The organism is Clostridium aminobutyricum (assembly GCF_017255415.1).
Classification (GTDB): Bacteria; Bacillota; Clostridia; order Peptostreptococcales; family Anaerovoracaceae; genus Aminipila; species Aminipila aminobutyrica.
In genome coordinates, this window is record NZ_JAFJZZ010000001.1 from 459,744 (window position 1) to 690,429 (window position 230,686).

Annotated in this window: 218 protein-coding genes, 1 tRNA gene, 2 pseudogenes and 1 riboswitch (2 of these 222 only partly in view); of the genes and pseudogenes, 178 read left to right on the plus strand and 43 right to left on the minus strand. The window is 40.3% G+C overall.

The genetic code is table 11. The features are described from left to right. The 28 genes from JYB65_RS15185 to JYB65_RS02405 all read left to right on the plus strand — a co-directional run. Positions 1 to 46, plus strand: the final stretch of a protein-coding gene (locus tag JYB65_RS15185) for a YibE/F family protein (protein WP_206580999.1). Its footprint begins 1,100 nt before the window's first position; 46 of the gene's 1,146 nt are visible here — the last part of the coding sequence; its start codon lies beyond the left edge, outside the window; it ends in the stop codon at positions 44 to 46. Continuing rightward, the gene (locus JYB65_RS02280) at positions 43 to 846 is read left to right on the plus strand and encodes a YibE/F family protein (RefSeq protein ID WP_206581001.1); all 804 of its coding nucleotides are present in this window, start codon (positions 43 to 45) and stop codon (positions 844 to 846) included. The genes JYB65_RS15185 and JYB65_RS02280 overlap by 4 nt, the downstream gene beginning before the upstream one ends. A gap of 84 nt (positions 847 to 930) precedes the next feature. After that, the gene (locus tag JYB65_RS02285; RefSeq protein ID WP_206581002.1) at positions 931 to 1,236 is read left to right on the plus strand and encodes a hypothetical protein; all 306 of its coding nucleotides are present in this window, start codon (positions 931 to 933) and stop codon (positions 1,234 to 1,236) included. A 55-nt stretch (positions 1,237 to 1,291) separates the two neighbouring features. Further along, the gene (locus JYB65_RS02290) at positions 1,292 to 2,476 is read left to right on the plus strand and encodes a YibE/F family protein (protein WP_206581003.1); all 1,185 of its coding nucleotides are present in this window, start codon (positions 1,292 to 1,294) and stop codon (positions 2,474 to 2,476) included. A gap of 221 nt (positions 2,477 to 2,697) precedes the next feature. Next, the gene (locus JYB65_RS02295) at positions 2,698 to 3,618 is read left to right on the plus strand and encodes a metal ABC transporter solute-binding protein, Zn/Mn family (protein WP_245156558.1); all 921 of its coding nucleotides are present in this window, start codon (positions 2,698 to 2,700) and stop codon (positions 3,616 to 3,618) included. Then, the gene (locus tag JYB65_RS02300) at positions 3,615 to 4,403 is read left to right on the plus strand and encodes an ATP-binding cassette domain-containing protein (RefSeq protein ID WP_206581004.1); all 789 of its coding nucleotides are present in this window, start codon (positions 3,615 to 3,617) and stop codon (positions 4,401 to 4,403) included. The genes JYB65_RS02295 and JYB65_RS02300 overlap by 4 nt, the downstream gene beginning before the upstream one ends. Continuing rightward, the gene (locus tag JYB65_RS02305) at positions 4,384 to 5,226 is read left to right on the plus strand and encodes a metal ABC transporter permease (RefSeq protein ID WP_206581005.1); all 843 of its coding nucleotides are present in this window, start codon (positions 4,384 to 4,386) and stop codon (positions 5,224 to 5,226) included. The genes JYB65_RS02300 and JYB65_RS02305 overlap by 20 nt, the downstream gene beginning before the upstream one ends. 23 nt (positions 5,227 to 5,249) lie before the next feature. Then, positions 5,250 to 5,705 carry a Fur family transcriptional regulator gene (locus JYB65_RS02310; protein WP_206581006.1) on the plus strand — a complete coding sequence of 152 codons (456 nt, stop codon included), beginning with the start codon at positions 5,250 to 5,252 and terminating at the stop codon, positions 5,703 to 5,705. 157 nt (positions 5,706 to 5,862) lie between these two features. Next, on the plus strand, positions 5,863 to 6,378 hold the full coding sequence (locus JYB65_RS02315; RefSeq protein ID WP_206581007.1) for a hypothetical protein: 516 nt from the start codon (positions 5,863 to 5,865) through the stop codon (positions 6,376 to 6,378). Positions 6,379 to 6,752: 374 nt separating this feature from the next. Further along, positions 6,753 to 7,247: a hypothetical protein gene (locus JYB65_RS02320; protein ID WP_206581008.1), complete on the plus strand. Its 495-nt coding sequence runs from the start codon at positions 6,753 to 6,755 to the stop codon at positions 7,245 to 7,247. Positions 7,248 to 7,280: 33 nt separating this feature from the next. Next, on the plus strand, positions 7,281 to 7,880 hold the full coding sequence (locus JYB65_RS02325) for a hypothetical protein (RefSeq protein WP_206581009.1): 600 nt from the start codon (positions 7,281 to 7,283) through the stop codon (positions 7,878 to 7,880). A 49-nt stretch (positions 7,881 to 7,929) separates the two neighbouring features. Next, positions 7,930 to 8,979 (plus strand): hypothetical protein, encoded by a 1,050-nt coding sequence (locus JYB65_RS02330; protein WP_206581010.1) that lies wholly within the window; start codon positions 7,930 to 7,932, stop codon positions 8,977 to 8,979. A gap of 114 nt (positions 8,980 to 9,093) precedes the next feature. After that, positions 9,094 to 9,264, plus strand: a complete 171-nt coding sequence (locus tag JYB65_RS02335; protein ID WP_206581011.1) for a hypothetical protein — start codon at positions 9,094 to 9,096, stop codon at positions 9,262 to 9,264. Between the two features lie 241 nt (positions 9,265 to 9,505). Continuing rightward, positions 9,506 to 11,158 carry a family 10 glycosylhydrolase gene (locus JYB65_RS02340; RefSeq protein WP_206581012.1) on the plus strand — a complete coding sequence of 551 codons (1,653 nt, stop codon included), beginning with the start codon at positions 9,506 to 9,508 and terminating at the stop codon, positions 11,156 to 11,158. A 105-nt stretch (positions 11,159 to 11,263) separates the two neighbouring features. Then, a complete protein-coding gene (locus JYB65_RS02345; RefSeq protein WP_206581013.1) occupies positions 11,264 to 12,262 on the plus strand; it encodes a DUF2971 domain-containing protein in 999 nt (332 codons plus the stop codon). Between the two features lie 61 nt (positions 12,263 to 12,323). Beyond that, positions 12,324 to 12,770, plus strand: coding sequence for a DUF3888 domain-containing protein (locus JYB65_RS02350; protein ID WP_206581014.1), 447 nt, complete (start codon positions 12,324 to 12,326; stop codon positions 12,768 to 12,770). A gap of 291 nt (positions 12,771 to 13,061) precedes the next feature. Next, the gene (locus JYB65_RS02355) at positions 13,062 to 13,742 is read left to right on the plus strand and encodes a hypothetical protein (protein WP_206581015.1); all 681 of its coding nucleotides are present in this window, start codon (positions 13,062 to 13,064) and stop codon (positions 13,740 to 13,742) included. Between the two features lie 43 nt (positions 13,743 to 13,785). Next, positions 13,786 to 14,295 carry a hypothetical protein gene (locus tag JYB65_RS02360; protein ID WP_206581016.1) on the plus strand — a complete coding sequence of 170 codons (510 nt, stop codon included), beginning with the start codon at positions 13,786 to 13,788 and terminating at the stop codon, positions 14,293 to 14,295. A 338-nt stretch (positions 14,296 to 14,633) separates the two neighbouring features. After that, complete coding sequence (locus tag JYB65_RS02365; protein ID WP_206581017.1) at positions 14,634 to 15,749, plus strand: ATPase; 1,116 nt, start codon at positions 14,634 to 14,636, stop codon at positions 15,747 to 15,749. A gap of 90 nt (positions 15,750 to 15,839) precedes the next feature. After that, positions 15,840 to 17,045, plus strand: coding sequence for a carboxylate--amine ligase (locus JYB65_RS02370; protein WP_206581018.1), 1,206 nt, complete (start codon positions 15,840 to 15,842; stop codon positions 17,043 to 17,045). A 30-nt stretch (positions 17,046 to 17,075) separates the two neighbouring features. After that, a complete protein-coding gene (locus tag JYB65_RS02375; protein ID WP_206581019.1) occupies positions 17,076 to 17,789 on the plus strand; it encodes an aspartate/glutamate racemase family protein in 714 nt (237 codons plus the stop codon). A gap of 38 nt (positions 17,790 to 17,827) precedes the next feature. After that, the gene (locus JYB65_RS02380) at positions 17,828 to 19,351 is read left to right on the plus strand and encodes a Mur ligase family protein (RefSeq protein WP_206581020.1); all 1,524 of its coding nucleotides are present in this window, start codon (positions 17,828 to 17,830) and stop codon (positions 19,349 to 19,351) included. Between the two features lie 246 nt (positions 19,352 to 19,597). After that, positions 19,598 to 20,245: a hypothetical protein gene (locus tag JYB65_RS02385; RefSeq protein ID WP_206581021.1), complete on the plus strand. Its 648-nt coding sequence runs from the start codon at positions 19,598 to 19,600 to the stop codon at positions 20,243 to 20,245. An 89-nt stretch (positions 20,246 to 20,334) separates the two neighbouring features. Next, positions 20,335 to 21,777 (plus strand): glycosyl hydrolase family 18 protein, encoded by a 1,443-nt coding sequence (locus JYB65_RS02390; protein ID WP_206581022.1) that lies wholly within the window; start codon positions 20,335 to 20,337, stop codon positions 21,775 to 21,777. Between the two features lie 103 nt (positions 21,778 to 21,880). Continuing rightward, positions 21,881 to 23,560 (plus strand): S8 family peptidase, encoded by a 1,680-nt coding sequence (locus tag JYB65_RS02395; protein ID WP_342366608.1) that lies wholly within the window; start codon positions 21,881 to 21,883, stop codon positions 23,558 to 23,560. Position 23,561: 1 nt separating this feature from the next. Further along, positions 23,562 to 23,687: a Fic family protein gene (locus JYB65_RS15060; protein ID WP_280634474.1), complete on the plus strand. Its 126-nt coding sequence runs from the start codon at positions 23,562 to 23,564 to the stop codon at positions 23,685 to 23,687. Beyond that, positions 23,680 to 24,480 carry a YlmH family RNA-binding protein gene (locus JYB65_RS02400; RefSeq protein ID WP_206581024.1) on the plus strand — a complete coding sequence of 267 codons (801 nt, stop codon included), beginning with the start codon at positions 23,680 to 23,682 and terminating at the stop codon, positions 24,478 to 24,480. Before JYB65_RS15060 ends, JYB65_RS02400 begins: the two co-directional genes overlap by 8 nt. A 53-nt stretch (positions 24,481 to 24,533) precedes the next feature. Then, positions 24,534 to 25,040 (plus strand): GNAT family N-acetyltransferase, encoded by a 507-nt coding sequence (locus JYB65_RS02405; protein WP_206581025.1) that lies wholly within the window; start codon positions 24,534 to 24,536, stop codon positions 25,038 to 25,040. Between the two features lie 88 nt (positions 25,041 to 25,128). On the opposite strand, the gene JYB65_RS02410 is transcribed toward JYB65_RS02405, so the two are convergent. The 3 genes from JYB65_RS02410 to pepF form a co-directional block, all read right to left on the minus strand. After that, complete coding sequence (locus tag JYB65_RS02410) at positions 25,129 to 26,043, minus strand: RluA family pseudouridine synthase (RefSeq protein ID WP_206581026.1); 915 nt, start codon at positions 26,041 to 26,043, stop codon at positions 25,129 to 25,131. Positions 26,044 to 26,137: 94 nt separating this feature from the next. Then, positions 26,138 to 26,977, minus strand: coding sequence for an NAD(+)/NADH kinase (locus tag JYB65_RS02415; protein WP_245156559.1), 840 nt, complete (start codon positions 26,975 to 26,977; stop codon positions 26,138 to 26,140). Continuing rightward, a complete protein-coding gene (gene pepF, locus JYB65_RS02420) occupies positions 26,952 to 28,754 on the minus strand; it encodes an oligoendopeptidase F (protein ID WP_206581027.1) in 1,803 nt (600 codons plus the stop codon). Before pepF ends, JYB65_RS02415 begins: the two co-directional genes overlap by 26 nt. A 599-nt stretch (positions 28,755 to 29,353) precedes the next feature. On the opposite strand from pepF, the gene JYB65_RS02425 reads away from it, so the two are divergent. Both JYB65_RS02425 and JYB65_RS02430 read left to right on the plus strand, forming a co-directional pair. Further along, positions 29,354 to 29,980: a hypothetical protein gene (locus JYB65_RS02425; protein ID WP_206581028.1), complete on the plus strand. Its 627-nt coding sequence runs from the start codon at positions 29,354 to 29,356 to the stop codon at positions 29,978 to 29,980. 291 nt (positions 29,981 to 30,271) lie between these two features. Next, complete coding sequence (locus tag JYB65_RS02430; RefSeq protein ID WP_206581752.1) at positions 30,272 to 31,252, plus strand: helix-turn-helix domain-containing protein; 981 nt, start codon at positions 30,272 to 30,274, stop codon at positions 31,250 to 31,252. Positions 31,253 to 31,505: 253 nt separating this feature from the next. On the opposite strand, the gene JYB65_RS02435 is transcribed toward JYB65_RS02430, so the two are convergent. Further along, positions 31,506 to 31,952: an FMN-binding protein gene (locus JYB65_RS02435; protein WP_206581029.1), complete on the minus strand. Its 447-nt coding sequence runs from the start codon at positions 31,950 to 31,952 to the stop codon at positions 31,506 to 31,508. Continuing rightward, positions 31,945 to 33,918 carry a methyl-accepting chemotaxis protein gene (locus JYB65_RS02440; protein WP_206581030.1) on the minus strand — a complete coding sequence of 658 codons (1,974 nt, stop codon included), beginning with the start codon at positions 33,916 to 33,918 and terminating at the stop codon, positions 31,945 to 31,947. Before JYB65_RS02440 ends, JYB65_RS02435 begins: the two co-directional genes overlap by 8 nt. Before the next feature lie 264 nt (positions 33,919 to 34,182). Between JYB65_RS02440 and JYB65_RS02445 the strand changes: the two genes are divergently transcribed. From JYB65_RS02445 to JYB65_RS02525, 18 genes and pseudogenes are all read left to right on the plus strand, one after another. Further along, the gene (locus JYB65_RS02445) at positions 34,183 to 34,590 is read left to right on the plus strand and encodes an RrF2 family transcriptional regulator (protein WP_206581031.1); all 408 of its coding nucleotides are present in this window, start codon (positions 34,183 to 34,185) and stop codon (positions 34,588 to 34,590) included. 322 nt (positions 34,591 to 34,912) lie between these two features. Next, the gene (locus JYB65_RS02450; RefSeq protein WP_206581032.1) at positions 34,913 to 35,134 is read left to right on the plus strand and encodes a hypothetical protein; all 222 of its coding nucleotides are present in this window, start codon (positions 34,913 to 34,915) and stop codon (positions 35,132 to 35,134) included. A gap of 136 nt (positions 35,135 to 35,270) precedes the next feature. Further along, on the plus strand, positions 35,271 to 35,639 hold the full coding sequence (locus tag JYB65_RS02455; RefSeq protein ID WP_206581033.1) for an ArsR/SmtB family transcription factor: 369 nt from the start codon (positions 35,271 to 35,273) through the stop codon (positions 35,637 to 35,639). Positions 35,640 to 35,753: 114 nt separating this feature from the next. Then, positions 35,754 to 38,102, plus strand: a complete 2,349-nt coding sequence (locus JYB65_RS02460) for a heavy metal translocating P-type ATPase (protein ID WP_206581034.1) — start codon at positions 35,754 to 35,756, stop codon at positions 38,100 to 38,102. A gap of 126 nt (positions 38,103 to 38,228) precedes the next feature. Continuing rightward, positions 38,229 to 38,684: an acyl-CoA thioesterase gene (locus JYB65_RS02465; protein WP_206581035.1), complete on the plus strand. Its 456-nt coding sequence runs from the start codon at positions 38,229 to 38,231 to the stop codon at positions 38,682 to 38,684. Positions 38,685 to 38,784: 100 nt separating this feature from the next. Beyond that, on the plus strand, positions 38,785 to 39,234 hold the full coding sequence (locus tag JYB65_RS02470; protein WP_206581036.1) for an RrF2 family transcriptional regulator: 450 nt from the start codon (positions 38,785 to 38,787) through the stop codon (positions 39,232 to 39,234). Between the two features lie 159 nt (positions 39,235 to 39,393). Beyond that, positions 39,394 to 39,840, plus strand: a complete 447-nt coding sequence (locus JYB65_RS02475) for an RrF2 family transcriptional regulator (protein ID WP_206581037.1) — start codon at positions 39,394 to 39,396, stop codon at positions 39,838 to 39,840. Between the two features lie 85 nt (positions 39,841 to 39,925). After that, a complete protein-coding gene (larE, locus tag JYB65_RS02480) occupies positions 39,926 to 40,747 on the plus strand; it encodes an ATP-dependent sacrificial sulfur transferase LarE (RefSeq protein WP_206581038.1) in 822 nt (273 codons plus the stop codon). Next, a complete protein-coding gene (locus JYB65_RS02485; RefSeq protein WP_206581039.1) occupies positions 40,716 to 41,936 on the plus strand; it encodes a trans-sulfuration enzyme family protein in 1,221 nt (406 codons plus the stop codon). The genes larE and JYB65_RS02485 overlap by 32 nt, the downstream gene beginning before the upstream one ends. 5 nt (positions 41,937 to 41,941) lie before the next feature. Further along, a complete protein-coding gene (locus tag JYB65_RS02490) occupies positions 41,942 to 43,075 on the plus strand; it encodes a trans-sulfuration enzyme family protein (RefSeq protein WP_206581040.1) in 1,134 nt (377 codons plus the stop codon). A gap of 118 nt (positions 43,076 to 43,193) precedes the next feature. Further along, positions 43,194 to 44,339: a cysteine desulfurase NifS gene (nifS, locus tag JYB65_RS02495; protein ID WP_206581041.1), complete on the plus strand. Its 1,146-nt coding sequence runs from the start codon at positions 43,194 to 43,196 to the stop codon at positions 44,337 to 44,339. A 139-nt stretch (positions 44,340 to 44,478) separates the two neighbouring features. Next, positions 44,479 to 45,414: a cysteine synthase A gene (cysK, locus tag JYB65_RS02500; RefSeq protein ID WP_206581042.1), complete on the plus strand. Its 936-nt coding sequence runs from the start codon at positions 44,479 to 44,481 to the stop codon at positions 45,412 to 45,414. A gap of 621 nt (positions 45,415 to 46,035) precedes the next feature. After that, a pseudogene (locus tag JYB65_RS14865) lies at positions 46,036 to 46,815 on the plus strand (class I SAM-dependent methyltransferase); the annotation flags it as partial. Between the two features lie 90 nt (positions 46,816 to 46,905). Next, positions 46,906 to 48,069, plus strand: coding sequence for a trans-sulfuration enzyme family protein (locus JYB65_RS14870; RefSeq protein ID WP_245156592.1), 1,164 nt, complete (start codon positions 46,906 to 46,908; stop codon positions 48,067 to 48,069). Further along, on the plus strand, positions 48,070 to 48,981 hold the full coding sequence (locus tag JYB65_RS02510; RefSeq protein ID WP_206581044.1) for a PLP-dependent cysteine synthase family protein: 912 nt from the start codon (positions 48,070 to 48,072) through the stop codon (positions 48,979 to 48,981). Between the two features lie 498 nt (positions 48,982 to 49,479). Beyond that, complete coding sequence (locus JYB65_RS02515) at positions 49,480 to 50,397, plus strand: LysR family transcriptional regulator (RefSeq protein ID WP_206581045.1); 918 nt, start codon at positions 49,480 to 49,482, stop codon at positions 50,395 to 50,397. A gap of 40 nt (positions 50,398 to 50,437) precedes the next feature. Further along, positions 50,438 to 51,346: an alpha/beta hydrolase gene (locus tag JYB65_RS02520; RefSeq protein WP_206581046.1), complete on the plus strand. Its 909-nt coding sequence runs from the start codon at positions 50,438 to 50,440 to the stop codon at positions 51,344 to 51,346. Between the two features lie 185 nt (positions 51,347 to 51,531). Beyond that, positions 51,532 to 53,604, plus strand: coding sequence for a methyl-accepting chemotaxis protein (locus tag JYB65_RS02525; RefSeq protein ID WP_206581047.1), 2,073 nt, complete (start codon positions 51,532 to 51,534; stop codon positions 53,602 to 53,604). Between the two features lie 79 nt (positions 53,605 to 53,683). On the opposite strand, the gene JYB65_RS02530 is transcribed toward JYB65_RS02525, so the two are convergent. Beyond that, positions 53,684 to 53,956, minus strand: a complete 273-nt coding sequence (locus JYB65_RS02530; protein WP_206581048.1) for a DUF2325 domain-containing protein — start codon at positions 53,954 to 53,956, stop codon at positions 53,684 to 53,686. Between the two features lie 357 nt (positions 53,957 to 54,313). Between JYB65_RS02530 and JYB65_RS02535 the strand changes: the two genes are divergently transcribed. From JYB65_RS02535 to JYB65_RS02600, 14 genes are all read left to right on the plus strand, one after another. After that, positions 54,314 to 55,153, plus strand: coding sequence for a transporter substrate-binding domain-containing protein (locus JYB65_RS02535; protein WP_245156560.1), 840 nt, complete (start codon positions 54,314 to 54,316; stop codon positions 55,151 to 55,153). A 170-nt stretch (positions 55,154 to 55,323) separates the two neighbouring features. Then, positions 55,324 to 56,022, plus strand: coding sequence for an amino acid ABC transporter permease (locus JYB65_RS02540; protein WP_206581049.1), 699 nt, complete (start codon positions 55,324 to 55,326; stop codon positions 56,020 to 56,022). Positions 56,023 to 56,026: 4 nt separating this feature from the next. After that, positions 56,027 to 56,737 carry an amino acid ABC transporter permease gene (locus tag JYB65_RS02545; RefSeq protein ID WP_206581050.1) on the plus strand — a complete coding sequence of 237 codons (711 nt, stop codon included), beginning with the start codon at positions 56,027 to 56,029 and terminating at the stop codon, positions 56,735 to 56,737. Then, positions 56,734 to 57,486, plus strand: a complete 753-nt coding sequence (locus JYB65_RS02550; protein WP_206581051.1) for an amino acid ABC transporter ATP-binding protein — start codon at positions 56,734 to 56,736, stop codon at positions 57,484 to 57,486. Before JYB65_RS02545 ends, JYB65_RS02550 begins: the two co-directional genes overlap by 4 nt. Positions 57,487 to 57,504: 18 nt before the next feature. Beyond that, entirely contained in the window at positions 57,505 to 58,950 is a 1,446-nt protein-coding gene (locus JYB65_RS02555) for a nitrogenase component 1 (RefSeq protein WP_206581052.1), read from the plus strand. Continuing rightward, positions 58,947 to 60,275: a nitrogenase component 1 gene (locus JYB65_RS02560; protein ID WP_206581053.1), complete on the plus strand. Its 1,329-nt coding sequence runs from the start codon at positions 58,947 to 58,949 to the stop codon at positions 60,273 to 60,275. The genes JYB65_RS02555 and JYB65_RS02560 overlap by 4 nt, the downstream gene beginning before the upstream one ends. A 35-nt stretch (positions 60,276 to 60,310) precedes the next feature. Next, positions 60,311 to 61,774 carry a nitrogenase component 1 gene (locus tag JYB65_RS02565; RefSeq protein ID WP_206581054.1) on the plus strand — a complete coding sequence of 488 codons (1,464 nt, stop codon included), beginning with the start codon at positions 60,311 to 60,313 and terminating at the stop codon, positions 61,772 to 61,774. Between the two features lies 1 nt (position 61,775). After that, positions 61,776 to 63,074: a nitrogenase component 1 gene (locus JYB65_RS02570; protein ID WP_206581055.1), complete on the plus strand. Its 1,299-nt coding sequence runs from the start codon at positions 61,776 to 61,778 to the stop codon at positions 63,072 to 63,074. A 35-nt stretch (positions 63,075 to 63,109) separates the two neighbouring features. After that, positions 63,110 to 64,009 (plus strand): radical SAM protein, encoded by a 900-nt coding sequence (locus tag JYB65_RS02575; protein WP_206581056.1) that lies wholly within the window; start codon positions 63,110 to 63,112, stop codon positions 64,007 to 64,009. A gap of 24 nt (positions 64,010 to 64,033) precedes the next feature. Beyond that, on the plus strand, positions 64,034 to 64,381 hold the full coding sequence (locus tag JYB65_RS02580) for a NifB/NifX family molybdenum-iron cluster-binding protein (RefSeq protein WP_206581057.1): 348 nt from the start codon (positions 64,034 to 64,036) through the stop codon (positions 64,379 to 64,381). Position 64,382: 1 nt separating this feature from the next. Continuing rightward, the gene (nifH, locus tag JYB65_RS02585; protein ID WP_206581058.1) at positions 64,383 to 65,258 is read left to right on the plus strand and encodes a nitrogenase iron protein; all 876 of its coding nucleotides are present in this window, start codon (positions 64,383 to 64,385) and stop codon (positions 65,256 to 65,258) included. Positions 65,259 to 65,397: 139 nt separating this feature from the next. Then, positions 65,398 to 66,732: an MATE family efflux transporter gene (locus JYB65_RS02590; RefSeq protein WP_206581059.1), complete on the plus strand. Its 1,335-nt coding sequence runs from the start codon at positions 65,398 to 65,400 to the stop codon at positions 66,730 to 66,732. A 182-nt stretch (positions 66,733 to 66,914) separates the two neighbouring features. After that, the gene (locus JYB65_RS02595) at positions 66,915 to 67,106 is read left to right on the plus strand and encodes a DUF2292 domain-containing protein (RefSeq protein WP_206581060.1); all 192 of its coding nucleotides are present in this window, start codon (positions 66,915 to 66,917) and stop codon (positions 67,104 to 67,106) included. After that, positions 67,103 to 67,264 (plus strand): YezD family protein, encoded by a 162-nt coding sequence (locus tag JYB65_RS02600; RefSeq protein WP_206581061.1) that lies wholly within the window; start codon positions 67,103 to 67,105, stop codon positions 67,262 to 67,264. The genes JYB65_RS02595 and JYB65_RS02600 overlap by 4 nt, the downstream gene beginning before the upstream one ends. Before the next feature lie 119 nt (positions 67,265 to 67,383). On the opposite strand, the gene JYB65_RS02605 is transcribed toward JYB65_RS02600, so the two are convergent. Both JYB65_RS02605 and JYB65_RS02610 read right to left on the minus strand, forming a co-directional pair. Then, positions 67,384 to 68,742 carry an amino acid permease gene (locus JYB65_RS02605; RefSeq protein WP_206581062.1) on the minus strand — a complete coding sequence of 453 codons (1,359 nt, stop codon included), beginning with the start codon at positions 68,740 to 68,742 and terminating at the stop codon, positions 67,384 to 67,386. Between the two features lie 321 nt (positions 68,743 to 69,063). Beyond that, positions 69,064 to 69,163: riboswitch (glycine riboswitch) on the minus strand. 270 nt (positions 69,164 to 69,433) lie between these two features. Next, positions 69,434 to 70,792 (minus strand): amino acid permease, encoded by a 1,359-nt coding sequence (locus JYB65_RS02610; protein ID WP_206581063.1) that lies wholly within the window; start codon positions 70,790 to 70,792, stop codon positions 69,434 to 69,436. Positions 70,793 to 71,029: 237 nt separating this feature from the next. Between JYB65_RS02610 and pdxR the strand changes: the two genes are divergently transcribed. From pdxR to JYB65_RS02625, 3 genes are all read left to right on the plus strand, one after another. Further along, positions 71,030 to 72,457 carry a MocR-like pyridoxine biosynthesis transcription factor PdxR gene (gene pdxR / locus JYB65_RS02615; protein ID WP_206581064.1) on the plus strand — a complete coding sequence of 476 codons (1,428 nt, stop codon included), beginning with the start codon at positions 71,030 to 71,032 and terminating at the stop codon, positions 72,455 to 72,457. A 114-nt stretch (positions 72,458 to 72,571) separates the two neighbouring features. Next, entirely contained in the window at positions 72,572 to 73,507 is a 936-nt protein-coding gene (gene rarD / locus JYB65_RS02620; protein WP_206581065.1) for an EamA family transporter RarD, read from the plus strand. A 4-nt stretch (positions 73,508 to 73,511) separates the two neighbouring features. Further along, the gene (locus JYB65_RS02625; RefSeq protein WP_206581066.1) at positions 73,512 to 74,672 is read left to right on the plus strand and encodes a YkvI family membrane protein; all 1,161 of its coding nucleotides are present in this window, start codon (positions 73,512 to 73,514) and stop codon (positions 74,670 to 74,672) included. Positions 74,673 to 74,784: 112 nt separating this feature from the next. Here the strand turns inward: JYB65_RS02625 and rpsT are convergent, their stop codons facing one another. Continuing rightward, the gene (gene rpsT, locus JYB65_RS02630; RefSeq protein WP_206581067.1) at positions 74,785 to 75,048 is read right to left on the minus strand and encodes a 30S ribosomal protein S20; all 264 of its coding nucleotides are present in this window, start codon (positions 75,046 to 75,048) and stop codon (positions 74,785 to 74,787) included. 143 nt (positions 75,049 to 75,191) lie between these two features. On the opposite strand from rpsT, the gene gpr reads away from it, so the two are divergent. From gpr to hemW, 5 genes are all read left to right on the plus strand, one after another. Further along, positions 75,192 to 76,079 carry a GPR endopeptidase gene (gene gpr, locus JYB65_RS02635; protein WP_206581068.1) on the plus strand — a complete coding sequence of 296 codons (888 nt, stop codon included), beginning with the start codon at positions 75,192 to 75,194 and terminating at the stop codon, positions 76,077 to 76,079. A 47-nt stretch (positions 76,080 to 76,126) separates the two neighbouring features. Further along, positions 76,127 to 77,050 (plus strand): stage II sporulation protein P, encoded by a 924-nt coding sequence (gene spoIIP / locus JYB65_RS02640; RefSeq protein WP_206581069.1) that lies wholly within the window; start codon positions 76,127 to 76,129, stop codon positions 77,048 to 77,050. Between the two features lie 17 nt (positions 77,051 to 77,067). Next, positions 77,068 to 77,280: a hypothetical protein gene (locus tag JYB65_RS02645; protein WP_206581070.1), complete on the plus strand. Its 213-nt coding sequence runs from the start codon at positions 77,068 to 77,070 to the stop codon at positions 77,278 to 77,280. A gap of 319 nt (positions 77,281 to 77,599) precedes the next feature. Then, on the plus strand, positions 77,600 to 79,411 hold the full coding sequence (lepA, locus tag JYB65_RS02650) for a translation elongation factor 4 (RefSeq protein WP_206581071.1): 1,812 nt from the start codon (positions 77,600 to 77,602) through the stop codon (positions 79,409 to 79,411). A 245-nt stretch (positions 79,412 to 79,656) separates the two neighbouring features. Beyond that, positions 79,657 to 80,817, plus strand: coding sequence for a radical SAM family heme chaperone HemW (gene hemW / locus JYB65_RS02655; RefSeq protein ID WP_206581072.1), 1,161 nt, complete (start codon positions 79,657 to 79,659; stop codon positions 80,815 to 80,817). A gap of 292 nt (positions 80,818 to 81,109) precedes the next feature. On the opposite strand, the gene JYB65_RS02660 is transcribed toward hemW, so the two are convergent. Beyond that, entirely contained in the window at positions 81,110 to 81,655 is a 546-nt protein-coding gene (locus JYB65_RS02660) for a hypothetical protein (RefSeq protein WP_206581073.1), read from the minus strand. Positions 81,656 to 81,963: 308 nt separating this feature from the next. On the opposite strand from JYB65_RS02660, the gene glpK reads away from it, so the two are divergent. Continuing rightward, a complete protein-coding gene (glpK, locus tag JYB65_RS02665) occupies positions 81,964 to 83,454 on the plus strand; it encodes a glycerol kinase GlpK (protein WP_206581074.1) in 1,491 nt (496 codons plus the stop codon). 40 nt (positions 83,455 to 83,494) lie between these two features. Here glpK and JYB65_RS02670 read toward each other — a convergent pair whose 3' ends face one another. Further along, positions 83,495 to 83,635, minus strand: a complete 141-nt coding sequence (locus tag JYB65_RS02670; RefSeq protein ID WP_206581075.1) for a hypothetical protein — start codon at positions 83,633 to 83,635, stop codon at positions 83,495 to 83,497. 360 nt (positions 83,636 to 83,995) lie between these two features. Between JYB65_RS02670 and hrcA the strand changes: the two genes are divergently transcribed. From hrcA to JYB65_RS02705, 7 genes are all read left to right on the plus strand, one after another. Next, positions 83,996 to 85,042, plus strand: coding sequence for a heat-inducible transcriptional repressor HrcA (gene hrcA / locus JYB65_RS02675; protein ID WP_206581076.1), 1,047 nt, complete (start codon positions 83,996 to 83,998; stop codon positions 85,040 to 85,042). Further along, positions 85,035 to 85,616 carry a nucleotide exchange factor GrpE gene (grpE, locus tag JYB65_RS02680; protein ID WP_206581077.1) on the plus strand — a complete coding sequence of 194 codons (582 nt, stop codon included), beginning with the start codon at positions 85,035 to 85,037 and terminating at the stop codon, positions 85,614 to 85,616. The genes hrcA and grpE overlap by 8 nt, the downstream gene beginning before the upstream one ends. 16 nt (positions 85,617 to 85,632) lie before the next feature. After that, the gene (gene dnaK / locus JYB65_RS02685; protein ID WP_206581078.1) at positions 85,633 to 87,492 is read left to right on the plus strand and encodes a molecular chaperone DnaK; all 1,860 of its coding nucleotides are present in this window, start codon (positions 85,633 to 85,635) and stop codon (positions 87,490 to 87,492) included. 84 nt (positions 87,493 to 87,576) lie between these two features. Beyond that, complete coding sequence (gene dnaJ / locus JYB65_RS02690) at positions 87,577 to 88,713, plus strand: molecular chaperone DnaJ (RefSeq protein ID WP_206581079.1); 1,137 nt, start codon at positions 87,577 to 87,579, stop codon at positions 88,711 to 88,713. A 188-nt stretch (positions 88,714 to 88,901) separates the two neighbouring features. Further along, positions 88,902 to 89,129 (plus strand): DNA-binding protein, encoded by a 228-nt coding sequence (locus JYB65_RS02695; RefSeq protein WP_425331110.1) that lies wholly within the window; start codon positions 88,902 to 88,904, stop codon positions 89,127 to 89,129. A gap of 13 nt (positions 89,130 to 89,142) precedes the next feature. Next, positions 89,143 to 91,080 carry a sensor histidine kinase gene (locus tag JYB65_RS02700; protein WP_206581806.1) on the plus strand — a complete coding sequence of 646 codons (1,938 nt, stop codon included), beginning with the start codon at positions 89,143 to 89,145 and terminating at the stop codon, positions 91,078 to 91,080. A 59-nt stretch (positions 91,081 to 91,139) separates the two neighbouring features. After that, on the plus strand, positions 91,140 to 92,459 hold the full coding sequence (locus tag JYB65_RS02705) for a sensor histidine kinase (protein ID WP_206581080.1): 1,320 nt from the start codon (positions 91,140 to 91,142) through the stop codon (positions 92,457 to 92,459). 3 nt (positions 92,460 to 92,462) lie between these two features. On the opposite strand, the gene JYB65_RS02710 is transcribed toward JYB65_RS02705, so the two are convergent. Then, a complete protein-coding gene (locus JYB65_RS02710) occupies positions 92,463 to 93,149 on the minus strand; it encodes a response regulator transcription factor (protein ID WP_206581081.1) in 687 nt (228 codons plus the stop codon). A gap of 181 nt (positions 93,150 to 93,330) precedes the next feature. Between JYB65_RS02710 and JYB65_RS02715 the strand changes: the two genes are divergently transcribed. The 3 genes from JYB65_RS02715 to JYB65_RS02725 all read left to right on the plus strand — a co-directional run bounded on the left by JYB65_RS02715 (position 93,331) and on the right by JYB65_RS02725 (position 99,329). Beyond that, on the plus strand, positions 93,331 to 93,579 hold the full coding sequence (locus JYB65_RS02715; protein ID WP_206581082.1) for a hypothetical protein: 249 nt from the start codon (positions 93,331 to 93,333) through the stop codon (positions 93,577 to 93,579). 18 nt (positions 93,580 to 93,597) lie between these two features. Beyond that, positions 93,598 to 98,196 carry an S-layer homology domain-containing protein gene (locus JYB65_RS02720; RefSeq protein ID WP_206581083.1) on the plus strand — a complete coding sequence of 1,533 codons (4,599 nt, stop codon included), beginning with the start codon at positions 93,598 to 93,600 and terminating at the stop codon, positions 98,194 to 98,196. A gap of 266 nt (positions 98,197 to 98,462) precedes the next feature. Beyond that, positions 98,463 to 99,329: an AraC family transcriptional regulator gene (locus JYB65_RS02725; protein WP_206581084.1), complete on the plus strand. Its 867-nt coding sequence runs from the start codon at positions 98,463 to 98,465 to the stop codon at positions 99,327 to 99,329. Between the two features lie 70 nt (positions 99,330 to 99,399). Here the strand turns inward: JYB65_RS02725 and JYB65_RS02730 are convergent. From JYB65_RS02730 to JYB65_RS02740, 3 genes are all read right to left on the minus strand, one after another. Beyond that, a tRNA-Ser gene (locus tag JYB65_RS02730) sits at positions 99,400 to 99,487 on the minus strand. A gap of 92 nt (positions 99,488 to 99,579) precedes the next feature. Beyond that, positions 99,580 to 100,539 carry a hypothetical protein gene (locus JYB65_RS02735; RefSeq protein ID WP_206581085.1) on the minus strand — a complete coding sequence of 320 codons (960 nt, stop codon included), beginning with the start codon at positions 100,537 to 100,539 and terminating at the stop codon, positions 99,580 to 99,582. A 173-nt stretch (positions 100,540 to 100,712) separates the two neighbouring features. Then, positions 100,713 to 101,081, minus strand: a complete 369-nt coding sequence (locus JYB65_RS02740; RefSeq protein ID WP_342366610.1) for a YmaF family protein — start codon at positions 101,079 to 101,081, stop codon at positions 100,713 to 100,715. A 189-nt stretch (positions 101,082 to 101,270) separates the two neighbouring features. On the opposite strand from JYB65_RS02740, the gene JYB65_RS02745 reads away from it, so the two are divergent. From JYB65_RS02745 to JYB65_RS15065, 8 genes and pseudogenes are all read left to right on the plus strand, one after another. Continuing rightward, entirely contained in the window at positions 101,271 to 102,380 is a 1,110-nt protein-coding gene (locus tag JYB65_RS02745; RefSeq protein WP_206581086.1) for an aminopeptidase, read from the plus strand. Between the two features lie 317 nt (positions 102,381 to 102,697). Continuing rightward, entirely contained in the window at positions 102,698 to 104,374 is a 1,677-nt protein-coding gene (locus JYB65_RS02750) for an S-layer homology domain-containing protein (protein ID WP_206581087.1), read from the plus strand. A gap of 16 nt (positions 104,375 to 104,390) precedes the next feature. Continuing rightward, positions 104,391 to 107,930 carry a hemoblobin-interacting domain-containing protein gene (locus JYB65_RS02755; RefSeq protein WP_206581088.1) on the plus strand — a complete coding sequence of 1,180 codons (3,540 nt, stop codon included), beginning with the start codon at positions 104,391 to 104,393 and terminating at the stop codon, positions 107,928 to 107,930. A gap of 442 nt (positions 107,931 to 108,372) precedes the next feature. Further along, entirely contained in the window at positions 108,373 to 109,977 is a 1,605-nt protein-coding gene (locus JYB65_RS02760) for a histidine kinase N-terminal 7TM domain-containing diguanylate cyclase (RefSeq protein WP_342366611.1), read from the plus strand. Between the two features lie 177 nt (positions 109,978 to 110,154). Further along, complete coding sequence (locus JYB65_RS02765) at positions 110,155 to 110,907, plus strand: alpha/beta fold hydrolase (RefSeq protein ID WP_206581089.1); 753 nt, start codon at positions 110,155 to 110,157, stop codon at positions 110,905 to 110,907. Positions 110,908 to 110,916: 9 nt separating this feature from the next. After that, positions 110,917 to 111,015, plus strand: a pseudogene (locus tag JYB65_RS02770) (transposase); the annotation flags it as partial. Positions 111,016 to 111,164: 149 nt separating this feature from the next. After that, positions 111,165 to 111,755, plus strand: coding sequence for a hypothetical protein (locus JYB65_RS02775; RefSeq protein ID WP_206581090.1), 591 nt, complete (start codon positions 111,165 to 111,167; stop codon positions 111,753 to 111,755). A gap of 246 nt (positions 111,756 to 112,001) precedes the next feature. Continuing rightward, positions 112,002 to 115,628, plus strand: a complete 3,627-nt coding sequence (locus tag JYB65_RS15065) for a collagen-like protein (RefSeq protein ID WP_280634475.1) — start codon at positions 112,002 to 112,004, stop codon at positions 115,626 to 115,628. Between the two features lie 197 nt (positions 115,629 to 115,825). On the opposite strand, the gene JYB65_RS02790 is transcribed toward JYB65_RS15065, so the two are convergent. Then, positions 115,826 to 116,581: a MerR family transcriptional regulator gene (locus JYB65_RS02790; protein ID WP_206581091.1), complete on the minus strand. Its 756-nt coding sequence runs from the start codon at positions 116,579 to 116,581 to the stop codon at positions 115,826 to 115,828. 156 nt (positions 116,582 to 116,737) lie between these two features. Here JYB65_RS02790 and JYB65_RS02795 point away from each other — a divergent pair, with 156 nt between their 5' ends. From JYB65_RS02795 to JYB65_RS02815, 5 genes are all read left to right on the plus strand, one after another. Continuing rightward, positions 116,738 to 118,156, plus strand: a complete 1,419-nt coding sequence (locus JYB65_RS02795; RefSeq protein ID WP_206581092.1) for an MDR family MFS transporter — start codon at positions 116,738 to 116,740, stop codon at positions 118,154 to 118,156. 412 nt (positions 118,157 to 118,568) lie between these two features. Next, the gene (locus JYB65_RS02800) at positions 118,569 to 118,958 is read left to right on the plus strand and encodes a hypothetical protein (RefSeq protein WP_206581093.1); all 390 of its coding nucleotides are present in this window, start codon (positions 118,569 to 118,571) and stop codon (positions 118,956 to 118,958) included. 159 nt (positions 118,959 to 119,117) lie between these two features. Continuing rightward, positions 119,118 to 119,591 (plus strand): MarR family transcriptional regulator, encoded by a 474-nt coding sequence (locus tag JYB65_RS02805; RefSeq protein WP_206581094.1) that lies wholly within the window; start codon positions 119,118 to 119,120, stop codon positions 119,589 to 119,591. A gap of 215 nt (positions 119,592 to 119,806) precedes the next feature. Then, positions 119,807 to 120,385, plus strand: coding sequence for a flavodoxin family protein (locus JYB65_RS02810; protein ID WP_206581095.1), 579 nt, complete (start codon positions 119,807 to 119,809; stop codon positions 120,383 to 120,385). A gap of 19 nt (positions 120,386 to 120,404) precedes the next feature. After that, positions 120,405 to 121,838: an MFS transporter gene (locus tag JYB65_RS02815; RefSeq protein ID WP_206581096.1), complete on the plus strand. Its 1,434-nt coding sequence runs from the start codon at positions 120,405 to 120,407 to the stop codon at positions 121,836 to 121,838. Positions 121,839 to 122,042: 204 nt separating this feature from the next. Here the strand turns inward: JYB65_RS02815 and JYB65_RS02820 are convergent, their stop codons facing one another. Continuing rightward, entirely contained in the window at positions 122,043 to 123,869 is a 1,827-nt protein-coding gene (locus JYB65_RS02820; protein ID WP_206581097.1) for a collagen-like domain-containing protein, read from the minus strand. A 315-nt stretch (positions 123,870 to 124,184) separates the two neighbouring features. Here JYB65_RS02820 and JYB65_RS02825 point away from each other — a divergent pair, with 315 nt between their 5' ends. The 4 genes from JYB65_RS02825 (at position 124,185) to JYB65_RS02840 (ending at position 127,474) form a co-directional block, all read left to right on the plus strand. Beyond that, positions 124,185 to 124,376: a hypothetical protein gene (locus tag JYB65_RS02825; protein WP_206581098.1), complete on the plus strand. Its 192-nt coding sequence runs from the start codon at positions 124,185 to 124,187 to the stop codon at positions 124,374 to 124,376. A 98-nt stretch (positions 124,377 to 124,474) separates the two neighbouring features. Then, positions 124,475 to 125,719, plus strand: a complete 1,245-nt coding sequence (locus JYB65_RS02830) for a hypothetical protein (protein WP_206581099.1) — start codon at positions 124,475 to 124,477, stop codon at positions 125,717 to 125,719. 209 nt (positions 125,720 to 125,928) lie between these two features. After that, a complete protein-coding gene (locus JYB65_RS02835; protein WP_483413772.1) occupies positions 125,929 to 126,513 on the plus strand; it encodes a DUF2179 domain-containing protein in 585 nt (194 codons plus the stop codon). Between the two features lie 139 nt (positions 126,514 to 126,652). Then, complete coding sequence (locus tag JYB65_RS02840; protein WP_206581100.1) at positions 126,653 to 127,474, plus strand: alpha/beta fold hydrolase; 822 nt, start codon at positions 126,653 to 126,655, stop codon at positions 127,472 to 127,474. Positions 127,475 to 127,478: 4 nt separating this feature from the next. On the opposite strand, the gene JYB65_RS02845 is transcribed toward JYB65_RS02840, so the two are convergent. After that, positions 127,479 to 128,357, minus strand: coding sequence for a LysR family transcriptional regulator (locus JYB65_RS02845; protein WP_206581101.1), 879 nt, complete (start codon positions 128,355 to 128,357; stop codon positions 127,479 to 127,481). Between the two features lie 118 nt (positions 128,358 to 128,475). On the opposite strand from JYB65_RS02845, the gene JYB65_RS02850 reads away from it, so the two are divergent. The 3 genes from JYB65_RS02850 to JYB65_RS02860 all read left to right on the plus strand — a co-directional run bounded on the left by JYB65_RS02850 (position 128,476) and on the right by JYB65_RS02860 (position 130,803). Beyond that, positions 128,476 to 129,357: a DMT family transporter gene (locus JYB65_RS02850; RefSeq protein WP_206581102.1), complete on the plus strand. Its 882-nt coding sequence runs from the start codon at positions 128,476 to 128,478 to the stop codon at positions 129,355 to 129,357. 98 nt (positions 129,358 to 129,455) lie between these two features. Next, the gene (locus JYB65_RS02855; protein WP_206581103.1) at positions 129,456 to 129,926 is read left to right on the plus strand and encodes a VanZ family protein; all 471 of its coding nucleotides are present in this window, start codon (positions 129,456 to 129,458) and stop codon (positions 129,924 to 129,926) included. Positions 129,927 to 130,176: 250 nt separating this feature from the next. Continuing rightward, a complete protein-coding gene (locus JYB65_RS02860; RefSeq protein ID WP_206581104.1) occupies positions 130,177 to 130,803 on the plus strand; it encodes a MarR family winged helix-turn-helix transcriptional regulator in 627 nt (208 codons plus the stop codon). Between the two features lie 59 nt (positions 130,804 to 130,862). Here the strand turns inward: JYB65_RS02860 and JYB65_RS02865 are convergent, their stop codons facing one another. From JYB65_RS02865 to JYB65_RS02875, 3 genes are all read right to left on the minus strand, one after another. Continuing rightward, positions 130,863 to 131,495, minus strand: coding sequence for an SIMPL domain-containing protein (locus JYB65_RS02865; protein ID WP_206581105.1), 633 nt, complete (start codon positions 131,493 to 131,495; stop codon positions 130,863 to 130,865). A 130-nt stretch (positions 131,496 to 131,625) separates the two neighbouring features. Beyond that, positions 131,626 to 132,282 carry a DsbA family oxidoreductase gene (locus JYB65_RS02870; RefSeq protein WP_206581106.1) on the minus strand — a complete coding sequence of 219 codons (657 nt, stop codon included), beginning with the start codon at positions 132,280 to 132,282 and terminating at the stop codon, positions 131,626 to 131,628. A 12-nt stretch (positions 132,283 to 132,294) separates the two neighbouring features. Beyond that, positions 132,295 to 134,349 (minus strand): alkaline phosphatase family protein, encoded by a 2,055-nt coding sequence (locus JYB65_RS02875; protein WP_206581107.1) that lies wholly within the window; start codon positions 134,347 to 134,349, stop codon positions 132,295 to 132,297. 311 nt (positions 134,350 to 134,660) lie between these two features. Here JYB65_RS02875 and JYB65_RS02880 point away from each other — a divergent pair, with 311 nt between their 5' ends. The 30 genes from JYB65_RS02880 to JYB65_RS03025 all read left to right on the plus strand — a co-directional run bounded on the left by JYB65_RS02880 (position 134,661) and on the right by JYB65_RS03025 (position 160,911). After that, positions 134,661 to 135,566, plus strand: coding sequence for a LysR family transcriptional regulator (locus JYB65_RS02880; RefSeq protein WP_206581108.1), 906 nt, complete (start codon positions 134,661 to 134,663; stop codon positions 135,564 to 135,566). Positions 135,567 to 135,735: 169 nt separating this feature from the next. After that, positions 135,736 to 136,527: an ABC transporter permease gene (locus tag JYB65_RS02885; protein ID WP_209010475.1), complete on the plus strand. Its 792-nt coding sequence runs from the start codon at positions 135,736 to 135,738 to the stop codon at positions 136,525 to 136,527. Positions 136,528 to 136,549: 22 nt separating this feature from the next. Next, positions 136,550 to 137,614 carry a taurine ABC transporter substrate-binding protein gene (locus JYB65_RS02890; RefSeq protein WP_206581109.1) on the plus strand — a complete coding sequence of 355 codons (1,065 nt, stop codon included), beginning with the start codon at positions 136,550 to 136,552 and terminating at the stop codon, positions 137,612 to 137,614. Positions 137,615 to 137,647: 33 nt separating this feature from the next. After that, positions 137,648 to 138,463, plus strand: a complete 816-nt coding sequence (locus JYB65_RS02895; RefSeq protein WP_206581110.1) for an ABC transporter ATP-binding protein — start codon at positions 137,648 to 137,650, stop codon at positions 138,461 to 138,463. Positions 138,464 to 138,688: 225 nt separating this feature from the next. Next, complete coding sequence (locus JYB65_RS02900; RefSeq protein WP_206581111.1) at positions 138,689 to 138,895, plus strand: helix-turn-helix transcriptional regulator; 207 nt, start codon at positions 138,689 to 138,691, stop codon at positions 138,893 to 138,895. Then, positions 138,895 to 139,356 (plus strand): hypothetical protein, encoded by a 462-nt coding sequence (locus JYB65_RS02905; protein ID WP_206581112.1) that lies wholly within the window; start codon positions 138,895 to 138,897, stop codon positions 139,354 to 139,356. The genes JYB65_RS02900 and JYB65_RS02905 overlap by 1 nt, the downstream gene beginning before the upstream one ends. Positions 139,357 to 140,008: 652 nt before the next feature. Continuing rightward, positions 140,009 to 141,259, plus strand: coding sequence for a hypothetical protein (locus JYB65_RS02910; protein ID WP_206581113.1), 1,251 nt, complete (start codon positions 140,009 to 140,011; stop codon positions 141,257 to 141,259). Positions 141,260 to 141,399: 140 nt separating this feature from the next. Continuing rightward, positions 141,400 to 142,392: a DUF4003 family protein gene (locus JYB65_RS02915; protein WP_206581114.1), complete on the plus strand. Its 993-nt coding sequence runs from the start codon at positions 141,400 to 141,402 to the stop codon at positions 142,390 to 142,392. A 23-nt stretch (positions 142,393 to 142,415) separates the two neighbouring features. Next, positions 142,416 to 142,832, plus strand: coding sequence for a hypothetical protein (locus JYB65_RS02920; protein WP_206581115.1), 417 nt, complete (start codon positions 142,416 to 142,418; stop codon positions 142,830 to 142,832). After that, positions 142,829 to 143,104 (plus strand): hypothetical protein, encoded by a 276-nt coding sequence (locus JYB65_RS02925; protein WP_206581116.1) that lies wholly within the window; start codon positions 142,829 to 142,831, stop codon positions 143,102 to 143,104. Before JYB65_RS02920 ends, JYB65_RS02925 begins: the two co-directional genes overlap by 4 nt. A gap of 53 nt (positions 143,105 to 143,157) precedes the next feature. Then, positions 143,158 to 143,619, plus strand: coding sequence for a hypothetical protein (locus JYB65_RS02930; RefSeq protein WP_206581117.1), 462 nt, complete (start codon positions 143,158 to 143,160; stop codon positions 143,617 to 143,619). A 9-nt stretch (positions 143,620 to 143,628) separates the two neighbouring features. Continuing rightward, positions 143,629 to 143,913: a hypothetical protein gene (locus JYB65_RS02935; protein WP_206581118.1), complete on the plus strand. Its 285-nt coding sequence runs from the start codon at positions 143,629 to 143,631 to the stop codon at positions 143,911 to 143,913. A gap of 74 nt (positions 143,914 to 143,987) precedes the next feature. Next, the gene (locus JYB65_RS02940; RefSeq protein ID WP_206581119.1) at positions 143,988 to 144,329 is read left to right on the plus strand and encodes an arsenate reductase family protein; all 342 of its coding nucleotides are present in this window, start codon (positions 143,988 to 143,990) and stop codon (positions 144,327 to 144,329) included. A 6-nt stretch (positions 144,330 to 144,335) separates the two neighbouring features. Next, positions 144,336 to 144,902 (plus strand): class I SAM-dependent methyltransferase, encoded by a 567-nt coding sequence (locus JYB65_RS02945; protein WP_206581120.1) that lies wholly within the window; start codon positions 144,336 to 144,338, stop codon positions 144,900 to 144,902. Continuing rightward, the gene (locus JYB65_RS02950; protein WP_206581121.1) at positions 144,902 to 145,738 is read left to right on the plus strand and encodes a class I SAM-dependent methyltransferase; all 837 of its coding nucleotides are present in this window, start codon (positions 144,902 to 144,904) and stop codon (positions 145,736 to 145,738) included. Before JYB65_RS02945 ends, JYB65_RS02950 begins: the two co-directional genes overlap by 1 nt. Further along, positions 145,735 to 146,955: a radical SAM/SPASM domain-containing protein gene (locus JYB65_RS02955; protein WP_245156561.1), complete on the plus strand. Its 1,221-nt coding sequence runs from the start codon at positions 145,735 to 145,737 to the stop codon at positions 146,953 to 146,955. The genes JYB65_RS02950 and JYB65_RS02955 overlap by 4 nt, the downstream gene beginning before the upstream one ends. Continuing rightward, entirely contained in the window at positions 146,955 to 147,890 is a 936-nt protein-coding gene (locus tag JYB65_RS02960) for a TRM11 family SAM-dependent methyltransferase (protein ID WP_206581122.1), read from the plus strand. The genes JYB65_RS02955 and JYB65_RS02960 overlap by 1 nt, the downstream gene beginning before the upstream one ends. Before the next feature lie 53 nt (positions 147,891 to 147,943). Further along, entirely contained in the window at positions 147,944 to 148,597 is a 654-nt protein-coding gene (locus JYB65_RS02965) for a DNA alkylation repair protein (RefSeq protein ID WP_206581123.1), read from the plus strand. 147 nt (positions 148,598 to 148,744) lie between these two features. Beyond that, positions 148,745 to 149,602 (plus strand): VanW family protein, encoded by an 858-nt coding sequence (locus tag JYB65_RS02970; RefSeq protein ID WP_206581124.1) that lies wholly within the window; start codon positions 148,745 to 148,747, stop codon positions 149,600 to 149,602. A gap of 98 nt (positions 149,603 to 149,700) precedes the next feature. Continuing rightward, positions 149,701 to 150,093 carry a DUF2500 domain-containing protein gene (locus JYB65_RS02975; RefSeq protein ID WP_206581125.1) on the plus strand — a complete coding sequence of 131 codons (393 nt, stop codon included), beginning with the start codon at positions 149,701 to 149,703 and terminating at the stop codon, positions 150,091 to 150,093. Between the two features lie 76 nt (positions 150,094 to 150,169). Then, positions 150,170 to 150,802, plus strand: a complete 633-nt coding sequence (locus JYB65_RS02980; RefSeq protein WP_206581126.1) for a GyrI-like domain-containing protein — start codon at positions 150,170 to 150,172, stop codon at positions 150,800 to 150,802. Positions 150,803 to 150,913: 111 nt separating this feature from the next. Next, positions 150,914 to 151,471 (plus strand): leucine-rich repeat domain-containing protein, encoded by a 558-nt coding sequence (locus tag JYB65_RS02985; RefSeq protein ID WP_206581127.1) that lies wholly within the window; start codon positions 150,914 to 150,916, stop codon positions 151,469 to 151,471. Between the two features lie 90 nt (positions 151,472 to 151,561). After that, positions 151,562 to 153,442 (plus strand): WG repeat-containing protein, encoded by a 1,881-nt coding sequence (locus JYB65_RS02990; RefSeq protein WP_206581128.1) that lies wholly within the window; start codon positions 151,562 to 151,564, stop codon positions 153,440 to 153,442. 147 nt (positions 153,443 to 153,589) lie between these two features. Next, positions 153,590 to 155,425 (plus strand): DNA helicase RecQ, encoded by a 1,836-nt coding sequence (recQ, locus tag JYB65_RS02995; protein ID WP_206581129.1) that lies wholly within the window; start codon positions 153,590 to 153,592, stop codon positions 155,423 to 155,425. Next, positions 155,418 to 155,732 carry a hypothetical protein gene (locus JYB65_RS03000; RefSeq protein ID WP_206581130.1) on the plus strand — a complete coding sequence of 105 codons (315 nt, stop codon included), beginning with the start codon at positions 155,418 to 155,420 and terminating at the stop codon, positions 155,730 to 155,732. The genes recQ and JYB65_RS03000 overlap by 8 nt, the downstream gene beginning before the upstream one ends. Before the next feature lie 318 nt (positions 155,733 to 156,050). Continuing rightward, positions 156,051 to 157,385, plus strand: a complete 1,335-nt coding sequence (locus JYB65_RS03005; RefSeq protein ID WP_206581131.1) for an NCS2 family permease — start codon at positions 156,051 to 156,053, stop codon at positions 157,383 to 157,385. 160 nt (positions 157,386 to 157,545) lie between these two features. Continuing rightward, positions 157,546 to 158,175 (plus strand): CatA-like O-acetyltransferase, encoded by a 630-nt coding sequence (locus JYB65_RS03010; RefSeq protein WP_206581132.1) that lies wholly within the window; start codon positions 157,546 to 157,548, stop codon positions 158,173 to 158,175. An 81-nt stretch (positions 158,176 to 158,256) separates the two neighbouring features. Beyond that, positions 158,257 to 158,706 (plus strand): metallophosphoesterase family protein, encoded by a 450-nt coding sequence (locus JYB65_RS03015; RefSeq protein WP_206581133.1) that lies wholly within the window; start codon positions 158,257 to 158,259, stop codon positions 158,704 to 158,706. Positions 158,707 to 158,818: 112 nt separating this feature from the next. Further along, positions 158,819 to 159,199 (plus strand): BlaI/MecI/CopY family transcriptional regulator, encoded by a 381-nt coding sequence (locus JYB65_RS03020; RefSeq protein WP_206581134.1) that lies wholly within the window; start codon positions 158,819 to 158,821, stop codon positions 159,197 to 159,199. After that, positions 159,196 to 160,911 carry a M56 family metallopeptidase gene (locus JYB65_RS03025; RefSeq protein ID WP_206581135.1) on the plus strand — a complete coding sequence of 572 codons (1,716 nt, stop codon included), beginning with the start codon at positions 159,196 to 159,198 and terminating at the stop codon, positions 160,909 to 160,911. Before JYB65_RS03020 ends, JYB65_RS03025 begins: the two co-directional genes overlap by 4 nt. A gap of 69 nt (positions 160,912 to 160,980) precedes the next feature. Here the strand turns inward: JYB65_RS03025 and JYB65_RS03030 are convergent, their stop codons facing one another. Beyond that, positions 160,981 to 161,634 carry a TetR/AcrR family transcriptional regulator gene (locus JYB65_RS03030; RefSeq protein ID WP_280634476.1) on the minus strand — a complete coding sequence of 218 codons (654 nt, stop codon included), beginning with the start codon at positions 161,632 to 161,634 and terminating at the stop codon, positions 160,981 to 160,983. 191 nt (positions 161,635 to 161,825) lie between these two features. Between JYB65_RS03030 and JYB65_RS03035 the strand changes: the two genes are divergently transcribed. From JYB65_RS03035 to JYB65_RS03055, 5 genes are all read left to right on the plus strand, one after another. After that, positions 161,826 to 162,698 (plus strand): efflux RND transporter periplasmic adaptor subunit, encoded by an 873-nt coding sequence (locus JYB65_RS03035; protein ID WP_206581136.1) that lies wholly within the window; start codon positions 161,826 to 161,828, stop codon positions 162,696 to 162,698. Between the two features lie 11 nt (positions 162,699 to 162,709). Further along, positions 162,710 to 163,363, plus strand: a complete 654-nt coding sequence (locus JYB65_RS03040) for an HlyD family secretion protein (RefSeq protein WP_206581137.1) — start codon at positions 162,710 to 162,712, stop codon at positions 163,361 to 163,363. Between the two features lie 9 nt (positions 163,364 to 163,372). Next, a complete protein-coding gene (locus tag JYB65_RS03045; protein ID WP_206581138.1) occupies positions 163,373 to 164,908 on the plus strand; it encodes a DHA2 family efflux MFS transporter permease subunit in 1,536 nt (511 codons plus the stop codon). Positions 164,909 to 165,084: 176 nt separating this feature from the next. Beyond that, positions 165,085 to 165,276, plus strand: coding sequence for a YwbE family protein (locus JYB65_RS03050; RefSeq protein ID WP_206581139.1), 192 nt, complete (start codon positions 165,085 to 165,087; stop codon positions 165,274 to 165,276). Positions 165,277 to 165,307: 31 nt separating this feature from the next. Beyond that, positions 165,308 to 165,733 carry a hypothetical protein gene (locus JYB65_RS03055; RefSeq protein ID WP_206581140.1) on the plus strand — a complete coding sequence of 142 codons (426 nt, stop codon included), beginning with the start codon at positions 165,308 to 165,310 and terminating at the stop codon, positions 165,731 to 165,733. Between the two features lie 50 nt (positions 165,734 to 165,783). Here the strand turns inward: JYB65_RS03055 and JYB65_RS03060 are convergent, their stop codons facing one another. After that, entirely contained in the window at positions 165,784 to 165,945 is a 162-nt protein-coding gene (locus JYB65_RS03060; RefSeq protein ID WP_206581141.1) for a hypothetical protein, read from the minus strand. Between the two features lie 91 nt (positions 165,946 to 166,036). Here JYB65_RS03060 and JYB65_RS03065 point away from each other — a divergent pair, with 91 nt between their 5' ends. The 3 genes from JYB65_RS03065 (at position 166,037) to JYB65_RS03075 (ending at position 167,146) form a co-directional block, all read left to right on the plus strand. Then, positions 166,037 to 166,249: a helix-turn-helix domain-containing protein gene (locus tag JYB65_RS03065; protein WP_206581142.1), complete on the plus strand. Its 213-nt coding sequence runs from the start codon at positions 166,037 to 166,039 to the stop codon at positions 166,247 to 166,249. A 113-nt stretch (positions 166,250 to 166,362) separates the two neighbouring features. Continuing rightward, complete coding sequence (locus tag JYB65_RS03070) at positions 166,363 to 166,722, plus strand: VOC family protein (protein ID WP_206581143.1); 360 nt, start codon at positions 166,363 to 166,365, stop codon at positions 166,720 to 166,722. A gap of 130 nt (positions 166,723 to 166,852) precedes the next feature. Next, positions 166,853 to 167,146 carry a DUF3892 domain-containing protein gene (locus JYB65_RS03075; protein ID WP_206581144.1) on the plus strand — a complete coding sequence of 98 codons (294 nt, stop codon included), beginning with the start codon at positions 166,853 to 166,855 and terminating at the stop codon, positions 167,144 to 167,146. A 96-nt stretch (positions 167,147 to 167,242) separates the two neighbouring features. Here JYB65_RS03075 and JYB65_RS03080 read toward each other — a convergent pair whose 3' ends face one another. The 3 genes from JYB65_RS03080 to JYB65_RS03090 form a co-directional block, all read right to left on the minus strand. After that, positions 167,243 to 167,419: a hypothetical protein gene (locus tag JYB65_RS03080; RefSeq protein ID WP_206581145.1), complete on the minus strand. Its 177-nt coding sequence runs from the start codon at positions 167,417 to 167,419 to the stop codon at positions 167,243 to 167,245. Then, entirely contained in the window at positions 167,416 to 169,287 is a 1,872-nt protein-coding gene (locus JYB65_RS03085; RefSeq protein ID WP_206581146.1) for a heavy metal translocating P-type ATPase, read from the minus strand. Before JYB65_RS03085 ends, JYB65_RS03080 begins: the two co-directional genes overlap by 4 nt. Positions 169,288 to 169,406: 119 nt before the next feature. Next, positions 169,407 to 169,682, minus strand: a complete 276-nt coding sequence (locus JYB65_RS03090) for a metal-sensing transcriptional repressor (RefSeq protein WP_206581147.1) — start codon at positions 169,680 to 169,682, stop codon at positions 169,407 to 169,409. Between the two features lie 185 nt (positions 169,683 to 169,867). On the opposite strand from JYB65_RS03090, the gene JYB65_RS03095 reads away from it, so the two are divergent. Both JYB65_RS03095 and JYB65_RS03100 read left to right on the plus strand, forming a co-directional pair. Next, positions 169,868 to 170,983, plus strand: a complete 1,116-nt coding sequence (locus JYB65_RS03095; protein ID WP_206581148.1) for a helix-turn-helix domain-containing protein — start codon at positions 169,868 to 169,870, stop codon at positions 170,981 to 170,983. A gap of 108 nt (positions 170,984 to 171,091) precedes the next feature. After that, the gene (locus JYB65_RS03100; RefSeq protein ID WP_206581149.1) at positions 171,092 to 171,976 is read left to right on the plus strand and encodes a hypothetical protein; all 885 of its coding nucleotides are present in this window, start codon (positions 171,092 to 171,094) and stop codon (positions 171,974 to 171,976) included. Between the two features lie 249 nt (positions 171,977 to 172,225). Here the strand turns inward: JYB65_RS03100 and JYB65_RS03105 are convergent, their stop codons facing one another. Beyond that, on the minus strand, positions 172,226 to 172,468 hold the full coding sequence (locus tag JYB65_RS03105) for a hypothetical protein (protein ID WP_206581150.1): 243 nt from the start codon (positions 172,466 to 172,468) through the stop codon (positions 172,226 to 172,228). Positions 172,469 to 172,667: 199 nt separating this feature from the next. On the opposite strand from JYB65_RS03105, the gene JYB65_RS03110 reads away from it, so the two are divergent. Further along, a complete protein-coding gene (locus tag JYB65_RS03110) occupies positions 172,668 to 173,108 on the plus strand; it encodes a GNAT family N-acetyltransferase (protein WP_206581151.1) in 441 nt (146 codons plus the stop codon). Positions 173,109 to 173,335: 227 nt separating this feature from the next. On the opposite strand, the gene JYB65_RS03115 is transcribed toward JYB65_RS03110, so the two are convergent. Both JYB65_RS03115 and JYB65_RS03120 read right to left on the minus strand, forming a co-directional pair. Further along, positions 173,336 to 174,049 (minus strand): B3/B4 domain-containing protein, encoded by a 714-nt coding sequence (locus tag JYB65_RS03115; RefSeq protein WP_206581152.1) that lies wholly within the window; start codon positions 174,047 to 174,049, stop codon positions 173,336 to 173,338. Further along, positions 174,046 to 175,032, minus strand: coding sequence for a DMT family transporter (locus JYB65_RS03120; RefSeq protein WP_206581153.1), 987 nt, complete (start codon positions 175,030 to 175,032; stop codon positions 174,046 to 174,048). Before JYB65_RS03120 ends, JYB65_RS03115 begins: the two co-directional genes overlap by 4 nt. 266 nt (positions 175,033 to 175,298) lie before the next feature. Here JYB65_RS03120 and JYB65_RS03125 point away from each other — a divergent pair, with 266 nt between their 5' ends. Further along, positions 175,299 to 177,383: a sigma-54 interaction domain-containing protein gene (locus JYB65_RS03125; protein ID WP_206581154.1), complete on the plus strand. Its 2,085-nt coding sequence runs from the start codon at positions 175,299 to 175,301 to the stop codon at positions 177,381 to 177,383. Between the two features lie 100 nt (positions 177,384 to 177,483). On the opposite strand, the gene JYB65_RS03130 is transcribed toward JYB65_RS03125, so the two are convergent. Continuing rightward, positions 177,484 to 178,047, minus strand: coding sequence for a cyclase family protein (locus JYB65_RS03130; RefSeq protein WP_206581155.1), 564 nt, complete (start codon positions 178,045 to 178,047; stop codon positions 177,484 to 177,486). 224 nt (positions 178,048 to 178,271) lie between these two features. Between JYB65_RS03130 and JYB65_RS03135 the strand changes: the two genes are divergently transcribed. From JYB65_RS03135 to JYB65_RS03150, 4 genes are all read left to right on the plus strand, one after another. Then, positions 178,272 to 178,553: a metal-sensing transcriptional repressor gene (locus JYB65_RS03135; RefSeq protein ID WP_206581156.1), complete on the plus strand. Its 282-nt coding sequence runs from the start codon at positions 178,272 to 178,274 to the stop codon at positions 178,551 to 178,553. Positions 178,554 to 178,572: 19 nt separating this feature from the next. Next, the gene (locus JYB65_RS03140) at positions 178,573 to 179,625 is read left to right on the plus strand and encodes a DMT family transporter (protein ID WP_206581157.1); all 1,053 of its coding nucleotides are present in this window, start codon (positions 178,573 to 178,575) and stop codon (positions 179,623 to 179,625) included. Positions 179,626 to 179,987: 362 nt separating this feature from the next. Beyond that, entirely contained in the window at positions 179,988 to 181,112 is a 1,125-nt protein-coding gene (locus JYB65_RS03145) for an aldo/keto reductase (protein WP_206581158.1), read from the plus strand. Between the two features lie 27 nt (positions 181,113 to 181,139). Next, a complete protein-coding gene (locus JYB65_RS03150) occupies positions 181,140 to 181,517 on the plus strand; it encodes a MerR family transcriptional regulator (RefSeq protein ID WP_206581159.1) in 378 nt (125 codons plus the stop codon). A gap of 55 nt (positions 181,518 to 181,572) precedes the next feature. Here JYB65_RS03150 and JYB65_RS03155 read toward each other — a convergent pair whose 3' ends face one another. Further along, the gene (locus JYB65_RS03155) at positions 181,573 to 182,268 is read right to left on the minus strand and encodes a DUF3298 and DUF4163 domain-containing protein (protein WP_206581160.1); all 696 of its coding nucleotides are present in this window, start codon (positions 182,266 to 182,268) and stop codon (positions 181,573 to 181,575) included. Positions 182,269 to 182,517: 249 nt separating this feature from the next. Here JYB65_RS03155 and JYB65_RS03160 point away from each other — a divergent pair, with 249 nt between their 5' ends. Genes JYB65_RS03160 through JYB65_RS03170 form a run of 3 tightly spaced genes read left to right on the plus strand, consistent with a single transcriptional unit; the run spans position 182,518 to position 184,421 of the window. Then, positions 182,518 to 183,123: a flavin reductase gene (locus JYB65_RS03160; protein WP_206581161.1), complete on the plus strand. Its 606-nt coding sequence runs from the start codon at positions 182,518 to 182,520 to the stop codon at positions 183,121 to 183,123. 60 nt (positions 183,124 to 183,183) lie between these two features. Next, positions 183,184 to 183,309: a rubredoxin gene (locus tag JYB65_RS03165; protein ID WP_206581162.1), complete on the plus strand. Its 126-nt coding sequence runs from the start codon at positions 183,184 to 183,186 to the stop codon at positions 183,307 to 183,309. After that, complete coding sequence (locus JYB65_RS03170) at positions 183,306 to 184,421, plus strand: FprA family A-type flavoprotein (protein ID WP_206581163.1); 1,116 nt, start codon at positions 183,306 to 183,308, stop codon at positions 184,419 to 184,421. Before JYB65_RS03165 ends, JYB65_RS03170 begins: the two co-directional genes overlap by 4 nt. Positions 184,422 to 184,601: 180 nt before the next feature. Here JYB65_RS03170 and deoD read toward each other — a convergent pair whose 3' ends face one another. Further along, positions 184,602 to 185,306, minus strand: a complete 705-nt coding sequence (gene deoD / locus JYB65_RS03175; RefSeq protein ID WP_206581164.1) for a purine-nucleoside phosphorylase — start codon at positions 185,304 to 185,306, stop codon at positions 184,602 to 184,604. Positions 185,307 to 185,529: 223 nt separating this feature from the next. On the opposite strand from deoD, the gene JYB65_RS03180 reads away from it, so the two are divergent. Further along, on the plus strand, positions 185,530 to 187,257 hold the full coding sequence (locus JYB65_RS03180; protein WP_206581165.1) for an AMP-dependent synthetase/ligase: 1,728 nt from the start codon (positions 185,530 to 185,532) through the stop codon (positions 187,255 to 187,257). Between the two features lie 85 nt (positions 187,258 to 187,342). On the opposite strand, the gene JYB65_RS03185 is transcribed toward JYB65_RS03180, so the two are convergent. From JYB65_RS03185 to speD, 3 genes are all read right to left on the minus strand, one after another. Further along, the gene (locus JYB65_RS03185; RefSeq protein WP_206581166.1) at positions 187,343 to 188,299 is read right to left on the minus strand and encodes a S66 peptidase family protein; all 957 of its coding nucleotides are present in this window, start codon (positions 188,297 to 188,299) and stop codon (positions 187,343 to 187,345) included. 189 nt (positions 188,300 to 188,488) lie between these two features. Next, complete coding sequence (gene speE / locus JYB65_RS03190; RefSeq protein ID WP_206581762.1) at positions 188,489 to 189,349, minus strand: polyamine aminopropyltransferase; 861 nt, start codon at positions 189,347 to 189,349, stop codon at positions 188,489 to 188,491. Positions 189,350 to 189,430: 81 nt separating this feature from the next. Continuing rightward, the gene (speD, locus tag JYB65_RS03195; protein WP_206581763.1) at positions 189,431 to 190,222 is read right to left on the minus strand and encodes an adenosylmethionine decarboxylase; all 792 of its coding nucleotides are present in this window, start codon (positions 190,220 to 190,222) and stop codon (positions 189,431 to 189,433) included. A gap of 299 nt (positions 190,223 to 190,521) precedes the next feature. On the opposite strand from speD, the gene JYB65_RS03200 reads away from it, so the two are divergent. Beyond that, positions 190,522 to 191,352 carry an HD-GYP domain-containing protein gene (locus tag JYB65_RS03200; protein ID WP_206581167.1) on the plus strand — a complete coding sequence of 277 codons (831 nt, stop codon included), beginning with the start codon at positions 190,522 to 190,524 and terminating at the stop codon, positions 191,350 to 191,352. Between the two features lie 80 nt (positions 191,353 to 191,432). Here the strand turns inward: JYB65_RS03200 and JYB65_RS03205 are convergent, their stop codons facing one another. Then, the gene (locus JYB65_RS03205; protein WP_206581168.1) at positions 191,433 to 192,122 is read right to left on the minus strand and encodes a Crp/Fnr family transcriptional regulator; all 690 of its coding nucleotides are present in this window, start codon (positions 192,120 to 192,122) and stop codon (positions 191,433 to 191,435) included. A gap of 122 nt (positions 192,123 to 192,244) precedes the next feature. On the opposite strand from JYB65_RS03205, the gene JYB65_RS03210 reads away from it, so the two are divergent. The 7 genes from JYB65_RS03210 (at position 192,245) to ytvI (ending at position 199,377) form a co-directional block, all read left to right on the plus strand. After that, positions 192,245 to 192,961 (plus strand): ATP-binding protein, encoded by a 717-nt coding sequence (locus JYB65_RS03210; RefSeq protein WP_206581169.1) that lies wholly within the window; start codon positions 192,245 to 192,247, stop codon positions 192,959 to 192,961. Between the two features lie 296 nt (positions 192,962 to 193,257). Further along, positions 193,258 to 193,965: a hypothetical protein gene (locus JYB65_RS03215; protein ID WP_206581170.1), complete on the plus strand. Its 708-nt coding sequence runs from the start codon at positions 193,258 to 193,260 to the stop codon at positions 193,963 to 193,965. Positions 193,966 to 193,979: 14 nt separating this feature from the next. Next, entirely contained in the window at positions 193,980 to 194,498 is a 519-nt protein-coding gene (gene thpR / locus JYB65_RS03220; protein WP_206581171.1) for an RNA 2',3'-cyclic phosphodiesterase, read from the plus strand. Between the two features lie 215 nt (positions 194,499 to 194,713). Next, the gene (locus JYB65_RS03225) at positions 194,714 to 196,057 is read left to right on the plus strand and encodes an APC family permease (protein ID WP_206581172.1); all 1,344 of its coding nucleotides are present in this window, start codon (positions 194,714 to 194,716) and stop codon (positions 196,055 to 196,057) included. A gap of 243 nt (positions 196,058 to 196,300) precedes the next feature. Beyond that, positions 196,301 to 196,606, plus strand: a complete 306-nt coding sequence (locus tag JYB65_RS03230) for an SdpI family protein (protein ID WP_245156562.1) — start codon at positions 196,301 to 196,303, stop codon at positions 196,604 to 196,606. Positions 196,607 to 196,914: 308 nt separating this feature from the next. Then, positions 196,915 to 198,246, plus strand: coding sequence for a hemolysin family protein (locus JYB65_RS03235; RefSeq protein ID WP_206581174.1), 1,332 nt, complete (start codon positions 196,915 to 196,917; stop codon positions 198,244 to 198,246). 48 nt (positions 198,247 to 198,294) lie between these two features. Further along, positions 198,295 to 199,377 carry a sporulation integral membrane protein YtvI gene (gene ytvI / locus JYB65_RS03240; protein WP_206581175.1) on the plus strand — a complete coding sequence of 361 codons (1,083 nt, stop codon included), beginning with the start codon at positions 198,295 to 198,297 and terminating at the stop codon, positions 199,375 to 199,377. A 32-nt stretch (positions 199,378 to 199,409) separates the two neighbouring features. On the opposite strand, the gene bioB is transcribed toward ytvI, so the two are convergent. Next, positions 199,410 to 200,360 (minus strand): biotin synthase BioB, encoded by a 951-nt coding sequence (bioB, locus tag JYB65_RS03245; protein WP_206581764.1) that lies wholly within the window; start codon positions 200,358 to 200,360, stop codon positions 199,410 to 199,412. Between the two features lie 53 nt (positions 200,361 to 200,413). Then, entirely contained in the window at positions 200,414 to 200,965 is a 552-nt protein-coding gene (locus JYB65_RS03250) for a biotin transporter BioY (protein ID WP_206581176.1), read from the minus strand. Positions 200,966 to 201,238: 273 nt separating this feature from the next. Between JYB65_RS03250 and JYB65_RS03255 the strand changes: the two genes are divergently transcribed. Next, positions 201,239 to 203,467 carry a diguanylate cyclase domain-containing protein gene (locus tag JYB65_RS03255; RefSeq protein ID WP_206581177.1) on the plus strand — a complete coding sequence of 743 codons (2,229 nt, stop codon included), beginning with the start codon at positions 201,239 to 201,241 and terminating at the stop codon, positions 203,465 to 203,467. 123 nt (positions 203,468 to 203,590) lie between these two features. On the opposite strand, the gene JYB65_RS03260 is transcribed toward JYB65_RS03255, so the two are convergent. Next, a complete protein-coding gene (locus JYB65_RS03260) occupies positions 203,591 to 205,300 on the minus strand; it encodes an IS1634 family transposase (protein WP_206581178.1) in 1,710 nt (569 codons plus the stop codon). 560 nt (positions 205,301 to 205,860) lie between these two features. Between JYB65_RS03260 and JYB65_RS03265 the strand changes: the two genes are divergently transcribed. The 6 genes from JYB65_RS03265 to JYB65_RS03290 all read left to right on the plus strand — a co-directional run bounded on the left by JYB65_RS03265 (position 205,861) and on the right by JYB65_RS03290 (position 211,933). Continuing rightward, positions 205,861 to 207,042, plus strand: a complete 1,182-nt coding sequence (locus JYB65_RS03265; protein ID WP_206581179.1) for an acyl-CoA dehydrogenase family protein — start codon at positions 205,861 to 205,863, stop codon at positions 207,040 to 207,042. A 41-nt stretch (positions 207,043 to 207,083) separates the two neighbouring features. Beyond that, on the plus strand, positions 207,084 to 208,262 hold the full coding sequence (locus JYB65_RS03270; RefSeq protein WP_206581180.1) for a CaiB/BaiF CoA transferase family protein: 1,179 nt from the start codon (positions 207,084 to 207,086) through the stop codon (positions 208,260 to 208,262). Between the two features lie 49 nt (positions 208,263 to 208,311). Continuing rightward, positions 208,312 to 209,508, plus strand: a complete 1,197-nt coding sequence (locus JYB65_RS03275; RefSeq protein WP_206581181.1) for a CaiB/BaiF CoA transferase family protein — start codon at positions 208,312 to 208,314, stop codon at positions 209,506 to 209,508. Positions 209,509 to 209,555: 47 nt separating this feature from the next. Next, positions 209,556 to 209,849 carry a 4Fe-4S binding protein gene (locus JYB65_RS15255; protein ID WP_425331111.1) on the plus strand — a complete coding sequence of 98 codons (294 nt, stop codon included), beginning with the start codon at positions 209,556 to 209,558 and terminating at the stop codon, positions 209,847 to 209,849. Then, complete coding sequence (locus tag JYB65_RS03285) at positions 209,839 to 210,252, plus strand: acyl-CoA thioesterase (RefSeq protein ID WP_245156595.1); 414 nt, start codon at positions 209,839 to 209,841, stop codon at positions 210,250 to 210,252. Before JYB65_RS15255 ends, JYB65_RS03285 begins: the two co-directional genes overlap by 11 nt. 88 nt (positions 210,253 to 210,340) lie before the next feature. Continuing rightward, complete coding sequence (locus JYB65_RS03290) at positions 210,341 to 211,933, plus strand: BCCT family transporter (protein ID WP_206581184.1); 1,593 nt, start codon at positions 210,341 to 210,343, stop codon at positions 211,931 to 211,933. A 134-nt stretch (positions 211,934 to 212,067) separates the two neighbouring features. Here JYB65_RS03290 and JYB65_RS03295 read toward each other — a convergent pair whose 3' ends face one another. Next, positions 212,068 to 213,495 (minus strand): C40 family peptidase, encoded by a 1,428-nt coding sequence (locus JYB65_RS03295; protein ID WP_206581185.1) that lies wholly within the window; start codon positions 213,493 to 213,495, stop codon positions 212,068 to 212,070. A 360-nt stretch (positions 213,496 to 213,855) separates the two neighbouring features. On the opposite strand from JYB65_RS03295, the gene JYB65_RS03300 reads away from it, so the two are divergent. After that, complete coding sequence (locus tag JYB65_RS03300) at positions 213,856 to 214,038, plus strand: hypothetical protein (protein ID WP_206581186.1); 183 nt, start codon at positions 213,856 to 213,858, stop codon at positions 214,036 to 214,038. Between the two features lie 20 nt (positions 214,039 to 214,058). Then, entirely contained in the window at positions 214,059 to 216,521 is a 2,463-nt protein-coding gene (ligD, locus tag JYB65_RS03305) for a DNA ligase D (RefSeq protein ID WP_206581187.1), read from the plus strand. Positions 216,522 to 216,639: 118 nt separating this feature from the next. On the opposite strand, the gene ku is transcribed toward ligD, so the two are convergent. The 3 genes from ku to JYB65_RS03320 all read right to left on the minus strand — a co-directional run bounded on the left by ku (position 216,640) and on the right by JYB65_RS03320 (position 218,819). Continuing rightward, a complete protein-coding gene (gene ku, locus JYB65_RS03310) occupies positions 216,640 to 217,449 on the minus strand; it encodes a non-homologous end joining protein Ku (protein ID WP_206581188.1) in 810 nt (269 codons plus the stop codon). A 42-nt stretch (positions 217,450 to 217,491) separates the two neighbouring features. Next, positions 217,492 to 217,656, minus strand: coding sequence for a rubredoxin (rd, locus tag JYB65_RS03315; RefSeq protein WP_206581189.1), 165 nt, complete (start codon positions 217,654 to 217,656; stop codon positions 217,492 to 217,494). A 134-nt stretch (positions 217,657 to 217,790) separates the two neighbouring features. Then, the gene (locus tag JYB65_RS03320) at positions 217,791 to 218,819 is read right to left on the minus strand and encodes a hypothetical protein (RefSeq protein WP_206581190.1); all 1,029 of its coding nucleotides are present in this window, start codon (positions 218,817 to 218,819) and stop codon (positions 217,791 to 217,793) included. Positions 218,820 to 218,955: 136 nt separating this feature from the next. Between JYB65_RS03320 and JYB65_RS03325 the strand changes: the two genes are divergently transcribed. The 10 genes from JYB65_RS03325 to JYB65_RS03370 all read left to right on the plus strand — a co-directional run. Beyond that, positions 218,956 to 219,507, plus strand: a complete 552-nt coding sequence (locus JYB65_RS03325) for a DUF6648 family protein (protein WP_206581191.1) — start codon at positions 218,956 to 218,958, stop codon at positions 219,505 to 219,507. A 17-nt stretch (positions 219,508 to 219,524) separates the two neighbouring features. After that, the gene (locus JYB65_RS03330) at positions 219,525 to 220,937 is read left to right on the plus strand and encodes an MBOAT family O-acyltransferase (protein ID WP_206581192.1); all 1,413 of its coding nucleotides are present in this window, start codon (positions 219,525 to 219,527) and stop codon (positions 220,935 to 220,937) included. 12 nt (positions 220,938 to 220,949) lie between these two features. Beyond that, positions 220,950 to 222,155, plus strand: coding sequence for an alginate O-acetyltransferase AlgX-related protein (locus tag JYB65_RS03335; RefSeq protein WP_206581193.1), 1,206 nt, complete (start codon positions 220,950 to 220,952; stop codon positions 222,153 to 222,155). Positions 222,156 to 222,356: 201 nt separating this feature from the next. Further along, positions 222,357 to 224,702 carry an S-layer homology domain-containing protein gene (locus JYB65_RS03340; protein ID WP_206581194.1) on the plus strand — a complete coding sequence of 782 codons (2,346 nt, stop codon included), beginning with the start codon at positions 222,357 to 222,359 and terminating at the stop codon, positions 224,700 to 224,702. A gap of 66 nt (positions 224,703 to 224,768) precedes the next feature. Next, positions 224,769 to 225,539, plus strand: coding sequence for a polysaccharide deacetylase family protein (locus JYB65_RS03345; RefSeq protein WP_206581195.1), 771 nt, complete (start codon positions 224,769 to 224,771; stop codon positions 225,537 to 225,539). A gap of 75 nt (positions 225,540 to 225,614) precedes the next feature. Beyond that, positions 225,615 to 226,865 carry a M16 family metallopeptidase gene (locus JYB65_RS03350; protein WP_206581196.1) on the plus strand — a complete coding sequence of 417 codons (1,251 nt, stop codon included), beginning with the start codon at positions 225,615 to 225,617 and terminating at the stop codon, positions 226,863 to 226,865. 12 nt (positions 226,866 to 226,877) lie between these two features. Further along, positions 226,878 to 227,381, plus strand: coding sequence for a dCTP deaminase/dUTPase family protein (locus JYB65_RS03355; protein ID WP_206581197.1), 504 nt, complete (start codon positions 226,878 to 226,880; stop codon positions 227,379 to 227,381). Positions 227,382 to 227,393: 12 nt separating this feature from the next. Then, the gene (cbiG, locus tag JYB65_RS03360) at positions 227,394 to 228,482 is read left to right on the plus strand and encodes a cobalt-precorrin 5A hydrolase (RefSeq protein WP_206581198.1); all 1,089 of its coding nucleotides are present in this window, start codon (positions 227,394 to 227,396) and stop codon (positions 228,480 to 228,482) included. Continuing rightward, the gene (cbiE, locus tag JYB65_RS03365) at positions 228,479 to 229,729 is read left to right on the plus strand and encodes a precorrin-6y C5,15-methyltransferase (decarboxylating) subunit CbiE (RefSeq protein WP_206581199.1); all 1,251 of its coding nucleotides are present in this window, start codon (positions 228,479 to 228,481) and stop codon (positions 229,727 to 229,729) included. The genes cbiG and cbiE overlap by 4 nt, the downstream gene beginning before the upstream one ends. After that, a protein-coding gene (locus JYB65_RS03370; protein WP_206581200.1) for a cobyrinic acid a,c-diamide synthase CobB crosses the window boundary here: on the plus strand, positions 229,726 to 230,686 show its 5' portion. It continues 410 nt past the right edge of the window; 961 of the gene's 1,371 nt are visible here — the first part of the coding sequence; the start codon lies at positions 229,726 to 229,728; its stop codon lies beyond the right edge, outside the window. The genes cbiE and JYB65_RS03370 overlap by 4 nt, the downstream gene beginning before the upstream one ends.

Sequence of the window (230,686 nt, forward strand, 5' to 3'; positions counted from 1 at the left end):
GACTGTATCCATTATTGTTTTTAAGAAATTAAGGAGGTCCATATGATAAAAGTATTAGCAGTAATGTTAGTCCTATTGCTTTATATGATTGGCGGAAGCCGTGGCATCATAACTTTTAAATCCCTTTGCTTTAATATTGCAGTTCTTTCGATTTCAATTATATTGATGTCCTACGGATGGGACCCTGTGATCGTTACATTTATCAGTTGTTTAGTCATATGCTATATTACGTTGTTTTATCAAAATGGGAAAAATTCTAAAACAATAGCATCTTTCTGTTCGGTCATCCTTGTTCTGCTGGTTTTATTTTCGTTATCCTATTACGTAGGATATAAGGCCCATTTAGGGGGAGTCAACGAAATTATACGGTATGAAGATGAAATCGCCATGCTATCCCCTGATATTAATATTAATATGTCAAAAATAGCCGTTTCCATGATTATTACGGGGTTGATCGGAGCAGCGATGGATGCTTCCATCGCTGTATCCTCTGCTGTTTATGAAGTATATAAAAATAATCGATTGTTAAGCTTAATGGAGTTGTTCAAATCCGGTATTCATATTGGCAGCGATATTTTAGGCGCAACGGTAAATACTTTATATTTTGCCTGTCTCGGAGAATCTTTGGCACTTTTCGTATTATTAAAGACGTACCACTATTCCATATTGGAAGTGATTAATTCCAAAGCATTCTGTCAGGAATTTGTCGATATTATTGTTAGCTGTATCAGTTGTACGCTGGTTATTCCGCTGACTGCAATTGCGATCTCCTATATTTTAAAGAATTTGAATAAATTTGAAAGATATTTATTGGATGATGAATTATTTATAGAAATGAATAGCTAAGATTGTAATTTGACAAGGGCAATAGAGGAGGATAAAATATACGGATCAATGGTAGCTGACAAGTTGTGAATTTGGGGTAGAAGGATGAAACGGAAATGGTATAATCGAATATTTGCAGGCGTGGTGTGCATGGCTATTCTATTTACGATCCTATCCAGCACTTGTTTTGGTATTTCCAATGGAGATCATAAATGCAGCAGAAACCACTGCACTGTCTGCGAGCATTTAAAAGAGCTATTTAATATCTCCAGAGATATAGGGGATGGAATAGGTATCTTTTTATTGGCTTTTTTGGCTAAAGCTAGTTTTTCAGAAAAGGGTCCCCAGCTTTTTAAGTATATCATTTCTTTAGCATCCTTAATTTCATTAAAGGTGAGAATGAATAATTGAATGTAAACTCGCTGTAATTTTAAATGAAACAAGGATTTAGTTAAGGAGAGAATACGTGAAGAAAAAAACAAGAAAAGAAAATCTAATTATATTGATTGCAATAGTAGGTTCGATTTTGTTATTAATAGTAGGGAACCGAATTGCAATGGGCAAAACGTCCTTTTTTGATGAAAAGAGCAACTTGATCACTGCCGAAGCAACGGTAGTAAAGGTACTGAAAAACGACTCAGAAAATGATATAGTAACCTTTACCTGTAAAATAACAGAAGGTAAAAATATCGGTAAAGTGGTAACCGCCGGTCAAATGCTGGACCCTAATATGGGTTCACAAGTTCGAATTGTAGAAAAAGGGGATAAAATATTTTTAGGAGATGCCACTAGTTATGACATCGGAACCAAGTGGTTTATGTATGATTTTAACCGATTAGCGGAACTGAAATGGCTTGCAGCCGCATTTGCTGTTTTATTGCTTATTTTTGGCAGAAGCAAAGGTTTTCGAACCATCATATCGTTGGTTTTAACCTGTTCAACGATATTTTTTGTGTTTATTCCGGCAGTCCTATCCGGATTTAACATCTATGTCTGTTCGATTGCAACCTGTCTTTTTATAACGTTTATGGCTTTGTTGATTGTTCAGGGACCAAACACGAAAAGCTTAGCTGCCGCTCTCGGATGCTGCGGAGGTCTGTTTGTGGTAAGTACATTAACCATCATGATGAGCGAGATACTTAGGTTGAGTGGTTTGATAGACGAAGATTCGCTCTATCTGCTTTATTTAGATGCAAAAGATCCGATTCACTTGAAAGCGATTATTTTTGCTGCCATCACCATCGGTGCAATGGGGGCGATTTTAGATATTGCAGTAGATATTGCAGCGTCTTTACGCGAAGTTCACGAGCATGCGCATAAAAAATCGATTCACCAAACCATAAAATCCGGCATTACAATAGGACAGGATATTGTAGGAAGCATGTCCAATACTCTTATTTTGGCATACATCGGAAGTTCTCTTTCGGTCATATTATTGCTTCTGATTCACTCCGGATCGCTTCAAGATTTGATGAACAGTGAATTGATTGTGGTGGAAATTCTTCAAGCTTTGGCGGGAAGCATCGGCATATTATTTACGATTCCGCTGACTTCCATAAGCTGCGGGTTCTTATACAATAATTCAAAAGCTGTAAAAGAAACTCTCCCGTCAGAAATCGGAGAAGAAAGCCTATCCAAGCCAAGAGGATAGAAAAATAATTGATATAGAAAGATATCGGGCGGATTTGTGTTTAAAGGATGAACGCAAATCCGCTTTATTAATTTTTATAAATTTGTAGTATGAAAAGATTCAAGATGGTTTGATTTGGATATAAAAATAGTAAAACCACTCTATAACTATTTGAAAAATAAGGAAGATTGCAGTATAATATTAGTGCAAATGCGAATTACTTGCATAATTAAAGATGTTTTATGATAGAAGATACTAGAAAGGGAATCGGGATGAATCGAAGAAAAAAGTTAGGAATGCTGACTTGCTCCATACTTATTGTAAGTTTGTTTTTATTGACAGGTTGTTCAAATAATGCAGCGGAGAATGAAGCGAAAGAGAAAAATGGTACAGATAAAATGATTGTTGCCGTAACTATCGTTCCGGAACAAACTTTTGTCGAGGCGGTTTGTGGAAACTTAGTGGATGTGGTTACGATGGTTCCTCCCGGGAGCAGTCCGGAAAACTATGAACCTACACCGCAGCAGATAGAAAAGTTTTCAAAGGCGGATGTTTATTTTGCGATGGGAGTTCCTACCGAAACGGCCAATATATTGCCCAATGCCGGAGAGGTAAAGGTGGTAGCCCTTCAGGACAAAGTAGCTCAAATTTATCCGGACAGAAGGTTTGAATCAGGGGAACGAGATCCGCATATCTGGCTTTCCCCCAAAAGAGCTGGAGTCATGGTAGACGCAATAGCCGAAGAAATGGGAAAGCTTGATGAAAAAAATAAGGAAACTTATAGGCAGAATGCAGACAAGTATATAGAACAGCTGGACCAATTGGATCAAGAAATCGCAGTATCGCTGGAAGGGGTAAAGAACAGGAAGTTCATCGTCTATCATCCTGCTTTCGGCTATCTTGCTGAGGATTATGGATTACAGATGTACGCGTTGGAAGAAGAAGGAAAGGAATCGACGATACAACATTTAAAAGACATGATTGATCTTGCCAAGAAAGAACAGATAAAAGTTATTTTTTATCAAGAGGAGATTGACAGCAGTCAATCCGAATCCTTTGCTGAAGAGATAGGAGGCAAAACGATGATGTTAAAGCCATTGGCAGCAGACTATATTGAAAATTTGAAAGAAATGGCAAAGACGATGGCGGAGGTAATGCGGTGAGGCAAACAGCTGTTAAGATAGAAAATCTATCGGTATATTACGGACAAACGCCCGCCATTATAGATGCGTCATTTGACGTGGAAGAAGGAGAATTTTTAGGAATCATAGGTCCGAACGGAGGCGGTAAAACCACACTCTTAAAAGCGATTTTAGGGCTTACTCCTATCAGCAGCGGTACTATTGAGATTTATGGCAAAAAAATCAGTAAGAACAGAAAATTAATAGGTTACGTTCCTCAGATCGCTGCAATGGATAAACGTTTTCCGATTTCAGTGCTTGAAGTTGTACTGACCGGGAGACTGAATCAAGGACTTTCTCCATTTTTCAAATTTCAATCCAAGGATAAAGAAAGTGCTTACGAAGCGTTGAAAAAAGTAGGCATTGAACATCTGGCCAATAGGCAAATCTCGGAACTTTCGGGTGGAGAATTTCAACGGATGCTCATTGCAAGAGCGTTAACTGTTAATCCGAAGATGTTGATCCTTGATGAACCTACAGCAAGCGTGGACGCCGCTTCGAAGGAACAAATCTATAACCTGCTTGGAGAATTAAATAAAGAAATGACCATTATACTTGTCACGCATGATTTGATGACGGTGACTTCGCAGGTGAACAAGCTGGTTTGTCTAAATGAGAAGCTGGTTTATGATGGAAAACCGGAGCTGACAGAAAAGATTGTAACAAGCCTTTATGGCTGCTCGGTTGATCTGCTTGTTCCCGATGCCTCTCATAAAGCGTTGGATTTTCACAAGGAGGTTAAACAATTTGATTGCTGCAATAATTGAATATCAATTTTTACAAAATGCCATATTGGCAGGGATTCTTGCAAGTATCGTTTGCGGGATCATCGGTGTAATTATAGTAGAAAAAAAGCTTGTGATGATGAGCGGCGGTATTGCACACACTTCCTATGGAGGAGTTGGTCTTGGCTATCTTTTGGGATTTGAACCGATTTTAGGGGCCTTTCTCTTTTCCGTTTGTGCTGCTTTAGGCATTGGATTTATAAAGAGGAGGGGCGGAGCACGCTCCGATGTGGTGATCGGGATGTTCTGGTCCCTTGGAATGGCGTTAGGAATTCTGTTCATTTCTTTGATGAAGGGTTACCCGCCTGATTTAACTTCTTATTTGTTTGGAAACATTTTATCCGTGACCAGATCCGATCTATATTTAATATTGGGGATGACAATCGTGGTCGTTTCTGTAATAATCGCCCTATTTAATGATTGGAAGGCTTATCTGTTCGATGAAGAATTTGCTTCCATTATCGGTATCCGAACGGCGTTTCTTGAATACCTGCTGTTGATACTTGTTGCGATGACCGTAGTAGTGCTTATTCGTGTCGTGGGGATTATCCTCGTGTTATCCTTATTGACCGCTCCGGCAGCAGCTGCGGAGAATTTTTCCGCGAAGTTAAAGGGCCGAATGATTTATGCGATTATTTTCGGCACTATTTTTTGCTTGGCAGGTTTATGGATTTCCTATGTTACCAATATTGCATCGGGGGCTTCTATCGTCATTTTATCCGTTTTGTGCTATCTTGTATGTTATGGAGCACGCTTTGTAAACAGAAAGATGAAGAGAGACCGCTTGATAAAAATACCAGAATAGTGAAGATGATGGAGAATGGGCAGATGGAGAATAATTGTGAATATGAGAATTTATTAAAGGAAAGCGGCTTAAAAAAGACAAAGCACCGAACCACTATTTTAGAATTCTTAAGGGAGGCAAAGCAGCCTGTGACTGCGGAGCAGCTATACGATGCGCTAAAAGAAAAAAACGTTTCGATTAATTTGTCTACGGTTTACAGAACACTGGAAACTTTACAGGATAAGCAACTGATCTTGAAGCATACCGTTACAAATGAAAATAAAGCTGTCTTTGAATACAACAATCGAGAGCATAAGCATTATCTGGTTTGCATAGGGTGCAAAAAGATATTGTCCGTTGAGAATTGCCCGTTGGGAGACTATGAAAAATACCTGGAAGAGAAGACCGATTTTATCATCACAGGGCATAAGCTGGATATGTACGGTTATTGCTCCGAATGCCAGCGAAAGGGCTTGATCTTAAACAGGGGATCAAAATAGCTATTATTTTGTTGAAATGTGTATTACGATAGCGTAAGATGAAGGAAAGGCTATAGGAATATTGCTAAAGGGTATATTTTTAACACTTTTGTTCACTTCTTCATATAATTATACCATACCTATCTTAGGTAATATTATATAAAAAGGTGATGAAAAAATGTATAAAAATGGACAATGTAACTGCGACTGCGAATGCAATCGAGTAGATAATATACAACAGGGCATTTGTGACCTCAAAGAAGGTATTAAAGGGATCGAGAATGGTCTTGATACCATCTGTTGTTGCAGGATTCGTGAAGGCATAAAAGGTATCGAAACAGGAACTTGTAAAGCCAAAGAAGGCATAGACAGTGTGATTGACGGATTAAGAGATTTTGAATTTGAATGTGATTACAGAAGCAATAAGAGTATGAAACAAGGCGTCTGTGATATCAAAGATGGTGTCGAGGCTGTACAGCAAGGCTTGTGTCAGCTCCAAAATTGCTGCCTGTGTGAAGGGCTAGAAACCGTTCGTGAAGGACTGCAAGACCTTGAAGAAGGTCTATGTAACCTTGTTAAGGGTGTAAATGATATTAACGATGAAAGAGAAAAAAGAAAAAAGAATAAAAGTAATCAAGGATGTTATGAAAACAGATATGATGAAATTTGCGGCTGCATTCGAAACGATTACTAAATTTAAATGAACATTCACTGCATAGTGGATACTATTCTTTCGTTCGGATTTCTACTTATAGAGGGAGTAATTTAATTATCTCTCACATAAGAAGACAAATATCAAAAAAGTGAAATAAATTATTTACCAGCCGCTCCAAGAACTTAATCTAAGGCGGCTGTTTTAACGTGTGATTGAACGGATAAAGAACCATTCCTGAGGCAAAGGCGGCTGCTTTAATGAATGATTAACTGGCGAAGTGTTTGGCGCTGCTTAAATAAACGTTGATATTCTATAGGAAGCCTAATAAAATATAAGGACAGGGGATGGGACTAGCAATTTCCATTGTAATTTATTAGATGCGCTATAAAGATTAGACTCAAGGGGGGATAAAAATGAAAAAAAAGATTTGTTTTTATATTGGATGGGATGTCTTAATAATACTTCTTTTATATGCATATTACTCTGTAGATTTATGGATAAGGCAATATAGGATGCGAACCTTCGATATTCCTTCTGTAATAATAGTAAAACCTATATTCCTAATGATAATTGGTGCATTTTTAGCTTTGTTAGTATGGATAAGCAGTCGATATCAATTCACCAGAAAACTAGCCGTTTTAGAATTCATCTTGATTGGGGTTCCTGCTTTTTATTTAGCTACGATAATAGAAATGTCTTACTTGATATATTTCTTAATAGGCGTAAATATACCGCTTTATATACCTAGTTTTTGGTTAGTTGCCGCGCCGGCACTTTCCATGATTGAGAGTATAATCTTTGGATATGAGCTATTTATGTTTATAAACAGGATGGTGAAATTAAGATATAAAAGCAGTATTCCTGATGAGAAGCAATTGATGGACAGTGAGATTTTAATAAAAAATTAATTTACTTTAATAAAGAAAAAAGAGGTAATATCAATGAACGGTTTTACATTGGCTAATGTAAGCTCAATGAATTTAAACTTTCTTGTCTATGTCAGCAATTTATACATAAACCATAAAGAATCTCAACATTATCGGTTTCCTTGGTTGCCGATCGAAAATAACGTATTATTGAGTGACAAAGAATTTAATTGGAAAGCAAAGAATTTATGGAACCATATATTTGATGAAATCTCTGAATTTGAAAATTCAAACGAAGAGCTTATCAAGATAGACATTGATATAAATTATTGGGAGAACAATAAATTCCCCTTTAATATATTATTCAATATGAATCTTGCCGGCACAAAGTTTTGTGAAGATATAAAAAAATCGTTTGAATCATGGTATTGGGGAATTGGAACTCTGATGAATGATATTTTTTCAGACGATTTGGTGAAAGAGTATTACGATAGGTTACAAGATATGGCTGAATTAAATAAATCCAAACTAAGAGATAGAAGCTTTTACTTACAAATCGTTTATGATAAGCCTCCGGCAGGCTGGAAGCTCAAAAATGAAAACATGATTACATTAGCTCCTAATATGCGCTTACCGGCTATAGATGAACTATTTGATATTTGTAAAGAAGACTGATTCGCAAAACGGATATGGTAATTTGAAAAATTAGAAGGAACAAAGTAAAATGGGAAAGAAACTGTCTGCCATTGTTCTGGCCGTTGTGATTTTGCTTGGAATAAGCAGTTGCAGTATGCAAGAACAGGGAATGAATAGCACGGATAGCACGGAAATTAATCTGAAACAAATACGTCAAGGAATTGGACAATTTTCGAAACTAAAAAACGGTACATTAGAAGTTGATGCCATGATGAGATCTGAAAATCATGCAGTGGAATCACTGAATAATGAAATGACAAAGAATACCTCTCTCATCACCTTTATCTTGAATCGGAAGGGGTATGATTTTTTGGAGGAAAGAAATGCGTTAAATGAGCAAACCGGAAAATCCGAATACTCTGCGACGAAGCAAGTACAAGGCAGGCTTTCTTTGGCAATACCGGTTGAACAATCTATAGCAGAAAGAACAAAACCCTATGAATGGGAAGATATCAGCGGGACGAATCGAAATCATTATGAACCGAATGGTGCTTTAAGCATGATGGCGGTGCCATCCAAGATAGTAGATAATGAAAAATATATTGCCTCAATCACCAAGGAGAAGGAAGGTTCCCTTACCAAATACACGTTGACAACCAGTGAAACTTTTGCAAAATATGCGAAAGAAATTCATAGGGAAGAAGAAAATTATACGGTTCGTGAACATCGTGAAATCTATTGGATCAATGGAGATGGCCTTTTAATAAAGCGCCAAATCTATGAAAAATTTGATTGGACAATGGACGGTATCGAGGATACCTATAGTTCAAATACAACCGTAGAATTGACCGGTTATAATTATAAAAAACTTACGAAAATTGGTGATGAATTATCGCCGATGATTGTATTTGAAGGAAATCTTTATACTCAATCATCGGCGGTGTTGGATATTAACGTTGATGCATTAATTGAGATTGGAACGATTGAAAGCGTAGTCGGCTCCATACAGAAGCCGGAGAAAAATAATCAGGCAAATCGATTGATCAAAAATGCTAAGGTATATAAGAGCGGTAAAAACAGCCTTATTGTAAAATATAGTGATTATACGTTGTATGAGAAAAGACTCCTTGAGATATAATAAATCGAAAACGCTTTTATATCAAACAACTAAATTGGTCAATATATTTTTATTATATTTTTAATTACATACTCGTAAAGTATTTGGTTAGGATAATCCTAAGGAGGTGATATTGTGAAAGATATGCATTTAGGAGAAATGAACGCGGAGGACTTAGTCGAGATGACATCCAAAAAGTTGGATGAAGTCGGCGATGAAATTGAAGACAAAAGGCATGAGCTTGAAGACATGGGGAAAAAAAAGTTAGCCGATTTAGGTAAAAAACTAGAAAAGATGGGAGAATAATTGCCTAATTTAAAAGCTGTTACTATTAGCAAAAGCAACTATTTAAGATAGGATAGATTATATAAACCAGAGAATAACTATTTAATAAAGCCTTGGGATAAGTCCCAAGGTTTTATTACTTTTATAAATCATTTTTCCTTTATCCATATACTGGGGTTTCATAATAATGTTATAATATAGCAATAAATAGGAAGTATTTTAATAGAACTTTATAACAAAAAATGTAGCGGGGGAAGGAAAGTTGAACAAGAAAGAGAGTTTTAAGATTTGTAGTAAGGTAATAGTTGGGATGGTTGCTTTTTTAGTGGTCGCAGCAATGTGTATTGCCCCTTGGGGACAGGAGCCTGTATTTGCAGCGTCAGACTTGGGAGTCACGATTGACGGTGAAGCTGTTGTATTTCAAAGCGGGTACGGGGAGCCGTTCATCGATTCAAACAGCAGGACATTGGTTCCGTTTCGCGTGGTAATGGAAGCTTTTGGCGCTAGCGTTTCTTGGGATAATGACAATCGTACGGCCAGTGTTGTAAAAGACGAAACGACGGTGCAGGTACCCATCGGACAGGAATATATTCTTGTAAATGGTGAATCTGTGTTAAATGATACAGTTGCCGTTATTAAGGATGAACGAACTTATCTGCCGATCAGGGCCGTTCTGCAGGCCTTTGGCGCAGGGGTTTCATGGGATGATGCAAACCGAACTGTTGTTGTCCGAACAGACGGGACGGTTAATGAAGGTGTCCCTGAATCCGATCAAGGGGAGATCATATCTCGTAGCGGTGAATTGGATGCTATGTGGATTTCCTACCTTGAATATATGGAAATGCCGAAAGATGAAGCCGGGTTTAAGGCTGCTATAGATACAATGTTTGACAGATGTGTAGATTTGGGTATGAATGCTGTTATCGTTCATGTTCGTTCACACTGCGATGCCATGTATCCTTCGCAGTATTATCCATGGTCGAACTTTGTCAGCGGAACCCAGGGCGTTGATCCGGGTTACGATCCGCTTAAATATATGATTTCGGCAGCTCATAACAGGGGACTTGAATTTCATGCGTGGCTGAATCCATATAGGGTGACGGGATATGGCTGCTATTGGAAGCAGGTGGCAGCAAGTAATCCAGCAAAAGTTTGGCTTTCTGATAATGATCCTTCCAATGACCGATGGGTCCTTTTACATAAGGGAGAATACTATCTAAATCCGTCAGTTCCGCAGGTGAGACAGATGGTAGCAGACGGAGTGAAAGAAATCGTTTCTAATTATGATGTGGACGGTATTCATTTTGACGATTATTTTTATCCGTCTGTCAATGACAAGGATTCCTCATTATATTTTGACAAACCGGAATACGATGCTTCAGGAAGTACGCTAAGCATTGCAGACTGGCGGCGCAATAATGTAAATAAGATGGTTCAAGATGTCTATACAGTAGTGAAAGCAATCAACCCTGACGTTGAATTTGGAATCAGTCCTGCTGGAAATGTAGATAATTTGCGTAGAAATGATGCCAACTTTGTGGATATCGATACATGGCTATCCCATTCAGGATATGTAGATTACATCATGCCGCAGCTTTACTGGGGCTTTGAGAGACGGGATGCTTCCGGAAATATTGCGGCGTATGCCTATGAGAATAATCTAAATACGTGGATAAACTTGGCAGCGAAGGGAAATGCAAAATTGTATATCGGCTTGAATATGGCTAATGCAGGATGCAATGTCTCTGACAACAATTCGGTATCAGAATGGCTGTGTTACGATGATATCATTGCGAGACAAGTATTGACAGCTCGAGCGACAGGAGAAGTGGACGGCTTTGCATTTTTCAGATACGCGATATTTAATAAAAGTGAAGCACAGAAAGAAGTTGCTAATTTAAAGCAAAAATTATAAATAGAGTTGATGAAATAAGAATATATAAGTATATCGAATGTAATATGATAGGATAAAGAACCTTTAAGTTCTGGTGTTTGATATAGCAGGAAAGGAGATGCTGATATGCTATCCAAACAAGCTGCAAAAATTAAATCTTTTAATCCGGATAAAGACCAACGGAATAAAGGCCGAAGCATTACGACTTATCATTACACATCTCCGTCGGGGTTACATGATATTTTGAAAGAGCATCATATTCGTTTCACAGATTGTCAATTTTTAAATGACAAATCGGAGTATGTACATATATGGAAACCGTTAAGAAAAGCTCTTGAAGATATTGGGGACGATCTTTTTGATGATGAAATACCAGCCATGATTGACAATATGTTTAATGACAACTATGAGACAGAGAAATTGGTAGTAGAACGCAGTTCGGATATAAGTACACAATTACAATTTCGTTTTCTTAAACACAGGTACTACATATTTTGTACGACTGAGCTGCAAGATTCATTAAATATGTGGAACTACTATGTGAAAGGCGGAAATTACCAGGGATATAATTTTGGCCTTACGGTGAATTCGATTTTAAAAAGTTTTTCGTTCCTTAAAAATGAGAATGTTGAATTGCTGTACGGTAAAGTCATGTATAAAGAAAGTGAGCAAATCCAATACCTCGAAAATGGTATTCAATCAATCGACTTGGATTTAAATCAAAAGTTAAAAAAGATTAAATCTCAAGGTGCCAGAGATACGTTGTATAAGGATGAGCTATATGCTTCCGCGAAGGAAAAAATTTTATCCTTTTTAGAAATTGCACGCTTATTTTTCAAAGATGAAGCGTTTGCCGGAGAAAGTGAATATCGATTTGTTATTAAATTGCCTTTAGATTATACCGAGAAAGACAATTCATTACTCAACGCAGGGTATAATGTGAAAGAAGGGATCATCGTCCCACACTGTACTTTAAAATTGGATAAATCAGCCATTCACTCGATTACGCTTTCCCCTATGCTGGAGACCAGATTAGCAGAAAATGGCCTTAAACGGTTTCTTGCAGATAACGGTTATCCAGATAATATATCAATCAATCAATCTAAAATTCCAATAAGATATTGAAGCGTGCCTTGTTGGCTGTATAGTAATTCCTTTAGAAATATGTTGGAATCTGGGGGATATTATGAAAAGAAGATTAATCATCATTTTTATGATTCTATTATTTTGCTTGTATGGCTTTCATAGTTCAGAAAATATATCTGCATCAGAATCAACCGGTATGCAAGATAATTATAATATGGCACTAGTAAACACTTATTTAAAGAGTATTCAAGAGGCTTCTAATAGCTTTTACGATGAGTATCTTACGATAAATCCAAGAGTAGATTATTATAGTGTAACGGTTAAAAAAATAAGTTCAGATCAACCGACCAATCCAACGATTTTAATTACGTTTATATGCGAGCCGTTCGTTGGTCCGCATGATACGATCGGTACAGATGAAATAACATTTTCAGCTGATTACGTAGGCAATGTTAAATTGAAGGAATTTAATCATATAAAAAGCTATTCTTTACCGGACAACTTAAAAAGTCTTATAAAAAAGCCATTGCCCGATGACTATGAATAGCCAGCCCAAATGTGGTTGTACTCTGACTACTAATCAATATGGACTATATAATAACATTTATAATTCAATACTTAAATAAAAAGGTTTACCTTCAACTTTGATGAGAGGAGGTAAACCTTTTTTACTGCAATAAATTTACACAAAATGGCAAAAACAATACATCAAATTACAAAAAAATACATTTAATACAATATAATTACTTATTATACAGAGGTATACAAAACATAATTGTTTTAAGCTATACTTTGTATAAATAGAAATTATACAAATTTAAAAGGGGGATTAAGAAGGGTGAAATTATCTTTAAATAATAAAGAAAAAAACGTTTTATTTATAATAGTGGGAGTCGTTTTCGTTGCCATTATTATATCCTATGGAATGAACCGTAGCGCCAGTGATTTCACACAGCAACCGGGATATGAACAGAAATTGAAGAATGCCATTGAAAAAAAAGATCAAGAATTAAGCAGCGAAACAGTAAACAATAATGATTACTTTATAGTAACCAAAGAAATGAAAGAAAATCCAAGATATCAGAACCCAGATGGCTCAGTGAATTACGAAGCTATATGTGTGGACCTTGGAATTTCGATATCGACTCCAGAAGGTGCTTTAAAAGAAATCTATCTAAGTACTGTCGATAATCATATTGAACCGCATGTTTTAGAACATGCAGAAATAGCAATTTATTCAGACGAAAATGATAACCCTTGGACGTTGAAAAAAGGTGATAAGGTTAAATTTCATACCTATGTGGATACAGAATATTACAATCATGTAGGACAGATTTATTTTGGTGCATTGAAGGATGGAGAAACTTTTATGACTGATAATCTAGGAGAAGGGACTTCTGTAGATTCAGAAAAAGAATTTGAATATGTTGTGCCCGAATCAGGTCAATATCATTTTTATTTGTTTAGAGGATCTACAGAACCAATTGTAATAAAATGGATTAAAATCTCAAAAAACTGATCAATTATTTTAATCTGAAAAAGTTAAGAAAGGATGAAGAAAAATGATAAAGAGTAGATTACATATGAGAGCTTTTATAGTTTCCACAATCATGATTTTGATTATGAGCATGAGTATGTCTGTGACAGCTTTTGCTGAAGAAAGTGGTACGGAGACTAATTTGTTAAGTAGCGGTGTTATTGTTTATGATGCTGAAGGGAATGTGGTTTATCAGCCAAACTTTACTATCGGCGAAGGTGTAGTAGTCCCAGCCGGAGGAACAATGGCGTGTACAAAGGATTGTTGGTATGACGGTGGGAAAATGACATTTTATGCTTCTATATCAGATGGCACAGATGTTGAGTACCTTGGTGTATCGATATGGAGTCCTAAATTTTATGCTACTGATCTTGGCTCTTTTAGTCAAGTAAACGGACAATCTTGGTATGGAAAATTAGGTGTATATATGGATAATGTATATTTAATTGATCCAGGTAAATATTATAAATATGCACTTACAAACACTTTTGGTCATTCTATTAGAGTAGATTCATTTACGGCAATAGATGATTAAAAAGAAAGGTGATACATGAATTTTAATGATTAAAGTAACGGATCAGTTGTATAGAGATATTACAAAGCATAAGAAAATGACAGGGACGGATTGCTAAATCCGTCCCTTAGTGTATTCAGAAAACTATGCATTAACAAAGTAATTTCTTACAATGCAGTATAAGTGTACAAATAACTTAAATCAGCGGTTGAAATTGTCTGGTATTTCGGACTTGCTGACTGAGTTTTATGCACCTAAAATTTTGAGCCTTGCTCTCACAACTTAATTACGAACATTTTTAAACTGCTCCTCATATTATGATTCAGTAAATTAAAAAGAATCTGAAGGGAGCGGTTTTTTTGGCAATAGCTAGACACATTTACCCCGGAAATAATACAACAATGGGATTTTACTCGTATTACAGGTACATATTGGGACAGAGAGAAGCGAACCGAATTATATGTATAAAGGGTGGTCCCGGCGTAGGAAAATCAACTTTTATGAAGAAAATCGGTGAGGAATATTTGGAACGCGGCGAAGATGTCGACTTTATGCATTGTTCCTCAGACAATAATTCACTGGATGGTATTGTACTCAAAAGCAGAAGTGTTGCTTTCATTGATGCAACCAGTCCACATGTGGTAGATCCGATTAATCCCGGTGCTGTCGATCATATCCTTCATTTGGGTGACTATTGGAACGAAACAGGCATTAAAAAGAATAAAAATGCAGTGATTGATACAACAGAGAAAATCGGAAGCTTATTTAAGTATGCATACAATTATATTGCGGCAGCCGGAAAGCTGTATGACAATGTAGCAAGCATGTATGAATCCGCCTTGGAAAATGCAGAGGTTTATAAGTTAACCGCTGCCATCGTCGGCGATGAACTCTCTCATAAAGAGCTTTGTTTAAATCCGGGTATGGTGAAAAAGTTCTTTGCCAGTGCCATTACACCGGAAGGGATCGTCAATTCGATTCAAAGCTTGCTCCAAGGATATAAAAAGGTCTATCTGATCAGCTGTCCGGTAGGCATGAGTGCGGAAAGCTTACTCAATATCTTTGCAGAAAGTGCAGTATATAGAGGCTTAGATGTTGAAGAATATTATTGTCCGATGAAACCGGAAACAAAAATTGAACATTTGCTCGTTCCGGAATTGAGTGTAGCCTTTATCAGCGTGAATAAATATCATGATTTGGAACCTTGGCAGATTGCTTCCGATGAAGATGAAAGCAAGAATCCTGAAATCGTGAATATTGATATGGCTGAAATGCTGGAACAGAGAAAAATTCAAGAATTAAAAAATTTAATTGAAAATAATCTTGCAAGTATGGATACACTACTGAATGATGGAATTGATTGTATAAAGCTTGCGAAGAAAGAACATGATTATTTGGAGAGCTTTTACATTCCAAATATGGATTTCAAAAAAATAGAAGAAGTACGGAATGAAATCATTGCTAAAATTGGGTAAAAAGTATTATAATTAAGGGTAATATTATTTTACGGGTTACCTTGCTTTCGGCGAAAAACAATAAGGCAAATCATTTGAGGAGAACGAAGGATGAACAAGAATTTCATTCCTCTGTTATTTGCAGGGGATATTAATGTATATAGTGTTGCAAGAGCGTTTCATGAAGAATATGGTATCAAGCCGTATGTGTATGGTAAGTATGAAACGGGGCCTTGTCATAAAAGTAAAATCATGTTTTATCATGCAAATCCAAAGGCTGATCAACAGGAGACTTTCCTGAGTTTGGTCCTTGGATTTGCAAATCAACATGAGGATGAGCAGATTCTTTTAATAGGGTGCGGAGATAGTTATGTAGAACTCATCAGTTCTAATAAGGAAGCCTTTCCTGAAAATGTAATCGCACCTTATATTCCGATTGAAATGATGTCCAATCTGATTCATAAGGAAAAGTTTTATGCGATGTGCGATGAAAACGAGGTGGACTATCCGGACACGTTTATTTATCACAAAGAAATGGGACAGGACTTTGAACTTCCGTTTAAAGCCCCTTTTATCGTGAAGCCATCCAGCGGAATAGAATATTGGAGACACCCTTTCCCAACACAGAAAAAGGTGTATAAGGCAGACTCAATGGATGAACTGAACTCTATTTTAGAGGATATTTACAGTGCCGGATATGATGATACGATTATCATTCAGGATTTTATTCCAGGGGATGATACGTATATGAGGGTATTGACGAGCTACTCGGACAAGCACGGAAAAGTGCAAATGATGTGCCTTGGTCATGTTTTGCTTGAAGAGCATACACCGCACGGAATCGGCAATCATGCGGTTATCATTACAGAATACAATGAGACCGTAGAGGCACAGTTTAAAAAGCTTTTAGAAAATATGAATTATATCGGATTTTCCAACTTTGACATCAAGTATGATATCCGAGACAGTAAATTTAAAGTATTTGAGATTAACACCCGGCAGGGCAGAAGCAATTATTATGTGACCGGTGCCGGAGCAAATGTTGCAAAACTCCTTGTGGAGGATTATATCGAGGACAAGCCTATGGAGGAACAGCTCATTAAGAATAAGCATTTGTGGCTTGTTGTACCGAAAAAAGTGGCCTTTGACTATATCAAGCCGGAAGAATATAAGAAGGAAATGCGCGAATTGTTTGCCGCGGGCAAATGGGTAAACCCATTGTTCTATAAGCCGGATAACAACTTTGGAAGAAAGCTTAAACTAATAAAATCCCAGCTGGGTCATCATGTGAAATACAAGAAATATTTGGGGAAATAGGCCGATTTGGCATGGAGGAGAAACAATACCATGAGGGAAATAGGGCAAAAGGTATTAGGTGTAATAGGAGGAATGGGGCCGCTGGCATCACAATTGTTTTATAAGATGGTTATTGATAAAACGGATGCACATTGTGACCAAGAACACCTGAACTTGATTATTTTGAACCATGCAACCATGCCGGACCGAACGGCAGCAATCAAAAGCGGCGATTTGGAAGAACTCTATCATAAGCTGCTTCATGATGCAAAATTTCTGGAAGTCGGAGGAGCAGACTATATCGCAATTCCGTGTAATACGTCTCATGTGTTGATTGACAGACTTCAGAAAAATCTAAAGATACCTATGATAAATATGATTAAAGAAGCTGCGATGTCCGTTTATTGCAGATACGGAGAAGATTTCAAGCTTGGAATTCTGGCAACAGACGGAACAATCGAAACAAAACTTTATCAAAAGGAATGCAAAGCATTAGGTATTTCAACTGTAGTTCCTTCCAGGGAAAATCAGGCGAAGGTGATGAAACTGATTTATGACGGCATTAAAGACGGCAATCCGATTGACATGAAAGAGTTTCATGAAATTGAAAAAGAACTGAGAGACGAAGGGTGTAAATGTGTGCTGATGGCATGCACAGAGCTATCTTGTTTCAAACAAATGAATAATCTTTCGGATTATTTCATTGATGCAATGGAAATTCTTGCGGAGCGGTCCATTGTACTATGCGGAAAAAAGTTAAAGTAAGTAAAAATAAGTGAAAAATGGAAGTTGGAGGTGAGAGGATGAATAAAAGAATATGGAGCTTGAATGATTTTATTGAATTATTAGAAAAAAATGGTCTTCTGGTGGAGACAAATGCCCGAGAACAAAGCCTTGCGAAAATCGTGAGGTATATTTCCTACAATTCCATGGACATAAAGTATGACACCTTGTTTATTTGTAAGGGATCTCATTTTTCTGTTGACTATTTAAAAAGTGCGATAAGAGAAGGAGCTCTTGCCTATATGAGCGAAGAAAAATATGATACCAATGATGTGGACAGTAAACAGGAGGTTCCGTACATCATTGTAAATGACATAAGAAAAGCAATGGCATTAGTTGCGAATCGTTATTACAATGAACTGTGGAGAAAATTACAACTGATCGGTATTACCGGTACGAAAGGAAAGTCTACCACAACCTATTTTATGAGGTATATTCTGGATGACTATTTAAAGAGCATAAAGAAGCCAAGAAGTGCGGTCCTCTCAGGAATTGATAACTATGATGGAGTTATTAATCAGGAATCTCATTTGACTACACCGGAAACGTTGGAACTGTACCGGCATTTTCATAATGCGGTTCGGAGTGATATTGAGTATTTATCGATGGAAGTTTCCAGTCAGGCGTTAAAATATCATCGGACGTTAGGCATTCAATATACCGTCGGATGTTTTTTAAATATTGGTGAAGATCATATCAGTGATATTGAACATTCTGATTTTGAGGACTATTTTGAGGCCAAGCTTATGCTGTTTAAACAGTGTGACACGGCCTGCATCAATTTAGACAGCAGTCATATTGATCGGGTAATGGAAGCGGCGAAAGATTGCAAACGCATCATTACGTTTGGATTCAATCCGAATGCAGATGTTTTTGGATATGATATCCGCACCAGCGGAAACAGCATAACCTTTATGGTAAAGACCGACAGCTTTGACAAGGAATTTAAGATCAATATGCCTGGCATTTTCAATGTGACCAATGCCTTAGCGGCCATCTCCATATCGTATGCGTTAAATATCCCTCTGGATAATATTGCTGCCGGACTTAAAAAAGCTCAGGTCAACGGCAGAATGGAAGTGTATACGAATAAATCCAATGATTTATACGTCATCGTTGACTACGCACATAATAAAATGAGTTTTGAATCGCTTTTCTCATCGATGAAAAAAGAATTTCCGGATAAAAAGATCTCTATCGTATTCGGATGCCCGGGTAAGAAGGCTTTTTCAAGAAGAAGAGAGCTGGGCGAGATTGCCGGCAGGTATTCGGATAATGTATTTATTACGGAAGAAGATGCCGGTGAAGAACCGCTTATGAAAATTTGTGAAGAAATCGCTGACCATGTAAAAGAACAGGAATGCGCTTGCTCCATTATCCCCGACAGAAAGGAAGCGATAAGACAAGCCATTGCACAGGCTGACAAGGATACCCTTGTATTAATTACCGGAAAAGGTCGTGAAACCAGACAAAAAAGAGGGACTCAGTATATTGATACGCCATCGGATGTAGAATATGTACAAGAGTTTTTGAAAGACAAATAAGAGGCACTTTGGGGTTTTGGCATGCTGTTTAGACCGGATAGCATAAGTATTTATTTTTCAGAGCTGGCGGCGATGCTGCCAGCTCTTTTGCGCCGTCTCAGCAGTGTATTTTCAATTTAACCCTTGACAGTGTATTAATTATGGTAGTACACTTTAATTGTGTATGGAAATATATAGAAAACGAATAAGCAGGATAGGGGAATGTTGCTCATTCATCATATATTTCTTATGGAAGGGGGAAAGAAGATGCGAATCGGTCGAAATGGTCTCTATTTAAAAAGTCGTACGTTAAGCCTTAACAGCACTAGGAACACGATGAGTTTAGCCAGTGCAAGATTGAGCAGCAAAAGCAGCAGTGGTACAAGTAACAAAAGCAATATTGCATCAAGAACGACTGGAACAACTCAGCTTGGTGTTTACGGCAATATCAAAACGTCCGCAGCGAGCGTCCGCACGAGTGCCAGTAAATTGGCAAGTACGGAGACAACCTCTATTTTTGGGAGTGCGGCGGAAAACAATGATACAAGCGCTGTTGTAAAAGAAGTGAAAACATTGATAAGAGATTACAACAGTATGGTCTCCAATATGAAAACCTCAGGGAGTTCGGTCAACAATTATTTTACAAAGGAATTGAGTGCCTATCTCTCTCAAGATAAAACGACTTTAGAGAAAATAGGAATTAAGATAGAAGATAACGGCAGCTTAACGGTAGATGAAAAAACCTTAGAAAAAGCGAGTCTGGATGATTTAAAAGAAGTGTTCAACGGAACCAATTCGCTTTCTTCAAAATTGGTTACCAAGTGTCCAAGCATTGAATCAAAGGCGGTCTCAGATTATAGTACAAGGTTATATACAAGTGGTTCCGACAGCTATCGGTTTAGCTATCGTACATAAAAGCAATATAAGGGCTGTTTCAAACTCTTGAAACGGTCCTTTTTGGTAGGAGAAGTTCCTATTAGAATGAAACAAAAGGAGCGAGGGAAATGAGAAGTAAAAATTTGAAACGATATTTAATGTTAACGGTGGTGTTGACACTGTTTATGCCTTCCTATGTTTTCGGAGGGGAAAGCTCTACTACGACCTTCAATAGTAAAGACTTTAAAGTGGTAGGCTATTATTCGGGTGATTTGTTCAATGAGTCGGTAGAAAAGCTGCAAACGGATAAATTAACCCATATCATGTATGCCTTCCTGATTCCGAATGAGGATGGAACGGTCAAGCCGCTGAACAAACCCGATCAGCTTACCCAAGTGGTGGCTAAAGCGCATCAAGATGAGGCAAAAGTATACATCGCCTTAGGAGGATGGTCGTATAATGGAGTGCCGCTCGTTTCTGTATTCGAAAAGGTTGCTGCCAATGACACGCTTCGAGCAAAACTGGTACAAAGTGTGGTGGATTTTGTTTTGCAGAACAATTTAGACGGAGTTGAAATTGACTGGGAGCATCCGACATCGGATTCCATTGCAAACTATGAGAAATTGGTTGTACAGCTTTCAGATGCGTTAAACAAACAAGGCAAGTATCTAACCGCCGCTGTAAACGGTGCTTGGTCTACAACAGCAGGCCCTGAGGTATCCAAGCTGATGACGGATAAATGTCTGAATGCTTTTGAATTCATTTCTGTCATGGCATATGATATGAATAATGGAGAGCACAGCCCTTTGTGGTTTGCAAATACCTCTATGGATTATTGGCTGAACCGAGGGGTTGCGGCTGATAAAATCGTAGTAGGAATGCCGCTTTATGCTCGTCCCAGCTGGATGCAATACCGTGATCTAGTGGCTTTAAATCCTGAAAACGCCTATAACGATCATCTAGCTACCAATCCGAATGAGTCGTATTATAATAGTTTGGACACGTTAAGAGAAAAGACAGTTCTTGCAGTTAAAAAGGCAGGGGGAGTCATGCTCTTTGATGTGAATGAAGATGTGGACTGGAGAGATGAGACCATCGGAAAATACAGTGTTGTCTCGATGATTCAAGATACCATTCAGAAGTTGAATGGCTGCAAGAAGGATGAATTGGTTGGAACGATTACGGTTGTTTTAAATCATCAGATGCTGCAATTCTCTGCCGATGATGGATATGGAATGCCGTTTGTGGATGAAAACAACCGAACCTTGCTTCCTATGAGAAAGTTGTTGGAATCGGTCGGCGCTGAAATCGGCTACGATAATCCGACAAGAACCGTAACCGCTACAAAGATGATGGACTCAGATGATCAGGGAACGAATAACGAACCAACCGTCGTGCAAGTAACAATCGGACAAAACGCCATTTCAGTTAACGGTAAACAAGTGGAGATAGACACACAAGCTATTATTAAGGAGGACCGAACGTATCTGCCTGCAAGAGCCATTCTAGAGGCCTTTGGCTATGATTTAAAATGGAGTCAAGTAAGCAGAACAGTTTATGTTATAGAATAACGGAAACGATACCACCGAACAAATCTGGCATTTTAAGCCAATCAAATTCATATATTGAAATGATGTAATGATTTTAATAGTTGGATTTAAGGGAGGAAAGTCTGTGGTTAGAAAGTCTGTGGTTAATAAAGTGCTAAGTGAGGATTATTTAGACCTAGTGATTGATAACTCAGGTATCAATTTTGAGAAAGATAGAGAGAATATCACTCCCATAAACAATATGCATTCCATGGTGCATGTACCTATTGAAGGTTTGGATAGATGTATTTACCAGTATAATATCTATCAATTTCTATATTCTCTTCAATCTAGGATCAGCTTAGAGGAATCCGGTGTATTTAGAGTAAGAAACACACTGGAATATGGATTTCAAGGGCAAGGAATACTAATAGCGGTAATTGATACGGGGATCGAATATCAACATCAGGCTTTTATTAATCCGGATAATACTTCTCGTATCGTTTCGATTTGGGACCAGACGATAAATGAGGGAGGAGAAATTCCGGTTGGTTTTACTTATGGGACCGAATATACACAGGAAATGATCAATGAGGCATTAAGCAGCGATAATCCTTTAGCTATCGTGCCGTCTACAGATGAAAATGGTCACGGAACCATGATTGCAGGAATTGCAGCGGGAAATGATAATCCGTTTGAAGAATTCAGTGGTGTCGCACCAAAGGCTGAATTAATCATTGTTAAGTTAAAGCAGGCTAAAAGGGTTAACAAGAACGTTTTTTTAGTACCGGAAGATCGTATCTGTTATCAAGACACTGATATTATGCTGGGAATAAAATATGCCGAAACGGTAGCACAAAATTTAAGACGGCCTTTGGCCATTTGTATTGCATTAGGTACGAACCAGACGGGGCATGACGGGCATGGTGCGCTTGCAGCCTATTTACGCAGTATTACACAACAGTCCAGAATGTGTGCCGTAATAGCTGTTGGAAATGAAGGCAGGAAGAGAAGACATTATTTTGGCAGTATGGAAGATACGCAAGCATCTGCGGAATTTGAGATGGTAGTCAGTAGGAACGACAGAGGATTTAGTATGGAGTTATGGACGTCTTCTCCTAGTCAAGTATCTATTGATATCACGTCGCCTACAGGGGAACATATGCCGGATGTTTTTCCAGGTATTGCAGAATGTATCATACATTCGTTTTCTAATCCGGATTCTGTTATTTATATTAACAACATTATCTCTGAAAGCGAATCCGGCGATCAACTGATTTTAATACGATTCATGAATCCCGCAGAAGGAACCTGGACGTTTAAAGTAAATAAATTAGAGCAAATCTATGCACAATTTAATGTATGGCTGCCGGATGGGGATTTTATTTCAGATGAGACCTATTTTGTGAATGCATCACGGGATGTAACGCTAACAAGTCCTGGAGATGCAGAAGAACCGATTACGATGACAGCGTATGATCCGGAAACCGGGGAAATTGGGGATTTTGTGAGCTTTGGGTATACAAGAAGCAATTTTGTAAAGCCTGATTTAGCAGCACCGGGTGTAAATATTACGTGCCCGACTTTAAATAACAGTTATGGATCTGCATCCGGAACCGGTGCAGCGGCGGCTCATACAGCAGGGATCGTAGCACTGGTATTGGAGTGGGGTGTATTTCAAGGAAATCAAAGTCTTATTAGAGGCGTGGATATTAAAAGTCTTTTGATCCGATCCGCAGAACGAAGAATGGATATCAGTTATCCCAATAATATATGGGGCTATGGGAAAGTAGATGTATATTCCTTGTTCCAGTTGCTGAGGTAAAATGGATGAAATGCAGGCACTAGAGGCTGGATGTATTGAAATGGCAGCATCGGATAAGCCAAAGAGCAGTAAGCAGAGGTACAAGAAGATAAAGCAATCATATAAGTTCAGGAGAAATGATGAGTAAAGAAGACGATATCTTATTGAGAAATATAGAAGATAAAATAGACAAATGTATGGACGATTATAGGAGTACGAACTCCATTTTTTTAGACTTACGGCAAAGGAGTTTAGCTGAAAACAGTTGTAAGAGACGAAGTGGGCTGCAATTTATTTTTTACGGCGGGTATGAAGAGGCAGAGCGTACGATTGCGTTGTTTTTGCCTGACTACATCAGCTTATCGAATACAGACTTTAAAACGATTCACGCCTATTTTCAGGAAAATGAAGAGGATAATCCTTTGGCATTGCTTCGAATCATCAACGAATCTTCGAAAGGTAAGGAACTGTCCCATAGAGACTATTTGGGGGCTCTTACCGGTCTTGGGGTAAAGCGCGAAATGATCGGTGATATTTTAGTCCGTAAGGATGGTGCAGATATCATCATCCTAAAAGAAATGGCAGACTTCTTAATGATTCATTATGAAAAAGCCGGAAGAGCGTACTTAAATGCAGAGGTAAAAACGATCGCTGAATTGATCGTACCAGAAGGACAGTTTGAAGAAATCAAAGATACAGTGGCATCTCTTAGAATCGATAATGTTGTTGCGAGTGCATTTAGAACATCCAGAGGCAAGGCAGCAGAGGCTATCACAGGCGGGTTTGTCTTTCTAAATGGGATTCAGACAGACAAAACAGATAAGCAGGTAAAAGAGGGGGACAAACTTGTGCTTCGCGGAAAAGGAAAAGTGATCTTGCAGGAAATCGGCGGCAGTACGCGAAAGGACAGAGTATTTATTATCCTTAAAAAGTATTTATAAGTAGCTTTTAATGAATTATATGGATGCCTAGATTGACAGAAAAGGGAGAAAAGATGGATACAGATAAACATGTAATAAAAAAAGCTACTATTGAAGATGCTGTGATAATGAGTAAAATACATGCAGATAGTTGGAGAGCAGCCTATAAAGGAATTTTACCTCAAAAACAATTGGATGAATTGTCAGATGAACATTGGGTAACCTTTTTTCAAGAATGGTTAGAACGGGGTTGTATAGAATCTTATATTGTGTTTATCGAAGACGTGGCAGTTGGATGCGTAACTTGCGGAAGCATAGCACCTGAATGCGCAGACAGAAATGAAATAATCTCCTTGTATATATTACCGGATTATTTTGGCAAGGGCATTGGAAAAGTTCTCATGCACAAAGCGCTAGAACTAATTCAGAAAAATGGCTTTGAGGATGCTTTTTTATGGACATTAAAAGAAAACAAACGCGCAAGATTATTTTATGAAAAGAACGGATTTATATTGGATGATACTGGACATTGTGAGCGTATATTCGATCAAGATGCAGTAAAATATGTGAAGTACATATAAATAAATAGAGACCATAAAAGTAAAGAAGGTATCCTGAAGAATAGGAACCTTCTTTTTTAGTATCTTTTATCATTCATCAGATGGGCTATTATTTAACTTTTTCAATAGCATCTAAGATATCCTGAGGAAGGGGCGCTTCCACCTCCATAAATTCGCCTGTTACCGGATGATAAAAGGATAAATATCTGGCATGAAGAGCCTGGCGTTCAATTAACCATGGATTTTCGCCGCCATATAGATGATCTCCTACCACCGGGTAGCCGATGTGAGACAGATGAACGCGGATTTGATGCGTTCGGCCGGTTTCCAGCAGCAGTTCTACAAGCGTGTATCCTTTGTCATATCGCTTCAGAACCGTATAATGTGTGACAGACGGATGGCCGTCTTCCATGACTCCTCGTTCTACGCGTTCCGCATCCGGTCGGCCAAGCGGCAAGTCGATGGTTCCCGTATCCTGAGAAAGCGTTCCTTTGACTAAAGCGACATATTTCTTTGCCACCTTATTTTCTTTCATTTGTTTTGTGAATTCATCCTGACTGTGAGAATTTTTAGCGACCACAAGCAGTCCCGAAGTATCCATATCCAATCGATTAATGAAACGAATCTTAAAACTTTGATTCGTATCAAGCATGTACTTCATAATTCCATTCGCCATTGTATGTACCGGATGCCCCTTAGTTGGGTGCACTACATAGCCCGGCTGTTTATTGATTATCAGTAAGTCCTTGTCCTCAAAAACCGGCGTAATGTCGATTGGTTCGGGCAAAAAATCACTTTTTTCTTCCGGAAAAACAATGGAAATCACATCTCCCGGATTAGCAGGCAGGTAAAGTTTTGCGGAATTCCCATTTACGTAAATAAAGTCTCCGCGTTTTAATTTGGACATCAAACGGCTGGAAAACGTGAATTTGCTTCGAATCAGCGCTTTAACCGGTTGGCCTTTATCTTCTTCTGTTACGATATATTCAAATTTACTTGAATGGTATTGATCTTTTTTATTCATAGTACCTCTTATAACGAGGCGGGAGATATGCCCACCTCCTGTGAAATTAAGCTGTGCCCGCCATCTAAAGAGATGGGCGATATATTTATACTCGTTATAGAAATTTACTCTTTACTTTGTTCCAAAAGTCATAGGTTTCGAAACGCAAAAGATTCACGATTTTATCCGGGAATTGGATGCTGATGTTGCTGAGGTCTTGGTACGTGTATTCCAAATGATCTGTTGTGATTTTGATGCCGTGCTTCTTCATATATTCCGGTATAATACCAAGGGATAGATCGGAAGGCAGCAGAATACTCGATGTAAAGGAGCGATAAGCGGTCGTATTCATAGGAGCAATCGGTGTAACTTGAATCAGCGTTAATCGTGGATCAACAATACAGCCTCCCAAGGAATAGTTATAGGCGGTACTTCCGGCAGGGGTTGCCACCAAAATTCCGTCTCCGCTGAATCGTTCGATAAAGCTTCCGCCAATGGAAATATTGAGATGAACAGGGTGGGAATCTTCCCCTCGGATTACAATTTCATTTAATCCGATATGTTCAAAGGATTCTCCATGCTCATTTTTAATCACCGCTTTAACGGCAGAAAGAGTTTGCAGCCGATATTTCCCGGTCTTATAGTTAAAGATAAAATCATCCAACTGATTCGGACTGATTTCCTGAAAGAATCCTAAATGTCCGGTATTGATTCCGATAAAAGGAATATCGGGGAATCCAAGTTTATGGATTCCCTCCAGCAAAGCCCCATCGCCGCCGATGCAGACAATGAGCTCTGTTTCTTTTTCCAGTACATCGGAAGGGATAAAACCGCTTCCCTCCAATTTTCTAGTTAACACTTTCTTTGTCTTTAACGATACATTTGTATCATTTGTATGAATTGTAATCACTCTATTTTTCATTTTTTGATTATCGCACCAAACTTTCAAATTCATTTACCAGAGCTTCAAAGGTCTTCATAGCCATTTCAATCGGTTCTGCTTTGCTCATGTCGACACCTGCAATCTTTAGAAGCTCAATCGGATAGTTGGATTCACCGGTTCTTAAGAAACTGATATAACGGTCTCTAGCCTGCGGTCCCTCTTTCAATATTTTATCGGCAATGGCGGTAGCTGCAGAATAACCGGTCGCATATTTATACACATAAAATGCATTGTAGAAATGCGGAATTCTTGCCCATTCGTATTTAATGTCTTCATCGTCTGCAATGGCATCTCCGAAGTACTTCTTGTTGAGTTTACCGTATTCTTCACACAGCCACTCAGCCGTCAATACATCTCCACGTTCTACCGCTTCATGTGTCATCAGCTCAAATTCAGCAAACATCGTCTGACGGAACAGAGTCGTTCTGAACTCTTCGATGTATAAGTTCAAAATATACTTTCTCATGTTGATGTCGGTTTCTTTATGAAGCAGATGCTGCATCAGCAAGGATTCATTCACGGTGGAAGCAACTTCCGCTGTAAAGATGGAATGGCCCCCGTAAACGAATGGCTGAGTCTCCCTGGTGTAATTAGAGTGCATGGAGTGTCCCATTTCATGAACAATTGTAAATACATCCTTCAACTTTTCGGAGTAGTTCAATAGGATGAAAGGCATGCTGTCATAGCTTCCGAAGCTATATGCTCCGCTGGTTTTGCCTTCATTTTCATAAACGTCGATCCAACCGTCTGCGATTCCTTTATTCATTCTGCCGCAATAGTCTTCTCCTAGTGGAGCGAGACCTTCTCGCATGATATCCAATGCCTCTTCATACGAAACCTTTTTATTCGGAACTTCGATCAGAGGAACATACACGTCATACATGTGCAGTTCATCTACGCCTAGAAGTTCCTTTCGAAGCTGCATATATTTATGAAGAATCGGAAGATTTTTATTCACTACGTCAATCAGATTATGATACACCTCTTTTGGGATATTATCGCTGGACAGAGCTGCACCGAGAGCAGAATCATATTTTCGGATTCGGGCACCGATTACATCGGTTTTGGTATTGTAGTTATACGTGGTGGAAATCGTATTGATAAGCGCCTTGTAGGCCCCATACATGTGCTCAAAAGCTTCTTTTCGAACCCGTCTGTCATAGGACTCCATAAACGAGATATACCGGCCATGGGTGACTTCTACTTCGTCGCCGTCTTCATCAATCATGGTACCGAACTTCATATCCGCATTATTGAGAAGGGTATAAATATCATTGGTTGCAGACGTTACTTCGCTCATCTGAGCGAGCAGATTTTCCTCTGCCTTGGATAATACATGTTCTTTTTCTCTCAGCATATCCAGAATCACATACTCATAAATCTTTAAGCCGTTCTCTGCCTGAATGAAACGGAGTAAGGCTTCTTTCGGAACATCCAGCAGTTCCGGTGTAAAGAACGACATGCAAGCAGAAATTTTAGCGAGCATGGTATGGCACTTGTCGGCCATCGCCTGATATTTGGTTACTCTGTTATCTTCATCCCGACGCATACGTGCATAGACATAAACCTTTTCGGCAATTTGCCAAATTCGATCCTTCTCTTGAAACGCTTCCAGCAGTGTAGCCGCGCTTTCACCAAGCCGGCCGGAATATTTACCGTAAACCTGCGCTTCTTCCATAGCACGGGTATAGTCTTTATCCCAATCTGCCTCGTTTGGATACATCGTCTCAATATTCCACTTATAGTATTGATCGATCTGATCTCTGGTTTTGGTTTTTTTATCTCCCATTTGAACCTCCTTTTAATTTTCATGAATATTATCTATTCCAATATACATATGGTTTGTTATAACTCCGTCATATCGTTTGCGATATGACGGAGTTTCATAAAAAGCTACCGCTGAAACGTGAGCGAATGCGAGCAAAGAGAGTCTCGCAGAGGCTTTTTTTATAACGTAGGAAATATCGTTGTGAGATTTCCGGAGTTTCATAAAAAGCTACGACTGAAATGTGAGCGAATGCGAACTAAATTGCCTCGCAGAGGCTTTTTTTTATTTACATATCAAGTATAATCGTTTAATATAATGTGTATTACAAATGCAAAGCCTTTGACGTACGATGAAGATTGCTTGGGGCAAAAAGGCAACGCCGGATTTGATCTGCAGCGTTTATTATACCATAAAAAGCAATTTGTAATGTATTTTAGTAGAGTTTTTTTGTATATATTACTACATAATATTATATAAATTTATGGATACAGTGAAAAAAGGCTTGCAATGTTGGCGGAGTACCAAAAAAACTCCTGCTTCAACGCGATCGCTGAGAGCCTATGGCTCTTAGAAAAAGACTTTAGAAGACAGAGCTTCATTTTAAATGAGAGGTAATGAGTATGAATTATGATGAATTATTAGAATTACTGGACATTGAAAATCCTGATGAATTTCAGTATTTTGAGCACTTTGCTGACTTGATGGAATGTGATCAACCCGTCTCCTATGATGCACTATTTAAATTGATATCTCAAGTAGATAAAGTCACTTTGTCTGAATTGATGGAAAGTTATTTTGACGAAATTGCCGATGCCCTGCCAGATGATGGAACGGAAGCATACACGCTTTTAAAAAGCGTAGGTTTATCGCTTAGAGGTTTGCTGAAACCGATAGAGGATGACGATGAATACGGACATAAACAGCTGGTTACGTTTGTGGAAGAACTGGAACGGTTCAGAAACTGGTATACGATTGATAGTAACATCAAGTGCACCAGAAAAAAAGACGGCATCACGAAAGAAGCAACTTTCCTAGAGGCAGTTGTATTGGCTAGAATAGAAAAGCTGAATGAAGAAGAGTATTCTTATGGCTTTGATGACGGCTTAGATTATCAATTGGACGAATATATGATGTCTTTTGGAGATATCATAGAAGATGATGAAGAAGGCTATATTGAAGAAGAACTATATGAAGATGCCGAAGAGGAATATATGCGCGGGATGGAGGAGGATGAATACGAGTATTAAATAAATCCTGATTTCAGATACTTAGAAAGTAAACACACCTATGATTTTATATGTCGTAGGTGTGTTTTTGTAGTTTTTCTTTCATGAAACGAGACAGGAATAAACGGATAAAATGCTGAAAAGGATTTTACTGAAATTGACAAAAAATCAGAAGGATGATAGTATAAATTATATTGTTAGCAATAACTAACTTAAATGGAAGGGTATTGACTGAACGGATAGATCGAAACAGTATAGCAGAGGGAAGTAAATGCGAAGGCTGAGTATCAGGAGGATACAATGGGGGTACTGATGAGCATTTTATCAAAAGAGAAAGAATTGTACGGCTCAGAAGTTAAAATGGTGTCTCAAGCAGATGATTGTGTAGTTTATGAAATGGTAGGGGAGAGCGGCGGCGGTATCATGACCAGCTATCAGGTGTTTCCCGGAGTAGAATTGATTTACAATGACTTTCACATGGGGGAATGCTTTCAAAATAAGCGCCCATGCAGCAATATCATGGAAATCAATCATTGCAAGCAGGGACGATTTGAATGCGATTTTAATGATGGTTCCTGCGTTTATTTGGAAGAAGGAGATCTTTCGGTGAATATGCTGGGAAACAGAACAAAGAATTCTTGTTTCCCTTTGGAACGTTACCATGGTGTTTCCGTGGTCATTGAATTGGAGGAAGCTTCAGAGTCTATTTCGTCCATATGGAGTGATATATCCATTGATCTGTATACGTTGCGTGAGAAGCTCTGTCCGAACAACCGGTGTTTTATCATGCGGGCGAAAGATTCGGTAGAGCATATTTTTTCAGAACTTTATACGGTTCCGGATAAAATCAAACAGGGGTATTTTAAACTGAAAGTATTGGAATTATTGTTGTTTCTCAGTGTCGCTGATACCTCTGACTGTTTGGGACCGAGAAAATATTTTCATAAAAATCAGGTAGAATTGATAAAAACCATGAAAGGACAGATGATAAAAGATTTTGATTATCATTACACGCTGGATGAATTGTCGTCTCTTTTCAATATTCCTCTTACGACGATGAAGCTCTGTTTTAAAGGAGTGTACGGAACATCTATTTATGCGTATATGCGTTCTTATCGAATGCAAATCGCATCCGATTACCTGCGTCAAAGCTCGGAAAGTATTTCGGACATAGCAGGAAGGGTCGGATATGCGAACGCAAGCAAGTTCGCATCTGCCTTTAAAAAAGAAATGGGATTAACCCCTTTAGAATACCGAAAAAATAAATGCTTTGAGATGAAAAATGACGATTAATGCAGAGGGCAAGCTAACCAGGGGGTACTTAAATCATACGGCGACAGGAACAGTAGAAAAACCTCTTTTGATAGACTCATTATTTTTGATTCTACCATAAGAGGTTTTTTGATTCTCATTTTTCAGTTGTCCTGTTTCCGGGTCGCAGTCTATAACATCGCCCCGGAGGGTTTTAACTGCTGAAAGATTCTCCGCTCAAGAATGGCGAAGGCCGTATCATCAAGCAAGTGATTTATGGCAAAGAATCACTTGGTTAGTTTTCCACCTGCACAATGCCAAGGGAGGTATCCCCGGATTTCGCCTTTTCTAATAGGAGAGCAATAATTCTCTCAAAATTACCGCCTGAATGTGTTGCGCCTGATACAGCATCAATGTTCTCCGCCGACTGAGTTTTTAATAAAGATGCTGCATAAGCCCGGGTATACGCATTCGGATAGGTTCCTTTTATGCTGTTCATTTGGCGCATATAGTCCATATCCCAGGCTTTTATATATCCGCTGCTGTTTCTCGCATTAAATTCAACTGTTACGATATTATCATTGCTGACGCAAATTGTTACAAATTCCTTCCAATCATGTTCATAGTCCGACATCTCCGCAGTATAATATCCATCAATCAGTGTATTCTGCGCAGATTGGCAAGCCGAAGTGCTTACACAGAGGAAGCATACAAATACAACAAATAACCATTTCTTAATCATTTAAATACCTCACATTCACGTCTTCGCGAAGCTTAAATCTTGACGACATTTCATATAAATTCTCTGCTTTATGCGCCATTTCCTGACTTTGCTCTGCTAAAGCGCTGCTTGATTCCAAGTTATCTTGAGCGAATTGGGAAATTGAATTAATGTCTTTAGCGACCTTGCCCAATGCTTCATGCGTACCCTGTGCAGAATAGGCGAGAGAATCTGCAATATTGGATATATTCTGGGATATATCCGTGACTTGCTCTATAATTTCGGACGTTTTCAACGCGTAATCGGCTCCTGCGTTGATGGACTTTTGCGTCTGTTCAATCATTGACGCAGTTTGTTTTGCCGACTCTGCGCTCTGCGATGCCAGCCGTCTCACTTCGTTTGCGACAATAGCAAAACCCGACCCTGACGAGCCGGCTCTGACCGCTTCTACCGCTGCATTCAAAGCCAATACATTCGTTTGGAAGGCGATGTCTTCCATCAGCTTTGTGATGGATGTGATGTCATTGGCATTGATACGGATGTCTTCCATTGCCATAAGCGTATTGTTCATCTGTTCCTTACCGCTATGGAGCTGCTCAGACGCAGTTTGCATGAGGTTTTGGGTTTCTGCTGCATTTTGATCAATCGCCGCAGCACCTCTTGAAATGGCTTCGGTTTCCTCTTCCAGACGGCGGATTGCATCAAACTGGTTTTCGGTCGCATTTTTTACCATCATCGCATTATCCGCTACTTTACGTGTAGAATGTGAAAGATCGCTTGATGTCTGCTTAAGATAAGACAAAATATTATTCAGGTATGTGATTATGTTGTTCAGGGCATCCTTCATCACGATGAAGTCGCCGCTGAAATTCCCATCAACCAATATATCGGCATTCCCATTTGAAAGCTGTTCAAGAGCGTGAGTTAATTTGTACACATATCCATTGATATCCGATATGGTATTTTTCAATGAAATGGAAAGCGTTTCGGTTTCATCCTGAGTATGTAAAATATCAACGCTGCTGGATAAATCGCCGTCAGCAAGTTTTTTAATTCTGGCCGTTACATTTCCCAGTGATTTCGATATTCTCCCAGAAAAACGTATCGTTATTAGTAACGAAGTGGCAAGTAATACCAGCAATATGAGGGCATTTATTTCTATTGCCGAAATAGCCGTTGCCATAAATTCAGATTTGGGAACCGTAATAACAAGCGACCAGTTGGCGCCGTTAACCGGTGAATAGGCTACAACAGTGTCCGTGTTATTGATATGGACGGCTTTTGACCCTGTGAGCCCTTCCTTAATCTGTTGCATCAAAGTCATCATTTGCTCATCATTATGGAAAAGATCAGAGACCTGCTGCGTTACAATGGCGGTGTTCGAATGTGCCACAACCAGACCATCTCTGTTGACGATCAAAGCACTGTAGTTATGACCGATCTGTATATTGCTGATGATATCATTAAGTACATCATATTTATAGCTTCCTACGAGATAATAAATAATGCTTTCACCAGATACTATTGGTTTGCCAACATTGATCTCGAGCCCATTGTCTGAAGCCTCCGGATCATCAATAACGATGTTTTGAGTATCGTTCATCAAGCGATACATTTTTCTGTCAGAAATCATACTTGGACTATTTTTGCTGCCGGAAATGAGGGCGCCGTCATTGTTATATATAGCCAGCCAAGTAAATTCTATTCCAGATGCCGCATTATCAAGAACTCCCTGTATTTCAGTTTTAGTTGCTTCCGTATTTTTAAATATTTCATTCTGAGAAATGAGGGCAATCCTATCAGACATGAGATGCAGATTGCTTTCAACACTTTTTGAAGCAGTTTTTGCGAATGGAGCCAGTGTTTGTTTCATCGAGTCATCGATGAGCAAATTGGCTGTTATACTTAGGACGATCGATGTGACGATGGCCAAGATGACTGTTATTATCGTCGTATTTAGTATGATTTTTTTTCTAATACCTCTCAAGATTACTTCCTTTCCTAACAATAGCTGCGATAATTTATATTTATAAAATTCCGTATTGTATTTGTACTATATATTTGTACCATATAATGTAGAGATTAAACTCCATATTCTTATTTATTTTACATAATCTATCCAATTTTTGCAACTTTCTCAACGAAAGCCTAGTATTGCTGCTATCTAATATAGATGCCGGGGTATTCTTTTTTAACATACTTGACCTGAAAGGTACAGTATGTTAAACTCTTATCAAAAGGAGGATTACCCATGCTATTTACGAGAGAATGCGATTATGCGATCCGGATTTTACGGGCTTTATCAGGCAGCGAAATTGTAAATGTACAGGATATCTCCAAAAGAGAAAATATCAGCATCCAAATGGCCTATAAATTGACAAGGAAGCTTGAGAAATCAGGCATTATAAAAAGCTATCGAGGTGTCAATGGGGGTTACGCCCTGAAGGTTTCTTTGAAAGATTTGACGTTATTTGAACTGTTTACGGCATTGGAACAAAATTTTTTTATGACCGAATGTACGAACCATTCTTCTGTTGTATGCAGCCAAAACACTGCGGAGAAACCTTGTATGGTGCATAAAGAATTTTGCAGGCTGCAGGAAATCATGTATAATGAAATGAAGAGAAGATCCCTTTTAGATATTATTAACGGCACCTGAAGCAATAGGTAACAAACTTTTTCATAGATTCACGATGGCTTTAAGGAGTAAGACTTTTTTATTTGTCCATATACTATACTAATAATGTATAGTATTCGAGGATGAAGTATATGAATCAATGTTCCGACGGTATTCAGCTGTAAAAGAATATTCATGGAGGCTAGCCCAAATGAAGGCAGCATTTATTTTAGACGTCTAAAGAATTTAATGGAATTCTAATGGATACGCCTCACCAAATAAATGGTATTGCATATTATAAATAATAACAAAGATGTTTATAGCATCACTAGAATTAGTTTACTTATAATATGGAGGGTTATTTATGGGCGACGACAGAGATTTTTGTGAAAAAGATTGTTTTAGAAATCCAAGAGACAGATGTGATAACAGATGTGTTGATAGCTGCTGTGTAGATGATTGCTGCAATGACGGCGGCGGCTCGGGACATATCATTTTAATCTTGGTAGTATTGTACTTATTATTCTGCAACAACAACGGAAAAGGTGGTTGCGGCGGAGGAGGACTCTTCGGAGGACTGTTTTAATGGTAAAGCCCCCAATTTGGGGGCTTTTCTACTGCAAATAAAAATTTGGCCGTTCATTTTACTTGACAAATAGAAAACGGAGGATTACAATACAGTTGAATAATGATTCAATCGTTCAACTAAGGAGGATTATAAGATGTGTGCATGCAATAATGATATTGATAGATGTGACTGTAACACCATTCATGAAGAAATTGTAAATGATGTACGGCAACATATGCCTGATGAAGATATTCTTCTTGATTTAGCCGATATATTTAAGGTATTCAGTGATTCTACACGGGTAAAAATTCTTTATGCATTGTTTCGGGCAGAAATGTGTGTCTGCGATATTGCCGTCCTTTTAAATATGACAAAATCTTCCATATCTCATCAGCTCCGTACGCTCAAACAAGCGAAGCTGGTAAACTCCCGCAGAGATGGAAAGGTAGTCTATTATTCTTTGGCTGACGAACATGTTAAAACTATTTTTGATCAAGGTTTAATTCATGTATGTGAAAAATAAAATAACACTTATAAAAAATGATAGCTTCAAAATGTGTCATTTTTTTTAAATATACAGTTGAATGAATAAGCAATCGTTCAACTGTATGTAATAATAAAAAAGGAGATAGAAATTATGGTTACCGAAAAAAAACAATATATATTGGAAGGACTCTGCTGCGGTAACTGTGCCGCCAAAATCGAACGGGATGTCAATAAGCTTCAGGGCGTATCTTCTGCCACTGTCGATTTTGTATCCAAAACCCTCACTATGGAAATTGCGGAACCTGCTGCGGCAAACAGCCTTATTGCACAGACGGATGCCATCATAAAACGGCATGATTCACAAGTGTTTATGAGAGAAAAAGAGCTCATGCAGCCCGGTCAAAAAACGCTGTATCTGCTAGGCCTGTGCTGCGGAGACTGTGCACAAAAAATCGAAGCACAAGTCAATCGTATAGAAGGTGTCAAAGCTGCAACGTTAGATTTTGTCTCACAAAAGCTTACTATTGAGGCGGTAGACAGGGAAAAACTGCCTTCCATTATTCGTCAGGCTTCTCAGATTGCACTGGATATTGAGCCAGATATAAAAATTTCCTATACGGATCAAAAACCGGAGGACGATGGAGCTGCTCGTTTAAAGAAATATGCTTATCGCTTCTGCCTCTGTGTCGGTGCGGCATTATTTGCGGCAGGTATAGCTTTTCATTTTCCACAACCGATTGATTTCATCGTGTTTCTGATCAGCTATCTTCTCGTCGGTGGCGAAGTGGTGTTTCGGGCGCTGAAAAACATCTCAAAGGGTCAGGTATTTGATGAGAATTTCCTGATGAGTGTAGCGACGATCGGTGCCTTTGCCATTGGTGAATATCCGGAAGGTGTAGCCGTTATGCTCTTTTATCAAGTTGGTGAAGCATTTCAACGGTTGGCTGTTAACCGATCCCGTCAATCCATCTCCGAGCTCATGGATATTCGACCTGATTTTGCAAATCTAAAGGTTGGCAATGAGGTGCGTAAAGTCACTCCGGAGGAGGTTGGCATTGGGGACCTTATTCTTGTAAAGCCCGGTGAGAAAGTCCCGTTGGATGGCGTTATTGAAGAAGGTTTCTCTGCTTTGGATACGTCAGCTCTTACAGGAGAATCTCTTCCTCGTGACGTAGAGCCCGGCAGTGAAGTATTATCGGGTTCTATCAACAAAAACGGGGTATTGATTGTTAAAGTGACCAAAGAGTTTAGTGAATCCACCATTTCCAGAATTCTGGATCTGGTTCAAAATGCCAGCAGTAAAAAGGCTCCGACGGAGAATTTTATAACGAAATTTGCAAGGTATTATACCCCTATCATTACTTTTGCCGCAGTGGCTCTGGCTGTTATTCCTCCGCTCATCATTCCGGAAGCTGATTTTAACGACTGGATATATCGAGCACTTGCATTTTTGGTTGTGTCCTGCCCTTGCGCATTGGTTATTTCCATTCCGCTTAGTTTTTTCGGCGGTATCGGAGGAGCATCCAAAAACGGAATATTAGTCAAGGGAAGCAATTATCTGGAGGCACTCAATACTATTGATACTATTGTATTTGATAAAACCGGTACGCTGACAAAGGGTATTTTTAAAGTGACCAAAGTCGAAAGTGTGAACGGCTGGTCGAAGGAAGAATTGTTGGCTTACGCCGCCCATGCGGAAAGCTTTTCGAACCATCCGATAGCTCTTTCCATACAAAAAGAGTATCATCAGAAAATTGATCCGCAAAGGCTCACCGAGCAAAAGGAGATCCCGGGACAGGGAATCTTCGTAAAGATCGACGGCAAACCTGTGTTGGCCGGAAACGGGAAGTTGATGGAAACAGAGCATATTACATGGAAGCCTGTCGATGCGTTGGGGAGCATTATCTATCTGGCTATTGACGGAATATATGCAGGTTATATCGTGATTTCTGACGAATTGAAGCCGGACAGTAAAAAGGCTATTCAGGAGTTGAAAGAACTTGGCGTGAACCACACGGCGATGCTTACCGGAGACAGCAGAATGGTCGGAGAAGCTATTGCTCTTGAAATCGGACTGGATGCCGTGTATACCGAGTTGCTGCCTCATCAAAAGGTAGAACAATTAGAGCAAATAGAAAAGAATAAAAAGTCTAAAGGAAAGCTGGTATTTGTCGGAGATGGCATTAATGATGCACCTGTTTTGGCGAGGGCTGATATCGGAATTGCGATGGGAGCTTTAGGCTCTGACGCAGCGATTGAAGCGGCGGATGTGGTTTTAATGACCGATGAACCTTCCAAAATTGTATCCGCGATTAAGATTGCCCGAAAAACAAGGGCGATCGTATGGCAGAACATCCTCTTTGCAATGGGTGTTAAAGTGGTAATTCTGATCCTTGCTGCATGCGGTATTGCCACCATGTGGGAAGCTGTTTTCGGCGATGTCGGCGTTACAGTACTTGCGATATTAAATGCAATGAGAGCGATGAAAACAATCCAGTAAAGCATGCGTATAATAAGGTTTTGACATTATAAGGGCAGTACTTTATACTAAAAGAAATAAAACTGTTTAAAATTTGAAAATGAATTTTGTGTATTATCAAAGCGTATGTGATAGGAGAACCAGGAAATGAATAACAATCAGATAATTATGAGCCAGGTAATGCTTCCCCACCAAGCGAACGTAGCAGGAAATGTACATGGTGGCGAAATTATGAAATTTATGGACACCGCTGCGGGAGCAGTTGCGATCAGATATTCAAAGTGCAATTGTGTAACGGCAAGAGTGGATGAATTAGAATTTCATTTGCCTATCTTTGTGGGAGCATTGGTAACTTGCACAGCAAAGGTAGTATACGTTGGTCGAACTTCTATGGAGATATTTGTAAATGTTGAAGTGGAAGATTTAGAATCCAATAATGGACCGCAAAGAGCATTATCCGCTTATTTTACGATGGTTGCTATGGGAAGAAACGGCAGACCGCAGGTTGTTCCGCCTTATACGCCTGAAACAGAAGACGAAATGAAAGAATATGAAGCAGCAAAAGTTAGAATAGAACAGTATAAAATAAGAAAAAAAAGGTAAAATAACAGATAATCCCCCATGAAAGGGGGGTTTTTTATATTGAAGTAAACTGATAAAAATGATACGATATTGATAACACTAGGATAGCGGGAGGAAAACGATGAAAATATCCACTAAAGGACGATACGGACTTCAAGCTTTGTTAGATTTAGCAATATATGGCGAAAATGATTATATTAGCTTAAAAAGCGTGGCAGAAAGACAAGGCATGTCAGACAACTACTTAGAACAATTATTTGCGGCATTAAAGAAAAATGGGCTTGTGGAAAGCACCCGAGGTGCTCAGGGAGGCTATCGCTTATCCAAAGATGCAAGTGAAATTACCGTAAGACAGGTACTCAATGCATTGGAAGGACCTTTGGCTTTGGTGGATTGTATCATAGAGGGTAATCAACATGAATGTGACCGGTTTGAATGCTGTGTAACAAGAGTGTTATGGCAGAAAATAATGGACGAACTGAATGAAGTAACCGATGCCATTTCTTTGGCGGATTTAGTGGAGTGTCATAAACAGGCCCGTTTAACTGCCAGTTTAGAATATTATATTTAGGGTAAAATTTATAAATTACAGATTTGCGATTTTCCGGCACCAGTTCATCCAATTACTATCCACTTGATAGGCCAATAAATAGATTGACAACAGAAAAATAATATAATATACTAAACTTATAGGAATTATAAACATATTAGGGGAAAAGAGGGTCGATGAATGAAAGTATCTACAAAAGGACGATATGGATTAAGGGCAATGGTTGATTTAGCAATTCATTCAACCAATGGCCATGTAGCATTATATTGTATTGCGGAAAGACAAAATATATCGGTAAACTATTTGGAACAAGTATTTTCTACGTTGAGGAAAGCAGGTCTTGTAAAGAGTGTAAAAGGGGCACAAGGCGGGTATACGTTAGCAGACATTCCTTCCAATATCACAATCGGGAAAATATTGAGATCGTTAGAAGGAAATTTATCCGTAGTAGACGAAAATGAAATCGATGCTTCAGAAGATCAAAGTGTAAGATACTGTATCAAAGTGAATGTATGGGATAAAATGACAGATAGTCTGAATTATTTAGTAGACTCCATCACGTTGGAAGACTTAGTGAATGAATATAAGAAAATGTCAGGGACCTTAGCTACTATGTATTATATATAAAACATTATATATAATCGCTTTAATTTAAAACCAACTAAGAATATATGTTTTATATATGACAGGAATATATAAGGATGAAGAGCAGATGGATATGTATGAAAAATTAGAATCATTAAAAAGCAATATTCGTTCTCTCGAAAGTGTGGCTGTTGCTTTTTCAGGCGGAGTAGATTCCTCCTTTTTATTGAAGGTTGCTTACGATGTCCTTGGGGAGAACGTAGTCGCAGTGACTGCCCGTTCTTCCACTTATCCGGAAAGAGAATATAGAGAAGCAGTCGAATTTGCGGAGAGCTATGGAATCAGGCATCAAGTAATTGTGTCCGAAGAACTGGAAGTGGAAGGTTTTTCAGACAATCCGATCAATCGATGCTATTTATGTAAAAATGAACTTTTTACAAAGATTAAGGACATCGCACAGAAAGCGAATTTAAAAAATGTAATAGAGGGTTCCAACTATGATGATCTTGCAGATTTTCGTCCCGGACTGGCAGCTGTTTCAGAACTGGGCATTGCAAGTCCATTGAGGGAAGCTTTACTTACGAAAGAAGAAATTCGAGTATTATCAAAAGAAATGGGACTCAAAACGTGGGACAAGCCTTCCTTTGCCTGCCTATCCTCCCGATTTCCCTATGGAGAAAAAATCACTGTAGAGAGGCTGAGGATGATTGATCAGGCGGAACAGTTTTTGCTTGATTTAGGGTTTAAACAAGTTCGGGTACGCTATCATGGTGATATTGCCAGAATTGAAATCCATGAAAAAGAGTTTGCAAAATTGTTAAATCCGGAAATAACACAAATCATTTATACACAATTTCAACAAATAGGCTTTCTTTATGCTGCATTGGATTTAAAAGGCTATCGAACCGGCAGTATGAATGAAGGTCTTCATAATAAACCTGGCATCTAAAAAAGATGCCGAATCAATAAAGGAGTGTGACGATACGAATGGGGATGTTAAAATTCTAAATGTAAAGACAAAGGTAGTGCATGGCTATAAGGGTTACGATGCACAGACGGGAGCCATCAGCTTTCCGATTTATCAAAGTGCGACTTTTCGTCATCCGGGTTTGAATGAAAGTACCGGTTACGATTATTCCAGACTGCAGAATCCAACCCGAGAAGAGTTGGAAAAAACAGTGGCAAGTCTGGAACATGCAACGCATGGATTCGCTTTTTCAAGCGGAATGGCCGCTATTACGACAGTGATTAAACTGTTTTCTCCGGGTGACCATATCATTGTATCAGATGATTTATATGGAGGAACCTACCGTATTTTTGAGGAAATTTACAAGAAATTCGGCATTGAATTTAATTTTGTGGATACCAGTAATACGGAAGAAGTGGTGAGAAATTTCAAACCAAATACCGCAGCGGTGTTTATTGAAACGCCATCTAATCCAATGATGAAGATTTCAGATATCGAGGCGATCTGTGAATATGCGAAGTCAAAAGGAGCATTGACTATTGTCGATAACACGTTTCTGACTCCATATTTTCAAACACCGATTGATTTGGGAGCAGATATTGTCATCCACAGCGGCACGAAATATTTAGGCGGGCATAATGATACACTGGCCGGCGTGCTGTTATTAAATGATGATGCGTTGGCAGAACAGATTCAGTTGATTCAAAAATCAGAGGGTGCCGTATTAGCTCCTTTTGACAGTTGGCTGATACTTCGAGGAATTAAAACTCTTGCGATCAGAATGGAAAAGCAGCAAGAAAACGCCTTGAAAATAGCGGAGTGGCTGAAAACACATCCGAAGGTTGAAAAGGTATATTACGCCGGACTTCCTGAAAGCGAAGGGTATGAAATATCTAAAAAACAAGCAACAGGTTTTGGAGCAATGATTTCATTTTCTATCTATGACGTAGAATTAGTAGAAAAGATTCTCCAAAGAGTCAACGTGATTATATTTGCTGAAAGTTTGGGCGGAGTGGAGAGTCTTATCACGTATCCGATGGTTCAAACCCATGCCGCTATTCCGCCAGAAATCCGAGAAAGAATCGGAGTAGACGAACGGCTTCTTCGATTATCGGTGGGAATAGAAGACAGCGATGATATTATAAACGATTTAGAACAGGCATTGAGGTGATTAAAATGAAATTTGGTTCAAAATTATTGCATAATGGAAATGAAATGGATAAGCAGACAGGAGCTTTAAGTATTCCGATTTATCAAGTATCTACCTTTCATCAGGAGGATATTGAAAACGGTCAGGAGTATGATTATTCCAGGTCAGGCAATCCCACTAGAAAAGCCTTAGAGAATACGATTGCGAAGCTGGAGAACGGCGACAGAGGGTTTGCGCTTGGTTCCGGTATGGCCGCTATATCCATGGTTCTTTCTCTTTTTTCAGCGAACGATCATGTTATCATCTGCGAGGATGTATATGGCGGAACATATCGAATCGCTTCCAAGCACTATAATCGTTTGGGATTGGAGATCAGCTTTGTCAATGCGACCGATTTAGATGAAATCAAGAGAACGATCAAGCCCAATACGAAAGGGCTGTTTGTAGAGACTCCTTCAAATCCGCTGATGAAAATTACGGACTTAAGGGCTTGTGTGGAAATTGCAAAGGAGCATCACCTGCTCACGATTATTGACAATACCTTTATGTCGCCTTATTTACAGCGGCCTTTAGATTTGGGTTTTGATATTGTGGTACATAGTGCAACTAAGTTTATCGGCGGTCACAGTGATGTGGTAGCAGGTCTGATCGTCGTAAAAGGGGAAGAACTGGCCAGAAAGACGTATGCCATTCAAAATAGCTTCGGTGCCGTTTTGGGACCGCAGGATTCATGGTTATTGCTGCGTGGTTTGAAGACTTTAAAAGTGAGATTGGATTATCAGCAGAAGAATGCACAAATAATGGCCGAATGGCTGGCAAACCATGAAAAAGTGGAAGCCGTCTATTATCCGGGGCTGGAATCTCATAAAGGAAGAGAGACTCATTTTAATCAGGCAGATGGCGCAGGTGCTGTTCTGTCCTTTAAAACGGTGGACACGGAAACAGCGACTCGATTTATGAAAAAAGTTCGTATGGCAGCGGTAGCAGTGAGCCTTGGCGGGGTGGAAACGATCGTATCCTATCCGGTCAAGATGTCTCATGCCGGTATGCCGAAAGAGGAACGTGACCGTCTGGGTATCTCGGATAATCTAATTCGGGTATCCTTGGGACTGGAAGACATTGAAGACTTGATTGAAGACTTTGATCGGTCATTAGAGTAATTTAAACGGGAGAGCAATCTCCCGTTTTTTTATTCAATAGGAAATATCGTTTCCTATTGAATAAAAAAAGAAAGTGCGGAGTGGCGTAGCCACTTTTTCATAGAAGGGGGGAACTAATTTGGAACAGAAACGGATTTATTTAGATCATGCGGCGACGACACCTTTAAAAAAGGAAGTCTTGGACGAAATGCTGCCATATCTGACCACGTATTATGGCAATCCGTCTTCCGGCTACTCGATCGGAAAAGAGAGCAAAAAAGCGCTGGAACACGCCAGAGAAAGAGTGGCAAATGCCATTCATGCAAATGAAAATGAAATTTTCTTTACAAGCGGAGGAACGGAGGCCGACAATTGGGCCCTAAGAGGGGCAGCCTATCAGAATGCGCATAAGGGAAAGCATATTATTACAACGTCCATTGAGCATCATGCGGTATTGCATACCTGCCGCCAATTGGAAAAAGAAGGATTTGAAGTGACCTATCTTCCTGTGGACAAATTTGGATTCCTTCCTATACAACAAGTGGCAGAGGCTATTCGAACAGATACTATTTTACTCTCTGTTATGGCTGCAAACAACGAAATAGGAACGCTACAACCCATTCGGGAAATCGGAGAGCTTGCGGATAAAAATGGCATATACTTTCATACGGATGCCGTTCAAACGGCAGGCAATATAAAGGTGGATGTCAACGAATTACCTGTGGACTTATTATCCGTCTCCGGGCATAAGTTTTATGGCCCCAAAGGTGTCGGTGCCCTTTACATTCGAAATGGTGTTGAAATCCAACCGTATATGAACGGAGGCGGGCAGGAACGCTATAAAAGAGCGGGAACCGAAAATGTGGCGGGAATTGTTGGAATGGGAAAAGCTATGGAGATTGCAGCTCAGGGATTGACGGATCATCCTAGTCATGTAATCTACCTTCGAGATAAAATGATTCAGTATATCTTACAGAAAATTCCGTTCACCCAATTAAACGGTCATCCCACAAAACGTCTGCCAGGAAATGTGAACATATCATTTCAATTTGTAGAAGCGGCCTCCTTACTCATCCTGCTGGACAAGAAAGGAATCGCAGCTTCCAGTGGGTCAGCATGCTCGTCGGCATCTTCGGAACCGTCACATGTCTTGCACGCTATCGGATTATCGGATGAACTGGCGCACAGCTCATTAAGATTTTCGCTCGGCGAGGAAAACACAGAAGAGGAAGTGGATCATTTTCTGACCGTGTTGACAGAGTTAGTCGCTGAGTTAAGAAGATAATTTCCTTTTATTCCAACTAAACTTATAGGAAAAATAAAAAAGTTTAAAAAAAGTATTGACAATTATTTCATTAGCGTATATTATAACAATATAGAATAAAACATATCGAAATACTAGGAATAAAGGGGAGGAAAATCAAATGTCAAAGATCGCAAAGAATTTAACAGATTTAATCGGAAATACTCCATTATTGGAATTGTCAAATCATAACAGGATAAATAGCTTGGAAGCAACCGTTATTGCAAAGATAGAAGCATTTAATCCGGCATCCAGCGTAAAGGATAGAATCGGATACGCCATGATCAAGGATGGTGAAGAAAAAGGGCTGATTAATAAAGATACAGTCATTATTGAACCGACAAGCGGAAACACCGGTATTGCACTTGCTTTTGTTGCAGCTGCGAAAGGATACAAACTAATTATCACCTTACCAGATACGTTCAGTATTGAAAGAAGAAATCTGTTGAAGGCATTGGGTGCTGAATTAGTATTGACCCCGGGAGCAGAAGGCATGGCCGGAGCTATCAATAAGGCAAAGGAATTGGCAGAACAGACACCGAATTCTTATGTTCCTCAGCAATTTGAAAACCCTGCGAATCCGGCTATTCATAAGGTAACAACTGCGGAAGAAATTTGGCGGGATACCGATGGTCAAGTGGATATTTTCATTGCAGGTGTCGGCACAGGCGGAACAGTATCCGGTGTTGGAGAAGCATTAAAGCAGAAAAATCCGGACATCAAAATAATCGCAGTGGAACCAACGGATTCTCCGGTATTATCAGGAGGAGCAAAAGGGCCTCATAAGATACAAGGCATAGGTGCAGGTTTTGTACCGGGCGTATTTAATAGAGAAGTGGTAGATGAAATCTTCCAAGTAAAGAATGAAGAAGCGTTTGAAACCGCAAAAAATCTTGCCAAGACGGAAGGTTTATTAGTAGGTATTTCCTCTGGAGCAGCTGCTTTTGCTGCAACTCAGATCGCAAAAAGACCTGAAAATAAAGGAAAGAATATCGTTGTTTTATTACCGGATACCGGTGAAAGATACCTTTCTACTCCACTGTTCCAAGAAGCTTAGAGATAGCATTATATAAATAATCTATTATTGGGGATTGATCAAAAATACGCGTACATGGACGTAAATGGGATGATTGATGAACGAATGTAATAATAGTACTATTTATATCTTCTAATAAGGTAAGTAGAAAAAGGTTGTGTTCTAGCGCTGAACACAACCTTTTGTATTACTGCATAAAAATGAATAACATATTCCCGGATTCAAAAGAAGAAAATAGTTAATTATATAAATAAGTATTGACAGCAGGTAATCGGCATGATAAATTAATAAAAACTAAACATATATGAAAAGTAATAAATGATTCGGCCGACTAGTAAACTAGAAGCTGCATTATATAACGGGGTTATATAATGCAGCTTTTTTATTGCAGCTTTAGCGGAGGTTTCGACTGACGAAAAGGGGAGTAAGTAAGCTGACTCATTTATAACTTTATTAAGCATTTATTCTTTCTAGGTTAATTTAGAATTGACAACTAAATACATAACTTCAATATAATGAACACAATAGCATACTAAACATATATAAATAGTATTGAAAGGAGGCGATAAGCAATGCAGCATGTTGTTGTGAAAGAAGTAATAAGAAAGGAAAGAAGAATGAATGTTAGAAAAAACAGAAAGCATGACAGCTAAAATATGTGCCTTTGCCAGAGCACATCATTCCTGTTTTCATCGGGACAAAATTTATGATGATTATTTGGCCTATGACTTACTAGGGAGAGATGAATATAATGAAATAAAAAATTTAATTGATCATGCATTCAAACCATTAAAGAGTGATGAAAGGTTCCCGTGGAATCATGTGGTTGAAAACCTTTTTTCGCCTATTGTTTTATCAAGGAGTCATTATGCGGAAACAAAACTGAAGGAATTTGTACAAGAAAATGAATCGTGCCAGTATGTCATATGCGGTGCAGGAGGAGACAGTTTTTCATTTAGAAATGAAAACCCGAATATTGAAATCTTTGAACTGGATCATCCGGACACACAAAAATATAAGTTGAGCAAAATAAAGGAAATGGAATGGGTGATTCCGAAAAATGTTCATTTTGTTCCGATTGATTTTGAGACTCAACGCATGGAGGAGGTTCTTGTTCAATTCGGATTCAAAAAAGAAGAAAAATCTTTTTTTACCATGCTTGGCGTATCTTACTATCTTTCGCTGGAAACCCTTGCACATACATTTTCCAATATTGCTCAAATTTCATCTGAGGGAAGTAGGTTACTATTCGATTACCCGAATCAAGATCAATACGATGATGAACGATATGAACAGTTGAGATGGATTACTGAGCAGCTTGGCGAGACCATGTATGAGCGGTTTTCTCATGAAAAATTGAAGGAAAAGCTTGTGCAAAACGGTTATTCCGTGTTAGATCACATGTGCCCAACGCATATACAGAAAACTTATTTTAATGATAGAAAAGATAAACTAAAGGCATCCGAATATGTACATTTTATATTAGCGAACTATAAAAAGGAGAACAGCAAAATGAAAAGATATAGCAGCTTAGAAACAGCGTTAATTCATGGAGGAATTTATGGAGATGAGCGGACCGGCGCAGTGAATGTTCCGATTTATCAGACCTCCACTTATGAGCAGATTAGACTGGGGAAACACACGGGCTATGAATATTCAAGAACAGGGAATCCCACAAGAGAAGCATTAGAAGTTCTTATTGCAGAGCTTGAAAGAGGAGTTGCAGGATTTGCTTTTGCATCCGGTATGGCAGCAATTACGGCAGTGTTATCTCTGTTTAAATCAGGGGATAAGATTATTATTTCAAGCAATGTATATGGAGGAACATTCAGAGTACTGGATAAAATTTTTACGAATTTCGGGATCGAATATTCGATTGAAGACACCACAGATCTGGAAGGATTAGAACAGAAAATTACTGAAAATGTAAAAGCTATTTATGTAGAAAGCCCTGCAAATCCGTTGATGACAGTAACTGATTTAAAGGCAATCGCTGATCTTGCCAAAAAGCATGAAATATTATCCATCGTTGATAATACATTTATGACACCGTATTTACAAAGACCGATTGAATTGGGTGCAGATATTGTCATACATAGTGCAACGAAATATCTCGGCGGGCACAGCGACCTCATAGCCGGCCTTGCTGTTGTAAAGGATAAAGCTCTTGCAGAAAAAATAGCATTTATTCAGAATGCAACAGGCGGAATTTTGCAGCCGTTTGATTCATTTTTATTGATAAGAGGGATAAAAACTCTTGGTGTAAGGCTGGATCGGCACGTGGAGAATGCAGAAAAAATAGCAGAATACCTTGTAAAAAATGAAGCAGTAAGCAAAGTATATTATCCGGGGCTTAAAACAGATCCAGGGTATGAGATTAACACGTTACAAGCAAAGAACGGCGGCGCAATGATTTCGTTTGAATTGAAGGAACAGTATGACATTGAAAAGTTCTTTGACGGACTCAATCTCGTTGCCCTTGCTGAAAGTCTGGGAGGAGTGGAATCTTTAGTATGCCATCCGTCCAGCATGACGCATGCGTCCATTCCTTATGAAATCAGGCAGCAGGTTGGTATTACGGAAGGATTAATTCGTTTATCCGTCGGTATTGAAGATGTAAATGAGATCATAGCGGATCTGGATGGCGCCATTCGTGAAGCCGGAAAGGAAAAGTAAATGAAGTATTATGAATCGATGCAGGAACTGATAGGAAATACGCCGCTTGTTAAATTGAATTATATCCATCAAAAAAAGGATGTAAATATCTTTGCTAAATTAGAGCTTTTTAACCCGGGAGGGAGTGTGAAGGACAGAATCGGCAAATACATGATTGAAGATGCTGAAAAAGCAGGCCGATTAAAAAAAGGCTTTACCATTGTGGAAGCAACTGCCGGAAATACAGGGATTGGCATTGCTTTTGCAGCACTGAATAAAGGGTATCGGATTGTATTTGTTGTCCCTACAAAATTTTCTATTGAAAAGCAAGATCTTATGAAAGCATTAGGTGCGGAGGTTGTCAATACACCAAGAGAAAAAGGAATGTTAGGTGCTGTTGAGAAGGCAGAAGAACTAAAGGCGCAAATTCCTAATTCTATTTCACTCGAACAGTTTAAAAACAGGATGAACCCTTTAGCACATTATGAAACAACAGGTCCGGAAATCTATGATGCGCTCGAAGGCGACATTGATTACGTGGTGCTCGGAGCCGGAAGCGGCGGTACTTACAATGGTGTATTAAAATATTTAAAAGAAAAGAATCCAGACATGAAGGGCATTTTGGCAGACCCGATCGGATCAACAATGGGCGGTGGTGAGCATGGAGACTATAATATTGAAGGAATAGGAAACGATTTTATTCCGGATACGATGGATATGAATCTTGTAGATGATGTCATTAAGGTAAATGATAAAGAAGCATTTGAAACATCCAGAAAGCTTACATCGACTGAAGGTATTTTTGCAGGAACATCTTCAGGTGCCTCTATGGCAGCTGCATTGAAATTAGCAGAGACGCTTGACAAGGGAAATATTGTGGTGGTATTCCCAGACAGAGGTGACCGGTATTTCAGTGCAGGATTGTATGAATAGTTAAACGAGTTTCTTAAAAAGGATTAATGAAAGGATTGAATCCTGTTTTGCAGGCGGGATTTAGTCCTTTTATTTTTGTCAATCCTATCCGTGGCTTAATTTTTCACTTGAAAAATTAAGAAAACTTCCTGACTGCTTCTTCTATCAAATTTACCACTGACGATAATGTCATCAACATCTTTGATTCTCCTATAATTATAGTTCATGCATTTCTAAAGTGTTAATACCTATAACATCTATCCTGTTATAAGTTGAACTTATAACAGGAAGGAGGTAAGCCTGATTCACGTTGAAGAAAGGGTAAAAGAATCAAGAAGAATGAGAGGTATTGACCCAAACAGTGTATTGACAAAAAGTGAGTTAAATAGTAATATATATAAAACATATAGAAATACTATGAATAAAGAAAAACATTGTAATTTAAAGTTAGAGCAGTCTTGTAGTCAGACTAAGAAATAAACTTAGAGACCTGAAAATTGAGAAAGGTAGGGTGCTAAGATGACACTTCAGCAAATGAAATATGCAATAGAAATAGCGGATAAAGGATCGATCAATCTTGCAGCAAAGGCTTTGTTTGTTTCACAGCCAAGTTTATCGGGAACAATAAAAGAATTGGAAGATGAAATAGGTATAAAAATTTTTATTCGTACCAATAGAGGAATAACAATAACCCCTCAAGGCAGTGAGTTCTTGGGTTACGCAAAGCAAGTGGTAGAACAATATACATTAATGGAAAAACAATATATTGAAAAAAAAGTCCGAAAAAAATATTTTAGTGTTTCTACTCAGCATTATTCCTTTGCCGTAAAAGCATTTGTGGAAATGGTTAAACAATTTGGTATGGATGAATATGAATTTGCAGTCCATGAAACCAAGACCTATGACGTCATTGACGATGTGAAAAATTTTAGAAGTGAATTAGGAATTCTCTATCTAAATGATTTTAATGAAAAAGTGATGACGAAGATTCTGAATGAAAATTCGTTAGAGTTTGCGGAGCTGTTTTCATGTGATACGTATGTGTATTTGTGGAAAGGTCATCCTTTAGCAGGAGAAAATGTGATTCATATGGAACAATTAGAGGAATATCCGTGCCTATCATTTGAACAGGGAAATTATAATTCTTTCTATTTTGCGGAAGAAGTTTTAAGCACCTATGAATACAAGCGAATTATCAAAGCCAACGACAGAGCTACGATGCTGAATCTAATGGTTGGTCTGAACGGATATACCTTGTGCTCCGGTATTATTTGCGAGGAACTAAACGGAAGCGATTATCAAGCAGTGAAACTGGATTCGGATGAAGTGATGCATATAGGATATATAAAGCATAAAAGCATTCCGTTGAGTGCAGAAGGTAAAAAATATCTTGATGAATTACTGAAATATAAGGAGAAGGTTTTCTATGATTTATAAATTATCAGCAAAAGGATGAAGTGCAAGGGGGTATAAATGTATGACAGAATATATTATAGAAAAAAAGAAGGCAGAAGAGCTGCAGCAGGCAGACTACGAAGCATATGCAGTAAGTGAATTGGAATTTCCTCTGTTATCGCAGCAGCCTGATAAGAACAGAATCGATTATTTTGATATAGCTTATGGGAAAGACGGTTCCAATAAGTTGGATATTCACCATTTGAAGGGAGCCGTTAGAAATCCGGTCATCGTTTTTATTCATGGCGGCGGGTGGGCAAGACGGGATAAAGATCAATCTCGATTTGTTGCGCCATCGTTATTGAAGGAGGGCTACACGGTTGTTTCGATCAATTATCGATTAACCGGCAGTCTGGATGAGAACGCGATAAAAATTCCGCATCCTGCTCAAATAGAAGATTGTGCTGCTGCATTGAAATGGGTTACCGAAAATATTGAAACGTACGGAGGCGATCCGAATAACATTATGTTATTAGGTCATTCTGCAGGGGCTCATTTAACTGCCCTGCTGATTGGAGATACAAGGTGGCACCAAAAATATCAAATTGATTTTAACAGAATAAAAGGCTGGATTGGGCTTTCCGGCATATACGACTTGACGTTGGAAGAAAATTATGCACATGAATGGATGCCTGTTTTCATCCGTGGATTGATTGATAAGGAGGAAGAAATACGGGGGGCATCGCCGATCGAGCATATAAAAGGAACGGAACCTCCTTGCTTATTGATTCACGGCAGAAACGATTATCTGGTTCCCATAACCAATTCCATTCATTTGTTTGACAGGCTGTCAGAAAAGAGAAGCATAGCACAGCTTGAAATGATTGACGGCATTGCCCATATGGATTATTTTTCGAGATTGGGGGATGCGGCTCATCCGGTCTATAAGGCTATTAGTCAATTCTTAAGAAAAATAGTAACTCAGTCCTAGATCTTTTTCATGAAGCAGGGAGACTGGAAGGAAGATTGATGACGGACTTACAAAAATTTTACGTGTTATTTACGTTCTGTTAAAGAGATATTTCTGCGGCGATCTTATAATGTAATAAAGGGATAAAGTATTTCTATAGAATATGAAATTTGAAATTTCAAACGTTGAAACGGGAGGATGGAAGTATGGAAAACACTTTTAGAAAATCAATAGAAGGGAATACACGCAGAGAGAATTTATTCAATTTAAAAAGCATTCGTGCCAAAATGATGATTTTTATCGGCGGTGTTGCCATCTTGGCGATGATTTTATCGGCAATTGTAACAATCCATAATGTAACGGGCACCGTCGTTAATAACGAAGAGTACATATCTACCCTGTCAACAGAAGCGGTAGCCGGCGATATGGATGAATATTTTGAAAAGTATCTGACGATTGCACAGCAGATGGCGGTGGACAGTGGGGTCAGCGGTATTCTTTCAGACGGCGCTACCAGTCAAAATTTTAAGGCAAATGATAAATACGCTGGCGTTTACAAGACTTTAAAGCAGACCATGGACAGAGATCCGGAAAATATCCTTTCCGCCTATATTGCAGCAATAAACTCGGAATTAGCTTTTGACGGAGGAGATTGGATCGCAGACCCCGGCTTTGATTTACGTGAGAAAAGTTATTGGTTTAAAGAGCAGGCCGATATCGACAAAGGATACATTATAACCGAGCCTTATCAGGATGTGGATACCGGAGAAATGGTTATCACGATTTCAGCTCCTGTGTATGACCTTTCAGGTTCAACCGTTGTCGGGATTGCAGGTGTGGACGTTGAGATTACCACCTTATGCACATTGGTCATAAATGCGGAGAGCAAGTATGCGAACGCCTATGAAGTGTTAATTTCTTCGGAGGGATATGTTCTGGCCCACAAGGACTCCGATCAACTTTTAAAACCGGTCAGTGAGATTGGACTTGGCAAAGAAATGGTGGATCAGATCAACAAGCCCGACGGATCGGTTGTTCCTTTTAGCGACAATGGAAAGAAAAGCTTTGGCGTGGTGAAATCCACAGATGATGCGGGCTGGAAGGTTGCGCTGATTGTACCGGAAGAGGACTTCATGAAGGTAGCAAATCATAGCAGACAGGATATTGCGATCATCTATATCGTAGCCATCCTTTTCTTATTTGCAGTTATTTATTTTGTGACCAAGAGTATCATCGCTCCGTTAAAAAAGCTAACGAAGATTACCGATGAATTGGCCAAAGGAAATCTGGAAATACAGATTGAAATGAATTCGGCGGATGAAGTAGGACAACTGGCCGATTCCATGAAAAGCCTAGTGGTACGGCTGAATCAGTATATCCGTTACATAGATGAAGTATCCGGTGCTTTAGACCGGTTTGCAGCAGGGCATTTGAACATCGAATTAACGCAGACTTATGACGGAGAGTTCGCAAAGATCAAGACATCGCTCTTGCAGGTTTCCGAAGTCTTTAGAGGAACGATTGGACAGATTATTGAAACCTCAAATCAAGTAGCAGTGGGTTCCAATGAGATTTCGAATGCCGCGCAGGTATTGGCTCAGGGGGCAGCGAACCAAGCGAGCGCCACGGAAGAATTAACGGGCACCATTAATGATGTGTCGGAGCATGTTTCACGAAATGCAAATCATGCGATGGTTGCAGCGGAGCAGGCCCAACGGGTAGGCATTACTGCGAATGAGAGTAATAAGCAGATGAGCGAAATGATGGTTGCAATTTCAGACATTAATGAAAAATCATCAGAAATCAGTAAGATCATCAAGGTAATTGAGGATATCGCCTTTCAGACCAATATTCTTGCACTGAATGCTGCTGTTGAAGCGGCAAGGGCAGGAAATGCAGGAAAAGGTTTTGCGGTAGTTGCGGATGAAGTGAGGAACCTTGCAAGCAAATCAGCGGATGCGGCGAAAGAGACGACCCTATTGATCGAAGAAACGATTCGGTCTGTTAGGAACGGAACGGATAGTGCTAATGTAACGGGAGCGATGCTTGGAGAAGTGATCGAAGGGGTATCTCAGACCGTAGAACAAATCAACGAAATATCAGCAGCTTATGCAGAGCAGGCAGAAGTCTTGAAGCAAACCCTACAAGGAGTGGAACAGATCAGCGCTGTTGTTCAGACCAATGCTGCTACGGCAGAGGAAAGTTCTGCAGCAAGCAGTGAATTGTCGAAACAGGCTCATCAGCTGAATTCAGTTGCGGAGCAATTTGAAAGGGATTAAAAACAGATATAGAAAAATTTAAACTTGAAATAAAAACCGAGGTGCCCTTAGAAATAGGGCACCTCGGTTTTTAAGTTATTTAGTTGGCGGTAAGTACACTTAAATTAGCCAGAGAACGCTTGCAATAAACGATCGGTATATTATTTTTCTTCGCTTGCTTTTTAACGTTTTCCATCGTCGGATGATTAATAAAGTCACAGAAGATAATAATTTTTCCGATATTTTTTGGCAAACATCTATGTTTGCAGGAGGAACATCGTCCTGACCAATGGATAATCTTTTCTGTGCCTTCCAGCTGAAGCTTATCGCAAATGTTGCCTAAACGGTCTGCTCCTAATAATAAAACGGTCATTTCAATCAACTCCTTTTTATATAATAGTAAACATATAAGAATTATATTAAAATATATATTATATGGATAAAACCCATTTGTCAACTTATTTTTTGCATTTTTATAGGAATACAGAAGATACAAGTAAAGAAATAAAGCGATTCATCTTTTCTATAAAAAATGCTTGACATTAAGTTATAGAAGAGTTAATATGTATAAAACAAATAGGAATACTAGACAATATAAAACGGTTGACCAGAGAACCTGGAGACCAAGAACGAATTTGCAAGGAATCACGCCTTTGTGTGAAGGATGATTCTAAGGCTTTTGTTCTTGGTCTTTTTTGTTTTACAGTAATTAAAAATGGAGGAAATGATTATGAAAAAAGAATTTTTTAAAAAGGGATTACCCTTTGCACTCATCCTTTCGCTGACGCTTGGAATGGCAGCTTTGACCGGATGCTCAAGTTCAACGAATGCATCAAAAGAAGCCAGCGCAGAAAATCCTAGAAAAGTGGTTATAGGAACCGGTACTCAATTTAAACCGTATTGCTACTTAGATGAAAGCGGCAACTTAGCAGGATATGAATTAGAGGTTTTAAAAGAAATCGATAATCGGCTTCCACAATATGAATTTGATTTCGAAACTTTTGACTTTAAAAACATTTTGTTGAGCTTAGGCGATGGAAAAGTGGATATCGGAGCGCATCAATTCGAAAAAAATCCTGACCGTGAGGCGTCTTATTTATTCGGAACGGAGAGCTATACAACCTTTATCTTAAGGATTGTTGTTGATAAGGATAGAACAGATATCAACGGAATTGATGATTTACAGGGAAAAACGGTAGAAGTCAGCGAAGGCAGCAATGATGCCTGGGTACTTGAGGACTACAATAAGAAACATCAGGATAATCCGATTAAGCTAAAATACATTTCCAATTCGGATGCCGTTGCTCAGATTCAGGAGCTTGAAGACGGACGAATTGATGCCGCTATTTCGATCAAAAGAATTGTGGATTCTTGGAACAAAACGTATGGCGATAAGGTAAAGACCGCAGGAGATCCTATTGCAAGTTCCAGTACTTATTATATCTACAGAAAAGATGACACCCAATTGCAGCAGGATATAGACGCTGTATTAAAAGAACTGAAAGAAGATGGGACTTTGGCTCAAATTTCAATCGATGTACTCGGCGGGGACTATACGACAACGGATTAATGTAGTCATAGGGGTGTCTTAAAATAGATTGTTCATTCATTTGGGCAGCCAGAGCCAATGGATTCTGAAAACGAATCCAGAGGAGCAGATTGCCCAAATGAATATAAGAAATTTCTATTTTAAATAACACGTTATAAACACCTCAATAGGGAATCAAATGGAGATACATAATGGGAGATTATTTTGACTTTAAATTAATATTTGACTATTTGCCGGAGTTGCTGTCACGCCTTCATATTACTTTAATTCTGCTCATAACGGCTACCATCATAGGCATGTCTTTAGGTGCGGTGATTGCATTACTTCGCTTATATAAAATACCTGTTCTCAATCAGATTTCAGTGGTATTTATCTCTTTTATGCGAGGAACTCCAATTCTGGTCCAGATGTTTATTGTTTATTATGGACTTCCTAGAGTGTTGTTGCTTATAGGGCTTGATATCAATCGGTGGGATAAATTTATCTTTGTCATTTTAACGTATGGTTTCAATATGGCTGCTTTTGTAGCAGAGATCATTCGAGGGGCCATTATAAGTGTTCCCATCGGACAGACGGAAGCGGCTTATTCCGCAGGTCTGACCAGGCTGCAGGCATTTCGCCGAATTGTAGCACCTCAGGCCTTGCTTTCGGCATTGCCAAGTTTGTCTGTCAATGTGGTGTACTTGTTGCAAGATACATCCATTGCTTTCTCTCTTGGCATCATTGATGTGATGGGGCAGGCGAAAGTAATCGGAGCACGAACCTATCACACCCTTGAAAGTTATACCGGTGCTGCCGTTATTTTTCTAGTCCTTTGCATCATACTGGAGAAAGGTTGTTCAAAAATGGAAAAGAAGCTGACTGAAAGAATGATAGGAGATGGCAGGTGATGAAATGCAATTCGATATAAATTTTATGTTTACAGCAATCAAAGAATCCATTAAATACACCCCGGTTACCTTGATTTTAGCTTTTGTACCTTTTATAGCAGGTATTTTCTTTGGGAGTATTATCGCGTTGGTTCGGTTATATAAGATCAGAGTGTTTGACCGGGTTTTTCAAGTTTATATCGTGATAACAAAGGGCGTTCCTGTTATGCTGCAAATATTAATCGTCTACTATTTTGTTTTTCAAACGTATAAAGGGGTAGCAGAAAAGTTCCATTTATCGTTGCAGGCAAAAGAAATTGAGTTGATTTATATTGCGTTACTGGCCTTATTTATTTACGGTACCGCAGGAATCTCCGAAAGCATACGGGGTGCACTGATCTCTATCAACAAGGGCCAATATGAGTCCGGTTACTCGGTTGGAATGACAAGAAGCCAGACGTTACGCCGGATTATTATTCCTCAAGCATTGCCAATCGCTGTTCCGATGTTATGCAGCAATTTGATCGGACTGGTCAAGAGTTCATCACTGGTCTTGATGATTTCTGTCGTTGATTTGATGAATGCGGCACTGATTCCTGCAAACACCAGTTATAAATATCTGGAGGCATATGTTGCAGCAGCAATTGTTTATTGGATAATCAATATAGGCATTGAAAAGACTTCACTTTTAATCGAGAGTCGGTTGAGTGTATATAGAAAGGAGGGAGTCCTATGATTGAAGTAAAAGGCGTACATAAGGCATTTGGAAAAAACGAAGTATTAAAGGGTGTTGATGTTCATGTGAATAAAGGAGAGGTTGTCGTCATACTGGGACCCAGCGGCTCCGGAAAAACAACGCTGCTCCGCTGCATTAACTTTCTGGAAAAAGCAGATGAAGGAGATTTGCTCATTGGTGAAAAATACGTTGATTTTAAACACGCCAGCAAGAAAGATATCTTGGAGGTCCGAAGAAAAACAGCGATGGTCTTTCAATCGTATAATCTCTTCAACAATAAAACCGCTATTGAAAATGTAATGGAAGGTCTGGTTACTGCCAGAAAAGTACCGAAAAGAGAAGCGGAAGAAATCAGCATCAAAATGCTGGATAAAGTAGGACTATCGGATAAGTACCATGCTTACCCCTGTCAGCTTTCGGGAGGTCAGCAGCAGCGTGTCGGAATCGCGCGGGCATTAGCACTTAATCCTGAAGTTATTTTGTTTGATGAACCTACTTCGGCCTTAGACCCTGAATTGGTGGGTGAAGTTCTTTCCGTTATGAAGAAGGTGGCAAAGGAGGGCATCACGATGATTGTTGTGACCCATGAAATGTCTTTCGCTTATGATATCGCCAGCCGCGTTATTTTTATGGATGGAGGCGTAATCGTGGAAGAAGGAAGTCCAAAAGATATCTTTTCAAATCCGAAAGAGGACCGAACAAAACAATTTTTAAAGAGGATATTACCGGATTTGAGCTATAGCATATAAAACGAAGAGGAGTATAAAATGAGCAGGAATTATTCGGGGCTTAGGGAAAGCCGCCCCTATACATATAATGATTGCGGCGGGAACAGCCAACAGCTTGCTTCTGACTTCAAAAAACGATGCTTTAAGATGGCAGACCGGCGTTTTAGTCAGGGGCTTCAGTGCCAGCAGATCAATAGCATGTCGGCACTCATGTCGATGGAGGATTCGGTTTTCATCGTTCATTCTCCGCAAGGGTGTGTCGGTTGCACCTCCATGGCGAATGATCTGTATCAAGTAGGTCAGGCCCATCGTGGGATAAAGAATATCAAAAATGTGCGAATGATTGTGACGAATTTGGATGAGAGGGACATTGTCCACGGAGGAGAAGAAAAACTGAGAAAATCCATCTTGTTAGCGAATGAGCGCTACCATCCGAAAGTGATTTTCATGTTTACCTCCTGTGCCTCCGGTATTATCGGGGATGATATCGATGCAGTTGCTTCTGAGCTTCAAGATCAAGTGGATGCCATTTTAGTACCGATTCATTGCGAAGGCTTTAAATCGAAAATCTGTGCTTCCGGATTTGATACCGCTTTTATTTCTATTTCTAAATATCTGTTAAAGGAGAAGAAAACGGAGAAAGAAAAGGGGCTTATCAATCTATTTGCACCCACTACGGTAAGTTATAAGGATCAGCTTGAAATAGAGCGCATGCTGGCTATTTTGGGACTCAAAGTAAACTATATCCCATTTTACAGTTCATTGGAGAAAATTCAAAAAATCCCGAAGGCAGAAGCCTCAACAGCAATCTGTAAAGTATTTGCGGATGAATTTATGAAAACATTGGAAGAGGATTATGATATCCCGTTTTCCCACACTGTGATGCCGATCGGAGTGCGTAATACGGATAAATGGTTCAGAGGGGTTGCGGCTCTTTTCGGGAAAGAGACGGAAGCGGAAGAACACATTGAAAAAGAGCACAAGCGAATTCTTCCGTTAATAGAAGATATTCGCCGTCGTCTGGAAGGCAAGAGAGTATTTATCTGCGGCGGAACGGGACGTTCGTTCGCGGCAGCGGCCTTGATCGACGACTTCGGAATGGAGCTGATCGGATTGGAAACGCCTACCTACGATGACGATGCACAGATTGATATCGAGTACTTAAACGGTATTCATGGGGATTATGTCATTGATATTGCCAATATGCAGCCCTTTGAACAGGTAAATTTGGTGAATAAGCTCAAGCCGGACGTATTTATCGGCGTACCGTCTTGGTCCGCAAGACTGGGTATTCCAACCACTCATGTGTTGGATATGAAGCGTCCGACCATGGGATACGACGGCATTTTATACCTTGGTAATAAAATCGCCGATCAGATAGAGAATCCGGGATTCAATAAAAAATTGGCTCTGCATGCTAGGCTGCCCTATAAACAATCCTGGTATGAGGACGATGCCTTTAAATTTATTAAAGAGCTGGAATGAAAATAAACGGTGAGTTCAAAGGAACAGCCGGGAAAGGAACAAGTATGTCAACTATTGTAGAAGGACCAAGAGGCAATTGTGCCTTGGGTGGTGCGAATGCCGTTTTATCTGCCATCAATCGTGTCATTCCCATTTATCATTCAGGTCCGGGATGCTGCATGCAAACCACAGCCGGAGAGGCCGATCAGGCAGGTCTGCGAACGCCTTTTTATGTATCGGGCGTATCGATACCCTGTACCAATATGTTAGAGAGAGATGTTGTTTTCGGGGGTGTTGAACGGCTCAGGGAGACCATAGAAGGGGCTGTAGAAATATTGGATGCCGATGCCTTCTTTGTTTTAACGGGCTGTACGGCAGGAATTATCGGAGATGATATCGCCAGTGTGACGGATGAGTTTGCAGAAAGGGGACTGCCGGTCTATCCGATCGAAAGTCCGGGATTTCTAGGAGAAAGCTACAGAGGCTATGAAATTGCTTTCAAAGCCCTGCTCAAATATATTGTGAAACCTTCCTCTCGTCAGGAGAATCTTGTGAATCTATTCGGGATTATGCCTTACCATGATCCGTTCTGGGAAGGGAACTTAGAAGAGTTAACAAGGATTTTAGAGAAATTAGGATTGAAGGTCAACACATTCTTTACACAACATCAAGGATTGGAGGAAGTTCGTCATTCTTCGGGTGCGGCACTGAATATTATTGTTTCTCCTTGGCTTTTAAAAAGTGCAGCGGAGGAATACGAGTCGCGATTTGGCGTTCCCACTTTACGATGGCCGGGACTGCCGGTTGGGGCCAGCGATACCTCCGCTTTTGTTCGTGCCGTAGCAAAGACACTCGGCATAGAAGAGATCGGGGAAAAAGTGATTGCGGAAGAAGAGGATTACGTATACAGCTATCTTGAAACGGCAATCGGTGTCGTAAGCTGGAAGAAGTTTGCCGTAGTGGGGGATGCAAGCACCGTGGTAGGGGTTACTCGATTCTTGGCCAATGACTTTAGCTTTTCTCCTGTTATTTCTATTATCACAGATCCGATTTTTCGGCCGGAGGATGTTGAGCGGATCAACACGCAAATAACCAATCTGGACTATGCGCGTCCGCCGAAAATCGCTTTTGAATCCGATCATTGGAAAATAAAAAAGCAGCTGGAAGAATACCCGGATATTACCCTGTTAGTCGGAAGTTCAAGAGATCGGGAATATGCACTGGAGCATGACATTCAATGCTGTGCCGTTGCTTATCCCATCACGGATCGGCTGATCTTTAATCGAACCTATGCGGGATATCGAGGAAGCTTAACATTTATTGAAGATCTATATGACAATTTATAAGAATAAAAAAATTTTACTAGATGGAGGGAATGAATATGCCTGTTAATTTAAAAGTTTCTACAGTTGGAACCAGAGAAAATCGATTAGGTTCTGTTACAGGATATAGCGGCGATTTACAGGACTTGGTGAATGAGTCAAGATGCGGCACGTTACAGGACAGAGAACGATGCTTCAGTCAATCCAGTACCTGCTTATCAGGATGCGCCCTTAGTCAGCTGGCCGGGATAAGGGATGTTGCTATTATAAACCATGCACCGTCCGGTTGTACGGCAACTGCTGCGGGGGCCGATGTGCTGAATGCGCAGCTGGCGACCAAGAGAGGTATTACGAACAGTACGGTGTTCATCGGAACAGATATGAACGAAAGGGATACGGTTTTTGGTGCCGTAGGCAGTTTAAAGGAAATTGTACTGGAAACCTATAACCGCTATAAGCCGAAGGCTATTTTTATCGGGACCTCTTGCGTGACCGGTATTATCGGAGAAGATGTAGACAGTATCGTGGAAGAGCTGAAAGCGGAAATTCCGGTACCGATTGCACCGGTTCATTGCGAGGGTTTTAAATCCAGAATCTGGGCCTCGGGTTTTGACGCGGCAGATCATGCGGTGTTGACAAGCATTGTAAAAGCACCGGAGCAAAAAAGAAATATAATCAACTTTAAGAATTTCTTTGAAAGTGCAAGGGAAGAGATTATTGAGCTGTTTAAAAATTTTGATGTAGAACCTGTTTTTCTCTATCAAAATTCAACGGTTGAAGAGCTGTCTAAAATGTCGGAAGCGCTTGCTACCGTATGCATCTGCGGAACGCTGGGAACTTATTTGGGAAATGCATTGGAAGAGAACTACGATGTGCCGTATATCAGGACCATCAATCCGCTGGGTGTGACCGGATACGAAACGTGGCTCCGTGAAATCGGAAAGGCCATTCATAAGGAAGACGAAGTAGAAGCATATATCCAAAGAGAGCGTGCTATTTATCTGCCGAAGATAGAAGAAGTAAAAAAAGAATTAAAAGGACTTCGCGCCGTTTTAGGAATGGGACCCGGCTATACCTTTGAAGTCTCCCGAGTCCTTCAGGAACTGAGTGTAGAGGTGGTTTGGGCAGCGGCTTGGCATTATGACAAGAAGTATGACAATGAGAAAGTACCTCCTGCTTTAGACTATCTGTTGGCAAACTCACCGAATAATTTTAAGCTGAGCGTTGCCGACCAGCAAAATTATGAGATTTTAAATATCTTGAACCGATATCAACCGGATATTTACTTTTCACGTCATCCCGGAACAACGGTATGGGCAATTAAACAGGGAATCCCCGCTTTATATGTAGCGGATGAATATATGATTTTCGGCTATAAAGGAACATTAGATTTTGCATATTCCTTGTTGGATACGATCAGAAACCGAAGCTTTGAGAAGAATTTGGCAGCAAGAGTGAAACTGCCGTACACGGACTGGTGGTATCAACAGGATAATGCAACCTTTTTAAAGGAGGCGAGATAAGATGGCAAAAATATTAGACCAACCCAGATATAAATGCGCAATGACAGCCATGCAGACGGTTCACAGTATCACGAGGGCGCTGCCTATCCTTCATTCAGGACCCGGCTGCGCGGAGAAATTATCCGATGGAATGGGCGGTTCGGGGTACTTTTCTCCTCATATTTTCCCCTGTACCAATATCAGCGAGAAAGAGGTTGTATTCGGCGGGGAAAACAGACTGAGAGAAACCATTGAAAATGCGCTTAAAGTAGTAGATGCAGACTTGTATGTGGTGCTAACGGGATGCACCTCTGAAATTGTAGGGGATGATGTGGGTGAAGTAGTCGGATCTTTTAGAAATGCGGAGAAGCCAGTCATTGTGGCATCGACTCCCGGATTTAAAGGCAATAACTACATAGGTCATGAATGGGTCATCCAGGCCATTATAGAACAGTATTTAAAGCCTGCGGAGAAAAAGGTCAAAGGACAGGTAAATATCTGGACCGGAATTCCACAGCACGATCCGTTTTGGCTTGGCAATTTAAGAGAATTGGAAAAGTTAGTGACAGCGCTGGGCTTGATTCCAAACACCATATTCGGTCATGACAGAGGGATTCAACATATTGATAAGATACCGGAAGCTGAATTTAACCTGTTGGTATCTCCATGGGTGGGACTCAGCAATGTAAAACAGTTGGAAGATAAATTCGGAACGCCGTACCTTCATTATCCGACGCTACCGATCGGCGCCTTTGAAACCAGCAAGTTCTTGCGAGCCGTTGCGGAGTTTGCCGGCGTGGATCAATCGAAGGTCGATGAAATTATTGAGAAGCGTGAAGCCGAGTATTATTACTACATTGAACGGTTTGCGGATGTATTTTTGGAAACCCGTGTGATGGCAAAACGATTTGCAGTCGTTTCCGATGCACAAAGCACACTGGCTTATACAAAGTTTTTAGTCAATGACCTGGGACTTTTCCCTTCTAAACAATATATTACGGATGATACACCGACGGAATACAGGGAGCAAGTGGAGCAGTATTTTAAAGAATTAAATTACGGAATAGAGGCAGAAGTGGAATTCTCGACAGACGGACATCAAATACATGAGGAAATCAAAAACACCGATTTCCACGGCTATCCGCTGATTTTGGGAAGCTCTTGGGAAAAGAAAGTGGCCAAGGAAACGGATGCTCATTATCTAACGATATCTTGGCCGGTGGTAGAACGGTTGATTATCAATGGTTCCTATGTAGGCTATGACGGCGGACTAAAGCTGCTGGAAGATATTTATTCGGTTGTGCTAACCAGATTTAATTAATAAATAGATCATCGATAAAGAAAGGAGGAGGATCTATGGGAGCGTTAGAAAATATTCACAAAGAAAATACAGATTTTTCTCACTTGGCTAAAATACATCCTTGCTTAGGGGGAGAAGCACATGCAACTTTTGGGAGGATCCATCTTCCTGTGAGCCCAACCTGCAATATACAGTGCAAGTTCTGCAAACGTGACTGCAATTCGGATGAAGAAAGACCGGGCGTCGCCAATGGCATACTGGCTCCGGAGGATGCGGTGGAAACCGTTCGAAAGGCACTCGAGCTATGTCCTCAAATAACGGTTGTCGGAATAGCGGGGCCGGGAGATACCTTAGCTACCCCTTACGCATTGGAAACATTCCGATTGGTGAACGAAGCTTATCCGAACTTAGTAAAGTGCCTCAGTACCAATGGATTACTCTTGGCACGTTATGCGCAGGATCTTTATGACGCGGGGGTTCGAACTGTTACAGTTACTGTGAATGCGGTAGAATCCGACATTTTAAGTCAGATCAATTCGTCTGTTGTTTTAGACGGACAGGTGTATTGCGGTAAAGAAGCCGCGGTAAAACTGATTGCGGCACAGTTGGAAGGGATTCGTTTGGCCAGTAAGCTGGGCATGGTGGTGAAAGTGAACTCGGTATTGATTCCGGGAATTAATGAAGACCACATTGGATTGATTGCAAAAACAGTGAAAGAAGCAGGAGCCAGCTTATATAATATTATTCCGCTGATTCCCCAGCATAAATTAAGCCACATCCCTGCACCGACCTGCGAACAATTAAATCAAGCAAGGGAAACGGCTGAAACTCAGCTGGAAGTGTTTCGGCATTGCAAACACTGCCGGGCAGATGCCTGCGGTATACCGGGTCAATTGGATTTATCCTATAAGCTTTATGGGACGCTTAAAAGGCTGGAAACCTTTTCGCATGGTTGATAGAGAAGAGAGGGGTTTTGAAATATGTCATATAAAATTGCTGCAGCCAGCAGTGATGGGAAGGTTATTAATCAGCATTTCGGAAAAGCAACACAGTTTTTGATTTTTGAAGTGAAGGAAGGAAAGTATTCTTTTCTGGAACGGATGGAGACAAAGCCGTTTTGCAGCGGCGGAGGACATGATGATAACAGCCTTTTGGCGGCGGCAGATGCTTTAATCGGCTGCCGGGCCGTATTGGTCAGTCAAATCGGAAACGGTGCAGCTCAACTATTGGAAAGCAAAGGCATACAGTCCTTTGATATAAATGGTCTGATTGAAGAGGCTTTACCTAAATTAATTAATTATTATTTGAAAACAGATGGAGGAAAATAGAATGGCAAAAAAGATTAAGCAAATCGCGATTTACGGAAAGGGTGGGATCGGCAAATCTACCACTACTTCAAATATTACAGCGGCACTTTCTACGATGGGATATAAGGTGATGCAGTTTGGTTGTGACCCCAAGAGTGACTCCACCAATACGCTAAGAGACGGCACCTATATTCCGACGGTTTTAGATACCTTGCGAGAAAAAAATAAGGTCAATGCACATGATGTTATTTTCGAAGGATTTAACGGAACCTATTGCGTGGAAGCTGGCGGACCGGCGCCGGGCGTAGGCTGCGCAGGGAGAGGAATCATTACGGCGGTTCAGCTTTTTAAAGAACAGCGTATTTTCGAAGAACTGGATTTAGATGTAGTCATCTATGATGTATTGGGAGACGTTGTATGCGGAGGGTTCGCCGTACCGATTCGAGAAGGAATCGCAGAACATGTATTTACCGTATCTTCTTCTGATTTTATGGCGGTTTATGCGGCAAACAATCTGTTTAAAGGAATTCAAAAATATTCAAATTCCGGCGGAGCATTGCTTGGCGGAGTCATTGCAAACTCGATCAATCAACCGTATTCCAAAGAAATAATCGATGACTTTGTTACCCGTACGAACACTCAGGTGATGGAATATGTGCCTCGTTCCGTAACGGTAACACAAAGTGAATTACAGGGAAAAACCACGATTGAGGCAGCACCGGAGTCCGAACAGGCAAAAATTTATAAGCGGTTAGCTGCAAAGATTGCTGATCATACGGATTCCAAGGTACCTTCTCCTCTAAGTGTGGATGAATTGAAACAATGGGCTTCAAAATGGGGCGATTATTTACTGGCATTGGAAACAGGTCAAATCACTTCCAGTGCAACAGGAATCTAATCGAAAAAGGTTGAAATATAAAGCATTCATATAGGAACCCCAACGCCTACAGGATTTACTCAACATATCCATTGGCTTGGGACTCCCAAATGAATGCATCCTTAATTTGCAGTACTTTTTAGCAGAGGAGGTGCAGGCCTTGAATAAAGCGGTAAAGGTACTAAAGATTGCCTTACCGGTAGTAGGAGAAATGTTTTTATATACAACTATATGGGTGGTGGACACCGCTTTTGTCGGTCATTATGGAGGAAACGATGCGGTCAGCGCAGTCGGTTACAGCTCCGAGATTGTTCGTACGATTGTAAATATTTTTATTATGATGGGACTTGGCATAGGTGTGACAACGACCGTTGCGCAACATATAGGCGCAAAAGAACAAGAAAAAGCCGAAGAAGTGTTAAATCAAGGAATTCTGGTCGGATTTATGATTGCAATCCTTGTGTCTCTTAGTCTGGGACTTTTTTCGGAACAAATCTTAAAACTGGCAGGTGCTTCCGGAGAAGTCGTGAAACTCGGAAGTCAGTTTATGAGGATTGTGTCCGTAGGTGCTTTCTTTAATATGTTGCTTAGCATACTAAATGCGGGGCTTAGGGGAATGGGCAAGACGGTAATTCCTCTCATTATTTCACTGGTCATTAATGTATTGGTTATATTTTTGGATTGGACGTTGATTTTCGGCCGGTTTGGTTTGCAGCCGCTGGGGGTGGTGGGTTCCGCTCTTGCAACGTCGATTGGATATAGTATCGGTTTTATGTGTTTACTTTTTTACTATAAGAGGTATTCTGAAATAAAGATTAAAATAAAGGCGATTATAAAACTGAATCAAATGGAAATGAGGAAGTTGGTTCGGATTTCCGTACCCGCCAGTCTTCAGGAAGGGACCTTTAGCTTAGCAAGAATTCTTGTATTGATATTTGTCATGCAGATGGGAACAATTGCGTTTTCAGCCAATCAAATTACGGCGACCATTGAATCCGTTTCCTTTATGCCCGGGTATGGTTTTGCGATTGCATCCATGTCGCTGGTGGGTCAAAGTATCGGAGCAAAAGACTATAAGCAAGCAAAGGAATATGCTGTTTTATCCGCCGTGTTTTGCGTAGGGACTATGATGGTCTGTATCGTACCGTTCCTGTTGATTCCTGAAAAACTGTTCGGCATATTCATCGATGATCCGGAAACAATCCATTTGGGTGTGAAATGTCTGATGCTGGCCGCTTTGGAACAGCCTTTTCTTGCCCTTGGCATGACATTGGAAGGAGCCCTAAAAGGTTCCGGAAATACAAAAACCCCATTTAAAATTGCGTTATTGACCAACTGGGTGCTGAGAGTTCCGTTGGTATATTGGTTCGTCGTGGTATTGAGATGGCCGGTGCATTTTGTTTGGGTCGTGTTTGCGATACATTGGATAGTAGAAAGTTCGCTGATGGTAGTCGCCTTTATCCGGCAAAGCAGAAAATGGGACTTATTGGCTTAAAAAGTCATGAAAAGAAGCTCAAAAAGGATTGACAAATCAACATTACTTTAATACAATAAAACAAATAAGAATACTATGAATATAACCGTATTTCAAATACGGTAAAATATTACCCAAATACATAGTAAACATATATGAATAATTAAGATGTTCAACATATATTTTGAGAGGGGATGTTTCATTTGAAAAATCATTTTTCTGAAGAACAGAAAAAAAACTACATAATTCAATTAGTTTTTGATAATTTGTCTAAAATCGATGAAGGTTCTTTAACTTTGGTTTTTCAGGATGCCTGTCTGATTCAAATCAATAAAAAAGAGATCACTCAAGTAAATGAAGATTTATTGCTCGAAGAGGAAGGAGTAATAGCATGACTGAAAAAATGAATAAAAAAGAGGACCCGATTGTGAAAGAAACCTTAGATAAACTCCTGAAAGTCATTAATGAAGTTCATTTTGGAACGGTTACTCTTATCATACAAGAAGGTAAAATTGTTCAGATAGAAAAGAATGAGAAGATAAGACTACGGTAGGAGAATTGATAAAAGGGTCATAAGCAACGCTCTGAAGCAGTTCCTGTACGACCCTTAAAAAAGAAATATGTGTATTTTCGTTTAAAACCCTTCAACTAGACAAGTTAAAGGGTTTTTTGTTATTTTTGTGACTTTGGGGCCTTCCCTATGTTATAAAGTATGATAAGCATGATAAACCAGATAGGTGTTACAAACAGAGCCACACGGGTTTCATTATTCAGTGCTAATGTAACTAAAACAAAAGCAAGGAATGCTAAAATGACATAGTTGGCAACGGGGAAAAAAGGAAGTTTAAAGTTGATCTTATCAGCAAGCTCCGGACTCGCTTTTCTAAATTTTAAATGACAAAGTACCATCATCGCCCAAATATAAATAAAGCAGAATGTCGATATACTTGTGATAAGGACAAATACTCCTTCCGGCATGATATAGTTCAGAATAACTGAAATGAAAATAGCAACAGCTGAAAAAATAGTAGCGTTAGAAGGAACCTTACGGCTATTTAATTTTTTCATCAGTGCAGGGGCATTTCCTTCTACAGCCAAAGAGAAGGTCATACGGCTCGTGCTGAATATACCGCTGTTACAAGCAGAAGCTGCGGATGTCAATACGACAAAATTTACAACGCTTGCTGCTGCGGTGATGCCAACGGCAGCGAATACTTGAACAAATGGACTTTTATCAGGAGCGATTGCATTCCATGGATAGATACTCATGATGACAACAAGTGCTCCTATGTAAAAAAGAAGAATTCGAATCGGAATGTTATTGATGGCTTGAGGAAGAACTTTTTGCGGGTTTTCGGTTTCACCGGCTGTTAAACCTACTAACTCAAGTCCAACGAAAGCAAATACGACCATTTGGAAGGAAAGAACAAACCCTTGGGCACCGTTCGGGAACCATCCTCCATGACTCCACAGATTGGAAAAGCTGGATGCTCCCGCATCGGTGGAAAAACCCTTCATGATCATAAATACACCAATTATAATGAGTGCTAAAATGGCAATGACTTTGATTAAAGCAAACCAAAATTCCATTTCGCCAAATAACTTTACGGTTAGAAGGTTCATGGTAAATAAAATGATAAGAGCAATAAGGCTCGGAACCCATTGTGCTATATTTGGCAGCCAATATTGTACATACAGGCCGACCGCGGTTAAGTCTGCCATACAAATGCAAATCCAGCAGAACCAGTATGTCCATCCGGTAATAAAAGCTAACCGGTCTCCAAAATAGTCCTGAACAAAATCGACAAAGGAATGGTGCTCTAAATTAGAGAGCAATACTTCTCCTAGTGCACGCATGATTAAAAAGCAAATAATACCTGTAATGGTGTAGGCGAGTAAAATAGACGGACCCGCTAAGTGAATGGATCTTCCTGCGCCTAAAAATAAGCCTGTGCCGATTGCGCCCCCGATTGCAAGCAACTGAACGTGACGGTTTTTCAGGTCTCTCGATAAATGTTGATTGTTTGACATACAAATTTCGCCTTTCTAAATTTCTATTTTTTTTATTTGTGCGATAACTCCGTTCTTCAGAGTTACGATGGGGCATTGGAAAAAACTTTAGAGCAAGAGACAATTTAAAAAATTGAATTCATTAGACAAACAGTAAGTAGACTCCTGCTTAAGTCAGTTAGACTAAAAGCAGAATTACGATGACATAAATCAATCCATCTTATATCTCCATCTCCGTTAAAACTATAGCCGACAGCTATTATGTATTATGGAAAAAAATATAAAATCGATCGATCAAATCTAAATGAAGTAATGGTTTATGCATTACTTTGTAAGATATGTTATCTGTCCCCTGTCCTTTTACCTGAGCGTTTCGCCATATGGTTTCTCCATATAACTTTCGCCTTCGGTGCTCGTGAAGAGTCTCTCCAAGGATTCATCCAGTAGCGGTCATCTCTAATTTAATAGGTACCTGAAAGATTTACTTCTTCGGTGTATGACCAGAGGTCACAGCTCTCCCGCTACCTTCATCTGAATGAATAAATTTTACCGATATATAATAATACATATTGAATAAAGTTGCAATAATTATTTATAAAATGTAAAAGTATAATGTACACATAATACTGAATACAAATACTATGATATCCGCTTTGGAGCAGTATTTGCTTGCTATTGAAGGTGCTTTAAAAAGTTAGCTAAAGGATCTACGTTATTTATGTGGACTTGCAAGGCTTTTTATACTATAAAAAACCTCAAGCATGATAAACCATACAGGAGTTACAAACAAAGCAACTCGCGTTTCTTCATTCAGCGACAATACGACCAGCACAAAAATAAAGAATGCTAAAATGATATAGTTGGCAACCGGATAAAAAGGCATTTTAAATTTGGATTTAGCAGCAAGCCGGGAGTTCGTCTTTCTATATTTCAAATGGCAAAGTACCATCATTGCCCAAATATAAATAAAGCAGAACGTTGAGATACTTGTAATAAGAATAAATATTCCCTCCGGCATGATATAGTTCAAAATCACTGAAACGAAGATCGCAATGGCAGAAAATATGGTGGCGTTCGACGGTATATGCCGGGCGTTTAACTTTTTCATGAAAGCCGGTGCGTTCCTTTCTTTAGCAAGGGAGTAGGTCATACGGCTCGTACTGAAAATACCGCTGTTGCAAGCAGAGGCGGCTGACGTTAACACAACAAAGTTGACGATGCTGGCTGCTGCGGTAATTCCTACTGCAGCAAATACCTGCACGAATGGGCTCTTTTCCGGATTGATGGCATTCCATGGATAGATACTCATAATGACAACAAGTGCGCCTACATAGAAAATGATGATTCGAATAGGAATGTTGTTAATCGCTTTTGGAAGGACAACTTGAGGATTTTCCGTTTCACCGGCGGTTAACCCTACCAATTCGATACCGGTAAAAGCAAATACAACCATTTGGAAGGATAAAATAAAACCTTCCGTTCCGTTCGGAAACCATCCGCCATGGCTCCAAAGGTTGGAAAAGCTAGATATTCCTGCATCTGTGGAAAATCCTTTTATAATCATAAAGGTACCGATTACAATTAATGATAAAATGGCAATGACTTTGATTAAGGCAAACCAAAATTCCATTTCTCCAAATATCTTTACAGTCATCAGATTCATGGCAAATAAAATAATGAGTGCAATAAGAGTAGGAACCCATTGTGCTATATTTGGCAGCCAAAACTGCACATAAAGTCCGATAGCAGTTAAATCGGCTATTGCAAGGCAAATCCAGCAAAACCAGTAAGTCCACCCTGTAACGAAAGCTGCCCGCGGCCCAAAGTAATCCTGTACAAAATCGACAAAGGAATGGTGGTTTAAATTAGAAAGCAATACTTCTCCAAGTGCACGCATAACTAAAAAGCAAATAATGCCCGTGATTATGTAGGCAAATAAAATAGACGGACCTGCTAAGTGAATGGATATTCCTGAACCTAAAAATAAGCCGGTTCCGATTGCTCCTCCAATGGCAAGCAATTGAACATGCCTATTCTTTAAGCCTCTTGATAAATGTTGATTGTTTGACATACAAATTTCGCCTTTCTGAAGGTCACGGTTTATAATCCCTCTACTTGTAGAGTTATTACAGGATTATTAAAATAGAACGTCTTTTTTAACGTTCGACAAAACCGTACGGAATAATGTCAATTGGCACCATTAAAATTACTCAAACTGGCACTATTAAACAGGGCAATCCTTTAGTATAATGGAACCAGTGATGGAACGATTGAAAGCAGAGAAATCAACATAGAGGAAGTATTTAGAATGATTACTGTAGACAAAGAACGGAACATACCAATATATTTGCAAATCTATAACCAAATTAAAGAACAGATTATCTCAGGGCAATTAGAAAAAGGAAGCGTCCTTCTTTCCACCAGAAATTTAGCCAGAACGCTGCAGGTGAGTCGTAATACCGTTGAGAGCGCCTATCAGCAACTGTGTTCAGAAGGATATGTTTCCAGTAAAGTGTGTAGCGGATATATTGTACAGAAGGTAGAGGTTAGTTTATATCATCAATTTTCTTCACAAAGAAAACAATCCTTAAGTGAAGTATTAAAGGAATTTCATGAACAGGGTGTGAAACCTCCGGCAAAATATAATTTTCAGTATGGCAGGTTAAACCTAGAGGATTTTCCGCTTGCCACTTGGAGAAAAATGATCAATCGGGTTCTTTCTTCAGAAGAAAATAATTGCTTGTGTGCCTATAACGATCGATTGGGTGAAGCCGATTTACGAGTTGAAATCATGAAATATCTATACCATTCCAGAGGGGTAAGCTGTAAACCCGAACAAATTATTCTTTGTTCGGGCACTTTGTCATGCCTAAGTATTATTTGTCAATTATTTATGGATCAGGATCGAAAGATTGCCGTGGAAGAACCCTGTTATGACAGTGCCAGAATACTCTTTCAAAATCATGGATTTCAGGTTTCTCCGATAGAACTGGAAGAAGATGGGCTGGACATCGGCAAACTCAATCATACCTCTTCAAAACTAATCTATGCCACTCCTTCGCATCAATTTCCTACTGGGACGGTCATGCCAATCAATAAAAGACTGAAGTTAATCGAATGGGCGGGGAAAAATGATGCATACATCATTGAAGACGATTATGACAGTGAGTTAAGATATAACAGCAGACCGATACCTTCCATGAGTTCCCTCGACAACAAAGGGCGTGTTATTTATATGAATACCTTTTCCAAATCTTTTGCACCTGCTTTGCGTATGAGCTTTATTGTTTTACCGTATAGCCTGCTGGAAAAATATAAAATGAATTGGAGTAAATACAATTGCAATGTACCTTGGCTGGAACAGAAAGCAATGTACCTATTTATGAAAGAAGGGAATTGGGAACGTCATCTCAGAAAAATATGCTTGCTAAACAAGAGGAAACATGATGCCCTGGTGAATTCAATCCATCAATATATGAAAGATCGAGTAACGATTCATGGCAAGAATGCCGGACTGCATATTTTGTTGGAAGTGAACAACCAAATGTCAGAAAAGCTTTTGATTGAGAAAGCCGCCGGCGTAAATGTAAAAGTCTATCCGGTTTCAAACTATTGGGCGAATCCGCAAAACTATACCGACAATATGGTTTTAATGGGTTTTAGTGGGTTATCAGAGGAAGAAATAATAGAAGGGATTCAATTACTGGAATCGGTATGGTTTGATTCACCTTCTTGATTCCGGTATTTTTGAACGCAACAATCCTTTTAGAGGGGTTTTGATTGCTTTCGTTTCTGGTAAGTGATACCATATACGAAGTATGAATATCTTGATAAAGGAGGATGAGAAACGATGGAAGCATCTTTGAAGAAAAGTGAATATCGGGTTGGTTTATTTTGTGCTTTAGGATGTGCGACGATGTGGGGGTTGCTTCCTATTTATTGGCATGCTCTTAGACCGATTGATTCTTTTGTGATTATTTTTTACCGAATTGTTTTGGTAGGGCTGACCACATTTTTAGCGGCCTATAAATTACACGGATGGGAAAAAATCAAAGCGCCGTTGAAGCAAAAAAAAATGTTGTTTACATTTATAATAGCAGGGATATTAATTACGTCCAATTGGAGTATCTATATTTGGGCTGTCAATGCCGATTTAGTCATACAGACTTGCATCGGTTACTACATAGAGCCGCTGATGGTTTGCCTCTTTGGAATATTCTTATTTAAAGAAAAACTGACGAAATATAAATTGGTTGCGCTGGGCTTTGCGTTTGCAGGAGTCGTTGTAGTGCTCATTCATTTCCATGAGATACCGCTCATCGCTTTGAGCTTGGCTTTAACCTTTGCCGTTTATGCAGCCATAAAAAAGAAATACAAAGTGGAAGCATTAATTTCTTTATTCTATGAGACTGTTTTCCTGACGCCCATAGCGTTAGGAATGGTGATCTATTTTGAGGTCACCGGAAGAGGAGCGTTTAGTGTTGCTCAGCCGCATCAATTCGTTTTGCTGGCGATCATCGGTATCGTCACAGCCATTCCATTGGCACTCTTTGCTATGGCGGCGAATCGGGTATCTTTAATAACCCTCGGCATCACGGAATATATATCCCCCTCGATTTCCTTACTGCTTAGTATTTTCTTTTTCCGTGAACCGTTTGATCGCATACAACTGATTTCCTTTGTTATCATATGGATCGGTTTGCTCTATTTCACTTACGGAGAAGCCAGGGAAGTAAAGGAATACAAAGAGCAGAATGTATTAGAGAGTATACCAATAGGAGAATGAACGCATGAAAGAGAATCATAAACTTGGCGTTTTAGGAGTTGCCCTGATGTATGTCGGTGCTATCATGGGAGCTGGATTTGCTTCAGGCAGAGAAATATGGCAATATTTTGGGCTCTTTGGCGTAAAAGGATTTATCGGTGTTGCGGTGGTAGGTTGTTTATTGATGGCCATCGGCGTGATGACAAGCCGCATCGCCAGAAGCCTTCATACAAATGATATGGGAAAGGTTATTGTCCCGGGAAATCATCCTGGGTTGATTGAGTTTGTCGGATATTTTATGGCAATTATGCTATTCACAGTGTTAGTCGCCATGTCTGCCGCTTGTGGCGCACTGTTTCATCAGCAATTCGGTCAGAGCCGGATAGTGGGCGGCATGCTGATTACTGCTTTGGTCATCCTAACAGTGATAGGAGGATTTGAGCGGGTTGCGAAAGTATTCCGATGTATCATGCCGCTGCTTTTGTGCGTGGTGCTCTCTTTAAGCTTGATTGTTATTTTTTCAGATTTACCGAAGTCTTCCATACAGGCAGAGATGGCCCCAAGTCCGTTTGCACCTAACTGGATTTTAGCGGCGATGATTTACGTTTCGTATAATATTTTAGCCGTTATACCTATTGTAGCCACCGCTTCAATCAATGCAAAAAATGATCGGACGGCGGTGACGGGGACTATTTTAGGAGCGCTATTTTTAGGCGCGCTTGCGTTTCTGTTAACCATGGCAATGTTTCGAGATATGGGATTTTCTCAAGCGATGGATATGCCGATGCTGGCTTATTCTGCGAGAATATCAAAGGGAGTCAACGTGCTTTACACTTCCGTGTTACTCTTTGCGATCTATTCTTCTGCAACCAGTAATTATTATGGGTTTACGACAAAGATCAAACCTTCGCCTACACGTAAATTGAAAATTATTTTGCTTGCCTGTTTAGGTTTTATTTTTGGTCTGATCGGATTTACAAATGTAGTTGCATTTGTGCTTCCTATCGAAGGACTTATGGGATTTGTTATCATTGCCATGATTACGATGAATTATAGAAGAGTGATGAAAATGGATAAGAAAATAGCGGAAGAGGATTCGCAGATAGTCTCTTCGCAACAAAATAGTTCAGAGGATGAACATGCGAAAGAAACGGAAAATAAACCGTTAAAGGAAGAAATATCGTAAATATATTTTTGCATAAAAAAAAAGATGGGAGACACTTCCATCTTTTTTTTGATTGTCGTTTAAATTGTCAATCAGTACGTTTAACTTACGTACAGGTGGGGACGGGTGAGCTTTATTGAGCTTTATTGAATCTTTTAGTTAATCTTGAAATCTTTCTTGATGCTGCATTCTTATGGATTGTTCCCTTCGCAGCAGCCTGCATAAGCCTCTTTTCTGCTAACGCTAATTTTTCTTTAGCTGTTGAAACATCGCCAGCATGCATTGCACTTTCAAAGTTCTTTAGAATTGCTTTAAGATGAGACTTGATACGTCTGTTTCTTGCAGTCTTCTTGTTGATAACTAAGATTCTTTTCTTTGCGGATTTAATATTTGCCATTTAATTCACCCCACTTTATACTTATTTGTTTGCTTCCGCGCGAATTCGCGGAAATTGCAAATATTTCGCGTCTACAAGTATATATGAATAAAAAATAAAATGCAAGGAGAAAATAGAAATACGAGGAAAAAGGGGTGATTAAGATGGACTATAGAACCGATTTAGCGATAGAGAATGTAGAGATGTATGATCAAAAACGTGGAAAAACCGGAGATATCGACGGAGTATTCATGGAAAAAATAGATTATGGAGAAGATATTCGCGCGACAAGAATAAAAATTTTAAACCAACAAGGAGAGAAAGCCCTTCAAAAACCTGCCGGAAATTATATTACGATAGAAATTGATGGTCTGATTGATGGGCAGGAAGAATTAAAAGTACGCGCCGGAAAAGCACTGGGTGAAGAATTAAAAAAGCTGATTAATTTTCATTATTTTCTTAAAGTTCTTGTGATAGGTCTTGGCAACGACCGGGTAACGCCGGATGCATTAGGTCCCTATACGGTCTCTAAAGTGAAGGTAACCAGACACCTTTTCATTATATATGAGGCGGAAGGCGATGAAGAAATGTCTTGTGTCAGTGGCTTCATCCCTGGGGTAACAGGCTCTACGGGAATGGAGACTGCTGAGTTGATTAAACAGGCAGCAGAAATCAGCAATCCGGAAGTCATTTTAGTGGTCGATTCACTGGCAGCGAAAAATATCGAACGAATCAGTACCACCATTCAAATTAATGATACCGGCATCTCACCGGGTTCCGGCATGGGCAATCAGCGGACGATTTTGAATGAACAAACGCTGGGCCGAAGAGTGATCTCAGTAGGCGTACCTACTGTTATTGATTCCAGCACACTGATTATGGATGCATTGCAAGGATATATAACAAAACCGAGAGAGGTAGAAGATTATATCGAGCAAAACGGACAAAATATGATCGTTACTTCCACCGATATCGATCAAGTTATAAAGGATTTTTCAGATATTATTTCAAATGGAATTAATATTACTTTACACCCGGGCATATACTCCTAAGAGTAGGTCAGACTTGAACTAGGTTTGAACCTTATGGAGGGATAAAAATGAAGCGAAAACAATTGCTGATAATGGGTCTGGTGGTATTCTTGCTGACAAGTATTGTAACAGTGAAAGAGTTAGGCAAAGACCAAAAAGAAACATTTAAGTTTACAGAAGAAAGCATCGCAAAATTATGTCTGTCCAATGCGCTGATCGTTGCGGATAGGGAAGATTCAGAGCCAGAGGGAATAGATGGTTACCAAGGACCTTCAGAAGGGCAAGGAGAGGCAGAGAATCTGGAGCAGCCTATAGTCGAAGAAACTCCGCCTACGACTGCACCGGCAATCGTTGATACGGAAGATGCTAAAAACGTAAAAATAGACAGCAGTAAGCCTCTGGTTATTATCTATCATACCCATGCTACAGAGGCTTACCAGCCTTATCCGGAAGGGAACTTTCACCATGTTCCAGAGGAGGGAACTGTCAGAGAGGTTGGAAATGTTCTGACAGCGGAACTTCAGAAACTGGGCGTTCAAGTAATTCACGATAAAACCATTCATGACAATCCATCCTATAACCAATCCTATAGTCGTTCCTTGGAGACCATACAGGGTCTGCTTGCGAAATATAATAAGCCGGCCTTGGTTATAGATTTACATAGAGATGCCGCAAGCTACAGCGGTAATGTGGGCAAAACGGCCATTGTGAATGGTGAAACGGTAGCAAAGTATGACTTGGTAATCGGGCAGGGAAATGCCAATGTTCAGCAACTAACATCTCTCGCCAACGCGATTAATCAAAAAGCAGAGGGAATGTATCCGGGATACGGCGGTAAGATTATTGAAAAGGAATATCGATTTAATGAATACGTATCAGATAATTGTATTCTACTTGAAATCGGTAATAATGAGAACAATATCAGAGACGTTAAAGCATCGGCAAAATGCTTTGCCAATGTTATAGCCGAGGTCATTAAAGACCGTCAATAACAAAAGAGGAGAAACAAATGAAAAATTATTTATGGAGATGTATCCTTATCTTCATTCTTGCTTTTGTCGGTATGACATGCCTGACTGTAGTGGATAGCATAAGCGGAACGATGGTAGGATACGAGCCGATGCTGGGCATCACAGTGAATGAAATAGGAGATAAAAGTCTTGAAGCGACGGCGTTCGGCCAGAAAGTTTATTTCGATTTCAGTGCTTTTTCTCAAAAATGATACGGCATAAATAACAATGTTGATTCTAAGATTGAAAAGTGTCCCCTGATATTTTTTCGGTGAATAACGGAATTCACGGAAAATATATTTTAATTGAAATTGGCAAGAATATCAATTAAAATATGGTATAATGAACGCTACGGATTCAATTCAGCGTTGCCTTTTTGTCCCAAGCTTGCTTGGCAAGGCAAAACGGACAGCAGGGAGCGGAGCGATTCGGAGACGAAGGCGTTGCTGTAAGGAAGCGTTCATTGAATCATGCTGCGACATGGCTTGCATGGTATAATGAAAAATGTATACATTATAACGAGGGGGCACTATGGATTCATACCAAAACCATATAAGAAATTTTAGTATTATTGCACATATAGATCATGGCAAATCTACGTTAGCTGATCGGATTATTGAAAAAACAGGGTTGGTTGCGCATCGAGACATGAAAGAACAGTTTCTGGATAACATGGACTTAGAGCGCGAGAGAGGCATTACGATCAAGCTTCAGACCACCAGACTTTCCTACAAAGCAAAAGATGGACAGGAGTATATCTTTAATCTGATCGATACACCGGGCCATGTGGACTTTACGTATGAAGTATCCCGAAGCTTAGCGGCTTGCGAGGGTGCTATTTTAATTGTAGACGCCACGCAGGGTGTGGAAGCGCAAACCTTGGCCAATGTATATCTGGCGCTGGATGAAAACTTAGAAATCATACCGGTGTTAAATAAGATTGACCTTGCCAGTGCCAGACCGGATGAAGTGAAATTGGAAATTGAAGATATCATCGGTATTGATGCGGAAAATGCACCGCTTGTATCCGCAAAAGAAGGCATCGGCATTGAGGATGTTCTGGAAGCGGTTGTTGCGCAGGTTCCGCCTCCTTCAGGCGAGCTTGACGGTAAATTGAAAGCGCTGATTTTTGACTCCTACTATGATAACTATAAAGGGGTTGTTATTTATACGAGAATCTTCGACGGTCGAGTGAAAAAAGGCGATATCGTTCGAATGATGAATACGAAGAAAAAATATGAGGTTACCGAAGTTGGCGTCTATTCACCGGGGCCGGTGCCTTGCAAAGAACTGAGAGCGGGTGAAGTAGGCTATATTTGTGCCAGCATCAAGCAGGTAGCGGACGCAAGAGTGGGTGATACGATTACGTTGGATGCGGATCCTACAGAGGACATCCTTGCGGGTTATAAAAAGGTTCAGCCCATGGTTTACTGCGGTATCTATCCGGCTGAAGGGGAAAAATATGAAAACGTAAAAGATGCACTGGAAAAACTTCAAGTAAACGATGCCGCTTTCCATTTTGAACCGGAAACCTCTACCGCGCTGGGATTTGGATTCCGATGCGGATTCTTGGGTCTGCTTCACATGGAAATTATCGTGGAGCGTTTAGAACGGGAATTTGACTTAGGCGTTATCACCACCTCACCGAGTGTAATTTATAAGGTGATTATGAGCGACGATACCATAGAAATGATTCAGAATCCATCAAACTTACCGGATCTAATGACGGTACATCATATCGAAGAGCCGATTGTAAAGGCAGACATCATGATTCCGAAGGAATACGTCGGTTCTATCATGGAACTTTGCCAAGATCGCCGAGGTAAAATGATTCACATGGAATATATCACGGAAACCAGAGTACAGCTTCATTATGAAATGCCGCTCAACGAAGTCATTTATGATTTCTTTGATGCTCTTAAATCAAAGACCCGGGGATACGGTTCACTGGATTATGAATTTATTCGGTACGAAAAGTCAAACGTAGTGAAACTGGACGTTCTTCTGAATAAAGATTTAGTGGATGCCTTCTCTATGATTGTTCACGAATCAAAGGCCTATGCAAGGGGAAAATTTGTTTGCGAAAAGCTGAAAGAAATTATCCCGATGCATCAGTTTGAAGTGCCGATTCAGGCGGCTATCGGGCAGAAGGTCATCGCCAGAGCAACTGTCCGGGCTTATCGCAAGGACGTTATTGCGAAGTGCTACGGCGGCGATATTTCCAGAAAGAAAAAGCTGCTGGAAAAGCAGAAAGAAGGAAAGAAACGAATGCGTCAGTTCGGTACGGTAGAAGTACCGCAAGAAGCGTTCACGGCCGTACTGAAATACGACGACAATAAATAGTACGATTGAATACAAATTCCACACAATTAAAATCGTAAAAAAGGGGTTATCTCAAAAGTCTGAATTCTAGATAGCCAGTATCTGCGGATACGTTTTCAAAATGATCCGCTGCTATTGGCTATCGAGAAATATTCAACCTATTTTGAGACAGCCCCTATATTATTACAGTGGCGTAGTAGGTAGTATCATTGCTACTAGGGCTTTGACTTTACCAGTAGGAATTTGAACGATAAAAGGGAGTTAAAATGAAAAATCTAGGCCTGTACATCCATATCCCATTTTGCATCAAAAAATGCTTTTATTGTGACTTTTTATCCTTTGAAAATACAGGGTTTGAAGTACATAGACGGTATATTGATGCAGTAAAAAAAGAGATCGAATATTACGGCGGAATTTACGGTAATAAATATTTAGTAAATTCGATTTTTATCGGAGGCGGAACACCCTCTTTAATCGACGCTCATTTGATTGAGGAATTGATGGAATCACTGAAAAAATACTTTCCTATAGCGGAATCGGCTGAAATAACGATCGAAACCAATCCAAAAACCTTAACGCGTCAAAAACTTGAAATCTACAGAAGAGCCGGAGTGAACCGGTTAAGCATAGGTGTCCAAAGTTTATATGATATGGAGCTAAAGCGATTGGGCCGGGTTCATAAAGCAGAAGATTTTATAGAGAATTATAAAACAGCAAGAGAGGTGGGATTTCAGAATATCAATATGGATTTAATGTTTGCTATTCCGCAGCATACACAAGAGGTGTGGGAGGCAACCTTAAAGCAGGCGATTGATTTAAATCCGGAACATATTTCTTTTTACAGCCTTCAGCTGGAAGAAGGGACGCCTTATTTTGAGCAGTTTGAAAGAGGGGAGATTCTGCAAATTCCGGATGAAGTGGATAGGAGAATGTATCATCGGGCTGTTGAGCTGTTAACAAAAGCCGGATATGAACATTATGAAATATCCAATTGTGCTAAAAAAGGGTTTGAATGTAAACATAATTTGAAATATTGGAATATGGAAGAGTATCTGGGACTTGGATTAGGCAGTCATTCTTTTGTAGAAGAAATCCGATTCAGCAATACGAAGGATTTGAAACTTTACAATCAAGCGTTGGCTGCATTTCATTCAGATCCTGCGCCATGGGTGACCGAACGATATAAAAACACGCCAAAAGACAGCCAATCCGAATACGTTTTTACAGGAATGCGAAAATTAAGAGGGATTGATTTGATCGATTTTAAAGTGCGGTTTGGCAAAGAATTTTTCGAGGCATATCCAGAACAAAAAGAAATGGTTGAAAAGTATATGGAACAAAATTACGTTCGTATCGAAAACAACCATATGAGCTTTACCTTAAAGGGGATCGATATATCCAATCGCATTTTAGCGGAATTTGTATAAAATAAGAACTATTTCTGTTTATGTTTTGCTTGCATTAAAATGTAAAAAATTGTATGATGAAAAAGTACAAAACTGAAAGTATGTAAATGCCAAACAATAAAGAAAAAGAGCGCAATCCTGTGAAGGAAAGCGCTCTTTTCTTTGTAATGCTATTATAGAATGAACTCCATGAAAGAAGGGTAGGGCCTATTTGCCAGCACTACCCTTTCTTATTACATCATATATAGTTGATCTTTATTGATTAAATACTGCCGGTAAATTATCTATTTTTTAAATTTATTTATTAACTTAATTAGATTTCAACAATTGTAATACTTGCTTCATATATATCAAAATTGAAATCTAAGGATACTGTGTTTCCTGCCATCCACTGCAAAGCAGAATTAGGCTGTGTTACATGAACGATATTGGCTTTATTAAGCTGTGTTGAATTGATAAAGAAGGTCTGTATCAGTACGTCAACACTATTTGTCGTATATTCTAAAGGTGCTCCGTCTAAGAACAGCTTTGTTACAATCGGATCCGATCCTTGAGGGTCGAAAAAGTCAAAGTTTGCTACCAATGCATGGGTATCTACCAGATATCTGCCCGGTTGTAATATGATGGTATTATTACCGGAAAGTTGAATCTTACATCCGTCTGCTATTGCAGTTATACCAACTTCAATAGGCTGAACGTTGCCCACTGGCCAAAAACCTGAAATTTGTTGACCTCGTGCAGGTGGTGTAAAGTTAAAACCGCTAACAAATTGTGCACTGGCTTTTTCTACATATCTTGGTTCGTTACAGCAATGATTTCTTCTAGGGTCACCGCAGCAACTAAAATTGTAGTAATTCATAACAATTTCCTTTCTTACTATATAATTTACACCATTTCAGATGTGCCTAAGAAGCAAAACCAAGTTTTAATTCTTAAGTAAGCCCTTATTTTATCCAGGCAATAATAAAAGGATTTTATTATGAAGTCTCATTTATTATATTCTGCCAAAGTAGGATGTGTGATTGAGCCGGAACTGCTTCTTTTGATAGGCGTATAGTGATTTTCTATTGGATGAAAAAACAGCTTATGTTATAGTAGAAGAAAGATTACAAAATAAAAATGAAGACGAAGATCACGTTAGTTACTATAAACGTTGAGAGGTAAATGATGAAAAAATATATAATGGCATTGGATCAAGGTACCACAAGTTCAAGATGCATTTTGTATGATAAGAAGGGAAATACGGTCAGTGTTGCTCAGAAAGAATTTACTCAGATTTATCCAAAACCGGGATGGGTGGAACATGATCCGATGGAGATATGGTCTACACAAATCGGTGTGGCGCAGGAAGCTTTACTGATGATTGATGCGACTTACGAGAATATCGAGGCCATCGGAATCACGAATCAACGGGAAACCACCGTCGTATGGGACAAAAATACAGGCATGCCGATCTGCAATGCCATCGTTTGGCAATGCAGAAGAACCGCTGAATTCTGCGATGAACTCCGGGAAAGGGGGCTGGCTCAGAAGTTCAAGGAAAAAACGGGACTCTTATTAGATGCCTATTTTTCAGGAACAAAATGCCGATGGATTTTGGATCACGTTGACGGGGCAAGAGAGAAAGCGGAAGCGGGAGATTTATTGTTTGGAACCATAGAAACGTGGCTGATCTGGAAACTGACGAGAGGAAAAGTGCATGTTACCGATTATTCGAATGCATCCAGAACCTTGCTCTTTAATATTCATCAGCTAACATGGGATGAAGAAATTTTGAAGGAATTGGACATCCCGAAAAGTATGCTTCCGAAAGCGCTGCCGTCAAGTTGTATCTATGGAGAAACCGATCCCGTTATCTTTGGCGGGCCGATCAAAATCGGCGGTGCGGCAGGAGATCAGCAGGCTGCTCTGTTCGGACAGACTTGTTTTAGCCAAGGAGAAGCTAAAAACACGTATGGAACGGGTTGCTTTATGCTCATGAATACCGGAGAAAAGCCAATTGAGTCAAAACATGGTTTATTGACTACGATTGCCTGGGGATTGGAAGGCAAGGTGCATTATGCGCTGGAAGGTTCTATATTTGTGGCAGGGGCTGCGGTTCAGTGGTTAAGGGATGAGTTAAACATCATTCCGAATTCGTCCGAATCCGAAAAGATGGCAACCACCGTAGAAGATTCAAATGGGGTATATATGGTGCCTGCTTTTGTAGGCCTGGGGGCTCCTTATTGGAATCCTTATGCAAGGGGGGCTATATTTGGGTTAACCAGAGGAGCCAATAAAAATCACTTGGTTCGAGCGACTTTAGAATCATTGGCCTTTCAAACGCATGACTTGCTTCAAGCAATGCAGGAAGATTCGGGTATCCGGTTGGCTTCTTTAAAGGTTGACGGAGGGGCCAGTGCGAATAACTTCTTAATGCAGCTGCAAGCAGATCTTCTTCAAACGACTGTAAAAAGGCCGGTATGTATCGAAACCACTTCTCTGGGAGCTGCCTATCTGGCAGGGCTGGCGGTTGGTTATTGGAAGAATAAAGAGGACGTACTAAAGAATTGGCAGATCGATCAAACGTATGATCCAAAAATGCCGCAGGAAAAGCGAAGTGAAATGCTTGTCGGTTGGAAGAAAGCTGTAAAATGTGCGCTTTTGTGGGCTGAATAATAAATTAGACACTTACTCATATAAAAATGAAGTATGAATTTCACACTTCATTTTTGTAGTTTTTGGCGCTTATATCTATTCTTCCGAAGGTTACGCCGAATAATACTCCTGTGTATAGCCCTAATACTAGCACCAGCATCCCTATGCCCACTGTTGTATAAATGATCTCCATTTTTTCCATCGCTTACCTCTTTTCGTATCATAATTATAAAATTCCTTATTTTTCTAATTATCCCATTAAAAAGTAAAATCTAAAGAAGGTTCGGAGTAAAACATAAGTAAACTTTAACATGGTAGATAGGCAGAGCAGAAGCAATCTTAAAAAGAAAGATTAGTAGCGGTTGAATTTATGTTTGAAACCCCTAATTTATAGGAGTTATTTTTTATAGGTTTGGAAAAATAGTATGGACTGAAAAAATTTTAGAAATATTGATATTTTTTTCAAAAGAGTGTTGACATTAATAGGGTAAGAGTGTTACATTAAAAATGTAATTAGCACTCATGATAGTTGAGTGCTAACAAATAAAGAGAGGCGTTGGATATGGATTTAAACGAAAGGAAATTGAGAATATTACAAGCGATCATCGCTGATTTTATTCGCACAGGTGAGCCGGTTGGATCCAGAACTCTTTCCAAGAAGTATGAAATGGGCATTAGTCCTGCTACTATAAGAAATGAGATGTCTGACCTTGAAGAGATGGGATTCTTAACACATCCGCATACTTCGGCAGGCCGTGTTCCTTCCGATAAAGCATATAGGTTATACGTGAATAGCTTGATGCAGAAACGGGAGCTATCGATGGAGGAAAAAAGAGCTATTAACAACAAGCTTCACAGCAATATTTCCGAGCTCGAGAAAACGATACAGCATGCAGCAAGTCTGCTTTCAGAGATAACGAATCTGACTTCTTTTGCGATGACACCTGATCAGAATGAAGATCAATTGAAATATATTAATCTTCTTGCAGTGGATGAACAAACTGTCGTACTGATGATTGTTTCAGAAAGCGGCAAGGTTACAAATACCGCAATTAAGTTAAGGACTTCCTATACTGTTGAGAGTCTGGAACTTCTGTCTAAATCGATGACTTACAATTACAGGGGAAAAAGCATCAGTGAAGTGTTAACCCATGACATTATAAGGAGCTTTCAAACGGATATTGAGGCCATGAATTTACTGGCTGAAAATATCATGCCGAATTTTATGAAAACCCTTGAAAACATGTTAAATGTCAATCTGTATATGGATGGACTGAAAAATATCTTTTCTATACCGGAGTATAACGATATCGATAAGGCTAAGATGTTCATTGAATTGCTTGATAAGAAGGAAGACTTCACAAAGAAATTGATCAAGAGAGATAATGGGGTAATTATTACTATTGGGAATGAGAATGCAGATGATATGATGCAAGAATGCAGCTTGATTACTGCGACTTATCATATAGATGGTAAGCTGGTCGGAAAGATTGGTGTAATCGGACCGACTAGAATGAAATACGATGAGGTAACGTCTGTTATTGAGTATGTAACCGAAAACTTAAGTAACACGTTTAAATTGACAGGAGGAAATGACGAAGATGATTAAAGAACAAACTTCAGCAGAAGAAAATGAAGTTCTGGAAAATGTAGAAAAGCAGAATCCGGAAGAGGTTTCTTGTGAAAATCAAGAACAGGAACAGGGTGCTGATGGAAACGCAGCAGGAGCTTCAGAAGATCAAACAGAAACAAAAGCTACTGAGGGGAGTCCTGAAGATGAAGAATGGAATACCAAGTATTTAAGATTAATGGCAGATTTTCAGAATTATAAAAGAAGAACTGAGAAAGAAAAGAGTGACATTTATGCATATGCGAATGAGAAAATCGTTTGTGAGCTGCTTGATGTTATAGACAATTTTGAAAGAGCCCTTGCATTTGGCGAGGGTGAAGGTCTTGTTCAGGGGATGAACAATACATTTAAAATACTTAAGGGGGTACTGGAAAAAAGCGGATTAGAGGAGATTGGGGCGTTGGGACTGGAATTCGATCCGACTGTTCATAACGCAGTGATGACTGAAGACAGCACAGAACATGATAGTAACAAGGTGACGGCGGTCTTACAAAAGGGATATAAATTAAACGGAAAAACAATTAGACCTAGTATGGTTAAGGTTTCAAATTAGTAGGAGGTAATATATTATGGGAAAAGTAATAGGAATTGACTTAGGAACAACAAACTCGTGCATCGCAGTACTGGAAGGCGGAGAGCCGGTAGTCATTGCAAATGCAGAAGGAAATAGAACTACTCCATCAGTAGTAGGATTTACAAAAGCCGGAGAAAGATTAGTGGGAGAAACTGCAAAAAGACAGGCGATCACGAATCCGGACAGAACTATTTCATCCATTAAGACGCACATGGGTACAGACCACAAGGTGGAAATTGATGGGAAACAGTATACTCCGCAAGATATTTCAGCGATGATTTTAAGCAAGTTAAAGGCAGACGCTGAAAGCTACCTTGGTGAAAAGATTACAGAAGCAGTTATCACCGTACCTGCATACTTTACGGATGCACAGAAGCAGGCAACAAAAGATGCCGGTAAGATCGCGGGTCTCGATGTAAAGAGAATCATCAACGAACCGACAGCAGCATCACTTGCTTACGGACTTGATAAAGATGCAACTCATCACAAGATTTTAGTCTATGACCTAGGCGGCGGTACATTCGATGTATCCGTACTTGAAATCGGAGACGGTGTATTTGAAGTACTTGCAACGAATGGAGATACAAGGCTTGGCGGAGACAACTTCGACAAAATCTTAATCGACTTTATGGCAGATACCTTTGCAAAGGAACACGGAATCGACTTAAGAAGTGACAAGATGGCTCATCAGAGACTAAAAGAAGCAGCAGAAAAAGCAAAGAAGGAGTTATCCAGTGCACAGACAGCAAATGTGAACCTTCCATTTATCACAGTAAGTGCGGATGGTCCTCTTCACATGGATATGGATATTACAAGAGCTAAATTTGATCAGTTAACTTCCGAATTGGTACAGAGAACCATCGAGCCAATGAAAAAAGCTATGTCAGATGCCGGCGTAACCACAAGTGATATTGAAAAAGTTATCCTCGTAGGTGGTTCCACAAGAATTCCTGCGGTTCAGGATGCTGTAAAGAATACCACAGGAAAAGAACCATTTAAGGGCATTAACCCGGATGAATGTGTAGCGGTTGGTGCTGCTATTCAGGCCGGCGTTTTAACAGGGGAAGTTCATGATGTATTATTGCTTGATGTAACACCACTTTCACTTTCCATCGAAACATTAGGTGGCGTGGCAACAAAGCTAATCGAAAGAAATACAACTATTCCTACAAAGAAGAGCCAGGTATTCTCCACAGCTGCCGACAATCAGACAGCAGTAGACATTCACGTTATGCAGGGTGAAAGAGAAATGGCTGCCGGAAATATCACACTAGGACGTTTCCAACTTTCAGGAATCCCGCCTGCACCTCGTGGAATCCCTCAGATTGAAGTTACCTTCGATATTGACGCAAACGGTATTGTCAATGTAAGCGCAAAGGATATGGGGACAGGTAAAGAACAGAGAATTACAATCACTTCTTCCAACAAGCTTTCCGAAGATGATATCAAAGCGAAGGTAAAAGAAGCAGAACAGTTTGCGGAAGAAGATAAGAAGAAGAAAGATGAGATCGAAACAAGAAATAAAGCAGAATCTCTTGTGTACGAAACAGAAAAGAACTTAAAGGATTTGGATGCTTCCTTATCGGAAGATGAAAAAGCAAGTGTTTTAGCTGCTAAGGATGAATTATCCAAGGCTCTTGAAGGAACAAATATAGCAGAAATCAAGGAAAAGACAGATAAGCTGACCGAACAATTCCACACGATTTCAGCTAAAATGTATCAGCAAGCACAGGCTGCTCAGAATGCCGGAGGAGCTGGATTTGATCCAAATATGGGTGGCCAGGCACAAGAAGAAGCGCCAAAGCATGATAATGTAGTAGATGCCGACTATAAAGTTGTTGACGAAGACAAATAGTTGACAGAAAAAAATAAAATTTAGAGTATAAGCACTCCTTTTACAAGGAGTGCTTGTCAAAGTGTTAAGAGCGGAGAGAAAGTGATGGCAGATAATAAAAGAGATTATTATGAAGTCCTTGGACTGCAAAAGGGTGCGAGTGAGAGTGAAATCAAAAGTGCTTTCCGTAAGATGGCGATGAAATATCATCCTGATAAGAACCCGGGCGACAAGGAAGCAGAAGAAAAATTTAAAGAGATCAATGAAGCGTATAGTGTTCTTTCCGACCCTGACAAGAAGAATAAATATGATCGGTTCGGTCATGCCGGAGTAGATCCAAGTGCCGGATTCGGCGGCGGTGGATTCGGTGCAGGCGGATTTGAAGATATATTTGATATGTTTGGCGGTATGTTTGGCGGCGGATTCGGCGGCACTTCCAGAAGGAGAAACGGCCCGATGAAGGGAAGAGACCTTCAGCAGGAAGTCCTGATATCCTTTGACGAAGCTGCTTTTGGAACCACGAAGGACGTGAAGATTTCCAAATATGTCAAATGTGAAAAATGTAATGGGTCAGGTGCGGAGGAAGCAACTGCGAAGAAAACTTGCCCTACTTGCAGCGGCACCGGAGAAGTTCGAACAACTCAACGAACCCCGTTCGGACAATTTCAAAGTGTTTCCACCTGTCAGACCTGCGGAGGTTCCGGCCAAGTAATCGAAAAACCTTGTGCTGAATGCAGCGGCACGGGTAAGGTTCGAAAGACCGTAACGATCTCTGTCGACATTCCGGCCGGGGTTGACAATGAATCTGTAATATCCCTAAGGGGTCAGGGTGAACCGGGAAGTAACGGTGGGCCAAACGGAGACTTATACGTAGTAATTCGAGTAAAACCACATGAATTATTTAAGAGAGATGACACAGACCTGTGGCTGGAAATTCCGATTTCCTACGCACAGGCAACACTTGGAGATGACATTGTGGTGCCTACATTAAGCGAAAAGGTTTCTTATACCATACCAGCGGGTACTCAGCCGGGAACGGTATTCCGATTAAAGGGCAAAGGCATTAAAAGCTTGCGGGGCTCCAGAATGGGTGATCTTTATGTGAAGGTTATTCTGGAAGTGCCTACGAAGCTAAATGCAGAGCAGAAAAAGAAGATTAAAGAGCTAAGTCAAATTTTGAGCGCTGAGAATCACGGGAAGAATAAGACGTTTACCGATAAGGTAAAAGAACTGTTTAAATAAGAGAAATCAAGGTGAAAGCAGATAACCATTGGGTTGTCTGCTTTTTTTGAGGCTGTACCTAATTTTGCCCTTAGATATAATAAAAGCAATCAATCATGGTGCGAAAAGTAACATGGACCATCGGAATGCTTTTTGCTGATTTTTTATTGAATATTTCCTGATCAAGAAATATAATGGGTAAAAAGAGATTGGTTCGGAGGAAAATCATGGAATATATCAGCACAAAAGAAGCGGCGGAGAAATGGAGCCTTACCCCTCGGATGGTGGTCTACCACTGTGTCAATGGGCGCATCAAGGGTGCGCAGAAAATTGCTAACGTGTGGATTATTCCCAAAGACGCTGCCCGGCCGGAGGACAGGCGAAAAGCATACCGGATCGGTAAAGGAGGCGGCGTTTATCAAACTTTTCACCCATAAGCATCGGCTGTCATTGATTCTGACAGCGGCGCTTGTCACGGTTCTTGCGCTGATGCTGTTGGTCAGGCCGCCGGAAGGCCCTGAAAGCGTCACGGTCACAGAGCAAAATGGCGTGTATGATCTGTCTGGACTTGCGGACTTGGATGGAACACTGATTCGTCTTGCTCCGGCAGGAATCTATTACCCCAATACATACCTGATGCCAGAAAATGCGGATACGGCCGTTTCCGAAAGTATTAACCGCTACGAAGAAATCAGAGCAGACTACCTCTCCCAGCGGTTTGTTCTGAGGCTCCCGGATAACAGAGAGGTATACACTCTGACCTTTACCCTTTCCGGCCGCCACGCCATGCGCGTCTATGTAAACGGCAACTTGGCTGCGCAGACTGGCCATCCGGAAACCACAAAGCAGGACACCGAGGTGTGGGAAAATAACATCACCTTTGACGCGGCGGCGGAGGACGGCAAAATGGAAATTATCCTCCACAGCGCGCAGTTCTATCACGCCAAAAGGGGTGCGTCCCTTGGGTCGCTGAGTCTGAGCAAATCAGGAACTGTCACCGATCCCTTTGTGTTTGATCGGATCAAGGGGATGGCCGTCGCAGGCGCGTTTTTGTGTGCGGCGGTATTGCTGCTGGGAATTTACCTGCTGCTGTCTCGTACAAAAGCGACCCTTTATTTTGCTCTGACCTGCGTGGTCATGGCACTGCGAGAGCTTCTGCAAAGTCAGGCATGGACATACTTTCCCATTCCCGGCAACCTTTCCTTTATGCTGGAATATTTAAGCGTAGTGTTGCTGACCGTATTTCTTTCGCTGTACCTCGGACAGTATGCCACAGGAAAATTGCTGCGAGGCGTTCAATATACGGCGATTTTCGGCTCCTGTGTTTATGGACTATGCGTACTGCTTGGAGATTCCATCTTCTATACCTCAGTGCTGGGCTATTATCAGATACTGCTTGTTTTGTGCATCGTTCCCGGCATTGCCGGGCTGTTCTGGAATATGCAACCCCCGACAAAGGAACAGGGCGCCGCTATATACGGCATCGCGGTCTTTTTCCTTGCCGCGTTGTCGGATATTTTGATGTACAGCGATTTGTTCGGCGATGGGCCCAACGCGCCCATATCGGAAATGGCCATGCTGGTATTTGTGCTGGCGCAGACGGTTTCCCTGTTTCTGATGAACAACCGGGTGCTGGCTCAGGCCAAAGAAGCGGAACAGAAGCTAGAAACGGAAAAGAATGCGCTAGAAGCGCTCAACCGGATGAAAACCGAGTTTTTAGGCAATGTTTCCCATGAGCTGAAAACGCCGCTGACGGTGGTGTCCGGTTACGCCCAGACCACCAGGCAGATGGCGGAGCAGCACGGAGAGCTGAACGCAGGAGAAGTATCCCGCAGAATGAAGCTCATCTCTTCAGAGGCAGAACGGCTTTCGCTGATGGTAGGACAGATCCTCGACGTAACCCGGATCGAGGAGGGCCGTATGGCCATGGAGCAGACGTCCTGCTATGTGGATGAAATCATTCACGGGGCAATCGAAACTTATTACCCCATACTCAACAAGAACGCCAACCGGCTGGAAATTCACATAGAAAGGGCCCTTCCCGCCGTCAGCGCCGATCCTGGGCGGATCTCCCAGGTCATCATCAATCTGATCTCCAACGCGGTCCGATTTACGGTAAACGGCCTGATCACCGTGTCCGCAAGGCAGGAGGATCTCCATATCGTGATCTGTGTCGCCGACAACGGCGCCGGAATCAGCCGAGAAAGGCTTCCCCATATCTTTGAGCGGTACGTCAGCAAAAAAAAATCCGGGGTTGGTCAGGATACCGGCACCGGACTTGGTGTTTATATCTGTAAGCATATCGTGGAGAGCCACGGAGGGGAAATCTGGCTGGAAAGCGAAGAAGGAAAGGGCACTTCCGTTTTTTTCACCCTGCCCGTACTCTAAAGGCTGCTGGCCAGGTCGCCAAAAAGTCCATATTGATTACATGAAAGGCTGGTAGGCAAATGAAGAAAGCATTACAATTTATTACAAATAAATTTTTGAATAAACAGCTTGGCCTGCGTGTCCGGCTGTTTAATATACTGGCAATGGCGGGAATTCTGGTCAGCTCCGGAGCGGCCACTCTGGCTTTAATAACGGACGCCGGAGCGGAAGCCGCACCCTTCTGCTATCTTTCAACGCTGCTTGCCATCGGTTTGTTGTATTACTCCTATCGGAGCGGAAAATATCAACTTTGTTACATGATCACCGTTATTGCAGTCTTTTTGGTTGTTTTTCCGATTGTTTTTATCACAGGCGGAGGATTTCGAGGCTCTATGCCGTTGTACTTTATTTTCGCAGTTATTTTCACTGCGTTTATGCTGGACGGGAAAAAAATGTTTGTCATGGCGGGAATCGAACTGTCTGTCTATACGGGACTTTGTTTCTTTGCCTACTTCTTCCCCCAGTATATCATCTGGTACAAAGCGGAATGGAACATTGTGATTGACATTGTTGTCGGCCTGATTGCCGTCAGCGTTGCCCTAGGTGCCACCATGTACTTTCAGTTTCGTGTTTACGACGAACAGCAGCGGGAGCTTGAAAAGGCGCGAGAGCAGTTGGCGGCGGAAAATATAGCCCTTGAGCAGATCAACCGCCTGAAAACCGAGTTTTTGGGCAATGTTTCTCACGAGTTGAAAACGCCGCTGACGGTGATGTCCGGCTACGCCCAGACCACCAAACAGCTTGCCCAAAATTCGGATACGCTGGAGGGCAGCGAAGTGTCCCGCCGGATGACCCTTATTTCCTCCGAGGCGGAGCGGCTTTCCCTGATGGTGGGGCAGGTTCTGGATGTGACCCGCATGGAGGAAGGCCGCATGGTCATGGAGCCGGTACGCTGCTACACAGATGAAATCATCCATACCGCCGTTGAAACCCATTACCCTATCCTGAATAAGAACCAGAATCGGCTGGACATCCGCATCGAAAGCGGGCTCCCCGCCGTCCATGCCGACCCGGCACGGATCTCCCAGGTCATCGTCAACCTAATCTCCAACGCGGTACGGTTTACGGTAAACGGCCTGATTACCGTATCCGCAAGGCGGGAGGGGCCTCATATCTTAGTCTGCGTGTCAGATACCGGTGTTGGAATCGCGGCGGAGCGGCTTCCCCATATTTTTGAGCGGTACAGCCAAAAACAAAAATCCGGCGGCGGTCAGGATACCGGCACCGGACTTGGATTGTATATCTGTAAGCATATCGTGGAGCAGCACGGCGGAGCAATCTGGATCGATAGCGAGGAAGGGCGCGGCACATCCATGTTTTTCACCCTGCCTGTACTGTAAAGGCTAATACCGCACTTTGCTGAAAATGTATTCGTTTTTTCCGGGGCTGGACAGTTCAAACCAGCCAACCTCATCGAACTTCATCTTTCTGCGCAGATTGGACACATGTGCCTTGACCGTGCCGGATGCGCCGGGGGACAGCTCGCCCCACGCACGGCGGTAGATTTCATTAAAGCTGAGCCGCTGTCCGGCAAACAGGGCGAAGCAGCCTAAAAGCTGCAGCTCTTTCAGCGTAAGCGGAATGCAAATTCCGTCCAAGGTGGCTTCTCCCGCAAGGAAATCAACCGTCAACGGAGGAAGTTCGATTTTCCCGGCGGACATAACCCCGTTTCTGCGAAGCTGCGCCGCTACATGGGCACTCAGTACATTCAAGTCATAGGGCTTGGTGACGTAATCGTCCCCGCCCTGAAGCAATCCCTTGATCACGCTCTCATTTTCATCCCTGCATGTCAGGAAGATGATGGGGGCGTTTGTTTTTTGCCGCAGCTCGGCGCAGAAGTCAAAGCCGGAGCCGTCCGGCATCATCACATCTAAAAGAATCAGGTCGGGGGCGTGTTCCTCCAGCAGAAACCGCGCCTTTGCAAGGGTGGCTGCGCAGACGGCCTCATACCCCTTGCCCTCGAAATATTCCCGGTTGATTTCCAGCACATCGGCTTCATCTTCTACCATTAAGAGCTTTATTTTCTTCATCCCCTCACCTCCGCTTTATTGAATTATTTTACCATATTTTATGTAAAAATGGAACGCCGGAAAATTCTTTTCAAAAAACGGTAAAGATTTCTTAACCCTACGCACAGAGAGATTTTTTTTTGATAATCTTGGATTATACCGGAACGTAAAAACGAAACCGGCAGAAATGAGGTGATAACGTATGCTGCAAATAACCCGGGTGGACATTTTAGACGGTCAGACCTTGGACATTGAGCTTAGTAACGGCCATTTAATCTTGTTTGATACCCAGCGCCTGCCGGAAGCGGATCACAGCTACGACAGCTTGCGGGAATTGGAGGTGCTGCCCCGACCGAATACCGACGGCCGGAGCGTGTACTGGCGGGACGGCCCGCGGATTGCGCTGGAGGACATCCTGCACTGGCTGTCTATTCAAAACAATAATAAATAAGAGGAGGAACGATCAAAAATGAAACAAAAAAGAAAACGAATCGGCAGCCTGCTGCTGGTGCTGTGCATGGTGCTGACAATGATGCCGGCGGTAGCGTTTGCCGAAACAGAAGAAAATGTCACCGTTTCAACGTCGTGGGATCTTACAGATGCGTTGGAATCGGCCACACCAAAAAACATCACGGTGGACAGCACCTTAATCCAAATGAACACAACCACGGTGAATGCCAACCACACGCTGAACATTGCCGAAGACCAGATAGTAGAGGTCATGGGCAGTAAACTGACCATTCCCGCGGGTAAAACACTGACGGTGCAGGGCCCGGGAACCTTCAGGAATTGGTCAGCAGATGGTATCGTATTGGAGGGAACGCTCTCGTTAAAAGATGGGCTGACCTTTAATGTCCTTAATAACGCGGGTGCGGGAGGAGTGAGCATCGGCTCCAGCGGAAAACTTCAATCGGTGGATTGTGCGATAACCATAGAGAATTCCGATGCTTCCAGCTCCGGCACCATTGGAATTACCGATTTCGGCACCATTGATATTCAAGGCGGCACGCTCTGGATTCAAAATCAATGTTTCGGTTCAATAGGAATTTTCTCCCTCAGTCAGATGACCGTGTCGGATGGATGCGAAATAACGATTGAGAACACTGGTGATATGTCAGTTGGAATTCTCTCCTATTCCAACAGTATGCTTATAACGGGGTCCGATCTTACCATTAAAAATAGCAGGCAGTCCGGCCAAAACACAGGCCTTTCTCTAGCGGGTACTGCTGACATCGAAAACAGCCAAGTTGTGTTTGAAAATGATGCAAACGGAGTGGCCATTGATCCTAGCGACGGAGCTTTGACCTTTAAAGAATGCGAGATCACGACAAATACTTCAAAATGGGGCATTTTTTCTTCGGAGGGTACAGGAGCAGTAGTCTATAAGGACTCTACGATCACCGTTCCGTCCGGCAAAGCAATGATAGCCCAAAATTTAGCTTCAGTCGGGGGGAGCGGTGCCTCAAAGATTATTTTGGCAGCAGGCGCCAAGCTTCAAGGCTACCCCATGCAGGACCGCGGCATACCGCTGACCTCAACAAACGAGATAACCGTGGGCGAGGCGGATGCAGCGGCCTCCCCCACAGGCTTGAGCGCGGGAACCTATACGTGGGACGGCACCTATTTTATAAAGGGTGTTGATACCACCGCGCCCACGCTTTCGGCTGGAACGGTAAACCGTACCAGCGATACGGCGGCCACCATCGGCTTTACCACCAATGAAGCAGGTACTGCGTTCTATGCGGTAGCGAACAGCGGCGCAGCAGCTCCCGCAAAAGAAGCTATTGCTGCTGGCGGCTTATCCCTTGGCACAGTCAGCGGCACAGTTAGCGGCAAAGACGTTACCCTGACCGCTGGGGCGAAGGACATCTATGTGGTGGTCAAGGATGCGGAAAACAACATCAGCGAGCCACTGAAAATAGAGGCTGCGGCGTATTCCGCGCCGGTCGGCGGCACGGGCTGGACGCTGGAGAATGACGGCCACCTGACCATCACCAGCAACGAGGGCATGACCGGCTGGATAGCTGCCGGCTATGCCCCCAAGGCCTCCGTCACCGCCCTGACCATCGGCGAGGCCGTGTCCAGCATTCCAGTCAACGCGTTTGTTAGCTGCCTCAATCTGGCCACGGTAACCTTTGACGGCACGCCGGCTGTGACAAGCATTGGCGGCAGCGCATTCTCTTACTGTGCCCTCACCGCCTTTACCATACCCGCCAATGTTAACGCGATTAACCCCACAGCATTTGTCGGCACCCCGATTACCACATTTACCGTGGCGGATGGTAATACAGACTTCAGCGTCTCCGCACAAAGTGGCGCGCTGCTGACAGACGGCGGGGCCACGCTGTACGCCTTCCCTAAGGGGATAACCGGTGAATACACCGTGGAGGACAGCATTACCGCCATCGGCGGATTCGCGTTTGACGAAACTGATCTTTCCATCGTCGTCATCCCCGATACCGTGACCTCCATTGGGGACAGTGCATTTCCGGGCGATTCCATGCTGACCGCCGTGTTTTTCGAGAGCAATAATCCGCCCGCCATCGAAGGCAACGATAATTTTCTATATTGCGATAAGCTATCCTCCATCTATGTTCCGGCGGGCGCAGTGGATACCTACAAGGAGGTACCCGGCCTAGCCAACTGCATCGATATAATCAAGGCGGACCCCGGTCCAAACCCCAACGTCAGCGATGAAGACGGGCTGAAAGCGGCGCTGGAATATGCGCTGCCGCAAACCATCACGATGACGGACGACATCACGGTGAGCGCGGGCAACGTTACAGTAGGCGCAGACCACACGCTGAACATTAACGGCAAAACCCTGACCATCAGTAATAACAGGGGCATCATTACAAACGGCAAAGCCCTGACCATTAACGGCGGCGGCACGGTAACGATCGCCAACTCCGCCCAGAATGGTATTCGGGGCGGCAACGGTACCAGCAATATCGATGGCGGTACGCTGAACCTTGTAAATGTCACGGTGGATCTGGAGAACACAGGCAATTCCGGCGGCCTGTCCAATATGAACATTACTATGGGCAACGGCGCCACCATCAACCTGAAGTCTCCGACAGCAGGAGGCCAGATCCGGTTAGGAGACGATAGAACCCTGACCATCAACACCGGCGCCGCGGTGAACGTCAATGCTTTTACAGACAGGGGTATTGACATCCTGGGGGGCACAGTGCATGTAGACGGCGGCACGTTAAGCGTTAAGGTGGGTTCAGGGGTTAACCAGGGTATTTCCAGCAGCAAAGGCGGCAGCTTCCTGAAATATTCTTCCGGTATACTGTCTGCCACCACAGGAAGCGGGATTTATTTAATTGGGACCTTAAAGGTCGAAGGCCTGGGCGGCAAATTCAAGGACCGGGGCACGGTCTTTACCGCTTCCGGGCAGGTCACGGTGGGCGACGGAAACGCAGCAGCCTCGCCGAACGGCTTGACGGAGGGCACATATCTCTGGAACGGCACTCAGTTCGAGAAACATGGGATCAATGTCACTACAGAGCCGCAGGATGCAACTGTCACACAGGGCGCAATCAGCGGCAGCCTGACTGTGGCGGCTGAGGCCAGCAACAACAGTCAGGTCAATTATCAGTGGTGGCAGCGCAATGAAGTACCAGGGGGTTTTTTTTACAGTGCGATTGCCGGGGCGACAGGCAGCAGCTTTTCCATCCCGACGAATTTAACGGCGGGGACTTATATCTTCCGCGGCCAGCTCACCGCTGCGGGCTGCCATGACGGGTATACACGCGATGTAACTGTGACGGTGAACCCGCCGGCGTCTTCTGGTGGCGGTGGAAAGGGTGGCGGCGGTGGCGGCGCATCTGTTGTTACACCACCGACACAACCCACAACAGGAACAACAACCTCAGGAAATACCACAACAGCTACAACCACAGCTACAGCTGCTGTTAACAGCAGCGGCACGGCAACCGCATCCGTTACACAGGCACAGGTAAGCGAGGCCATTACCAAAGCGGCGGAAGCGGCGGCAAAGCAAGGCAACGGTGCGGCGGCGGTTGTAGAAATCAAGGTAACGGCTCCGGCAAATGCCAAAACCGTAGAAACCAGCATCCCCAAGGCAGCAATGGAACTGGCTGCGGACGGCAAAACAGCGGCACTTACAGTGTCCACCCCTGTTGCGTCCCTCAGCTTTGACGCAGCTGCACTTTCCACAATAGCAGGAGAAGCGGCGGGAGTTGTGAACATATCGGCCTCCATAGTAGACGCATCCACTCTATCCGCAGAAACACAGCAGCTCATAGGCGACAGACCGGTATTCAATTTCAGTGTCACCAGCGGCGAGCAGACGATCTCCCAGTTCGGCGGCAGTGTATCGGTATCGGTACCCTATTCGCCGAAAGCCGGCGAGGACTTGAACGCCATTGTCATCTACTACATCAATGGGTCAGGCAAACCGGAAGTCGTAAGCAATTGCAGCTATGATCCGGACACCGGCACAATCGGCTTCAAGACCAGCCACTTCTCCCAGTATGCGGTTGGCTACAATAAAGTGACCTTCAAGGATGTGGCTGAAAGCGCATGGTACGGCAAGGCCGTGAGCTTCATCGCGGCAAGGGGCGTAACCACAGGCACAGGAAACGGCAATTACAGCCCTGACGCAAAGCTGACAAGAGGCGAATTCATCGTCATGCTGATGAAAGCTTATGGCATCGCTCCTGACACAGCGACCGCAGAGAACTTCGCCGACGCGGGCAGCACCTATTACACAGGCTATCTGGCAGAGGCAAAACGTCTCGGCATATCCGGTGGCGTAGGCAACAACCTATTCGCGCCGGGCAAGGAAATCACCCGTCAGGAAATGTTTACCCTGCTGTACAATGCACTCAAAGCAATCGGCGAGTTGCCGGAAGGCAATACGGGAAAATCGCCGTCGGCATTCAGTGATGCGGGACAGATCTCTTCCTGGGCGAAGGACGCCATGACATTGATGGTTAAAACCGGAACAGTCAGCGGCAGCGGCGGAAAACTTGCTCCCGGGGAAACGACCACCCGTGTCCAGATGGCACAGGTGCTGTATAACTTGATGAGCGAATAAAAATCTTAACTATGTACAAAGAAGAAGCAGCGTGAGACAAATATAATAGTCACAGATATTGAAAAAGCACAGGGAGTCAAATGATAGACTCTCTGTGCTTTTATCTTCGTATTTAACGTTTTGCTATCGACTTTTCTGAATACAAATCTTGTGATACTCGCCATACCTTACAATGTTTTATATAACGATTCGATATTTTTTGTGTTAAAAAAGTCGAGCATCGTTAAAGGAGCTTTGGTATTATGTAGATACAAGGAGGTGAGATAATGTTAAACGAATTAAATCGTGTGATTGACTATATTGAAGACCATTTAACTGATGATGACCTATCTCTTGAAATGATTTCTGAATATGCCAGGGTTTCCGACTATCATTTTAGAAAGATATTCTTTTATATTTCAGGATTGACGCTTAGTGAATATATCAAAAACAGAAAATTGTCGGAAGCAAATAAGGATTTATTACAGGGAGAAAAAGTGACAGATGTTGCTTTTAAGTATGGTTATGAGTCATTGGATGGCTTTACTCGAGCATTTAAAAAATGGAGTAATTTTTTACCCTCAGATGTAACAAAAAAAGGCATAAGTAAATCGTTCCCAAAACTTTCATTCGTAATAAATATCAAAGGAGGAGTATCTATGGAATGTAGAATTGAAAATAAACCAGCGTTTAATTTAGTCGGTGTAAGCAAACGTGTCCCTATGCAATTTGAAGGTGTTAATAACGAAATCGTAAAGCTTGCACAAAGTATAACGAACGAACAAAAAGAAGAAATGCATTCTCTTCAAAATATAGAGCCTTATGAAATTGTCAATGCTTCTTATGATGCGGATGCCAATTTCTTAAAAGAAGAAGGGGATTTAACTCACTTGATAGGTGTTTTGACGACTGAAAATCAAGTAAGTGATATATTAGAAAAAGTGCCGGTCGAAGCCTATACTTGGGCGATATTTCCAAATGAAGGGCCATTTCCTGTTACGTTACAAGAAACAATGGCAAAAATATATTCAGAATGGTTTCCTTCTTCCAATTATGAAGTAATCAATGCCCCTACTTTTTCTTTTACCAAAATGAATGAACATAAAAAAGATTACGCTTATAGTGAAGTTTGGATTCCCGTTCGACAGAAATAGAAATTAAACACACACAAATCATTCTGATAAAAGGCGAGAGCTGTCAACCTTTAGCTGACAGCTCTCATATTGGCGGAGAGTTAGGGATTCGAACCCTAGGTCCGGTAAAGGACACGGCATTTCGAGTGCCGCACGATCGACCACTCTGACAACTCTCCAAATATAAATTGTGGCTGATTTTGATCTCAGACACTCGTCTATTATACCTATTTACCCTTCGTCGGTCAAGCAAAAGTGTCTTGATTTTAGCTTAATATTTCCTTAATGCATCATAAAAAGGGCATACATAAACCAGCTTACCTTTGTCATATTTATAGACATCGTAATGGACCTCTTTAGTTAAATCTTCAAACGCAACTTCAATGTAATTTGAATACGCAGAATCGACATTGCCCATATTCCCCATATATTCGGACCAAGTGGCCCCAAGCCTGCTCTTCACATCAATATATTTCAACGTTCCGTCTATCAGATCATAGATACCGATATTTCTTTTATCTCCCTTCTGGTATACGATTATTTCCAGCTGGTTGTCATTATCCAGATCCTTCTCTTCCGTCATATACTGAACATCCAATACGATCAAATTGTTTCCATCTTCTTTTACAATAGAATACTGAATATGGGTTTCTCCCGGCTTATCACTTATCACCTCTTTTTTCCAATTATCAATACTCGGTAAAGTTTCTTGTGTTGTTTGCTCTTGCGATACGGAACTAATCCTTGGCGTTCCTTTTATTTTATTAATAACAGCTTCTGCGTTATCTTCTTTTATATCTTTCACGAGTACCACAAATTCATCCGTTGTAATCTGACTCCACAATTTATTCGTACAGATCAACTCGTCACCAACCCATATCGATAAAAATCCCGGCGCAGCCACATATTTATAGGTTTTCTCATTCAGAGTCTTCTGCCCTTCATCCGTCAGTTTGAAGTAGATAAATAAGGTTTCTTGTGATTCGGAAAAGTTATATTTAAAACCAGCAAAATCTATAGTCGTCAAGATCGTTTCGCCTGCATAATTTTCTCCGTCTTTCACACAAAGGGTTTCGGTAACTGCATATAAATCTGCCTTTTGGGTTTCAGAACTTTTCGCCGGAGAATTGCCTTTATTCGGCGTATCGTCCTTCGTTTTAGGATCGCCGCATGCAGAAAATCCGACCAATATTGTTATAATCAGTAGAACTGCTAAAAACTTTTTTCTCATTTATTTTCCTCATTGATCTATTTAATCTTGCCTTCAAAGCATATCATATTACATCCGCAATTTCACCTATAATAAGCTAAAAACCGGAGATTTCTCTCCGGTATTATTTTATCTACTATTCGTCTCTATATTGCTGAGAGCGTACTATAAATATTGAATAAGGTCTTTGTCGATTAATCTCCAATCGGATCATTAATCAGAGTTGCTGCCTTGAATTCGTGACAATGTCCTTCTCTCACAAACGTTACCGAATCTATAAAATGAACATGTCGCCCATCTCCCACAGGAAGAGCGACACCTGTTTTTCCGGAAAATTCATGATAGTGGTCTTCATAAAAATCGGTGCAGAATCTTAATTCATGAATGTGATTGTTCCCACTGACCGGGATTCCTTGACTGGTAAGCGTAGCAAAGCGATGATTGTGAGGATCTGTTTTCAGTTGTTCAATTTTTACGCTGCCAAGAACTTCGTGAACATGACTTTGCCGCATTGGATAGCCAGTATCAGCCGTATAAGCACAGCTTTGCTGCATATAAGACATGATGATCTCCTTTTCTTATAATGGTGGTACCCTCCATATAATATGAAGATCATTCCTAAGGTTCTATCAATAATTTGTTGAAGTTTTGCTGATTTGGTATATTTTTTCTCTTGACATCTTTTAAACCCTGTATTTTTCGGGTATAATAAATTTGTAACCTAGTTAACTTAAACAAAGGAGATTAGATAAATGGATCCACGAATCAAACAATTATCAGAAGGATTAGTACATTATTCCTGTAACGTCCAAAAGGGAGAAAAGGTTTTGGTTAGTTATGAAGGAGAATGCTGCAAGCCCTTAGTAAAACAATTAATTAAAGATATCTATGCTTGCGGAGGTGTCCCTTACTTTGAAGTCAGAGATTCAGAAATCAACCGACAGTTTTTGCTCGGCTGCGACGAAGAACAGCTTCAATTCATGAATGAGCTGCAGCTTGCACAGATGCAGGGGATGGCTGCCTATATTGCTATCCGGGCAGGAAATAATACGGCTGAACTTTCTGATGTTCCTTCTGCAAAGCTGAATATGTACAGCAAAATTTTAAGACCTGTTTTGGATTACCGAGTAAACCATACAAAATGGGTTGTTCTACGATATCCGAACAGCAGTATGGCACAGTTAGCTAACACCAGCTTGGATAATTTTGAAGATTTCTATTTTGACGTTTGCAATTTGGACTATAAGAAGATGAGTGATGCGATGAATCCATTGGTTGATCTTATGAATAGAACCGATAAGGTACACATCATCAGTCCGGGAACAGATCTTACGTTCTCTATCAAAGATATTCCTGCTATTAAGTGCGACGGAGAAAGAAATATTCCGGACGGCGAAGTGTATACAGCACCTGTTCGTGAATCAATGAATGGTATTATTTCCTACAATACCCCTTCAGAAGAACAAGGCTTCACGTATGATAACATCGTATTTGAGATCAAAGATGGTAAGATCATTAAAGCTACTTCCAATAATGATGAAAGAATAAATGAACTGTTAGATACGGACGAAAGTGCCCGATACTTCGGGGAGTTTGCTATCGGTGTAAATCCATATATTCTTCATCCGATGAAAGATACATTATTTGATGAAAAGATTGCCGGAAGTTTCCATCTAACACCTGGCGCAGCTTACGAGGACGCTTTCAACGGTAATAAATCAGCCATTCACTGGGATTTAGTGCTGATTCAACGGCCGGAATACGGCGGCGGAGAAATTTACTTCGACGATGTACTGATTCGAAAAGACGGGTTATTCGTATTGCCTGAATTGGAGTGCTTAAATCCTGAATTCTTAAAATAATTAGATTGTATAGATAACATTCGCCTGCTTGCCGCGGGCGTTTGTTTTTTTATGTACCGGTTATTCTTTTCTGCATGTATTTATTTTTGGATAAGGCCGATATACAAGCCTTGTCAGCTCTTGTTTTGGCGTAATCGATTAAATTGCCATTCGTACTGTTTTGGAGCTGATTTTAGTCACCAAGAAAAGATAATTCACTATTGACAGAAAAGGTTAGAAAAGGTATAGTGAGCCTATGCTAACTTGACGGATCTGCTAAGGCAGATTTTTTTTCATATACGGGTTAGCCTTGACTAACTAGTTAAGAGGAGGAAAATATGAACCAATTGAAAAGAATTGCAGTGCTAGCCATGATGTTTATGATGGTATTTTGTCTGCAAAGTGTAACCGCTTCGGCTCAATCCATTGAGGACATGCCTACTGGATGGGCAAAAGAAGCGGCAGAGAAAGCTGTCGAGCAGGGGTTGCTTACACCATATGACGGTAAGATTTATCCTGATCGTGCATTGACCCGTGCTGAAATGGCCGCTATTGTGAACCGGCTCTTTCAGGCTAAAGCTTTGGGAAGTCTGAACGCTTATACGGATGTTCCGGCTTCAAGCTGGTATGCACAGGATATGGCAAGAGCTGTGCAAATGGGGGCCTTTGAGGGAAATGAAGGAAAGCTTTCGCCGGAGAGGAGTATTACGCGCCAGGAAGCTTTTACGGTAATCAGCCGTATTTTTCAAATGCCTGACGGGAAGGAGGAGAGCCTGAAAACTTTTCAGGATGCATCTTCTGTGGCTGACTGGGCGGCTAGCGGCACTGCCTCTATGATTGATGCAGGATATGTCAACGGGTCTCATGGAATAATCCGCCCCAATGCGGACATTACAAGGGCTGAATTTGCTCAGGTTATGTTTAATATAGCAGAGAATATCCTGGATGAATCGGGAGAGTATACACAAAATTATGATGGAAACCTTTTGATCACAGTGCCGGAGGTAACATTGAAGAATTCAGTTGTAACAGGTGATCTCATACTTTGCGACGGAGTGGCCGCCGGTGATATCACTTTGGATCATGTAACGGTGGAAGGGCGTGTTGTGATTCGAGGCGGAGGCAAAGATACTGTCAAGTTGATTGCATCAAAAATAAAAGGAGATATTGTAGTAAATAATGTAAACAATCCTGTTCGGCTGTTAGCCTCGGAGGGAACGGTACTGGATACGGTAATCGCTCAGAATCAAGTGATCCTTGATGCAGAGGTCTCACTTCTGAAACTTTCCCGACAATCAGATGTTACACTCCAGTCGGGAAAGATCGCAAAATTGGAAGTCTTATCCTCCGCTGCAGGCTCTAAGATAGCGGTGGATACCGGTGCTGTAATCAGTACAGTTACCATAGACGCAAAGGAAACCACCCTGCAGGGAAAAGGCACTGTCGCTCAAGTTCAGATTAATGCGAATCAAATTACTGTAAATACAGGAGGGACTCGTGTTATTGTCGGACAAGGCTTAACAGGAGTTGTAGCGGGAGGAATTGCTGTTACAGGAGGAAAAACCGTGGTTATAGATAAAAGCGGCTCCGGTGTTACTGTAGATGGTACAACCAAAAGCAGCAATGGCAGTAACCATGATAACAAAACTACACCGGATCCTATACCAGACCCTACACCGGACCCGGGACCGGTTTTATCTCCAACAGCAGAAAATTGGGTTGAAATTTCTAAAACGGGCATCGTCAATGTGGATTTCGTCAGCTTTGCAACCGTTGCACTGAGATTGGATTTCATGAACTCCAAGGATTTAACAGAGTATGATTATTACATAGGAGGTGTCAAGCTGGATGCGGAAAAAGACGTCAGCAAAGTAATGAAATCAGCCGATGACTCGCTTCTGGTAATTAAAATGATGCTGCCAAATAACGTGAAACCGCAGATATTGAAGCTGGTAAAGGGCACGGAGTATATGCAGATTGAGTTGAACGATATAGGCTATTCCGTAAAAGAATAGGAAAGGAGATACTTCATTGAAAAAAGTAATCGCAATAGCTTTGGTGGCAGCGGTATTCATAACAATAAACATAAGTCCCGCATTTGCTGCATCCATGGAAATCTATGGAGAAACCAAGATGAATCTTTGGGATCTTTATATAACGGAAAATAATGCCGAACGACCGGATGCCATCAGTACTGCCACTGTGGACGCAGTGACGCAAGCAACCTATAATCCCTATGACAACAAGCCGGTCGCTATTGAAACCGGTGTGGATCTTGGTCTGATTGCCGATAGCCTTATATTAGAAAAATATGAGATAAAAAATGAAATGGTGGATCGTATTTTGAACATTTGGAGAGATGGCTACAGTATTCGTGTGTTGGGTACCTCGAGTACGGAAACCAACCCACTTACCAAGAATGTTGTAAAATACACTGCCGATGATGGGACTGTTTATTACCTCTCCTATCAAGCTGTAAAGAATGCCTTGTCAGATATGCAGGACTTCAGCTGGGAACACTTTGTCAGACAGGCTGTACAAGGGGACAGTGTCAATCCCCCTTATCGCGTCAAATATCTCCTTAACAATGGGGATTTCGGAAAACGCGTTCTCATCAGTCAGCAATCGGTTCTGGCACCGCCTTCTTTGACTCTTGACTCCGATTTCAGCGATAAGGCAGAAAATTTAGGCAAGTTTATCCAGCTTAATTTCGGGAATGACGCTGACTGGGCAAACGCGGTGTATGCAATAAAGGTGAATGAGACTGGGCTGTTACAGGGGAATATGAAGCTTGGGAGTTACAGCGACCACAATGGAGATACCAGTTTTATCACGGGCCAAGATGCTGCGGATAAATCGAAGATTATCATCCGGCTTAGCCAGAAATTTAAGCTGGGTGAAAATAAGCTGACCTTTATGGCTCGTGGATATGAAGATGCCGAATTTACTCTGAATCTCAATGAGTCTCAGAGCACCTATCCTTGGATTGTATCTTTCCAGGGGGTAAATGAGGACAACAAGGATGCGCCTTTAACAAGAGACAGTATCGTAAAGCGGGGCGATGTAATCCGAGTGGATGCTACAGATACGAAATCTTATTTTTCAGGTAAATTTGACGGAATTTTCATTGACGGGAAACCACTCCAAAAGGAAGATACGCTAAAGAACAGTCATACTCTTTATTATGAGTATACTAACCTTGGAAAGAAACTTAAAGTTTATACAGATACGCTCACAGCAGGATTACACGAGCTTCATTTGATAAAGCACGGATATAATGATGAAATCTATTTCTTTACTGTCAGCGGGGAAGAAGAACTTGCGGCACCGGACTTCACGGTACAGGGTGAAGAGGTCAAGGTTGGCGGCAATACAACAATCGGGGGCTCTGTCAAAGGAACACCTGTTGTGCTGAAAAGTGATGCGGACAGCTTGCAACAATGGAGCGACAGCATCCGGAAAATTTTCTTTATAAACGATTCTACCGGTGAGGTTAACCAGATCACCGGCAGCACGTCGGCGGTTTTAGATGTGGCTGCAAAGACGGTTTCCATTAATGGCGGCAGTATGAATTACTGGAATACATCAGGGAGCCATACCTTAGTGATTCGGTCGCATGGTTATACGGAAGCTCGCATTCCTGTGAAACGTGTTAGCGCTATGCCGTCAGGGAGCAGCATAGATTATCGTGCAGCAGACGGAGCCGTGGTGGTCTCCTCTAATTATAGCTTTATGTCGGCAGACAATTTACAAAATATCCTGATCAACGGTACCAGTTATCCGGCGAGCAATTTTGATACCACTATCAGCTATTCGGCACCATCTACACTAATCATTCCGTCCGAATATTTTGAAGCCGGTACGACTGCTACGGTGAAGGTCATAACAAAAAATTATTCCGATCTGACAAATACGATAACCGTTCCGGAGGAACATATCAAACGCAAGCCAGCGCCTTCCACGTCGCTCGAGCAAAGCAATATAACAAAAAACGGAAATATTGTGCTGAATTTTACGGATGATGCTGAGTGGAGAGCAGCTATTCAGACCGTGGTTCTAAGAAGTGCTTCCAATCTCGATACGAATTATAAGAGTAAGACCATTGCAACGGAAGCCGGTAAGCTGACCGTGGGTCCAGTCACCTTATCTGCCGGAAGTTATACCCTTATAGTGACTGCTAACGGGTATCAGCCACTGAAAATTCCTGTTCAAGTTGTAGATCCGGTACCCGGAGCGGTGACCAGCGAACTTCAGCCAAACGGCAGCGTAACCGTGAAAGTGGAAGGCAGTGTCAGCAGCTATATCAGCGGATTGTCGGTGTCCGTAGACGGGCAGGCGGTATCCTCCGGTAAAATTACGAAAAATAGTCCGACTTTTACTTTATCCGGAGACTGCTTCCCTGTCCGGAAGACTTATCAGGTGCTGATGCGGTCCTCGGGGTATGCTGATTACAGCTTCCAGATCAACACGGATGTGTCTGAACCTCCGGCTTTGGCTGTTTTAAGTCAAATGGATACAGCGACAAAGACCATCACTGTAACCTTTGATCCAAATGAGGCGTGGAGAGCGGCTATTACAGGAGCGGAGCTAATTAGAAGCAGCGGAACCGCAGCCACGGTTACTATTGCGGATAAAAGCCAAAACGGAAGCCTTACCCTTTCCGTAACAGGGTCCCTTTATAGTGACGATTATACCCTGAAAATATCAGCAGATGGATACCGCAAGGCGATGCTTCCGATCAAGATTCTGAGTCCTGTTCCGACAGATGTGTCCTATGATCTGTTGACAGTGGACGGTGTGCCGGAAACCGACATTCTTTTAAAAAACTATAGCTACGCCGGTGCACTGAAAAAAATCAAAGTGGGTAATACAATATTGACGAGGGGAGAAGGTTTCACTGTAGACACCTCCCAATATATTGCCGTTATCCCCGGCATCATTGATGAAAGTGAGGTGCAGATAACCCTCTTTGCAGACAATTATGCGGATAAGACCATCACCATCGTGAACCGTATGAGTCCTCCTGCAGTCACCTTGCCGGTTCAGATGGCAAAAGATGCGGAATTGACCTTCTCCTCAAACGACAGCGGCTGGGCATCTGCAGTAAGCGGAGTCACGATAGATTCTAAAGCGTTCACGAAGGATAAGCTTGCTGTGACAGGGGGAGACGTCTCCATTCCAGCCGACAAGATGAAGAATGCCTACGTATCAGCGGGAACAGGAAAAACCATTAAAGTTACCGCCGCCGGCTACCGTACCCTTGTTTTAAAAAATATAACAATCTATGAAAAGCTGGCCTCTGCATTCCAACAGACGATAACCTGGAATGACGGAGGAAGCTTATCGATTGATTTAAACGATACAAGCAGCTCCTATTATTCTGTGAGCAAGGTGTACGTCAACGGCACAGAAACGACAATGATCACAAAACCGTCCTATTCCAACGGGTATAAACTGCTCCTATCGGCTGGAAATTTTACCGGATTATCCGGTACTACGGTGCAGATTAAGATAACGGGATCTTCTTCGTCGAATTTGCCGGAACTTTTGATCGATGTAGTGATTCCATAATATAATTTATCATAAGATATTCATGGTTCAAATCAGAAGGGGATAATTCTTGAATTTCATTTGGTAAAACCACGGAAACCGTGGCATTCGAAATTGTTCGTTCGGTTTAAATCGGCTCGTAAGTTCGAATCTCACCGCTTCCGCCACTGTCCGAAAACCTTTAAAATTTTAAGGGTTTTCGGATTTTTTTATGCTCTCGGACATAAGAGTTTTGACTTTAATTCAGATAAGTACTAGAATTAACATTAGATGTATCTCTCAGTATTGTGCATTTTTCGATATACCGCTAGCCTAAAGTTATTGATAATCAATATTAGCTATTATATAATTAACGACAGATAACAGACTGGAGCCATTGAGCATTCCGGATCATCTCCCTGCTCCGGTAAGAAAAAAGAAAAGATGCCGTGAAAAGGGAAAATGAAGCAGAGGAGGTTATACTGTGGATAATGTCAATATCATTAATATGCTGCTGATTTTATCCACATTGGTGGTATTATATTTCTTATTGTTAGTCGCAAAAAGAACGCCGAAAAAGCAAATTCATTATGCTGTTTTAAGTATAACAGCCAGCATTCTCCTATGGAATGTCGCAGTATTATTGTATTTGACTTTTGACAAAGTCCCATGGATACAGGCAATTTGTGAGCGACTGTACTTTTTGGGTGCGATTTTCGTATCCATTTCAATATTATTTACAGGGTTAATATTTGCTCAAACTAAAATAAAATTTATATGGAAGCATGCACTGCTGTTTGTCGTTCCTGTCATCTCTATTATAGTGCTGTTTACGAATCAGAGTCATCACTGGTTTTATACTGTCTTTAGCCTGATACCTTCCAAGCAAATTTTTGGTACCTATTTTATTATACATACGATATATTCTTATTTGTGTATAGGGATTGGGTTGGCCTATCTCGTGATTTTTTCCATAAAAAATTATGGCATTTTCTCCAGACAATCCTCGTTAATATTTATTGGTATTATGATTTCGCTGATCATTGATGCGATCAGCACATTTAAGATCTTTAATTGGTCAACGGCAATCGAAAATATTGCTTTTGCCGTGACTATTAGCTTTTTTATAATAGCTACGGTAAAGTTTGATTTCCTGAACGTAGTACCCATCGCCTTGCAAACGGTTGTTGATTTGATTTCTGACAGCTATGTGGTGATTGATGAGGATTTTAAAGTCATTGATTACAACAAAGCTTTTGTAGGCGGTTTTACCGGGGTATCCAGAAAAATTGGCATTATGGAAATAATCAAAAAGAATTATGGCGCTCTCGATGTTAAGAGGTTCATGGACTTTCTGGACGAAGCAGTTCGCGAGCAAAAAAAAGTGGGCTTTGAAATGCTCAAGCCCATGGATGAAGCCATTGTCTATTATATGGTGGAAATCACCCCCATTTATATCAGCGGAAATCATATAGGAACTATAATTTTAAAACAGAATATTACTGAGCATAAAAATAATTTGCAGGAGGTTATGCAGCTCAATGAGAGGCTGCAGAGTCTGGCAACCCGAGATTGGCTGACGCAGTCTTATAATAGATATTTTTTTGATGAAAGATTACAGCAGGAGATTGATCTCGTAAACAGGCTACAAGCATACGGCCGGGAATCGGAAAAAAAGGTCAACGCTTTTGGGTTAATTATGTTTGATATAGACTATTTCAAAATCTATAACGATAATAATGGACATCCGGCAGGAGATGAGCTTTTACAAACAATCGTTACGGTTGTTAAAGAGGTGTTATATCCGACGGATATATTATGCAGATACGGTGGAGAAGAGTTTGCCATTATTTGCTGCCATACCTCAGAGAAAGGGATTAAAACAGCTGCGGAAAAAATCAGAAAAGCTGTGGAAGGTTATGATTTCAGGTTTCAGGATAAACAGCCGGGCGGTAACCTGACAGTTAGCATTGGCGCAGTATACTGTTCAACAGCTAACGTAAAAAGAAAGGATTTAATAAAAAAAGCTGATGAGTATCTGTATTTAGCCAAAAGCAGCGGAAGGAATAAGGCTGTTTTTAACGACTAAATCACAAATTGCTGCAGACTTTTGAAACACAAAGAATTAAGCCGCATTTCCAATAGACATGCCTTCCGACAAGGGGAAGGCATGTCTTTTTCTATGGAAATATGGTACTATCGATTCAAAGGCGATTCCATTATAAATAGATAAACAGAAATTTGAACCTCGTGAAAGGAAAAAGAAATGATATTCAAAGAAACATCGAATAAAAAACTGCCCACAATTATTTTATTACACGGCGGCGGTTTGTCTTTTTGGTCTTTGCAAAGCATCGTTGAACAACTACAATCTGAATTTCACGTTGTTACACCTATCATTGACGGTCACGGTGAGGATGGCGATGAAGAATTTATCAGCATTCAGAATTCTGCAGGGAAACTCATAGACTATATTGATACAAATTATAACGGTAAAGTATTTGCTATCAGTGGGCTGTCAATTGGTGCGCAGATAACAATAGAGGTTCTATCCCAACGAGCGGACATTACACAATATGCAATTCTTGAAAGCGCATTGGTGTATCCAATCAAAGGAACTGCGATTATGACTGTTCCAACATACAAACTTTTTTATGGATTGGTTAAGAGAAGATGGTTTTCCAAACTGCAAGCAAAATCGCTTTGTGTCCCTGCCGATATGTTTGAACAGTATTATCAGGACAGTCTGAAAATATCAAAGCAATCGCTAATCAATATCACACTAAGTAACGGTAACTATAACTTAAAAAGCAGCATTACGAATACCAAATCAAAGATTTTGATTATTGTCGGAGAAAATGAAATTGGAATTATGAGAAAATCTGCCCAACGATTGCGTGAAGCAATCAAAGATAGTGAACTTTATATAGCACCGGCAATGAAACATGGCGAGATGAGTTTGGTATATCCTAAAAAATATGCTGAATTGGTAAAGCTGTTCTTTGGCAAATGTTCATAGTATGTAATCCAGGCAAATGCTTGCCCTGACCACATTCACATGTTGGTTGCAATTCCGCCTAAACTGAGTGTATCGAAATTCATGGGAATATTGAAAGGGAAAAGCAGTTACAGCTGTTCAACGTACTGGCAATGGATATTCTGTTAACAAGAAATATTTAATGATAAATTAAGCTTTTCTTAAGATTTTTTTTATTGGTTCTTTAATTCTATATATCATAATGAGTACATCAATTAAATTCAGAGAGGTACTTCATTATGGAAAAATGCTATTTATATATAGTTCTGACAAGAACCAATACGGTAATGTCTAAGCTTATTCAGGTTGTAAAAAATGATGCATATACTCATGCGGCTATATCTTTAGATAAAGAACTCAATCATATGTACAGCTTTGGAAGAAGGAATACGTACAATCCTTTTATTGGAAGGTTTAGAAAAGAAGATATTAACGAAGGCGTATACAAGTTCTGTAATACCTTACATGGTGCAATAATTGAGGTGGAGGTGTCCAAGCAACAGTATGAAAAAGCGAAGGTAATATTAGATCATTTCATTTCGAATAGTCACCTTTATAAATATAACTATAATGGGCTTGTACATAGCATGTTAAACAAACCAGTATGTAACGATTATAGCTTTTTATGCTCAGAATTTGTGTATCACATTCTAAAGGAAAGCGGCATTGCAGACCTTAAAATATCAAGAAATCTGGTTAGACCTCAAAACTTGCTGAATATAGAAGGTAGAATGATTTATAAAGGTAATCTCAAAAAAATAAAATTATCAGAAAATAATTTATATGCAAATGAAATAGGAACCAGGAGGCTGAGTGCAATATATGAATAAACCTAACGAATTATTACATGAACGCCACGGTGGCAAGTGCGTTTTCCTGTGGTGTTTTTTTTGTTGTCTTTTTATGGCTAACTCGATAGGTTAGCTATTTCTCACCTTCATTTATACTGATCATATACTATTAAAAAAGCTGTAAACTTAGTGATTCTCCTACAAATCTCTCTATTATCTATGACAGAAGAATCCCAATTGTTATATGGCTGAATATTGATTAAGTATTTAAAGGAGACATCGAAAGTGAATTATTATAATCGAGATATAGTATGCAATAAGAACAACAACTGTTGTCAGTGTCACTGTTATCCATGCTGTTGTATTGGCCCACAAGGTCCAACCGGAGCAGCGGGCATAACAGGTCCCACTGGAGCCAATGGCAATACAGGTCCAACCGGAGCAACGGGCATAACAGGTCCCACTGGAGCCAATGGCAATACAGGTCCAACTGGAGCAACGGGCATAACAGGTCCCACTGGAACCAATGGCAATACAGGTCCTACCGGAGCAACCGGAGACACCGGGCCTCAAGGAATTCAAGGAATTCAAGGGATCCAGGGTATTCAGGGTCAAATGGGTCCCACTGGTGTTGGCACAACCGGACCACAGGGAGAACAGGGTCCTGCGGGAGCTGTCGGAAATGCTGGCGCCACCGGAGACACCGGCCCCCAAGGAATTCAGGGAATCCAAGGAATCGAAGGACTGCAAGGTCCAATAGGTCCTACCGGCGTTGGTGTTACCGGGACAACCGGCTCAACCGGACCGCAGGGTGAACCGGGTCCTACCGGAGCTGTTGGAAATACTGGCGCCACCGGAGACACTGGTCCCCAAGGAATCCAGGGAATCCAAGGAATCGAAGGACTGCAAGGTCCAATAGGTCCTACCGGCGTTGGTGTTACCGGGGCAACCGGCTCAACCGGGCCGCAGGGTGAACCGGGTCCAACCGGAGCTGCTGGAAATACTGGCGCCACCGGAGACACCGGCCTCCAAGGAATTCAAGGAATTCAAGGAATCGAAGGACTGCAAGGTCCTATTGGCCCTACCGGCGTTGGTATTACCGGGACAACCGGCTCAACCGGGCCGCAGGGCGAGCAGGGTCCAACCGGAGCTGTTGGAAATACCGGTCCTATTGGAGACACCGGCCCCCAAGGAATTCAGGGAATCCAAGGAATCGAAGGACTGCAAGGTCCAATAGGTCCTACCGGCGTTGGTATTACCGGAGCAACCGGTTCAACCGGACCGCAGGGTGAACCGGGTCCAACCGGAGCTGTTGGAAATACCGGTCCTATTGGTGATATCGGCCCCCAAGGAATTCAGGGAATCCAAGGAATCGAAGGACTGCAAGGTCCAATAGGTCCTACCGGCGTTGGTATTACCGGGACAACCGGCTCAACCGGACCGCAGGGTGAACCGGGTCCAACCGGAGCTGTTGGAAATACTGGCGCCACCGGCGACACTGGTCCCCAAGGAATCCAGGGAATCCAAGGAATCGAAGGACTGCAAGGCCCAATAGGCCCCACCGGTGTTGGCGTAACCGGTTCAACCGGGCCGCAGGGTGAACAGGGTCCCACCGGAGCCGCTGGAAATATCGGCCCCACCGGTGACACTGGTCCCCAAGGAATCCAGGGAATCCAAGGAATCGAAGGACTGCAAGGTCCAATAGGTCCCACCGGTGTTGGCGCAACCGGTTCAACCGGACCGCAGGGTGAACCGGGTCCCACTGGAGCCACTGGAAATACTGGCTCTACTGGTGACACTGGTCCCCAAGGTGTTACCGGTGTGCAGGGTATTCAAGGCATACAGGGTGAGATTGGTCCAACGGGTCCTCTGGGTCCCGCCGGTGCTACCGGGGCAGATGGTACCGGGATCACAATTCTTGGTTCCTATCCGACGTATCAAGACTTAATTGATGCACATCCAACAGGAAGCCCCGGCGATGGTTATCTGGTTAATGGTGATTTATATGTTTGGAGTGACACAACCAACACCTGGGAAAATGTCGGTAATATCCAAGGCCCACAGGGGCCAACAGGTCCGCAGGGCATTCAAGGTCTGCAAGGAATCGCTGGAATTACAGGTCCCCAAGGCAATATAGGACCTACTGGATTACAGGGTCCAATAGGCATACAGGGTCCCACAGGTCCCACTGGTATAAATGGTAACACGGGTCCCACCGGTGCAGACGGAGGTATAGGGCCACAAGGTCCACAAGGGATTCCCGGTCCGACCGGTCCTCAAGGTATCGCAGGTCCGATTGGTTCGCAAGGCATACAGGGTCCGACCGGCCCAACCGGTTCGACCGGTAACACGGGTCCCATCGGTAACACCGGTGCAGACGGAGGTATAGGGCCACAAGGTCCACAAGGGATTCCCGGTTCCACAGGCCCTCAGGGTATCGCAGGTCCGATCGGTTCGCAAGGCATACAGGGTCCGACCGGTCCAACCGGCCCGACCGGTAACACGGGTCTCACCGGTAACACCGGTGCAGCCGGTGGAATAGGTCCCCAAGGGCTACAGGGAATTCTCGGTCCGACCGGTCCTCAAGGTATCGCAGGTCCGATCGGTTCGCAAGGCATACAGGGTTTGACCGGACCAACCGGTCCGACCGGCAACACGGGTCCCATCGGTAACACAGGCGCAGCCGGTGGAATAGGCCCTCAAGGGCTGCAGGGAATTCCCGGTCCGACCGGCCCTCAGGGTATCCAAGGTCCGGTTGGTTCGCAAGGCATACAGGGTTTGACCGGACCAACCGGTCCGACCGGCAACACGGGTCCCATCGGTAACACAGGCGCAGCCGGTGGAATAGGTCCCCAAGGGCTGCAGGGAATTCCCGGTCCGACCGGTCCTCAAGGTATCGCAGGTCCGGTTGGTTCGCAAGGCATACAGGGTTTGACCGGACCAACCGGTCCGACCGGCAACACGGGTCCCATCGGTAACACAGGCGCAGACGGTGGAATAGGCCCTCAAGGTCTGCAGGGAATTCCCGGTCCAACCGGGCCTCAGGGTATCCAAGGTCCGGTTGGTTCGCAAGGCATACAGGGTCTGACCGGCCCAACCGGTCCGACCGGCAACACGGGCCCCACCGGTAACACAGGCGCAGACGGTGGAATAGGCCCTCAAGGTCTGCAGGGAATTCCTGGTTCGACCGGGCCTCAGGGTATCCAAGGTCAAGTTGGAGAACAGGGGGCTCAAGGTCCAACTGGCCCCACTGGTGCAATTGGCGACACAGGCCCAACCGGTTCCACAGGCACAATTGGGCCACAAGGTCCTCAGGGTATCACTGGATCCACCGGGCCTCAGGGCGTCCAAGGAATCATGGGGCCTCAAGGCGCTCAAGGCCCTACTGGAGCTACAGGGCCCCAAAATTCTTCGGTTTTTCTGGAAACAGTAAAATTAGGAGATATCAATTCCCTGATTTCTTTTAACCAAGGCGGTGGAAATAATCAAGCATTAGGCGCTTTGGTATTTGGCGGCAGAGCGAATAGTATAGTCTCTAGCTTGGCATCCTATGTTGTGCAAACAGGGGCAACCACAGGCAGCTTTCAAATGGCAATATTACAGCCCACTAGTTCCTCTTCTGCTACCGTAGTGGGCATCACAAATAATGTTACAACGATCACCCCAGGATTGCTAATTTTGCCGTTAACGTCTTCTGTTACTCTTTTAGCAAACACCCTGTATTTTCTTGCAGTATACAACCAAGTAAACGGTGCATTTATAGGCGGAAGATCCACTGGGGTAGGAACCACTAGTCTAGCACCTCCAATTAATTTTAGAGTTCAAAATATAAGTGGTTTTTCAATCAGCCAAGCAATTAACACAAGTGATATCAGTTTGCAGCTTTCCCCTTGGTTAGCGGCATTACAATGATCTTGGGATTTGTGACCCTTGAATAAAACTATGCGGCTGAAAACTGATTTTATGGAACCGACTATGTAATCGAAGTTGTTTTTGCCCTGCATCCCAAAAAAGAGGCTGTATCAAAACGCCTCTCCGAAAAGTACAAAAAGAGCTCTTCCAATTCTACTGGCTGAGCTCTTTTTGTGCCGCTGATTACCGCCGATTGGTTAGTGATACACATACAAAATAGCCGCATTTATAAACTCTGCAAGTCCCGGTGTCTTTTTGTCCAATGCTTCTTTGTGAACCAAATACGCCTGTCCGATTTTACGAAAAGCTGTATCATCGCAGGGAAGCCACATATTTATTAACTCTCTATAAGCAGTAACCGCCTTTTTTGCAGCTAAACTCTCCGGGCCATCTATCATGGCTTCACGAAACTTTTGCATAACATCCCCGCAAAGAGAAATGAGTTCACCAAAATCCACATTCATTATATTCGAGGCGTTTTTAACGATGGATATGCTGCTCGGAAATATGCCGCTTTTCACTACCGGAAGAAAAAAACCGCTTTCCATTAACGCTCGAATTTCGTTTGCATATGTTTTTTTCATTGTTTCAATTCTATTTTTATCAAAATCTCTTAGCATTGAAATATCAAATTCATTATTCAATATACGGTCAACTGACAATATCATTTTTTGCAGTCCTGATTGTTTTTCCAAGAGAATTTGTTTATGCTGCCGTATGATCTCTTTTTCCATTTCCTTCGGACTTTCAAGCAGCAACCGAATGTCATCAAGGGAAATGCCAAGCTCTTTATAAAACAGAATGCTCCACAGTCGGCGCAGGCTCTCGTCATCATATTGACGATAACCCGATTCTTTTACCGCGCTGGGTGGTAATAATCCGATTTCATCATAATATTGCAAGGTGCGGCGGCTTACGCCGGAGAGCTTGCTCACTTCATTTACACTTTTCATTGCCTTTTCCTCCTTGCTAAAAATATTTTTCAAAAATCTCTTGACTCGAACGCAGCGTTATAGTTTATGCTCTCATTATAAATGAACGGCAGCGTTTTTGTAAAGTGAAAAAGTATAAACAAAAATGCCGCACATAATGAGGAGGATTTATTTACGATGAATAAGAATGAAAAAGCCCCAAAACTTGAGCCGATTCCAAAGAGCATCATGAACATTGCTTGGATTTTAGTGCTTGGGGCAATTATGCCCCTGCTTGATTCAACAATGGTCAACATTGCAATCAAGCACTTGAGCAATGATTTCAGTGCCGGACTTGATTTAATTCAATGGGTAGTTACAGGTTATGTGTTAGCTATGGCAATTTCAGTACCGCTTGCAGGTTGGATGGTGCAACGGTTCAATGGTAAATGGTTAATGATTGGCGCCAATGTATTATTTTTAGCTTCTTCGATTGCTTCGGGATTTAGCGGGAGTATTAATTCATTGATTATTTTCCGGGTTGTTCAAGGTATCAGCGCCGGTTTTATTATGACATTGGTGACTACCTTGTGTGTCGAAACCGCCGGAAGGGAGCGGATGGGACGGTTAATGTCGACCATTGGTATCCCAACGGTCCTGGGGCCAATCCTGGGCCCGGTTATTGGGGCTGTGATTGTTCAATTCTTATCATGGCGTTACATTTTCTTTGTCAACATTCCAATTGGCATTCTTGCCATCACTTTGATGATTATGAAGCTGCCAAACTTCACGCCGACAAACATAAAAGCCAAATTCGACTTCATTGGCATCCTTTTATTGGGTGCCAGTTCAGCCGCGTTAATTTACGGGATTACGAAAGCAGCGAAAAGTGCTACATTTAACAACAGCACGACAATTGCTTATGTTGTTGCCGGGGTCGCAATTCTAGCCATCTATATGATTTACGCTGCTATTAAAAAGGAACAAGCCATTCTCCCATTACACTTATTTAAGTTGAAAAATTTCAGCGCGGTTATGGTTGGCTTGTTCCTTGCAGGGATTGCCACCAACGGTCCAATGTTGTTATTACCTTTGTTTTTCCAAAACATTAAGGGCTTCTCAGTTTTGAGCGCCGGATTAATTTTGATTCCGCAAGGGATCGGTATGTTAGTTGCCCGTCCATTGATTGGCAAGCTGACTGATAAATTGGGTGCGCGTAATGTTGTCTTGGTAAGTTTGACATTAGCCATCGTTGGCACGATTCCATTTGTCTTCTTTGGTGAGGCATCTTCACTCATTGTTGTGAGCGTTGTCTTGTTTATTCGCGGTATGGGAATCGGTGGTGTCACCATTCCAATGATGACTGATGCGTACACCGGTATGGTCAAACAAGAAATTGCGCAAGCCAGTGTCGGAACTCGGCTCGTGCAAAATATTGGTGGTGCGTTTGGTTCAGCAGTACTTGCAACGGTTGTCAGCCTTGGGGTCCAAGATAAAACACCAACGATTCCACTCATGACCACCGCTTACCATGATGGGTTCATGTTAGCCTTAGTTCTTAGCCTAGTATTACTCATTCCAACTTTGTTCTTAACGAACAAGAAATCTAAGAAATAATGCATTCAAAAGTAAATTGGGTATGCTGCGTCATTAATAAAAGGGGGTATTTATTACATGAATATTTTGATTGTTGGCACGGGTATTATCGGATTGACGAGCGAAAAGATAAAAAACACCAAAATACAAATGGGAGCTATACATACCACTGTGTTGCTGAAGCCAATGACGCTATGAGCTAATTATGGTTCCTGTTAAACTAAGAAGGAAACGAATGCTATAACAGAAATATAAAACTTTCACTGACATTTTGCAAAAAAATGTGCTACACTGAAACTATAGATATCGGCCATGGATGCTAGTAGCCGCTATTTTTGAGTCTACGATCTCAATGGAGTATCTGTGCAGCTGAGATAAAAAATTGAAAATTAACGAATGATTGATGTTATGAAATATGAAAGGCGGTATGGGTTTGAATTTAATTGACGAACAGGTTCTTCACGAATTATTTGGAGCGGGGAAAATTTTGGGTATAGAGGGCGATATTATTACCATTCAGTTTTCGGATCATATCGGTCAAAAGAAGTTTCAATATCCTGCTGTATTTGAACATTTTCTGAAAATGCGCAAGCCATCGGCACAGGAATATGTCATGCAGGAACTTGCTGTCCTGCAGAATGCTATCGAGGCAGAACGTTTACGCAGAGAAGAATTGCGGTTAGAGGAAAAACAACAGCAGCTGGCAGCCAAACTGGTAACCAAAAAGACGACGGCCAGAAAGCCAAAAGCCTCAGCCACAAAAAGCAAGGCGGCGCCGAAACCAACTGTTGACGAACCTACTGGAACCCAAAACAAGGAGTAAATATAGCCATGCTTTTAGTTTGTTTTATCCATGTATCGTCTTTGTCTCTATTTTTTCAGATGTAGCTTAATTCTTATACTAATCACTTTAACATTGTTGCAACAGAAACAAAAATTTAGTATAATATTGTTAACACACGAACGGGTGGGAGGACACGCCATGAACAAAGAGGAACAGGTTAAAATGCGTTTCAGGGACTTATACAACAAGTTGGCTTGGCTTAATAAGCTTAAGATGGAAGCAAGTTTTAAGGGCTACACGCCTTCTGAAGTACATTGTATCGAAAACATTGGAAGAAATGTAGATTCCAACGTGACAAAACTAGCGGAGTCCTTTTATATGACTAGGGGCGCCATAAGCAAAATGACCAAGAAGCTCATAAAAAAAGGTGTCATTGAAAGCTATCAGAAGCCAGATAATAAGAAAGAAATTTATTTTCGGCTTACTGAACAAGGGCAAGTAATTTATAAAGTCCATGAAGAACTGCACAAAGAGTTTCAAGAGCGGGATAAATCCGTATTTGAGCAGGTAACTGAGGAGCAATTTGACAGTATGCTTAGCTTCGTGGAAAAGTATAATAGGCATTTAGATGCAGAAATAAAGAAGAAGGGTATAAATATTAAGTCGGAATAGATTTGAATAAAAATAAAACCATAGGCAGCTTAACTCTATTGAGAACAGGCTGTTTTTTTATGGTATTTATTTTGTTGACAGAGAAACAAAATGGTGATATGATGACTTTGTTGACAGAGAAACAAAATTATAACTTTTGAGAGGGAAATTTAAATGTTTAAATTTAGATCACACAATGTACAGAACAAACCGTTGATAAGGAGGAAAGGAAAAAGATGAAAATTATCGGATTTAGTGCAAGTCCGCGGAAAGAAGGCAATACTGCCTGGATAATAAACAAAATACTCGAAGGTGCAAAAGAACAGGGGGCCGAAACGAGTGCCTTCAGTTTCAGCGACCTTGATATCAAACCGTGCCGTGGTTGTTGGGCCTGCCACAAGGGCGATCAGGGCTGTGTTATCAAAGATGATATGCAAAAAATTTATGACGCGCTTGAGGATGCCGATGCCATTGTTTTCGGCTCGCCGGTTTACATGGGGCAGATGAGCGCCCAAGGGAAGATATTCACGGATAGGCTGTTCGCACGATTTTCTCCGCGATTCTCTCCGTTTTTCAAAGAAAATGCCGTAAAACAAAAGCTGATTCTTTCGTTTAATCAGGGTAATCCTGATTCCAGCCTGTTCCAGGTGTATTTTGATTATACGAGACACATGTTTGAGGTGCTGGAATTTGATGTGAAAGAGGTACCTGTCGTTACCGGTATGCGAAATGAACCGGCGCATGAAAGAGAAGATCTTCATACGGTCATGAAGGATATCGGCTCAGCGTTGGTTTCGGAGCCATTCCAGGAATAGTAAGGGGAAGGATACAATAATGCAAGGAGAAAATAGGAACGGTAAACGCCGCACATTTGCTTTAGTTATACTTCTGTTCGCGTCTTTTATGGACATATTGGACACCATGATAATCAACATTGCCATACCCTCAATCCAAAGCGGTTTACAGGCCGGTTCATCGGCTGTTGAGTGGACGGCAAACGCATATATCCTCGGAATGGCATTGATTATCATTACCGGCGGGCGACTTGGGGATATTTTAGGCCGCAAAAAAATGTTCATGATAGGCATGGCAGGGTTTACCATTGCATCTGCTTTTTCGGGTTTGGCCGCCACAATAAATGTTTTGATTTTTTCGAGAGCAATACAGGGAATCATGGCCGGGATTATGATTCCACAGGTGCTTTCTTATATACAAGTTTTATTTGCACCGAAAGAACGCGCCGGGGCACTTGGCGCCTACAGCGGAATCAGCGGATTTGCAACCGTTGCCGGGCCAATATTGGGGGCATTCCTGATCAAGATTAATCTTTTACAACTAGGTTGGCGTACATTATTCCTCATTAATGTTCCGATCGGAGTTTTCATTTTTATAGCTGCTGCTATTGTACTCACGGAATCAAAATCTACAAATCCGTTACGTGTAGATATACTAGGTACGCTAATGGCGATGGCTTCCCTTATACTGCTGCTGTATCCGCTGATACAGGGGAACAGCTTGGGTTGGCCTGTTTGGACATATATTTCAATGGCTGCTGCGCTCATCGTTGGTATCCTTTTTATTGTCTATGAGAAGCGCCGGACGAAACTGAATAAATCTCCTTTAATCGCACTGAACCTTTTCCAGTTTAAGAGCTTTATTGGAGGGGTATCGGTATTTACCTTATTTATGATTGCCATGAGCGGCTATTTTCTTGTCTTTACGTTTTACTTACAGATGGGATTACAGTTTACGCCTTTGCACGCGGCTTTGACCGCATTGCCATTTTCGTTGATGGTTCCTGTAATGGCAGGGTTTTCGGTAATGAAACTGGCACCTAAATTTGGTCGGAAGGTAGTAGTCTCAGGGTTGATCCTATGTGCAATTGGGCTTGCAGGCGTAGAATGGGTGATGCATGGTGCCGGTCCATCCCTGAGCAGCTGGCAGCTGCTTCCTGTACTTCTTATCGGTGGTGCCGGTATGGGCATGGTTGTAGCATCTCTTACTGATTTTAGCCTTTCCCAAGTCCCACAACAGGATGCAGGTTCGGCTTCCGGTATTTTGAACATGATGCAGCAAGTTGGCAGCAGTATCGGTATTGCGATTCTCGGTACGATCTTTTTCAATTTTATTGGAAGTTTATTTGAAATCAGCGGATTTGCTATGGGCGTAAGATATGCCATTTGGTCTGCTGTCGGTATTTTGATCTTAACGATACCATTTGTTTTCTTACTCCCCAAAAAGATACACCAACATACTGACAGCCTGTAAAACGTTCTCTCTTTTAAACTTTTTTATTTCATACTGAGAATTGTAAAGTGCGTTTCCATGACTTGGAAACGCACTTTTTCCATATTCTTCATATTCACTTACCCAACAGAACAGGCTATTGTAGTGGATAGATTGATGGTAGAGCTATCTGTTTTTTATCTTAAACCATAGTTAGAAAAGTGTTAATGAACAAAAGCTATAATCCTAAGAGCTTATCTTTTGGATCAATATTGAAGCGTTAGCATTTATCTGTGTCCCTCCAGCTAAGGTTTGTAGCGTAACCGCGGCAGAACTTGTGTGATTTCGTACCGTTAAGACATCAGCTGCGGCAGCAGTAATGATGACCATCCCCGGATTCGCTTGAGTACCGGCCCCTGAGCCATATACTGCCCCGCCAACGGGCGCTCCATTTTGGAACAAAGTAAATTGATTTGGTTCAACGCCTGCCGCATAAAACCAAACGGCATAGTCACCAGCAGTGCCAATTTGGATTATAGCTGTTCCGGATGCATGTGCAATGGTACCCACGATAATCCCGTTAGTACTAAATAGTATATCTGCTTCTAAAGCAACTGTTTGAGCATCCAGGTTGTAAATATAAGCATATTCAGATAACCCAGCGGTGCCTGTAGGACCAGTAGCGCCAGTCGGGCCGGTAGGACCGATATCTCCGGTAGCACCAGTAGGCCCAGTCGGACCAATATCTCCGGTAGCACCCGTAGGCCCAGTCGGTCCGGTAGGACCGATATCTCCGGTAGCACCGGTAGGCCCAGTCGGTCCGGTAGGACCAATATCTCCGGTAGCACCGGTAGGCCCAGTCGGTCCGGTAGGACCAATATCTCCGGTAGCACCCGTAGGCCCAGTCGGGCCGGTAGGACCAATATCTCCGGTAGCACCGGTAGGCCCAGTCGGGCCGGTAGGACCAATATCTCCGGTAGCACCAGTAGGGCCAGTCGGTCCGGTAGGACCGATATCTCCGGTAGCACCAGTAGGCCCAGTCGGTCCGGTAGGACCAATATCTCCGGTAGCACCCGTAGGCCCAGTCGGGCCGGTAGGACCAATATCTCCGGTAGCACCAGTAGGCCCAGTCGGGCCGGTAGGACCAATATCTCCGGTAGCTCCGGTAGGCCCAGTCGGTCCGGTAGGACCAATATCTCCGGTAGCTCCGGTAGCACCAGTAGGTCCAGTCGGTCCGATATCTCCGGTAGCACCTGTAGCGCCAGTAGGCCCAGTCGATCCGGTAGGACCAATATCTCCAGTAGCACCGGTAGCGCCAGTCGGTCCGATATCTCCGGTAGGTCCTGTAGCGCCAGTAGGCCCAGTCGGTCCGGTAGCACCTGTAGCGCCAGTTGGCCCAGTCGGTCCGGTAGGACCAATATCTCCGGTAGCACCAGTAGCGCCAGTCGGACCGATATCACCTGTAGCTCCTGTAGCGCCAGTAGGCCCAGTCGGTCCGGTAGGACCAATATCTCCGGTAGCACCAGTAGCGCCAGTCGGACCGATATCACCTGTAGCTCCGGTAGCACCCGTAGGCCCAGTAGGACCTGTAGCGCCTGTAGTACCAGTAGGCCCAGTAGCACCAGTAGGTCCTACATCACCTGTAGCTCCGGTAGCACCAGTCGGCCCAGTAGCTCCGGTTGTACCAGTAGGGCCGATAGGTCCAATGGAACCCTGAGGACCCTGCGGTCCGATAGAACCTTGCGGACCAGTAGCTCCAGTAGCACCAGTAGCTCCAGTAGCACCAGTAGCTCCAGTAGCGCCTGTTGCACTAGTCGGACCTGTTGCACCGGTAGGGCCTGTTGCACCAGTAGCGCCTGTCGGTCCGGTTGCACCAGTCGGTCCAGTAGGTCCGATAGGACCCTGCGGCCCCCTCGGTCCGACAGAACAACAGCACTGGCAAAAATTTGGTGGAGAACATTGGCAAGGCCGACAATTATTATCGTTTTGATTCGAGCATCTATCCCATAAACCATTTGTATGTGTGTTACAACAATGGTTTGTATTCACTCCTTGGAACCTCTTATCGTTCATAAGACTTCCTCCTCAGAAATTTTATAGGCGTAATTTGCGCCTAGTCTATTATATTCCGACAGAATCAAACTGGCATAAATAGTATAGAAATGCTCGCTATTATTATGTAATATTCACTTAAAAGAACGAACTCTTAATAAAAAGATTCAAATTTGAGCAAGATAAAAGAGAAAATATTCCTCTATAATTATAAACTTTGCAAAAACTATTCTTCACTAAGTTTTAAAGTTTGCAGATTTCTTCGTTCAATAGTAGTATACTGGGAGTGTACGTTATACGAAAGAAACACTAATCATTAATATAATGGGGGTTTAGATGGCATTAGAAGATATAAGAAGAAATGCGAAAAGAGATATCGAAAATGATATCCAGATATATTTAAAAGGGCAAAAAAATAAATCAAATTATAATTACGTCTTTTCAAAAATAGATTTGGCGGCAAAGGTTTCACTGATAACTATTGACGAAACGAAGGAATACATATCACAGATTAGAAATGAAATCTAAAGAAACGAATGTATAACCCACTCTTATTAGTCTAAACTTTATTTAATAATATGAATCTAGGCTTTATAAAGAGTAAATCATATTAAAGGAGTTATGAAATGCATCATACGAAAGATATTAAAGTTGGAATCGGTTTTGCCACTGGAAGAAAAAGTTTTCAGAAAGCATTGAGAACCAACATACACAACTGGAAGGAATCCGGCTTGGTAGATAACGATCAAATCAGTTTAAACCTTTTTGTCGCATATGATCTAAAATATAATAAAACTAAGATAACGGATTATACCAATGTGCCTGCTGAATTGGCTGATCAGCTTGATAGCAGTACGTTTATCGGGAGCACTTCTATTAAAGACGAAATCAGCTATCTGACTCAAGAAAACGTCATTGATAGTATAGAGGCGGGTAAAATATTTGGAAACGGGTATGCTGCTAAACGGAATGCGCTGTTGTACTTTGCAATAAAAAATAAGATTGATTATTTAGTTTTTATGGATGATGACGAATACCCCATGGCGGTCACCAATAAACATAAAACTGCCCTTTGGGGAGGTCAGGATATTTTGTCAAATCATATCAAATATATTGATCAAGCGGACATAACTCACGGCCATCACTGCGGATATATATCACCTGTCCCTTTTGTAGAGTTTAATGACAGCTTGAAGGAAGATGATTTTCGTAATTTTATTGAAGCTATCAGCAATGAAATCATTAATTGGGATACTCTCAAAAGTGTTATGGATAACGGAGGGGTGACCTATGCGGATATAGACATATTGACCAGTAATAGCGCTGTAGAGGTGGAAGAAGTAAATCATGCCAAATTTATTTCCGGTGCAAATCTATGCATTAATCTGAAAAATGTTCAACGTGTTTTCCCTTTTTACAATCCGCCGGGAGCAAGAGGCGAAGATACTTTTTTAAGTACTTGTCTGAGTGAACGAAAAGTTCTACGCGTACCCTGTTATGCATTCCATGACGGTTTTTCCACTTACAGGGATCTTTTGGAAGGCTTACTCCCGATTCGATTGAAGTTTATTAAAGCTGATAACGAACAGGTTACCACACGATTTTACAAGGCTTGCATTGGTTGGATTCGTTATAAGCCGTTACTTCTTTACATCACACAGCCAGATAACTATGAGGCTAAAATTAAAAAGATGCGGGAACAACTTTATGAGTCATTGCCTAAAATCTGCAATTATTTTAATAAACCGGATTTCTTTAATATTGCTGTTGAAATGGAGAAATACCATAAAAATGTAGAAAAGCATTACGGTGAATTTGTCGAGACACAACGTATTTGGGCAAAAATCATGGAACACTTTGCCGAACGTTAAAAATCCATGCCATGCTGATCGGCGTATTCCGCGATATAACTCTCAGTTCAAAAGCTTATTGATTAGCCAGTAAGCTTTTTGTAAAATTTGGACGGTGTCAATTCTCAAAAATCAGATTCCTTTGTTCCCAGATTTTGATATAATATACTAGAATATCATTAGGCAACAGATCATTTTAAATTTTGCTTATAATGCATGGAGGTTATATCGTGTTTTTTCAACAGCTATTAGACAGTTGGGTATTTAGTTGGATCATTCTTCCTATTCTGATTTTTATGTGCAGAATATTTGATGTATCGATAGGAACTATAAGAATTATCTTTGTATCAAGAGGGAAAAAGAAGCTTGCGCCTTTACTGGGTTTTTTTGAGGTTTCTATTTGGTTGATTGCGATCAGTCAAATCATGCAGCATTTAGATAATATTGCGTGTTTTTTTGCCTATGCGGGAGGATATGCGATGGGCAACTTTATCGGTATATTCATAGAAGATAAATTGGCGATGGGGACGCTCATTATTCGAATTTTCTTAATAAGTGATGAAAATGAAATGAAAGCAAGGCTGTACAAGGCAGGTTTTGGCGTCACCAGTATTGATGCTCATGGCATGAACGGGGCTGTCAAAATTGTCTACACTGTCATTAAACGAAAAGATTTAAGCAAAGCGGTCAGCATTATTGAAGAGTGCGATCCAAAGGCTTTTTATTCGATAGAGGATGCTAAGTCTGTAAATCAAGGTATTTTCCCGAAAACCGGAAAGTCCGGATTTATGGAATATATTAAACCGGGTAAATAGTATAAAGTTTTTGTTTACTAAAATTTAATTAAGGCATGATGGTCCTTTGGCGTCATGCCTTTTATTTTTTCAATAAGTGTCATTTTATATGTAAAGATGAGTATTCTGTAAGTATGATTAATTAAATGGAGGTATGAATGTGGGGTATTATGTAAATGCTGAACCCGATGTGTACATTTATGTAGAAGATATTAATCCAACCGGCAATAAAACCATTCTGTTTATCCACGGATGGCCCGGAAATCATAATCTTTTCGAATACCAATATAATCAATTGCCAAAACAGGGATACCGATGTGTCGGCTTGGATATCCGAGGTTTTGGAAAGTCAGCCAGGCCATGGAGCGGCTATGATTATGATCGATTATCGGATGATGTGCGAGCTGTGGTGGATTCACTGCAACTAAAAGACTTTACACTTGGGGGGCACTCAACGGGCGGTGCGATTGCCATTCGTTACATGGCCAGACACCGAGGACATGGCGTATGCAAACTTGCTTTATTTGCTGCCGCTGCCCCTAGTTTAATCCAGCGCCCTTATTTCCCGTATGGGTTACCAAAGCAGGCGGTGCTGGATATTATACAAGGTACATATACGGACCGTCCTAGTATGCTCCGAGATTTTGGCAATATAATCTTTCATAATTATGTTACCACCGGTATATCGGATTGGATTTTTGACTTGGGATTGGAAGCTTCCAGTTGGGCTACCGCGGCAGTTTCCAATACATGGCTGGATGAAGAAGGGCTTTTTTATGATTTAGAAACGATTCAAGTTCCTACTTTAATTCTACATGGTTTGGACGATAAGGTATGTCTTTATCCGTTAGCTTTGGCACAGAAAGAAGCCATTCCACATGCGAAGCTTGTGCCGCTTGAGTCATGCGGTCATTTTTTATTCTACGATCAGCTGGATCGATTCAATGAAGAACTGGTTCGGTTTATTGAAGAAAAGGCTTGAGCTTTTAGCTCAAGCCTTTTTGCTTTCTATATGGCAGATATTCCAGAAAACGTTGTGCAGCAAGAGAAAGAGACTTCTTATTTCGCATGGCTATGCCGATGCTCCGATGCGCAGGAAATTCCAGTTCCTTTGTAATGATATGGTAGGGAATACGTTGCAGAATCAGTTCTGGAAGAATACTGATACCCAGCCCGTTTTCTATCATGGACATGATTGCATAATCATCCCATGTTGTAAAATGAACATTTGGAGTAAGATGGTTTTTCTCAAAAATCTCAGCAATTTCGGCTTTTGCACCTTTTTCCAGAAGTATGAATGGATTCTTTTCCAGTTCTTCCATCGGAAACTTATCGCAGTCTGCAAGCGGGTGCTTCTCAGGAAGCACAACAAGCAAGCGGTCTTTTTCCAGAAAAACAGTTTCCAGTTTAATACTTGTGGGAAGTCGTAGAAATCCGAAATCTACGCGGCCTTCCTGAATCCAGTCTTCAATTTCTGTGTAATCGCCGAGCAGCAATTCAAATTCTATCTTAGGATAGTCCTCCCGAAACCTTTTGATTATGTTTGGAAGCCAATGAGTAGCCACACTAGAAAAAGTACCGATACGAATCAGTCCGGACTGCAGCTCATGCAGGTTGCTAACCTGAACAATCAACCTTTCCTGTTCATTGCAGATACGCTGCAGGATAGGCAATAGTTTTATCCCGTCAGAGGTAAGGCTGACGCCAGCTCTTCCTCTTTCCAGCAGAGAAACGCCCCACTCGGTTTCCAAATCATTAATCATACGACTGACACCGGATTGAGTGTAATTAAGCGATTCAGCCGCTTTTGTAAAGCTTCCGTACTCCACGGCCTTTACAAAAGCCATATACTTTTGAATGTTCATAGGTCACTCCTCTTATATATTTGATTTTATCATGCAAATCATGATAAATATTCGTTTTTGATATGCTAAAAATTATGATACAGTATAGTTGTTTGAATTTCAAGTATGGGATGGTAGTATGGAAACGAATAAAGCATATATAAAATATATTGCATCATTATTGCTATTTGGGCTCAATGGTATAGTGGCAAGCTATATTGCATTAAGCAGCTATGAGATCGTTTTTACGAGAACGCTGATTGGCAGCCTGCTGCTGGTGTTGATTTTCATAGCAAGCAGACAGAAAATACATCTGACGGATAGCAGAACCCACGCTGTTTATCTATTGATCTCCGGAATCGCAATGGGCGCCAGTTGGATGTTTTTGTATGAAGCCTATCGGCAGGTCGGTGTCAGTATCGCTACGCTGGCCTACTATTGCGGGCCTGTAATCGTCATGATCCTTTCCCCGATTTTGTTTCGAGAAAAAATAACCTGGGCAAAAGCATTCGGATTTTTTATCGTATTGATTGGTATGTTTTGCGTAAATACGCAAGCGTTATCGGAAGGGAAAACAACATGGGGAATATTGTGCGGGGGTATGTCTGCTGTGATGTATGCCTTTATGGTGATATGCAATAAAAAGGCAAAGAGCATTACCGGACTGGAAAATTCGATGTGGCAGCTGATAATCAGTTGTGTGACCGCTACCATTTTTCTGGGCATGAAGCAAGGTTTGACGATTAATATCGAGGCAAGCAGTATGATTCCCATTTTAATTTTGGGTATTGTGAATACAGGCATTGGGTGTTATTTTTACTTTTCTTCCATTGGTGATCTGCCTGTACAGACCGTGGCAATCTGCGGCTATTTGGAACCGCTTTCCGCTGTACTGTTTTCCGTTTTTCTCTTACATGAAACCATGGATGTTGTGCAGCTCCTTGGTGCTGTACTGATTTTCGGCGGCGCAGTATTCGGAGAGTTTTTCTGCCGAAGCGGTTTAACTCCTGAAGAACTATAAATTTTTTTAAAATGTACTTTTTTCCAATATGCTGTTCTGCTTTTTTGTGGTAGGATAGAAGGGTCACAACATTCACATTGGATAAAGGCAGGAATGACATGAAAAAAGAGAAGCTCTTTCGATTGGTATTTTGGATTTATATTAGCGTACTGTTTATTGTTGTAGTGCTAAAATTTGACGGCTCATTATACACGATGGCAGCAAAGGTAAATACCATCAGAGAAAATCGAAGCCACGGTTATTGGAATTACAATCTGGAGCCGTTTTATTCACTGAAAGTTCAATTTCGATATATAACCCATAGGTGGGCATTAGAAAATATTTTAGGGAATATCATTCCTTTTATTCCTTTCGGTATTTTACTTCCCACAGCCTATAAGAAGTGCAGAAAATGGTGGAAGGTTTTCGGTATCACCATATTGACCATTCTGGGAATGGAAGTAACTCAATTAGTGACAATGTTTGGAATCTTTGATGTGGATGATATTATGCTGAATACGGCTGCTGCTATGATAGGATATGCAGTTTTTTCATGCTTTCAAAAAGGATATAAGGTGCCGCACAGTTAAAGAATTCAAGCGAAGCGGTGAAATGGTTTAACCATAGGATTAAAAGTATAAAATAGTAAAAGTTATAGACATAGGTAAATCAGCAAGTTTATCTGTGTCTTTTTTATTGCATAAATTCCAATACATAAGGGATATTTTTATTTAATATTAAGGTACCTTAAAAAAGGTCTTGACAAATTATTAAGGTACCTTTAAAATCTAAAACATAAGGTACCTTATAATATAGTATAAATTAAAGGAGGAATTTTTAATGAGTGATCATATAGTTGATTTGATTGAACAGTTCACAAGGGTAGAGTGGCTGTTACACCGTTATCACCAACAGAATCATAGCCATCATGGGCCGATGGGGGATCCGACCAGAGGACAGGGACGTGTATTGGCCATATTGAAGATAAAACCGGAAATCAGCCAGAAAGAACTTTCTTATCTGCTTGATATGACGCCTCAATCATTGGGGGAATTTCTGTCGAAACTCGAAAAAAGTGGATATATTACCCGTACGCCGTCGGAAACAGACCGTCGTGCTATGATGATTAAGCTCACTGAATCAGGAAGTGAAGCAACCGATCAAGAATTTAGCTTTGCTAAATTGTTTGAATGTTTAAATGAAGAAGAGCAAAACAATTTAAGCAATTATCTTGACCGCATCATTCAAACACTTGAGGCCGAATTAGACGAACGTTCACAAACGGGTTTCAACCGAAATATTGACGAACATAGCTTTAGAGAACATTTTGGTGCGCATCGAAACTGGCCGGGACACGGAGGTTTTGGAGGAGAACAGGACGATCCCCGCTTTAGGATGGGCCGAAATCCCATGGATAGGGGTCACGGTTTCGGAAGAAAACAAAATCCTACGCCAGAAGAAGAGTAAGGGATATCACTAACAATAAAGGACAAGGTACTATTCCTTGCCCTTATTTGGTTCTGTCATTAGGAATAGAGGAAATCAGCGGTGATAGAGGCTTCTATTCTCATTTCCCCGGGCAATATAGGAGTTGCAGCAGCCTCACGCTGAAATTGCTGTAGTGGAACAGCTGGTGCACCGCCTTCAATAATACGTACTGGTACGGGAGATAATTTTATGCGTAAGTTTGCTGCAATGGATTTAGCTTTTTGAATGGCATTGTCGACTGCCAAATTCAAAGCATGCTGGTAATAAAGCTGCGGATCGGATAGTTCAAAGGATATGGAGTCCACAACGTTGGCACCCATATTAACGGCAGTATCAATGATATTTCCTGCCTGATCGATATAATTTGTTCTAATTTCTATCATATTGCGTACCGAATAGCCTTTGTCAATCGGATTCCCATCCTGATATTCGTATATCCTATCGATGGAGTATTGAATGGTTCTTATATCTGTATAGCCGGCTTGACTTAGGGATTGAATGATCCGTTGGCTAATTTGTGCATTGTCAGCTTGTATCTGGGGCAAATCGTATCCGGTTGTTTGTACTCCCAGACGAATTACCGCCATATCAGGAGTTGCCATAACCGTACCTTGCCCGGTCAAAGTCATGGTATCAAAGGGATGACGATTGTCAGAAAACGAGTGTGCCATAGGGTGAACTCCTCTCACGATTGTTTTATTTCATTAAGTGTATTAATAAGGAGGAGAAACTATGCATTTGGTTAACCGGTTTAAGTAAAAGAAAACAGAGCAAGGAAAACCTGGCCCTGTGGACTTTCTTTTAAAATGTACAACTGTCAACGCCGCAGCCGGCTCCTGTCACAACTTCTTCGTCGGCTGTTTTCTGTGTTTTTTCCAATAATGTCTCAAAATATTCCTTGGAATGAATACCGCCATGCAGGACGGTATCACCGATTTTGATCATTGGAAGGGTGGTGACTTGTGCAGAGACTGGAGAATCTTTCGCGCCGATGAGTTTGGAGCGGTAAATGCCCTCGATCAGTGCCGTCTCGAAATCATTCGCATTCAGACCGATTTGCGCGGCAATCTGTTTTAATACCTGCAAGTCACCGATATCGGATTCTTCTGCGAAATACGCTTTATAAAGGCGGTCATTGTATAACGAACCCTTTTGGTGGTCCAGCGCATAATAATATCCTTCATGAGCCAGACGGGTATACGGCCTCGGAGAAACCTTCGGAGGCAGTTTCATGTCAAGGTTCAGTTTCCTTACTATCGGCGCAATGGTTTTTTGCCAGTTTGCCTTGCGCACAGGGTCACGGTAGACGTCCACCTGCTTTTGCGTTTCCGGAGTCAGCTCGTAGGGAAGGTATTCTATATGAATATCTTTGCCTTCACATGCTTTTTCCAAAAATATCTTATTTATATAACAAAACGGGCATACATAATCCGAAACAAATTGTATGTTGATTGACATCTCCTATTCTCCTTATAGTTCATCCGACAAGATTTGATAGATCGGAGCACCTTCACACTGTGCAGGCATGCGGGTCCCGAGTAATACTGCTATGGTTGGCGTTACGTCTACTTGGCGGATGACACGATCTGTAATGAAATTGCTTTTAATGCCTGAACCTGCCGCGATAAAAATCGGAGATACAGAAGTATTAAAATAGCCTTCCGCCGTTGTCAGTCCATCTCCGTGCAAACGGTTGAAGCCTTCTTCAATGGTGAAGAAGATATCGCCGCATTCCGGGCCGTTTGTGCCCAGCAGAACGGCATCTTTATTTCTCAGGGCAATACCGACGACGCGTTTTCCGGTACGGTCATCCCGGTAATTGTATAGATCTGAAATGATCTGTTCTTCCAAGTCGTATTTATCTTTTGGATCGACAATCCCATGTGGATCACGGTTCTTTAGATTAATATAGATGTAGTTGCTTCGAATTTGAACAGCTCGGGTTTTTTCCCAGTCAATCTCGTCAAGGGCATTTCCGTCCGCATCTTTTTTCAGAACGGTGTAGCCGAGTTCTTCCATTACCTGGGTATTGAGTCCGGCGTATTCCCCGAGAATAGGGGGTACATTTTCACCGACTAGAAGGCCATGGTCTGAAACGATGAAAATGGTATAGCCTTTGTCAACAAAGTGTAAAAAACGTCCAAGGTACCGGTCTGTCTGCACATAGAAGCGTTCAATGAGTTCCTGATAGACTGTTTCATCAATATGACTCCACGGTTCCAACGTTTTTCCAAGGTGCCAGATTTGATGACCGGCACAGTCGATATTGTGTAGATGACTGAATATAGCATCGTAGTTTTCATTGTCCAGCAGGTGCACAAGGCAATCCGCCTGCCATTGGCTGTAGATATCCCACGAAGGTTCAAAAATTTGCTCAACCAGTTCCGAGTCTTCTCCTCCGATCAAACTCACCGGAGGGATATGGCCCACCTGTTCTACAATTTGATCGTGCAAGGCTGCCGGATGCCAGAGCATATCATTGGTGACATCTAACGCATTGCTGATCCATAAGCGGAGATTTGTTCCGTCCGGACTTAACTCCAATATTTTATAAGATCGGCAGCACTGTTTTGTAACCCCTTTCTTGGTTGCGGTATCTATAATGCCCGTGACCATCTTATCCTTTTCGATCACCACAAAAGGCTCTTTGTCGGTTTTCAAGCGGTAAAGAGAAACCGTATCATAGACACCTTCTTTATTTCGCGTGATAAGGCCGTAGCGCGTTTCTTTTCCGCCGGAGATAAGAAGGGTAAATTCCAGCGCATCTTCCGGCGCGGAGGACCAGTCGGCAGCAGGCTGCAAAGGCGAAAAAATCATGTCATAAGCCACCTTGGCCCCGATCATCATCTCCGTATCGTCAAGGGTTTTAACATAGGTTCTTATTTCTCCGCCTTTTCGTGCTTCATCTCCCCACCAGAGTTCCATCATTTCGTCATTTTCATCGTCATCCGGCGAAAAGACTTCATTCATATCCGTAATGTTGCAGCCTACGCCGGCAGCTTTCTGTGTATGTGGGATAAAACTCAGCGATTCCGTATCAGCAGAGGCATAAAGGATTTTTTCCCAATCCATTTGGGATACCCCCATATTGACAGAACCTGGCTGTGTACCGTCAACCACATGGAGAAGAGGGCTCTTGGATGTCGGCGGCCAAGAAGAACCGGGCCAGTGCCATACCAGCGTTTTTAAACCGGCTTCCGTTGTCGCATTCCAAATTTGTTCTGCTTTGCAGTTTCTGGAATCCATGTTATACACAACGGCGTCCAAGCTGTCCGGCGATTGACGCCAGTAACAGGTGATGCCGTGTGTTCCGGGATAAGCGCCGGTGGCCAGTGTCGTCCAGCAAGGAGGCGTGATCGTGGGATGTGCCCCCAGCATATCCAGTCCTCCTCTTGCAGAGCCAAGCTCCAGATATTTTTTGATATTCGGCAATTTGCCTTCGTCCACCAATCTTTTGGTGGTGACAGGGTCCATTCCGTCAATTCCTAAGACAATCAGTTTTTGTGTTCTTCCTGTTCGATTCATATTCCCCTCCATTTGCTCTGCCCGTTCCTATCGAAATTTTTGTATAAAGCGGCAGAGGTTTATCCTTCAACTTTTTCCAAAGAGTATGTTCTAAATGATTAAAGCCTATATTACCTATATATTTTATATGATATACGTTTATGTTCCTGCTGAATAGCAGCAAAAAAGGATATGGGGTATCGAAAACAACGATATTCTTTAAATAGGTGGATTTGAAAAATGACTTGACGGATAACAGGTAAGAGGATATAGTGGTATTATTCATATTAAACATATATGAATAATATAATATTGGATTGGGGTGAGTCATTTTGAAATTCGAGCAATTACATTCTTTTAAAGAAGCCGTTAAATATAATTCCATTTCGGTTGCAGCGGAAAAAAATTTTATGTCGCAGTCCTCTATCAGTTATTCCATCATCAATCTGGAAAAAGAACTGGGAACGGAGCTGCTAAAGAGGACCAATGCCGGCGTAACACCGACGCAAATAGGGGAACTGGTGCTGCAAAAGACAGAAGATATTTTTAAGTCCATCGATGAGATCATAGAAATCTCGAAAGAACTGCGAAATGTCGGAGAAGTACATATTACCTGTATTCCATGTATTTGCGATTGGATCATCCCCAAGACTCTGCAAAGCCTGACCGATAATACGGCAGACATCTTGCTTTCAGTAGCGACAGCGGAAAGTAGTCAGGTTGCCCACGATGTATCATCCGGTATTTCAAAATTCGGAATTTTAATTAATTACGGGGAGTTGGAACGGAATACAGATTTGAAATACACGCCTTTGTTCAAGGATGAATATGTGCTTTATGTGGGTAAGAACTCTCCTTACTGGAATAAAGAAAGCATTTCTTACGGCGATCTGGTGAAAGAGCCTTATATCGCTTATCGAGATGAATTCAGAAAATATAACGGCGGACTGACCAATATGATCGGCACGGATCAATTGCCCAATATCATCTTTCGTACCGATAGTCTGGATTCTATCAAAAGCATGATAACCCACAATAATTATGTTGCTTTTTTCCCGAGGTATATGTCGGAGCATGATATTTATGTCCAAAGCGGATGGATCAGGAGACTTCCGATTTCAGATAAAAATTTGGAATTTGAGGTTGGATATGTGGAAAGCATCAAATACAAAACTACAAAAATTGATCGGATTATTCTAAATACCATAATAGAAATAGTAGAAAAAATAAAACGCTGAAAACCAAGCGGAGCAAACCAAGCAGACTGACTGTTGAGCATGGAACAGTAAATTGGACTGTATTAGCTTTATGAAAATATTGAATACCCCATATGAAATAAAAGGGTGTTCCCCTTTACTCGGCTTTCAGTTAATGTAAATACATGAATTCATATGTGTTTACTATGTATTGAAGGAGGGAACTAAGATCAATAAGATAAACAAGAAGTACATCATCAATAGTTTAACCGGCGTTGTCATCCTGTTGCTGTGGGTGATTGTGACATGGGATAACAGGATTTCAAGTATCATCATTCCCTCACCAGCTGCCATATGGAATAGTTTTCTGGACCTGATTCAAAACGGTTATAAAGGGCATACGTTATGGGCACATTTATTTGCCAGTTTAAGAAGGCTGTTCATCGCATATTTCTTTGCCGTTATTACCGCTATTCCTCTAGGTCTTTTGAGCGGATATTCGGAAAAAATAAAAGCAGTGTTTGAACCGATCATCGCCTTTATCAGGCCCCTTCCTCCTTTAGGGTATTATACGATTATCATTTTATGGATGGGGATCGGAGACAGTTCGAAGATATTTCTTTTATTTTTAGGTGCCTTTGCACCAATTTTCGTCTCTTGTGTTGCCGGTGTTACCCGGGTGAAACAGGACTATATTCATCGGGCCATGACATTAGGTGCCAACAAAAGACAAATTTTCTTTCACGTTATTTTTCCGTCATCCTTACCTGATCTCTTTGTGGGTTTAAGGAATGCGATGAGTGGAGCGTATGCGACTTCTGTAGCTGCGGAAATGGTTGCAGCTGCATCAGGAATTGGCTGGATGGTCCTGGATGCCAGTAAATATCTGCGCAGTGATGTCATATTCGTAGGCATCATCATCATGGGTATTACCGGAATCATGCTGGACCAAATATTACTTTACTTAGAAAAAAAGATCATATTTTGGAAGGGCAAATATTAATCAAATTAGGAGGTACATTAAAATGAAGTTGGTAAAAAAATTATTGGTCGTAAGTATGTTGTTCATACTGGGAAGTCAGCTGATTGGGTGCGGCGCAACAGGAAATGAGGACTCTTCGGATGCAAAAAAAGACCCTATAACAGGAGAAACGTATCCTTCTCAGATCAACATCGGTATCATTGAAGGCGGCCCTGAATCAGCCATTTTGATTCAGGAGAATTATTTCAGCGGAATCGATATCAAAGTCAATACGGTCACTTATTCGGTAGGAACGGACGTCAATAATGCGGTTGTTTCGGGAGACGTGGATGTGGCATCTTTCGGCTCTTCTCCGATTGCCCTTGGCATAGCCAATGGAATCGATTATAAAGCCGTATTTGTACCATACGTTCAAGGTGGCAATATTGAAGCACTGGCTGTAAAAAACGGTCAGGGAATCAGTACGGTGGCTGATTTGAAGGGCAAGACCATCGCTACTCCATTCGGAACGACGGCACATTATGCCTTATTAAATGCATTAAGACTGGGTGGTTTGAACGCAGAAGATGTGACGCTTCTGGATATGGGCGGCCAAGACATCGTTGCAGCATGGACGCGAGGTGACATTGATGCAACTTACATATGGAGCCCGGCTTTGGATGAGTGCGTGAAAGACGGCACCATCATTACCAATGACGGGGAACTTGCAAAACAGGGTGTCCTTATCCCTGAGATCGGTGTGGCAAGAAACGAATTTGCCGAAAAATATCCGACTCTTGTCAGTCAATATGTAAAGGCTCTGATTGATACCTATAATCTGACACAAGAAAATCCGGATCAGGCAACACAGGCTGTAGCAGATTGGGAAGGGATTACCAAGGAAAATGCCAAAGGTCAAGTGGATGACAACATTTGGGTATCCGGCGAAAATCAGCTGACAGGCGATTATCTCGGCACCACTGAAAAGAAGGGAAAATTAGCTGAAACCTTAAAGACGATTGCGGATTTCCATCAGGCTCAGGGGAATATCAGCAAAGCACCGGATCTCAAAGCTTTCGAAGATGCCATTGATCCATCTTTCGTGGAATTAGCTTTGAAAGCGAAATAAGTAGCGACTGAGCAATAATGGACAGGAAGAATCATGAGTGATGAATATAATACTAAAGTGGAGAATTTTTTCGAAACGACAAATGAACTAATTTCCATGGATAATGTGTCCTTGGTCTATGACGAAGGGGGCACGGTTATCCCCGCAATTGAACATATCAATATTAACTTATATCCGGGTGAATTTGTCTGTGTGATGGGACCGAGCGGCTGCGGAAAAAGCACCCTGCTGAAGATTTTAGCAGGATTCATTCCTTCGACAACCGGAACGGTGAAACTGAACCAGACAGAACTGAAAGGCATTGATTGTCACAGAGGGGTTGTTTTTCAGCAGCCTCCTCTGTATGAATGGTATTCCGTTCGTAAAAATATTGCCTTTGGCCCAATGATGATGAAGATTCCGAAGAAAAAAATCAATGAAGAGGTGGAAGTCTATCTTGAAAAAGTTGGTTTGACGGAGTTCGCGGATAAAAAGGTATATGAGTTATCAGGCGGAATGAAGCAAAGAGCTTCCATTGCAAGCGCGTTGATCAACAATCCTGAAGTGCTGCTGATGGATGAACCTTTTGGGGCGTTGGATGCATTGACAAGAGAGCAAATGCAGGGACTCATCCGTAAAATATGGTGGAATTCAGGGAAAACGATCTTCTTTATCACCCATGACGTAGATGAAGCCTTGCTGCTGGGAACTCGAATCCTTGTCATGTCCAAGCGGCCCGGCAAAATCATTGCTGATTTTCCGGTACATTTTACGAAAGATTTTGTGCAAGATAATTCGGATGATGTTCGGTATACCGAAAAATTTCATCAGAAAAGAAAATACATTTTGCAGCTGATTAATGAACAGTAATGCGAGCTTATGGGGGCGGGATCGGTATCCCGCCTCTTAAAATACCTTGTCGGAATGGGCAGGGTGAATAAGGAATCAGCTACTAAAAACCAAAACAATGAGATAGACAGTTAATAGATGGCATATATCGAAAGAGGACGCAAAAGCGTCTTTTTTTTATAATTTTGATAGTATAGTTGACTTTACATGTAAAGTCAACTATACTATCATTGAAAGGGGAAAACTATGGAAACATTATATAATACCGTAAAAGAACTACGAGCACAAAAATATATATCGCAGGAGAAACTGGCTGAACTTGTTGGTGTTACTAGACAAACAATCATTTCTTTGGAAAAAGGAAGTTATGTACCTTCGCTGCTTTTGGCTATGCGGATATCTGAGGTGCTAGAAACACCTATTGAAGAAATATTTAAGAAGGAGACCATCTAATGAAAAAAACTATATTTATAAGTGTTGGTAACACAATATTATTTCTACTGTTTGGTCTGGCATTTTTGTTTCCTTTTTCAGAAATCCACCTTGAAAATACCGGGTTTAGCGGAACTATTACAATTTATCCCATACTACTGGTTATCTATCTAGTTATATATCCCGTTGTTTATTATGTTCTTGGAAAAATACTTAAATGGAGCAAAAAAGGTAGTTCTGAATTGACATTTTCAGATGAACGAGAAAAAGTAATTGTATCGGAAGCGGCTAAAACATCATATAAAATATTGGTTGGTGGTTTGATTATCATCATAGCAATAATTGGAGGAGTTCAATTTTTCTCACTATTTACGCATGAAAATATTAGCATATATATTGTTAGCGTACTACTACTAACAATATTGCTTGTTATATCCACAGTTGTGTATTGTATTAAATGGTGTTTGGAATACCGCAAGTGATATGAATGCAGAATCAGCCATAAACACTGCATCCGAAGCATTCACAAAAATACGGCAACTGGACACAAAAACGAATTAAGCCGTTTTAAGCAAAAGGCAAGTAACGATAAGGCTTGCCGTTAAGAGAGTTTAATATAATTTAGTGTCACAAACAGGGGTATATAAAAATATGCTCCTGTTTTTCTTTGAAATAGTGTAGCGGTAGAAGTGATTGGAAATTTATCTATAAATTACATTTATTGTATTGTTTTATGATATGGCGAGATATATAATTTAGGAAATTAGGTCGAATTGAGGGGAAATTTGGGTGTTTGATTACATGATTGTTAGAAGGTTCAATTTGAATTTAAAGTATTTGCAATAATGTGACTGGAATCTGCCAAATTAATTTTCACTATGTTATGAATAACCTAGATTTTATTTATATTTTGCGATGGAGGGGCTAAATTTCAACTACACATTATAACAATAATGCGCAGTTTATGATTGCCCTGAATTATTTATACCTATCAGAGATATAAAATTTATAATAGATACCGAACTTAAAAAAGGCTGGATTCAGTTTCAAGTTGATGAGCGATATGCCAACAATCGAATAGTATGACTTTAGCAAAATTATTAAATAATTTTTAAGATAATGAGGAGATACTGGATGGTAACAAATATTCAAGTAAAATGTGAAGTGTGCGAAGCTGTAATAAATCTTAAGTGGCAAATTGGACATGTTGAAGAAGCTCCAGTAAGTATTGTTTGTCCTGACTGCTTAACTGTATTGAAGTTTACTCTTTATACAAATAATGAAGAAGTTACAATTAATTTCAAGTCAAAGAATGCTTCACAAATAAATCATATAACACCAAAATACTATGCTGAAACTTCATCTGAACTATTAACCTTCAAAATATCAAATCAACACATTATCAGACCTGGATGGACTCCATTTATTCGCTCGACACAAATGATCGGACATGAAAAATACGTAAACTTTCAAAAGAGTTTTATGAGCGCAATTTATATTCACAAGAAAAACAATCACATTTTTGAAAGAATTAATGAGTTATATTTAAATAAGAATAAGAAATATTTATCTTCTGAATTGCATAAACAACTTAATTTAGAGCATAAAGGAGAATTTACAGATGAAGAAATTATTAGAAACCTTTATTCTTACAATATTGGATATTTTAGCAATTTCTTTCACAATAGTAGCTTTGGAATTTTAAATAAAAAAATTCTAGAAAAGATGGAGTTGCTTAAAACAACTCAAGCAGAGGCATTTAATGATTTTCTTATAAATTATTGCAACAATGAAATGCTGCTGGAATATGATAGAAAACTTTATAGGGCAATCAGTAATGTTCTTAGCAATTATTATTATTTCATTCCCGCTACTTTCCTTAAGTATATAACGGAAGACAGAATTGATGATATTTATAAGGAATATACACTTACGACAACAAATTTCACGGATGTCAAGGATATTTATATCACTATTTACGAGAATTTAATAGATGTTTATGAAATAGTTATGATGTTAAACAATGTTCTTATAAGGGGTAATCATATGAACATGCCATCAGGTGTCATTATTAACAACAAAGAAGTAAACACACTAATAAAGTACCGAAAACAATCGAAAGCAAATAAACTGAGGTTTGCTGAGATCAATGAAGGATTTAATATATTCATGCCCAAATTTGAGAGGAAAATACGAAATGCAATCGGTCATGAAGACTGGAGGTATATACCATATGAGCATATGATTAAATACGGTAATGATGAAATATATATTTTGGAGTATGTTTATAAGTGTTGGCAAATGTTTGAGAATACAATAGCAATTTATAAAATTCTTCAGGATATAAAAATTAATAGAGAAGTTTCGATTAATAACATCAGCTAACACAGCAATTGCCACCGTTCGGCAATTTGGAAGGACATATGAACTTCCCATTATGTTTAAAAAGTGAAGCCGGATGAAGTCTAGTTATTTATCAAACATTCGAATTTCACATACCTTTATAAACCTCTGAAAGGAAAAACATGAGAAACACCTTATCTACACTATGTGAAAACTTTATCGAAAATAGAGAAACAATCAAAGCAACGTTTCGTTGGGAAAGTACAGAACTTTACTCAATTTGTGCGGCACTTTTTACAGACAAACGGCAGAAAGCAGATGCGAATAAAATGATATATTGTAGAGATATCTTTAAAAGTCAAGTGGGTCTGTTTTCTAACTTTAGAGGCACCATTAAACTGGTTATGATTTGTATGATGGCCATAGACAGCAAGCCGGAACAAAAACTAAAAAGGACATTAGATGCCTATTCTGTTCTAAAGGGGCATTTCTTTTCCTCTGAATATTTGCCGTTAACTTCTATGATTATTTCCGATTTAGTAAGTTCGGATCGTTATAACAATATTGCAGAGCGCACAAGACACATCTATAAATTAATGAAAGATGCACATCCTTTTTTGACTTCCAGTGAGGATAGTGTATTTGCTGCATTACTTGCAATTTCAGATTTGACAGATGAGCAGATCGTTATGGAAACGAAGTGCTGCTATGATTTTCTGAAACCAGAGTTTTTCTCCCGCGATGCAGTACAATCCTTAAGTCATGTATTGGCACTTGGGGAGGGGAAAGCTGAAGACAAATGCAGAAAGACGATAGCGCTGTTTAATAGTTTAAAGGAAAAGGGATATCGGTATGGCAAAAACGAAGAACTTGCAACGCTGGGCGTCCTTGCCATGCTTCCGGCAGATAGTGATTCAGTAATAAATGATGTCATAGAAGTTGACAATTATCTTTCTGCACAAAAAGGATATGGATTATTTGGAATTGATAAAAAGCAACGTTTGATGCATGCTGGAATGCTGGTTGCAAGTGATTATATTGATAATCCAAATAATCTAACAATGGGTTCTGCGGCCATAGGCGCTACTATATCATTAATTGTAGCGCAGCAAGCCGCTATGTGCGCAGTGATTGCAGCGTCAAGTGTTTCAGCATCAAGTAGTAGTTCAAGCTAAAATTTAAAAGGAGATTTTTTATTATGGGATTAATAGAATTTATCGGTGAATTGATAAATCCAGGGGAAATAGGCACTATCGAAAAAACTAAAAGGGGAAAAGGTGAACGTTTAGATACACTAATTGTAAAAACCATTGTATCAATAGTAATTGTAACAGTGATTTATTATCTGGTTTTTGGAATTTCCTTTCATTTTAAAGAATTCATTACGTTCGTATCTGTAATGGCAGTGTATAGTGCTGCCGGTTATTTTATTTCTCCAAAACCAGATTATTCAAATGTTGGTTGGCTTGGTGGAATCTTTGATAATCCATTCAGATTCTCTGACGATATAAATCGAATGTTGATTTTTGTTATGGTGATATTAATGCCGGGAAGGTTGATTTCAACGACTGTTTTATCATGGATAGACTATTCAAAAAAAGGGGACTTACTATGAAAAAACAAATGCCAACATGGAATGAGAAATCTACATATGAAAAAAGTTTATTAGTGGTCAGTCTGATTCTTTCAGTTCCTGCTGTCCTATTTTTTATTCTATATCTTACAGGTAGATGGCAAGGCGGGATGAATATAGTACAGCCTTTATTAGGATTGATGATGTTCGTTCAAGCGTTGCAATTTTGGAAATACAATAGGTTAGTTTCAATATTTAGCCTATTTGCTGCGTTTTTCACTTTAATTGCTTTAATGATTGTATACCTATATTAATAGGTTAAAAGATTGTTAGCAGAGTAGTGCAATTATGAAAGAAGGTGAAAAGAGTGAAAAAAAGGATTTGTTTATATATTGGCTGTGATGTGTTAATCTTTTGTATTTTATATTTATATTACTTCTTATCGTTAGAGATTAAACAATACCGATTAGAGACTTTAGAGCTTTCTCCACTGGTATTCGTTATGCCTTTCTTAATAATTTTAATAGGTGCAATTTTTGCTTTATTAGTATGGATAAGCAGTCAATATGAATTTACTACAAAACAGACGGTTTTAGAATTTATTCTTGTTGGTATTCCGGCATTTTATTTTGCAACATTTCAAGAAATACTCTATGGAATGTATTTCTTTATAAACGTAAGCTTGCCGGTCTATAAACCTAATTTATGGTTAATGACAACTCAGATTCCTTCAGCAATTGGGGGTGTAGTTTTTGGATATGAATTATTTATGCTTATTCGTAGGCAAATAAAATATAATAGAAAATCAATAGAGAATGTAAATTTGTGAGGGTTACCAATGAGTATAGGAACAGAAAAGCAATTTTGTACTGCTCTGGAATGGAATTACTCAGACGACACCGTTGACATTGTACTTAAATATATTCAGAACTATTTAGAAACAGCATCAGAACTTGAATTGTGGAGTATATGGTTAGGAAATGAGGAAAGTCCAATAAATATAAAGAAAACTCTATGCAAAGTGAGCGACCTGACGACTGATAGATTGAAAGAGTTTTATAATAATGAATCAGATTTTCAATGTTTGACAGTTGTAAACAGTATCGGAGGCAGTACAGAATGACTGAAAATACAAAAGAATAAAATTTATGATTATCTTAGAATATGGAACGATAAAGATAAAGAGGAAAATAAAAAATGAATATACAAATATTTGGAACGACAAAATGTTTTGAAACCAAGAAGGCACAAAGGTATTTTAAAGAGCGTGGTGTAAAATGCCAGTTCATAGATATGAAAGAAAAGGGAATGAGTAAAGGCGAATTTAATAGTGTTAGACAAGCAGTGGGCGGGCTTGAACAGATGTTAAATGAAAACTGTAAAGATCAAGATGCGTTGGCACTAATTAAATATATAGCTGATCCATATAAAGAAGAAAAAGTGTTAGAAAATCAACATGTGCTGCTGACACCGATTATAAGAAATGGAAAGCAAGCCACAGTTGGATATAAGCCAGAAGTATGGAAAGAGTGGAAATAAACGAATATGAGTTACTTATTTCAGTGCTACGCAAAAGTGTATGATAAGTTTATGAATCTTTTTTCACTTGATGATGATACAGCTATTCTAAACCTTATCGAAAGTCACCCACAGAAAATCGCTGATGTGGGTGGAGGAACCGGGGTTACGGCTGATAAGCTTATCAAACTAGGACATAGGGTGACCATCATTGATCCATGCCTGCAGATGACACAGTTGGCAAAGAAAAAAAACGAGGCGATTCGGGTAATTAACAAGTCGATGCCGTGTGAATTGGAGGAGAAGTTTGACCTGATATTGATACGAGATTGCCTTCATCATGTGAAACCACAGACAGAGATGCTTGACTGCTGTTTACATATGCTGGGGGAGGATGGAATGATTATCATTACCGATTTTTCACCGGAGTGCTGGAAAACAAAACTGATTTTTTTGTTTGAAAGATGTTGTTTTGAATCCATTAAGCCAGTAAGTGAATCGAAACTTTTGGGGTACTTAGAGCAAGCCGGATTACAGGTAGAACAAGCTTTGGTTAATCAGCGAGATTATATTGTATGGGGAAGGAAAGGTTGATGGCATCATTCGGGATAAAAAAAGTGAAAAACACAGATATTGCTAGTTCATATGATATAGTAAGTAAAGGATATGATACATATTTTCTGAAAACAATGCATCGACATAATGATGAAGTGCTGTCATTACTTTTAAAAAAATCAGTTGGCGAACAGGTTCTAGATTTGGCATGCGGAACAGGTTATAATACACGGTTTTTGCAAAAGCATGGCGTGAAGGCAGAGATTACGTTGGTAGATCTCTCAGAAGGTATGCTCACGCAGGCAAAGGAAAAGTCTGTAAATAACAACCAGCAATTAACCTTTATTCATCAGGACATGCTTTCCTATTTGCGATCCTGCCCTGATGAGAAGTACGATACTGTGATATGTATGTGGGCTATTAAATACCAACCACCTATGCAAGTAATTAAAGAATGTGCGCGTATTCTTAAAAAGGGAGGTAGAATGGCAGTCATTGTAAATACTGCGGATACCCTTCTGGAGATACGAGCATTATATCCAAAATTGCTCGTAAGAAATGTACTTTCAATTCAACGGATTATGAGGGATTTGCCAAATCCAAAAAACAGCAAGGTGTTTGAGGGGTGGTTTACGGATTGTGGTTTTGATGTTACGTTGGTGCAAAAAGGAAGCCAGCGTTTCGGTTTTGCCAATGCTGCAGAACTTGTGGAGTTTGTGACCGCCACCGGCGCTCTCGCTGGTTACGACCGTATGATTGACCTTCGTTCAGATAAAATAAAGCAGCAGATGATTCAATATTTTGATACAAAACAGATTGATTCGACGGAGCACCGATTTGTCTATGGGATTTTTGAAAAGAGGAAGAATGTATGAGCATAAGAAGCAAGAAAGTTTTACTCAATATGATGACCGATTCTGTGGTATGGCACAATTTTTTTTCTCTTCACAAGAAGTTTTGTGAGTCTAAAGATTATCATCTAATCAACTTGATGCGTTGCAGTTGGAATGTCATTAAAAATGAACGGCTGATTTCACATGAACGAAAATATATGATTAATTCGTTCTTCCCGCCTGTAAATACAGAGGCATTTTACCGGATTGCTATGCACGTCCCAGGAAAAGGGGCAGAATTTTTCATAAATCATACAACAGGCAAGAGACTTGCACCAATCTCGACCTATATAGCAGTTACACATCGATGTATGTACCATTGTTGGCATTGCAGTGCCTATCATTTTATGGAGTGCCCGGGAAAGGATTTGACGACGGAAGAACTACTGATCGTAACGGAAAAAATGAAGAAACTCGGTGTTGGAATCATTGGTTTTACAGGAGGGGAGCCACTTCTTCGAGAAGATCTTGAACAGGCAATTTCATTGGCGGCTAAAGGCAAGAATATGCCGTGCATGACGCTGCTGTTTACAACCGGTTTTGGTCTTACGTTTGAGAGAGCCGCATCACTTAAAAAAGCCGACTTATTTGGTATCGCAATCAGTCTTGATCATATGAAAGAAGAAGATCATGACCGAATGCGAAGCGTGGAAGGAGCCTATGTGCATGCGTTAAATGCGATTCGGAATGCAAAGCTGGCGGGACTCTATACTATGACACAGACCATGTGCACCCGTGAGCTTTTGGAAACCGGTGAAATCAAGGAGATTGGGAAACTTGCAAAATCCCTTGGTGTTGATGAGATGCGTATCATGGAGCCGATTCCGTGCGGAACACTAAACGAGCACAGTGACGAAGTGTTAACAGTAGAAGAACAGAAAAAACTGATTGCCCTTCATGTAGAAATGAATCGTGACTGGCAATACCCAAAGGTTTCAGTCTTTCCGTATGTGGAATCGGAAGATCAATACGGATGCGGAGCGGGGAGTCAGCATTCTTTTATTGATGCAGATGGAAATTTTGGGCCCTGCGATTTTCTGCCCATATCTTACGGCAACCTATTAAAAGAAGACGCTGAACCAATTTGGCAAAGAATGCATCAAGAAATCGGAAAACCAAAGTGCGAATGCTATGCCAAGTGCAAAAAAGCTTATGACAAGTTACCCAAGTATTATCAATTGATGTCAGGGGGAAAATGATGGATCAATTTATGTACAACGTAAACTATAACATCCAAGATCATAATATGTGTGCCTTTGAAATGAAGGCACTTTTTGATATTGAGCTTGATGATAAAGTGTTTTTTACAAACAAAGAAGTTGATCCATCCATTAGCCCTTTTCTAAAGAATAGAATAAAAATCATCTATAAGAAAAAGACCTTCCATGAAATTCTTGATTTAATTACGGCAGATGACTTTAGAGCGAATGATTTTATGGTGAAGTATGTTGGGATGTATAATAGAGATCCCAATATTAATCAAGGTAAAAAGCTGTCAAAAGAAATAGGGCTTCGCATATATGGCTACCCATCTTTTCAATCTCCCAAAATCATGTTAGGCATTACATCTTATCAAGGTTATTGGTACTTTGGTTATTTAAAACAAAATAATTATGAGTGGCGTGCCCATAAGCAAAAGCCATACTCGTTTTCCAGTGCGTTAGGAGTCAATATGGCTAAAGTGCTTATCAATGTGGCAAGTAGAGGAGAACCTTCAAAGCGATTAATTGATGCCTGCTGTGGTGTCGGAACGGTACTCTTAGAAGGTGTTTTTGCAGGATATGATATATGTGGCTGGGAGATTAATCCTAGAATTGCAAGACTTGCTCGTTTAAATCTAGACCACTATCAATATAAAGCTAAAATCGTAACCGGTGATATGAAAGAGATCAAAGAACAGGTTGATGCGGTGATAGTTGATTTGCCATATAATAACTTCAGTCGTTTTGATGAAGAACAACAATTAGATATCATTAGGCACGCTAAACAGATTGCCGATAGAATGATTATTGTTACGTCAACGGATATTAGAGAGCAGCTGTGTACAGAGCAGCTAAAGATCATTGATTATTGCCGGGCTGAAAAAACAGTCAAAGGTGACTTTGCTCGATATATTTGGATATGTGAAAATTAAAACAAATACTGAGTAATTGAATTGCTCAATAAGAATTTAAAAGGGAGATAGGCATGTGGTATGATACCCTATTTCAAAAATTGGAACAGTGTGAAGATAAAAAGCAAGCAGAAAAAATGGCTGCATATATGCAAAACAAATTTAAGTTTTTAGGAATACCAAAACCTAAATTAAATGAAATTGCAAAGCAGTATTTAAAGGAAAGCCGAAAATATGATTTTGATTGGGAATTTGTTAATATTTGTTGGAGCAAAACCTATCGAGAAGCACAATATATTGCAATTAACTATTTGTCAATGAATTCGAAAAAGTTAACGGATAAAGATTTATTGAAACTGAAGCACCTTATAGTAAATAAATCGTGGTGGGAAACGGTTGATTCTCTTGATGCTATGGTAGGCTGTATTGTATTAAAGAATAAAGATTTAGAAAAGACAATGTTAGAATGGTCACTTTCAGAGAATATATGGTTAAAACGTGTTGCGATAAATTTTCAACAAGAGTATAAAGAAAAGACTAATATAGAACTATTTGAAAAGATTATTTGTAACAATCTGGGGAGTGATGAATTTTTTATCAATAAAGCAATCGGTTGGAGCTTGAGAGATTATAGTAAAGTAAATCCCAAATGGGTAAGAGAATTTATAGAAAATTATAAGGATCAATTATCGGCATTAAGTATTAAAGAATCAAGCAAATATTTGTAGAAAGCGGTGATCAGTTAGAATTGCAGTAAATGGTTCGGAATATGGAAAAGGGGATAATAATGGCAAAATATGAAAAACAGGTGCGTGGGGATTTTCAAAAAATAGTCACCCAATTAGAAGAAGATATCAAATTAAGAGTGTGAAAAAATGAAGAAAAATAGAATTTTTGATAAAACAAATATTCAGCCTAAAAAGCGGAGCAAATTAAGGCTAACATGTGGTAAGCTATATTTTACGTATAAACGTTACTGGCTTTGGAATTCAACAAAATTTACATTTGCGACACAATATAAAGAAGAATTTTTTCCATCTATCATACATCAGCATAAATCATTACTACTCAGGCAACTTAAGGAAGTAGATATGCAATATCAATATAATAAGATTATTAATTTGAAAATTGCAGCTAAAAAACTTAATGGGTTAGTGATATTACCTGGGGAAACGTTTAGCTATTGGAAGACAATAGGAAAACCAAGTGCTAAAAAAGGATATGTAGATGGAATGGTTTTAAATGGTGGAAACTTTAAATCTGGTATGGGCGGAGGACTTTGCCAAATGTCCAATTTGATTTATTGGATGACATTACATACACCACTTACAATAGTTGAAAGATACAGACATTCTTTTGATGTATTTCCTGATTCAAATAGAACATTACCTTTTGGTAGTGGAGCAACATGTGTATATCCATATAGAGATTTAATGATTACTAATGAAACTCCTATAACTTTTCAACTCTTTATTTCTGTAGGACAAGAATATTTAGAAGGTCAATGGAGAGCATCACATGAATTGGATTATAAATATAAGATAATAGAAAAAAACCACAATATAAAAGCAGAATATTGGGGTGGTTATAGTAGAAATAATGAATTGTACAGGGAAAAATATGATTTAGAAAAAAAGCTTATTGGCACAGAATATATTACAGAAAATCATGCCCTTATGATGTATGCGCCATTTTTAGAAAATAAGGGGGGGCAATATGAGGAATTAATATAATGCTACAATCGGAGACTTTGCTCAATATATTTGGATATGCGAAAATTGAAAAACACATCTGTTTATTAGGAGTGTTTAAGTAATGAGGGGTGTTATAAATGATTGGTAATTCTTTTTTCTTTGGAGGCGGTTTTGAAGTCCTATTTTTTATGATGTTTATTCTAGTGTTTGGTGTAATAATAGTCAATATTATAAAGGGGATTGGACAATGGAATAAAAATAATCAGTCCCCTAGACTGACTGTATTATCTAAAGTTGTGTCTAAACGTACAGCGGTTAGTCATGAACACCACCACAACGCCGGAGATATCACTGGTGCACATGGTTCTTATATGACGACCTCTACGACATATTATGCGACTTTTCAGGTAGGAAGTGGTGATCGGTTAGAATTCCAGATAAATGGTTCGGAATATGGAAGGCTTGCAGAGGGGGATAATGGACGTTTGTCTTTTCAGGGAACCAGATACATAGGCTTTGAAAGGCAATAATGCTGAAAAGGGGAAGACAAAAATGAACAAGCTTGTGATACTCGAGATCAATAACCAGAGAAAGAGGTGATTTACCGTGCCCTTCGATTATAAGAAAGAATATAAGGAGTTTTACATGCCGCCCCAGACTCCCACTATCGTTGATATTCCCGAAATGAACTATCTGGCTGTCAGGGGAATCGGCGACCCAAACGATGAGCAAGGGGAATACAAAAAGGCAATCGGCCGCCTGTATGCTATCGCTTTTACCATCAAGATGAGTTATAAAGGCGCGCATAAAATCAGTGGATATTTTGAGTACGTGGTGCCACCGCTGGAAGGCTTCTGGTGGCAGGAAAACACCCGAGGTATTGACTATGGACATAAGGAACGGTTTCATTGGATATCCGTGATTCGTTTGCCCGATTTTGTTACGAAGGTAGATTTCGATTGGGCTATCGGTGAAGCCACCAGAAAGAAAAAAGAGGATTTTTCAAAGGTGGAATTTCTGACCTGCCGTGAGGGGCTTTGCGTACAGTGTATGCATATCGGCTCCTACGATGATGAACCCTCAACAATTCAGGCTATGGATGAATTTGCAAAACAAAACGGCTACGCGGTCGATTTGTCGGAGAACCGGCTTCACCATGAAATCTATCTGTCTGACCCTACAAAATGTGATGTGGCAAAACTGAAAACCGTCATCAGGCATCCGATTAAGCCAGCGTAAGAGAATCTATCTTGAACACATTTAGCTTAGGAGTGCAAGTGTGAAAATTAAGCACCTAAAAAGTGCATTACATTTGTGCCGCAAGGGGCGCGGTGCGGAATGGGAGTAAATATGAAAAAAAGGATTATAGGAATAGCACTTTTGACTGTTTCATCAATCCTACTATTTGCGTGGGGAGACCGGGTAAACCAGCCGGATGAGGATCCAACAGAAGCTTATTATGAGTCTATTAAGGACAAAGATGGCTTCTGCATAAAAGATGGAATTCTCTATGCCTATTTAGGCAAGGATAAAGAAATTACGATTCCGGAAACTGTTACAGAAATATACAATTCTGCTCTTTCAGGAGATTTCGGGCATGGAGCAAACTTGAAGAAGGTTATAGTGCCAGGTACTGTTAAGAAAATAAATGGCGGGGCTTTTGCTTTTACTTCTGCTAAGAAAATTATAGTGGAAGAAGGCGTAAAAGAAATAGGTGAATGGGCTTTTGGGGATAGCTACATAGAAGAAATTTGGTTCCCAGCTTCTTTAGAGAAAATCGGAAATAGAATCATGGAAACGGAGGAAGGGCTTGATGGAACTAAAATTCATGTACCAAAAAATTCGGAGATCAGCCAGTATTTTGAACAAAACATGCCATATGGGAATGCAGAACTCATTTACGACTAGGAGGATAAGCTGTAGAGCGGAGTTGGAGATGCATTTGATGTGGTAATGAGTGTTTAGTAATTGAAAGTAAAAAACAAGGGGGATACTATAATGAGATACAAAAGCAAGGTTGTTAAAACAATTTGCTGTATGTTGGCAATCACAGTTGTGTTCAGAGGATTTACAGGAAATATATATGCGGATACAAAAGGACAGAAATCTGTTGAAGATATGGGTGTAGATATTACATGGTATGATTTTGGAAAAGATTGTACTAATTATACCATTCAAGACGATTCGGACACGGGAATTTACATGCTGAACATCAGTAATAATTCTGCTTCGGGCAAAACAGCCTTCGTAAATGGAAAAGGCGAGATTGTCCTTCAACCGGAAACGTATGATGGCTATTCTTCCAGCGTCATCGGTGAAGAAACGGTCACGCTCATGCGTAAAGGAGATCAATATATTTATATAGATTCTTCCGGAACAAAAGAAATAGACGGGAAGGCTTATAGTGATGTGGGACCATTTATGGACGGCTATGCAACCGTCACCTTACAATCGAACGCTCATAAAGGCGTAATGGATAAGAATGGAAAACTACTATTTGAAGATAAAGAGGGAAAGTATACGGAGTTTAGATTTCTCGGTAATGGGATTTTTTCAGCAGCCATAGAAGGAGGCGTATACGACCTGGTGGATACGGATGGAAGACCGTTGTCAGACGCTCATTATGGCTATTCTCCTTATATTTCAGAGGAAACAATACAAGTTTCCAAAGATGCAAAATACGGATTTTTAGATTTGTCGGGAACAGAGATTGTTCCGCTGATTTATGATTATGCATTTCCTTTTTATGAAGGATTTGCAGCTGTATCGAACGATAAAAAGTGGGGGTTTATCGATAAGACAGGAAAAGAAGTCATTTCTCAGAGCTTTGATGAGGTAAGATCTTTTCATAACGGTTTGGCTATCGTGTCACGGAACAATAGATGGGGGATTATAGACAAAACAGGAACTATTATTCTTCCGATTGAATATGACAGTGTGGTTAAAAATGAGCAAGGGTTCTTTGATGCACGAAAGGACAGTAAATCATTCTTGATCGATTCTTCCGGCGAAGTGGTAAGTACGAAGGACTATTCCTTTTTTGACATAGAGTCAAACAACCGGATTTATGTAAAAAAAACCATTCATAATATGCAGGTCAGCGGATATTTGGACAAGGATGAAACTATGCTGACAGGATTTAAAGATTTTAACCTGAGATATCTTAGTGACAATCTTTATTTGGGAGCAAAACCCGGAGCCGATACGTCTGGAGGTGTAGCACCTCATGACTATGATCAGCGATTTGCACTTCTCGATGCCAACGGGAACAACTTAACGGGATTCAAGTATTCAAATACAGGAGATTTCTTTCATGATTTTCAGGTAGTATATAAATATTATTTTGAGGGGGTAGGACTGGTAAATCAATATGGTGCAGAAGTTCTTCCTACGATATTTAATAATATTTTACTGACGGATGAAGGATATGCCTTTGTAACCATAAGTGATCCTGACTCAGGGGCGAATGCCCGCGTAGGGTATTTTAAAATACCTGACACTTTTTCTGAGAAAAAGGGCGCAAAGCCAATCACTGTATATGTAGACGGAATTGAGCTCTATTTTGAGTCTGAACCAGTCATAAAAAATCAGAGCACGATGGTGCCTATGAGAAAATTTTTTGAAGTCTTAGGTGCAGAAGTGAAATGGGATAATAAAACAAGGACTGCCACAGCGAGCATGAACGGTAAAGAGATACGTGTCAGTATCGGAAGTGAAGAGGCCTATATAGATGGTTCTAAAATCCAACTGTTAGCGGCACCATTTATACAGGATGATATTACGTTGGTTCCATTGAGGTTTGTATCGGAAAACTCAGGTGCTGATGTGAGATGGGATGGAGATGCTCGTCGTGTAATGATTAATTCGGATAACCAGTAAATAATGAACCAATGGCTTTCACTTCTCATTAAGATTTGTCTATGTGAATTCATAAATTGAAGTTTTGCGAAAAATTCAATTTAATGTTAAAATAGGTACGATAGAGGACCGATTTACATATGTGAAATATAATAAGAGGAGAGAAAAGTGACCTATAAAAGTAAACAAGAGATTCTAAAACAGTATTTTGGATATGATAGTTTTAGAGAAGGGCAAGCCTTTCTCGTAGATTCTATTTTAGCCGGTAAAGATGTTGTAGGGGTCATGCCAACAGGAGCGGGAAAATCCATCTGCTTTCAAGTTCCCTCCATGATGTTTGAAGGGATTACCCTTGTTATTTCTCCGCTGATTTCTCTGATGAAGGACCAGGTTAACGCATTGACCCAAGCGGGGATTAAAGCGGCATACTTAAACAGTTCTCTTACGTTAAATCAGTATCATAGAGTCTTGCAGAATGCAAGAAACGGGGAATATAAACTTCTCTATGTGGCACCGGAACGATTGCTTACAGAAGAGTTTTTAGACTTTGCACAGAATAGTAACATCGCTATGTTTACCATTGATGAGGCACATTGTATCTCTCAATGGGGGCAGGATTTTCGCCCAAGTTACTTAAAAATTATTGATTTTTTGAGTCAACTACCAAAACGTCCGGTGGTATCAGCCTTTACGGCCACAGCTACTGCTCAGGTTCGTGAAGATATTGTTTCCAGCTTGAAGCTTACCAATCCGGAGATTTTAGTCACGGGATTTGATCGAAAAAACTTATCTTTTGAGGTAATAAAACCGGCTGATAAATTTCAGACACTTTGCGATTTTCTAAAACAGAAGCAAGAAGAAACGGGAATTATATATTGCACGACAAGAAAAACAGTTGAAGAAGTTTGCGATCGGTTAACGAAACAAGGCTATCTTGCAACCCGTTATCATGCTGGATTGACAGATCAGGAGAGAAAAGAAAATCAAGACGATTTTATTTTTGACCGGATGAGAATAATTGTTGCGACCAATGCATTTGGTATGGGAATCGATAAATCCAATGTATCTTACGTCGTCCATTATAATATGCCAAAGGACCTGGAAAGCTACTATCAAGAAGCCGGACGAGCCGGGCGTGACGGAGGGCCTGCGGAGTGTGTTTTGTTATATAGCGGGCAAGATGTACGAATGAATCTATTTTTAATCGACAACAACAAGGATGCCGAGTATGCGGAAACCGAACTGGAAGAATTGATAAAATCCAAGGATCGAGAACGATTGAAGAAGATGACTTTTTACTGTCACACAAATAATTGCTTGAGGGAATATATTCTCAACTATTTCGGCGATACTGCTCCTAACTTTTGCGGTAATTGCAGCAATTGCAAAACGAATTTTGAAACGATAGATATCACAGTAGAGGCACAAAAAATATTATCTTGTGTTTACCGTGTGAAGGAGCGCTATGGCGTTAAAACAATCATTGATATCTTGCGTGGAAGCAAAAACGAAAAGATTTTGCATCTGCGATTAGACAGCTTACCTACATATGGCATTATGAAAAATGGTGAAAAACAAGTGAGAGAGATCATCAATTATCTGATTTTAAATGATTATTTAGCGCTGACCACCGATCAATATCCTGTATTAAAGTTGGGCAATCGTTCAAGAGAGATTTTGATTGACAAAGCAGAGATTCAAATGAAACTGGCAAAAGATATAGAAGCGCTTAAACCAAATAAAAAAGTGAAACCGGAATTGCTAGGAGTTGACCAAATACTTTTGGAACGATTGAAAAAGATCCGGTTGCAGTTTGCATCACAGCAGAAAGTACCTGCCTTTGTCATATTTACCGACAGTGCTCTTATAGATATGTGTGACAAGTTACCTTTGAATGACAGCGAATTTCTAATGGTTTCCGGTGTAGGAGAAGCAAAATTAAAACGCTATGGACAGCGATTTATATCAGAAATTTCGGATTTTGTAAGTGGTAAGAATGGCTGACAAAATAATAAATGATAGGAAAGTGATAAAGATGGAAATCAAAAAAATACCAAAATGGGAAGAGAAATCTATAGTTGAAAAACAATTGGCAGTATTGGGTCTAATACTTTCAATTGCTGTTATCATATTAGCAGCTTTAAGTCTTACAGACGGTTGGCAAGGCACAATAAATGTAGTGGAGTTATTATTAGGATTACTGATGTTGGTTCAAACATTACAATTTTGGAAATATAATAAAGCTATTGCTATAATCACTCTTATTGCTGCAATACTTTGCTTTGGTGCTGCAATAGTTTCATTCTTTTGATATGCACAGCTAATACACTTAAAAACGAATATTTTAACTAATATTCCTAATCATAAGGGCAATTCCTTTGACAAATATCACATATGGTATTTTCAAAGAGCATTGTCTTTTTTGTTTATTAAGCGTCATATCTCTCCTATAATAACCTGTACAAAAAAAGTAGTGCATAAAACGTTAATTTTGTTTATTATAGATAAGGAGCTTCTAAAAGATGAAAAAATTATTCCAACTAGTATGTTCAATGCGAAGTAAAAACAGGATGATAAATACGATTTGGAGTACATTGAAAGAAGATAAAATTAGCGGAGGAAAAAATAAATGCCTAAAGAGAATAAGTTAAATCAAAAAAACAGTCTTAATAAGTTTTTTAAACTGGATGAATATGGTACTACCGTAAAAACCGAAATAATAGCCGGTATGACTACCTTTGTCGCTTCTGTATATATACTGGCAGTAGTCCCGGGCATGCTCAGTGATGCCGGAATGCCTCAAAGCAGTGCACTCGCCGCAGTCATTATCAGTACTGCCTTTTCAACCATATTGATGGGATTATATGCCAACTTCCCCGTTGTTGTGGCTCCGGGCTTAGGCTTAAGTGCCTTTTTTGCATACACCATCTGCGGATCTATGGGTTTAAATTGGCAGACCGCTTTGGGTGCGGTATTCATTTCCGGTATCGTATTTATGATTTTAACGGTAACGAAAGTCAGACAATTGATTATCGACAGTGTACCAGAATGTCTGAAAATATCCATTGGCGTGGGAATCGGTCTTTTCATTGCCTTTATCGGCTTTAAGAATGCCGGAGTTATTATAGCGGATCCTTCCAACTTCGTCGGATTAGGCGATTTAAAAAGTCCGGGAGTCGCGTTGTTTCTTTTTGGTCTGATCCTGTCAAGCCTGCTTTTTGCGAAACAGATAAAAGGCGGCTTATTGATCGGCATATTAGTGACTACCGTTATCGGCATGTTCATAGGCATTACAAAACTTCCCACTGGATTTGGAGATCTTTTTTCTATCGTTCCTCCCATTCCGGAAGACACTTTTGCAAAACTCAATATTAAAGAAGCTTTTCAATATGGTATTTTTGCAGTGATTTTTACCATTACCATCGTAGATATGTTTGATAACATCGGAACTTTGATCGGAGTTTCCAGAAAAGCGAAGCTGATAGGAAAAGACGGGAAAATTAAAAATCTGGATAAGGCTTTAATCAGTGATTCTGTTGCCACGACGGTGGGAGCTGTGCTGGGTACTTCTACCGTAACTACCTATATTGAGAGTGCAACCGGCGTGTCGGAAGGTGGAAGAACAGGACTTACTGCCGTAACCACGGGAGTTCTTTATTTGATTACTTTATTTTTTGCACCGCTGTTCTTATTGATACCTACTCAAGCGACAGCACCTGTTTTGGTTATCGTTGGTATCCTGATGTTAAGCGACGTTACAATGATTAAATTTACCGATTTTACAGAAGCGCTTCCTGCTTTTTTAACGATCCTGTTGATGCCATTGACTTTCAGTATCGCACAAGGCATAGCCTTTGGGTTTATAAGCTACGCTGTTATAAAGCTCATCACAGGCAAAGGGAAAGAGGTACATCCTGTGATGTATATCTTAGCGGTTTGTTTTATCATACATTTTTTGGTTTAAAAATGAAAACTTGGAGATGCAGGCTTTGTATATGAAAAATCGTGAGGAAGAAGAAGTCCGGTGATAAAGAACCTTGTCACCGAGGAAAAAACTTTGTGTCATAAATGTGGGAATGCTACTAATTTTTAAGCAAATGGCTAAACGAAAAGGGGAGGATATCATGGATAGTAAGTACAGAGTAATTGATGAACACAATTGGAAAAGAGCTTTGCATTGTCAAATATTCAGGAATAGTATAGAACCATCCTATTGCGTTACTTTTGAGTTGGATATAACGAATTTCTTAGCAAAAATTCGAGCAATGAAATATCCCTTTACATTATCTCTTATCTTTACAGTTTCTAAATGTGCAAACGATATTGAAGAGTTTCGATATCGCTTCTTAGATGGCCAGATTGTACTTTATGATATCATTCATACAGCTTTTACATATTTGGACAAGGACACTGAACTGTTTAAGGTTGTCAACGTCGAAATACAAGATTCTTTAGAACGCTATATTGCTGTCGCTGCTCAAAAATCCGCAAATCAAAAAGAATATTTTGCAGGACCGCTAGGCAATGATGTGTTTCAATTTTCACCTATGCCATGGGTATCATACACACACATCTCCCACACCAATTCTGGCAAAAAAGATAATGCCACCCCTTTATTCGATTGGGGGAAATATTTTGAGAGGGGGGAGAAATGGATACTTCCTTTCTCTGTTCAAGTACATCATTCTTTTGTAGATGGAGTACATATTGGAAAGCTGGCGGATTCTTTGCAAAATTATTTGAACATGTTCTAAATGATGAATGTTCACTTATGAGATAATAAACATAACGGATTGGTTGGCAATTTTAAATAACATTGTAGAAATGGATTATTTATGAAGAAAATTTTAATTATATCGGATACACATGGACTGCTGCGGGATGAAGTGAAAGCGGAATTATCTGCTTCAGATTGTATCATTCACGCGGGGGACATGAATACCCCATCCGTTCTTCAAGCCCTAAACGAGCAGGGAAATTTGTTTGTTGTTCGGGGGAATAATGATAAGGAATGGGCTGAAAATTTACCGAAAATCCTTACAATAGCGATTGAAGGAATTCAAATCTTAATCGTGCATAATAAGAAGGACGTTCCGAAGGATCTGACGGATATTGATGTGGTGATTTATGGCCATTCTCATAAATATGATGCGAAAGTAATAGATGGGGTGTTATGGCTGAATCCAGGCAGCTGTGGAAAACGCCGGTTTGATTTGGAAATCAGCATGTGCCGCCTGTATATTGATCAAGGAACCTATAAATTTGAGAAAATAGTTATTACTTAATTTGAATATATATTTTACAGTAAAATATCATCAAAAACAGGTTGACAACTGTGTACCAGAATGCTATAGTTCAGGTATACAGTTGTTTACTTTTATAAAGGGGGTTACATAGATGAAGCAAATCAATTTATCTGATGGGGAGTGGAGCATTATGAATGTACTATGGCAGGACGCTCCCAGGACCATTACTCAGCTTACAACTGCACTGAAAGAATCCAAGGGGTGGAGCAAGCATACCATTATCACTATGCTTGGGCGAATGGAAGCAAAGGGAGTAGTAAGATATGAAGAAGGGATCAGAGCAAAGCAGTATTATCCGGCAGTTGAACGAACCGAAACGGCATTGGGTGAAACGGAGAATTTTCTCGAGAGAGTTTATTCGGGAAGTATCGGACTAATGGTGAACACCATGGTAGAGAAGAATAGTTTATCAAAGGGAGAAATTGACGAACTGTACGCTATATTGAAAAAGGCAGAGGAGGAAGTAACATGATTAATACAATCTTATCTTCCTCTGTACTGATTTTGATCATACTTGCTATACGGTTTGTGTTTAAGGGGAAAATCAATCCGATGGTGCAATACGGTCTCTGGGGCCTTGTGGTTCTGCGGCTGGCAATCTTTAATTTGTTAAATATCCATCCGATAGAAAGCACATTAAGTGTAATGAATGCAGCAGGCAATGTGACAAAAACCATACAGGGAACTTCGACGGCAGAACAAGTTATTGCAGGCAATGCACAGGTTGGAACCCATAATACTGCTATAGATATTATGAATAATGTGAAGACAGGCATCATGATCAGCGGAGACGGAATTTCCGCAGCAGCAGCTATAGATTGGCAGCTTGTGATTATGATTGTTTGGGCAATCGGGACGATTACTTTAGGGTTATGGCTTCTTATTGTAAATCTTAAATTTAGCAAGAAGATTGTTGAAAAGAGAAGCTTCCTACTGTCTGTTGAAACAGACCACCAGGGAAAAAGTCTGCCTGTGTACGTGGCTGACGGTCTGTATTCACCTTGTCTGATGGGACATAGAGGTGAAATCGCTATCTATGTGACTTCTAAAGTGGCTGCTGATAAGGAAAAGTTGCGCTATGCCATTGAACACGAATTGTGCCACTACAAACATCACGATCTGGAGTGGTCTATCCTTCGAGGTTTGCTGTTGGTTTTCTATTGGTTTAATCCGTTGGTATGGGTAGCTGCTATAATGTCCAAAAGAGACTGTGAACTGGCTTGTGATTATGGTGTGATAAAGGAAATGAGTAAAGAAGACAGGCTGACTTATGGGAAAACATTGGTGGATTTAATAAACCAGCGAGAGAAGAAAAATAATGTTTTACAAATTGCTACTACGATGTATGGCAGTTCAAATGGAATAAAGGAAAGAGTTACTATGATAGCAAAGAATAAGAAAATGAAGGTTACTACCTTGATTGCAGCACTTCTGATTGTGTCACTATCGGTAGGCTGTACATTTACGACGGCACCGAAGCATGAAAAGGATTCGAGTCCTGATCAACAAACGGAGATTACGGCTTTCGCCACGAAATGGGCGGATGCATTTTCCCAAAGAGATGCAAAGACCATTTATGACTTATGTGAAAATGAAACGTTGTATTTGACCATTGGCAGCGTGGGTGAAAGTGGCGATTTATGGATGGGGATATCAAGCCCATGGCCGTGGAATAAAGATTACAAGATTGAAATAGTCGATTCGTCTACAATTGATATTTATTACTATTTCAGAACATCAAGTCCAACGGTTTATGCCGCAAAAGAAACCGTCACTATTAAGAAGATAGACGGTGCCTATAAGGCGGTAGGGGATAGCTGGAAACATTTTGATAAGGTCAAGTCGAAGGCAGAATTTGATGAAGCGTACAAACTCGGATTCCCTGACTTTACAGAATTTGCTGCAACCTATCAGTTCCAAGCAGATGAAAATGCAGATTATAATCAGGGCAGAAAAGAAATCCTAGAGAATCCTGCCACCGCAGCCATTGACCAATTAAATCTCGACGGGGCCAAGGTAAGCGACGTTACTTACCAACCAGTATACAAAAAAGCCGTGGTTACATTTGCATGGCAAGACGGCGAAGTTACTGTCAATTTAATTCAGCCAACATTTAAAGATGAAAATGGCACCGAAAGACAGGCAACGATATGGATCGTCGTTAATGAAGAGCAGGCTAATTGATACGGATAGACGATTCCAATTAAATAAAAATAGAGACTCCGGCAGGAGTCTCTATTTTTATCTTCTCTATTAAATTTTTGAACGAACAAGGGGTAAAAAAATAGTATCGATGATTTCCATAAGGGTTTCATCCGAAATAGGCACTTGGGTAACCAGAAATTCGTACCGAATTAAATCAAAAGGGAGTGAAACGATTCGAGTACTAATCTTATCGGCATTGAGTTCTCCTCGTTTCTCTGCATTTTTCAGAATAGTCATAATGATTGTGTTCCATTTCTCATCGATGTTGGAGTTCCGTAACCGCGGAAAGGAGGTAATGATATCCTTCCCCAAATGCTCTAGCAGGAGACCATGTATGGTCTCGGCACCCACTATCTGCATGGGCGTAGTGATTCTACGCATCAGCGTTAAAATATCGTCACGAAGGTCTCCGGTATTCGGAACATCTTCAGTAGGTCTAGGCACATGTTTGTGCAACGCTGCAACAATAAGCAATGACTTGCTAGGCCAACGGCGATAGACTGTCGCTTTGTTTGTTTTTGCACGAACAGCGACTCCTTCCATGGTCATATGTGCATAACCCATTTCGTTAAGTTCATCCCAGGCTGCCTGAAGAATTGCATTCTCAAGAGTTTTTCCTCGGCGTCGTGTATTGGTGGGATGATTCTCATCACAAATAGATTGGTCAGAAGGAGAAAGATGACCTCTATTTTTTTTATCCATATTGATTCCTCATTCCAAAAACTTTTTATTTTTTCTCTATTGCATTCTATATGGTTCTATTATATCATACAAATAAGGAACTTAAAGTTCCTTATTTAAAAAATTGCACAAATGCAAAAAGGATTAATCCGTTGATAGGAAGGCGCCACAATCACGGAAAGAAGCTCAACACATGAAAGGGGTAATAGAAAGTGAAGAAATATATTTCACTGATGATGCTACTTGTGTTTTTAGGTACGGCAGCTTTAACCGGCTGCAACTCTGAAAAAAGCAAGTCCGGAAACAGTGTTCAAACAGACTCTCATAGTAAGCAAGATGTAGTGTACCTCATGGCAGGTAAAGTAGAAGTTGGAGAAAAAGTCGATATCAAGTCAACGATCATGGCCAAAGTAGTTGAAATGAACGTAGATATTGGTTCGACGGTTAAAAAAGGTGATCCGATTCTTCAACTTGATATGAAAGATCGTCAAGCACAGGTTACGGATGCCAGAGCAGCCTTGACTCAAGCTCAGGCTTCATTAGCAGGAGCAAATGCGGATTATGAAACGGCCAAGAATAATTATGAACGGAATAACCAACTTTTCCAAGCAGGGGCAATCTCGCAATTGGAATTCGAGCAATCCCAAAGCAAATTAAATGCGGCAAAGACAACGAAAGATGTTTGCCAATCGAAATTGACACAGGCTCAGAATGAAATAACCGAGGCTGATATACAGCTTGACAATGGGACGATAATTTCACCTATATCTGGCACTGTTACTGCGAAAAATGCAAACGTTGGTGAAGTCGTTGCTGCGGGAGCTCCACTATTGACTGTAGTGAATCCGGAAAATTTATTGGTCACCGTGTATGTACCGGAGGATATTGTTAGCCAGATAAAAATAGGAGAGAAGGTTGTTATTAAAGTTCCAGAGGCATCCAAAAAGGTTTTTGACGGAGAAATTTCGGTCATGGATTCGGTTGTTGATCCGGCTAGTAAAACGGTCCTTGTCAAAGTCAGTTTTAATTCACAGGATACACAATTAAAACCAGGAATGTTTGCCGAAGTTGGCATAAGAAATTAGGAGTGGAGAAAATGAATGGTAAGCGTAAATTAATTCTTTTATGTATAGCTGCGGCAATGGTCATAACTCTTGGAGGAGTAGGGTTGTATTACTGGTATAACACCTCCCATTTTGTATCAACGGAGGATGCAAGGGTGGCGGGAGACTTCATTAAGATAACTTCTGAAATATCGGGAAAATTGAAGGAATTCGATGCGGTCGAAGGGGAATCCTTGGCAAAGAATCAAATTGTGGGACGAATGAGTGCAGATGGTTTAGCGGATTCGAGTATTGATAAAGCTTTGCTTCGTTCACCGATCAATGGCATATTGATTAAAAAACAGGCAGGAGTTGGTGAATTTATTTCAGCCGGAACCGCCCTCGCCGTGATGGTCGATCCAAATCAGCTGTACATAAGTGCAAACATCAAAGAAACCGAACTAAACAAAATAAAGGTTGGACAGAAAGTAGATATAAAAATAGATCAATTTGGTGGGAGAACCTTTCAAGGGAAGGTAGAATCCATCGGTGAAGCAGCAGGCTCAGCTTTTTCGCTTCTTCCGTCTTCCTCCAGCGGAACGTTTACAAAGGTTGTCCAAAATGTGCCGGTAAAAATTGCCTTGGAGAAAATAGACGTGAAGGTTTTGCCGGGTACGAATGCTATTGTAAAAATTCATTTGAAATAGGTGGCTATAATGGATAACAATAAAGAAAACACACAAAAGTGGCTCACCATGGGTGTCGTCACACTCGTTATTTTTATGGCCAATCTGAATACAAGTGTCGTCAATCTTGCCACTTCGGAAATGATGAAAACCTTCGGTGCGTCTCTCAGCCAAATCCAATGGGTGATCAGTGCCTTTACCTTAACGCTAGGGGTCACCATTCCATCAACAGGATATTTAAGTGAACGCTTTGGCATGAAAAAGGTGTTCATCATTGCGGTAATCTTATTTACCTCCGGTTCATTTATGGCTGGAATCTCATGGAATCTGATGGCGGTTATCGTATCAAGGGTAGTCCAGGGACTGGGCGGAGCCTTTATTATATCGCTGGGAATGACCATACTCATGACTACTTTTGAAAAAAGTGAAATTGGGATGGTTGTCGGTATCATAGGGGTTTGTGCCATGGCTGCTCCAGCATTGGGGCCCACTCTGGGAGGATATCTTATCGAAAATCTGAATTGGCGGTTTGTTTTTTTCATAAATATCCCCATTGGCATAGTGAGTACCATCATGGCAATCATCATACTGAAGGAATCGGGGCATAAATCAGCAAAGAAATTTGATATAATCGGGTTCCTGACATCGGCCACCGGAATGATATGTATTCTTTATGTGCTTGGTAAAGGCAACGTGGATTGGCATGATATGAAGAATGTAGTAATCATGATTGTTGGGTGTTACAGCCTGATTATGTTTATTGTGAATGAACTCATGATTTCAGAGCCGATGCTCAATCTGAGACTTTTAAAGGATTACACTTTTTGCATGAGTAATATTATTATCAATGTTGCCCAGCTGGTCCTCTTCGGCGGAGTGTTTCTAATGCCAGTTTTCCTCCAACAGATTAAAGGATTAAGTGCCATGCAGACGGGGTTGATTCTCTTTCCCGAAGCCATAGCAACCGCAGCAGCTATGATGCTTTTCGGGAAATTAGGGAATAAGCTGGATACAAGAATATTTGCGATATCTGCTTTAGTCTTGATTGCATTGAACAGCTATAGTATGTCGCATATCACCTTGGAGACTTCCAACACAGTGATTACGCTGCTGTTAATGGTCAGAGGTTTTGGTGTAGGTTTTCTGATCGCCCCGGTTCAGACCATAGGATTAAGTGGAATATCCAAGGAGGCCATGTCCAATGCATCGGCATTGATCAACACGGTAAAACAGGTAGGAGCTTCTGTCGGTATCACCATTATTACAGGCATCATGCAGCATCAAAATACCATCAATTATTCCAGCTTGGCTCAACAAGTGAATTATTTTAATCCCAACAGTATGGGCTTATTTCATTTATTGCAGGGAGTATTTATTCAGTCTGGCATGTCTCAGTCCAATGCACAGAGCGGGGCGCTAACGCAGATGTTCGGAATGATTGCAAGACAGGCGCAGCTTTATGCCTTGAACGATACCATGCTGGTGATCTCGATTATTTCAGCAATTATTATTTTGCCGACGCTTTTTTTAAAGGAGGGTAAACAGTTGATAGAGGAAACGTCATAAGGGAATAACGTTAACAACATTCTTCGATGTAAGCAGGGCATGCGTAATTAATTTTCATAAGTTTAGGAAAATATAGTTGTTTGTGTTATGATATTACTAGGTTGCATTTTCAAATAAAAAGGACAGATTGAATGAAACTACATAAATCAACAAGCAAAAGAAGATGAGGAGAGGATATGAATGGACAAAATAGATCTGACGTTAAGATCGGTGCAAAAGTAAAAATTGTGTTGAAAGCGGACCAAAGAACTGGAAAGCTGACAGAGGGAACGGTTGCAAAACTGCTGACCAAAAGCAGCTTTCACCCTCACGGTATCAAAGTTATGTTAACGGATGGACAAGTGGGCAGAGTACAGGAAATTATTTAAAATTTATTTATATAAAATAGGGAGAATATAAATGAAGAGAAAGGCATTATCCATAATTCTTTTATCTATTGGAGCTGTCATTGGCGGCATGATTTTTAATTTTCAAGAATTCTTAATGGGAAGTCCTGCAAATGCTAAGAATTTAATTGTTACTTTTTTATATATTGCCAGTTGGGTACTTGTTCTTGTAATTGGTACAAGAATGAAGAGCCGAAGGGTTTTAACATATGGTTCTATATTTTGGGTTATAACATTATTTCTTGCTGTAGTAACGATTTATGTTAATGTTACGGGAGCTTCTGCTGACTGGGCACTGCCTTTTGCAATTTTACTTTTAGGTCAATGGTATGGGATTAACTTCTTTGCCGGAAGCTTTTTAGCTGCCTCTATCATAATAGCAGTAATATCTTTAGCATTTTCTGCAACAGCTATTATTTTACGCCGATCTCTTAAATGAAGAAACCGCAACCTCCACTGCCATCAGTGGAGGTTTTTTGCGTCTGGTGTTTACTTTGATTTGCATTCTTTTGGCAAAATAGAGATGACACCACCTTCTTCTTCTGAGGATATAAACATTTCCTCTGTCTCTTTTTGAATTTGTTGGAGTTCGTTTACTATATCACTAATTTTATTAAAAAGTGTAGTATACATTGTTTTATAATCTGTCATATTTTTCACCTCACGATTATATTTTAGGACAAATAGTCCAATAATACAATAGGACATATAGTGCCAATTTATAATTTGTTGGATGGTTAAGATGAAATTAAGAATTAGAGATTTGCGCGAAGACTCCGATCTTACGCAGCAAAGGGTTGCAGAAATGCTTATGTGTGACCAGTCCTTATACTCTAAGTACGAGCGGGGCGAACGACCCGTTCCGTTAGAAATCATTGTGAAACTGGCAGACCTATATGAGACAAGCATTGATTATCTTGTCGGTAGAACCGACAATAAAAAACCCTACAAGTAATAGGGTAAAATCTAAGATTTTACCCTATTTTTATCAGGGATTGCATGGAAGACTGCGAAAAAAAGCAAGGGAAAATTGAATTAAAATTTAAATAATGAAAAAGGAGAACAACTATGCATCTTAAAAATGTAACCTTTATGGTAAGAGATTTGGAAAAGTCCATTGAATTTTATGAAACGATGACAGAATTGAAGATTAGCCGTCGTTTTACGGCAGGACCGGGAGAATTAGCTTTTCTGACCAACGGAGAAGGAGCGACCCAGATTGAATTGGTTTACATGCCCGGAGGACAAAAGTTTGAAGGGAAAGGATTTACTCTTATTTTTGAAACGGACAAGCTCGACGAAATGCATGAATTTGCACAAAGCAAGGGCTTAAACCCTTCCGATATCCACTTCCCGGATCCGCAAAACCGATATTTTTTTGTATATGATCCAGATGGCGTGTCCGTGGAATTGAAGCAAAAAATATAATTTCTTTATTTTGTGAAATTGCTAAAATAAGTTATCGTTTTATTGAGAAGAAAAATAGAATATTTTTTTTCTTTATTAGCACACTATTTCTTATATTTTAAAACTTTTAAATGAATTGGAGGAATAGATTATGGCTAAGAATAATAACGATATGTCAAAATTGGCGATGATGTCACTGAAGGAAATTCCGCAGGCGAGTGCAGATGCTCAGAGAATAGTTGGACTGGTAAAGAAGAGCGGACGTGTTACAGGCTACCAACTGGCGAATGGTCAAGTTTTAAATAAAGATGAAAGTATTCAGCTTGCCAGACAGGGAGGCATTCAGGGAGTCGGTATTGCTTCAAGAAACGGAAATGAATATTTGAAATCTATTCCGGATGGAAGTGACGACAATAATTTAAGCGATCTGCCAACTGTCAGATAATCTATAGAAATTGATACAAAGAAAAGGCCAAAGAACTGGAAACCATAGGGTTAAAGTGCTTAGGCCTTTATTCATTTACGCAATCAGAAAAAGTAATTAGAATCCGCTAACTAAGACTTTCACGATTACGCCGGCTGTGATTATAACGCCGACTGCGGTTGTAATCGAGTAAATTTTTCGGGCCTCTTTATCCTCTTTTTCTTTCAACAGATAATAGATGCCGCCTCCTAAGATCATCAGACCAACAAGCAATGTAATTATTGTAATAATCATTTTTTATTCCTCCATTTCAGTAAAAAGGCTGAGTTAATAATAACGAGAATTGAACCGGCATTATGTACCAAAGCACCCGCTACGGGGTTGAGGATGCCGGTGATTGCCAGAACGATTGCAACAAAATTTAGAACCAGGGAAAAGGCGAGATTGTATTTGATGGTTATCATCATTCTCTTTGAAAGGGACAGCAGATGAGGAATCTCTTTAATTTCATCGTTCACGAGCACAATATCCGCAGCATCTACCGCAATATCACTTCCGATTCCTCCCATCGCAATCCCAACGTAGGATTTTTTCAAGGCAGGCGCATCATTGATGCCATCGCCGATCATGCAGACTTGCTGGTGCTCCCGCTGATAAGAGTCGATCCATTTCAGCTTATCTTCGGGTAAACAGTTGGCGAGTACTTCGTCGATGTGAAGCTGCTCAGCGATATGCTTTGCCGCATTTTCATGGTCACCTGTCAGGAGAATAGGGATGACACCCGTCCTTTTCACTTCTGTAATTGTTGTGCCGGCTTCCTCACGCAAGGTGTCTGCCAGTGCTAGAAAACCAGCCAATGTATTTCCGACAGACAGATAAATCACTGTACAGCCATCATTCAGATATTTTTCCGTTTTTTCTGTGGCTTGTTTGGAAATAACGATATGCTGTTCCGCAAGTAGTTCCCGATTTCCGGCAATAATTTCTTGCTCATTTACCGTGACCCGCACGCCTCTTCCCGGCAGCATTTGAAATTGTTCTGCCTGCGGAAGCCTATTCGGATTAGCAGATCGATAGCTGCGGATGACCGCTTTGCCAAGAGGATGCTCAGAACGTTCCTCGGCACAAGCGGCATATGTATAGATTTCCGCCTCCGAAAGATCAGGAAGGAAGCTGTGGACTGCAACTACCTGAGGGGTTCCATAAGTCAAGGTACCGGTCTTATCAAATGTGATTTTCGACACAGCGGCTAAGCGTTCCAACGCGTCTCCTTCACGAACAAGGAAACCGTGCTTCGTCGCATTTCCGATAGCGGCCATAATGGCAGTCGGGGTTGCCAATACAAGGGCGCAGGGGCAAAATACAACCAGAATGGTAACGGACCGTATGATCTGTCCTGTCATCAGCCAAGTGAGTGCTGCCGAGCTCAGTGCGATTACGACAATCCAGGTAGCCCACCGATCTGCAATGCCGACAATTTTTGCTTTCCCTGCATCGGCAGATTGAACCAGCCGGATCATGCGCTGGATGGAACTGTCTTCTCCAACCTTTGTGGCTTCCATGTCGAAAGAACCAAATTGATTGAACGTTCCGCTGGATACTTCATCCCCAACGCTTTTGTCCACCGGCAGCGATTCTCCCGTCATAACAGCCTGATTGATGGATGTCTGACCTGATTTGATAATGCCGTCCACCGGAATGGTTTCACCCGGGAGTACGCGGAGCAAATCACCAACCTTTACTTGTTCCGCGGAAATGATCTGTTCAGTCGTTTCGATGATTTTTCGAGCAGTACGCGGTGTGAGATGAACCAGTTTTTCAATTCCGGCTCTCGCTTTTGCAACCGTCAGATCTTCCAATAAAGCACCAAGCTGCATAATGAAAGCTATTTCTGCGGCGGCAAAAACTTCTCCAATGATGACAGACGCAATCAACGCAATGGAAACCAGCACATCCGCTTTAATGTCAAAGGCCGTCACCAAACCAATAATGGCTTCCAAAATAATCGGCAGCCCGCACAAAACAATGGCGACCCACGCTGCATTGAAAGGGAGCGGTATAAAATCGAAAATACTTATCAGTATGGCGAACCCTGAAATAGCCAAACAGGTAATGTCCTTTTTGGTACCTCCCCATTCCAAAAATTCTTCTAACTTCTGCATATTGTCCTCCTTTTATATACCTATGGGGGTATGCGTACATTATACCTATACGGGTATAGGCTGTCAAGAGAGTAAAAGAAAGCCAGCCGTAAATATTACAGCTGGCTTACAGCAGAAGATCAAGTCATATTGGCAAAGCGCTCGACTGCTTTTGTAAAATTTTCTATTGTTTTATCGGCGTCTCCATGCTCGATCCCATCCCTGACACAATGGTTAATATGTCCCTCTAAAACGACTTGTCCTACCTTATGCAGTGCAGACTTTGCGGCATTGATTTGCGCCAGTACATCTTCACAGGGAACCTCTTCATCTACCATTCGGTCAATTGCCTGCACCTGTCCGATGATTTTTTTCAAGCGGCGATGCAGATTTTCAGCGTCCATGCATTGTCTCATTTTAATACCTCCGTATACCGTTAGGGGTATTCGTATATTATCGGGCGAATTTCTGTTTTTGTCAAGAGTTTCCCTTTGTGCAATAGGAAACGGTCAACCAACAGTTAATTTTGTCAACTAAAATCAACTTTAAATCCATTGTGATCGGACATAATAATCGTATAATAAAACTAGAGGTGATGATAATGAAAGAAATCAATATTGCAAAAAAATTAATTGAAAAACGTAAAGAAAAAGGGATTACTCAGGATGAGCTGGCCTCCTATATCGGCGTATCGAAGGCATCGGTTTCCAAGTGGGAAACAGGACACAGCTATCCGGATATTACTTTCCTTCCGCAGCTTGCCGCCTATTTTAATATCAGTATAGATGAACTGATCGGCTATTTGCCGCAGATGGAAAAAGAGGATATCAAAAATCTGTACTATAAGCTGACTGCTGAGTTCAGCACAAAACCTTTCGGTGAGGTGATGGATGAATGCCATGAAATCATCAAAAAATATTACTCCTGCTTTCCGCTTTTGCTTCAAATGGCAGGACTTCTGACCAATCATTACATGCTGGCTAAGGAGAAGGAAGAGCAAGAGGCGACTCTTCAAGAAGTCATTCATCTATGCGAACGGATCAAAGCGGAGGCAGAGGAAATGCAGCTAATTAATCAAGCCAATTCGATTGAAGCCATTTGCTGGTTGATACTGGGAAACGCTGATAAAGTAATGGAGTTGCTGGATGGAATCATGAAACCGTCCTCTTCCAATGAGACTTTATTGGCAAGTGCCTATCAGATGACAGGGAATATGGAGAAGGCGAAAGAAGTATTGCAGGCTGGAATCTATCTGCGATTAGTTGAGTTGATGGGCATGCTGCCGAGCTATCTTTTGCTGTGTCAGGGAGACTCGCAGCGATTTGAAAGTACGTTAAACCGTGCTGTCTCGATGGCCGGAATTTTTGACTTAGACAGGCTTCATGCAGGGGTGATGCTGCAAATCTATTTAGCCGCTGCTCAGGGCTATGCAATGCAAAGCAATCCAGAACGGGCATTGGATTTGATCGAAAAATATGCAGCTGTATGCACCTCAGAAGCATTTCCGTTTACCTTGCATGGAGATAATTTCTTTGACAGCATTGATCCATGGTTTGCTGATTTTGATTTAGGAAATCAGGCACCGCGCAGCGACAAAGTCATCAAAGAAAGCATGCTTCAAGGGCTTATTGAAAATCCGTTTTTTACGACTTTTGCAGATCAGCCAAGATTTCAGCGTATCCTTGCGTCAATGAAATCAAGATTGGAAGAACGTTGACCATAAGCTTCAAAAGAAATTGTAAAATATGACAGGCATCTGATGATGAAACGGAAATAACAAAACGAAATTCGGCATATATATGAAACGAGATAGGGGTGAATATATATGAAGATTCGTTTAAAACAACTAAGCCTGCAGGATGATAACGAGCGGTACCGCAGGCCTTCTAAACAGCTTCCACTTCCCAATGAGTTTACATTTCAAAATTTTGCAATCGACGATACAGAACCGTCTTTGATTACCGATGTGTTCAATGATTCGGAAGACGTAATCAAGGCATTCTTCGGTATCTTGAAAAATGCATCCAACATGGAGGATTATTTAGGAGGGTGCGGATCCATCGGTGATACCATGAATCCATATGCATATGCTTACGAGCTTTATACGCAAGATGCACGGCAGGAAATGTCTTTAGAAAGCTTTAAGGATTCTTTTCAAGGAATCGGGCATATCAATTTATTGAAGTTATATCCCGTCTATATACCGCCCGGAACCCCTGAAAACATTCGATATTATATGTTTGAAATCGAGATTATCACCGGGCCTACTGAAAAAGACCAAATGGCTTATGATCGCGGTGGAAGTTATTTTGTTTACTATTATGGATTGATCGCGGTGGAATACGATCAAAATGAGGGCTGGAAGATTCGCTCCATTTATTATTTACCGGAAGATTTTCTGTGTGCACCGGATCACGGCTGGTCTTATGCAGCGGAATATCTTGTCCCAATTGTCTATGAAGAATGGTATCAGTTGATTGATCAAATCGATAATATGGTTCAAAACGGAAATCTAGTGAGTGTATATGCTTCTAACGAAGATAAGAGTAGACGATATAAGTTTGATTTCGTACGGCTTACAAATGGGTATGATATTTTGCTTCATGAAAATATATGGAATAAAGGGCGTTGGGAGGAAATCAATATTATGCGAGATGAAGGGCAGCGGTTGAAGTTGTCTCCACTCAATCCGAATTTTATGACAGCTTAAAAAATAGCCGGGCTTCTCCGCGAAACTCGGCTATTTGAATGTTGCAAGGATTTATTAAATTACCTGATCGGATAGCCTCGGGGAATACAATCGCAATTTATAATTTTTTTCCCACCATCCAAAAGCAATTCTTCTTGATTCACCTCTGCGAATAAATGCTTTACTCCTCCGGTCGGCTCCCCATCCACATTGGATGCTTGATGCAACTGTCAGGGATTGGGGGCGGCTGTATCGCAGTATTGGAGGGTGTCACCGAAGTGAATTCACTACCGATACATGCAGGAGGGGTCGAGTTAAACCAAAATTGACCGAGAAAGGGAGTTGACGATAATTTGTTATCGTCCATTCGTTGACATGCAGATCGGTATCCGATGCACACCCAATGAAGTATTCTCCTTTCATCGATTCATATAGCTCTACTGGAATATTTACATTATGATCAAAATGATCTTGGTCATTCCAACATCTATTCTGATTGCGTAATTCATACATAGTCTCACCTTTTTAATGGTGTTTAGAAAATTCTATATCAACAATAGTACTACTATTGACTTATTTTATGCTGGGACAATGATGACGGTGAATAGATTGACGGATAAAAATAAGGGTTTATTATAGAACAGCTGTTTTATGATATAAATGATAAATATTTTATAAGATTATGGGAATGGGAAGGATAAGAGTAAAGAATATGCAAGGCAAAAAACGTCAAACGTATAAATTTATATTTAGCGGTCAGACCAAGAAGGAAGTGATCTTTTCTAAAGAATTACTGCATTTGGCAGACGAATCCGACAAAGAGGAATTGGAACAGATTGGTTTCTTTGAAGCACGAGAAGTTGACTTATATCTCCAAAACGCCTCCATCTATATCCTACGGATTGATGGCAAATACGTGGGTCTTGGCACCTTGATATATCCTTATTGGAGAAAGGATATCCCTGCGCAAAACTTTCAAGATATCGGGATGCATGTGGCAGAAGAGTATAGGGGGAAAGGGTTTGGCCGAAGTATTGTTCAGCATATGGTTTCCATATGCCTTGAAAACGGGAAGATACCGATTGCCGAGTGTTTAATCGACAATGCTGCATCCAAAGCAACCCTTGAGAGTGCGGGATTTATCAAGCATTGAAATTGGTGTAATAACTTATTAAGAATTGGTAAATTATAGAGAGGAGAAAGCGGAGAAACGTTTTCAGATGTAGAATTATCAAGAACCGGTCGGCGAAAAGGAACGATTATTAAATGAAAAACAAAAAGGTAAACAATAAACATAAAATGTAAACATAAAAGCAGAGACTATTCTCTGCTTTGTTTTTCAGTACATTTTTTTTATACAGGATCATTAGTCCTATCAACCTATAAAGTGAGTTCCCGGTCAACAATATTCATATGTGCAATCTTTGCAGAACCGCCAAGATACTTGGTGAGCTCTGCTAATAATAATGCAGCCGATTCCAAGTCATCGCTTTTGTCAGGATCTACCGATTCAATAATGAGAAATGCATTTACTGTATTTTCCGTAAGCATCGTTCTTTGTCCATCCCGCCAGTTCCAACATCGGCACACGGCTCCGTCGTCGTCTTTATAAATAATTTCCCCAGGCAAAGCATTGTCATATTCCTCATCGCCAAGTGCAAGAAAAGGTTCTCCGCCAGCTGCCTTTGTTAAAAGCAAATCGCCCTTAAACGTATCCATATCTTCGCCGCCGCAAGGAAGCCCGTAGGTCAGAGATACTGCATTATAGATATCAACCAAGGGATTGATCGGTGAAATGCCGGTACCTTTTTCTATTCGTTTCAATAACGCCTCTATCGAACATCGGACCCCTTTTTTTGTCTTGAATTGTTGATAGGCTTCCCGCCAGACAGAAATCACTTTATTTTGACTGAACACGTCCGCTGTCAGAAATTTGGTTGCCTCTTTGCTGCTCTGCTTCAATAGTTCGTTGATTTCTTGTCTTACAGCTGACACATGTGCTTCTGTATTTTGAATCCCTTTTACTATAATTACGGCAATCTCTGCTTCCGGAAATAATTCCCAAAAATCATCTTTAATTATAAATTTTGTCATCTTACATCTTCTCCTTTGTATTTATATGGATTTAATATTTCTTCATGTTTTTCACTAAGTTTATTCGTTATTTTTCCTTTGGACGGGATCTGCGCAAGAAGAATCGCTATAAACATTATAATACATCCAAAAGTCTCGCGTATTGAAATTTGCTCATTTAGGATAATAATTCCCGCAATCACGGCAAATACGGATTCCATACTTAGAATCAAGGATGTAACGGTAGGTTCCGTATATTTTTGAGCGACAACCTGCAGGGTGTATGCAATACCACAAGATAGAACACCGGCATATAATATTGGCAGCCAGCAATTAATAATATCGGCCCAACGGATAGTCTCAAAGATAATCATACAAGGTATGGACAGAATCCCGCAAACAAGGAATTGGAAACAGGACAATTTTACCCCATCTATTTTTGGAGAAAAATGATCAATCACTAAAATATGTATTGAAAATCCGAATGCACAAATCAATATCAGCAAATCACCTTTACCTATTAAAAAATCTTCTTGAATGCAAAGCAAATATAGACCTGTTGTTGCTAATACGACGCAGAGCCAGAGAATTGGACGAACTTTCTGTCTCAGAAATATTCCTAAAATTGGTACGATAACAATATATAATGCTGTAATAAATCCGGCTTTTCCGGCAGTCGTATAAATCATGCCAATCTGCTGTAAAGAGCTGGATATGAAAAAAACAACGCCGCATACTAGCCCTCCTGCGATCAGATCCTTTCTTGCAGTTTTTAGTTCAATCTCCGTTGCTTTTATTTCTGTTTCGGCGGATTGTCTTTTTTTCCTTTGGTGAGCCATACTAGTAAGAACAGGAAGCAGGACAAGTGCTCCAATCAAACATCGTATTCCGTTGAATGTAAATGGGCCGATATACTCCATTCCTGCTCTTTGGGCGACAAAAGACACTCCCCATATCAAAGCAGTTATAATCAACATAAACTCACCGTGCATTTTTCTTCGCATAATCTTTCCTCCAGTACATAATGAGATGCTTTCTTTATAATTAAGCAATTTACATGCCAATTACCATGTCTGAATGATAAATGTCCAAATACGTAAGTTGCCAAGCTTCGAACAGTATAAAATAAGCTTTGGTGAAGAAGAATTGAATCAATATTGAATCAATATTGGTTATGTTGATTTAAAATCGATTCAAGTGGATGTAAGAAGATTTTCTATGGTCGAAATTTTTTTATTGATGCGTTATAATGAATCAGGGAGGAAGAAAAATGGATAAAACAAATGATACGTTCGGGCTTAGCAGAGTAATAGAGCCAAAAGCCGCCGTTCCGGTTACAGCATGGAAGGTTGATAATCATAGAGAAATATCACCTGTAGAGTGTAGAATATCTTTACAATTGATTCATTTAGAAAGAGACTGCTTTCAGCAGTTTTGCAGTGAATGTGGTTTTGATGAGGCTAAGATTATTGCAAAAATTTTAGATTTAATAAATCGTAGAGGAAAACTTCATAATCCTTTTACAAATACTGCCGGACAATTTTACGGTACCATTGAAGAAATGGGAAGTGAATTTGAAAAGAGTTCCCAGTATCATATTGGGGATCGTATTTTTTGTTTGACAACGATGACAGCTCTTCCCATTTATATCGATAAAATCCATAAAATCGACTATAACTATGGTGAACTCACTGTATCAGGTTATGGCATTGTTTTCATCGACTCGCCATTAACAACAATCCCTCCTGCTTTACAGCCGAATTATACGATGGCGGCGTTTGATGAAGCTGCGAGTTTGTATAGTATTCATAATGCGTCGGATAAAGGCCAACGGTATCTTGTTATTGGGAAGGACTTAGTGACAAGCATAACGTATGTTTGCTCAATCAAGAAAGCGGTCGGGGATAACTGTTATATTACAGTGATTCTTGACGAGGCTGGAATAGGAACACTTACACCGCAGCAAGTGAAAAATGAATTGGCACATTGGGTTCATTCATCCTATGTCCTTAATGTTGCTCAGCCAATCAGTTCGGCAGAAACGGTTTTGAAAGAAGAAAAAGAACATTATGATATGACCATTAATTGTGAAGACCTTATGGGTTCGGAAGTTTTAAGCGTTATCCTTACACGTCATAAAGGGAAACTGTATTTTACAAGTCTTAAAAATAGCTTTGCCCAATCGATACTGATTGCAGAAAGCATGAGCAAGGAGCTTGAAACGTATGTACTGGGGCAGTTCATTATCGGATATGAGAAGTTTACATTCGATTTGCTGATATCAATTACAAAAGATCTGGACAGGATCAACATACTTTATGAAACGCAGTCAATCGCTTTTCGTCAGGCAACAAAAAAAGCCATCACCACTTCTATAGAAAAAAACGGAAAAACAGATGATTTCATTTTCAGCAGCTCAGCAACAAAGGCCTTGGTAGATGAAGTCTTAAATATCGCTCAATACGATTGCAATATCATTCTTCAAGGAGAAACCGGCGTCGGCAAAGAGAAAATTCTTGATTTGATACACAAAAACAGTATTCGCAAGAACAAGCCATGTATCAAGATCAACTGTGCAACCATTCAAGAGAATCTCGCCGAGAGTGAATTTTTCGGATATGAAGCAGGCTCTTTTACCGGAGCGCAAGCAACTGGTAAAAAAGGATATTTTGAGCTAGCCAATGGAGGGATTTTATTTTTAGACGAAGTTGGTACGCTTTCCCTGAATCTTCAATCAAAGCTTCTAAGAGTTCTTCAGGAAAGTCAGTTTTATAAGGTTGGCGGGACAACACCTATCAATATTAATGTACGTGTGATCTGTGCAAACAATATACCTTTACGGCAGCTCGTGGAACAGGGGAAATTCAGAGAGGATCTGTATTACAGGCTAAATATCTGCACCATTACAGTGCCGCCGCTCAGGGATCGCCGTGATGATATTGTGCCTTTGGCTATATCATTTCTAAGTCATTATTGCAAGCATTATAGGATTGACAAAGAACTTGATCCTACAGCGCTTACACAACTTGCAGATTATGACTGGCCTGGAAACGTCAGAGAGTTGGAAAACTTAATACATCGAACCGTAATCAGCGTAAGAGGTCATGTTATAACGGGAGATGATATACAAGAAGCCTTAAACGAGAATATATATGAAGATTTAGTTATGGATTTAAAACGCAGCATGAGAACTTCATCCTCCCTGAATCTTGAGAAGCTTATGGAGCAGCAGGAAATGCAGCTGATAGAATATGCTTTAAAAAAATTTGGTACCACCAGGAAAGCTGCGGAATTTCTTCATATGTCTCAACCCAAACTAATGCGAAAAAAACAGAAATATAATATCTTGCCATAAGAAAAAGAGATATCCGATTTAATGCCTAAGCTAATTGAAATAGGCCAAAAACTGAGCAAACCGCTTGTTATGAAGCGGTTTTTTCAATACATTTTAAAAACTATAGTTTAGCGACAACCCGGCAGGGAAGCCCGGTCATATCGGTATAATTGACGGGATACGTATTAGCCGTAAAAGTTGCCTGTTTTTCTCCTTGCAAGATGTTGGCTAGGTTACAAAGGTTTTCAATCACAAATATTCCTCTGTCAGCGAGGTATTGATCCTTGGGCGTGTGCTCCCTTCCTCTGCGTACTCCGGCAAAATCGATCCCAATGATAGAGACTTCTTTTTGGACTAATTCTTCTATCAATTCGTGTGCTAGCTGCGGATGTTCTTTAAAATAGGTCTGGCTGCCATAGCCTTCGTCTTCAATGAAGCCTGTGTAAAAAGCGACAAACATCTTTTGGTTAATAGCGGACATATCGATATCGGCGGAGTCAATCTCTCTATCCTGTACACTGGATACATCAAAAACAATGCCTTTTCGTTCAACATAATCCAGAGGAAATTCTTTATTCATCACATCAAAATGAGTCCCAAGGTGACCTACCAGTGCCTTTTTCTCATTGCCTTGTGCATCTTCAACCATTTTTGGCGTAATCTTCGTTGTAATATCAATCAGCATATTTATTTCCCTCCCAAGTTCTTCCTTTATTCTTTTCGTGATGGATTGAAATACATTCCTGTAAAGGCTTCAATTGTCATCAATATATCCTACATCTTATTTCTCTGTCAATAAATTTATTGATGCCGAGGATATAGATCAAACTTGACTATTGAAGTGTTGCTAAGAACTTGGTATGATGAAAGCATAACCCCCATGGGGGGATAATGAAATGAGGTGCGGCTATGTGTGAACAAGCGAATCATAAACATGAAAATACAAAGGCGGTTATCAACCGGTTAGCCAGAAGTATAGGACATTTGGAATCGATTAAGAAGATGGTAGAGGATGGCCGGGATTGCAGTGAAATCCTTATTCAAATTGCAGCGGTCAAATCATCTGTCAATAATATCGGGAAGATTGTTTTACAAGATCATATCAATACCTGTGTTGTGCATGCAGTGGAAACCGGAGATAAAAAGGTACTAGAGGATTTAAACGATGCTATCAAGCAGTTTGTAAAATAAGGCAAGGAAAGAGGCTTTTATGAAAATAACACAGTATAAAGCGGTTTGTTTCGCTATATTGGCGGCCATGTTGTATGCGATCAGCGCACCTGTATCGAAACTACTTCTAAGGGAAATTCCCGCCACTCTGATGGCTTCGCTTCTCTATCTTGGCGCAGGATTGGGAATGTTTCTGTTGGGATTTGTCAGACGCAGAAAAGACAAAGAGAGAGCGGAGGCAAGGCTTACGAGACAAGAACTGCCGTTTACCATTGCCATGGTCGTGTTGGACATTGCAGCACCTATATTTTTAATGGTTGGACTGACGATGACTACTTCTGCAACGGCATCCCTGCTGAACAACTTTGAAATAGTGGCAACTTCTTTAATCGCTTTATTTATCTTTAAGGAATCAATCAGCAGGCAGCTTTGGATTTCCATTGCGCTGATCACAGTAGCCAGTGCTATTTTATCGGTGGAAGATATTCGGAATATTTCGTTGTCTTTTGGTTCTATATTTGTATTGCTGGCTTGTGTTTGCTGGGGTCTTGAAAATAACTGCACACGAAAGCTCTCGTTGAAAGACCCACTGGAAATTGTAGTGATTAAAGGTTTTGGTTCCGGAATAGGGGCGCTTTTCATTGCCCTTGCCTTAGGAGAAAGAACAAGCAATCTGCCTTATCTGGCAATGGCACTTTTGCTGGGATTCTTTGCTTACGGATTAAGCATATTCTTTTATATCTATGCGCAGAGAGAGTTGGGCGCTGCAAGAACAAGTGCCTATTATGCTTTAGCTCCTTTTTTGGGAGTGGGACTATCGTTGATAATCTTTCAAGAGATGCCCACTATCTCGTTTATCATTGCATTGGTTATCATGATAATCGGTACATATTTTACCACGGTAGAAGAACATAATCACCTTCACATGCATCTTGCTGTCACTCATGAACACGGACATGTACACGAGGATGGTCATCATACTCATGTTCACGATCAACCTGTTATCGGAAAGCACAGTCATGTTCATACGCATGACGTATATACTCATTCACACAAGCATACGCAAGATATACATCATGTCCATTCGCATTAGTAAGGATTTGCCTCCAGCGTATATTTTATAAAATTCTACCTACAATAAAAATATCATGGATTACTTATAAAAATAGAAAAAGAAAGAAAAAAATAGGTAAATCAGCCTCTAGTACCACATAAACTAGAGGTTTTTCTTTACGATCAAATAAGAAAATAAAATTATATCTTGACTTGAAGTGAACTCTAAGTGCTATGCTTGTTATAGATTCAATATATACAATAAAGTCATTTTCTGGCTCGTACCGTGAAAGAAGGAAGCCGGGCCATGCGGGAGCTTATGAAATGGGTAAGAATGCGTAGAGAATGAATGGCAATGAAAAAGTAATAAGAAGGCTTATAAAAAATAAAGGAGATTACAACATGACAAAAAAATTGGGATTTGGATTTATGCGTTTACCTATAGCCAATAAGGAAGATCAAACCAGTATTGATTTTGAACAATTAAATAAGATGGTGGACCTATTCTTAGACAGAGGATTTACCTATTTTGATACGGCCTATATGTATCATAATTTTACCAGTGAAATTGCATTAAGGGAGTCCTTAGTAAAACGTTATCCGAGAGAGTCTTATACGGTTGCAACGAAGCTGCCGACTATGTTTTTAAAAACACCGGAAGACATGGAGAGGATTTTCAATGAACAGTTGAATAAAATAGGCGTAGATTATTTTGATTATTATATGCTCCATAATTTGAGCGTTCCGCATTACAAAATTGCAAAAGAACTGGATGCCTTTTCTTTTATCCGGAAAAAGAAAGAAGAAGGGAAGGTTCGAAAGATCGGTTTTTCGTTTCATGATACTGCTGACTTATTGGATGAGATCTTAGAGGCGCACCCGGAAGTGGATTTTGTTCAGTTGCAGATAAACTATCTGGATTGGGAAAATGAAGGCATACAGTCTAGAAAATGTTATGAAGTGGCGATAAAGCATCATAAACCGATCATCGTCATGGAGCCGATTAAAGGCGGAATGCTGGCAGCGGTGCCCGAAGAAGCGGAAAAATTGTTTAAGGAGTACCATCCGGACATGTCCGTACCTTCCTGGGCTATTCGGTTTGCAGCAAGCTGTGAAAATGTGATGATGGTATTAAGCGGCATGTCAAATATGGAGCAGTTATTGGATAACATAGAGACCATGCAAGAATTTAAATCCTTTACGCAGGATGAATTTGATTTGGTGAATAACGCCGTACAAATTATTAATGAAACAATTGCCATTCCTTGTACCGCCTGTCAATATTGTGTGGATGACTGCCCGAAAAATATTGCGATTCCCCAGTATTTTGCATTATATAATGCGGAGCAGCAAGGACCAAAGCAGGGTATTTCTATCCATAATGCATATTATAATAATCGTACTAAAATTTACGGGAAAGCATCCGATTGTATTGCATGCAAAAAATGCGAAAAGAGTTGTCCGCAGCATATTGAAATCGTAGAATATTTAAAAGAGGTAGCAAGTGCCTTTGAAAATCAACAATGATATTCAGGGCAGGAAGGGGGTATCGCCATGACGATTACAGAAGCAAGTCAAAAGTATGACATATCAGCGGACACGTTACGCTATTATGAGAGAATCGGATTAATTCCGCCTGTCAATAGAAATGCAAACGGAATCAGAAATTATACGGAGGAAGATTGCAACTGGGTTCAATTTATCAAATGTATGAGGGGAGCCGGGCTTTCCATTGAAGTATTGGCAGAATATGTAGCGCTGTTTCAACAAGGAACTTCTACTACTCAAGTTCGAAAAGAACTTCTAATAGAACAACGTAAACAACTGATGGATCGAATTTTAGAAATGCAGGAGACATTAGAACGATTAGATAAAAAAATTGACGGATATGAAGACAGGGTATTAGTGAGAGAAAAGGAATTAAGAAAATAGCTTAGAAAGAACTCTTTACATAGATTGTATTTAAAGTGTAAAGAGTTCTTTTTTGTTATTTCATTCGCATTCTGTTACATTCAGGCTGTTCCACAAGACCTGCGGCATACAGTATCGTAAATTCGACGATTCCGCTGGAATAAGGGGCTATGCTATAAAGCGGATAGTAAATAACGATGCCTTCTGTTGTCAGATAAAAGTTGTTTTCATCAAAATATTCTGCTGTATTTTCTTGATAGTTTTCGAAATAGTAATATTGCTCTTTACTTATCTGTTCATTAATTTGATTATTAATTAAGTTCAAGATGTACTTTCGATATCCTTCTGGAGCATTAACCAGTTGCTTTAGCGTCATGTGTGATCCTGATTGCAGATCCCAAGTCTCTGAAGTTCTGACGGTATTTCCATGGGCACCGCCGGTATATTCATAGCGATCGGAATATAGACTGACGGTACAATTTTGGTTATAGGTGATATCGAAAACCTGCATTGCTTCGTATTGATGCACCGGAAAATCATTCGCAATGGAATATTGGTAGTCTTGAACAGCCAGCTTATATAATGTTTGAATACAGTAATGCTGATACGATACAGCTTTCATGTAATAGTATTTATTCATTTGTTTGACCGAGTCAAAAAACTCGTAAGAACGGAATTGAGGATATTGTATATTGTAACTTAACACCAATTCGTTGTTATAATACATATCTTCCTCAATCGTATGTTTGATAACTTTGACGTTGTCTGCCATGCTTTAAAACCTCCTTTTATTAGAATATGCTGGATAACCAAAAGGGGATTCTGTTTGACGGAGTATAAATAAAATGGACAGCAATATTTAGATAGAGTATAATCAAGAAAATATGAATTATTTACCAAAAGATATATTTTTTAAGATTGATCAACAAATATATGGGGTATACTTTATTACAAGTAATCTTTATTGCGAGAAGCATAGTTTCATATATTTAATAAATTAGAAGCAAAAAGGAGATTCGATATGGATAACAATGCAATGTTTAAGATTGGTTACGGTTTGTATGTTCTCAGCGCTCATCAAGCAGACAAGGACAGCGGATGTATCATCAATACCGTTGTACAAGTAACAAGCAATCCAAACAGGATGATGATTGCACTGAATAAGCAAAACTATACACATGACATAATTGATGCTACGAAGGCTTTTAATGTCTCTGTTTTAACCACACAGGTTCCGTTTGAATTATTTAAAAGGTTTGGATTTCAAAGCGGCAGAAATGTAAATAAGTTTGAAGGCTTTGAGTTCACGGAACGTTCTGAAAACGGCATCCTTTATATAAACAAATACACCAATGCTGCTATTTCTTGTGATGTATACTCCCAAGTGGATTTAGGTACGCATACAATGTTTCTTGCAGATGTAAAAGATGCAATCGTTTTGAATAACGAAGAAACCGTTACATATTCGTATTATCAAAGCAACATCAAACCAAAGCCGGCTGAGACAGCGAAAAAAGGGTGGCGATGTAAAATATGCGGATATATTTATGAAGGAGAGGAATTACCGGCAGATTTCATTTGTCCTGTCTGTAAACACGGAGCCAGTGATTTTGAAAAGATTGGGTAATGGAAAAGTTTCTTAATAAACAATTTTAAAGATAAAAAGAAAAGAAAGGAAGTAAGAAAGATGAAATACGTATGTCAAATTTGTGAATATGAATATGATGGAGATGTTCCATTTGAAGAATTACCGGAAGATTATGAATGCCCAGTTTGCGGTGCGGGAAAAGATCAATTTGAGGCGCAGGAATGAGCAACAAAATTATAGATAACGTCTATAGCGTAGGTGTTGTGGACAAGGATGTCAGAATGTTTCACGGATATTTTACGCCTATTGGAACCACCTATAATTCCTATTTGGTAATCGATGAGAAGATTACGCTTGTGGATTTTGTAAAAGCAGCATTTGCAGACGAGTTTTTACAGAATTTAGAGGAAGTTTTGCAAGGAAGAATGATTGACTATATCGTTTGCAACCATGTTGAGCCGGACCACAGCGGTGCTCTGCCTAAAGTGATGGAAAAGTATCCGCAGGCAATGGTATATGGAACGGCAAATTGTGCGAAAGGTTTAAAAGCGTATTATCCGGATGCGAAATACGATTTTACGACGGTAAAATTGGGAGACGTATTAAATACAGGTAAATATAATTTTAAATTTATACCGATGCCTATGGTGCATTGGCCGGACAGCATGTCTACTTATCTAGAGGAAGAAGAGCTGTTATTTTCAAATGATGCGTTTGGCCAGCATACCGGTACAGGAGAGTTGCTGGACACTGAAAACGGTTTGGAAAAACTGATTGATCGGTCAGCCGATTATTTTGCTAATATTCTTCTGCCGTTCTGCGGACAAATATTGAAGCTTCTGGATCAAATATCCGGATTAAAGCTGCGCATTGTGTGCCCGTCTCATGGAGTTATCATTACGAAGTATATTCCGGAAATACTGCAAAAATATGTTTCATGGTGTAATAATGAAACAGAAGAGAAGAGAGTACTGATTGTCTATGACACGATGTGGGGGACAACCAGAAAGCTCGCAGAAAAACTAAACCGGGAATACAGTGAAAAAGGCTTTGATGTGGAAGTCATTAATCTGACCGAGCATCATTATTCCGATGCCATGTCAAGAGCTTTAGAGGCAAAGTATATTTTTGTAGGTTCCCCTACGCTCAATAACAATATGCTTCCTTCTGTCAGTGCATTTCTGATTTATCTGAAAGGCTTACGGCCAAAAAAAAGAATCGGTAAAGCTTTCGGAGCTTATGGCTGGAGCGGAGAATCCATTTCTCAGATTAACGAAATTTTGATATCTTGCGGATTTGAAATGGAAGAACCGTTAAAAGTTCTCTGGAATATTTAAAAAATAGGGTATCTCATAAAAAGAGGCTGGCTTAAAAGTTTGAAATTTATATAGAAAGTAACGACGGATCATTCTGAAAACGAATCCTGAGTTACTGCTATCGGTAAAAACTCAAACTATTTTAAGCCAGCCCCTTTAATTATGTTATTTAAATGGCAAAGCAGCGTCAATGAACGGGAGCTATTTGATCGCCACTTCTAAAGCAAGTTTCATCATATCGACAAAGGAGTGTTGCCGCTCTTCTGTAGTGGAACGTTCTCCGGTAATAAAATGATCGCTGATGGTAACCATACATAATGCATTGACTCTGTTGTAAGCAGCATTCATATAAAGGGCTGCGGCTTCCATTTCAACGGCTAGAACATTCATTTTCTGCCATCTCTTCCACCAATCTCCGAACTCATAGAACACATCACAGGAAACGATATTTCCGGCGCGAAGGGAAATACCTAACTCTTTATTTGCTTCTTCTGTTTTTAATAATAAATCCCAGCTTGCACTTGGAGCGTAATTTCCGGGTACATCAAAAGCATGAATGTAATTCGAATCAGTAGAGGCGGCAATACCAAGAACAACATCTCCTATTTTAATGTCTTCATGGAAGGAACCTGCTGTTCCTATACGGATCAGGTTTTGCACATGATACTCTGTAATGAGTTCCCAAGAGTAAATACCCATAGATGGCATACCCATTCCGGTACCTTGAACAGATACAGGAACTCCTTTATATGTACCGGTGTAGCCGTACATTCCTCGGATTTCATTGTAAAGTTTTGGGCTTTCTAAAAAATTTTCTGCTATAAATTTCGCTCGGAGCGGATCGCCCGGAAGAAGTATGGATTCAGCAATATCGCCTTTATTTGCAGCATTAATATGTGTACTCATAATTATTTCCTTTCTCTTTGGTGATAAATGTGATAGTCTATAATATGCAATACATATATTTTATCACAAATAACTAAAAGTATAAATAAGAGTTATTTTGTGGTACAATAACCATAGAAAATCAAGTTGAATGTCCAATAAATACCGCCTTTGTAAAACAATAATGTAAGAAGAGCGGCGAATCATATAAATATATAACTTAAAATTCCGGAGGTACATTTTTATGATATATGAAAATCCGTATGCGGATAAGCTTCATCCGGTTCGTGAGATAGAAACGATAAAAGAACTCATTGCTACCAGTAAAGAGATTTTTGGAAAAAAGCCTGCTTTTTTGCTCAAAGAAGAAAAAGGCGGGGACTATAAAGAAGTTAATTTTATCACGTTGAAAGATGATATTGATGCACTTGGAACGCAGCTGATTGAACTGGGATTACAAGATACTCCCATTGCTGTTATCGGGGAAAACTGCTATCAATGGATGGTGTCCTACTTTGCGATTGTAAATGGCGTAGGAAAGGTGGTACCCCTTGACAAAGAGCAGAGTAAAGAGGAAATTTTTAATTTAGTTGCTACTGCCGGCTGTAAAGCCATATTCTTTACTTCCAGTTACAAAAACATCATAAAAGACTTAGATATACCGTTTAAATTTCAGATGGAGGTTTATACGAAACGTCATCAGCATGATTTAGATACATCTTGGGAAAATCTGATTGATGCAGGCAGAAAATTGATCAGTCACGGGGACAGACGTTTTATCGATATGGAACTTGATCCTATGGAAGTGCGAATGCTCCTGTTTACTTCGGGTACGACGGATGTCCCGAAAGCCGTTATGCTTTGCCATAAAAATATTACGTCCAATATCATGGATATCAGCAGGATTGTTAAGCTGAAAGAGGATGATATTGCTCTATCTATATTGCCGATTCATCATACGTTCGAATCAACCGTTTGTATTATGACGATGCTGTTCCAAGGCTGCGGCGTGGCATTTTATGAAGGATTGAAATACGTTACTAAAAATATGGCAGAAGCAAGGGCCAGTATTTTAGTCGGTGTTCCTCTTATCTTTGAATCAATGCACGATAAGATTTGGAAGCAAGCAGAAAAAATGGGAAAAGCGAAAGCGCTGCAAACTGCGATTAAAATAAACAAAGCCCTTAAAGTGGTGGGCATTGATGCACGAAAAAAATTATTTAAATCGGTCTATGACAATTTTGGCGGTCGTTTAAGATTCTTGGTAACGGGAGCCGCTGCTATCAGCCCGACGGTCATTCGCGGATTTTTCGATTTAGGCATAGAGATGGTACAAGGCTATGGCTTGACAGAAACTGCACCATTGATTTCAGGTACACCTGACTTCACGGATCGATACACAAAAGCAGGTTCGGTGGGAACTGTTGTTCCGAGCGGTCAAATGCAGATTGTGGACAAAAATGAGGATGGCATAGGTGAAATCATCTATAGAGGGCCAAATGTGATGCTTGGGTATTATAATATGCCGGAAAAAACAGCGGAAGTGCTGAAAGACGGTTGGTTCTATTCCGGTGATTTAGGCTTCATTGATGAGAACGGATGGCTTTATATAACCGGTAGAAAGAAGAATGTGATTGTAACGAAGACCGGCAAAAATATCTATCCGGAAGAAATTGAAGATTATCTGGCAAAGATTCCGTATATTCATGAATGTATGGTATATGGTGAGGATAACGAAGAAACGGGAGAGACGATGGTGGCCGTTCAAATCAGGCCGAACTATGAGTTGATAGAAGAAGAATTCAGCAATGCTAATGTTCAGGAAAAGGTATATAAACTGTTAAAATCAAAAATAGCGGATTTAAATCAAAACCTGCCGAACTATAAGCGTGTAAGGCATGTTGTTATCCGAAACAGTGAGTTTGTCAAGACGACTACACAGAAAATAAAAAGACAGGAAAATAAGCTATAAAAATAAAGAAGTGTCTCAAAGAGTATGTATGTATTTTGAGACACTCTTTTTTATTCGAATAAAAATCAATTTTATTGCTATGATGCTATTTAAAGCAAACAGTCTGATTGTTTGCATCAAGCCTTACACAGCAACCAAATGGTATCGTTGCTTGAGGATAAATATGGCCTGCTCTGAAATTTAAAAGGGTAGGCTTTTTAAATGGCTTTATTACTTCTTCGAAGATTTGGCTTAAGGTTAATGTGGATTCTGCGATAAATACATTTCCCGGTTGCGCATCTTTTGGTGGTATTTCGCATTCTGCAAAGGTTCCCAAGAGGATTCCGGCACAATCTTCAAACTTTCCGGCCAGGGAGAGGGCAGTCAGCGCTCTGTCGATGCGGTAAGGTTTCTCCCCAACTTCTTCTATAAATAAGATTTTGCCTTTGGTATCTACCTCATAAGGAGAGCCTAAAGTCCCTTCCAACAGAGATAAGTTACCGCCGGTGATAATCCCTTCGGCAGTCCCTTCACAAATGGTTAGAAGGGGTTCATCAATGGGATTAGTGACGAGTCCTAAAGGCTGTGAAGAAAATATATTTTGTTTCAAGCTATTTAGTGTATACGTATCCAGTTTCGTATAATTGGTGTTCGGCATAGGCCCATGATAAGTAACGAAGCCGCAAAGTTTGTTGATGCTGACATGAAGGCCTGTAATATCGCTATACCCGATAAACACCTTTGGATTTTTTTGAATCCTGTTAAAATCAATATAGGGAAGCAATCTGGTAACGCCAAAGCCTCCCCGCAAACAGAATATCCCTTTGACAGAAGGGTTGGCAAAAGCAGCATTGACATCAGCTGCTCGAACCGAATCAGTTCCGGATAAATAGCCATGTTGGCTGCTGCAGCTTGGATAGACGATCGGCTCCAATCCTAGGAACCGAATGGAGTTAATAGCGTTTTTTAAATTTAATTGAGGAACAGGAGAGGAGGGGGCAACCAGTGCCACTTGATCTCCCATTTGTAATGGAATAGGCTTCAATAGCTCATTGTTTTTCATATTCGCTCCTTTATATCGTTGGTTTTATTGGGCCGGACTCATTTGCTATCCAATAGAGTATATGCCCCCAAAAGCGCCGAAAGTATATAAAACTGTGTTGAGCAACCGTTCCCTCGAAGTAATAAGGGGAATAAAAACAAGCTGCTTCAATAGCAGCTTGCTTATGTTAACATATATTTATTTAGCTGCCTATGCTTTGCTCAAAATTTCCTTTACATAAGTCGGCAGGGCGAACGCCCCGATATGAATATCTGTATTATAATATTTTGTTTTTAAACCGAGATTTTCCCATTGTTCTGTCTTAAGATCTTTAATAGGGTCATATTTCTTGGAAGCAAATCCAAAATACCAATAGCCGGTTGAATAAGTCGGAATATTAAATCCATAAACTCTGGCAATAGGGAATACCTTCTTAATCTTACTGTGAGCCTTTTGCATTTGTATGGCATCCAGGTCATGAAAAGCACATTCATGCTGATTAATAAGGATACCGTCTTCTTTCAATATTCTGTAACAGTTTTCATAAAATGCTATCGTAAACAATCCCTCTCCGGGACCGGCAGGGTCTGTAGAATCGACGAGGATAAGGTCATAGGTACAATCAGCAGCTTCTGCAACAAACTGAACACCATCCCCTATAATCAGGTTCAGTCTGGGCTCGGTAGTATAAACCGAAGCGGTAGAAGGCAGGTATTTTTTACAAGCTTCCACAACTGCACCGTCTATTTCAACCATATCAATTTTTTCGATATGGTTATAACGTGCGATTTCTCTGGCACTTCCGCCATCTCCGCCGCCAATGATAAGAACATTTTTAATAGTTGGATTTACTGCAAGGGCAGGGTGGCTAATCATATCATGATAAACAAATTCATCTTTTTCCGTAACCTGAAGGAAACCATCAAGTGTCATAAAAACCCCAAAAGTTTCATTTCTATAGATTTGAAGCTCTTGAAAAGGGGTTTTTTCTATATGAAGAATTTCCTGTATATTTAAACCTAATTTGACTGAGCCCGTCACATGATGTTCATTAAACCAAATGTCTGCCATTTCATGCATCATAATATTTTTCCTCCTATACTGGGTAATCAGAAGTTACCCGCAAATAAATACAGCTAGAAAGTGCGGTATTTAATATAATGTAGGTAAATTTCTCCCGTAGAAGATTTCATCGATTTCATTTTTTAATCTATTTATAATCTTTGTTCTTTCCTTTGGATTGAGGCTTTCTTCCGTAAGATTAAACAGATAGTCGTCCAGAACAAAATTTCTGACTTTGCATTTTGTATGAAAGGTGTTTTCTTGGTAAACGTTCACGTCGATCATTTGATATACATTTAAAAATTCTTGTTCAATAAAGTTCTGAATAGATGCGATATCGTGATCAATAAATAATTTATTGCCCTTGATATCGCGGGTAAAGCCTCTGACTTTATAATCTATGGTCATAATGTCGGCATCAAAACTGTCTATCAAATAGTTTAATGCCATCAGCGGAGATATCTCACCGCAAGTAGAGACATCGATATCGGCTCTAAAGGTACATACGCCGTTATCAGGATGATATTCCGGATATGTATGTACGGTGATATGACTCTTATCTAAATGACCTACAACAGACGGATTAAGAATATAAGGGTGTGCTCTAGGTGGTTCACTTTCTTCACAAATGAGAATCGTAACGCTGGCACCTTGCGGATCGTAATCCTGAACAGCGATATTCAAAATGTTAGCACCTATAATCTGAGTAACATTTTCTAAAATGCCGGTCAGCTTAGGTGCATTATATTCTTCATCAATATATTCAATATAAGCTTTTCTGTCCGCTATGGTTTTGGTATAACTGACATCATATAAATTAAAGCTTAATGTTTTGGTTAGATTATTAAATCCATGTAGTTTGATTTTTTCCAATTTTACTATTCACAACCCTTCTGTAATTGATTTCAGAATATAAGAATACCATAAAACGAAAACTTTTCAATATGTTTTCTGAATAAAAGGGGTTCAGAGATATTCTAAACAGAAATTTTGATTTTAATTCAAAGCAAGGCAGAGGAACGATTAATCAGCCTATTTCCTTCATGAATCAGATTTAAATGAATTGAAATTTTAATGATAATCCTATTAATAGGGAGATGCCGTATAATGCGGAAAGTTTGAATTATTTGCGGTATTGATAAGAATAGCCTTTCTATATAATAGTAATAAGGAGGGTTGATATGAAGGAAAAAAACTTTATTTTTAAGAACTCAGGTAGGGTACGAAAATATATTCATGACAAAATCAATCCTATTGATACACTAAATTCTGCGTTGGAATTGGAAGAATTACCAACTCTTACAAAAGATTTAGATATGGATATGCTCAATATAATCGTACTGAAGAAAACGATTGAATTGATAGCTACGCGAGATATTACCATACATGCTTTGATTGGGTTATTGGAGGTTCGAGACATCGAATCCAGCAATCATACGATACGAACTCAAAAAATGATGGAAACCTTATGCGGACACTTAAGGACAAAGGAATTGTATAAACAACAGTTAACCCGCTCCTATATTGATGAACTGGTAGCAACAACACCTCTCCATGATATCGGAAAAGTGGGTATCCCTGATAAGATATTATTAAAGCCTGCCAAGTTGACTGCAGACGAATTTGAACTCATGAAAAAACACGTTAATTATGGAGTAGAGGCGCTGAAAAATGAATCCTATTGTGAAGATGATATGCCAAGCTTCATTAAAACGGCTATTGAAATCGTTTCCGCACACCATGAGCGGTATGACGGTACAGGGTATCCGTTAGGACTGTCGGGAGAGGCTATACCGTTGCCGGGAAGATTAATGGCGATTATCGACGTGTATGATGCCCTCATGAGTAAGCGCGTTTATAAACCGGCTTATGAACATAAAGATACCATTGAAATCATAAAGAGTCAGATAGGCAGGCATTTTGATCCGCACATTGTCAATGGCTTTTTAGAAATTGAAGAAAAAATTTATCAGATATGGTGTCAATATTTAAAAGAAACCCCTTCTTCATAAATGCTTCAATTGAACAATCACATGGAAAAAAATATCAGCCCCTTATCCCGTAGCAGAGTAGACTGATATTTTATGAATCACTAGTTTTTATAATTTTCTTCTTCATAGGTTTCCAAGAGGGTAAATTGATTCCGGTTAAAATCCAGAATGCCCATATCTCTGAGTTTACATAATTCATTGGAGAGAGCACTTCGATCCACGCACAGATAATCGGCCAGTTCTTGACGGTTGAACGGAATTTCAAAATTCTTCTTGCCCATTTTTTGAGCTTGAGAAGATAAATACGAAAGAACTTTATCTTTCGTAGATCTTCTGGAAAGATGTTCAATTTTATCGTTCAAATAAACGTTTTTCTGCGCAAGAATTTGCAGCATATTTTCAATCAAGCGATGGTGAAACGCACAAGTATTTGTACAAGAATGAACAATTCTGTTATAGTCAATAAATAATATTTTACTGTCTGTGGTAGCGACAACGCTGACCGGCATCCTTTTTATTCCGGCGCAAGCAAAAGCTTCCGCAAAGATTTGACCTTGTCCGATTTGCGCAATAATGGAGCGGTTCCCCAGAAAATCTTCCTTTATAATTTGAATGCTGCCGGAGACGATAAAACCAACTGCTTCATTTTTATCTCCGATCATGAAAACATTCTGGTTTTTTTTAAAGTTTTTTGTTTGCGCTGATAGACAAGCCAGCATCGCTGAAATATCTTCCGGTTCAATTCCGCCGAATAAAGGACTTTTCGTTAATTCTTCATAAATATTTTTCATTCTTTTCACCTCTCGTTGTAAAAACAACAGAAACTTTACGATTAGTATATTAAAATACAAACATAAAGTCAATAAAGTAATACAAAAATATAGATTGTATTTTAATAATGGAGGATACGAAAATGATAAGAAAGATAATTAAAATTAATGAAGAAAAATGTAACGGTTGCGGATTATGTGCAGAGGCTTGTCATGAAGGCGCCATCGGGATGATAAATGGAAAAGCGAAATTGCTTCGAGACGATTATTGTGACGGATTAGGGAATTGTTTACCGGTTTGTCCGACCAATGCCATCTCCTTTGAAGAACGTGAAGCGGCTGAATATGATGAAGAAGCTGTTTTAGCGAATCAAGCAGCAAAGCCTGCAGAGCCGCTTCCTTGCGGATGCCCGGGAACTCATTCCAAGAGTATTCAAAGACATGCGCAGCCTGAACAGACAGCTCCGACACCTTCTTCTGAGAGCGGAAGTATACAGAGTGAATTGGCTCAGTGGCCTGTTCAAATCAAGCTAGTACCTATTAATGCACCTTATTTTAACGGAGCAAACCTTTTGGTAGCTGCTGATTGTACAGCTTTTGCATATGGCGACTTCCACCGTCAATTTATTAAAAATCATGTAACAATAGTGGGCTGTCCGAAACTGGATGCCGGAGACTACAGCGAAAAATTGACAGAAATCATTAAGAACAACAATATTAAGAGCGTAAAAGTAGTCAGAATGGAAGTTCCATGCTGCGGCGGTATCGAACACGCTGTAAAGCAAGCTCTGATCAACAGCGGCAAGATGATTCCTTGGCAGGTAGTAACCATTTCAACAGACGGAAGAATCTTAGAATAATAAATGAAATAAGGACAGAGCGGTCAGCAGAATGAACCTCTGCTGACCGACTACACATAATCTTTAAACCTTCTCAACAAGACAAAACCCCCTCCTTACAATCATCAGCGGATAGAAAAAGCTGTGATTGCAGGGAGGGATTTTGTTGTTTGGCGAAAATAAAAATATTTATTTATCTTCGGATTGGGGATACTTTATTAATATCTGATTTGGTGCTAGAATAAATTTCATGGGGTGTAAATAATTGGGATGTTAATACAAATATCATATAAGAGAATAGAGGAGGTTGATATTGTATGGATTCGTTATTCTTTTTATTATCATTTTTATGCTTCATATGCTTGGTGATAGGTGTTTTTCGCCCTAGAACTGTAATAAGGTGGGGGCTGGATGAACAAAAGACAAAGAAAAATGTCATGAAATATTACGGAATAGGAATGATACTCTTTCTCATTCTGTTTTCGATTAATGTGGATGACTCTTCCGTTGAAAAAAGTAACCTTAATACCGAGATAAGTTCTGTCGAACAAACGGTCAATGCAGATGAAAAGATAGCATCTAACATAGAGAAAAAAATAGAGGATTTGAGAAATGCGGAGTCTATTACGCTGGACAAGGCGGTTTCTGTAATGGAAGCGAGAATTCTCTATGATGCATTAACTGCAGACCAAAAAGAACTGGTAAGCAATTTAAATGTTTTGACAAATGCAGAGAATAAAATCGAGGTGCTTGAAACAGAAGCAGCAAAACAAGCAGTGGCCCAAGAACAAGCTCAAATAAAATCAGAGGTACAGGCAACTGCTAGTTCTCAAGCAGATAAAGAAATCGTTACGCTTCAACCTCAAGCTCAGACACAAACCAATGAGTACACAGTTTATATCACGAGAACAGGCGAGAAATATCATAGAAGCGGCTGCAGATATTTAAAACAAAGCCAAATCTCCATTTCGAAGTCAGATGCCATAAATCAAGGATATACACCTTGCAGCGTGTGTAATCCATAAAGGAGAGGATAGAGTTGCGACTGTTTATAGCTATAAACTTTGAAAAGTCTGTGATCGATGAAATCATAGCGATCCAGAACCAGTTACGCAATCAGGCGGTGAAAGGCAATTTTACAAGGGAAGAAAATCTTCATCTGACTCTTGTATTTTTAGGTGCAATCGAAGAGAAAAAAATCGATTTGATTGAAAGGGCAATGAATGAAATCACGATCCCTTCATTTGACCTGATTTTTAATAAGATGGGGCATTTTTCACGTGACGCAGGAGATATCTGGTGGATTGGCGCCGAGGAAAATCAATTTCTGTTTGACATGCAAAAAAAGTTGTCCGCCTATTTATCAAAGCTTGGATTTTCAATTGAACGGAGGGGATTTAAGCCCCATTTGACTCTTGGAAGAGAAGTCATCTTAAGAGAGAAGCCTTTGATAAGCCTCTCAAAAATCAGCTCAAGAGTAAGTAAAATATATCTGATGAAATCGGAAAGAATAAACGGCAAACTCACTTATACAGCCATCTATACAAAAGAATTATAATGGTTTATTAATTTTATAATCGGGAAAAATAGTTTTTGCATAAAAAGTAAGTATTTCAAGAAAATAGAGGGTAATTTTGTGATATAAAATCAACAAAAACTTTGAAAATTTGTTGAAAAATACAAAAATTCGAAAAATATTGACAAACATTTTGTTTTCAAGTACACTTCTCTAGGTCATACATAATGATTAATCGTTTCTTAGGAGATATTTATATGGAAAAACATTTGGAAAAACGCTATGGTTTAACTACGGCAATAGCTATGGTAGTCGGAGTTGTTATCGGCTCCGGAGTTTTCTTTAAAGCGGACGATGTTCTCAAATTAACCAACGGCAATTTAGTATTGGCTCTTTTGGCTTGGGGACTTGGCGCATTTTCCATGATTTTTGGAGCGCTTGTTTTTGCCGAATTTGCTCAGCGTATTGAAAAATCAAACGGAATTGTTGACTATTCAGAAATGGCATATGGCAAGAAATTTGGGTATTTAGTAGGTTGGTTCAAATGTGTTCTTTACTTTTCAACCTTAAACGCTATTATATCTTGGGTTGCTTCAATGTATACCATGATTCTAATGGGCAGCGATAATCCAAGTAATTCTCCTTCAACTTGGGCTTTGGCAGTTACCTATATGCTCATTATTTATTTGATTAATTATTTTTCGCCTATGTTGGCAGGAAAACTTCAGATCGGTTCAACAGTGATCAAATTAATTCCATTAGCTTTAGTAGCTATAGTAGGAATTATTTCAGGACTTATGAATAACGTTACGGCGAATAACTTTCAAGTAGCTATGGATAATATAGGAAACAATGGCGGAACTCTTGCCAGTGCAGTAGTTGCGACTGCTTTTGCCTATGAAGGATGGATTGCTGCTGTAACCATTAACAGCGAAATCAAAGACTCCAAAAAGAATCTTCCGAGAGCACTGATTATAGGAACCGGTATTATATTTTTAGTTTACGTAATGTACTTCTTGGGAATTGCAAGTGTATTGCCGACTGCGGATATTATGGCACAAGGGGACAATGCAGTCTACACGGCAGCTACAAAGCTTTTCGGATCGACAGCTTCCACTATTCTGATTGCCCTTGTCGTTGTTTCTTGCTTGGGTACGCTTAACGGACTTGTCCTTTCAACTATTCGAATTCCATATTCTCTTGGAATCAGAAATCAAGGGCCTTTTCCGAAACAGATGAGCTTTATTGACCCTAAGACTAAAATGCCAACGTATTCCGTTATATTTGCGGCAATAGTGTCTTTTATTTATCTGGGATTATGGTATTGCAGTATCAATGAACTTTTCGGCCGTTTCATCGGATTGGATGAAATTCCGATTGTCATGATGTATGGACTATATATTTTACTTTATATCTGGTATATAAGAACGTTTACCGATTTAGGTTTTGTAAAGCGTTACATCGTACCGGCTTGTGCAACCATCGGTGCGCTGATTATTCTGTACGGCGGTATTACCAATCCAAGTGTTGGACTCTATTTGTTAGTATCGGTCATTGTCATTTTACTGGGATTATTTTTCTACAGAAAAGAAGAAGCGTAAACGACCGTTCCGTTCTGCATTGAGTTATTTGACAGGACTAAAAAATATAGAATCGTATTAAATATAAAAAATAACCTATACGTTGAGTATAGGTTATTGCTTTTTGTAGTATTTTTTATACAATTAAAGTAAGTAAATTAACTAAAAGGAGTATTGAAAGAAAGAAGGGATTGTATGGGGTTCATTATTTTTTCAAGCTGCAATATAATACCTTTTATTATGCTTGTTTTCGGGAAAGTGTTTATGGAGCATCCACCGAAAAAAATAAATGGAGTATATGGGTATCGGACTAATATGTCCATGAAAAATATAGAAACATGGAAATTTGCCCACGAATATTGCGGACGATTGTGGTTTAAAATCGGAAGGGCGTTACTGATCGTATCGGTTGCCGCATCATTTTATCTGGCACCTCTGGGAGTAAACCCGCAAGGAGCAGGAATCACGATTTTAGTACTTTCACAGACAGCGATATTGGTTGCTTCCATTTTTCCGACAGAAAAAGCGCTTAGGGAAAGGTTCGACAGGAATGGCAATGTTAAAAAGTAAGTCAGATGTTCAAAGTTGTGCTATAATGTTTTCATGAATAAAAAAACATAATATTGGAAAAATACGCTAATACTAAAATTGACATTTATTTGAGGAACATGTAAACTGTAGATGAAAGAATACTAAAATAGGATGTGACGAAGATTATGGGTGATGAGCCTGGGGATAATGCGAATTATAGATTAATGATAAAATTATTTCAGCGAAAGCTTAAGAAAACAAAAACTTCATTCTATTATGCCAGACCTTGACATAGCAGCTTGGTGCTATATTGTGGTTTTTTTTGTTTTTTATTAGGAGGATGAAGGTTGATTACGAAAGTTATATTTTTATTGATATTAATTGCGGCAAATGCTTTTTTTGCTGCTTCAGAAATAGCATTAATATCTTTAAACGATAATAAGATAAAACTGATGGCAGAGGAAGGAAATAAAAAAGCAAAACAACTTGTTAAACTATTAAGTGAACCAAGTAAGTTCTTAGCTACGATTCAGATCGGCATTACTTTAGCCGGATTTTTAGCCAGTGCTTTCGCAGCCGAAAGTTTTTCTGATCCCATTGTAAACGTATTGAAAGAATACCATTTTCCGATATCAGAAAGTGTCTTAAAAGTTACTACTGTAGCGATTATAACCGTGATCTTGTCTTACTTTACGTTGGTATTAGGCGAATTGGTACCGAAAAGAATTGCCATGAAAAAATCAGAGAGCATCGCTTTCTTTGTGGTGATGCCGCTTACTATTTTATCTAAAATGACTAGTCCTTTTGTTAAATTCCTTACGATTTCCACCAATGCTTTTGTAAGAATATTTGGAGTAGACCCCAATTCAGAACAAGAGAATGTTACGGAAGAAGAAATCCGTATGATGATTGACGTTGGTGAGGAAAATGGGACTATTCACGAACGTGAAAAAATGATGATTAATAATATCTTTGAGTTTAATGATAAGACTGCAGAGCATATTATGACCCATAGAATGGAACTGGTAAGCATTCCTGTGACAGCAAAGTTAGAAGAAATAGCAGCTATTATCGACCAGGAAAAATATACTCGGATTCCTGTATTTGAAGAGAATATTGATAACATTATCGGTATACTTCATGTAAAGGATTTAATTCCTTTAATCAATAATGAACAAGGTGTTAAAAATTTTAATTTAAAAGCTATTATTCGAAAACCGTTTCTTATTCCTGTACATAAGAAAATTGATGAGCTATTCGTAGAATTGCAGCTGGCAAAGACACATATTGCCATCGTCATTGACGAATACGGAGGCACCGCAGGAATTGTTACGATTGAAGACTTAGTAGAAGAAATTGTAGGAAATATTTTTGATGAATATGACGAAGAAGAGTTCGATCTAAAAGAAATTAATCCGACAACTTTTGAAGTAAACGGAATGATCAGTCTAAGTGAATTGGAAAAACCATTTGATGTAGAATTGCCTGTAGAGGATTACGAGACGTTGAATGGATTTTTAATCAGTCTATTCGGAAATATACCGCCTAAAGGAAAGATAAGTGAAATAAGATATAAACATCTACGCATACAAACGATTGAAATGACAGATAAAAGAATTGAGAAGGTGATGGTATATCTGGAAGATAAAACAAACAATGAGCAAACCGAAAATGATTAATAAAATAAAAATCATTTTTGATATAAATATCTTCTTTGGAGGGGTTTAATGCAAGGGCAGCAGTATGAAAAGAAAAAATTTTTTATAGTAAACGTGTTATATGGGGTAATTATTTTACTTCTTGTTTACGTGACGTTAAAACATGCACTAAAGCTTGTTTCCCCTTTTATATTTGCGTTTATCATTGCGTATTTTCTTAGACGGCCGACAAGATTTCTGTCAAGTAGGTTGAAAATTCCTTATAAGCCGGTTGCCTTTTTATTGGTTTTAGTATTTTATAGTACCATAGGGCTTTTGGTTTCGCTGATTGGTATTAAGATTTTTTCAACGGTGACAGAGTTTATTTTACAGGTTCCGTATTTATATAATACTCAAATAGAACCATTTCTCACTTCTACGTTTAACAATATCGAAAAATCTACGTATAAAATGAACCCGGCTTTGGTTGCGGCTTTGAGCAATTTCTTTGAACAGTTTATTCAGTCTTTGAGCGGAATTGTTTCGAGCCTTTCTGTAAAGGCGGTAACGAGCGTTTCAAACTTTGCGTCTATCTTGCCCGGCTTATTTATTAAACTGGTTATTATGATTATTTCGACCTTTTTCATTGCCGGAGATTATGATAAATTAACGGGATTTGTATTGCGGCAGTTTTCTCGCAAAGGCAGAAAATTGGTTATACGTATCAAACAATATATGATTGGTACCTTATTTGTTTGCTTTCGGTCTTATGCGCTTATTATGAGTATCACTTTTATAGAATTATCTTTTGGGCTCACTTTGGTAGGCGTTGATAATGCCATAAAAATTGCTCTTTTAATCTCGATATTTGATATCATCCCCGTCTTAGGAACAGGGGGGATTATGATTCCATGGACCATTATTACATTCTTACAAGGCAATTATGGGTTTGGATTCGGTTTGTTGGTGGTATATCTGACCATCACCATTATTAGAAATATAATCGAACCAAAGATTGTTGGAAGCAGAATCGGACTTCATCCGGTGGTAACGCTGATTTGCATCTTTGTAGGTGCAAAATTGTTTGGTGTGATCGGTATTTTTGGATTCCCGATTACGTTATCCTTACTCCGTCATTTAAACGATACCGGTACCATTAAAATATTTAAATAGTTGATAAAAAAAGGGTTGTCTCAAAAGAATGACTATATCTCAAAACCCATCTGAGTGAGCATTTCTTTGTCTTGGTCAATATTATTGCCGGAGGTGGTTAAAAAATCACCCGTTATGGTGGCATTTGCACCTGCTAAAAATGCGTTCTTACCGGAATCCTGCATTAGATTTCTTCCGGCAGCCAATCGAATGTTGGCTGTTGGATTGATAAAGCGAAACATGGCGATTGTCCGTAGAATTTCATCTTCCGTTAACGGCGTCAAATGTTCATACGCTGTTCCTTTAATGGGCATCAGGGCATTAATAGGAATGGATTCAATGCCCAATTCGGCTAAGCTGAAGGCCATGTCTAATCGATCCTCAAAGGTTTCGCCCATACCGATAATTCCTCCGGAACAGACCTTAAGACCTATTTTTTGAGCAGACTTAATACTGTTAATCTTATCTTCATAAGTGTGCGTTGTGCAGATATTAGGAAAATTGCGTTTAGAGGTTTCAATGTTTTCATGATACATTGAAACACCGCTTTCTTTTAGTGCCATAAAAGCTTCTTCTTTGAGTAATCCATGGGAAGCACATAAGTGGATAGCACATTCATTTCTCATTTTTTTATAGGTATCACAAACCTGTTTCAAGTCTTCTTTATTTAGCTCGCGACCTGCGGTAACAATCGAATAGCGGTGAACGCCTTTATCCGCATGCTTTTTACAGTCGGCTAAAATTGTATTGGTATCCAGCAACCCATATTTTTCAATGCTTGTGTGAAAGTGAGAGCTCTGAGCGCAGAATTTACAATCTTCACTGCATCTGCCGCTTTTGCCGTTGATAATAGAGCATAAGTCGATTCTCTCCCCGCATAATGTTTTCCGAAGCTCATCAGCCCCCTGACAGAGTTCTTCTAAACAGATAGCAGCGAAAAATGTACAGTCGTCTTTACGTGTTAATCGTCTTCCTGAGATGATTTCCTGTGTCAATTTTTTTATTTCCATTGTTTTTTCCTCTTTCATTCCGATTCGTTATAATGATAATTATTCTCCTATAGATAACCGGCTCTTTTTACCTGTTTTTTTATAGTCGTTCCTAAGACTGTTGCAATTGCTATCTTTATGATATCACCGGGGATGTACGGAATCACACCGGCAGACAATGCCACTTGAAAAGTCATATTTGCTTGATAAGCGAGCCAAACCGTACCGAGAACATAGGTGATGATCGTTCCAATCACCATACCGATTACGTACATATAAGTTTTTCCTGGGAATTTATCGACAAAGAGGCCTGTAATAAGTGCCATAAATATAAATCCGATCAGGTATCCGCCGGTTGGCCCCAATAACTTAGCGGGACCTGCTGTAAAATTGGAGAAAACAGGAACGCCGACAAATCCGATCAAGAGATATACAATAAAGCTGATAGTACCTTTTTTCCAACCGAGGATGACAGCAGAAAAATAAATGGCGAGATTTGTAAAAGAAATCGGAACCGGCGAAATAGGGATGGCAATGGAAAGCGGCCCCAGTATACAGATAACGGCAGTCATAAGAGCAATTAATGTAAGCGTATTTGTATTTGTATGTTGATTTTGCATGATTATAATCCTTTCTTTTTACAGGTTTTTTTGTTATGTAAGAACATCACTTATTGATTGATATAAAAACAGTATGATTATAATTTACATAAGAAAAATTGTCAACTATAATTTAAAAAATGGTTTACAATAGCCGTGGCGAATTGTTATTGATCCTTGTAAATGTATGATGAAGACAAATTTCTATAAATTTGCATAAATTAAAAGAATTTATAGAAAATTTATAAAACTTTCTATATACTATAGGTGAATTCAACTTTGAAGGAGCATGGTATGATGAAAAAAAGCAATCAACAAGCGATAGATAGAATGATCCGAATTTCTAGTTTGTTTATGGTTTTTTTGATACTCTTTTTTTCCATATATCCTCAAATTTCGTTTGGAGATTCAGAAAACTACCAAGAGAAAAAAATAGTAAAAGTGGGGTATTACCTATATAAAGGATATCAAGAAGTGGATAAAAATGGTGTTTTTTTCGGATATGGATATGATTACTTAAAAGAAATATCTCAATTTGCAGGGTGGAACTATGAATTTGTAATCGCTTCTTTTTCTGACTGTATTAAAATGCTGGAAAACGGTGAGGTAGATCTAGTTGGAGGAATAGACAAAGAGGCATTGAAATCGGATAAGCTACTATATTCTCATTTTTCCAACAGAGTTTCACAGAGTCAGTTATATACAAAGGCCAATAATACCGATCTGAATTTTGACGATTTTTCAACATTTGATGGAATGGGGATAGGTGTTTTGGAGGGTGATTATCAAGAATCTTATCTGGATGAGTATGCTGGCCAAAACCATTTTAGGTTTAACAAAAAATATTATAAAACCTTATCGGATATGGAAACCGCTTTAGAAAATGGACAAATTCAAGCGATTTTTACCCCGGTGGAGTCAAACAAAAAATACAATAAAGTGATAGGAAGAATGGACGAGCGGCCTCTTTACTATGGAATAAATAAAAATAATCCGAAATTGTTAGAAGAATTAAACCAATCGATGAAAAATATAAAGAACAGCAATCCTTCCTATGATATGCAGATACAAAATAAATATTTTATCAAAGGAAATGCTGCTGCGCCTTCCTTTACGGTAGAAGAATTGAAGTACATTAAAGAAAAAGGCACAGTAAAAGTTTCTTATGATCAGGGTTGGCAGCCGATTGAATACTATGATGAGGCAACTGGAGGCATTAAAGGGGTGACAAAGGATTTATTTGATTTGTTATCGAAGCATACGGGGCTTACCTTTGAATTTGTAAGAGCAAAGGATCTAAGTGAGGCTTTAAATGATGTAAAGACAGGAAAAACGGATATGATTAGCTTAGTTTCCCATGATTATAGCATTTCTGAGGAGAGAGGGATTTATACTTCCAGCATATGCATTAATGCATCGCTGGTTGGCGTCATTGCAAAAGACAGAAATTTTGATGGGATCAGGCAGATTGCCATGCCAAAAGATTATTACTTAGATATCCTTAAAAATTATAATGTAAAGGAATACGATACAGTAGAAGAGTGCTTTGAAGCTGTGAACTCAGGGGAGGCAGATGCTACTATTGCGAATGCATATACGGCTAACTATTATTTAGCAAATCCTAAATTTGTTAATTTGATCAGACAGGATTTAATTGGATATTCTGAGGACTTATCGTTAGGGGTCTCAAAGAATGAAGAGCTTGAGCTGTTAAACATATTAAACAAAGGGCTGCATTGCATTTCTGATATGGATCTGTCCAATATAGTTTTAAGCAATTATGTTGTTTATGAGCAGCCTAAATTTAGAAAGTTGTACTATTCAAATCCTGCATTTTTTTTGGGCTGCATCATCGTTTTAGTAACAGCTGCTATAGGCATCTTAATTTATATAATTATGTTAAAAAATAAAGTGAATTCTACGAATCTGAAAATGATAGAATTTTTAAATATAGAGAAAAGCAGAATGGAAAATTCGCTGCGGAACGAGGCTGAAAGAGATTCATTAACAGGATTGTTTAACCGAAGAAAAATCGAATCTGAATTAAAGGAATTTCTATTAAAAATAAGTATTGAAAATCAAATGAGTTTACAAAGCACCAATTCCCCTAACCATGACATACATAGCTTGATGATTCTTGATTTGGATGGATTTAAAACGATAAATGACAGATATGGGCACCCTGAAGGGGATACGTTACTGAAGCGAATCGCTCAAGAGCTGGAATTAGTTGCAGGGGAGACAAATCTAGTCGGACGATTAGGTGGGGATGAGTTTATATTTTTGTTTAAAAATATTACCGGTATCAGTGAGGTATCTCATTTAACCGAAAAAATACGTAAAGTGATTGAACAAATTTCAAAAGAAGATGAAAAATGGAGAACCATATCTGTAAGTGTTGGCGTTAACTTATTTGGATACGAAACCTACAGTTTTAAAGAATTGTATAAAAAAGCGGATCAAGCGTTGTATAAAGCAAAAAAATTGGGTAAAGACAGAGTGGTATATTACGAGGAATGGTGAACCAATGCCTATTGCTGATCAATGCACATACTAAAAAGCCCTTCCGGTCGGTAAGGGCTTTTAGAATGCATTGAAAACCAATGGATATAGACGGCTCCAATTGGAATGCAACAGTAGTGTTTTTTATCTTTTTTTGGTTGCCCCAATATTTTCTTTAATCTTGCACAAAGTCCCGTATCGCTTTGAAAAGTCAATACCTATGTTCTTCCCAATAAAGTCCAGCACCGAATCATAATAACTTTGTATGTAGTAATTGCCTTCAATATGCACATAGTTGCATTTCCTCAAACTCTGAAGCACTTGCGCTAAAGGATACTTCTTTTGGATTTTCATTTCAAGGATTCGGGTCAGAACAAGAGAGAGAAAGCAAGTCAAATAATGAGCATGCATATGTTCTACTCTAGACACAAACACCGGTCTTGCATGGTATGTACTATTTATGTACTTGAAGGATTCTTCGATTTCCCAAAGACCACGGTAAGCATCGATGAGATCATCGACTCTCTCGTCTAATTCACTAGTGAGAAATAGGTAGTAGCCATCATACTTTTCTTCTTCTTTCAATCTATCTTGGTCTAAATGCAGCGGTTGTTTGCCTTGCAGAATTTCTCCTGTTCTTTTATCGTATTCGATATTCTGCACATACTTAGCGGCGCCATATGCGGTCGTTTTGTTGTATTTGCCCGGAGAGGCAATGAGATCTTTTGCTTTTAATAGAACGTCCTCTCTTTCGGCCATGGAGCATCTTGCATATTTTTTGTTGTAGAACACGATTTGCTTTTCGTCGTATGAAATGGTCTTTTTGCTTCCGCTTGCTGTTGCAACGCGGATCGTTCTGGTATAGATTCTTGATTTTATCTTGCATTCCTCGCCGAATGGAATATATCCTTCTTGATTGAGTACGTAGTCTCTCATTTCCTTTTCTGCACCGCGTATACTCTGGGCTACAATGTAACCACTGCCACTTGAAAGCGCATAGTAGAGATTGTCTGTACTGTTAATTCCATTATCGCCTACAAGGATTACCTTGCCTACGCCAAAGTCCTGAGCGCGCTTTTTAATTTCAGGGCTCAATATGAGCGCATCAACCGGGTTTCTGGGAAATAGTTCATAAGATACCGGCAATCCATTCTTATCAACGAAAAGTCCCATTTGCACGATTGGATCCGTACGATGCGCTTTGGGAACATCATTTTTACACGGTTGATCCTGTTCACCGATCTCGAAGTAGTGTTTGGTTACATAGTAATACATCTGACTTGTATCCCGCCCGTAATTTTCGCAAATGCGTTCATGTATCCATGTTTGCAGCTGAGTTTTGTATCGATGAAGATAGGTAAAAGAGCGGTATATATCATTTAGCGAAAACTCCATTTTATCAAAAAACTGCTCTTTATTTCCATAGATTTGTTTGATCGATCCGGGGAAAAGTATACCGCCATATACAAGAAGTTTCATGACACTGTTAAGACTGTAATCGATATCCAAAGATCTTTGTTGTCCTCTAAAAAACACATCTACTTTTAATTCATGGTAGAGGGCAGACAAAGCTGTATAACCAAAGTTTTTAATAAGATCGATACCGGGCTCCAGTGATTTCGCTGGGTCAAGTGCAATGTAGATCGGTTTTGTTTCTGCGCCATACTCTTCACTCATCTGTTTTGCGACATTCTGGAAATGTGCAATCGGATCATCATATTGCTTTTGCAAATCCTCCAAATAGCCAACGTTCATAATTCGCTTTGTTTTAGACACTTTAGTGACAGGATCTCTATAGGACTGTACGATACAAAGATTTGTACCATGCTTTCTTTTCTCTTTAATTAAAAACATGAGAACCTCCTTTTGTACACAGCATTAATATAGACTGTTTAAATAAAAGTCTGTAATTAGGTTTTCTATGATAGAATTTTAAATGCGAGCCTGATTGAAAGAGCGGCCTTTTGTTGTTTAGAATATATTAGATATTTTTAGTTGTCAATACCATCTTTTTACAAGATGTTTTTACCATGAGCCTGCCAAAACAGATAGCTGAATACTTGCACGCTTATTTATCATTCTTCGTTTTATTTTTATCTTCTGATAAAACAATACTATAAAAAAACTATAAAATGCCACTAAAATATTCACAAAAAAATTGGTAGAAGAATACCTGTATCCATTTTATTGCAACAGGTTGAGCCTTCACTCCTAAAAAATTGACTGAAAAATCTGTGAAAAAGAGTTCGTATCTTCTTGAGAGTGATACTACAATGTGAAGTGTTAGAGGAACTACATAAATGTCTTGGAAAAAAGGATTATGCTCCCAAGACATTGATCACTTCAAGAATCAAAAATCAAAAGGTTTGTAGGAGTGGTTTGTAGACGTTATTGATCAAAGAAAGGAGTATATTATGGATTTTACCTTAAGTAAAGCACATCGAGAGCTACAAGAAAAGGCCAAAGCATTCACAGAGGAGGTTCTTTTCCCGTATGAAATGGAGTGCGAGGAAAACAATGGGATTTCTCCAGAGACGCATGCGATCATCAATCAGAAGGTTATGGATTGGGGATTTAATGCGACAAACCACTCCAAGGAGCATGGCGGGCAAGGAATGACATTGTTTGAACAGATGTTAGTGAGTGAGCAGCTTGGTATGGCAACCGGTGCCATCTGGGATGCGGTTCCTCAGCCATCCTATCCGATGAAATTTGGTACGCAGGCACAGATCGAAGAGTATCTTATTCCTTGTTGTCAGAATAAACGTCGTGATGCCTATGCGATTACAGAGGCTGATGCCGGATCTGATCCGACCCAGTGCTTAACGAGAGCCGACAAATGTGATGGCGGTTATCGGATTAACGGCGAAAAATGGTATGTGACGGTTGGCAATGTGGCAGATTTTCTTCTTGTCCACGCACATGTGGATGGGGATCCAGAAAAAGCTACAGTCTTCTTTGTTGAAAAAGATGCTCCCGGTGTGAGCATCAAACGTACACCTGAGTTCAGCCATCATTTTGCTTTCAAGCATCCGGAATTCACCTTTAAGGATGTTGTAGTGGATGAATCAAGGATTCTCGGCAAAGTTGGTGACGGGTTCAATTTGACTAAAGACTGGTTCGTCGAAGCCAGATTAGGTATTGCTGCCCGTTGCGTTGGAGGCGCTCAGCGCGTTTTGAATGTTGCCAATGAATTTGCGGCAGGACGTATAATGGGCGGGCAGCCTATTAGAGAATATCAGGCAATTGAGCACATGCTTGTCGATATGACGATGGATATCATGGCGGCTAAAAGCTTGCTGTACCGCGTATGCTGGGAAATTTCCGGAAATATCTCAGACCGTAAATTGAAGCATGCACGTGCAGCTGCTATCAAGCTGTACACTTCAGAAATGGTTGGCCGTGTATGCGACACAGGTGTTCAAATTCTCGGTGGACGTGGATATATGAGAGAGAACCCGGTAGAGCGTCTGTGGCGTGATACAAGAGTAGACCGTATTTGGGAAGGAACTTCAGAAATCCAGCGCAACATCATTGGTGGACAAATCAAAAAACGTGGTGTGGAAATCTATACCGGTTGGGATTTCGAAAAGTAATAACCGTGAGGCTTATGCTCTCACAGTAACAGGAGGCTTATATGTTACCTTTAAAAGGAATAAGAATTCTCGATTTAACAACCCTTTCCGGCTACTGCGGGATGGAATTGGCCGATTATGGAGCAGAGGTTATTAAAATAGAAACACCTTGTGGCGGGGATCTTCTTCGTGTTCTAGCACCATTGAAAAATGGTGCTAGCCCCCACCATGTCTTTCGTGATCGCGGTAAAAAAAGTGTGACGCTAAATCTGTGGCATCCGGAAGGAAAAGAACTCTTCAAAAAGCTTGTGGCTACAGCAGATGCTGTTTTGGAAAACTTTCCTCCGGGTACTTTGGAGGCTCTTGGCCTGGGATATGAAGAAATGTCAGCCATAAAACCATCTATCGTTTACGGACGCATTTCCGCATATGGATCTACTGGAGCGGAAACAAACGTTCCTCAATCTGAACTGGTGGCCCAGGCAAAGAGCGGTATTATGCATGTTACCGGATTCCCTGAAAATCCGCCTACCCGCATCGGATTTTCAATCTCAGAACGCTACTCTGCCAGCTTTCTTTCCGTTGGTATATGTGTTGCTATTTATCATGCGAGAAGCACAGGGCAAGGCCAGATAGTGGAAACCTCTCTCTGTGGTTCTGCACTTGCTATTACGGAAGATAAGGTACTTACGTATAGTGCGGAGCATGAAGACCCTATGCGTACGGGAAATGCGCACCCTCAGATAAATCCTTATGACATACTGAAGTGCAAGAATGGATATATTGCGCTTAGCATCGGGTCAGATGATCAATGGGGAAAGTTTTGCGACGCATTTGACCGTTTGGAGTGGAAGACCGCAGAAAAATACTATTCCAATGTTAACAGGGGTCTGAATTATTTCGGAGATCTCAGGGTCAAGATAGAAGAGTTGTTTGAAGGGTATACCATGCAAGAAATTGTGGCTATCTGCGATAAAGTTCTTATACCAGGTACCATGTGCGGCACAACGGAAGAGGCTCTGCAAGAACCGCAATTGTACGCTAGAAACATGATTGTTACAGTGGAGGATGTTAACATCGGCGAGCTAGAGATGCCAGGTCGACCGGTAAAGTTTGTTGGTGAGGCAGAAGAAGCACTGCGCGCAGCACCGGACTTAGGAGAACATAATGCTGAAATTTATGGTGCCTTGACTATTGATTCTACAAAGTTTGAGTACCTGCAACGAGAAGGGGTTATCTAGCAATCTCAATAGATAATCTCATGAATAATGAAGTTAAGGAGTGTAAGGCATGAAAAAGAGACCTCTTGAAGGAGTTAAAATTCTTGATCTTTCTCAAGTTTTATCTGCACCGTTCTGTGGCATGATACTTGCGGATTTGGGGGCAGAGGTTATCAAGGTGGAACGACCGGGCGATGGAGATATTTCCCGTGCATATGGACCATACATGAATGATATCAGTCTTTATTTTTGCCAATACAACAGGGGCAAAAGAGGCTTGGCAGTTGACATGCGCACAGAGGCCGGTAAAGGTGTGATTATGGATCTCGTCGCACAAGTGGATGTTGTCATGGAGAATTTTAAGTATGGTACTTTGGAAAAACTTGGGATAGGTTATGACGAAATGCTGAAGGTTAATCCGACGCTGATATATGGGTCCATTTCTGGTTTTGGCACCCATGGCCCTTTATCTCATCTGCCCTGTATGGATATCATTGCCGCGGCACGAAGCGGTTTAGTGAGCCAGTCTGGGATAGATGTCCCTATTAAACCAGGGTTTTCTTTATGTGATACCTGGGCAGGGCTGCATTTATTGCGTGGTTTGTCTATGGCGCTGCTCCACAAACAGCGTACCAACAGAGGTGTTCGCGTAGACATTGCCATGTTGGATTGTGCTTTTTATATGTGCGAAGCGCCTGTTTTAGAGCATTCATTGACAGGAAAATTTGCAGATCGAACAGGCAATCATGATCCGTTGTTTGCTCCTTGCGGTGAATTTGCTGCGCGGGATGGTAATGTGGTGATTGCCGTGACCAAGGAAGAAGAATGGATTGCACTTTGCGAAGTCTTGGAATTATCCTCCTTGGCTGAGGAACCACGATTCTGTAACAACGAATCGCGTATTAACAACAGAGAGTTACTGATAACTGAATTGGAGTGTGTAACCTCTTCCATGGGAAGATACGAGATTGAAAAAAAATTGTGCGAGGTTGGCGTTCCTGCGGCTGCAGTTCAAACGGTGGCTGAATTTATAAATAATCCTCAAACGCAAGAGTTAGATGTGATCACTAAAATCAATCAACCTGGCGTAGGTGATTATACGGCCGTGAATACACCAATACGTTTCAGCAAAACGCCGGTTGATCCGAATGCTGAAGCGCCGAGCTTCCCTGGAGCACACAGTAGAGAAATTTTGAGTAATTTAGGATACAGCCAGGAAAAGATCGAAGAGTTGATTGAAAGTGGTGCGATTTATCAATCTGCCTAATGCTTGAAACTGCTAGTTTCTTAGTAAAATTTCAAACACGACAGATTATGAGAAAGGACTTAATTGTGGAACTGATCTCTCCAGATACGACGAAATGCGTGAAATGTCGTGCATGTGCGGAGGTATGTCCTATGGGAGTTATCGGAATATCTGCCGATGGATTTCCAGAGTCTAAGAGTTGGGCATATCGACTTTGTATTAATTGTGGCTACTGCGTGGATGTTTGCATCGTTGGTGCTCTCAACCACAGGGTTAGAAAACGCTCCTCAGATTCCGGAGCAGCAATGAAAAGATATGAAGTATTACAAAAAAAGAGAAAAGGTGAGTCAAATGAGAAATGATTGTGTCTTCTTTTGCCCTATTCGCGTCCGTTATGGAGAAGTAGATCAACAGGGGGTTGTATATAATGGAAATTACGTGGTATACACGGATGTTGCATTTGAAGAGTTTCTTCGTTCTAAAGGATACCCGTACAGAAAACTCGTTAACGAATATGCATCTGAAGTTTGCCATAAAAAAGCCACTTTCGAATATATTTCCAGTGCCTTTGAGGGCGATATGCTAGAGGTTGGGGTGCGTGTTGTTAAGGTTGGAAATAGGAGCTTTACTTTGGGTTTCGAAATATATCGCCAGGGAGAAGAAGATCCGCTTGTTACCTCCGAAATTGTTTATGTTGGGTACGATACGCAGAAAAGAAGTAGTCGGCCAATAACAGAGCTGATGCGTAAGCTTTTGGGTGCCTGAAAACGGTGAAGGAGTGAATGAGAAGTGGTTTGTAGTCACTACCGCAATTATTTAGTGAAGACCCTTTTGTGAAACACAAGGAGGTAATATGGAAAATAATTTAAATAAGAAAGACCGTGGAAGTATAGAGACTGGCCTTATTATTGTCAGCGTACTTTTACTTGCTGCATTTATTATTTTTATGGTCTTAAATCCGGTAACAACAGTGAATGGGATCAGTGGTTTCTTCTGGAAGATGATCTCTGTATTCGGGCCTATTTTTGAAGTCTTTACCTTCGCAACGTTTATTATTGCCATCTATCTTGGCTTTGGTAAGTATGGGAAGGTAAGGCTCGGTGATTGTAAGCCTGAATACTCAACATTCAGTTACATAGCAATGATGCTGCTGGCGTCCCTTGCTTCGGCAGCTTTGTATTGGTCCTTTACGGAATGGGCATACTACTATGAAGCTCCAGGATTGGGAATGGAAGCGCATAGTACCCGGGCACTGGAATCTGCCCTTGGCTATCAGTTCTTTCACTGGGGGATGACAAACCAGGCCATGTATACAGTCATGGGTGTAGCGATAGCCTATGGTGTATACATTAAAAAAGTTCCTTCTTTCCAGGCAAGTGCTGTATGCAGTGCTATGATGGGGGAAAAAGTCAAAGGCAAGTCTGCCATTGGTAAAGTCATTGATTTTTGTGTAATCTTCGGGATCCTGGGCGGACTGGGCTCATCTTTGGGGTTGGCAGTTCCGCTGGCAACCGGTGGGATAAAACAATTAACCGGAGCAGAGGCTACACCAGTTATACAGATAGGTGTCATCGTAGTCATTGCCCTTGTATATACGTTTACTTCCTACCTTGGAACGGACAAGGGGATGAAAGTAATCAGTAATGGATCGGCGATTCTCTGCTTCGTATTTCTTCTGTATGTTCTGTTTACAGGACCGACTACATTTATCTTAAAGAATATTATTAATTCCTTTGGATATATGATTCAGGACCTACCAAGAATGAGCTTATTTACCGATCCAGTTGAAAATACAGGATTTCCAGAAAACTGGACGATTTACTTCCAGGCATTTTACCTCAACTATTTAGCGATGATGGGTATCTTCATTGCCAAGGTCTCAAAGGGAAGAACCCTCCGAGAGGTTGCTATCGCAACGATGTTCGGAATTTCAGCTGGTGGCTGGTTCCTCTTCGGAGTAGACGGAAGCTTCTCCATCAAGACATTCTTAGATGGGAGTGCTGATGTAGTGGGGTTGGTTAACAGCGGCATAGGCGATGCTGCCATTTATAGCATTTTAGAAGTTCTGCCATTAGGCGCAACTTTTCTGCCGGTTATTGTCCTACTGCTGATTGTTGGATTCGTAGGATCTTCCATGGACGCTGCGTCCCTGGCCCTTGCTGAAACAGTTACCAAGCGGGGAACACCAAAGATGGCATTGAGACTTTTCTGGTGCATACTGCTTGCGGTAATTCCAATGAGTATTATTTTATCCGGTTCCGGATTTGATGCTATTAAGCAATTGGCAGTCATCATATCCGTTCCATTCTTGATAATCGTGGTCGGTATGGAAATAGGGTTGTTCAAATGGCTCAGACATGACAGCCGTTCAGGGCTGCATGCAAGGAATATTGAACTGCAGGAAAAAGAAGATAAAGAAGAATTTGAACAGAAAGCCCGCAAATAAAAAGTCAGTAAAGGCTTAATGCGGGGGCGCATGGACAAATAGAAAAACCCTGGGAAGTGTGAATTTCTCAGGGTTTTGTTACACAGTACACAGAGGATATTTTTAATTGTTACGGGCTGCCATCATCCGATACGTTATGTTGTTATTCGTACAGCTCCGCAGTAGCGTAAATTGCTTGTAGAGAAACTGCTGATTTTAACCCTGTCACCAGACTGTGGAGAGTGAATAAATTTACCTCCGCCAACGTAAATTCCTACATGGCTGATCCGAGAGGAACTAGCAAAGAAAACTAAATCTCCGGGTTGAAGCTGTGATTTGTCTACGGCGCTGCCATAGTTATACTGGCTTGCCGAAGAGTGTGGAAGGTTACCGCCAAAATTGGAATATACATATTGGGTAAACCCGGAACAGTCAAATCCATTCGGGCTTGTACCGCCATTGCAATATGGCACGCCAATAAATTTCTTCGCATAGGCGACAATTTCGTTTCCTGTAGCTGCTACTGAAACCGATCTGTTTTGGCCTCTGCTTGCAACGTATAGAGTTTCTGGCTTTGTTTTCGTGCCTTTCAATGCAACTTGGTTTTGCGGCTCTGCGGTTAGTACAGAATCAATGACTTTAGAGGCAGTAATGACTCCATTTTCTTTTATAACTTCCGAGCTTATTTCTTTTGAGCCATATACACCGGGGGTTTTTACTTTGGTTTCACCTTTATAGAGTGAATTTGTTTCTTCGAAAACGGTATTAAAATCAATTTTTTCCGTTGAAGAAATCAATTCTTTCGTTTCTACTGTCAAATATGGTTTTACTGCAAATAAGTTTACTTGCTGGCCGATTTTTAATTGATTCGGGTCAAAACCCGGATTGGCATTTTGAAGCTCTGATACACTCATTCCGTTTTGAGCAGCAATACCCCATAAGGTATCTCCCTCTTTTACGGTATAAACTTTAGGATCTTTTTCTCCGGTGATGATAAATGTCACCGCATCGTTCGGCTTCAGCGTGGCTGCAATATTTATTGCTGCTTGTGTAATGCGAACCTTCTCTTTAAAGGTTGCACTCATCACCGTACTGTCTTTACTCGTGTAGTAATTCTTTACATCGGTGAGTATCTGCTTTGCCTCTTCTTTTGATTGAACTGCAACTATATTCTTTCCTTCGATATTGACGGACCAGCCTTTCATGGTGCAAATTCCTGAAGCAATTAATTTGTTCTCTACTTCTTTGACCGTTAAAGCTTTTATATCCTTTTTATCCAAATTCGTTTTTTTACATACAATGGAGGTTTCATCTACATCAATAGTATCTTTGCCATCTGCATAGTCTGAAGTGATGTCTTTCATTGCATCATGAATGATTGATTTATCTGCAATGTAGCCAACATTTTCGCCTGCAATCGTTAAACTATATACGCCTGTACTTGTTGTCAGGACGAAAACCGTACCCAGAAGGATACATCCGATCGCTCCTGCGAAAATTCCGATTTTTGTATGTTTACTTAATTGCATCATTTTATTGGTTATGCGAAATTTATATTGGTTTATAAATTTATTTATATTCATTGGTTACCTCGTTACCTCATTTTTTAACAACTTTGATAATGTTACTATATTGTTATGAAAAATTCAACTTATTACACAAAGAATTTATGAAGGTTAATAATGTAATATATTTACAAACGTTGAAATAATAACGATATCCATTTAAAAATTAAATTTATTATATAATTTATTTTTGTATAAATATAACTTATTTGCTGTTATATGTATAAAACATTAATCCAGATTGTGGATTAATGTGGTTTTATTTCATATAAATAAATTTTATAATCACAATAAAAACGTATGCTCTACATCATACAGCATAGTATCCGAGAATACCATCAAAAGATTTGGTTAGCCTAATGTCAAGGAGGTGATATCATGTATGATGATATAGATTTAGGCAATTTGACCTCAAGAGAAATCGGAGAGTTAATGACAAAGCCAGAAGACGAACGAGACAAAGAACTTGTTAATATCGTGAATCTGAATCAAGAAGTACATTATGGAGGCTTACCGTTAACAGCCCTTGGAAAACAAGTTGTCATCAACGAAACAAACTAATGTTAAAAGGTAGTATGTAAATGACTATAAAATTAGAAGAATACAACCAAAAAAGGAATTTTCAAATAACGGTCGAACCTGAAGGTAAAGCGGAAAAGCCGGAAGAACATCTGAAGTTTGTCATCCAGCATCATTTAGCCCGCAGAGATCACTACGACTTGCGTCTCGAATGGGACGGAGCTCTTTTGAGTTGGGCGGTGCCCAAAGTACCTTCCTATAATACCCGTGACAGGCGGCTTGCTGTACAGGTGGAGGATCATCCTTTGGAATACAGGAACTTTGAGGGGACGATTCCCAAGGGGGAATATGGCGGCGGAGTTGTGATGCTCTGGGACGAAGGCTATTGGGAACCCCAGATGGATGTAGAGGAAGGTCTCATCAGCGGTTCGCTGAAGTTTGTTCTGAAGGGAAGAAGATTGAGGGGAAAATGGGCGTTGGTCCGAATGAAACCGAAAGCGGGTGAGGGGAAGAATAACTGGCTTTTGCTCAAAGAAAAAGATGAATATGCCAACACTACCGATACACTTGCTGCGTGTACCACCAGCATCCGAACCGGACGCACCATGACGGAAATAGAACAAGGGGAGAATGAAAAAATCATCCGAAATCCTTTTGATCATGCCGATGTACAGCTGGCCAAACTGGTCAATCGGATTCCGGAGGAGGAGGACTGGCTGTATGAGATGAAATACGACGGATATCGAATTATTGCCTATGTGGAAGGAAGCAACGTTCGACTCATGACCAGAAATGGCAAGGACTATACAAATCGATTTATGGATATCGCCTATTCACTTGCCGATTGGGCAGCCGGAAGGCCGATGATTTTGGACGGGGAAATGGCTGTCACTGATGAGAACGGTAAAACCGATTTTCAGGCGCTTCAGGACTATACGAAAAATCCGAGGGGTAAGAAGCTTACCTATATCCTCTTTGACCTTCTGGCACTGGATGGTGTGGATTTAAGGGAACAAGCTTTGATTAACAGAAAAGAAACCTTGAAAGCATTGATGCAGGATGCGCCAAAAAACCTCTACTACAGTCAGCATGTCACAGGAAATGGAAAGCAATGTTTCCTTGTATCCTGCCAATCTAATATGGAAGGAATCGTAGGGAAAAAAGCCGATTCCGTCTACAGTGGAACAAGAAACGGCGATTGGATTAAGCTGAAATGCGATAAACGACAGGAATTCGTCATCGGAGGCTATACTCTTACGGATAAAAAAGCCAGCGGAGTCAGTTCACTTCTCCTTGGCGTTTATGAAGGAGAAGAATTGGTCTATGCCGGACGTGCCGGAACAGGTCTGACCGCACGAAGCATGAAGGAACTCGAAGAAAAATTTGAACGTATAAAGAAAAAAACGCCCTCTTTCAGGCAGTTTCCTGAAACAAGAAAGAATGAAAAAATGACCTGGCTTGAACCTGTACTGGTTGCAGAAATCAAGTTTGCGGGATGGACCGAGGATAATCTGTTAAGACAAGCGAGTTTTAAAGGCCTTCGGGCGGATAAGGACCCAAGAGATATAAAGAGGGAAAAGGCAGATAATGAAACACCATCCGATGAAATAATGAGTAGGGAGGAATTGTCAGACAATAATATGGAGGAATTCACGACGACAGCCGGCAATGGCATGATCATCGACGGCATAAAGATTACCAACCCGGATAAAGTAATATTTGAAAATCCGGTCATCACAAAATTGGATGTGGTGCGGTATTACGAAACGATTGCAGAACGTATGCTGCCCTATGTAAGCAACAGAATTCTCAGCATTGTACGTTGTCCTAAAGGAATGTCTCAGTCTTGTTTTTTTAAGAAGCACCCGGCCGCAAAGAATAAAGCCATCGTTACAATTCCGGTTACCAACAGTAACGGAGAGACGGAGGACTATTTCTACATTGAAAATACTTCCGGGCTCGTCTATGAAGCACAGATGGGCACACTGGAATTTCATACATGGGGCAGCCGTGCCGACAATCTGGAAAAACCGGACAGGATGGTATTTGATCTGGACCCGGATGAAGGAATGAACCTAGAAACGGTGCGTCAGGGGGTAAAAGACGTAAAAAGCATTCTCCAAGAACTTTCCTTGATCTCATTTCTGAAGACAAGCGGAGGCAAAGGATATCATGTGGTTGTACCTTTTGAGCCTTCGGTAGATTGGGAAACATTTTATGATTTCGCTAAACGGATTGCTGTAGTAATGGAACAAAAGTGGCCTGACCGCTACACCAGCAATGTCAGAAAGGCGAACCGGAAAAACAAGATCTTCATTGATTGGATTCGAAACGGCAGAGGAGCCACCAGTATTGCGCCCTATTCTATAAGAGCAAGAGAAGGGGCTCGGGTATCCATGCCTATCACATGGGAAGAGCTGGATACGGTAGCTCCCGATGGTATCAATATGGCAGAGGCATTATCGAGGATGAACGGCATGGATCCTTGGAAAGATTTTTTCCAAATCGATCAACGGCTAAAATAATGGAGCTGTTTTAAAATAGTTTGAATCATTCTAGATAGCCAGTAGCGACGGATCATTCTGAAAACGTATCCGTAGATGCTGGCTGTCTAGAATTCAGACTTTAAAAACAGCTCCATTATTATGCGCCTTGTTGTTTTTTAGCAGTTGTCTTCTTTTTAGCCGGTTTTTCTTCTGATTGTTCTATACTTCTCTGTAATGCTTCCATCAGATCGATTACATTTCCACCGGACTCCTGTTTAGCTGCAATAATTTCTTTTCCATTTATTTTATCTTCAATTAATACCCTAAGCCGTTCCTGATATTCGTCTTTATACAGACTAGGTTCAAATGGCTTGGCCATAGATTCAATCAGCGTTTTGGCCATGGTGAGTTCGCCTTCATTCAATTCTGGTCTTGCATAAGATTTAGGGATTTCCTTAATTTCATCTTGATAAAACATCTTTTCAATTAAGATTCCATTTTCGGTTGGTATGATGCAAAGAAGTGTTTCACTATTGCCCATAACGGTTTTTGCAATGGCTACTTTATTTTCTTGCAGCATAGCTGTTCTTAGCAGTTCAAAGGCCTTTTCACCGCCTGTTTCAGGAACTGCATGGTAGGTTTTATCGTAATATACAGGTTGTATTGTTTTCAAATCTGCAAAGTGCAGGATTTGCAGGGAACGGTCTTTTTCTGTTTTTATCTTTTCAAAATCCTCATCCGTAACAATGACATATTTGTCTTTATCGTATTCAAATCCTTTAATAATATCTCCGGATGAGACTTCCTTTCCACATCCGGCACATACTTTTTTATACCGGACTCGGCTATTATCTTGTTTGCACAATTGGTTAAAATGTATATCATTATCCTGCGTCGCTGTATACAGGGCAACAGGAATGTGTACTAACCCAAATGAAATGGCTCCTTTATGTGAAGAAACTGCCATATTTAACACCTCTTTTATTTTTCTTTCGTATCACTTGACCCATTATTCTTCGACTTCTTCGAAATCCTCTTTCCCTACAAAACATATCGGGCATTCCCAATCATCCGGAAGATCTTCAAAAGTAGTACCAGGTTCAATTCCATTATCAGGGTCACCTTGTTCCGGATCATAAACATATCCACATGGTATACAAATGTACTTTAACATGTACTATTCCTCCTCTATGAATTTTTAATAGTATTGGAAAATAAGTAAAACATTATACAACATTTAAAAAGATCACGTTTGAGGGCATACTAAAAAGCCCTTCCAATCGGGAAGGGCTTTTAGAATGTATTTGTTTATCTTCTATTTCTAGAATTTCTTCTGCAAGATTCTTCAGCTTCTTCTTCGCAGGAGACAGGACAACAAGGTACGCAACAAGGTACGCATTCAACTTCGTCTTCCTCTGGACTCACTTCTCCGCAGTTTTCAAGGGTATCACTTTCCTTGATTTGCTGTGGGAACAGAGTAGGGAAGGTCGTGCAAATCGCATTGACCTGAGGACTGATTTGTGCAAATCCAGTTGACAATACGCAAAGCTGGACTGGAACTACAATCTTCTTCTCGCAAGTAATGCAAATTGCGATAATTAAATTAGCAGAGACCTCTCCATTCTGACTGATTGATAAGTCTCTTCCCATATTATTGGTTGCAAGCCTTGTTTCACAGGCTGTATTGCAAAACTCAGTAAATCTTGGCAAAAAGGCTGTGTCAATAGTAGACGGCATGCAGATTTCAAAGAAATTAGTAAGTACTAAAGGTTGTGTGGCGGTTGCAACATTTACATCTGTGCATACTGTAAATACAACTTCATTGTTATTTCTGTCACATAGCAGCAAATCAACAAATACTTGTACATTACCTGTTACAGAGATGTTTTGAGTGCCGAAAATCGGTGTGCCCATGCATTGATCATCGCAGTCCGTTGTATCTGCGAATAATATTTTTTCAGAGAAAGTACCGTCAGGTCCTACTACTTGAATTGGTTGACCCTGCGCATTCTGCAGGAATGTTGCTCCCGAAATACTAGTATTGAGTTCTAGCTTTAAATTCCTTGGATCGTCTATGTTTGCCGGGTTAAAGAACCTCTTACAGCGTATGTCTATAACTCTTTTTACTCTGTGATTTCTTGGAATATTTGGAGTAAAACGCTGGTTCTGAACAGTCTTCATTCCCTGAAGATTAAATAACACAGCATCGTATACTTTTTGAACATACAGCGGCTCTGTAACCAAATCATTAATATTCCCGCTAAACTCGCAGAGAGTATTTGCGTTGCAGCAATTCTGATAGAGGTCCGGTGATACTCGGTTGCCGAAACAACTCATATATTTCCCTCCTTCATGTGGTGAATAGTCTTTATGGGTTAGTATATGAAGGTTTGAAATAGTTGGTTACTGTAATTTGCATTTTAAGTAAGAATAGTATATAATAATGTGTCTAGTATGCATTTAGGAGAAAAAAATGGCAGTCCAAATAAGAAAAACAACTTTTGATGAGTTTTTTGATAATAGAGATGCGTTAATATATAAATACCAAAAGGGAGATATTAGTAAAAAAGAGTTTATAGAAGAGCATTATTACTTTATAACTAGATTAAACCTGAAACCTTTTCAGAAAATTGATTCCTTTGAAAAGGGTATTTATAATTATCAGTATTATAATGCTGTTGCAAAATATAACACGCTCAGAATAAGAGATAAAAAATTAATTGAAAAACATCCGGACATTGTGCGGGAGATCGAAAATAAAATAAAGGTTAACTATAGCAAAAAGGACGAATCGGTGATACGATTGTTGCGCTTTCTGGATTATGAAAACATAGAAGCGTATTATGTTAAGTCAAAATCGGACTATTTGGATAATAAGCTGATCGAAATTGTTCTGTTGGATTATGACAATGTCATCCTCCATACGATTAACCGCGGTATTGTGGAAGAATTGAAGCGTGAAGGAGTATTTGACGATGTCCGAAAACGCTCGAAAATAGATAATTACGTAAATAAGAAATATTAAATATAGTAGGTAATGTTATGCTTTTTTCATCACTTGTTTTTATGACTTGTTTTTTGCCGGCAGTACTTTTTTTGTATTATACGGTTTTTCGATTTAACAGAATTGTGCAGAACGTGTTTTTACTGATCGTTAGTTTAGGGTTTTATGCATGGGGCGAACCTAAATTTGTGTTTGTGCTGATCGGTTCATTCCTCATGAATTGGGGTTTTGGACTATTAGTTGCAAAATATAAAACAGAGCCTTTACGGGCCAAAATAACCATTGCAATAATGCTTATATTTAATATAAGCATTATTTTCGTGTTTAAATACCTGATGTTTACGATGAAAAATATTAAACAGCTCTTTGACGTGAATTTGGACATTCCTACGATCCTATTGCCGATCGGTATTTCCTTTTTTACCTTTCAGGCCATTTCTTATGTCATAGACATCTATCGAGGACATGGAGAGGTACAAAGAAATCCGTTAAATGTAGGTCTTTATATTGCTTTTTTCCCTCAGCTGGTTGCCGGTCCTATCGTACGATATGAAACGATTGCGGATCAAATCATGGATCGAAAAGAAAGCTTTGAAGACGTTTCCCAAGGGGTATGCCGCTTTTTAGTAGGACTGGCTAAAAAAGTGCTGCTGGCCAATAATTTTGCGCTGGTCGCGGACAAGGCTTTCAATATGGGCTCCGATGAGTTGTCCATGGGCATGGCATGGCTGGGCGCAATCTGTTATACCTTGCAGATCTACTACGATTTTTCGGGTTATTCGGATATGGCCATCGGCCTTGGCCGCATGTTTGGCTTTAAGTTTCCGGAAAACTTTAATTATCCGTATATCTCTAAATCCACGACGGAGTTTTGGAGAAGATGGCATATCTCATTGGGGTCATGGTTCCGGGATTACGTTTATATTCCAATGGGCGGAAGCCGTGTAAAATCGACGGGCCGCATTTATTTCAACCTTTTTGTTGTTTGGTCTTTAACCGGCCTTTGGCATGGAGCAAATTGGACCTTTATCTGCTGGGGATTGCTGTACTTTGTTTCCTTATCCATAGAAAAAACATTTGGGATTGATAAAATCCAGCATCATAGGGTATTCCTGCACCTCTATACTATGCTTTTGGTGATACTGGGATGGGTGCTTTTCAGATCAGAGAATATTACCGATGCCTTTATTTATATGAAAACAATGTTTATACCTGGCACCGGCGGAATAATAGACCCTAACGCTATCGTTTGTACATCTGAGTATCTTGTTTTTCTTATTTTCGGAATTATTTTTTCAACACCGATTGCAAAAGAGATTAAACGAAGAAGAATAGCCAAAACGAAACTGTCAAAGGCATTATACGTTATCGTCATGATCGGATTATTTTTAGCATGCATTTCTTACTTGGTAAAGGGTGCGTATAATCCATTTATCTATTTCAATTTCTAGTGGAGGTGTGCCATGAAAATTAAAGTGGAAGGCATTACGGCCATACTTTTCTTTGCCATCATTTTTGGGATGTTCATTGGCCTGCTGGCCGATAAAGACAAGAGTCCGGTCCATGAGTTTTTAGTGGAATACAGAACAGAAGTACTGCCGGGGACACCAATCTTCGATCGGTTATCTTCTGCCATTCAAATTGCCGAAGATGTGATTTATGAAAATACCTATCAGAAAGAAGCCTATAATGACCTTTATGGTTTCGTACAGAAAATGCTGGGTAAGCGGATCATATCAGATGCAGGATATGGCGAAATCTATAGAACCACCTACGATCAAATCATCTTTAAAGTGGAAAAAAAGGAGAAAGAAGTAGAACAGTCTTTGAGATCGATCACAGAATTGAAGCATGAGTTGGATGAAATCGGCATACCTTTATTATATGTACAAGCACCGTTTAAACTGACCGATTCAGAACAACAGATTCCTATTAATAAGAAGGATTATGTGGATGCCAATGTGAATTTATTTCTAAAGGGCCTTGACGAAAACAATATAGACTATTTAGACCTGAGGCCGTTATTGAGAAATGGTACGAAGACTCAAAAGGAACTATTTTTTGATACAGATCACCATTGGCGTATCGAAACAGCTTTTGATGCAACCGGGTATATTGAAGACGAATTGAATAAAGATTATGGCTTTCATATTGACAGTAAATATAAGGATATAAAAAATTATAATACAAAGACTTTTAAAAACTGCTATTTGGGATCCATGGGGCGTCGTACCGGTCAATTGTATTCCGGACTGGATGATTTTACACTGATTACACCTAAATTCAAAACCGACTATACCCTTTATCAATATGACTATGGTGCAGAAACCGTATTTAATGGATCTTTTAAAAACGCTGTTTTAGTAAAGGAATATATGCAGGAAAAAGCACCTGTTGACAATAATAGATATGCGGTATACCACGGCGATAATACGGAACTTATTTTCCAAAATCATTTGGTAAATGATGGGAGAGTGTTGATGATAAAAGACTCGTTTGGGATACCTGTTTATTCATTCTTGTCTCTCGGCGTATCGGAAGTAAGGGCTTTAGATTTAAGGCTTTTTAAGGATTCTATCGTGGAATATGCAAAGAAAAATAAGCCGGATGTCGTGGTTATTTTGTATAATGGGGACTCCTTTAATAAGGAGATGTTTACTTTTTCGTAATAGAACCGTAACTTGAAGTTTAAATTTACCATGATAGAATAATCTTGGGTTTTGTTGCGGAACTCATCGTCAAAAGGACGAAAAAATACCGGACAGAATGTTGGACGATGCAAATCTACAAATCAAGATTGGTGATTTGCTAGCCTAAATTCTGCCAACGGTATTAAAATACCGGACAGAATGTTAAAAGGGGGAATGGAAATGAAGAAAAAATTAGCAATATTGCTAACCGCTGCCATGGTATTTACGAGCTTTACGGGCTTCACCTATTATAGCGGCTTTGGAAATGCCTATTTAGACTCAAGGAAAGAAATCTTTAATGGTGTTACATACAATGAGCAGATAGGACTTCATGGAACAAACGGATTGGAGCACGCGTATTTTGTAGATGCGGATACCAGTGCAGGCACTGTAAAACCGTGGGTTTTTAATGGACAGGTTAGAAGTGTTGCTACAGTAGGCAGTATGGTGAATTATGCGGAACAACAAGGGTATAAGGTATTGGCTGCCATTAACGGAGATCTTTACGATACCGCAACAGGAACGCCGAAAGGTCTTGTTATTCATGGAGGAAATATTGTTACTTCGGGTTATGCACCGGACAGAGCAATTGCCTTTGATTCGAACGGAAAGGCATCCATGCAATATGTCAACCTTAACTATCAGGTGAACGGAACAATTGCGTATGACCTGGCTCAGGACGTAACGACGACGGACGGAGTAACCACGCAGCAGGTACAACAGGTGCAAGCACCGTTTTCATCAAAAGTTGATTATTATAATGTGCCTTTTGGAGCAGCAAAGGGACTGCACTTATTCAATCGGCACTATGCAAACAGCACGATGACAGCCGGTTCTTGCATTGAGGTTGTTGTCGATTGCGGCAGTACGGATGGGATGCAGTTGCAGGTTGGAAAAACGATAAAGGGAACAGTAAAAGCAGTCAATGTGGATGCACACAATACACCGATCGGTGAAAATGAAGTGGTGTTGTCAACGGTTTCCGGTTCTGCCAGTGCATCTACCTTATATTGTATGGTAGTAGGAAGTGAAGTTGAAATTTCAGTCACAGACAATAATAACACAGGCTTGGCAGACGCGACTGAAGCGATGGGAATTTATTATTCTTTACTTGAAAACGGAAATATTGTCACTTCAGGAACAAATTTAAACCCTAGAACTGCAGTAGGTATTAAAGCGGATGGTAATGTGATCATCTATTCTTTAGACGGAAGACAGAGCACCGTATCCAACGGATTAAATTTAGTGGATTTAGCCAACCATATGAAGAGCTTAGGTTGTGTGTATGCTTTTAACATGGATGGAGGCGGTTCTACTGCTTTTTATTCACGGCTTCCGGGCATAGAAAATACGGCCACCCGTAAAAATTCTCCTTCAGAAGGGAGCGAACGTAAGGTGGCTAACGGACTCCTATTTGTTTATCAATCGGGGAACGGAGGAAGCAGTCCTGAGCATTTAAATCTTTATCCTTCTTTAACATTAGCTATGCCGGGTGCATCCGTACAAATCAACGGTTATGCCTCCAATAGCTTATTTGAAAAAACTTCTTTACCGGGTTCTTTAACGTATGAAGTAAGCGGTGGAAATGGTGAAATCACTTCCAGCGGCTTATTCACCGCCGGAGAAAATGAAGGAAGAGTAACAATAACAGGAGACAGCGGTAATATATCGGGTACAACAGAAGTTGAGGTAGTGAAAAGTAACTTGACGATTACACCTTCTGTTACGAAACTATACATCGAAGCATGCCAAACTTCAGATATCAATATGTCTGTAAAGAGCGGACCGATTAATGTAGTATCCAAAGACGATTTGTTCACCTGGTCCTGTGATCAAAATATAGGAACCATCGATCAAAACGGCTTGTTTACTGCAGGAAACAGTTCTGCACAAACCGGTAATATTTATATTGCTTATAACGGAAATACCATTACGATACCGGTACAAGTCGGTGTTCTGACTAAGGACTTCCTTGATACAAAGGATCATTGGGCAAAAGCTTATATCGGAAATTTAGCGGCTAGAAATATATTGAACGGCATGGGCGATAATAAATTCTATCCTGATACACAGCTTACCCGAGCTCAATTTTTAACAATTCTTGCAAAAATGGTAGATGGGTTAGATGTATCAGCGTCTGCTGCTGCCGGCTTTAAGGATGTGTCTTCTTCAGAGTGGTATTACAATTACGTAAATTGGGGATATGAAAAGGGTATTGTAAGTGGAATGAGCGACACCGAATTTGCGCCAAATGCGAACATTACTCGTGAACAAATGAGTATCATGCTTTGCAAATTTGCCGTAAATCAGGGACTTGAATTTACTCAAACAGCAACGAATATCTCCTTCACAGATGATAGTGCGATCAATTCATGGTCCAGAGACTACGTTTACACTATAGTCGGAGCCGGAATCATGAATGGACAGCCGGAAGGCAACTTTGAACCGCAAGGACTGGCGACCAGAGCGCAGGCGGCAAAAGTAGCTTATATGTACTTAAATCTTAGAGACGGAAAGATAAACTAAAAGAACTGAACTCAACTGGTATAAAATAAGCACTCCCACGCATAATTTTAGTGGGGGTGTTTTTTTATGAAGAAAAAAATAGTTGTTTTGGGGGTTGTAGTAATCGCTCTTGCTATTGGAGCCTTTCAAGGTTTCACTCATTTGGATCGGATATTAGCCGGTCAAGTTGCGTTGACTTGGGAGAAAATCAATGAGGAAAGAGATCAAGAATCAACCGCTGCCGAATATGTCTCAGAAGAAGGGGAAGAACTCATTATAAGAAATGGAGCAGAAGGCAATAATCTATGTACCTTCGTGTGTAATGTGGACTGGGGAGAAGAAAATATTCCGGCTATGTTAAAGATTTTTGAAGAAAATAATATTCACGTCACCTTTTTTGTATCCGGAAGATGGGCGGAGAATCATCCGGATCTGCTTCGAGAAATGTATACAAAGGGTCATGAAATACAGAGTCACGGATACAGTCACGCCTTATGCAGTCAAGTTTCAAAAGAGAAAGTAAAAGAAGAAATACAAAAAACGGAAGAAGCCATCATCGATACTATTTCAATCAAAACAAATCTATTTGCACCGCCTGCAGGTGATTATGATGAAAAAACCGTGGCAATTTGTGAGGAGCTGGGTTATAAAATGGTTTTATGGTCTTCCGACACCATTGATTGGCGAGAAGGGTCAACAGCCGATGTGATTGTCAATCGAATTATGTCAAAACCTCTGGACGGAGCTATTATTTTAATGCATCCAAAAGCGGAAACAGTCAAAGCACTGCCAGAGCTGATAAAGCAAATTACCGCACAACACTACAGTATTGTGCCACTTTACAGAATGCCGGTGTAAAGGTATAATAAACGAAGGAAAGAACTGTTTATTTAAATAAATTGAAAATACAATATAGAAGGAATAGGTTAAAATATGGTTGAAATCAGAACATTAAATTGTGGTATTCGTATCGTTATGGAAAAAATCCCCTATGTTCAATCTGCTTCGATTGGCGTGTGGGTGAGAACGGGAGCAGTTGACGAAGAAAGTAACGTTTCCGGTGTTTCCCATTTTATTGAGCACATGATGTTCAAGGGTACTGAAAATAGAACAGCAAAGAGAATTGCAGAAGATGTGGATCGAATTGGCGGTCAGATCAATGCATTTACCGGAAGAGAAGCAACTTGTTATTATATTAAGACACTAGCTTCCAATTTAGATAAAGCTGCGGATATTCTTTTGGATATGTTTCTCCATTCAAAATTTGATGAAAAAGAAATGGCGAAAGAAAAAGAAGTCATCTACGAGGAAATGAAGATGATTGAGGATTCTCCGGAAGATTATGCGCATGAAGTCATTAGTGAACTTATTTTCAAGGGTTCTTCACTGGCAAAATCTATTATTGGAACGAAGGAATCTTTACATGGTATTTCTCGGGATATGTTAAAAAAATATATTGAAGATGAATATACCAGAGATCATATTGTGGTATCCATTGCAGGTAACTTCGATGCCGATCAGATTTGCGGTATTTTTGAAGGGAAATTAAAACATTTGAAGCCTTCTAAAGAGGAAAAACAGTATACGGAAGAAGGATATAAGCCGTTATACGAAGTAAAAGTGAAAGATATTGAGCAGTCTCATATTTGCTTGGGCACCAGAGGTCTTGAGATGGATCATGATAAATACTATGCGCTTATTCTGCTCAACAATGTGATGGGCGGAAGTATGAGTGCGAGACTTTTCCAGAACATCAGAGAAGAAAAAGGATTGGCGTATTCCGTTTACTCCCATGCAAGTTCGTATTTAAAAGCAGGTTATTTCAATATATATGCAGGGGTAAGCCATGATAAGATTCATGCGGCTATCACTGGCATCAAAGAGGAATTGGACCATCTGAAAACGGATGGTATCACCGAAGATGAATTAGCGGTAGCAAAAGAACAGCTCAAAGCCTCTTATATCTTCGGACAGGAAAATGTCAACGGGAGAATGTTCTCCATTGGGAAGAACGCAACCATTTTAAATAAAATTTACACGCCGGAAGAGGTTATCCGAGATATTGATAAGGTGACTATGGATGATATCAGGGAGGTTTCTGATTTAATTTCGGACATTACAACTTATTGCGGAGTAATCGTAACAAACAAAAATTGTAACTTAAAGAAAATGATGCTGGAATAAAAGGATAAACGAATGCAAAAAATAGCTAGGTTTTATAAAGTTAGTTTCACTCAATTTAAAAAAGATTGGAAAGAGACCTTCGGAGATCATCCGGAGATAGAAGACGTTTATGAATCCATAAGAATGCCCAAGAGAGCTACCTCAGGTTCTGCGGGCTATGATTTTTATGCACCTATGTCCTTTCATTTAGAGGCAGGCGAATCCATAAAAATTCCAACCGGTATTCGAGTTGAAATCAGCAAAGGATGGGTCTTGATGTGCTTTCCGCGCTCCGGACTTGGCTTTAAATACAGGATGCAGCTTGATAATACGGTGGGGATTATCGATTCGGATTATTTTCATGCAGAAAATGAAGGGCATATCATGATTAAAATCACCAATGACTCCACAGAAGGAAAAACATTGACGCTTGAACAAGGAAAGGGCTTTTCTCAAGGGATTTTTGTCGCATTTGGCATCACGGAAGATGATGATTCGACAGAAATTCGAAAGGGTGGATTCGGGAGTACAAATTAAGGGGTAATGAGCATGAGAATTGCGTTGATCGCTTTTACAAACAATGGTGGAATCACATGCCAAAAAGTATGTGATTATCTGCTGAAACAAGGAAACTTATGCACGGCCTATGGGATAAAGGGTACTGCTGAGGAAAATAATTTAATTCCTGTAGAAAAGAGCTTGACCAAATGGACAAAAGAAGTTTTTGAACATCAGGATGCTATCGTTTTCATCGGAGCGACCGGAATCGCTGTGCGTGCGATTGCTCCCTATATTAAAAGTAAGAAAGAAGACCCTGCTATCGTTGTAATAGACGAAAAGGCTCACTATGTAATTTCTCTATTATCGGGTCATCTGGGTGGGGCCAATCAATTAGCCCAGTCCATAGCTGAATCCTTAGATGCCACTCCGATTATAACCACTGCAACGGATATAAACGGGAAATTTGCTGTGGATCTGTGGGCGAAGGAAAACGGATTAACGATAAAAAGCATGAAAGCTGCAAAACAGATTTCAGCAGACATCTTAAAAGGAAAAACAATTTATATTTATAGTGAAAGTAAATTAGAAGGCGAGATTCCCCCTGAATTGAGTTCGGTCGATGCAGTGACGCTAAAAGATAAGATTCGAGAAGGAGAAACTTGCATCGTTATTACTGAAAAAATTTTAGATTCGTTAAAAGGCAAAGAAGGCAACGTGTTGCAGCTGATTCCTAGAAGTATTTCAATAGGGCTCGGCTGTAAAAAAGGTGTTTCTTTTAAAACCGTGGACGAGTTTTTGAAAAATACATTAGCGAAGGCTGAAATAAGTGCAGCGGCCGTTGAACGGTTTGCTTCTATTGATTTAAAGAAAGAGGAGGCGGCATTCCATAAGCTTAGTACGAAGTGGAAACTCCCTTTTTATACGTATTCGGGAGAAGAATTGCTAACGGCACAAGGTGAATTTACGGAGTCTAATTTTGTAAGAAGTGTAACCGGTGTGGAAAATGTTTGCGAACGTGCGGCAGTTTTGTCTAGTGACCACGGAACGTTGCTATGGAAAAAAGAAGCTTATAATGGCGTAACGATTGCTATCGCCAGAAAAGAAACAATCCTAAAATTTTCGGAGAAGAATGAATGAAAAAGTTATATATCATTGGAATAGGAATGGGTAACCCCAATACCATTACAGTAAAGGGAAAGGAAATCATCCGGCATTGTGAGGCACTGATCGGTGCCAAGAGAATGGTGGATAGTTTTGCATTACCGAATCAAGAATACTGCTATGCAATCACTCCTTCGGAAATTTTAAATTGGATAGAAGAAAAAGAGCCGCTTCAGTCTGTTGCCATATTGATGTCAGGAGATATAGGCTTTTTTAGCGGTGCCAAAAAACTGAGAGATTTGATAACAGAACGTTATGGAGAAACAGGGTACCGTGACCTTTTCCATATAGAAGGAATCCCGGGAATCAGCTCGCTTTCGTATTTTACTGCGAAAATAGGACTTTCTTGGGACGATGTGAAAGTAGTTAGCCTGCATGGACGGGAAGGAAGCGTCATCGGAACGGTTCAACGGTATGAAAAAACATTTTTTCTTACCGATGGAGCTCAGCATTCCGTTCAAAACATATGCGGTGAACTTTCTGAAGCAGGATTGGGACAAGTATTGGTCTACGTCGGAGAAAGATTGTCTTATGAAGATGAAAAAGTTACTGTCGCATCTGCCGATGAGCTAAAGGCGGCGGAGTTTGATGCATTAAGTGTCATCTTAGTTGAAAATAGCAACTTTGTGCAAAGAGAAAAGGAAACGATTGGACTATCGGATGACGACTTCATACGAGGGAATGTCCCGATGACAAAAGAAGAGGTGCGGACCCTTACCGTATCAAAATTAAATCTTCAATCTGATGATGTGATTTATGATATCGGTGCTGGTACAGGTTCCGTATCGATCGAACTTTCATTGGTTTGTCAAAACGGTCACGTATATGCAGTGGAGGAGAATGAAGAAGCAATAGAGTTGATAAAACGTAATCAAGAGAAGTTTTGCGTAAAAAATTTACATATTATAAAGGGTTTAGCTCCGCAGGCTTTGGCAGAACTACCGATCCCGAACAAAGCTTTTATAGGCGGATCAAAAGGAAATCTCGAGGAGATTCTTTGCTGCCTCATGAAACGTAATCCGGCTATTCGGCTGGCGATCAATGCTATTAGTCTTGATACGCTGTCGGAGACACTGGCTTGTTTAAAAAAGTATCCGTTTAAGGATATAGAAATTACTCAAGTAAACATTTCTAAATCAAAGACTTTAGGCAATCATCATTTGATGATAGCGCAAAATCCGGTATATATCATTTGTGGGACGGCAAAAGCTGAATTGTTATGAAATTAAAGAAATTACCAAGAATCTTAATAGGTGCACCCGGAAGCGGAAGCGGTAAGACGACTGTTGTATGCGGTATATTACAAGCCCTTATCCATAAGGGCTTGTCTGTCGTGTCCTTTAAATGCGGGCCGGACTATATCGATCCGATGTTTCACCGGGAAGCCTTGGGACTCGAATCTAGAAATCTGGATTTGTATTTTACCGATTCCGATACAACAAGATATTTAATGGCCAAGAATTCGCAACATGCAGATATTGCGGTGTTAGAAGGCGTGATGGGATATTATGATGGACTGGCTGGGAAATCCACTTTGGCAAGCAGTTATGATGTAGCGAAAAACACGAATACTCCATCGGTATTAGTCATCGATTGTAAAGGCAAATCGGTTTCTATATTGGCTGAGATCAAGGGGTTTTTAGAATTTGAAAAAGACAGCTATATAAAAGGCGTTATACTGAATAAAATTTCTCCGATGATTTATCCGGAGATTAAACGGATGATCGAGGAAAAGCTGAACATTGAGGTGTTGGGATTCATGCCTCATCTAAAAGACTGTTCGTTAGAGAGCAGACATTTAGGTTTAGTGACGGCAAAGGAAATCGGCAATATAAAAGAACTATTGAACAAACTGGCCCAGCAAGCTGCCGAAACGATTGATTTGGATGCGCTTTTGTCTTTGGCCCAGCAGGCGGCAGAATTAGAGTATAACGAGCCAACGATTCATGGCGGTGAGAAAGTTCGGATAGGAATCGCTTTGGATCAGGCCTTTTGCTTTTATTATGCAGATAATCTGGACTTACTGAAAGAAATGGGGGCTGAACTGATTTATTTCAGTCCTTTAAACGAGGATAAGCTGCCTGATAACCTGCAAGGAATCTATCTGGGCGGCGGATATCCGGAATTATATTTGAATGAACTGTCCCAAAATACAGGGATGAAAAAAAGCATCAAAGCAG

Coding starts and splice junctions, on each gene's coding strand:
- JYB65_RS02955 (WP_245156561.1), top strand. CDS start 145,735: ATGAGCATAAGAAGCAAGAAAGTTTTACTCAATATGATGACCGATTCT.
- JYB65_RS02805 (WP_206581094.1), top strand. CDS start 119,118: ATGAACAAAGAGGAACAGGTTAAAATGCGTTTCAGGGACTTATACAAC.
- cysK (WP_206581042.1), top strand. CDS start 44,479: ATGTCAAAGATCGCAAAGAATTTAACAGATTTAATCGGAAATACTCCA.
- JYB65_RS02470 (WP_206581036.1), top strand. CDS start 38,785: ATGAAAATATCCACTAAAGGACGATACGGACTTCAAGCTTTGTTAGAT.
- JYB65_RS03355 (WP_206581197.1), top strand. CDS start 226,878: ATGCAAAAAATAGCTAGGTTTTATAAAGTTAGTTTCACTCAATTTAAA.
- JYB65_RS02325 (WP_206581009.1), top strand. CDS start 7,281: ATGAACGGTTTTACATTGGCTAATGTAAGCTCAATGAATTTAAACTTT.
- JYB65_RS02485 (WP_206581039.1), top strand. CDS start 40,716: ATGAAGGTCTTCATAATAAACCTGGCATCTAAAAAAGATGCCGAATCA.
- gpr (WP_206581068.1), top strand. CDS start 75,192: ATGGACTATAGAACCGATTTAGCGATAGAGAATGTAGAGATGTATGAT.
- JYB65_RS03115 (WP_206581152.1), bottom strand. CDS start 174,049: ATGACAAAATTTATAATTAAAGATGATTTTTGGGAATTATTTCCGGAA.
- JYB65_RS02545 (WP_206581050.1), top strand. CDS start 56,027: ATGCAATTCGATATAAATTTTATGTTTACAGCAATCAAAGAATCCATT.
- nifH (WP_206581058.1), top strand. CDS start 64,383: ATGGCAAAAAAGATTAAGCAAATCGCGATTTACGGAAAGGGTGGGATC.
- JYB65_RS03135 (WP_206581156.1), top strand. CDS start 178,272: ATGTGTGAACAAGCGAATCATAAACATGAAAATACAAAGGCGGTTATC.
- JYB65_RS03080 (WP_206581145.1), bottom strand. CDS start 167,419: ATGATTATTACAATAATTACATTGCTTGTTGGTCTGATGATCTTAGGA.
- JYB65_RS02745 (WP_206581086.1), top strand. CDS start 101,271: ATGGATCCACGAATCAAACAATTATCAGAAGGATTAGTACATTATTCC.
- JYB65_RS02445 (WP_206581031.1), top strand. CDS start 34,183: ATGCTATTTACGAGAGAATGCGATTATGCGATCCGGATTTTACGGGCT.
- hrcA (WP_206581076.1), top strand. CDS start 83,996: ATGGATTTAAACGAAAGGAAATTGAGAATATTACAAGCGATCATCGCT.
- JYB65_RS02520 (WP_206581046.1), top strand. CDS start 50,438: ATGACAGAATATATTATAGAAAAAAAGAAGGCAGAAGAGCTGCAGCAG.
- JYB65_RS02720 (WP_206581083.1), top strand. CDS start 93,598: ATGAAACAAAAAAGAAAACGAATCGGCAGCCTGCTGCTGGTGCTGTGC.
- JYB65_RS02670 (WP_206581075.1), bottom strand. CDS start 83,635: ATGGAAAAAATGGAGATCATTTATACAACAGTGGGCATAGGGATGCTG.
- JYB65_RS02950 (WP_206581121.1), top strand. CDS start 144,902: ATGGCATCATTCGGGATAAAAAAAGTGAAAAACACAGATATTGCTAGT.
- cbiG (WP_206581198.1), top strand. CDS start 227,394: ATGAGAATTGCGTTGATCGCTTTTACAAACAATGGTGGAATCACATGC.
- JYB65_RS02895 (WP_206581110.1), top strand. CDS start 137,648: ATGAGTGATGAATATAATACTAAAGTGGAGAATTTTTTCGAAACGACA.
- JYB65_RS03200 (WP_206581167.1), top strand. CDS start 190,522: ATGAAGGAAAAAAACTTTATTTTTAAGAACTCAGGTAGGGTACGAAAA.
- grpE (WP_206581077.1), top strand. CDS start 85,035: ATGATTAAAGAACAAACTTCAGCAGAAGAAAATGAAGTTCTGGAAAAT.
- JYB65_RS03260 (WP_206581178.1), bottom strand. CDS start 205,300: ATGTTTTTAATTAAAGAGAAAAGAAAGCATGGTACAAATCTTTGTATC.
- JYB65_RS02560 (WP_206581053.1), top strand. CDS start 58,947: ATGAAAATAAACGGTGAGTTCAAAGGAACAGCCGGGAAAGGAACAAGT.
- JYB65_RS02575 (WP_206581056.1), top strand. CDS start 63,110: ATGGGAGCGTTAGAAAATATTCACAAAGAAAATACAGATTTTTCTCAC.
- JYB65_RS02465 (WP_206581035.1), top strand. CDS start 38,229: ATGAATAACAATCAGATAATTATGAGCCAGGTAATGCTTCCCCACCAA.
- JYB65_RS02550 (WP_206581051.1), top strand. CDS start 56,734: ATGATTGAAGTAAAAGGCGTACATAAGGCATTTGGAAAAAACGAAGTA.
- JYB65_RS14870 (WP_245156592.1), top strand. CDS start 46,906: ATGAAAAGATATAGCAGCTTAGAAACAGCGTTAATTCATGGAGGAATT.
- pepF (WP_206581027.1), bottom strand. CDS start 28,754: ATGGGAGATAAAAAAACCAAAACCAGAGATCAGATCGATCAATACTAT.
- JYB65_RS02965 (WP_206581123.1), top strand. CDS start 147,944: ATGTGGTATGATACCCTATTTCAAAAATTGGAACAGTGTGAAGATAAA.
- JYB65_RS02875 (WP_206581107.1), bottom strand. CDS start 134,349: ATGAATCGAACAGGAAGAACACAAAAACTGATTGTCTTAGGAATTGAC.
- JYB65_RS02810 (WP_206581095.1), top strand. CDS start 119,807: ATGAAAATTATCGGATTTAGTGCAAGTCCGCGGAAAGAAGGCAATACT.
- JYB65_RS03090 (WP_206581147.1), bottom strand. CDS start 169,682: ATGAGACAATGCATGGACGCTGAAAATCTGCATCGCCGCTTGAAAAAA.
- JYB65_RS03000 (WP_206581130.1), top strand. CDS start 155,418: ATGGCTGACAAAATAATAAATGATAGGAAAGTGATAAAGATGGAAATC.
- hemW (WP_206581072.1), top strand. CDS start 79,657: ATGAAAAATCTAGGCCTGTACATCCATATCCCATTTTGCATCAAAAAA.
- JYB65_RS03105 (WP_206581150.1), bottom strand. CDS start 172,468: ATGTATGAATTACGCAATCAGAATAGATGTTGGAATGACCAAGATCAT.
- JYB65_RS02900 (WP_206581111.1), top strand. CDS start 138,689: ATGGAAACATTATATAATACCGTAAAAGAACTACGAGCACAAAAATAT.
- JYB65_RS02460 (WP_206581034.1), top strand. CDS start 35,754: ATGGTTACCGAAAAAAAACAATATATATTGGAAGGACTCTGCTGCGGT.
- rarD (WP_206581065.1), top strand. CDS start 72,572: ATGGAAGCATCTTTGAAGAAAAGTGAATATCGGGTTGGTTTATTTTGT.
- JYB65_RS03125 (WP_206581154.1), top strand. CDS start 175,299: ATGGATAAAACAAATGATACGTTCGGGCTTAGCAGAGTAATAGAGCCA.
- JYB65_RS02850 (WP_206581102.1), top strand. CDS start 128,476: ATGGAAACGAATAAAGCATATATAAAATATATTGCATCATTATTGCTA.
- JYB65_RS02735 (WP_206581085.1), bottom strand. CDS start 100,539: ATGAGAAAAAAGTTTTTAGCAGTTCTACTGATTATAACAATATTGGTC.
- JYB65_RS03075 (WP_206581144.1), top strand. CDS start 166,853: ATGGCTAAGAATAATAACGATATGTCAAAATTGGCGATGATGTCACTG.
- JYB65_RS02510 (WP_206581044.1), top strand. CDS start 48,070: ATGAAGTATTATGAATCGATGCAGGAACTGATAGGAAATACGCCGCTT.
- JYB65_RS03085 (WP_206581146.1), bottom strand. CDS start 169,287: ATGCAGAAGTTAGAAGAATTTTTGGAATGGGGAGGTACCAAAAAGGAC.
- JYB65_RS02405 (WP_206581025.1), top strand. CDS start 24,534: ATGGATACAGATAAACATGTAATAAAAAAAGCTACTATTGAAGATGCT.
- JYB65_RS02765 (WP_206581089.1), top strand. CDS start 110,155: ATGATATTCAAAGAAACATCGAATAAAAAACTGCCCACAATTATTTTA.
- JYB65_RS02580 (WP_206581057.1), top strand. CDS start 64,034: ATGTCATATAAAATTGCTGCAGCCAGCAGTGATGGGAAGGTTATTAAT.
- JYB65_RS02565 (WP_206581054.1), top strand. CDS start 60,311: ATGCCTGTTAATTTAAAAGTTTCTACAGTTGGAACCAGAGAAAATCGA.
- JYB65_RS02845 (WP_206581101.1), bottom strand. CDS start 128,357: ATGAACATTCAAAAGTATATGGCTTTTGTAAAGGCCGTGGAGTACGGA.
- JYB65_RS02515 (WP_206581045.1), top strand. CDS start 49,480: ATGACACTTCAGCAAATGAAATATGCAATAGAAATAGCGGATAAAGGA.
- JYB65_RS03250 (WP_206581176.1), bottom strand. CDS start 200,965: ATGCAAAATCAACATACAAATACAAATACGCTTACATTAATTGCTCTT.
- dnaK (WP_206581078.1), top strand. CDS start 85,633: ATGGGAAAAGTAATAGGAATTGACTTAGGAACAACAAACTCGTGCATC.
- JYB65_RS03060 (WP_206581141.1), bottom strand. CDS start 165,945: ATGACAGATTATAAAACAATGTATACTACACTTTTTAATAAAATTAGT.
- JYB65_RS02750 (WP_206581087.1), top strand. CDS start 102,698: ATGAACCAATTGAAAAGAATTGCAGTGCTAGCCATGATGTTTATGATG.
- JYB65_RS02940 (WP_206581119.1), top strand. CDS start 143,988: ATGAATATACAAATATTTGGAACGACAAAATGTTTTGAAACCAAGAAG.
- ligD (WP_206581187.1), top strand. CDS start 214,059: ATGACTATAAAATTAGAAGAATACAACCAAAAAAGGAATTTTCAAATA.
- JYB65_RS02320 (WP_206581008.1), top strand. CDS start 6,753: ATGAAAAAAAAGATTTGTTTTTATATTGGATGGGATGTCTTAATAATA.
- JYB65_RS02645 (WP_206581070.1), top strand. CDS start 77,068: ATGAAAAATTATTTATGGAGATGTATCCTTATCTTCATTCTTGCTTTT.
- JYB65_RS02725 (WP_206581084.1), top strand. CDS start 98,463: ATGTTAAACGAATTAAATCGTGTGATTGACTATATTGAAGACCATTTA.
- JYB65_RS02415 (WP_245156559.1), bottom strand. CDS start 26,977: ATGAATTTGAAAGTTTGGTGCGATAATCAAAAAATGAAAAATAGAGTG.
- JYB65_RS02775 (WP_206581090.1), top strand. CDS start 111,165: ATGGAAAAATGCTATTTATATATAGTTCTGACAAGAACCAATACGGTA.
- JYB65_RS02975 (WP_206581125.1), top strand. CDS start 149,701: ATGATTGGTAATTCTTTTTTCTTTGGAGGCGGTTTTGAAGTCCTATTT.
- JYB65_RS02535 (WP_245156560.1), top strand. CDS start 54,314: ATGAAAAAAGAATTTTTTAAAAAGGGATTACCCTTTGCACTCATCCTT.
- glpK (WP_206581074.1), top strand. CDS start 81,964: ATGAAAAAATATATAATGGCATTGGATCAAGGTACCACAAGTTCAAGA.
- JYB65_RS02280 (WP_206581001.1), top strand. CDS start 43: ATGATAAAAGTATTAGCAGTAATGTTAGTCCTATTGCTTTATATGATT.
- JYB65_RS02925 (WP_206581116.1), top strand. CDS start 142,829: ATGAAAAAACAAATGCCAACATGGAATGAGAAATCTACATATGAAAAA.
- JYB65_RS02530 (WP_206581048.1), bottom strand. CDS start 53,956: ATGACCGTTTTATTATTAGGAGCAGACCGTTTAGGCAACATTTGCGAT.
- JYB65_RS03170 (WP_206581163.1), top strand. CDS start 183,306: ATGAGCAACAAAATTATAGATAACGTCTATAGCGTAGGTGTTGTGGAC.
- JYB65_RS03290 (WP_206581184.1), top strand. CDS start 210,341: ATGGAAAATAATTTAAATAAGAAAGACCGTGGAAGTATAGAGACTGGC.
- JYB65_RS02540 (WP_206581049.1), top strand. CDS start 55,324: ATGGGAGATTATTTTGACTTTAAATTAATATTTGACTATTTGCCGGAG.
- JYB65_RS02605 (WP_206581062.1), bottom strand. CDS start 68,742: ATGTCAAACAATCAACATTTATCGAGAGACCTGAAAAACCGTCACGTT.
- JYB65_RS02920 (WP_206581115.1), top strand. CDS start 142,416: ATGGGATTAATAGAATTTATCGGTGAATTGATAAATCCAGGGGAAATA.
- JYB65_RS02815 (WP_206581096.1), top strand. CDS start 120,405: ATGCAAGGAGAAAATAGGAACGGTAAACGCCGCACATTTGCTTTAGTT.
- rpsT (WP_206581067.1), bottom strand. CDS start 75,048: ATGGCAAATATTAAATCCGCAAAGAAAAGAATCTTAGTTATCAACAAG.
- JYB65_RS03330 (WP_206581192.1), top strand. CDS start 219,525: ATGCTTTTTTCATCACTTGTTTTTATGACTTGTTTTTTGCCGGCAGTA.
- JYB65_RS02905 (WP_206581112.1), top strand. CDS start 138,895: ATGAAAAAAACTATATTTATAAGTGTTGGTAACACAATATTATTTCTA.
- JYB65_RS02960 (WP_206581122.1), top strand. CDS start 146,955: ATGGATCAATTTATGTACAACGTAAACTATAACATCCAAGATCATAAT.
- JYB65_RS02825 (WP_206581098.1), top strand. CDS start 124,185: ATGGCATTAGAAGATATAAGAAGAAATGCGAAAAGAGATATCGAAAAT.
- JYB65_RS03255 (WP_206581177.1), top strand. CDS start 201,239: ATGATGAAAAAAAGCAATCAACAAGCGATAGATAGAATGATCCGAATT.
- JYB65_RS02410 (WP_206581026.1), bottom strand. CDS start 26,043: ATGAATAAAAAAGATCAATACCATTCAAGTAAATTTGAATATATCGTA.
- JYB65_RS03210 (WP_206581169.1), top strand. CDS start 192,245: ATGATAAGAAAGATAATTAAAATTAATGAAGAAAAATGTAACGGTTGC.
- JYB65_RS15255 (WP_425331111.1), top strand. CDS start 209,556: ATGAGAAAGGACTTAATTGTGGAACTGATCTCTCCAGATACGACGAAA.
- JYB65_RS03050 (WP_206581139.1), top strand. CDS start 165,085: ATGAATGGACAAAATAGATCTGACGTTAAGATCGGTGCAAAAGTAAAA.
- JYB65_RS02390 (WP_206581022.1), top strand. CDS start 20,335: ATGAGAAGTAAAAATTTGAAACGATATTTAATGTTAACGGTGGTGTTG.
- JYB65_RS02435 (WP_206581029.1), bottom strand. CDS start 31,952: ATGATTAAGAAATGGTTATTTGTTGTATTTGTATGCTTCCTCTGTGTA.
- JYB65_RS02710 (WP_206581081.1), bottom strand. CDS start 93,149: ATGAAGAAAATAAAGCTCTTAATGGTAGAAGATGAAGCCGATGTGCTG.
- JYB65_RS02715 (WP_206581082.1), top strand. CDS start 93,331: ATGCTGCAAATAACCCGGGTGGACATTTTAGACGGTCAGACCTTGGAC.
- JYB65_RS02380 (WP_206581020.1), top strand. CDS start 17,828: ATGAATAAAAGAATATGGAGCTTGAATGATTTTATTGAATTATTAGAA.
- JYB65_RS03110 (WP_206581151.1), top strand. CDS start 172,668: ATGCAAGGCAAAAAACGTCAAACGTATAAATTTATATTTAGCGGTCAG.
- JYB65_RS02430 (WP_206581752.1), top strand. CDS start 30,272: ATGAGCATTTTATCAAAAGAGAAAGAATTGTACGGCTCAGAAGTTAAA.
- JYB65_RS02865 (WP_206581105.1), bottom strand. CDS start 131,495: ATGGCACACTCGTTTTCTGACAATCGTCATCCCTTTGATACCATGACT.
- JYB65_RS03030 (WP_280634476.1), bottom strand. CDS start 161,634: ATGGATAAAAAAAATAGAGGTCATCTTTCTCCTTCTGACCAATCTATT.
- JYB65_RS03345 (WP_206581195.1), top strand. CDS start 224,769: ATGAAGAAAAAAATAGTTGTTTTGGGGGTTGTAGTAATCGCTCTTGCT.
- JYB65_RS02475 (WP_206581037.1), top strand. CDS start 39,394: ATGAAAGTATCTACAAAAGGACGATATGGATTAAGGGCAATGGTTGAT.
- JYB65_RS02450 (WP_206581032.1), top strand. CDS start 34,913: ATGGGCGACGACAGAGATTTTTGTGAAAAAGATTGTTTTAGAAATCCA.
- JYB65_RS03005 (WP_206581131.1), top strand. CDS start 156,051: ATGCCTAAAGAGAATAAGTTAAATCAAAAAAACAGTCTTAATAAGTTT.
- JYB65_RS02935 (WP_206581118.1), top strand. CDS start 143,629: ATGAGTATAGGAACAGAAAAGCAATTTTGTACTGCTCTGGAATGGAAT.
- JYB65_RS02350 (WP_206581014.1), top strand. CDS start 12,324: ATGAAAAGAAGATTAATCATCATTTTTATGATTCTATTATTTTGCTTG.
- JYB65_RS02795 (WP_206581092.1), top strand. CDS start 116,738: ATGAATAAGAATGAAAAAGCCCCAAAACTTGAGCCGATTCCAAAGAGC.
- JYB65_RS03270 (WP_206581180.1), top strand. CDS start 207,084: ATGTTACCTTTAAAAGGAATAAGAATTCTCGATTTAACAACCCTTTCC.
- JYB65_RS02990 (WP_206581128.1), top strand. CDS start 151,562: ATGAGATACAAAAGCAAGGTTGTTAAAACAATTTGCTGTATGTTGGCA.
- JYB65_RS03155 (WP_206581160.1), bottom strand. CDS start 182,268: ATGGCAGACAACGTCAAAGTTATCAAACATACGATTGAGGAAGATATG.
- JYB65_RS02555 (WP_206581052.1), top strand. CDS start 57,505: ATGAGCAGGAATTATTCGGGGCTTAGGGAAAGCCGCCCCTATACATAT.
- JYB65_RS03205 (WP_206581168.1), bottom strand. CDS start 192,122: ATGAAAAATATTTATGAAGAATTAACGAAAAGTCCTTTATTCGGCGGA.
- JYB65_RS03145 (WP_206581158.1), top strand. CDS start 179,988: ATGACAAAAAAATTGGGATTTGGATTTATGCGTTTACCTATAGCCAAT.
- JYB65_RS02345 (WP_206581013.1), top strand. CDS start 11,264: ATGCTATCCAAACAAGCTGCAAAAATTAAATCTTTTAATCCGGATAAA.
- JYB65_RS02315 (WP_206581007.1), top strand. CDS start 5,863: ATGTATAAAAATGGACAATGTAACTGCGACTGCGAATGCAATCGAGTA.
- JYB65_RS03055 (WP_206581140.1), top strand. CDS start 165,308: ATGAAGAGAAAGGCATTATCCATAATTCTTTTATCTATTGGAGCTGTC.
- JYB65_RS03010 (WP_206581132.1), top strand. CDS start 157,546: ATGGATAGTAAGTACAGAGTAATTGATGAACACAATTGGAAAAGAGCT.
- JYB65_RS03320 (WP_206581190.1), bottom strand. CDS start 218,819: ATGAGTTGTTTCGGCAACCGAGTATCACCGGACCTCTATCAGAATTGC.
- JYB65_RS02790 (WP_206581091.1), bottom strand. CDS start 116,581: ATGAAAAGTGTAAATGAAGTGAGCAAGCTCTCCGGCGTAAGCCGCCGC.
- JYB65_RS02490 (WP_206581040.1), top strand. CDS start 41,942: ATGAAATTTGGTTCAAAATTATTGCATAATGGAAATGAAATGGATAAG.
- JYB65_RS02285 (WP_206581002.1), top strand. CDS start 931: ATGAAACGGAAATGGTATAATCGAATATTTGCAGGCGTGGTGTGCATG.
- JYB65_RS03185 (WP_206581166.1), bottom strand. CDS start 188,299: ATGAAAAACAATGAGCTATTGAAGCCTATTCCATTACAAATGGGAGAT.
- JYB65_RS03230 (WP_245156562.1), top strand. CDS start 196,301: ATGGAGCATCCACCGAAAAAAATAAATGGAGTATATGGGTATCGGACT.
- JYB65_RS02370 (WP_206581018.1), top strand. CDS start 15,840: ATGAACAAGAATTTCATTCCTCTGTTATTTGCAGGGGATATTAATGTA.
- JYB65_RS02400 (WP_206581024.1), top strand. CDS start 23,680: ATGAGTAAAGAAGACGATATCTTATTGAGAAATATAGAAGATAAAATA.
- JYB65_RS03040 (WP_206581137.1), top strand. CDS start 162,710: ATGAATGGTAAGCGTAAATTAATTCTTTTATGTATAGCTGCGGCAATG.
- JYB65_RS03285 (WP_245156595.1), top strand. CDS start 209,839: ATGAGAAATGATTGTGTCTTCTTTTGCCCTATTCGCGTCCGTTATGGA.
- JYB65_RS03140 (WP_206581157.1), top strand. CDS start 178,573: ATGAAAATAACACAGTATAAAGCGGTTTGTTTCGCTATATTGGCGGCC.
- JYB65_RS03225 (WP_206581172.1), top strand. CDS start 194,714: ATGGAAAAACATTTGGAAAAACGCTATGGTTTAACTACGGCAATAGCT.
- JYB65_RS02310 (WP_206581006.1), top strand. CDS start 5,250: ATGGAGAATAATTGTGAATATGAGAATTTATTAAAGGAAAGCGGCTTA.
- JYB65_RS03045 (WP_206581138.1), top strand. CDS start 163,373: ATGGATAACAATAAAGAAAACACACAAAAGTGGCTCACCATGGGTGTC.
- JYB65_RS03160 (WP_206581161.1), top strand. CDS start 182,518: ATGGATAACAATGCAATGTTTAAGATTGGTTACGGTTTGTATGTTCTC.
- JYB65_RS03070 (WP_206581143.1), top strand. CDS start 166,363: ATGCATCTTAAAAATGTAACCTTTATGGTAAGAGATTTGGAAAAGTCC.
- JYB65_RS03215 (WP_206581170.1), top strand. CDS start 193,258: ATGGATTCGTTATTCTTTTTATTATCATTTTTATGCTTCATATGCTTG.
- JYB65_RS03350 (WP_206581196.1), top strand. CDS start 225,615: ATGGTTGAAATCAGAACATTAAATTGTGGTATTCGTATCGTTATGGAA.
- JYB65_RS02870 (WP_206581106.1), bottom strand. CDS start 132,282: ATGTCAATCAACATACAATTTGTTTCGGATTATGTATGCCCGTTTTGT.
- lepA (WP_206581071.1), top strand. CDS start 77,600: ATGGATTCATACCAAAACCATATAAGAAATTTTAGTATTATTGCACAT.
- JYB65_RS03120 (WP_206581153.1), bottom strand. CDS start 175,032: ATGCGAAGAAAAATGCACGGTGAGTTTATGTTGATTATAACTGCTTTG.
- JYB65_RS03025 (WP_206581135.1), top strand. CDS start 159,196: ATGATTAATACAATCTTATCTTCCTCTGTACTGATTTTGATCATACTT.
- dnaJ (WP_206581079.1), top strand. CDS start 87,577: ATGGCAGATAATAAAAGAGATTATTATGAAGTCCTTGGACTGCAAAAG.
- JYB65_RS02740 (WP_342366610.1), bottom strand. CDS start 101,081: ATGTCTTATATGCAGCAAAGCTGTGCTTATACGGCTGATACTGGCTAT.
- JYB65_RS03020 (WP_206581134.1), top strand. CDS start 158,819: ATGAAGCAAATCAATTTATCTGATGGGGAGTGGAGCATTATGAATGTA.
- JYB65_RS02610 (WP_206581063.1), bottom strand. CDS start 70,792: ATGTCAAACAATCAACATTTATCAAGAGGCTTAAAGAATAGGCATGTT.
- JYB65_RS03095 (WP_206581148.1), top strand. CDS start 169,868: ATGAAAGAAATCAATATTGCAAAAAAATTAATTGAAAAACGTAAAGAA.
- JYB65_RS02455 (WP_206581033.1), top strand. CDS start 35,271: ATGTGTGCATGCAATAATGATATTGATAGATGTGACTGTAACACCATT.
- larE (WP_206581038.1), top strand. CDS start 39,926: ATGGATATGTATGAAAAATTAGAATCATTAAAAAGCAATATTCGTTCT.
- ku (WP_206581188.1), bottom strand. CDS start 217,449: ATGGCAGTTTCTTCACATAAAGGAGCCATTTCATTTGGGTTAGTACAC.
- JYB65_RS03130 (WP_206581155.1), bottom strand. CDS start 178,047: ATGCTGATTGATATTACAACGAAGATTACGCCAAAAATGGTTGAAGAT.
- JYB65_RS02890 (WP_206581109.1), top strand. CDS start 136,550: ATGAAGTTGGTAAAAAAATTATTGGTCGTAAGTATGTTGTTCATACTG.
- JYB65_RS02360 (WP_206581016.1), top strand. CDS start 13,786: ATGATAAAGAGTAGATTACATATGAGAGCTTTTATAGTTTCCACAATC.
- deoD (WP_206581164.1), bottom strand. CDS start 185,306: ATGAGTACACATATTAATGCTGCAAATAAAGGCGATATTGCTGAATCC.
- JYB65_RS02860 (WP_206581104.1), top strand. CDS start 130,177: ATGAGTGATCATATAGTTGATTTGATTGAACAGTTCACAAGGGTAGAG.
- JYB65_RS02985 (WP_206581127.1), top strand. CDS start 150,914: ATGAAAAAAAGGATTATAGGAATAGCACTTTTGACTGTTTCATCAATC.
- JYB65_RS02945 (WP_206581120.1), top strand. CDS start 144,336: ATGAGTTACTTATTTCAGTGCTACGCAAAAGTGTATGATAAGTTTATG.
- JYB65_RS02910 (WP_206581113.1), top strand. CDS start 140,009: ATGGTAACAAATATTCAAGTAAAATGTGAAGTGTGCGAAGCTGTAATA.
- ytvI (WP_206581175.1), top strand. CDS start 198,295: ATGCAAGGGCAGCAGTATGAAAAGAAAAAATTTTTTATAGTAAACGTG.
- JYB65_RS03180 (WP_206581165.1), top strand. CDS start 185,530: ATGATATATGAAAATCCGTATGCGGATAAGCTTCATCCGGTTCGTGAG.
- JYB65_RS02855 (WP_206581103.1), top strand. CDS start 129,456: ATGAAAAAAGAGAAGCTCTTTCGATTGGTATTTTGGATTTATATTAGC.
- JYB65_RS02705 (WP_206581080.1), top strand. CDS start 91,140: ATGAAGAAAGCATTACAATTTATTACAAATAAATTTTTGAATAAACAG.
- JYB65_RS02915 (WP_206581114.1), top strand. CDS start 141,400: ATGAGAAACACCTTATCTACACTATGTGAAAACTTTATCGAAAATAGA.
- JYB65_RS03015 (WP_206581133.1), top strand. CDS start 158,257: ATGAAGAAAATTTTAATTATATCGGATACACATGGACTGCTGCGGGAT.
- JYB65_RS03165 (WP_206581162.1), top strand. CDS start 183,184: ATGAAATACGTATGTCAAATTTGTGAATATGAATATGATGGAGATGTT.
- JYB65_RS03340 (WP_206581194.1), top strand. CDS start 222,357: ATGAAGAAAAAATTAGCAATATTGCTAACCGCTGCCATGGTATTTACG.
- JYB65_RS02330 (WP_206581010.1), top strand. CDS start 7,930: ATGGGAAAGAAACTGTCTGCCATTGTTCTGGCCGTTGTGATTTTGCTT.
- JYB65_RS15060 (WP_280634474.1), top strand. CDS start 23,562: ATGGATGAAATGCAGGCACTAGAGGCTGGATGTATTGAAATGGCAGCA.
- JYB65_RS02525 (WP_206581047.1), top strand. CDS start 51,532: ATGGAAAACACTTTTAGAAAATCAATAGAAGGGAATACACGCAGAGAG.
- JYB65_RS03065 (WP_206581142.1), top strand. CDS start 166,037: ATGAAATTAAGAATTAGAGATTTGCGCGAAGACTCCGATCTTACGCAG.
- rd (WP_206581189.1), bottom strand. CDS start 217,656: ATGTTAAAGTACATTTGTATACCATGTGGATATGTTTATGATCCGGAA.
- JYB65_RS03100 (WP_206581149.1), top strand. CDS start 171,092: ATGAAGATTCGTTTAAAACAACTAAGCCTGCAGGATGATAACGAGCGG.
- JYB65_RS03325 (WP_206581191.1), top strand. CDS start 218,956: ATGGCAGTCCAAATAAGAAAAACAACTTTTGATGAGTTTTTTGATAAT.
- JYB65_RS02600 (WP_206581061.1), top strand. CDS start 67,103: ATGACTGAAAAAATGAATAAAAAAGAGGACCCGATTGTGAAAGAAACC.
- spoIIP (WP_206581069.1), top strand. CDS start 76,127: ATGAAGCGAAAACAATTGCTGATAATGGGTCTGGTGGTATTCTTGCTG.
- cbiE (WP_206581199.1), top strand. CDS start 228,479: ATGAAAAAGTTATATATCATTGGAATAGGAATGGGTAACCCCAATACC.
- pdxR (WP_206581064.1), top strand. CDS start 71,030: ATGATTACTGTAGACAAAGAACGGAACATACCAATATATTTGCAAATC.
- JYB65_RS03300 (WP_206581186.1), top strand. CDS start 213,856: ATGTATGATGATATAGATTTAGGCAATTTGACCTCAAGAGAAATCGGA.
- JYB65_RS02385 (WP_206581021.1), top strand. CDS start 19,598: ATGCGAATCGGTCGAAATGGTCTCTATTTAAAAAGTCGTACGTTAAGC.
- JYB65_RS02820 (WP_206581097.1), bottom strand. CDS start 123,869: ATGAACGATAAGAGGTTCCAAGGAGTGAATACAAACCATTGTTGTAAC.
- JYB65_RS03275 (WP_206581181.1), top strand. CDS start 208,312: ATGAAAAAGAGACCTCTTGAAGGAGTTAAAATTCTTGATCTTTCTCAA.
- JYB65_RS02375 (WP_206581019.1), top strand. CDS start 17,076: ATGAGGGAAATAGGGCAAAAGGTATTAGGTGTAATAGGAGGAATGGGG.
- JYB65_RS02425 (WP_206581028.1), top strand. CDS start 29,354: ATGAATTATGATGAATTATTAGAATTACTGGACATTGAAAATCCTGAT.
- JYB65_RS02830 (WP_206581099.1), top strand. CDS start 124,475: ATGCATCATACGAAAGATATTAAAGTTGGAATCGGTTTTGCCACTGGA.
- JYB65_RS02570 (WP_206581055.1), top strand. CDS start 61,776: ATGGCAAAAATATTAGACCAACCCAGATATAAATGCGCAATGACAGCC.
- speE (WP_206581762.1), bottom strand. CDS start 189,349: ATGGCAGACATTTGGTTTAATGAACATCATGTGACGGGCTCAGTCAAA.
- JYB65_RS02660 (WP_206581073.1), bottom strand. CDS start 81,655: ATGAATTACTACAATTTTAGTTGCTGCGGTGACCCTAGAAGAAATCAT.
- JYB65_RS03150 (WP_206581159.1), top strand. CDS start 181,140: ATGACGATTACAGAAGCAAGTCAAAAGTATGACATATCAGCGGACACG.
- JYB65_RS03295 (WP_206581185.1), bottom strand. CDS start 213,495: ATGAATATAAATAAATTTATAAACCAATATAAATTTCGCATAACCAAT.
- JYB65_RS02970 (WP_206581124.1), top strand. CDS start 148,745: ATGAAGAAAAATAGAATTTTTGATAAAACAAATATTCAGCCTAAAAAG.
- JYB65_RS02625 (WP_206581066.1), top strand. CDS start 73,512: ATGAAAGAGAATCATAAACTTGGCGTTTTAGGAGTTGCCCTGATGTAT.
- JYB65_RS03265 (WP_206581179.1), top strand. CDS start 205,861: ATGGATTTTACCTTAAGTAAAGCACATCGAGAGCTACAAGAAAAGGCC.
- JYB65_RS02295 (WP_245156558.1), top strand. CDS start 2,698: ATGATAGAAGATACTAGAAAGGGAATCGGGATGAATCGAAGAAAAAAG.
- JYB65_RS03335 (WP_206581193.1), top strand. CDS start 220,950: ATGAAAATTAAAGTGGAAGGCATTACGGCCATACTTTTCTTTGCCATC.